General features: G+C 36.4%; 213 protein-coding genes, 1 tRNA gene, 3 pseudogenes and 2 riboswitches (1 of these 219 only partly in view). Of the genes and pseudogenes, 111 read left to right on the top strand and 106 right to left on the bottom strand.

From position 1 onward, the window contains the following. Nucleotides 1-782: 782 nt before the first annotated feature. Nucleotides 783-1,352 (bottom strand): YceI family protein, encoded by a 570-nt coding sequence (locus tag AYC65_RS13620; RefSeq protein WP_034868738.1) that lies wholly within the window; start codon nucleotides 1,350-1,352, stop codon nucleotides 783-785. A gap of 98 nt (nucleotides 1,353-1,450) precedes the next feature. Then, nucleotides 1,451-2,812 (bottom strand): orotidine-5'-phosphate decarboxylase, encoded by a 1,362-nt coding sequence (gene pyrF, locus AYC65_RS13615; RefSeq protein WP_034868740.1) that lies wholly within the window; start codon nucleotides 2,810-2,812, stop codon nucleotides 1,451-1,453. Nucleotides 2,813-2,950: 138 nt separating this feature from the next. Between pyrF and AYC65_RS13610 the strand changes: the two genes are divergently transcribed. After that, a complete protein-coding gene (locus AYC65_RS13610) occupies nucleotides 2,951-4,495 on the top strand; it encodes a serine hydrolase (protein WP_034868742.1) in 1,545 nt (514 codons plus the stop codon). 251 nt (nucleotides 4,496-4,746) lie between these two features. Here AYC65_RS13610 and AYC65_RS13605 read toward each other — a convergent pair whose 3' ends face one another. Continuing rightward, entirely contained in the window at nucleotides 4,747-5,232 is a 486-nt protein-coding gene (locus tag AYC65_RS13605) for a SixA phosphatase family protein (protein WP_034868744.1), read from the bottom strand. 164 nt (nucleotides 5,233-5,396) lie between these two features. After that, the gene (locus AYC65_RS13600) at nucleotides 5,397-6,008 is read right to left on the bottom strand and encodes a GNAT family N-acetyltransferase (RefSeq protein WP_034868746.1); all 612 of its coding nucleotides are present in this window, start codon (nucleotides 6,006-6,008) and stop codon (nucleotides 5,397-5,399) included. Between the two features lie 218 nt (nucleotides 6,009-6,226). Between AYC65_RS13600 and ruvX the strand changes: the two genes are divergently transcribed. From ruvX to AYC65_RS13565, 7 genes are all read left to right on the top strand, one after another. Beyond that, nucleotides 6,227-6,637, top strand: a complete 411-nt coding sequence (gene ruvX, locus AYC65_RS13595; protein ID WP_034868748.1) for a Holliday junction resolvase RuvX — start codon at nucleotides 6,227-6,229, stop codon at nucleotides 6,635-6,637. Next, nucleotides 6,634-7,206: a peptide deformylase gene (gene def, locus AYC65_RS13590; protein WP_034868749.1), complete on the top strand. Its 573-nt coding sequence runs from the start codon at nucleotides 6,634-6,636 to the stop codon at nucleotides 7,204-7,206. Before ruvX ends, def begins: the two co-directional genes overlap by 4 nt. A 32-nt stretch (nucleotides 7,207-7,238) precedes the next feature. Further along, nucleotides 7,239-7,790, top strand: coding sequence for a DUF5606 family protein (locus AYC65_RS13585; RefSeq protein ID WP_034868751.1), 552 nt, complete (start codon nucleotides 7,239-7,241; stop codon nucleotides 7,788-7,790). Between the two features lie 100 nt (nucleotides 7,791-7,890). Continuing rightward, a complete protein-coding gene (gene mazG, locus AYC65_RS13580; protein WP_034868753.1) occupies nucleotides 7,891-8,664 on the top strand; it encodes a nucleoside triphosphate pyrophosphohydrolase in 774 nt (257 codons plus the stop codon). A 53-nt stretch (nucleotides 8,665-8,717) separates the two neighbouring features. After that, nucleotides 8,718-10,088, top strand: coding sequence for a serine hydrolase domain-containing protein (locus AYC65_RS13575; protein ID WP_034868755.1), 1,371 nt, complete (start codon nucleotides 8,718-8,720; stop codon nucleotides 10,086-10,088). Nucleotides 10,089-10,191: 103 nt separating this feature from the next. Next, the gene (locus AYC65_RS13570) at nucleotides 10,192-12,051 is read left to right on the top strand and encodes a CocE/NonD family hydrolase (protein WP_034868757.1); all 1,860 of its coding nucleotides are present in this window, start codon (nucleotides 10,192-10,194) and stop codon (nucleotides 12,049-12,051) included. A 99-nt stretch (nucleotides 12,052-12,150) separates the two neighbouring features. Then, on the top strand, nucleotides 12,151-13,035 hold the full coding sequence (locus AYC65_RS13565) for a YncE family protein (RefSeq protein ID WP_034868759.1): 885 nt from the start codon (nucleotides 12,151-12,153) through the stop codon (nucleotides 13,033-13,035). 42 nt (nucleotides 13,036-13,077) lie between these two features. On the opposite strand, the gene AYC65_RS13560 is transcribed toward AYC65_RS13565, so the two are convergent. Both AYC65_RS13560 and AYC65_RS13555 read right to left on the bottom strand, forming a co-directional pair. Then, nucleotides 13,078-13,584: a PH domain-containing protein gene (locus AYC65_RS13560; protein ID WP_034868763.1), complete on the bottom strand. Its 507-nt coding sequence runs from the start codon at nucleotides 13,582-13,584 to the stop codon at nucleotides 13,078-13,080. Nucleotides 13,585-13,607: 23 nt separating this feature from the next. Further along, nucleotides 13,608-17,321, bottom strand: coding sequence for a metallophosphoesterase (locus AYC65_RS13555; protein ID WP_034868765.1), 3,714 nt, complete (start codon nucleotides 17,319-17,321; stop codon nucleotides 13,608-13,610). A gap of 26 nt (nucleotides 17,322-17,347) precedes the next feature. Between AYC65_RS13555 and AYC65_RS13550 the strand changes: the two genes are divergently transcribed. After that, nucleotides 17,348-18,514: a Pycsar system effector family protein gene (locus tag AYC65_RS13550; RefSeq protein WP_034868767.1), complete on the top strand. Its 1,167-nt coding sequence runs from the start codon at nucleotides 17,348-17,350 to the stop codon at nucleotides 18,512-18,514. Here AYC65_RS13550 and AYC65_RS13545 read toward each other — a convergent pair. Beyond that, nucleotides 18,511-20,832 (bottom strand): GAF domain-containing protein, encoded by a 2,322-nt coding sequence (locus AYC65_RS13545; RefSeq protein ID WP_034868769.1) that lies wholly within the window; start codon nucleotides 20,830-20,832, stop codon nucleotides 18,511-18,513. The genes AYC65_RS13550 and AYC65_RS13545 overlap by 4 nt on opposite strands. 489 nt (nucleotides 20,833-21,321) lie before the next feature. Here AYC65_RS13545 and AYC65_RS13540 point away from each other — a divergent pair, with 489 nt between their 5' ends. Together AYC65_RS13540 and endOF3 are read left to right on the top strand one after the other, a co-directional pair. Beyond that, nucleotides 21,322-22,329, top strand: coding sequence for an endo-beta-N-acetylglucosaminidase F2 (locus AYC65_RS13540; RefSeq protein WP_034868772.1), 1,008 nt, complete (start codon nucleotides 21,322-21,324; stop codon nucleotides 22,327-22,329). 117 nt (nucleotides 22,330-22,446) lie between these two features. Then, entirely contained in the window at nucleotides 22,447-23,436 is a 990-nt protein-coding gene (gene endOF3, locus AYC65_RS13535; protein WP_034868774.1) for an endo-beta-N-acetylglucosaminidase F3, read from the top strand. Between the two features lie 193 nt (nucleotides 23,437-23,629). On the opposite strand, the gene AYC65_RS13530 is transcribed toward endOF3, so the two are convergent. The 17 genes from AYC65_RS13530 to AYC65_RS13450 form a co-directional block, all read right to left on the bottom strand. After that, on the bottom strand, nucleotides 23,630-25,009 hold the full coding sequence (locus AYC65_RS13530; protein ID WP_034868776.1) for an NADH-quinone oxidoreductase subunit N: 1,380 nt from the start codon (nucleotides 25,007-25,009) through the stop codon (nucleotides 23,630-23,632). An 11-nt stretch (nucleotides 25,010-25,020) separates the two neighbouring features. After that, the gene (locus AYC65_RS13525) at nucleotides 25,021-26,508 is read right to left on the bottom strand and encodes a complex I subunit 4 family protein (protein WP_034868778.1); all 1,488 of its coding nucleotides are present in this window, start codon (nucleotides 26,506-26,508) and stop codon (nucleotides 25,021-25,023) included. Between the two features lies 1 nt (nucleotide 26,509). Then, on the bottom strand, nucleotides 26,510-28,408 hold the full coding sequence (nuoL, locus tag AYC65_RS13520; protein WP_009087748.1) for an NADH-quinone oxidoreductase subunit L: 1,899 nt from the start codon (nucleotides 28,406-28,408) through the stop codon (nucleotides 26,510-26,512). A 6-nt stretch (nucleotides 28,409-28,414) separates the two neighbouring features. After that, nucleotides 28,415-28,747 carry an NADH-quinone oxidoreductase subunit NuoK gene (nuoK, locus tag AYC65_RS13515; RefSeq protein ID WP_009087746.1) on the bottom strand — a complete coding sequence of 111 codons (333 nt, stop codon included), beginning with the start codon at nucleotides 28,745-28,747 and terminating at the stop codon, nucleotides 28,415-28,417. Between the two features lies 1 nt (nucleotide 28,748). Beyond that, on the bottom strand, nucleotides 28,749-29,243 hold the full coding sequence (locus AYC65_RS13510; RefSeq protein ID WP_034868780.1) for an NADH-quinone oxidoreductase subunit J family protein: 495 nt from the start codon (nucleotides 29,241-29,243) through the stop codon (nucleotides 28,749-28,751). Continuing rightward, a complete protein-coding gene (locus AYC65_RS13505) occupies nucleotides 29,243-29,782 on the bottom strand; it encodes a NuoI/complex I 23 kDa subunit family protein (RefSeq protein WP_034868781.1) in 540 nt (179 codons plus the stop codon). Before AYC65_RS13505 ends, AYC65_RS13510 begins: the two co-directional genes overlap by 1 nt. Before the next feature lie 122 nt (nucleotides 29,783-29,904). Continuing rightward, nucleotides 29,905-30,936, bottom strand: coding sequence for an NADH-quinone oxidoreductase subunit NuoH (gene nuoH / locus AYC65_RS13500; protein WP_034868783.1), 1,032 nt, complete (start codon nucleotides 30,934-30,936; stop codon nucleotides 29,905-29,907). A gap of 3 nt (nucleotides 30,937-30,939) precedes the next feature. Further along, entirely contained in the window at nucleotides 30,940-31,938 is a 999-nt protein-coding gene (locus AYC65_RS13495) for an NADH-quinone oxidoreductase subunit G (protein WP_021348915.1), read from the bottom strand. 41 nt (nucleotides 31,939-31,979) lie between these two features. Further along, entirely contained in the window at nucleotides 31,980-32,828 is an 849-nt protein-coding gene (locus AYC65_RS13490; protein WP_034868785.1) for a hypothetical protein, read from the bottom strand. 18 nt (nucleotides 32,829-32,846) lie between these two features. Further along, nucleotides 32,847-34,205 carry an NADH-quinone oxidoreductase subunit NuoF gene (gene nuoF / locus AYC65_RS13485; RefSeq protein WP_034868786.1) on the bottom strand — a complete coding sequence of 453 codons (1,359 nt, stop codon included), beginning with the start codon at nucleotides 34,203-34,205 and terminating at the stop codon, nucleotides 32,847-32,849. Nucleotides 34,206-34,215: 10 nt separating this feature from the next. Next, nucleotides 34,216-34,725 (bottom strand): NADH-quinone oxidoreductase subunit NuoE family protein, encoded by a 510-nt coding sequence (locus AYC65_RS13480; protein ID WP_034868788.1) that lies wholly within the window; start codon nucleotides 34,723-34,725, stop codon nucleotides 34,216-34,218. Nucleotides 34,726-34,819: 94 nt separating this feature from the next. Continuing rightward, complete coding sequence (locus AYC65_RS13475; RefSeq protein ID WP_034868789.1) at nucleotides 34,820-36,043, bottom strand: NADH-quinone oxidoreductase subunit D; 1,224 nt, start codon at nucleotides 36,041-36,043, stop codon at nucleotides 34,820-34,822. Between the two features lie 75 nt (nucleotides 36,044-36,118). Continuing rightward, nucleotides 36,119-36,619 carry an NADH-quinone oxidoreductase subunit C gene (locus AYC65_RS13470; protein ID WP_034868791.1) on the bottom strand — a complete coding sequence of 167 codons (501 nt, stop codon included), beginning with the start codon at nucleotides 36,617-36,619 and terminating at the stop codon, nucleotides 36,119-36,121. 4 nt (nucleotides 36,620-36,623) lie between these two features. Next, nucleotides 36,624-37,172, bottom strand: a complete 549-nt coding sequence (locus tag AYC65_RS13465; RefSeq protein ID WP_009087725.1) for an NADH-quinone oxidoreductase subunit B — start codon at nucleotides 37,170-37,172, stop codon at nucleotides 36,624-36,626. A gap of 36 nt (nucleotides 37,173-37,208) precedes the next feature. Further along, the gene (locus AYC65_RS13460) at nucleotides 37,209-37,574 is read right to left on the bottom strand and encodes an NADH-quinone oxidoreductase subunit A (RefSeq protein WP_009087723.1); all 366 of its coding nucleotides are present in this window, start codon (nucleotides 37,572-37,574) and stop codon (nucleotides 37,209-37,211) included. Nucleotides 37,575-37,692: 118 nt separating this feature from the next. Further along, nucleotides 37,693-37,875 (bottom strand): hypothetical protein, encoded by a 183-nt coding sequence (locus AYC65_RS13455; protein ID WP_009087720.1) that lies wholly within the window; start codon nucleotides 37,873-37,875, stop codon nucleotides 37,693-37,695. Nucleotides 37,876-37,901: 26 nt separating this feature from the next. Further along, nucleotides 37,902-39,026 carry a GNAT family N-acetyltransferase gene (locus AYC65_RS13450; protein ID WP_034868794.1) on the bottom strand — a complete coding sequence of 375 codons (1,125 nt, stop codon included), beginning with the start codon at nucleotides 39,024-39,026 and terminating at the stop codon, nucleotides 37,902-37,904. A 105-nt stretch (nucleotides 39,027-39,131) separates the two neighbouring features. Here AYC65_RS13450 and AYC65_RS13445 point away from each other — a divergent pair, with 105 nt between their 5' ends. The 11 genes from AYC65_RS13445 (at nucleotide 39,132) to AYC65_RS13395 (ending at nucleotide 47,683) form a co-directional block, all read left to right on the top strand. Continuing rightward, a complete protein-coding gene (locus tag AYC65_RS13445) occupies nucleotides 39,132-39,821 on the top strand; it encodes a zinc metallopeptidase (protein WP_009087715.1) in 690 nt (229 codons plus the stop codon). A gap of 201 nt (nucleotides 39,822-40,022) precedes the next feature. Further along, on the top strand, nucleotides 40,023-40,421 hold the full coding sequence (locus tag AYC65_RS13440; RefSeq protein ID WP_034868797.1) for a hypothetical protein: 399 nt from the start codon (nucleotides 40,023-40,025) through the stop codon (nucleotides 40,419-40,421). Nucleotides 40,422-40,467: 46 nt separating this feature from the next. Next, nucleotides 40,468-41,535: a F0F1 ATP synthase subunit A gene (gene atpB, locus AYC65_RS13435; protein ID WP_034868799.1), complete on the top strand. Its 1,068-nt coding sequence runs from the start codon at nucleotides 40,468-40,470 to the stop codon at nucleotides 41,533-41,535. 53 nt (nucleotides 41,536-41,588) lie between these two features. Then, entirely contained in the window at nucleotides 41,589-41,798 is a 210-nt protein-coding gene (gene atpE, locus AYC65_RS13430) for an ATP synthase F0 subunit C (protein ID WP_009087709.1), read from the top strand. An 88-nt stretch (nucleotides 41,799-41,886) separates the two neighbouring features. Next, a complete protein-coding gene (locus tag AYC65_RS13425) occupies nucleotides 41,887-42,381 on the top strand; it encodes a F0F1 ATP synthase subunit B (protein WP_034868802.1) in 495 nt (164 codons plus the stop codon). A 1-nt stretch (nucleotide 42,382) separates the two neighbouring features. Next, complete coding sequence (gene atpH, locus AYC65_RS13420; RefSeq protein WP_034868803.1) at nucleotides 42,383-42,922, top strand: ATP synthase F1 subunit delta; 540 nt, start codon at nucleotides 42,383-42,385, stop codon at nucleotides 42,920-42,922. Nucleotides 42,923-42,937: 15 nt separating this feature from the next. Next, a complete protein-coding gene (gene atpA / locus AYC65_RS13415; RefSeq protein ID WP_034868805.1) occupies nucleotides 42,938-44,515 on the top strand; it encodes a F0F1 ATP synthase subunit alpha in 1,578 nt (525 codons plus the stop codon). Nucleotides 44,516-44,592: 77 nt separating this feature from the next. Continuing rightward, nucleotides 44,593-45,465, top strand: a complete 873-nt coding sequence (gene atpG, locus AYC65_RS13410) for an ATP synthase F1 subunit gamma (protein WP_034868807.1) — start codon at nucleotides 44,593-44,595, stop codon at nucleotides 45,463-45,465. A 65-nt stretch (nucleotides 45,466-45,530) separates the two neighbouring features. Beyond that, nucleotides 45,531-45,941, top strand: coding sequence for a GNAT family N-acetyltransferase (locus tag AYC65_RS13405; RefSeq protein ID WP_034868809.1), 411 nt, complete (start codon nucleotides 45,531-45,533; stop codon nucleotides 45,939-45,941). Between the two features lie 94 nt (nucleotides 45,942-46,035). Then, nucleotides 46,036-47,394, top strand: a complete 1,359-nt coding sequence (locus AYC65_RS13400) for a hemolysin family protein (RefSeq protein ID WP_034868811.1) — start codon at nucleotides 46,036-46,038, stop codon at nucleotides 47,392-47,394. Beyond that, entirely contained in the window at nucleotides 47,375-47,683 is a 309-nt protein-coding gene (locus AYC65_RS13395) for an ATP-dependent Clp protease adaptor ClpS (protein ID WP_034868812.1), read from the top strand. The genes AYC65_RS13400 and AYC65_RS13395 overlap by 20 nt, the downstream gene beginning before the upstream one ends. 40 nt (nucleotides 47,684-47,723) lie before the next feature. On the opposite strand, the gene AYC65_RS13390 is transcribed toward AYC65_RS13395, so the two are convergent. Both AYC65_RS13390 and tamL (AYC65_RS13385) read right to left on the bottom strand, forming a co-directional pair. Beyond that, on the bottom strand, nucleotides 47,724-49,907 hold the full coding sequence (locus tag AYC65_RS13390; RefSeq protein WP_034868813.1) for a glycosyl hydrolase family 95 catalytic domain-containing protein: 2,184 nt from the start codon (nucleotides 49,905-49,907) through the stop codon (nucleotides 47,724-47,726). Nucleotides 49,908-49,931: 24 nt separating this feature from the next. Beyond that, the gene (gene tamL / locus AYC65_RS13385; RefSeq protein ID WP_034868814.1) at nucleotides 49,932-52,529 is read right to left on the bottom strand and encodes a translocation and assembly module lipoprotein TamL; all 2,598 of its coding nucleotides are present in this window, start codon (nucleotides 52,527-52,529) and stop codon (nucleotides 49,932-49,934) included. Between tamL (AYC65_RS13385) and AYC65_RS13380 the strand changes: the two genes are divergently transcribed. After that, on the top strand, nucleotides 52,518-53,246 hold the full coding sequence (locus tag AYC65_RS13380) for an RNA methyltransferase (protein ID WP_034868817.1): 729 nt from the start codon (nucleotides 52,518-52,520) through the stop codon (nucleotides 53,244-53,246). The two genes, tamL (AYC65_RS13385) and AYC65_RS13380, sit on opposite strands and share 12 nt — an antisense overlap. A 64-nt stretch (nucleotides 53,247-53,310) precedes the next feature. Continuing rightward, the gene (locus AYC65_RS13375) at nucleotides 53,311-54,132 is read left to right on the top strand and encodes a GLPGLI family protein (protein WP_034868943.1); all 822 of its coding nucleotides are present in this window, start codon (nucleotides 53,311-53,313) and stop codon (nucleotides 54,130-54,132) included. 7 nt (nucleotides 54,133-54,139) lie between these two features. On the opposite strand, the gene AYC65_RS13370 is transcribed toward AYC65_RS13375, so the two are convergent. The 4 genes from AYC65_RS13370 to cmk all read right to left on the bottom strand — a co-directional run bounded on the left by AYC65_RS13370 (nucleotide 54,140) and on the right by cmk (nucleotide 56,155). Further along, the gene (locus AYC65_RS13370; RefSeq protein WP_009087683.1) at nucleotides 54,140-54,586 is read right to left on the bottom strand and encodes a hypothetical protein; all 447 of its coding nucleotides are present in this window, start codon (nucleotides 54,584-54,586) and stop codon (nucleotides 54,140-54,142) included. A 3-nt stretch (nucleotides 54,587-54,589) separates the two neighbouring features. Next, entirely contained in the window at nucleotides 54,590-54,898 is a 309-nt protein-coding gene (locus AYC65_RS13365) for a phage holin family protein (protein WP_034868819.1), read from the bottom strand. Between the two features lie 80 nt (nucleotides 54,899-54,978). Then, a complete protein-coding gene (locus AYC65_RS13360) occupies nucleotides 54,979-55,323 on the bottom strand; it encodes a YtxH domain-containing protein (RefSeq protein ID WP_009087681.1) in 345 nt (114 codons plus the stop codon). A gap of 163 nt (nucleotides 55,324-55,486) precedes the next feature. Beyond that, complete coding sequence (gene cmk / locus AYC65_RS13355) at nucleotides 55,487-56,155, bottom strand: (d)CMP kinase (protein ID WP_034868821.1); 669 nt, start codon at nucleotides 56,153-56,155, stop codon at nucleotides 55,487-55,489. A gap of 255 nt (nucleotides 56,156-56,410) precedes the next feature. Here cmk and pyrH point away from each other — a divergent pair, with 255 nt between their 5' ends. The 3 genes from pyrH to AYC65_RS13340 all read left to right on the top strand — a co-directional run bounded on the left by pyrH (nucleotide 56,411) and on the right by AYC65_RS13340 (nucleotide 59,411). Further along, a complete protein-coding gene (pyrH, locus tag AYC65_RS13350; RefSeq protein ID WP_009087679.1) occupies nucleotides 56,411-57,115 on the top strand; it encodes a UMP kinase in 705 nt (234 codons plus the stop codon). A 65-nt stretch (nucleotides 57,116-57,180) separates the two neighbouring features. Beyond that, entirely contained in the window at nucleotides 57,181-57,735 is a 555-nt protein-coding gene (gene frr, locus AYC65_RS13345; protein WP_034868823.1) for a ribosome recycling factor, read from the top strand. Between the two features lie 92 nt (nucleotides 57,736-57,827). Next, nucleotides 57,828-59,411 (top strand): sulfatase family protein, encoded by a 1,584-nt coding sequence (locus AYC65_RS13340; RefSeq protein WP_034868825.1) that lies wholly within the window; start codon nucleotides 57,828-57,830, stop codon nucleotides 59,409-59,411. A 13-nt stretch (nucleotides 59,412-59,424) separates the two neighbouring features. Here AYC65_RS13340 and AYC65_RS13335 read toward each other — a convergent pair whose 3' ends face one another. Continuing rightward, nucleotides 59,425-59,655 (bottom strand): hypothetical protein, encoded by a 231-nt coding sequence (locus AYC65_RS13335; protein WP_078403612.1) that lies wholly within the window; start codon nucleotides 59,653-59,655, stop codon nucleotides 59,425-59,427. A 100-nt stretch (nucleotides 59,656-59,755) separates the two neighbouring features. Here AYC65_RS13335 and AYC65_RS13330 point away from each other — a divergent pair, with 100 nt between their 5' ends. The 14 genes from AYC65_RS13330 to AYC65_RS13265 all read left to right on the top strand — a co-directional run bounded on the left by AYC65_RS13330 (nucleotide 59,756) and on the right by AYC65_RS13265 (nucleotide 72,073). After that, nucleotides 59,756-60,637: a helix-turn-helix transcriptional regulator gene (locus AYC65_RS13330; RefSeq protein ID WP_034868830.1), complete on the top strand. Its 882-nt coding sequence runs from the start codon at nucleotides 59,756-59,758 to the stop codon at nucleotides 60,635-60,637. Nucleotides 60,638-60,810: 173 nt separating this feature from the next. Beyond that, nucleotides 60,811-61,182: a hypothetical protein gene (locus tag AYC65_RS13325; protein WP_131828190.1), complete on the top strand. Its 372-nt coding sequence runs from the start codon at nucleotides 60,811-60,813 to the stop codon at nucleotides 61,180-61,182. Between the two features lie 162 nt (nucleotides 61,183-61,344). Further along, complete coding sequence (gene ureA / locus AYC65_RS13320; protein WP_034868837.1) at nucleotides 61,345-61,647, top strand: urease subunit gamma; 303 nt, start codon at nucleotides 61,345-61,347, stop codon at nucleotides 61,645-61,647. 11 nt (nucleotides 61,648-61,658) lie between these two features. Continuing rightward, complete coding sequence (ureB, locus tag AYC65_RS13315) at nucleotides 61,659-62,027, top strand: urease subunit beta (protein WP_034868839.1); 369 nt, start codon at nucleotides 61,659-61,661, stop codon at nucleotides 62,025-62,027. Between the two features lie 2 nt (nucleotides 62,028-62,029). Further along, complete coding sequence (gene ureC / locus AYC65_RS13310) at nucleotides 62,030-63,751, top strand: urease subunit alpha (protein WP_034868842.1); 1,722 nt, start codon at nucleotides 62,030-62,032, stop codon at nucleotides 63,749-63,751. Between the two features lie 91 nt (nucleotides 63,752-63,842). Continuing rightward, complete coding sequence (locus AYC65_RS13305; protein WP_034868843.1) at nucleotides 63,843-64,517, top strand: hypothetical protein; 675 nt, start codon at nucleotides 63,843-63,845, stop codon at nucleotides 64,515-64,517. Beyond that, nucleotides 64,507-65,019 carry an urease accessory protein UreE gene (gene ureE, locus AYC65_RS13300; protein ID WP_034868845.1) on the top strand — a complete coding sequence of 171 codons (513 nt, stop codon included), beginning with the start codon at nucleotides 64,507-64,509 and terminating at the stop codon, nucleotides 65,017-65,019. The genes AYC65_RS13305 and ureE overlap by 11 nt, the downstream gene beginning before the upstream one ends. Beyond that, nucleotides 65,012-65,710 (top strand): urease accessory protein UreF, encoded by a 699-nt coding sequence (locus AYC65_RS13295; RefSeq protein ID WP_034868847.1) that lies wholly within the window; start codon nucleotides 65,012-65,014, stop codon nucleotides 65,708-65,710. Before ureE ends, AYC65_RS13295 begins: the two co-directional genes overlap by 8 nt. A 31-nt stretch (nucleotides 65,711-65,741) precedes the next feature. Then, entirely contained in the window at nucleotides 65,742-66,380 is a 639-nt protein-coding gene (ureG, locus tag AYC65_RS13290) for an urease accessory protein UreG (protein ID WP_034868849.1), read from the top strand. After that, on the top strand, nucleotides 66,381-67,169 hold the full coding sequence (locus tag AYC65_RS13285; protein ID WP_034868850.1) for an urease accessory protein UreD: 789 nt from the start codon (nucleotides 66,381-66,383) through the stop codon (nucleotides 67,167-67,169). A gap of 12 nt (nucleotides 67,170-67,181) precedes the next feature. Further along, nucleotides 67,182-67,883 carry a hypothetical protein gene (locus AYC65_RS13280; RefSeq protein WP_034868851.1) on the top strand — a complete coding sequence of 234 codons (702 nt, stop codon included), beginning with the start codon at nucleotides 67,182-67,184 and terminating at the stop codon, nucleotides 67,881-67,883. A gap of 19 nt (nucleotides 67,884-67,902) precedes the next feature. After that, nucleotides 67,903-68,790, top strand: coding sequence for an urea transporter (locus tag AYC65_RS13275; RefSeq protein WP_034868853.1), 888 nt, complete (start codon nucleotides 67,903-67,905; stop codon nucleotides 68,788-68,790). A 68-nt stretch (nucleotides 68,791-68,858) separates the two neighbouring features. Continuing rightward, nucleotides 68,859-71,111: a TonB-dependent receptor gene (locus AYC65_RS13270; protein ID WP_034868855.1), complete on the top strand. Its 2,253-nt coding sequence runs from the start codon at nucleotides 68,859-68,861 to the stop codon at nucleotides 71,109-71,111. A gap of 71 nt (nucleotides 71,112-71,182) precedes the next feature. Next, on the top strand, nucleotides 71,183-72,073 hold the full coding sequence (locus tag AYC65_RS13265) for a helix-turn-helix domain-containing protein (protein ID WP_034868857.1): 891 nt from the start codon (nucleotides 71,183-71,185) through the stop codon (nucleotides 72,071-72,073). A gap of 44 nt (nucleotides 72,074-72,117) precedes the next feature. Here AYC65_RS13265 and AYC65_RS13260 read toward each other — a convergent pair whose 3' ends face one another. Then, a complete protein-coding gene (locus tag AYC65_RS13260) occupies nucleotides 72,118-72,861 on the bottom strand; it encodes a DUF4241 domain-containing protein (protein WP_034868858.1) in 744 nt (247 codons plus the stop codon). 461 nt (nucleotides 72,862-73,322) lie between these two features. Between AYC65_RS13260 and AYC65_RS13255 the strand changes: the two genes are divergently transcribed. From AYC65_RS13255 to AYC65_RS13245, 3 genes are read left to right on the top strand one after another with little or no spacing between them, the layout of a single operon-like run. Beyond that, nucleotides 73,323-74,570 carry an alkaline phosphatase family protein gene (locus AYC65_RS13255; protein ID WP_034868860.1) on the top strand — a complete coding sequence of 416 codons (1,248 nt, stop codon included), beginning with the start codon at nucleotides 73,323-73,325 and terminating at the stop codon, nucleotides 74,568-74,570. 24 nt (nucleotides 74,571-74,594) lie between these two features. After that, nucleotides 74,595-77,528 carry a SusC/RagA family TonB-linked outer membrane protein gene (locus AYC65_RS13250; RefSeq protein WP_034868861.1) on the top strand — a complete coding sequence of 978 codons (2,934 nt, stop codon included), beginning with the start codon at nucleotides 74,595-74,597 and terminating at the stop codon, nucleotides 77,526-77,528. Nucleotides 77,529-77,545: 17 nt separating this feature from the next. Continuing rightward, the gene (locus AYC65_RS13245; protein ID WP_034868864.1) at nucleotides 77,546-79,000 is read left to right on the top strand and encodes a SusD/RagB family nutrient-binding outer membrane lipoprotein; all 1,455 of its coding nucleotides are present in this window, start codon (nucleotides 77,546-77,548) and stop codon (nucleotides 78,998-79,000) included. A 233-nt stretch (nucleotides 79,001-79,233) separates the two neighbouring features. Here the strand turns inward: AYC65_RS13245 and AYC65_RS13240 are convergent, their stop codons facing one another. Continuing rightward, nucleotides 79,234-80,070 (bottom strand): GLPGLI family protein, encoded by an 837-nt coding sequence (locus tag AYC65_RS13240; protein WP_078674674.1) that lies wholly within the window; start codon nucleotides 80,068-80,070, stop codon nucleotides 79,234-79,236. Between the two features lie 399 nt (nucleotides 80,071-80,469). Here AYC65_RS13240 and AYC65_RS13235 point away from each other — a divergent pair, with 399 nt between their 5' ends. The 9 genes from AYC65_RS13235 (at nucleotide 80,470) to AYC65_RS13205 (ending at nucleotide 85,433) form a co-directional block, all read left to right on the top strand. Then, nucleotides 80,470-81,549: a rolling circle replication-associated protein gene (locus tag AYC65_RS13235; protein WP_034868867.1), complete on the top strand. Its 1,080-nt coding sequence runs from the start codon at nucleotides 80,470-80,472 to the stop codon at nucleotides 81,547-81,549. Between the two features lie 20 nt (nucleotides 81,550-81,569). After that, complete coding sequence (locus AYC65_RS13230; protein WP_131828191.1) at nucleotides 81,570-81,788, top strand: hypothetical protein; 219 nt, start codon at nucleotides 81,570-81,572, stop codon at nucleotides 81,786-81,788. Between the two features lie 7 nt (nucleotides 81,789-81,795). Next, on the top strand, nucleotides 81,796-82,011 hold the full coding sequence (locus AYC65_RS13225; RefSeq protein WP_034868871.1) for a hypothetical protein: 216 nt from the start codon (nucleotides 81,796-81,798) through the stop codon (nucleotides 82,009-82,011). A 279-nt stretch (nucleotides 82,012-82,290) separates the two neighbouring features. Then, nucleotides 82,291-82,917: a hypothetical protein gene (locus AYC65_RS13220; protein WP_034868874.1), complete on the top strand. Its 627-nt coding sequence runs from the start codon at nucleotides 82,291-82,293 to the stop codon at nucleotides 82,915-82,917. 1 nt (nucleotide 82,918) lies between these two features. Then, nucleotides 82,919-83,791, top strand: coding sequence for a hypothetical protein (locus AYC65_RS13215; protein ID WP_034868876.1), 873 nt, complete (start codon nucleotides 82,919-82,921; stop codon nucleotides 83,789-83,791). A gap of 33 nt (nucleotides 83,792-83,824) precedes the next feature. Further along, complete coding sequence (locus AYC65_RS20785) at nucleotides 83,825-83,974, top strand: hypothetical protein (RefSeq protein ID WP_157877519.1); 150 nt, start codon at nucleotides 83,825-83,827, stop codon at nucleotides 83,972-83,974. Nucleotides 83,975-83,979: 5 nt separating this feature from the next. After that, nucleotides 83,980-84,438, top strand: coding sequence for a hypothetical protein (locus AYC65_RS13210; protein WP_034868877.1), 459 nt, complete (start codon nucleotides 83,980-83,982; stop codon nucleotides 84,436-84,438). 11 nt (nucleotides 84,439-84,449) lie between these two features. Next, nucleotides 84,450-84,593 carry a hypothetical protein gene (locus AYC65_RS20780; protein WP_157877518.1) on the top strand — a complete coding sequence of 48 codons (144 nt, stop codon included), beginning with the start codon at nucleotides 84,450-84,452 and terminating at the stop codon, nucleotides 84,591-84,593. 138 nt (nucleotides 84,594-84,731) lie between these two features. Beyond that, entirely contained in the window at nucleotides 84,732-85,433 is a 702-nt protein-coding gene (locus AYC65_RS13205) for a glycoside hydrolase family protein (RefSeq protein ID WP_034868879.1), read from the top strand. Between the two features lie 3 nt (nucleotides 85,434-85,436). On the opposite strand, the gene AYC65_RS13200 is transcribed toward AYC65_RS13205, so the two are convergent. Continuing rightward, the gene (locus tag AYC65_RS13200; RefSeq protein ID WP_034868882.1) at nucleotides 85,437-85,814 is read right to left on the bottom strand and encodes a hypothetical protein; all 378 of its coding nucleotides are present in this window, start codon (nucleotides 85,812-85,814) and stop codon (nucleotides 85,437-85,439) included. Between the two features lie 31 nt (nucleotides 85,815-85,845). Between AYC65_RS13200 and AYC65_RS13195 the strand changes: the two genes are divergently transcribed. The 8 genes from AYC65_RS13195 (at nucleotide 85,846) to AYC65_RS13165 (ending at nucleotide 90,914) form a co-directional block, all read left to right on the top strand. Beyond that, entirely contained in the window at nucleotides 85,846-86,520 is a 675-nt protein-coding gene (locus AYC65_RS13195) for a hypothetical protein (RefSeq protein WP_059333848.1), read from the top strand. Next, on the top strand, nucleotides 86,520-86,864 hold the full coding sequence (locus tag AYC65_RS13190) for a hypothetical protein (RefSeq protein WP_034868889.1): 345 nt from the start codon (nucleotides 86,520-86,522) through the stop codon (nucleotides 86,862-86,864). The genes AYC65_RS13195 and AYC65_RS13190 overlap by 1 nt, the downstream gene beginning before the upstream one ends. A 20-nt stretch (nucleotides 86,865-86,884) precedes the next feature. Beyond that, nucleotides 86,885-87,145 (top strand): hypothetical protein, encoded by a 261-nt coding sequence (locus tag AYC65_RS13185; RefSeq protein WP_034868891.1) that lies wholly within the window; start codon nucleotides 86,885-86,887, stop codon nucleotides 87,143-87,145. A 1-nt stretch (nucleotide 87,146) separates the two neighbouring features. Continuing rightward, nucleotides 87,147-87,353: a hypothetical protein gene (locus AYC65_RS13180; RefSeq protein ID WP_034868893.1), complete on the top strand. Its 207-nt coding sequence runs from the start codon at nucleotides 87,147-87,149 to the stop codon at nucleotides 87,351-87,353. Beyond that, on the top strand, nucleotides 87,331-87,561 hold the full coding sequence (locus AYC65_RS20885) for a hypothetical protein (RefSeq protein ID WP_034868896.1): 231 nt from the start codon (nucleotides 87,331-87,333) through the stop codon (nucleotides 87,559-87,561). Before AYC65_RS13180 ends, AYC65_RS20885 begins: the two co-directional genes overlap by 23 nt. Before the next feature lie 167 nt (nucleotides 87,562-87,728). Beyond that, the gene (locus tag AYC65_RS13175; protein WP_052114652.1) at nucleotides 87,729-89,144 is read left to right on the top strand and encodes a hypothetical protein; all 1,416 of its coding nucleotides are present in this window, start codon (nucleotides 87,729-87,731) and stop codon (nucleotides 89,142-89,144) included. Nucleotides 89,145-89,156: 12 nt separating this feature from the next. Further along, on the top strand, nucleotides 89,157-89,726 hold the full coding sequence (locus AYC65_RS13170; protein ID WP_059333847.1) for a DUF6705 family protein: 570 nt from the start codon (nucleotides 89,157-89,159) through the stop codon (nucleotides 89,724-89,726). A 228-nt stretch (nucleotides 89,727-89,954) separates the two neighbouring features. Continuing rightward, complete coding sequence (locus AYC65_RS13165; protein ID WP_034868902.1) at nucleotides 89,955-90,914, top strand: IS30 family transposase; 960 nt, start codon at nucleotides 89,955-89,957, stop codon at nucleotides 90,912-90,914. Nucleotides 90,915-91,148: 234 nt separating this feature from the next. Here AYC65_RS13165 and AYC65_RS13160 read toward each other — a convergent pair whose 3' ends face one another. The 16 genes and pseudogenes from AYC65_RS13160 to AYC65_RS13085 form a co-directional block, all read right to left on the bottom strand. Further along, nucleotides 91,149-92,093 (bottom strand): NADP-dependent oxidoreductase, encoded by a 945-nt coding sequence (locus tag AYC65_RS13160; protein ID WP_034868906.1) that lies wholly within the window; start codon nucleotides 92,091-92,093, stop codon nucleotides 91,149-91,151. A 39-nt stretch (nucleotides 92,094-92,132) separates the two neighbouring features. Then, nucleotides 92,133-92,732 (bottom strand): hypothetical protein, encoded by a 600-nt coding sequence (locus AYC65_RS13155; protein ID WP_034868909.1) that lies wholly within the window; start codon nucleotides 92,730-92,732, stop codon nucleotides 92,133-92,135. Between the two features lie 59 nt (nucleotides 92,733-92,791). Then, entirely contained in the window at nucleotides 92,792-93,706 is a 915-nt protein-coding gene (locus tag AYC65_RS13150) for a helix-turn-helix transcriptional regulator (protein ID WP_034868911.1), read from the bottom strand. Between the two features lie 296 nt (nucleotides 93,707-94,002). Continuing rightward, nucleotides 94,003-94,356, bottom strand: a complete 354-nt coding sequence (locus tag AYC65_RS13145; RefSeq protein ID WP_034868914.1) for a hypothetical protein — start codon at nucleotides 94,354-94,356, stop codon at nucleotides 94,003-94,005. Nucleotides 94,357-94,594: 238 nt separating this feature from the next. Beyond that, nucleotides 94,595-95,149, bottom strand: coding sequence for an REP-associated tyrosine transposase (locus tag AYC65_RS13140; protein ID WP_034868916.1), 555 nt, complete (start codon nucleotides 95,147-95,149; stop codon nucleotides 94,595-94,597). A gap of 719 nt (nucleotides 95,150-95,868) precedes the next feature. Next, nucleotides 95,869-95,961: pseudogene (locus AYC65_RS21255) on the bottom strand (transposase); the annotation flags it as partial. Between the two features lie 590 nt (nucleotides 95,962-96,551). Further along, the gene (locus AYC65_RS13130) at nucleotides 96,552-97,298 is read right to left on the bottom strand and encodes a hypothetical protein (RefSeq protein ID WP_131828192.1); all 747 of its coding nucleotides are present in this window, start codon (nucleotides 97,296-97,298) and stop codon (nucleotides 96,552-96,554) included. Then, nucleotides 97,267-100,731 carry a DUF6443 domain-containing protein gene (locus AYC65_RS13125; RefSeq protein ID WP_234300345.1) on the bottom strand — a complete coding sequence of 1,155 codons (3,465 nt, stop codon included), beginning with the start codon at nucleotides 100,729-100,731 and terminating at the stop codon, nucleotides 97,267-97,269. Before AYC65_RS13125 ends, AYC65_RS13130 begins: the two co-directional genes overlap by 32 nt. A 277-nt stretch (nucleotides 100,732-101,008) precedes the next feature. Next, entirely contained in the window at nucleotides 101,009-105,094 is a 4,086-nt protein-coding gene (locus AYC65_RS13120; RefSeq protein ID WP_059333904.1) for a DUF5977 domain-containing protein, read from the bottom strand. Nucleotides 105,095-105,437: 343 nt separating this feature from the next. Continuing rightward, on the bottom strand, nucleotides 105,438-106,562 hold the full coding sequence (locus tag AYC65_RS13115) for a hypothetical protein (RefSeq protein WP_052114637.1): 1,125 nt from the start codon (nucleotides 106,560-106,562) through the stop codon (nucleotides 105,438-105,440). Nucleotides 106,563-106,567: 5 nt separating this feature from the next. Next, nucleotides 106,568-107,848, bottom strand: coding sequence for a hypothetical protein (locus AYC65_RS21090; protein ID WP_234300343.1), 1,281 nt, complete (start codon nucleotides 107,846-107,848; stop codon nucleotides 106,568-106,570). Next, nucleotides 107,832-108,992: a calcium-binding protein gene (locus AYC65_RS13105; RefSeq protein ID WP_034868113.1), complete on the bottom strand. Its 1,161-nt coding sequence runs from the start codon at nucleotides 108,990-108,992 to the stop codon at nucleotides 107,832-107,834. The genes AYC65_RS21090 and AYC65_RS13105 overlap by 17 nt, the downstream gene beginning before the upstream one ends. An 11-nt stretch (nucleotides 108,993-109,003) precedes the next feature. Further along, nucleotides 109,004-110,074, bottom strand: coding sequence for a hypothetical protein (locus tag AYC65_RS13100; protein ID WP_034868114.1), 1,071 nt, complete (start codon nucleotides 110,072-110,074; stop codon nucleotides 109,004-109,006). A 337-nt stretch (nucleotides 110,075-110,411) separates the two neighbouring features. Beyond that, nucleotides 110,412-111,452, bottom strand: coding sequence for a patatin-like phospholipase family protein (locus AYC65_RS13095; protein WP_034868115.1), 1,041 nt, complete (start codon nucleotides 111,450-111,452; stop codon nucleotides 110,412-110,414). Between the two features lie 207 nt (nucleotides 111,453-111,659). Beyond that, on the bottom strand, nucleotides 111,660-112,160 hold the full coding sequence (locus tag AYC65_RS13090; protein ID WP_034868116.1) for a M15 family metallopeptidase: 501 nt from the start codon (nucleotides 112,158-112,160) through the stop codon (nucleotides 111,660-111,662). A gap of 328 nt (nucleotides 112,161-112,488) precedes the next feature. Then, nucleotides 112,489-113,196 (bottom strand): hypothetical protein, encoded by a 708-nt coding sequence (locus AYC65_RS13085; RefSeq protein ID WP_034868162.1) that lies wholly within the window; start codon nucleotides 113,194-113,196, stop codon nucleotides 112,489-112,491. 178 nt (nucleotides 113,197-113,374) lie between these two features. Here AYC65_RS13085 and AYC65_RS13080 point away from each other — a divergent pair, with 178 nt between their 5' ends. The 3 genes from AYC65_RS13080 to AYC65_RS13075 are packed head-to-tail and all read left to right on the top strand — an operon-like array spanning nucleotide 113,375 to nucleotide 116,907. After that, entirely contained in the window at nucleotides 113,375-114,502 is a 1,128-nt protein-coding gene (locus tag AYC65_RS13080) for a PepSY-associated TM helix domain-containing protein (protein WP_034868117.1), read from the top strand. Nucleotides 114,503-114,506: 4 nt separating this feature from the next. Beyond that, nucleotides 114,507-114,677, top strand: coding sequence for a hypothetical protein (locus AYC65_RS20940; protein ID WP_009087625.1), 171 nt, complete (start codon nucleotides 114,507-114,509; stop codon nucleotides 114,675-114,677). Nucleotides 114,678-114,708: 31 nt separating this feature from the next. Continuing rightward, nucleotides 114,709-116,907 carry a TonB-dependent siderophore receptor gene (locus AYC65_RS13075; protein ID WP_034868118.1) on the top strand — a complete coding sequence of 733 codons (2,199 nt, stop codon included), beginning with the start codon at nucleotides 114,709-114,711 and terminating at the stop codon, nucleotides 116,905-116,907. Between the two features lie 90 nt (nucleotides 116,908-116,997). Here AYC65_RS13075 and AYC65_RS13070 read toward each other — a convergent pair whose 3' ends face one another. The 6 genes from AYC65_RS13070 to AYC65_RS13045 form a co-directional block, all read right to left on the bottom strand. After that, nucleotides 116,998-118,218: a spondin domain-containing protein gene (locus AYC65_RS13070; protein ID WP_034868119.1), complete on the bottom strand. Its 1,221-nt coding sequence runs from the start codon at nucleotides 118,216-118,218 to the stop codon at nucleotides 116,998-117,000. Between the two features lie 23 nt (nucleotides 118,219-118,241). Continuing rightward, nucleotides 118,242-119,318 (bottom strand): peptide-methionine (R)-S-oxide reductase MsrB, encoded by a 1,077-nt coding sequence (gene msrB / locus AYC65_RS13065; RefSeq protein WP_034868120.1) that lies wholly within the window; start codon nucleotides 119,316-119,318, stop codon nucleotides 118,242-118,244. Beyond that, on the bottom strand, nucleotides 119,315-119,770 hold the full coding sequence (locus AYC65_RS13060) for a DUF417 family protein (RefSeq protein ID WP_034868121.1): 456 nt from the start codon (nucleotides 119,768-119,770) through the stop codon (nucleotides 119,315-119,317). Before AYC65_RS13060 ends, msrB begins: the two co-directional genes overlap by 4 nt. Nucleotides 119,771-119,849: 79 nt before the next feature. Beyond that, a complete protein-coding gene (locus AYC65_RS13055; RefSeq protein WP_034868122.1) occupies nucleotides 119,850-120,131 on the bottom strand; it encodes a hypothetical protein in 282 nt (93 codons plus the stop codon). Then, entirely contained in the window at nucleotides 120,128-120,682 is a 555-nt protein-coding gene (locus AYC65_RS13050) for a sigma-70 family RNA polymerase sigma factor (RefSeq protein ID WP_034868123.1), read from the bottom strand. The genes AYC65_RS13055 and AYC65_RS13050 overlap by 4 nt, the downstream gene beginning before the upstream one ends. Before the next feature lie 44 nt (nucleotides 120,683-120,726). Further along, nucleotides 120,727-121,836, bottom strand: coding sequence for an acyltransferase family protein (locus AYC65_RS13045; protein ID WP_034868124.1), 1,110 nt, complete (start codon nucleotides 121,834-121,836; stop codon nucleotides 120,727-120,729). 181 nt (nucleotides 121,837-122,017) lie between these two features. On the opposite strand from AYC65_RS13045, the gene AYC65_RS13040 reads away from it, so the two are divergent. Both AYC65_RS13040 and AYC65_RS13035 read left to right on the top strand, forming a co-directional pair. Then, nucleotides 122,018-123,079: a sensor histidine kinase gene (locus AYC65_RS13040; protein WP_034868125.1), complete on the top strand. Its 1,062-nt coding sequence runs from the start codon at nucleotides 122,018-122,020 to the stop codon at nucleotides 123,077-123,079. Beyond that, the gene (locus AYC65_RS13035) at nucleotides 123,072-123,773 is read left to right on the top strand and encodes a LytR/AlgR family response regulator transcription factor (protein ID WP_034868126.1); all 702 of its coding nucleotides are present in this window, start codon (nucleotides 123,072-123,074) and stop codon (nucleotides 123,771-123,773) included. The genes AYC65_RS13040 and AYC65_RS13035 overlap by 8 nt, the downstream gene beginning before the upstream one ends. A 3-nt stretch (nucleotides 123,774-123,776) precedes the next feature. On the opposite strand, the gene AYC65_RS13030 is transcribed toward AYC65_RS13035, so the two are convergent. The 5 genes from AYC65_RS13030 to AYC65_RS13010 form a co-directional block, all read right to left on the bottom strand. Further along, nucleotides 123,777-124,721 carry an alpha/beta fold hydrolase gene (locus AYC65_RS13030; protein ID WP_034868127.1) on the bottom strand — a complete coding sequence of 315 codons (945 nt, stop codon included), beginning with the start codon at nucleotides 124,719-124,721 and terminating at the stop codon, nucleotides 123,777-123,779. A gap of 41 nt (nucleotides 124,722-124,762) precedes the next feature. Next, on the bottom strand, nucleotides 124,763-125,659 hold the full coding sequence (locus tag AYC65_RS13025; protein WP_034868128.1) for a 3-hydroxyacyl-CoA dehydrogenase: 897 nt from the start codon (nucleotides 125,657-125,659) through the stop codon (nucleotides 124,763-124,765). A gap of 81 nt (nucleotides 125,660-125,740) precedes the next feature. Continuing rightward, nucleotides 125,741-127,681: an oleate hydratase gene (locus AYC65_RS13020; RefSeq protein ID WP_034868129.1), complete on the bottom strand. Its 1,941-nt coding sequence runs from the start codon at nucleotides 127,679-127,681 to the stop codon at nucleotides 125,741-125,743. A gap of 95 nt (nucleotides 127,682-127,776) precedes the next feature. Further along, nucleotides 127,777-128,658: a helix-turn-helix domain-containing protein gene (locus AYC65_RS13015; RefSeq protein WP_234300341.1), complete on the bottom strand. Its 882-nt coding sequence runs from the start codon at nucleotides 128,656-128,658 to the stop codon at nucleotides 127,777-127,779. Between the two features lie 217 nt (nucleotides 128,659-128,875). Further along, a complete protein-coding gene (locus AYC65_RS13010) occupies nucleotides 128,876-130,222 on the bottom strand; it encodes a DUF3472 domain-containing protein (RefSeq protein ID WP_034868130.1) in 1,347 nt (448 codons plus the stop codon). Nucleotides 130,223-130,672: 450 nt separating this feature from the next. Between AYC65_RS13010 and AYC65_RS13005 the strand changes: the two genes are divergently transcribed. From AYC65_RS13005 to AYC65_RS12965, 8 genes are all read left to right on the top strand, one after another. Next, nucleotides 130,673-131,854, top strand: coding sequence for a porin (locus AYC65_RS13005; RefSeq protein WP_034868131.1), 1,182 nt, complete (start codon nucleotides 130,673-130,675; stop codon nucleotides 131,852-131,854). A gap of 44 nt (nucleotides 131,855-131,898) precedes the next feature. After that, entirely contained in the window at nucleotides 131,899-133,329 is a 1,431-nt protein-coding gene (locus AYC65_RS13000; RefSeq protein ID WP_009087594.1) for an anion permease, read from the top strand. Nucleotides 133,330-133,345: 16 nt separating this feature from the next. Then, nucleotides 133,346-134,002 (top strand): succinate dehydrogenase cytochrome b subunit, encoded by a 657-nt coding sequence (locus tag AYC65_RS12995; RefSeq protein WP_034868132.1) that lies wholly within the window; start codon nucleotides 133,346-133,348, stop codon nucleotides 134,000-134,002. Nucleotides 134,003-134,204: 202 nt separating this feature from the next. Further along, a complete protein-coding gene (locus tag AYC65_RS12985; protein ID WP_034868134.1) occupies nucleotides 134,205-136,121 on the top strand; it encodes a fumarate reductase/succinate dehydrogenase flavoprotein subunit in 1,917 nt (638 codons plus the stop codon). Between the two features lie 17 nt (nucleotides 136,122-136,138). Beyond that, nucleotides 136,139-136,888 (top strand): succinate dehydrogenase/fumarate reductase iron-sulfur subunit, encoded by a 750-nt coding sequence (locus AYC65_RS12980; RefSeq protein WP_034868135.1) that lies wholly within the window; start codon nucleotides 136,139-136,141, stop codon nucleotides 136,886-136,888. Nucleotides 136,889-137,121: 233 nt separating this feature from the next. Then, nucleotides 137,122-142,140, top strand: a complete 5,019-nt coding sequence (locus AYC65_RS12975) for a translocation/assembly module TamB domain-containing protein (protein WP_078674576.1) — start codon at nucleotides 137,122-137,124, stop codon at nucleotides 142,138-142,140. Further along, entirely contained in the window at nucleotides 142,140-144,476 is a 2,337-nt protein-coding gene (tamL, locus tag AYC65_RS12970) for a translocation and assembly module lipoprotein TamL (RefSeq protein ID WP_034868136.1), read from the top strand. Before AYC65_RS12975 ends, tamL (AYC65_RS12970) begins: the two co-directional genes overlap by 1 nt. A 1-nt stretch (nucleotide 144,477) precedes the next feature. Beyond that, complete coding sequence (locus AYC65_RS12965; RefSeq protein WP_034868137.1) at nucleotides 144,478-145,398, top strand: YihY/virulence factor BrkB family protein; 921 nt, start codon at nucleotides 144,478-144,480, stop codon at nucleotides 145,396-145,398. Nucleotides 145,399-145,435: 37 nt separating this feature from the next. Here AYC65_RS12965 and AYC65_RS12960 read toward each other — a convergent pair whose 3' ends face one another. The 12 genes from AYC65_RS12960 to AYC65_RS12905 all read right to left on the bottom strand — a co-directional run bounded on the left by AYC65_RS12960 (nucleotide 145,436) and on the right by AYC65_RS12905 (nucleotide 159,000). After that, on the bottom strand, nucleotides 145,436-146,101 hold the full coding sequence (locus AYC65_RS12960) for a hypothetical protein (protein ID WP_034868138.1): 666 nt from the start codon (nucleotides 146,099-146,101) through the stop codon (nucleotides 145,436-145,438). A gap of 48 nt (nucleotides 146,102-146,149) precedes the next feature. Further along, nucleotides 146,150-146,905 (bottom strand): SDR family oxidoreductase, encoded by a 756-nt coding sequence (locus AYC65_RS12955; protein ID WP_034868139.1) that lies wholly within the window; start codon nucleotides 146,903-146,905, stop codon nucleotides 146,150-146,152. 200 nt (nucleotides 146,906-147,105) lie between these two features. Continuing rightward, entirely contained in the window at nucleotides 147,106-148,413 is a 1,308-nt protein-coding gene (locus AYC65_RS12950) for a voltage-gated chloride channel family protein (RefSeq protein ID WP_034868141.1), read from the bottom strand. Nucleotides 148,414-148,442: 29 nt separating this feature from the next. Then, a riboswitch (Fluoride riboswitch) is annotated at nucleotides 148,443-148,510 on the bottom strand. An 80-nt stretch (nucleotides 148,511-148,590) separates the two neighbouring features. Beyond that, nucleotides 148,591-148,932, bottom strand: coding sequence for a cupin domain-containing protein (locus tag AYC65_RS12945; protein ID WP_052114638.1), 342 nt, complete (start codon nucleotides 148,930-148,932; stop codon nucleotides 148,591-148,593). 11 nt (nucleotides 148,933-148,943) lie between these two features. Continuing rightward, a complete protein-coding gene (locus AYC65_RS12940) occupies nucleotides 148,944-149,774 on the bottom strand; it encodes a class I SAM-dependent methyltransferase (RefSeq protein WP_034868144.1) in 831 nt (276 codons plus the stop codon). 132 nt (nucleotides 149,775-149,906) lie between these two features. After that, complete coding sequence (locus tag AYC65_RS12935) at nucleotides 149,907-150,395, bottom strand: hypothetical protein (protein WP_034868146.1); 489 nt, start codon at nucleotides 150,393-150,395, stop codon at nucleotides 149,907-149,909. Nucleotides 150,396-150,494: 99 nt separating this feature from the next. After that, nucleotides 150,495-150,995: a MepB family protein gene (locus AYC65_RS12930; protein WP_034868165.1), complete on the bottom strand. Its 501-nt coding sequence runs from the start codon at nucleotides 150,993-150,995 to the stop codon at nucleotides 150,495-150,497. Nucleotides 150,996-151,005: 10 nt separating this feature from the next. Next, the gene (locus AYC65_RS12925; RefSeq protein ID WP_034868147.1) at nucleotides 151,006-151,752 is read right to left on the bottom strand and encodes a Rossmann-fold NAD(P)-binding domain-containing protein; all 747 of its coding nucleotides are present in this window, start codon (nucleotides 151,750-151,752) and stop codon (nucleotides 151,006-151,008) included. A 135-nt stretch (nucleotides 151,753-151,887) separates the two neighbouring features. Further along, nucleotides 151,888-153,318, bottom strand: coding sequence for a TolC family protein (locus tag AYC65_RS12920; protein ID WP_034868148.1), 1,431 nt, complete (start codon nucleotides 153,316-153,318; stop codon nucleotides 151,888-151,890). A 12-nt stretch (nucleotides 153,319-153,330) separates the two neighbouring features. After that, the gene (locus AYC65_RS12915; RefSeq protein ID WP_034868149.1) at nucleotides 153,331-156,474 is read right to left on the bottom strand and encodes an efflux RND transporter permease subunit; all 3,144 of its coding nucleotides are present in this window, start codon (nucleotides 156,472-156,474) and stop codon (nucleotides 153,331-153,333) included. Nucleotides 156,475-156,495: 21 nt separating this feature from the next. Further along, nucleotides 156,496-157,650: an efflux RND transporter periplasmic adaptor subunit gene (locus AYC65_RS12910; protein WP_059333903.1), complete on the bottom strand. Its 1,155-nt coding sequence runs from the start codon at nucleotides 157,648-157,650 to the stop codon at nucleotides 156,496-156,498. Nucleotides 157,651-158,106: 456 nt separating this feature from the next. Continuing rightward, nucleotides 158,107-159,000, bottom strand: a complete 894-nt coding sequence (locus AYC65_RS12905; RefSeq protein ID WP_034866714.1) for a helix-turn-helix domain-containing protein — start codon at nucleotides 158,998-159,000, stop codon at nucleotides 158,107-158,109. A 569-nt stretch (nucleotides 159,001-159,569) separates the two neighbouring features. Here AYC65_RS12905 and AYC65_RS12900 point away from each other — a divergent pair. The 3 genes from AYC65_RS12900 to AYC65_RS12890 all read left to right on the top strand — a co-directional run bounded on the left by AYC65_RS12900 (nucleotide 159,570) and on the right by AYC65_RS12890 (nucleotide 163,720). Further along, complete coding sequence (locus AYC65_RS12900) at nucleotides 159,570-159,785, top strand: hypothetical protein (protein ID WP_052114597.1); 216 nt, start codon at nucleotides 159,570-159,572, stop codon at nucleotides 159,783-159,785. Nucleotides 159,786-159,860: 75 nt separating this feature from the next. Beyond that, on the top strand, nucleotides 159,861-161,594 hold the full coding sequence (locus AYC65_RS12895; protein WP_034866892.1) for a fibrobacter succinogenes major paralogous domain-containing protein: 1,734 nt from the start codon (nucleotides 159,861-159,863) through the stop codon (nucleotides 161,592-161,594). A 545-nt stretch (nucleotides 161,595-162,139) separates the two neighbouring features. Further along, a complete protein-coding gene (locus AYC65_RS12890) occupies nucleotides 162,140-163,720 on the top strand; it encodes a helix-turn-helix domain-containing protein (RefSeq protein ID WP_034866717.1) in 1,581 nt (526 codons plus the stop codon). A gap of 11 nt (nucleotides 163,721-163,731) precedes the next feature. On the opposite strand, the pseudogene AYC65_RS12885 reads toward AYC65_RS12890, so the two are convergent. The 3 genes and pseudogenes from AYC65_RS12885 to AYC65_RS12875 all read right to left on the bottom strand — a co-directional run bounded on the left by AYC65_RS12885 (nucleotide 163,732) and on the right by AYC65_RS12875 (nucleotide 166,146). After that, a pseudogene (locus AYC65_RS12885) lies at nucleotides 163,732-164,352 on the bottom strand (class I SAM-dependent methyltransferase). Nucleotides 164,353-164,401: 49 nt separating this feature from the next. After that, on the bottom strand, nucleotides 164,402-165,451 hold the full coding sequence (locus tag AYC65_RS12880; protein WP_185097698.1) for a bifunctional transcriptional activator/DNA repair enzyme AdaA: 1,050 nt from the start codon (nucleotides 165,449-165,451) through the stop codon (nucleotides 164,402-164,404). A gap of 125 nt (nucleotides 165,452-165,576) precedes the next feature. Then, nucleotides 165,577-166,146 (bottom strand): dihydrofolate reductase family protein, encoded by a 570-nt coding sequence (locus tag AYC65_RS12875; protein ID WP_034866720.1) that lies wholly within the window; start codon nucleotides 166,144-166,146, stop codon nucleotides 165,577-165,579. A 199-nt stretch (nucleotides 166,147-166,345) separates the two neighbouring features. Here AYC65_RS12875 and AYC65_RS12870 point away from each other — a divergent pair, with 199 nt between their 5' ends. From AYC65_RS12870 to AYC65_RS12855, 4 genes and pseudogenes are all read left to right on the top strand, one after another. After that, complete coding sequence (locus AYC65_RS12870) at nucleotides 166,346-166,939, top strand: TetR/AcrR family transcriptional regulator (protein WP_034866897.1); 594 nt, start codon at nucleotides 166,346-166,348, stop codon at nucleotides 166,937-166,939. 46 nt (nucleotides 166,940-166,985) lie between these two features. Beyond that, nucleotides 166,986-168,158 carry an acetyl-CoA C-acyltransferase gene (locus tag AYC65_RS12865; RefSeq protein WP_234300334.1) on the top strand — a complete coding sequence of 391 codons (1,173 nt, stop codon included), beginning with the start codon at nucleotides 166,986-166,988 and terminating at the stop codon, nucleotides 168,156-168,158. A 23-nt stretch (nucleotides 168,159-168,181) separates the two neighbouring features. Continuing rightward, nucleotides 168,182-169,582 (top strand): annotated as a pseudogene (gene lpdA / locus AYC65_RS12860) (dihydrolipoyl dehydrogenase). A gap of 117 nt (nucleotides 169,583-169,699) precedes the next feature. Next, nucleotides 169,700-170,173: a PaaI family thioesterase gene (locus AYC65_RS12855; protein ID WP_034866723.1), complete on the top strand. Its 474-nt coding sequence runs from the start codon at nucleotides 169,700-169,702 to the stop codon at nucleotides 170,171-170,173. 105 nt (nucleotides 170,174-170,278) lie between these two features. Here AYC65_RS12855 and AYC65_RS12850 read toward each other — a convergent pair whose 3' ends face one another. The 6 genes from AYC65_RS12850 to AYC65_RS12825 all read right to left on the bottom strand — a co-directional run bounded on the left by AYC65_RS12850 (nucleotide 170,279) and on the right by AYC65_RS12825 (nucleotide 175,591). After that, nucleotides 170,279-171,547 (bottom strand): acetyl-CoA C-acetyltransferase, encoded by a 1,269-nt coding sequence (locus AYC65_RS12850; RefSeq protein WP_034866724.1) that lies wholly within the window; start codon nucleotides 171,545-171,547, stop codon nucleotides 170,279-170,281. Between the two features lie 68 nt (nucleotides 171,548-171,615). Continuing rightward, entirely contained in the window at nucleotides 171,616-172,041 is a 426-nt protein-coding gene (locus AYC65_RS12845; RefSeq protein ID WP_034866725.1) for a nuclear transport factor 2 family protein, read from the bottom strand. Between the two features lie 20 nt (nucleotides 172,042-172,061). Further along, complete coding sequence (nudK, locus tag AYC65_RS12840; protein ID WP_034866726.1) at nucleotides 172,062-172,640, bottom strand: GDP-mannose pyrophosphatase NudK; 579 nt, start codon at nucleotides 172,638-172,640, stop codon at nucleotides 172,062-172,064. 226 nt (nucleotides 172,641-172,866) lie between these two features. Beyond that, nucleotides 172,867-173,682, bottom strand: coding sequence for a Cof-type HAD-IIB family hydrolase (locus tag AYC65_RS12835; protein WP_052114598.1), 816 nt, complete (start codon nucleotides 173,680-173,682; stop codon nucleotides 172,867-172,869). Nucleotides 173,683-173,816: 134 nt separating this feature from the next. After that, complete coding sequence (locus AYC65_RS12830) at nucleotides 173,817-174,563, bottom strand: phytanoyl-CoA dioxygenase family protein (RefSeq protein WP_034866727.1); 747 nt, start codon at nucleotides 174,561-174,563, stop codon at nucleotides 173,817-173,819. Nucleotides 174,564-174,757: 194 nt separating this feature from the next. Next, nucleotides 174,758-175,591, bottom strand: a complete 834-nt coding sequence (locus tag AYC65_RS12825; RefSeq protein WP_034866730.1) for a hypothetical protein — start codon at nucleotides 175,589-175,591, stop codon at nucleotides 174,758-174,760. A 389-nt stretch (nucleotides 175,592-175,980) separates the two neighbouring features. Here AYC65_RS12825 and AYC65_RS12820 point away from each other — a divergent pair, with 389 nt between their 5' ends. The 11 genes from AYC65_RS12820 (at nucleotide 175,981) to AYC65_RS12770 (ending at nucleotide 185,959) form a co-directional block, all read left to right on the top strand. Continuing rightward, the gene (locus AYC65_RS12820) at nucleotides 175,981-176,160 is read left to right on the top strand and encodes a hypothetical protein (RefSeq protein WP_034866731.1); all 180 of its coding nucleotides are present in this window, start codon (nucleotides 175,981-175,983) and stop codon (nucleotides 176,158-176,160) included. A 208-nt stretch (nucleotides 176,161-176,368) separates the two neighbouring features. Continuing rightward, nucleotides 176,369-178,009 (top strand): tetratricopeptide repeat-containing sensor histidine kinase, encoded by a 1,641-nt coding sequence (locus AYC65_RS12815; protein ID WP_034866734.1) that lies wholly within the window; start codon nucleotides 176,369-176,371, stop codon nucleotides 178,007-178,009. A 15-nt stretch (nucleotides 178,010-178,024) separates the two neighbouring features. Continuing rightward, the gene (locus AYC65_RS12810) at nucleotides 178,025-178,690 is read left to right on the top strand and encodes a DNA-binding response regulator (protein WP_034866737.1); all 666 of its coding nucleotides are present in this window, start codon (nucleotides 178,025-178,027) and stop codon (nucleotides 178,688-178,690) included. A gap of 239 nt (nucleotides 178,691-178,929) precedes the next feature. Next, nucleotides 178,930-179,262 carry a YegP family protein gene (locus AYC65_RS12805; RefSeq protein WP_034866899.1) on the top strand — a complete coding sequence of 111 codons (333 nt, stop codon included), beginning with the start codon at nucleotides 178,930-178,932 and terminating at the stop codon, nucleotides 179,260-179,262. 11 nt (nucleotides 179,263-179,273) lie between these two features. Next, complete coding sequence (locus tag AYC65_RS12800) at nucleotides 179,274-180,341, top strand: type I restriction endonuclease (RefSeq protein ID WP_034866901.1); 1,068 nt, start codon at nucleotides 179,274-179,276, stop codon at nucleotides 180,339-180,341. After that, nucleotides 180,338-180,868 (top strand): SH3 domain-containing protein, encoded by a 531-nt coding sequence (locus AYC65_RS12795; RefSeq protein WP_034866740.1) that lies wholly within the window; start codon nucleotides 180,338-180,340, stop codon nucleotides 180,866-180,868. Before AYC65_RS12800 ends, AYC65_RS12795 begins: the two co-directional genes overlap by 4 nt. Beyond that, nucleotides 180,869-181,252: a DUF6804 family protein gene (locus AYC65_RS12790; protein ID WP_034866743.1), complete on the top strand. Its 384-nt coding sequence runs from the start codon at nucleotides 180,869-180,871 to the stop codon at nucleotides 181,250-181,252. Nucleotides 181,253-181,254: 2 nt separating this feature from the next. Further along, entirely contained in the window at nucleotides 181,255-181,659 is a 405-nt protein-coding gene (locus AYC65_RS12785) for a hypothetical protein (RefSeq protein ID WP_034866744.1), read from the top strand. Between the two features lie 6 nt (nucleotides 181,660-181,665). Beyond that, a complete protein-coding gene (locus AYC65_RS12780; RefSeq protein WP_034866746.1) occupies nucleotides 181,666-183,000 on the top strand; it encodes a beta-carotene 15,15'-monooxygenase in 1,335 nt (444 codons plus the stop codon). Between the two features lie 11 nt (nucleotides 183,001-183,011). Beyond that, the gene (locus AYC65_RS12775; protein ID WP_034866748.1) at nucleotides 183,012-183,914 is read left to right on the top strand and encodes a hypothetical protein; all 903 of its coding nucleotides are present in this window, start codon (nucleotides 183,012-183,014) and stop codon (nucleotides 183,912-183,914) included. 698 nt (nucleotides 183,915-184,612) lie between these two features. After that, nucleotides 184,613-185,959, top strand: a complete 1,347-nt coding sequence (locus AYC65_RS12770) for a hypothetical protein (protein WP_034866750.1) — start codon at nucleotides 184,613-184,615, stop codon at nucleotides 185,957-185,959. A 66-nt stretch (nucleotides 185,960-186,025) separates the two neighbouring features. Here AYC65_RS12770 and AYC65_RS12765 read toward each other — a convergent pair whose 3' ends face one another. The 4 genes from AYC65_RS12765 to AYC65_RS12750 form a co-directional block, all read right to left on the bottom strand. Next, nucleotides 186,026-189,190 (bottom strand): ABC transporter permease/M1 family aminopeptidase, encoded by a 3,165-nt coding sequence (locus tag AYC65_RS12765; protein WP_034866752.1) that lies wholly within the window; start codon nucleotides 189,188-189,190, stop codon nucleotides 186,026-186,028. Between the two features lie 2 nt (nucleotides 189,191-189,192). Next, entirely contained in the window at nucleotides 189,193-190,065 is an 873-nt protein-coding gene (locus AYC65_RS12760; protein WP_034866755.1) for an ABC transporter ATP-binding protein, read from the bottom strand. A 72-nt stretch (nucleotides 190,066-190,137) separates the two neighbouring features. Further along, entirely contained in the window at nucleotides 190,138-190,344 is a 207-nt protein-coding gene (locus tag AYC65_RS12755; RefSeq protein WP_034866756.1) for a helix-turn-helix domain-containing protein, read from the bottom strand. A 1-nt stretch (nucleotide 190,345) separates the two neighbouring features. Then, nucleotides 190,346-190,861 carry a DUF2975 domain-containing protein gene (locus tag AYC65_RS12750; RefSeq protein ID WP_034866757.1) on the bottom strand — a complete coding sequence of 172 codons (516 nt, stop codon included), beginning with the start codon at nucleotides 190,859-190,861 and terminating at the stop codon, nucleotides 190,346-190,348. Nucleotides 190,862-191,086: 225 nt separating this feature from the next. Here AYC65_RS12750 and AYC65_RS12745 point away from each other — a divergent pair, with 225 nt between their 5' ends. After that, nucleotides 191,087-192,445 (top strand): acyl-CoA dehydrogenase family protein, encoded by a 1,359-nt coding sequence (locus AYC65_RS12745; RefSeq protein WP_034866759.1) that lies wholly within the window; start codon nucleotides 191,087-191,089, stop codon nucleotides 192,443-192,445. An 81-nt stretch (nucleotides 192,446-192,526) separates the two neighbouring features. Continuing rightward, on the top strand, nucleotides 192,527-192,871 hold the full coding sequence (locus AYC65_RS12740) for a TfoX/Sxy family protein (protein WP_034866760.1): 345 nt from the start codon (nucleotides 192,527-192,529) through the stop codon (nucleotides 192,869-192,871). 82 nt (nucleotides 192,872-192,953) lie between these two features. Here AYC65_RS12740 and AYC65_RS12735 read toward each other — a convergent pair whose 3' ends face one another. From AYC65_RS12735 to AYC65_RS12720, 5 genes are all read right to left on the bottom strand, one after another. Further along, on the bottom strand, nucleotides 192,954-194,012 hold the full coding sequence (locus AYC65_RS12735; protein WP_034866761.1) for a nucleotidyltransferase domain-containing protein: 1,059 nt from the start codon (nucleotides 194,010-194,012) through the stop codon (nucleotides 192,954-192,956). A 20-nt stretch (nucleotides 194,013-194,032) separates the two neighbouring features. After that, a complete protein-coding gene (locus AYC65_RS12730) occupies nucleotides 194,033-195,412 on the bottom strand; it encodes a TROVE domain-containing protein (RefSeq protein ID WP_034866764.1) in 1,380 nt (459 codons plus the stop codon). A gap of 99 nt (nucleotides 195,413-195,511) precedes the next feature. Beyond that, nucleotides 195,512-195,639, bottom strand: a tRNA-OTHER gene (locus tag AYC65_RS20775). A 78-nt stretch (nucleotides 195,640-195,717) separates the two neighbouring features. Beyond that, the gene (locus AYC65_RS12725) at nucleotides 195,718-196,464 is read right to left on the bottom strand and encodes a nucleotidyltransferase domain-containing protein (RefSeq protein WP_034866765.1); all 747 of its coding nucleotides are present in this window, start codon (nucleotides 196,462-196,464) and stop codon (nucleotides 195,718-195,720) included. Between the two features lie 108 nt (nucleotides 196,465-196,572). After that, complete coding sequence (locus tag AYC65_RS12720; RefSeq protein ID WP_034866768.1) at nucleotides 196,573-197,955, bottom strand: RtcB family protein; 1,383 nt, start codon at nucleotides 197,953-197,955, stop codon at nucleotides 196,573-196,575. Between the two features lie 95 nt (nucleotides 197,956-198,050). On the opposite strand from AYC65_RS12720, the gene AYC65_RS12715 reads away from it, so the two are divergent. Both AYC65_RS12715 and AYC65_RS12710 read left to right on the top strand, forming a co-directional pair. Continuing rightward, nucleotides 198,051-198,383, top strand: a complete 333-nt coding sequence (locus tag AYC65_RS12715; RefSeq protein ID WP_034866904.1) for a HopJ type III effector protein — start codon at nucleotides 198,051-198,053, stop codon at nucleotides 198,381-198,383. 243 nt (nucleotides 198,384-198,626) lie between these two features. Continuing rightward, the gene (locus tag AYC65_RS12710; RefSeq protein WP_034866771.1) at nucleotides 198,627-199,649 is read left to right on the top strand and encodes a helix-turn-helix transcriptional regulator; all 1,023 of its coding nucleotides are present in this window, start codon (nucleotides 198,627-198,629) and stop codon (nucleotides 199,647-199,649) included. A 206-nt stretch (nucleotides 199,650-199,855) separates the two neighbouring features. Here the strand turns inward: AYC65_RS12710 and AYC65_RS12705 are convergent, their stop codons facing one another. Then, complete coding sequence (locus AYC65_RS12705) at nucleotides 199,856-200,551, bottom strand: hypothetical protein (protein ID WP_236628022.1); 696 nt, start codon at nucleotides 200,549-200,551, stop codon at nucleotides 199,856-199,858. Between the two features lie 291 nt (nucleotides 200,552-200,842). Between AYC65_RS12705 and AYC65_RS12700 the strand changes: the two genes are divergently transcribed. The 6 genes from AYC65_RS12700 (at nucleotide 200,843) to AYC65_RS12675 (ending at nucleotide 209,152) form a co-directional block, all read left to right on the top strand. Beyond that, a complete protein-coding gene (locus AYC65_RS12700) occupies nucleotides 200,843-203,569 on the top strand; it encodes a TonB-dependent receptor plug domain-containing protein (RefSeq protein WP_234300332.1) in 2,727 nt (908 codons plus the stop codon). Between the two features lie 23 nt (nucleotides 203,570-203,592). Next, the gene (locus AYC65_RS12695; protein WP_034866776.1) at nucleotides 203,593-204,936 is read left to right on the top strand and encodes a DUF4876 domain-containing protein; all 1,344 of its coding nucleotides are present in this window, start codon (nucleotides 203,593-203,595) and stop codon (nucleotides 204,934-204,936) included. Then, complete coding sequence (locus tag AYC65_RS12690) at nucleotides 204,926-206,518, top strand: DUF6850 family outer membrane beta-barrel protein (RefSeq protein WP_034866778.1); 1,593 nt, start codon at nucleotides 204,926-204,928, stop codon at nucleotides 206,516-206,518. The genes AYC65_RS12695 and AYC65_RS12690 overlap by 11 nt, the downstream gene beginning before the upstream one ends. Before the next feature lie 3 nt (nucleotides 206,519-206,521). Next, nucleotides 206,522-207,661: a cytochrome-c peroxidase gene (locus AYC65_RS12685; protein WP_034866779.1), complete on the top strand. Its 1,140-nt coding sequence runs from the start codon at nucleotides 206,522-206,524 to the stop codon at nucleotides 207,659-207,661. A gap of 22 nt (nucleotides 207,662-207,683) precedes the next feature. Then, complete coding sequence (locus AYC65_RS12680; protein WP_034866781.1) at nucleotides 207,684-208,166, top strand: DUF4920 domain-containing protein; 483 nt, start codon at nucleotides 207,684-207,686, stop codon at nucleotides 208,164-208,166. 260 nt (nucleotides 208,167-208,426) lie between these two features. After that, nucleotides 208,427-209,152 carry a sterol desaturase family protein gene (locus AYC65_RS12675; RefSeq protein ID WP_034866783.1) on the top strand — a complete coding sequence of 242 codons (726 nt, stop codon included), beginning with the start codon at nucleotides 208,427-208,429 and terminating at the stop codon, nucleotides 209,150-209,152. Between the two features lie 44 nt (nucleotides 209,153-209,196). On the opposite strand, the gene AYC65_RS12670 is transcribed toward AYC65_RS12675, so the two are convergent. From AYC65_RS12670 to AYC65_RS12660, 3 genes are read right to left on the bottom strand one after another with little or no spacing between them, the layout of a single operon-like run. After that, complete coding sequence (locus AYC65_RS12670) at nucleotides 209,197-209,532, bottom strand: VOC family protein (RefSeq protein ID WP_052114599.1); 336 nt, start codon at nucleotides 209,530-209,532, stop codon at nucleotides 209,197-209,199. Further along, a complete protein-coding gene (locus tag AYC65_RS12665) occupies nucleotides 209,525-209,815 on the bottom strand; it encodes a hypothetical protein (RefSeq protein ID WP_034866785.1) in 291 nt (96 codons plus the stop codon). The genes AYC65_RS12670 and AYC65_RS12665 overlap by 8 nt, the downstream gene beginning before the upstream one ends. A 40-nt stretch (nucleotides 209,816-209,855) precedes the next feature. Further along, nucleotides 209,856-210,101 (bottom strand): hypothetical protein, encoded by a 246-nt coding sequence (locus AYC65_RS12660; protein WP_234300330.1) that lies wholly within the window; start codon nucleotides 210,099-210,101, stop codon nucleotides 209,856-209,858. Between the two features lie 103 nt (nucleotides 210,102-210,204). Between AYC65_RS12660 and AYC65_RS12655 the strand changes: the two genes are divergently transcribed. The 7 genes from AYC65_RS12655 (at nucleotide 210,205) to AYC65_RS12625 (ending at nucleotide 216,365) form a co-directional block, all read left to right on the top strand. Then, the gene (locus tag AYC65_RS12655; RefSeq protein WP_234300328.1) at nucleotides 210,205-210,483 is read left to right on the top strand and encodes a hypothetical protein; all 279 of its coding nucleotides are present in this window, start codon (nucleotides 210,205-210,207) and stop codon (nucleotides 210,481-210,483) included. An 82-nt stretch (nucleotides 210,484-210,565) separates the two neighbouring features. Further along, nucleotides 210,566-212,371 carry a chloride channel protein gene (locus AYC65_RS12650; RefSeq protein WP_034866790.1) on the top strand — a complete coding sequence of 602 codons (1,806 nt, stop codon included), beginning with the start codon at nucleotides 210,566-210,568 and terminating at the stop codon, nucleotides 212,369-212,371. Between the two features lie 9 nt (nucleotides 212,372-212,380). Further along, a complete protein-coding gene (locus tag AYC65_RS12645; RefSeq protein ID WP_034866792.1) occupies nucleotides 212,381-213,004 on the top strand; it encodes a Crp/Fnr family transcriptional regulator in 624 nt (207 codons plus the stop codon). Nucleotides 213,005-213,065: 61 nt separating this feature from the next. Next, on the top strand, nucleotides 213,066-213,851 hold the full coding sequence (locus tag AYC65_RS12640; protein ID WP_034866795.1) for a sulfite exporter TauE/SafE family protein: 786 nt from the start codon (nucleotides 213,066-213,068) through the stop codon (nucleotides 213,849-213,851). Between the two features lie 65 nt (nucleotides 213,852-213,916). Beyond that, entirely contained in the window at nucleotides 213,917-215,326 is a 1,410-nt protein-coding gene (locus AYC65_RS12635) for an MBL fold metallo-hydrolase (protein ID WP_034866798.1), read from the top strand. An 18-nt stretch (nucleotides 215,327-215,344) separates the two neighbouring features. Further along, a complete protein-coding gene (locus tag AYC65_RS12630) occupies nucleotides 215,345-215,908 on the top strand; it encodes a YeeE/YedE family protein (protein ID WP_034866801.1) in 564 nt (187 codons plus the stop codon). Nucleotides 215,909-215,918: 10 nt separating this feature from the next. Further along, the gene (locus AYC65_RS12625) at nucleotides 215,919-216,365 is read left to right on the top strand and encodes a DUF6691 family protein (protein WP_034866803.1); all 447 of its coding nucleotides are present in this window, start codon (nucleotides 215,919-215,921) and stop codon (nucleotides 216,363-216,365) included. A gap of 81 nt (nucleotides 216,366-216,446) precedes the next feature. On the opposite strand, the gene AYC65_RS12620 is transcribed toward AYC65_RS12625, so the two are convergent. After that, on the bottom strand, nucleotides 216,447-216,779 hold the full coding sequence (locus AYC65_RS12620; protein ID WP_034866805.1) for a YegP family protein: 333 nt from the start codon (nucleotides 216,777-216,779) through the stop codon (nucleotides 216,447-216,449). 217 nt (nucleotides 216,780-216,996) lie between these two features. Here AYC65_RS12620 and AYC65_RS12615 point away from each other — a divergent pair, with 217 nt between their 5' ends. After that, entirely contained in the window at nucleotides 216,997-218,526 is a 1,530-nt protein-coding gene (locus AYC65_RS12615; protein ID WP_034866806.1) for a SulP family inorganic anion transporter, read from the top strand. A gap of 75 nt (nucleotides 218,527-218,601) precedes the next feature. Here AYC65_RS12615 and AYC65_RS12610 read toward each other — a convergent pair whose 3' ends face one another. From AYC65_RS12610 to AYC65_RS12590, 5 genes are all read right to left on the bottom strand, one after another. Then, nucleotides 218,602-219,996, bottom strand: coding sequence for a DUF5074 domain-containing protein (locus tag AYC65_RS12610; RefSeq protein WP_034866808.1), 1,395 nt, complete (start codon nucleotides 219,994-219,996; stop codon nucleotides 218,602-218,604). Nucleotides 219,997-220,066: 70 nt separating this feature from the next. After that, the gene (locus tag AYC65_RS12605) at nucleotides 220,067-221,002 is read right to left on the bottom strand and encodes a hypothetical protein (RefSeq protein WP_034866809.1); all 936 of its coding nucleotides are present in this window, start codon (nucleotides 221,000-221,002) and stop codon (nucleotides 220,067-220,069) included. A 28-nt stretch (nucleotides 221,003-221,030) separates the two neighbouring features. Beyond that, complete coding sequence (locus AYC65_RS12600) at nucleotides 221,031-222,161, bottom strand: YncE family protein (protein ID WP_034866810.1); 1,131 nt, start codon at nucleotides 222,159-222,161, stop codon at nucleotides 221,031-221,033. Then, on the bottom strand, nucleotides 222,158-224,173 hold the full coding sequence (locus AYC65_RS12595; RefSeq protein WP_034866812.1) for a TonB-dependent receptor: 2,016 nt from the start codon (nucleotides 224,171-224,173) through the stop codon (nucleotides 222,158-222,160). Before AYC65_RS12595 ends, AYC65_RS12600 begins: the two co-directional genes overlap by 4 nt. 116 nt (nucleotides 224,174-224,289) lie before the next feature. Continuing rightward, nucleotides 224,290-224,473: riboswitch (cobalamin riboswitch) on the bottom strand. A gap of 293 nt (nucleotides 224,474-224,766) precedes the next feature. Continuing rightward, nucleotides 224,767-225,552 carry a helix-turn-helix domain-containing protein gene (locus tag AYC65_RS12590; RefSeq protein ID WP_034866813.1) on the bottom strand — a complete coding sequence of 262 codons (786 nt, stop codon included), beginning with the start codon at nucleotides 225,550-225,552 and terminating at the stop codon, nucleotides 224,767-224,769. A gap of 74 nt (nucleotides 225,553-225,626) precedes the next feature. On the opposite strand from AYC65_RS12590, the gene AYC65_RS12585 reads away from it, so the two are divergent. After that, on the top strand, nucleotides 225,627-226,829 hold the full coding sequence (locus tag AYC65_RS12585) for a CynX/NimT family MFS transporter (protein ID WP_034866815.1): 1,203 nt from the start codon (nucleotides 225,627-225,629) through the stop codon (nucleotides 226,827-226,829). 26 nt (nucleotides 226,830-226,855) lie between these two features. Here AYC65_RS12585 and AYC65_RS12580 read toward each other — a convergent pair whose 3' ends face one another. The 5 genes from AYC65_RS12580 to AYC65_RS12560 form a co-directional block, all read right to left on the bottom strand. Beyond that, nucleotides 226,856-227,968 (bottom strand): serine hydrolase domain-containing protein, encoded by a 1,113-nt coding sequence (locus AYC65_RS12580; protein ID WP_034866817.1) that lies wholly within the window; start codon nucleotides 227,966-227,968, stop codon nucleotides 226,856-226,858. A 183-nt stretch (nucleotides 227,969-228,151) separates the two neighbouring features. Next, a complete protein-coding gene (locus tag AYC65_RS12575; RefSeq protein WP_034866818.1) occupies nucleotides 228,152-228,847 on the bottom strand; it encodes an alpha/beta hydrolase in 696 nt (231 codons plus the stop codon). 62 nt (nucleotides 228,848-228,909) lie between these two features. Further along, nucleotides 228,910-229,494 carry a Crp/Fnr family transcriptional regulator gene (locus AYC65_RS12570; protein ID WP_034866820.1) on the bottom strand — a complete coding sequence of 195 codons (585 nt, stop codon included), beginning with the start codon at nucleotides 229,492-229,494 and terminating at the stop codon, nucleotides 228,910-228,912. A 29-nt stretch (nucleotides 229,495-229,523) separates the two neighbouring features. Then, nucleotides 229,524-230,606 carry a serine hydrolase domain-containing protein gene (locus AYC65_RS12565; RefSeq protein ID WP_078674577.1) on the bottom strand — a complete coding sequence of 361 codons (1,083 nt, stop codon included), beginning with the start codon at nucleotides 230,604-230,606 and terminating at the stop codon, nucleotides 229,524-229,526. Between the two features lie 14 nt (nucleotides 230,607-230,620). After that, nucleotides 230,621-230,686, bottom strand: the 3' portion of a protein-coding gene (locus AYC65_RS12560; RefSeq protein WP_034866823.1) for a VOC family protein. 303 nt of this gene lie beyond the right edge of the window; the window shows 66 of its 369 coding nt (coding positions 304-369); its start codon lies off the right edge, out of view; the stop codon is at nucleotides 230,621-230,623.

The raw sequence follows: 230,686 nt of genomic DNA, 5'->3' as shown, positions 1-230,686 counted from the left end.
AACAAAAAGGTTACACTCTTCGATTATTTTTTTTGAAAAAATATGAAAAAGTTGTTAAGGATCAGGTACAAAGTCCAGGAAGATATGGAAGAAATATTATTGTTGTGAGATAGTATTCCTCCGGAATACTCACTTTCTGACACACCCATTTTACACAGATCAGACTTCTCGGAGCATCTTTCAAGTTTTCTAAACGAATATGAAACAGAAAGTATAGTCCATCATAATGAATGAAGAGCTCCGTTAGGTGCTTTATCTCTATAGATTATAATTATGACAATTCATAGCGTTCCGGAGGAACGTTATCTTAGTTTGGGGAATGAAAATCTCCGGGTTTCATCTTCATATTAGCTGAATATTTTGCCTAGTTCCCAACTTTTACTCCTGATCCGTTATTAATCAGCATTTTAAAGTGAGATAAAAAGGGAATAGTGTTATTTCGTTTTATTATTTATAAAATAAGATAGTAAATAATAAGAATTTTATTTTTTCCGGTAGAGCCGGAAGCTAAATAAAAATGGACAGAAAAATAAAAAAGCAACACTGCCGAAGCAAGTTGCTTTTTTACTAGTTAAAAAAATCTGTTAATATGAAGTATTTTATAATTCGCAAATAAGATGCCAAAAAATAAAAAATTAACAATTTTTAAGTAAGATTTATTTCATGTTATGAAAGCTTAACAAAATCAAAAATTTGTAAGGCTTTGTTTAACAAAATGTTTGGATAGATATTCAACAAAAAAGCCCCGAAAATTTCGAGGCTTTATGAACAAAAATTTATTTTTATTGTTTTACTTCAAAGTCAGCTTTTATTCTTACAATGTCACTTAGCATGGCATCCGGGAATTTTCCACCGATTCCAAAGTCAGACCTTTTCACATCTCCATATACTTGTAAGCCTTTTGTTACTTTACCTGTCTTTTTGTCTGTAAGTTCACCACGGTATACCATAGTCATGGTTACAGGTTTTGTCACACCATGCATGGTAAGGTTTCCTTTAAGAGTATAAGTATTAGTCTTATCCGCTTTTAGAGAAGTACTATTGAACGTAATTTTGTCGAACTGAGTTGCATCGAAAAAGTCAGGACTTTTTAAATGCTTGTCACGGGCATCAACATTGGTGTCTATGGAATTAACATCTACACTAAAATTTACTTTGGCATCACTAAAGTCTTTAGCTTGTGATGCTACAGCTAAATCAAAAGTCTTGAAAATTCCGGAAACATCTGAAATTCCCATGTGTACTACAGTAAATGCAACATGTGAATGTGCAGGATCAGCTTTCCATGCAGTTTGAGCAAAAATGAATGTGCTAGCTATAAAAAAACTAAGAATTGAAAATAACTTTTTCATATTTATTGGTTTAAATTGATGTCTGCGAAGTTACATGATCATTAAAAGCCGGACATAGACATATGATAAGAAATGCTTCTTATTATAAATTTATAAGTCTATGAAATTGCAGCTTCATAAGCCTGCCATCCTCTTGTTCTGTAGGTTAGTGCAGCTTGCTCTACATCGTCAGCTTTATAAATACCACGACCTACAATAATGAAATCGGTATGCAGGTTTTTGAATACATGTTCTGGCGTGTTGTATTGCTGTCCTTTGCTGTCTCCTTCCACAGAGATATTAACACCAGGGGTAAACAATAACAAGTCATCCTGAATCTGGTTTTGCGCTACACAACCCATAACATTTGGTTCGTTAATAATGATTTTCATAGCCTCTTCACGGTAATGTGAATCAGTAAGAGTTCCTTTAGAAGACATTCCCAAAATTGTAATAATACCTGCATTGTGGAAACCTTCCAGAGCCTTACTGCCTCCGATAGCATGTGCTGTAACCATATCCGCCCAGTTTGCAATCTTATATACACCATGTGAAAACTGTAATTCCTGAGTATTTCCAATATCTCCGAATTTACGGTCTTCCATTAGTAAGAAATTGTGTTTAGTTGCAATGTCTATTAACGGAATAATAGTTTTATCATAATCGAAATCTGAAATAATATCGATATGTGTTTTTAATGCTGCAATATGTGGACCTACAACGTCAGCAAAGTCCAACAGCTCTTGTGTTGTGATTACGTCAGCAGATGCAATAAGATTACTGCGCTTCTGTAACGCTGTTTCTAATAATTTTGTTGCTACAGGATGGTCTATATTTTTAAGCTTCTCCTCGTAACGAACTTTTTTCTTTTCTTCAAAAGTAACAGTGTTTCCGTTTAAAAAATCATTGATTCTTTCTACTTCATCATCAGTCAGCTGATTTTCCTCTTTAAGGATTTCAACAACTTCAGAGATTGTGAATAGCGTGTGTACGTTATAGCCTTTTTCCTGTAACTTTTCGCGTCCTCCCTGCTGTCTGTCTAATACAACTACAATGTCGGATACATTTAAACCTTCATTTTCTACCTCATCAATAGTTTCTAAAAGAGATTTTCCGGAAGTGATAACATCTTCCACCAAAAGACAGTTTTGTCCTTTTTGGAAGATACCTTCAATTAGCTTTTTAGTACCGTAAGCTTTAGCCTCTTTTCTTTTAATAATTAAAGGGATATAACTTTCTAATGACATTGCTGTCGCCATAGGAAGAGCTGCATAAGGTACACCGCAGATCAGATCAAAATTATCCAAAGGAAGCATTTCCAGAAGATAGTTAGAAAGATGCTTTAGGATTTTCGGATCGGATGCCAAAGGACGAAGATCTACATAGAACGGGCTTTCAATGCCACTTTTCAGGGTGAATCTTCCGAATTTAATAATGCCTAGTTTGTAGGCCTCAAGAAAAAATGCTCTTTTAGTTTCCATTTACTTTTTTAGATTTCCGCAAAGATACGATTTAGTTACCAGTTGTTCCACATTAGGCATGATCCTCTGTATATTCTATATTTGGGTGTAGTTTGTGGCTGACAACTAATTCTTATCTTTAAACTCAAAATAAATTTCATGAAAAATAAATTCTCTTTGTTCTTTTTTATGGCATCTGTTGCTTTTATCAATGCACAGGTGCCAGATGCAAAACTCGATGAATTGGTAAAGAATACACTGAAGACTTTTGATGTACCCGGAATGTCTGTAGGTATTGTAAAAGATGGTAAACTAATCTATGCAAAAGGATTCGGGGTAAGATCTCTGAATACAAAGGCTGCTATGGACGAGAATACACTTGTCGGAATAGCTTCTAATTCCAAAGGTTTTACTGCAACAGCATTGGCAATATTGGCAGATGAAGGGAAACTAAATTGGAATGACAAAGTGACCAAATTTATTCCGGAATTCAGAATGTATGATCCTTATGTTTCCCAGGAAGTGACTGTAAAAGATCTTATCACCCATCGTGCCGGTTTAGGTTTGGGGCAGGGAGATTTAATGTTCTTTCCGGAGGGTGGAAATCTTACCGTAAATGATATTGTACATAACGTACGTTACCTAAAGCCATCAAATCCTTTCAGAACCAAACTGGATTATAACAATATCATGTTTATTGTAGCGGGGGAAGTTATCCACAGAGTTTCAGGACTAAGCTGGGCAGACTTTATTGAACAGAGAATTATGAAGCCTGTAGGGATGTCAAGTAGTTTTGGATCTTATAACAGAGCAAAAACGGTAATGAATAAAATTGATGCACATGCTCCTGTAAATGGTAAAGCTGTAGCTGTTCCGCATGACTGGAATGAAACAGCAAATGCGGCAGGCGGAATTATGAGCAATATTCCGGATATGACAACATGGGCCAACTTCTTAATCAATGGTTTTGTAACTAAAGACGGGAAACGCCTGGTTTCCGAAAAGAATGCACACGAATTATGGAGCTTACAAATACCAGAAAGCATAGCGGTTAAAAATCCATATGATTCTAATTTTTACGGATACGGAATGGGATGGTTCCTTAGTGATGTAAAAGGACATCTTCAGGTTCAGCATACAGGCGGGCTTATTGGTACTGTTACCCAATTCACTTTGATTCCGGATCTTAAATTAGGAATAGTTGTATTGACCAATCAGCAATCGGGAGCTGCATTTAATACAATTACCAATACAGTTAAAGATTCTTATCTTGGAGTTCAGGGCAGAGACTGGCTGAAAAATTATGGTGACCGTATGGCAAAAGTGAATGCTAATTATGATAAAGAAAAAAGCGATGTGTATACAAAAGTAGAAGCTGCACAGAAAAATATTCAGCAGTTAGCAAAACCGGAACAATTCACAGGAACATATAACGATGTTTGGTTTGGTGATGTAGTTGTGAAGCAGGAAGGAAAGAAGTATTTTATATCCTGTGTAAACTCTCCGAGATTAAAAGGTGAGTTATTGCCTTATTCTTATAATACGTTTGTGGCAAAATGGGATGACAGAAGCTACGATGCGGATGCTTTTGTAATCTTTAATTTTGATGAAACAGGAAAGGCACAGTCTGCAAAACTAAAACCTATTTCGGGAGTAACTGACTTTAGCTTTGATTTTGAAGATCTGGATCTGAAAAGAAAGTAATTTTTATCGCAAGGAACACAAAGAGTCTTTTATTTATTATACTGTTTTAAGATCACAAAGCCGTTACACTCAGCAAAGACCATAGAGCGCTTAATGTCTAAATGGTAGAAATAATTTTCGGGTAAAATTTTGTTTTCTAAAAGTGGTAGCAATTAACATTGCTTTTGTGTCTTTTGCAGTTTATATATGCGGTTTACAATTAGTTAAGATTATTATCTGAATTAATTGTAAACCGTTTTTTATGGCTTGGATTAATCCAGTTCTTTTGGACTGTAGAAATATTTTAGCTGGCATTTCTCTTCGTCGAAATGGCTCCAGGAATCAATGTCTATTTCGATACCAGCAACCCCACATGTTGGAAAACTAATGATATCGTTGCCGGAAAAAAGATTAGTAAAATTAGAAATTCCGTTATTGTGAGAGAAAAGGGCTACACTGTTGTGTACATCGTCAATTTGATTGATGACGGAGACAAAGTCATTTTCACGGGCATTATAAAGCGCCGATGCAGTACTCATTTCTGCATTTTTGTAAGTCTTATGGAAAAAAAGACATGTACTGTAAGCTCTGTTTGCAGGACTGGATATTAGCGCATCGATATCTATTCCTTTCTCGTTGAGAAACTCAGCCATCCTCGGAGCATCTTCTTTTCCGCGTTCTGCGAGGGGCCTGTTGAAATCGTCTATACCCTCGGGCCAGTCACTTTTTGCATGACGAACCAAAATTAATTTCTTCATATTAAATAATTGTACTGGTGGTGTAAAATAATGGTTAAGTTTTTTTTGAGAAATTAAAGGTAGAAAAAAAATACAAATCCTGATGCAAAACTATATATGATAATTATGCAGGTATTAGGAGTTGGTCTCCATATTATTTTGCTAAAGAATATTTACAACGGGTTTCAGCTATTAGTGCTCTTTTCCACAATCTGCTTTTGTATTTTTGTTCTTGCTTGCTCCCATTCATCATCTAATATACTATAATAGGCTGCATTTCTTGTTGTTCCGTCGCTTACTATTTTATCCTTTCTCAGAATACCTTCAAATATTCCACCTATTTTTTCAATAGCTTTTCTCGACCGGAAGTTGGTGTCCTTGGTCTTCAGTTGTACCCTGTTTGTCTTTAGAGTTTCGAAGCAGTAGGTTAGTAATAATAGTTTACACTCCAGATTTATTGTTGTTCCCCAATAATCTTTTGTAATCCAGGTCCAGCCAATCTCAAGTTTTTTGTCAGCCGGATAAATTTCAAAAAGCCGGGTAGAGCCGATTATTTTATTTGTATCCTTATGTATTATGACAAAAGGATATTGGTTACCGGCAGTTCTTTCACTGATAGCAAATTCATAAGTTTTATAAAAAGTATCTCTTTCTGAGCAATCTGTCGGAATAAGTGCCCAGAGTTCTTTATCGGCAGCTGCTGTATATAATTCTTCAAGATGTTTTTCTTCTAATGGTACCAGATTTATGTTTGTTCCCTGTAGAATTACAGGATGGTTTATCCAGGTATTTTTCATGAGTAGGTTATTAAATAAGTATAATAGATAATGACAGAACTAAGTTAGAAAAACTAATGCTTTACATTATTAATATTTTGTGAAAATATTGATCACAAAGGCGATCATAGTAGGTTCTGATATTCTTTGGTATATTTATACCAGAAGAATCAGAAAACAGAAATGAATGTAAAATAATTACATCATCTAAAACTTAAAAAAAATACTAAATTTGCAAAATGGGACAAATAATGGCTGTTGATTATGGAAAAGCCCGTACAGGATTAGCTGTAACGGATGATATGCAGATTATAGCTTCAGCACTACAAACGGTTGAAACACCGAAGCTCATGGATTTTCTGGAAACTTATTTTCAGCAAAATAAAGTGGATGAGATTGTAGTAGGACTTCCTACAGATTTAAAAGGCAACATGTCGGAGATAGAAACCGAAATTCAGAAATTTCTGGAACAGTTTCAGATAACGTTTCCGCAGATAAAAATTAACCGCTTCGATGAGAGATTTACCAGTAAAATGGCTTCTTTCTTTATTAGTCAGAGTGGTAAAAGCAAAAAAGAAAGACAACAGAAAGGTTTAATCGATAAAATAAGTGCAACACTTATTTTACAGAATTTTTTAGAGACAAGATGATATTACCAATTCGCGCCTATGGCGATCCTGTTTTAAGGAAAAAAGCACACGATATTACAAAGGATTACCCGGAACTAAACCAGTTAATCGATAATATGTTCGAAACGATGTACCAAGCGCATGGCATAGGACTTGCAGCTCCACAGATCGGATTAGATGTTCGTTTATTTGTAATCGATGTTCGTCCTTTAGCAGAAGATGAAGATTTTCTGGATATTCGTGAAGAATTAAAAGATTTTAGAAAAGTATTTATCAATGCAAAAATATTAGAATACGACGGAGAGCCTTGGAAATTTAACGAAGGTTGTCTTAGTATTCCGGATGTTCGGGAAGATGTAAGCAGACCAGAAACCATCACAATGGAATATTATGATGAAAATTTTGTGAAACATACCGAAACTTTTTCGGATATTCGTGCCCGCGTAATTCAACATGAATATGATCATATTGACGGAGTTTTATTTACGGATAAACTAAGCGCACTAAAAAAGAAAATAATAAAAGGGAAGCTAACCAAGATTACTGCAGGTGATGTATCTGTAGATTATAAGATGAGGTTTCCTAAATAAAAAAGAATATTAACTAAGATAAAAAAATAAAAATGCAGTTAGAAAGAATCATCTCGATTTCGGGTAAACCGGGACTTTTTAGACTTGTTTCTCAGCTGAGAACAGGTTTTATTGTGGAAGATATCACAACAGGAAAAAAAGCTAACATTTCCAATACAAGCCAGGTAAGCCTTTTGGATAACATCTCTATGTTTACTTTTGATAGTGAAGTTCCTTTATTTGAAGTGTTCCATAATATTGCAAAAAAAGAAGATTTCAAACCAACCATCAACCACAAATCTTCAGCTGATGAGCTTAAAACATTTATGGCTGAAGTACTTCCTAACTATGATGTAGAAAGAGTTTATGAATCTGATATCAAAAAACTTGTACAATGGTATAATACACTTCAGAAAGGAGGATATATTACACCAGAAAGTTTTGTAGCTCCTGCTGCTGAAGAAACTGCTGAGGTTTCTGCTGAAGCTACTGAAGAGGTAAAAGAAAAGAAAGCTCCTGCTAAAAAAGCGGTTAAAAAAGAAGAAGCTGCCGAGGAAGAAAAGCCTGCTAAAAAAACAGCTAAAAAGAAAACTGAAGAGGAATAATATCTTCAGTCACACCATAAAAAAACTCTGCTCTTATCGGGCAGAGTTTTTTATTGCAGTAAGATTAAATTAACTTTGTCTCTCCCGAAAATTGATAAATATGAATACAAGAGCTGAAAAACTGGAAGCATTTGGCCGACTTCTGGATATTATGGATGATCTACGCGAGAAATGCCCATGGGACCAAAAACAGACCCTTCAGTCTTTGCGCCATCTGACATTGGAAGAGGTTTATGAACTTTCGGATGCTTTGCTGGAAGAAGATCTGCTGGAAATAAAGAAAGAACTGGGAGATGTATTGCTGCATTTAGTTTTTTACGCAAAAATAGGATCGGAAAAACAGAGTTTTGATATTGCGGATGTAATCAATAGTCTGAATGAAAAACTTATTTTCCGCCATCCGCATATTTACGGAGATACCGAAGTTAAAGATGAAGAAGAAGTAAAGCAGAATTGGGAGAAATTGAAACTGAAAGAAGGGAATAAATCTATTTTGTCGGGTGTTCCCAACGGTTTGCCTCCAATGATCAAAGCTTACCGCATTCAGGATAAAGTAAAAGGAATAGGTTTTGATTTCCCTACGGCAGAAGAGGCCTGGAAGAAAGTTGAAGAAGAACTTTATGAATTTCATGCGGAAACAGATGCAGATAAGAAGGAAGCAGAACTGGGAGATCTTATTTTTTCTATTATCAATTATTCCCGTATTGCCGGTGTAAACGCAGATACAGCACTAGAACGTACCAATCAAAAGTTTATTTCCCGTTTCAAGGCTATGGAAGAGCTGGCTCACGAAAGGAATCTTGTCCTTTCAGAAATGAGTCTGGAGGAAATGGATCAGCTTTGGAATGAAGTAAAGAAAAAACTGGAGTATTAATTATATTTCTATATTTGTAGAATATTGATTCACCAAATATAGAAATACTGATTATGAAAAAAGTTATAATCCTTTTTATAGCTGTCTCTAGCATTGTCTATGGACAAAAGGAAAAGAAGCTGGACAGCCTCTTTACTTCATTATATGCAGCCAAAGAATTTAATGGAAATGTCCTTATTGCTGAAAAAGGGAAAGTGATATATGAAAAGAGCTTTGGGCTGGCTAATGAAAAGACAAAGCAGAAACTGGATAAAAATACAGTTTTCGAATTGGCATCGGTTTCAAAACAATTTACGGCAATGGGAATTGTCCAATTGGAGAAAGATGGTAAACTTAGCTACAATGATCCCCTCACTAAATATTTTCCGGAATTAGGCTTTTACAAACTTATTACCATAGATAATTTGCTTCATCATACGTCCGGACTGCCAGATTATATGGAATTATTTGATAAAAACTGGGATAAGAAGAAGTTTGCAACAAATAAAGATATCGTAGAGATGCTGGCAAAATATAAACCTGAGCTTTTATTTGCGCCAGGAGATAAATATGAGTACAGTAATACAGGATATGCTTTATTAGGATTAATTATCGAGAAGGTTTCAAAGCAGTCTTATGGTGATTACTTGAGCAAAAAAATATTCAAACCTCTTGGGATGGCTAATACCAGGGTTTATAGAAGCCGGTATAAACCAGAAAGCATCTCCAATTACGCTTTAGGTTATGTTGTAGACAGCCTTGGAAATAAAAAATTATTGGATGATCTGGGAAAGGAATATTATACTTATTATCTGGATGGTATTGTAGGGGATGGCATGGTGAATTCTACAACGGGTGACTTGCTGAAATGGGACAGGGCTTTGTATGGAGATAAACTGGTTAATCAGAAAGATAAAGATCTTATTTTTAGTTCCATAGTTACTAAAGATAATAAAGATACTCGGTATGGCTATGGCTGGGGTGTTGATACGAAAGATCCGGTTGGGAAAATAGCAAATCATTCCGGTGGCTGGGCTGGCTATATCACTTATATTGAAAGAGATTTGGATCATGATAAAACGATTATCATGCTGCAAAATAATAATTCGGAAGCTACATCTTCACCAGTGAGACAGTTAAGAAATATTCTGTATGATATAAGATCTGTTAAAGTAGATATTGCCACACTACAAAAATATGCCGGAAAATATATTAAGAAGAACAGCAAAACATTTGAGGTATTTTTTGAGAATAATAAATTGTATGTACCCTTGAATCCCCAGGTGAGGTTAGAATTAGAGGCTATCAGTACTAACAAATTTAAAGTCAGAGATTTTAGCCCCGATGTTTTTTATGAATTTAAAATTATGGATGATGGCAGTATAAAATGCAATATGTCACAGCCTGCACATAATATGAATGAAGAGGGAATCAAAAAAATATAATAAAATAAGCCGGTATAACACCGGCTTATTTCTTTTTAAATTATGTAAATTTGGTAGGCTTTTACAGCATTATTACTATACTAGGTAAGAAAACTAAATTAACATGAAGAAACAATTCCTTTTGGCCATTGCTATGGTCAGCACTGCTATGGTGTTCTCACAATCCCGGAAAGAAGACTCTATTTACGTTCGGGAAAACTATACGAAAGTTGAAAAATTAATTCCGATGAGGGATGGGAAAAAGCTGTTTACAGCAATCTATATGCCTAAAGATCAGAAACAGAAATATCCGGTATTACTTAATCGTACACCTTATACTGTAGCACCATACGGAGAGGATAAATATAAAATGTCCTTAGGGAATTTTCCGGCAGAAATGCGTGAAGGATTTATTTTTGTTTATCAGGATGTTCGTGGTAAGTGGATGAGTGAAGGAGAATTTGAAGATGTGCGTCCAGCATTAAAACCAGGACAGAAAGGTATAGATGAAAGCACAGATACTTACGATACATTGGAATGGCTTTCTAAAAATCTGAAGAACTATAATCAGAAAGCCGGAGTATATGGTATTTCTTACCCAGGATTTTATTCTACAACAACGTTGGTTAATTCTCACCCAACATTAAAAGCTGTTTCGCCACAGGCTCCAGTTACCAACTGGTATTTGGGTGACGATTTTCATCATAAGGGCGCTATGTTCCTGAACGATGCATTCATGTTTATGACTTCTTTTGGAGTACCAAGACCAGAACCAATCACACCAGATAAAGGACCTAAGCGTTTTATACCGCCAGCTAAAGAAATGTATAAGTTCTTTTTAGAAGCAGGATCTAATAAGGAACTGAAAGATAAATATATGGGAACTAATATTAAGTTCTTTAATGATATGTATGCACACCCGGACTATGATCAGTTCTGGAAAGATCGCAATATATTACCTCACCTTACACAGGTGAAACCTGCTGTAATGGTTGTTGGTGGATTCTTTGATGCTGAGGATGCTTACGGAACTTTCGAAACCTATAAAGCTATTGAAAAGCAAAACCCTAAAGCCAATAACATTCTAGTTGCTGGTCCGTGGTTTCATGGCGGATGGGTGAGAGGAGATGGTAAACAATTCGGAGATATTAAATTTGATCATCCGACAAGTATAGATTATCAGCAAAATCTTGAACTTCCGTTCTTCAATTATTATTTGAAAGGAAAGGGGCAATTCAAAGGCGGAGAGGCCAATATTTTTATTACAGGAAGCAACCAATGGAAAACTTTTGATACATGGCCGCCGAAGAATACAGAGACAAAACAGCTTTACTTCCAGCCGAATGGTAAACTGAGTTTCGATAAGGTACAAAGAACAGATTCGTGGGACGAATATGTTAGTGACCCGAATAAACCGGTACCTCATCAGGACGGAGTGCAAACCAGCAGAACCCGTGAATATATGATAGATGATCAACGTTTTGCTTCCAAGAGACCCGATGTTATGGTATATCAGACAGATGCATTGCAGGAAGATATTACATTAACAGGGCCGGTTATCAACCATTTATTTGTGTCGACTACCGGAACAGATGCCGATTATGTCGTAAAGGTTATTGATGTTTATCCGGAAACGGAAGCTGATTTCAACGGAAAAACAATGGCCGGATATCAGATGTTGGTAAGAGGTGAAATTATGAGAGGAAAGTACAGAAATGGATTTGATAAACCTGAAGCCTTCCAGCCGGGATTTGTTACGAAGGTAAATTATGAAATGCCGGATATTGCACATACCTTCAAAAAAGGACACCGCATTATGATTCAGGTACAAAATTCATGGTTCCCATTGGCAGACCGTAACCCACAGAAATTTATGAATATTTATGAAGCTACTTCATCTGATTTTCAGAAGGCAACGCATCGGATTTTCCATGATGTGAATAACCCGACTTCTGTAGAAGTAAATGTTCTGAAAGAAAAATAAAAACTTTTAAAAAGCTGAATCTTATTCAGCTTTTTTTATTCTCTGTTGGCGTGATCATTGCTGCAGAAAATACTTACATTTGTTTATAAATAACGAGTTATGCTACGTAAATTACTATATACACCTCTACTTTTTAGTCTTATTTTTTGTACCCCAAAGGCGCAAGAAACTCAAAGCACATCAGAAAGCTTTGGACCTTTACATACAGTATTTAGATTTCCTAAGAAAATAAAAGAAGTTTCCGGAATACAAATATCTCCGGATGGTAAGGAATTTTACGTTCATGAAGACCAGGGGAACAGCAATGTGATTTTTGCTATAGATATGACTGGAAACAATACCCGGACTATTACCATTGAAGGGGTAGAGAACAATGACTGGGAAGATATTACACAGGATAAAAATGGTTTCACCTATATTGGTGATTTTGGAAACAATGATAATGACCGCAAAAATTTAGCAATCTATAAAGTAAAAATCGGTAAAGAAAACAGCACGCCAGTTTTGCAAACGACAAAATTTTCGTATCCTGAGCAGACAGAATTTCCGCCTAAAAAGAAAAATTTATTATTCGACTGTGAAGCTTTTATAGAACATGAAGGCTACTTTTATCTTTTTACTAAAAACAGAAGTAAAAAATCTGATGGTACATCGCTGGTGTATAAGATTCCAAATAAACCGGGTGAATTCAAAGCCCAGCTAGTCGGAAAACTAAAGTTGCCGGAGAAATATCATGACGGGGCTGTTACAGGAGCGGATATAAGCCCGAACGGGAAAAAAATAGCATTAATAACACATAAAAATGTCTTTATTCTGGAAAATTTTGAAGGAGATAACTTTACAAATGCTAAAATGACCCAAATAGATTTGCAGAGTAACTCCCAAAAAGAAGGAATTTGTTTTGCAACCGATACAATACTGTATATTGGGGAGGAAAGAAACTATAAAGATGAAGGCATACTTTATTCGATGGAACTGAAGTAGATCTTCTGAATATATAATATGATCATATATTGAACTCCCGGATTAAATATTCGGGAGTTTTCTAATAGTTATTTCTTCCTGAATTACAGACTGAAGTTCGGGAAATATTTTTTTAAGTTTTTTCACAGAAAGAGAAGTCATAATATTCCACATAAAACGTGGTTGATCAAAGAAATAAAAAACTTCATTACTGGTTTTTATCTCGAAAAAATGGATCATTACTTTACCGATTAATGGGTTGTAATATAATGGAGTAATTGACGTTATTTCTGCCAATGGCAGCTTTTTTTCATTATTTATATAGAGCTCTCCTTCTCTTATAAATAGTGCTGATATTTTTGACTTTCTTTTTATAGAAAGATATTCATGAAAAGAAATAATCAGGAATATGGTTGGTATAAGAGTAAAAATGATAGCATAAAAAAATGGTGGGTATTGTTCTTTTTCCCGTACAATATAGCTGATAATGCTTATGATCACTATAGGAATCAATGCATACTGAAAATATGCCCTCAGAAAATAATTAACCGGACCAGAATCAATCCTCATTTTAATATTACAGCTTTACATTTTTAGAATCTCATTCCTATGCCTGCAGAAAACCTTCCACCATCGCTTCCTGTAAAATAAGTAGCTCGTGCAGAGAAAGCTTCGAGAATACTTATCCATATCCCGCCACCTACAGACTGATGCCATTTTCTGGAATATTCACCATCCATCCATACACGCCCGTAGTCATAGCCGGCTAAGATACCAAAATTTACCGGGATTACCCGATTTCGTACTCTTCCGAAGTTCCAACGGATATCATTACTCTGAAATAATGAAGAATTACCCAAAAATCTGTTGTTTCTGAAAGATCTTAAATCATTATTTCCGCCTAAGTCTGCACCCTGGAAAAATTCGAAATAACGGTTATTAATATATACGCCTTGTATTTTGGTTGCAAAAACGAATTTCCCGTCATCATCTATACGGTGTGTAACATTCAGACGTGCATCATAAGTCATGAAGTTACGATTTGGACTATCAATATTCATTCTCCATGCAGCTGAAACAGCAAAGCCAAATGCCATAGTTGGGAAAGCAGCATTGTCACTATGATCGTAACTGAAACCATATTTTGCACCTAAGAATTGCTGATTATCGAATACTTCGGGATTAATCTGCCCAGACTGTGTAATAAAACGATTCTGATTATGATGCACTTTGTAATCTTCATAGCCTAACTGAAATGTCTGAACGAATCCCATAAAGCTTTTTTTGGATATAGAAGGAGCTATCTGTAGCTGCTGTATGTTTACCCTGTTGTAGTTTCTGCCCAGGTCATCATCATAATTAGCGGTATTATTACCAAAGCCAAAATAGTTTTGTGCGAAGTCCGGAGTAGTAAAACGCCCATCCAAATGCAGTGTCCATTTTCCGATAGCATTAGGAAAGACACCATTATAAATAAACTCTATTCCGCTTGTAGCAAAGGAATAATTAGTTTTGAAAGTGTGTCTGGATGTGTAAGGATCTCTATCGAAACCATTATGCGTGTAGTTTACAACAGCGCCGACCTTAACTCCTTCATCGGGGTTGTACCCTATACTAGGATACCCGGCCCAGAAGTTGTACTGAGGCTTTTCAAAGTTATAGGTGTTAATATCGTAATCATCCTTAACTTGCTTTGCCACATATCCGGTAATGTTATACGTGTTTTTCTGAGATTTAAAATCATACAACTTAACATTTCTTCCGTCCTTAATGTTGTATACATCATGATTAAGCCCGCCTATAAGCCTTATTTTTATTCCTGTTCTTTCTGATCCGGAAACGTCAAATATATCATCATCATCCAGACCATAAATCCAAATTTCATCCGTATTGTGCTTAGAATATTCCCGCTTGAAAACTAGTTCGTTTTCTTCTTTTTTTACACGGTATTGCAAAACACTAACTTTATGTTTTTCCTTCTTTATAACAAAACGGTCAACTTTGTTGGTACCGGTAATCATTACCGTCTTTTGTAAGGTTTTATAATATTCAGCAGCATAGTGAGCCATTTTATCTCTTCTTATTTTCAGATTCTGCTTTATGTGCTCTATGGTGCCGTCTTGTACTTCTTTTGGCAGATTATGGAAAGCTTTGTCTATAACCTCATCGGTCATATTCTGCTGTATGTATTCTGCTTCTTTTTTCCAGTCTTCTTCAGTAGCATTTTTCAGGAAAGCCAGATCTAATGGATAAGGTTCCCTGTTTAACCATTTTATATTTCGGATATCTTCTTTGAAACTCTGCATGTGGCGTAATGGCGGCATCTGCATAATGAACTTAAATAAAAGTCCGTCGTATTTACTGAATGCCTGATCTCTGTCTTTTGGAATGGCTTTATACACATAAGAGTTTCCTTCTTTGTATTCTGCCCAGCGCCATTGATCATAATGTCTGTCCCAATCGCCAAGAAGCATATCGAAAATACGGGCACGGATATAGCTCTGCTGATCCACAGAATACTTTTCGGACTTTTGAAGATTCTTCATCATGTCCAGAGTATTCATCGTTGTGGTAGCTCCATTCAGCATTTTAAGATCATCCGGGCTATCCGAGAATCGTTCTTCTATCATATAGAGTTCATCACCATAGTCGTAATTGAAATCTCCCAATGCCTTCTGTCTCGGGATATAATAAAGTGACGGGTCCGAATGGAAGACATTGATACTTTCTGCAAGATTGCCTACAGCAAACGGAGTATACGGATGTGTTGTTGTATAAAAGTCGAGTAAGAATTTTTCGGCGAAAGTTCCTTCCAGTTCATGACCAAAACTTTCATTTTTAAATGCTACAGCATTCAGAAAGCGGATAGCACTTTTCTTTACACCTCTCATCGCATATTCCTGTTTGTTTGGCGCAACAAGACGTAACGAGTTAGACTGGTGTCCGCCACCAGCCCGGACAGGGCTAAGCCCTCCTTTTAGCGTATCCAGAGTTGCAACCTTGGCTTCTATAGGCATGCTGTAATATTTCCTGTAATGGTCTCCCCAAAGCCAGGTATAAACTTTTGATTTTTGAGTAAGTTTTGCCGGATATACTGAAGTTTTTATTGAATCAGAAAACGTATCCGGATATTTTCCGGGAGCCGGTCTCTGCAGGTTTTCCAGAACCTTAATCCGGGTTAAGAAGTTTTCTGTATTATTTTCTGTGCTATAATAAGATACGTTGGCACTACCATCCTGGTTGATATCTAAAACAGCATAACCATTGCCACCAAAAGTAAAGTCTTTCGGAGTTGTCGCTTTTGCTGCTTCGTTTTTAGAACCTGATCCGCTAATAATCTGACGAATATTTCTTTCTTCAAGGTATTGCAGATTATGGTCGTGACCGGATACAAAAATTACATTCTGATTATCCTGTGCAAGACTTTTCAGTCGCTTTACCAATGCTGTATATCTTGCATTATTAAGATCCTGAGGACTGATACCGGATGTCGCACGAACTACATTGATAAATGAGCCTATAACAGGAAGCGGAACTTTATCTCCAATAGGATAAAGCTGCTTTTTTAATGAAAAATATCCGGCATGGCTGCCACTACTGATTAGAGGATGGTGTAGGGCTACCACAATAGGTTTATTCTGATTTTTATTCAGTAAGCTTTCGAATTCATCAAAAAAATCATCCCGTGTTTTTATGCTGCAATCTGCATTCATCCCCGGATTTTCATCCCAGTTTTGAAGATACCATTCACTATCAATGGTGATAAGGGTAAGATCATTGTTTAGTTTTACCTTATCTATAGGACAACCTTTCTTAGGCAGAAAAGCTTTTTTATCATCCAGGTATTTCGCTACTGCTTTTTCCTGAGCTTTTAGGCCATCCAGACCATGATACCAGTCATGATTTCCGGGGATTACAATTGTATTTCCTTTGTAGTCTTTGGCTATTTTCAACTGATTTTCCAGTTTAAGCTTTGCCAGATCATAACCCGGATCCTTTTCATCTGGCATTCCCAAAGGATAAATATTGTCTCCGAGAAATAAGAGTGTAGAGTTAGGAGAGGCCTCTTTAAGCCTTTTCTGAAGTAGGTTTAGCGTATTCTGTGCCTGAGGTTCGTCTGCATTTCCGGCGTCACCAATCAGGAAAAACCGATGGGCAACTTTAGAAGAATCCTGTACAGGTATCTCGGCGATATTTTTCCCTTTTTGTACAGTATATGTGGCACATGACTGTAGTGTAATTCCAAAGATTGAAACTTTTAAAAAATTGGAAAGCGTATTTTTTAGCATATAAACTTTGAAATGCATAATTTTATCTAATCAAATTCGACAAAATGACTCTAGTTCAAAAAGCAGGTTTCTTTATCGAAAACTTATTCAAAGATAAGTTATCTCCGGCATTTCTTTATCATAATTATAAGCATACGCAGGAAGTTGTTGCAAATGCTGATATTCTTGCCAATGCGGATAATCTGAATGAAGAAGAGAAAGAAATATTGTTGGTTGCATGCTGGTTTCACGACAGCGGCTATACAGAAGATATTATGCTGCATGAGGAAAAAAGTTGTGAGATTGCAGAAGAATTTTTAAAAGCAGAGGGCGTAAACGAAGACTTTATCCGGAGGGTGAAGGAACTGATTATGTCCACAAAAATCTGTTGTAAACCAGATAATAGAATTGAAAATATTATCCGTGATGCAGATAGCAGTCATCTGGCAAGTGAAGATTATTTCACTTATTCGGATAATCTAAGAAAAGAATGGGAGCAAACGTTGGGGAAAAACTTCAGTAAAAAGAAATGGAATTTAGATAATTTACGTTTTTTCAGGTTTCATCAGTTCAATACAGATTATGCAAAGCAGAATTGGAACCCTATAAAAGAAAAAAACCTTCAGAAGATTGAAAATATGTTACAGGAGCAGGAAAATATAAAGAAAGATAAAAATAAAAAAGAACCTAAAAAGGAAGCTAAAGCAGACAGAAGTATAGATACAATGTTCAGAATTACACTGAGCAATCATACAAGGCTTAGTGATATTGCGGACAGTAAAGCTAATATATTACTCTCCGTAAATGCTATTATTATTTCTATAGCGTTGTCTACACTCTTGCCCAAGCTGGGATCTGAGAAGAATGAGTATTTAGTGATGCCAACCTTTATTATGCTGCTGTTTAGCGTTATCACAATTATATTCGCAATACTTTCTACAAAGCCTAAGGTTACCAGTGGCGAGTTTACGAAGGAAGATCTGAAAAACAGAAAGGTGAATCTTCTGTTCTTTGGTAACTTTTACAAAATGAATCTGGATGATTACACACCAGCTGTACGGGAAATGATGGAAGATCGCGACTATCTGTATGATTCTATGATCAGAGATTTGTATTACCTGGGAGTTGTTTTAAACAGAAAATACAGATTGCTTAGTATTACCTACCAGATTTTTATGGTTGGAATTATTGTTTCTGTTATCGCTTTTGTTTTTGCCTTCTGGACGAGTTAATCCGGAAGCTGACAAGTCATTTCTACAACCTTATTTCTGTTAAGACCTACCCGTAGTGCTTTTAGTCCACTTGCTCCCGGTAGCTCTTCTACTTCCAGTTTTTCAATCTGGGAAGTAAGGTATCCTTTTTCCTGTAGTCTTTGTATATAGGAATAGTATTCCTTTTCATCCTCGCTAGAAGAATATACAATACAGATTTTTCCGGGCTGTGTAATTCTTTCGGTTGTATTTTTAATATAAGCTTTGTCAATACGTTTCTTGATGACTTCGTAACGCGAATTGTATGCACCGTCTACATCAAAATGTTTTTCGTCCATACGGAAGCGTATAGATAATGAAACGTTGAATACCAGTATAAGAGAATGTACATCCAGATTATAAGGCAGACAGGATTTTATAGATTCATGGGACAATTCCATTTCACATAATGTTTCCAATTGCCAATATCTTAACTGATGCAAAATTTCTTTGGAATAATGTTGTGTAGGGCTTATGGATTGTCCTACATATATATTATGTTCTACACCATCGGTTTTGAAAAGTTCAAAATAGTGTGGGAAAATAAGCTGAGCTTCCTGTTCTCTTTTTTCCAGAAGACTGGCAAAATTTTTATTAACAGCACTAACTGTTTCGTCAAAGGCCTTTCTTCTTTTATAAAGAAGTTGTCCGTTGGAATCCAACAGGCTGAAATAATTTTTTATCTCAGGAGCATCATTTCCTTCCAGTTCAAGATGTACTTTGTTGGCCAGAAAACGTATAACTCTCTGCTCTGTATCTGTTTTTAATCCTATTTCAACCTCCTCTGCAAGAATTTTTAGCCCAAATAAAATTTTCTCATTGACAGCTTTTTCATCTTTCAGATTTTCATAAATAGAGATAAGTCTGTTCAGTTGCTCCAGAAGATCTTCCTGCTGAGCCTTGCTCCGTATACTGGAAGAAGATTTGATGTCTGTTTGTCCGTATAAAGGATAAACATGATCAAAAGATATTTCTTTCAGACTATATTCCTCATTTCGGAAGTTTCCAAAGAACGCATTTTGTGCTTCATTACGGAATTTCCAGGCAACACTCGGGTGAAGGGAAGTATATTCCTGCTGAATGATAGCATCCAGTTTTGTTTGCCATTCATAATGAAATCTACTGATAGAAAATAATAAGAAAGGAGTAATAAAGTCCAGTTTTTTTACTTTCAGACTGTTAAATGCACCTTTAATACCAGATGACATCTCCAGAATAGCGAGTAGCTGATTGTCCTTTACCACAGGAATCATAATGAAACTATGTACATTATGCTCTATGAAATAACTGGAGATAAACTGAAATTTTTCTGAATCGGCATATTTGTAAACATCAGAAACAACAATAGGTTTATTACTTTGTGCCAACGCCTCATAAGCTTCTTTACCAATTGCATCGAAGCCCAGTTTATCATAAAGAAATTCTAAAATAGAGCTGGAGAAAAGTGCACGATTGTTTTGCAATTTTTCGAGTCTGTTTTGTTCATGATTAAAGAACATGAACCCGGTACGAAGATCCGGAATCTCAAAATAAGAACGCAGAATAGGTTCGAAACTATTGTCCAAGGCTCCTGTTTCTGGATCTATACTCAGCAGATTCGACTTTAACTCGGAAAGAGAGAAATCTGGCGTTACATCTGTCAGGCTAATAATAAAGAAGCCTTTCAGTATCCAGCTGCCGGGAGGGAATTTGGTTTTCCAGAGATCTATATTTTCATAGTTGTCCAGAAGAAGCTCTATTTCATCATCATTTAGAAAATGTGCTTTTTCTGTAGGAATAGTTTCGGTGAAATCAGCATTTATGGTTAGACGATAGTGTCTTACAATTCCTTGTTTATCAGGGATATCAAAATATAAAGGAGTTGATGTTTTAATTTCTCTTTTAAAATAAGTATGAATAATCACAACACAATTCATAATATAGAAATAGTCATCATCTAAATCTCTTATTTTGATTTCAAAACTTTGTCCGGCATCTGACAGTAGTTTCTTAAACCTTTCTGTGTAATTAAATGTAAGATTGAAGAAAGGAATACTGGCTGCTTTTATTTCATTATTGGTTAAAGCTGTCGGGAATAGATCGGCAAGGAGCTGGTGTATGAGTTCTTCATTATTACGAATAACATCTATGTCATCGAAACCTTCTCTGAGTTCAGGAACTTTATCTACCTTTTCTAAAAGCGCACGGGCGTATTCGGATCTGTAAGATTCCGAATCCTGATCCCGTATTTTTTCCAGCACCTCAATATATTTATGAAATGCAATACGCAGTATAAAAGGTGATTCTCTTTCCTGAAGCATAGCATGCAAATTTAAACAATAATAGGTAATTTAGGAACTAAACGCTTGTTTAAATTCGGGAATTATGTTATAGATAAAAGCATTTGCAATTCAATTACAAGCCCTGTAGGTATCAGTGATTTATAAGCTAATTTGCTTTATTTGAAACCTTGGCAAGCATACATAATTCAGGAAAATAATCTGGAATTATAAATCGACTGGAGAGAAAATAACCAGCCTCCGGACTTGTTTTATATATTTTTTAGTTTTAATGTTATAAAAATATTTTAAATCGGGTAATATCTTCTTGTTTGATAATATTTTGCATTGTTTTTTTCTGTCCGGAATCCTTTTAGAAAAATATTTATTGTATTAATACTAGGTTAAAAGTCTTTTGTTGTGCGGTTTTACAAATATTTTCATTGATTAATAATGAAAAAAATAAAAAATATTTGTTTTTAATAATTTTTATTTAATTTTATAAAAAACTAAATCACAAAAATTAATTAGATGAAAACCGCAAATTTTTCTTTTGCATTATGCCTTTCTGTGGTTATAATGTTATTTATCAAATGTACAAGAAGCGAACAAGATCTGTCAGTAACTAAGGATGCCATTGCACAGAAATCCGGCGTTACAGTATCAGCAGTTAATCTAAGCAATCTTATTGCTTACAAAAACAGTGATCACCAGATTTCGGCTGGTTATTACAGAACATGGCGAGACAGTGCTACAGCAAGTGGAAATCTTCCGAGTATGAGATGGCTGCCGGACAGCCTGGATATGGTAATGGTATTTCCGGATTATACACCTCCGGAAAATGCATATTGGAATACCTTGAAAACTAATTATGTTCCTTATCTACATAAACGAGGAACTAAAGTTATTATAACATTAGGAGATCTGAACAGTGCGACAACTACGGGAGGACAAGACTCTATAGGTTATTCTTCATGGGCCAAAGGCATTTATGATAAATGGGTAGGAGAGTATAACCTGGATGGAATCGATATTGATATAGAAAGTAGCCCAAGCGGAGCAACGCTGACTAAATTTGTTGCGGCAACCAAAGCATTGTCTAAATATTTTGGCCCTAAATCGGGTACTGGAAAAACATTTGTATACGATACCAATCAGAATCCTACTAATTTCTTTATTCAGACAGCTCCCCGATACAACTATGTATTCCTTCAGGCATACGGAAGAAGTACGACTAATCTTACAACAGTCTCCGGACTTTATGCACCATATATCAGCATGAAACAGTTTTTACCCGGTTTTTCTTTCTATGAAGAAAATGGATATCCTGGAAATTACTGGAATGATGTAAGATATCCTCAGAACGGAACAGGCCGTGCATACGATTATGCCCGTTGGCAGCCTGCAACAGGTAAGAAAGGCGGAGTATTCTCTTATGCTATAGAAAGAGATGCACCACTAACGTCTTCTAATGACAACACGCTTCGTGCACCTAACTTCAGAGTAACAAAGGATCTCATCAAAATTATGAATCCTTAATAAATTTTATACCAACCCCGGAACAATACTTTTTTCAAAAATTTTTGCATTGAATTATTTTCATTGCAGTACGGGTTGGTTTCTATTGTAACACTAATTATTAAATAAAAACAGACTATGAAAAAAATCTTTTTTGCCCAGTGTTCAATACTTTTATTGATGCTGGGATCATGTTCCAAAATGACAGAGGATATGACACCTGAGTCAGTTAATAAAGAAGCTTCTGTTAAAAGTGCTACTGCTTTGGCGGGCTCTAATGGTGTATGTATTGCTTATTATATTACTGACGGAAGAAATCCGACATTCAAACTGAAAGATATACCGGATAAAGTAGATATGGTAATACTTTTTGGACTGAAGTACTGGAGCCTGCAGGATACCACCAAATTACCGGGAGGTACTGGTATGATGGGAAGCTTTAAATCTTATAAAGATCTGGATACTCAGATACGTTCTCTTCAAAGCAGAGGTATCAAGGTACTACAAAATATAGATGATGATGTAAGCTGGCAATCTTCCAAACCGGGAGGTTTTGCTTCCGCTGCTGCATATGGAGATGCCATAAAATCTATTGTTATCGACAAGTGGAAACTGGACGGGATAAGCCTGGATATAGAACATTCCGGAGCAAAGCCTAATCCTATACCTACATTCCCCGGCTATGCAGCAACAGGATATAATGGTTGGTATTCCGGAAGTATGGCAGCAACACCAGCATTTCTGAATGTAATAAGCGAACTGACTAAGTATTTCGGTACTACTGCACCAAATAATAAACAATTACAAATCGCTTCAGGTATCGATGTATATGCATGGAATAAGATTATGGAAAATTTCCGGAATAATTTTAATTACATTCAATTACAATCTTATGGAGCTAATGTAAGCAGAACACAGCTTATGATGAATTATGCTACCGGGACCAATAAAATTCCGGCCAGTAAAATGGTCTTCGGCGCCTATGCTGAAGGCGGAACTAACCAAGCCAATGATGTAGAGGTTGCCAAATGGACACCTACACAGGGAGCTAAGGGTGGAATGATGATTTATACATACAATTCTAATGTTAGTTATGCCAATGCTGTAAGAGATGCAGTGAAGAACTAATATTCATAAATAAAATCAATGGTTAGCCAAATAGGCTAACCTAATATAACCGACACAATAATTCGTGAGTTTGTTAATAGAGTAGGGCTTCAGAATTTCTGAAGCCTTACTTGTTTATGATTATAAGAAGAGGAAAATAAAAAAGCTGTCTTATTATAAAGACAGCTTTTTTCATTAGATCAGAATGAATTGATTATCCTCCAAACTGTATATTAAAAAGATCAGGATAAACTCCTAATACAATAATTGCAATTGTAATAACTACTGCCAGTATGTTGTAAGTAAGACTTACTTTTTCACTGGTTTTGAAAGTTGTTTCTTTAAAGAAGAACATTGCGATAATAGGTCTCAGGTAGTAAGCGATACTTAATGCAGAACCCAAGATTGCTACTAATACTAAGAATGCAGCACCATTCATTGCCTGGCTGAATAAACTGAATTTCCCAACGAAACCTGCCGTTAATGGAATACCAGCCATAGATAATAATGAAACTGTAGCTACAATAGCCAGTAAAGGTTCAGTTTTAGCAAGACCTTTGAATGCATTGTAAGATACTTCTCTTTTTACTTTTTCTACCCAAATTAGTGTTAAGAAAGCACCAATAGTAGAAAGAGAATATGCTAAAAGATAGAAAGCCATTTTCTCTAAAGAGTTTTCATTCATTCCGAAGAATATCAAACCGATATATCCGGCATGAGAAACACTGGAGTAAGCAAGCATTCTCTTCATGTTTGTCTGAGCAAGTCCCATACAGTTAGCCAATAGTAATGTAATGATTACAAAGCTTCCCATAATGTTTAACCAGTTACCATAGGTTCCTGCGAAACCAATAACCATTAACTTGAATAGTGCACCGAAAGCTGAAATTTTAACTACAGTTGCCATAAAAGAAGTAATGATAGAAGGTGCTCCCTGATATACATCCGGGCTCCACATATGGAATGGTGCTAAAGAAGTCTTAAACGCCATTGCACAAAGCATAAGGATAAAACCTAAAATAAACATTGGGTTTTTTCCTGACTGAAGACTGAATTTGTGGATCTCTGTAAGATCAAATGATCCAGTACTTCCGTAGATCATAGCAATACCGAAAAGTAAGAATCCGGTAGCAAATGCTCCTGTTAAGAAATACTTCATAGAAGCTTCAATAGAGCGAAGATCTGTTTTATTAGCTCCTGCCATTACATATAAAGGAATAGAAAGAATTTCAATTCCTAAGAATAATGTAACAAGGTTTTTGAATCCAAATAATGTAATACCTCCACATAATGATAAAAGCATTAATGCATATAATTCAGACTGGTGGCTTCTGTGATTGTTGAATGCAAATCCTCCAAGGAAGAAGATAAGCAGTGTAACAACAATAGAAATCTGTGTTAATAGTCTTGCTGGTCCGTCGTACAAGTACATGTTGTCGTACTTCAGGAAAAAGCTACAGTCTGGCATATAGCTTACATAGAAAGCTATTAAAAGCCCTAAAATACCAATATATCTTGAGAATTTGCTTTGGTTGAATACCCCGGCAAAAAGCGATAATACTGCTGTTATAAAAATTATAATAAATACCGTCATTTTCCTTTCAATTAATTATTCATTGATTTGAAGATAAACTCCAACGAACTATGTACCATCTCCAGAATACTATTTGGGAAGATCCCGAAAAGTATTACAAATACAACCAGCGAAGCCAGTACAGAGAATTCTACTCCTGAAACATCTTTCATGTTAGCAAGAAGAACTTCGTCTCCTTTACCAAACATTGCTTTTCCGTACATTCTAAGCATGTATACAGCACAAAGTATAACAGTAAGACCTGATATAATAACCGCTGTTGTATTATAATCTGAAATAGATTTTAATAAGATGAATTCACCGATGAAACCATTAGTTAACGGAACTGCCATAGAGCCGAATACAATGATCAGGAAAAGAACAGCAAACTTAGGTGCTACCTTAGCAAGTCCACCCATTTGTCTGATGTCTCTTGTTTTAAATCTTCTGTATAAAATATCTGCACAGTAGAATAAACCAACGATATTGATACCGTGAGCAAAAGCTTGTATAACAGCACCTTCAGCACCCTCAGTAGTGAAGCGTCCGTTTAGAGTAAGAATTGCAGAAGCAAAAATACCCGCTACGATTAGTCCAATGTGAGAAAGAGAAGAATAAGTGATAATTCTTTTGATATCGTTTTTAACGATAGCGATTAATGCACCGTAAACGATACCTATAATAGCCAATGTTAATACAATCTGACCTGAAATTCCCAGAATAGCCCCAGGTGCAATCGGAAGAAGATATCTTAAAACTCCGAAGATTGCCATTTTCAGCATGATACCGGAAAGAAGCATTGTTCCTTCGGTAGGAGAGTAAGTATAAGTATCCGGCTGCCATGTATGGAACGGGAATACTGGTAATTTTACAGCGAATGCTACAAAAATAAACCAGAAAACTATAGTCTGTTGAGTAACGTTAAGATCCGAGTTATACATATCCAGTAGTGCAAAAGATGCAGAGTGGTTGTATACGTAGATAAGACCACCTAACATGAATAACGAACCGATAAATGTATACACGAAGAACTTAGTCGTGAAACGAAGCTTCTGATCTTCCTGACCCCATAGTCCGCAAATGAACCAAATCGGGATAAGAGTTACTTCCCAGAAAGCATAGAACATTAAACCATCTAATGAAGTAAATACTCCGATAAGACCGAACTGCATTAATAAGATCAGTCCGTAGAAAGTATTCTTATATTTTACAGTCTGACTAAAAGAAGACAGTATAATTAATGAGGTTAATATAGTGGTTAGTAAAATAAACAGCATGGACAAACCATCAACGCCCAGATGTAAAGAAGTCTTCAGGAATGAAGATTCCGGGGTATTGATTTGATACTGTAAGTTCGGGCTGTCTATGGTTGCCGCAAAGTCTAGTCCTGAAAGCATATAGAATGACAAAGCCATTTCTAAAAATGCTAGTACTAAAGCTATGTACTTAGCGCTTGGACTTTTCCATGCAAAAACCAGAGCAGATCCAATAACTGGTATTAGTAATAGTGCTAATAACATCTTATGAATTCAATAAAAAGTTAACAATTAATATAATCCCTACTGCCAATGACATAATCAGCACATAAGTTTCTACATTTCCATTCTGAAGGCGCTTGAAAGATTTTCCGGAATCTTCAGCTCCGTTTGCAACAAAGTTTACAATACGATCGAGTACAGCTTTATCAAACATTGATGCTGCTTTACCCATTCCTTCGATAGGCTTTACAATCATTGCATTATAAATCTCATCAATTTTTAACTTCTGAGCAGAAAGTCTTTCCCATCCAACATATTTGCTGTCTGGTAATGCCATTTTCTTTTTGTTTACATAAGTATTTCTTACAATAAACCATACAATAAAGAACATGGCAACAGTAATGGCTAATAAAATCCATTCTGTAGCTACGCTTACTTCCGGTAGTTCGATCGGAGAGATGATTACTTTGTTTAGCCAGTGTGCCAGTTTTTGGGAATGGTCGTGAGAAACAAAGTGCGGAAGGTTGAAGAAACCACCAACAACTGAAAGAATAGCCAGTACAATTAGTGGTAAAGTCATATTCAGCGGACTTTCATGTAAATGATGTTCTTGTTCTTTTGATCCTCTGAACTCTCCAAAGAAAGTAAGGTATAAAAGACGGAACATATAGATAGCAGTCATGGCAGCACTTACAAAAGTGAAGAACCATACTACAGGGTTTTTAGCAAATGCAGTTACAAGGATTTCATCTTTAGAAATCATACCCGATAAGAAAGGGAAACCTGTAATAGCAAGGGTACCGATAAGGAATGTCCAGTAAGTTACAGGAATTTTCTTTCTCAATCCACCCATATGTCTCATATCCTGTTCTCCGCTCATGGCATGGATTACAGAACCTGATCCTAAGAATAATAAAGCTTTGAAGAAAGCGTGTGTCATCAGGTGGAACATTGCTGTTGTATAAGATCCGGCACCTAAAGCGATGAACATAAAACCTAACTGAGATACAGTAGAGTATGCCAATACTTTTTTGATGTCGTTCTGTCTTAGTGCAATGAACGATGCAACTAAAGATGTTGCTAAACCGATGTACATAATGAACTCCATTGTACTAGGTGCTAGCGTATATAAGAAGTTAGAACGTACAACCAAGTAGATACCAGCTGTAACCATCGTTGCAGCGTGGATTAGTGCAGATACCGGTGTAGGTCCTGCCATTGCATCCGGTAACCATGTGAATAAAGGAATCTGTGCAGATTTACCCATTGCTCCGATAAACAGGGATACAGTGATGAAAAGAATAATACCACCATTATATTCGAACTTAGAAGCATTCTGAGCAACTGTCAGATAATCGATTGCGTTAAGCTGGTAAGCGATAGCGAAGATACCGATTAGTAAACCAAGGTCACCGATACGGTTCATAATGAAAGCCTTTCTTGCAGCTTTTCCATATTCTACGTTATCATACCAGAAACCGATTAGTAAGTAAGAACAAACTCCTACACCTTCCCATCCTATGAAAAGGATTAGGTAGTTACTTCCCATCACTAATAAAAGCATGGAGAAGATAAACAGGTTAAGGTAAGTGAAGAATTTGTAGAAACCTGCATCATGGCTCATATAACCAATAGAGTACAGGTGTATTAAAGAACCAATTCCGGTGATGATTAATACCATCATCAGTGATAACTGGTCTATTTGTAATGAAAAGTTAATTGGAACTCCGTCAATCTGGAACCACTTGAACAAACGTACAATAGTAACAGAAGAGTCCGCAGTGTAATCGGAGAAAATTGAAGCAGCAAGAACAAACGAAACAAAAACAACAAGTGTTGCTAGTCCGCCCACTACCACTTTAGGCAAATGCTTTCCGAATAAGCCGTTAATCAGAAATCCTATTAACGGTAAAATAAGTATAGCTATAATCAAATTATCCATCAGCAATTATCCTTTTAATTTGTTAAATACACTTACATCCACAGAACGGGTGTTTCTGTACATCATTGTTAAGATTGCCAATCCTACAGCAACTTCGGCTGCAGCAACCACCATGATAAAGAATACCAGTACCTGAGCATGTCCATCTCCTTTGTATGCTGAAAAAGCAGCTAACAGTAGGTTTACAGAGTTCAGCATTAGCTCAACACATCCAAGAATAATAATCGCATTTTTACGGATTAATACTCCTAAAACACCTAAACTGAACAACAGACTGCATAGAATAATATAATGTTCTATCGGAACAGCCTGTAACATCGAATTAGTTACTTCTCCCATTTTATATATCTTTTTTACCGATTAATACTGCACTGATGATTGCGGTAAGAATTAATACACTCGCAAGCTCAAATGGCAATACATACTCGTTAAACAATAATTTTCCTAGATTTTTGGTAAGACCTACACCATTGTCGGAAACAGCTACTTTAGCAGTTCCCTGGATGCCTCTGTAGGCTCCTAATAATCCTGTTAATAATATTCCTGCGGAAATAATTCCGATGAATTTCATATAGTTCTTCTTGCTGGACTCGTCTTTTGCATTCAGATTCAGCATCATCAGAATGTATAAGAAAAGTACCATGATGGCACCTGCATATACAATGATCTGTACGATTCCTAAAAATTGAGCATTCAGCAAAATATACATTCCTGCAATAGAGAAGAATGTAATAACAAGAGATAAGATGCTATATAACGGGTTTCTTGCAAAAACCATATAAACAGCGCTGGCTAACGCTAACAGTGCTACAAAATAAAAAATATACTGCTCCATTATTCCGGTTGGTTATAAGATTTCTTTTGACGATCAGAAATATCGATACGGTTGTTCATATCTTCTACCAGTTTGTCTTTTCCATATACAAAAGAACCTCTGTTAGTTTCTACATCTACCAATCTGTCTGTTAAATAAATTGCTGATTTTGGACATGCATCTTCACACAATCCACAGAAAATACATCTCAGCATATTAATTTCGTATACTGAAGCATATTTCTCCTCGCGGTATAGATGCTTTTCCTCTTTTGTTCTTTCTGCAGCAGTCATTGTAATGGCTTCTGCAGGGCAAGCTACAGCACAAAGACCGCAGGCCGTACAGCGCTCTCTACCTTCATCGTCTCTTTTCAGGACATGCTGACCACGCCATACTTTTGCAAAAATCCTTCTTTCTTCAGGATAGCTGAAAGTATTATTTTTTTGGAAAGCGTGCTTCAGCGTAATCCCCATACCTTTGAAAATGGCAGGCAGATAACTTCTTTCGGCTAAAGTCATCTCTTTATTGGAGACTACTTTTGATCTGTTCGTTAGTTTCATCTTATTGTAATTATCAGATGTCGGAGGTTAATTTTTCAGAGTTCAGAGGTTAATCCTTTGTCTTCCAATTTGTCTCCTTCACCACTAATTCAAAATTTAATAATTCAAAATCCAAAATTGTTTTATACAAACAATAATATTGCACCAGTTACCAATAAGTTAATTAGCGCTAACGGGATGAAAGATTTCCATCCTAAGTGCATTAACTGGTCGTAACGGAATCTTGGTAAAGTCCATCTTATCCACATAAAAATGAATACAAATAAGAAAGCTTTTGCTAAGAAGGCTACGATACTGATAATTCCGGCAGCATTTTCTCCCCAGTTTTCACCAACCCACTGAATTCCCGGATAGTTGTAACCACCAAAGAAAAGGGTAGTGATAAGCGCTGAAGAAATAAACATATTAACATATTCCGCAAAAAGGAATAATCCAAATTTCATAGAAGAGTATTCAGTGTGGAATCCGTTTACAAGTTCAGATTCACATTCTGCTAAGTCAAAAGGTGCACGGTTACATTCTGCAAGAGAGCAAACAAAGAAGATAATGAATGCTACAGGCTGAAGAACGATGTTCCACTTCATACCTCCCCATCCGGCTTGGTTTTCTGTAATAACACGCAGATCCAGAGATCCGTTCATTAATACGATAGAAAGAAGTGAAAGACCCATTGCCAATTCATAAGAAATCATCTGTGAAGATGCTCTTACTGCAGATATCAATGAAAATTTGTTATTGGAAGCCCATCCACCGATCATAATTGCATAAACACTGGTAGAAGCCATACCGATAAGGAAAAGAACCCCAACATCGATATTTGCTACCTGTACAGGTAAAGATTCACCACCAATGTTTAATGATTTTCCCCAAGGAATAACAGCTCCCGTAATCAGGGATATAAACATCAGAAGACCTGGTGCCAGTATGAATAAAAATTTCTCGGCATTTTTAGGCATAAACTCTTCCTTAAAGAAAAGCTTACCACCATCCGCCAATGGCTGCAAAAGACCAAATGGCCCTGCACGGTTAGGCCCGATTCTGTCCTGCATGATAGCAGCAACTTTACGCTCTGCCCATGTTGAGTAAGCAGCAACTGCGATGCATAACACAAACAGAATAACGATAAGTATTGTTGTAAAAAGAATATTTGTCATGGTCTATTTTTCGTGTTTGCTATCTATTTCTATTACGGTTTCAGAATCAATGCGCTTATATGAATTTTGCAGTGTTCCGTACTTGTTTGTTGAAATTACAGAATGACGGTCTATATGTCTTGGTCCTTCTATTGTCCAGTCCTTCGTATCTTTTCTTTCGAAACGACAGTCGTTACAGATAAATTCTTCTACTTCTCCGTAGATGTCTTTTCTTGCTGTAACACGAAGAATTTCGTCTCCCTTCATCCAAAGAACAGCTTTTCCGCTACATTTCTCACACTTACAAGTTGCATTTACCGGCTTGGTATACCATACACGGCTTGCAAAACGGAATGTTCTGTCTGTTAATGCTCCTACAGGACATACATCGATAACGTTTCCGATAAAATCATTGTCCAAAGCTTTGTTCAGGTAAGTAGAAATCTCAGCATGGTCTCCTCTGAACAGGATTCCGTGTTCTCTTTCCGGAGTTAACTGATCTGCTAAAAGAACGCAACGTGCACAAAGGATGCAACGGTTCATATTCAGCTTTATATATGGTCCGATATCATCGGCATCAAAAGTTCTTCTTTCGAACTCAGTACGAGTTTCCTGAAGACCATTTTCGTAACTTAAATCCTGTAAATGACATTCTCCTGCCTGATCACAGATAGGGCAGTCTAATGGGTGATTTACCAATAAAAATTCGGTTACAGCATGCCTTGCTTCCTGTGTTTTAGGAGATTCAAGATTCTTCACTTCCATACCATCCATTACAGTTGTACGGCAGCTTGCTACCAGCTTAGGCATCGGTCTTGGATCTGCTTCAGAACCTTTAGATACCTCTACAAGACAAGTTCTGCAACGTCCACCACTTTTTTCCAGTTTGCTGTAATAGCACATTGCTGGCGGGACAGACTTACCTCCGATTTGTCTGGCTGCTTCCAAAATAGTAGTGCCCGGAGCAACCTCAGTCGTTTGTCCGTCGATGGTTATTTTGAATTTTTTTATTTCTTCGCTCATATTATATGCTTTAAGCTATATGCATGAAGCAATAGGCTTTGTTATTTATTCTTCTTTGTATTAAATGTATAACCAATTCCGGCAAGAACCTGTCCGAAAACAAAATCCTGTTGAGCCTTGTCTGGCTTATTATTTAATGTTGTCTTAATATCCCACATGTTGATATAACCGGCTTTTCCTTCTAAACGAAGCATCCAGTGTTTAGCAAAAACAAGGTTGATACTCGCTCTGGCATCTGTACCTATCCCTGCTACATGGAAACGGTCACTTCTCTCATTTCCGAATAGTTTTACATTACTTTTCGGGAACATAAAACCTGCTCCAACTCCGTAAGACCATACAATATCCCAGTTTTTGCTGGTACTGATCTTCTGGTATTTCTCAATACCTAAGTTTTCATAATTAAGACCATCTGTATGTTCGAAAGTCAGGAATTGTTCGTCCTGTAAATTTACTTGTCCATTTTGTACCATTCCTGCATATTTCGGATCGGAAATGTGTCCGGAGAAATTTACAGTCTGGTTTTGGTCCATCACATACTTCATGTGATCAATTCCTAAAACAATCGCTAAATTGTCTTTAATAAAATAACCTGCTCTGAAATTATACTGTACTACAGTAAACCATCCCGGGTTAAAATAAACTATTCCGAATTTAGTTGGTCTATCTTGTGCCGATACATTGTTCAGTTGGAAGTTATAACCATTTCCTGAAAAATGAATATCGGAGTTACTAAATGCCGCTCTATTCCATCCAAAGAAAACAAACATTTGTCCTTTCTTCGTTAGGGGTGTAGGTTTCTCTACAATACCAGTATTGCTGTCAAGACTTTGGGAAAACCCCAAACTCGTTCCTAAAAATAGTACCGCAAGCGCAAAAAACTTCTTCATTATCTTTCTAGCAATTTATTAATTTGTTACAGCCGGAGCTGGTAATGGATCAGCATAATGTGCCAGTCCATAATTCTGAGTTAAACAAAGTTCTGGGTTTTTCACATGCCATTCGAATTCATCTCTGAAGTGGCGAATAGCTGCTGCAACAGGCCAAGCTGCTGCATCTCCTAACGGACAGATAGTGTTTCCTTCAATCTTACGTTGGATATCCCAAAGCAGATCAATGTCTTCCATTGTTCCTTTTCCGCTGTCAATTTTTTTCAATATTCTGTACATCCAGCCAGTTCCTTCACGGCAAGGTGTACATTGTCCACAACTTTCGTGGTTATAGAATCTTGCTAATGTAAGGGTATGTTTTACAACACACTGATCTTCATCCAGTACGATAAAACCACCAGACCCCATCATTGTTCCTGTTGCAAAACCTCCGTCAGCTAAACTCTCGTAATTCATATAACGAGGTTCACCGTTGATGGTTTTTAATAAAAGATTTGCCGGAACAATTGGAACCGATGATCCTCCAGGAATACAAGCCTTAAGTCTTTTTCCATTTGGAATACCACCACAGTATTCATCAGAGTAAATAAATTCTTCTACTGTAATAGTCATATCAATTTCGTAAACACCAGGTTTGTTGATATTACCACACGCAGAAATTAGTTTTGTACCTGTAGAACGGCCAACACCAATTTTAGAATATTCTGCTCCGCTGATATTGATAATCGGAACGATTGCTGCGATAGATTCCACATTGTTCACTACAGTTGGTCTTTCCCACAGACCTTTTACAGCCGGGAATGGTGGTTTCAAACGAGGATTTCCACGCTTACCCTCAAGAGATTCAAGAAGAGCAGTCTCCTCTCCACAGATATAAGCACCTGCACCTCTTTGTACGTAGATTTCTAAATCGTAACCTGTTCCTAAAATATTTTTACCTAAGAATCCTTCTTTTTTAGCTTCTTCGATTGCTTCTTCAAGAATATCAGGAATCCATGAATATTCTCCACGGATATAGATATAAGAAGCATTGGAACCTAAACAGAAAGATGAAATAATCATACCCTCAATAAGTAGGTGAGGGAGAAATTCCATTAAATAACGGTCTTTGAAAGTTCCCGGTTCAGATTCATCAGCATTTACAACTAAGTGTCTGGGAACACCATCTGGCTTAGCCAGGAAGCTCCACTTCATCCCTGTAGGGAAACCTGCTCCACCACGACCTCTAAGTCCGGAAGCTTTTACTTCCTCCAGAATTTCGTCTGGTGTCATTTTTAAGGCTTTTTCTACTGCATCGTAACCACCTTGCTTTCTGTAGGTGTCGAAGTAGCGGATACCTTCTATATGAGCGTCTTTAAGTAAAAGTTTTTTACTCATTTTATTATTTTTAATCTAAGGCAACAGCTCCCTGACGGCAAAGTTCAAGAATTTCGTCTACCTTTTCTTTTGTTAAATTTTCATGATAAAATTTCCCTAACTGCATCATTGGCGCATAACCACAAGCCCCCAGACATTCTGCCGGCTTTAAGGTAAACAGACCGTCTTCGGTTGTTTCTCCGTCCTTTATGTTCAGTGTTGTACGGATATGATCTAATATATCATCACTTCCTTTCAACATACAAGGACCTGTTCTGCACACTTCCAGTACAAATTTACCAACAGGTTTCATGTTGAACATCGTATAGAAAGTAGCTACTTCATAAACCTCGATTGGTCTTATGTTAAGCAGCTCTGCAACGTAATCCATTACCGGTACATCCAGCCAGCCGCCAAACTCTTTTTGTGCAACATGCAGCAAAGGAATAAGAGCTGATTTTTGTCTGCCCTCCGGATATCTTGCGATAATTTTATTTACCTGTTCTATAACTTCAGGTTTAAAAGCAATTGTTTCGCTCATTTTTGAAATTTTAGATTTTAGATTTTAAATTCTGAAATGAATCCAGTAGTCTAAAAATCAATTTATAATTTATAATTCAAAATTTATAATTTTTCTATGCATCCAATTCTCCTGCAATTACATTAAGGCTACTTAATGTTACAACTGCGTCAGAAATTAAAGAGCCACGTATCATTTCAGGGTATGCCTGATAATAAATGAAACATGGTCTTCTAAAGTGTAATCTGTATGGTGTACGGCCTCCGTCGCTAATCATATAGAAACCAAGCTCTCCGTTTCCACCTTCTACACTGTGGTATACTTCTCCTACAGGAATATCCTGTTCTCCCATAACAATCTTGAAGTGATAGATAAGAGCTTCCATCTTGGTATACACATCTGCCTTTTCTGGCAAATAGAAATCTGGCACATCTGCGTGATAAGATCCCTGAGGAAGATTTTCATAAGCGTTTTTAATAAGCTTATAACTTTCCAGAATCTCAGTCTGGCGAACCATGAATCTGTCATATGTATCTCCGGCAGTACCAATTGGTACGATGAAGTCGAAGTCGTCATATGAAGAATATGGTTGTGCTACTCTTACATCATAGTCGACACCTGCAGCACGTAAGTTTGGTCCTGTAAAGCTGTAGCTTAGTGCTCTTTCTGCACTAATTGCTCCTGTACCAATAGTACGGTCCATGAAAATTCTGTTTCTTTCCATCAGGCTTTGGTATTCAGCAAACTTCTTAGGGAAAGTTTTAAGGAAATCTCTTAGCAGTTCATGGAATTTTGGACTGAAGTCTCTTTCGAAACCTCCAATTCTTCCCATGTTAGTTGTCATTCTGGCACCGCAGATCTGCTCATATATATCATAAATTTGTTCACGTACCTGGAACAAATAAGTAAATCCTGTTAAAGCACCGGTATCTACACCAATAACTCCGTTACATACCATGTGGTCTGCAATTCTGGAAAGTTCCATCATTATAATACGCATATAGTCTACGCGCTTAGGAACTTCGCAACCGATTAATTTCTCTACTGTCATATGCCATCCGAAATTGTTGATCGGAGCAGAACAGTAATTTAATCTGTCAGTTAAAGTTGTTATCTGGCCATAAGGTCTTCTTTCAGCAATTTTTTCAAAAGCTCTGTGGATATATCCAACAGTCTGCTCAGAATGAAGAATTCTTTCTCCATCCATAGTCAGTACATTTTGGAAAATACCGTGTGTCGCCGGGTGGGTTGGTCCCAGGTTTAGCGTATAAAGCTGTTGGTCGATTTGCTCTTTCGACTCGTATTGGCTAAGTATATTTGATAAATTGTTATCTTTCATTTCGCTATAATTGATGGGTGATAATCGATAATTGATTTTTGGATCAGCAATCAATCATCATTAATCATTTATAAATTATCTTCCGAACATTGAATCGTTCTTGTCTGTACGTGTTCCGTCTTCAAGGCGATATTCTTTCAGCATAGGGTGATAACCCAGATCTTCCATGTTTAGAATAGGACGCATATCCGGATGTCCTTTAAAGTCTATTCCATAAAAATCAAAAGTTTCTCTTTCCATCCAGTTGGCTCCGGAATAAAGATCACTGATGGTTTCTATAGCAGCACTTTCTCTTGGCATGAAAGTTTTCAGTCTCAATCTGAAGTTATTTACCAAACTGTGTAAGTGGTAAACGACTCCTAATTCTTTCTCCTGATTATCCGGGTAATGAACTCCACAGATATCGGTAAGGAATATAAATTCGTATGAAGATTCTTTAAGATAGTGGATAACCTTTTTAGTCTCTTCTTTCTTTAACTCAATTGTCAGAAGCCCATAAGGTTCTGATGAGTTTAGAACAGCTTCAGGAAACTCTCTTGAAATGGCTTCAAGTACTAATTCATTTGTTAGTTCCATGGGCTTATTTAATGTTATAAGATTCTAATAGTTCTTTGTACTCCGGAAGATCACGTCTTCTAAGGCTTTCGCTTTTAGCAATTGCCTGAACCTGCATAAAACCTTCCAAGATTTGTTCAGGTCTTGGAGGACATCCAGGAACATAAACGTCTACAGGTATTACTTTGTCGATTCCCTGAAGAACAGAATAGGTATCGAATATTCCACCACTGGAAGCACAAGCACCTACAGCTACTACCCAGCGAGGCTCTGCCATCTGGCTGTAAACTGTTTTTAAAATTGGAGCCAATTTTTTTGAAATGGTTCCGCATACTAATAATATGTCAGCCTGACGAGGGGAGAATACCATACGCTCACCACCAAAACGGGCAAGGTCATAAGTAGGGTTCATCATCGCCATAAACTCGATTCCGCAACAAGATGTAGCAAACGGAAGCGGCCAAAGAGAATTTGCTCTGGCCATACCAATAAGGCTGTCTAGTTTCGTTGCAAAAAAACCTTCTCCGGCATGACCTGGAGGAGGAGTTTCTAATATTTTAACTTCTTTTGACATCTCTTTTTTGTTTTAATCTTCTGATTAAAAATTTAATTATTTATCCCAGTCCAATGCGCCTCTTTTCAGTACATAGAAAAATGCAATGAAGAAGATCGCCACAAACGTTACAATGGCCATGAAGCCTTCCACGCCAAACTCTCTGAAATTAACGGCATAAGGATAGAAGAATACTATTTCGATATCGAATAGTACGAAAAGGATTGCAGTAAGAAAATATTTTACAGAAAAAGGCGTTCTTGCATCACCTACAGACGTATAACCACTTTCAAAAGCTTGATCTTTTACTTCTCCTTTTACTTTAGGTCCCAATAAGCTGGATGCGATAATGGTAACTATCACAAACCCAAGTGCTACAGCAGCTTGTATTAATATTGGGATATAATTTTCTGGCAAGTTCATAATATCTTAATTACTAACTTGCAATAATACTAAAATTATAGGGAAAATTGAAATTACAAAGGCAATGTTTCTCGCTGAAAGCCAGTGGAAAAGGTAATTTAGAATGATTAAAAATAAATTACTTTTTACCTTTTAATCGCTTCAAAATCACAAAGGCAATGTATGCGATGTATAGGAATAAAAAACTGGAGAAAATAATGTTAATTAAATCGTTAAGCTGATCGTCTTTTACACGGAAAAACTGGTTGTAAGCAAAGAAGATAACAATAAGTATAGCGTATATAATAAGTTGCTTTTTCATGTCTTTTGTCTTGTGAAATTAATAGATTAAAATTCTTTGCTGTAGGTTCTTCTTCTTTTGTGATTTACAGGACTGTAATCCTGCCATAGAAGCTGAATGTTTTTATTCTCCTCAAGTTCGGGATTTGTTTCCAGGAATTTTACACCTTTCTTCTTGAAAATTTCATAAATTTCTTTGAAGATAATAGCGGTTACTCCGCGGCGTTGATATTCCGGGTGTATACCTATCAGGTAGAAATTTGCACGATCATTTTTCTTGCCTGCCTGTAAGAAATGCCACCATCCAAATGGGAAAAGTTTTCCGTTGGCTTTTTGTAAGGCTTTGGAATACGAAGGCATAGTGATAGCGAAAGAAATCAGTTTGTTATTGGCATCTGTAATGCAGACAATGAAATCTTTATCTATAAAGCCAAAATATTTTTCCTTATATGTTTGGATCTGTTGCTGGGTGATAGGGGTATAGGTAGAAAGTCCTTTGTAAGTTTCGTCCAGAAGTTGGAACATGGGTTCTACTAAAGGAAGTATCTCTTTTTTGTTATTGAATTTCAGAACTTTTAGCTGGTATTTTTCTTTGATGAGATCGTTGAACTTAATCACCTTTTCACTCAATACCTCAGGGAATGCAAGTTCAAATTCTACCCATTCTTTCTCTTTTACCAGTCCCAATTGCTCCAGGTGTTGTGGGTAATAATCGAAGTTATAGATGCCGATCATGGTGGCTAGTTTGTCAAAGCCCATTGTCAGCATTCCTGCTTTATCCAGATTGGTAAAGCCCATAGGGCCTTCAATTTTGTTTATATTATGCTGTTTAGCATATTCTGCAGCTTTTTCTATAAGAGCCTTTGATACATTAATGTCGTCAATGAAATCTATCCACCCAAAACGTACTTTATGAATGTCCAGTTCCTGACCTTCTTTGTGGTTAATCATTACAGCTATTCTGCCAACAACCTGATTGTTTTTATAGGCAAGATATAGCTCGGCTTCACTATAAGCGAGTGCCGGGTTTTCTTTTGGGTCCCATATTTGTTTCTCATCATTTATTAATGCAGGAACATAATTAGGGTTGTTTTTGTATAGTGTCATCGGAAACTGAATAAAATCTGTAAGCATTTTATCATTAATGACTTTTCTAAGGGAGATTTCCGACATGTTTATTTTAATTTTCTGCAAATATAAAGAATTGCATTTTTTCACCTTGTTTTTGGCATGGTTTTTTCCTTCATAGGAAGTAAGATTTAGACAGAAATTACACAAATGTTTAGTTATTATTTTATATTATTAATCATATTTATAGCCAGCGTAATTGTGCAAAACAGGCTCAGATCGAAGTTTGATTATTATTCAAAACTGAGATTGCGCAATCATATGTCGGGCAAAGAAATTGCTGAAAAAATGCTGGCGGAGAATGGGATTCGGGATGTTGTTGTAACTTCAGTTCCCGGACAGTTGACGGATCACTATGATCCCGCTAATAAAACAGTAAATTTATCAGAAGCGGTATACATGCAGAGAAATGCAGCAGCGGCAGCTGTGGCAGCTCATGAATGTGGACATGCAATACAACATGCAGAGGGATATTCTATGTTAAGACTGCGCTCCAAGCTTGTCCCTGTAGTGAATATTAGTTCCAGATTATTACAGTTTGTTTTGTTTGCAGGTATTATTGTAATGGCTTCCAGTGGAAATAAAACATTGTTAGCACTGGGTGTTATATTATTTGCTGTAACAACGGTATTTGCATTTGTTACATTGCCGGTAGAGTATGACGCGAGTAACAGAGCTTTGAAGTGGCTCGAAAAGAGCGGAACGGTAACTGTAGATGAACAGGATGCCGCTCAGGATTCTTTAAAATGGGCAGCAAGAACCTATGTTGTTGCGGCTTTGGGGTCTCTGGCTCAGTTGCTGTACTTTGCTTCTATGCTTTCGGGTGGGCGAAGAGATTAGTTTAAATCATGTTATCAATAAAATAAAGAAAAGACTGTTTCAAAAGAAGCGGTCTTTTTTTTTGTTCTAAGCCTAAACGGATCCTGAAAAGACTCTGGTATCTCTTTTTGAATTTTTGTAATTGAAAAGAGGAAATATGATTTTCTCCTGTCTTTTTTATCAGAATAGGAAGTTAAAAAATAAAATAGCATCTTTGCGGCTATGAAAAATAAGGTTTCGCAAAGCTTATTGTTATTTGTTTTGTTTTTAGTTTTTAGTGCGGCTGCTTTTGGCGTTAATTTTTTATTGGCGCAACAAGGGATAAGTGTATCTTATAAACTACATTTCCTGTTTTTCTTTCTTCATTTTCTTAGTTTGGCTAGTATTATAGGTGTTAGCCTTATCAAAAAAGAACTTATTGCCTATGTGTATGTAGCTTTCCTTATTGTAAAAATGGGCGGAGTTATATTTTTAGCATACAAGTTTCCGGAGATGAAGCAAAATCTGATGTTGTATTTTGGTTTTTACTGGTATTACCTGCTTGTGGAAACAGCTTTGGTTGTTGCTTTAATCAGAATACAGGATAAAAATCATAAAATAAATAAAACTGACACGCTTTGATATGTCATTTAAATCCTTATTTTTGCAAAAAATTTAGAATTCTGGTATGAATGTAAAGAAGATCCTTTATTTGCTTACGTTTTTAGTCGCAGGACTTGTATTTGCCTCTTCCACAGAGGGTCAGCAAAAGCCTGAGAAGTATAACCCTGTGCCAGACATTATGCACCATATCTCGGATTCCCACTCTTGGCATTTCTGGGGAGAAGGTGAAAAATCAGTAAGCATTTCGCTTCCGATAATTTTGTTAGATAACGGACTGAAAGTCTTTTCTTCTGCAAAGTTCGGTCATCATGAAGATGAAGTAGCTGAAGTAGATGGTAACTATTATAAGCTTTACCACAATAAAATTTATAAAACTGATGCTGCGGGTACGCTTAACATGCACGAAGAGCACCCTACAAATGTACAACCTCTTGATTTTTCAATCACAAAAGTTGTTGCGCAGATGTTATTAGCGGCAGTTATCCTTATATTGATTGCATTTGCAACAAGAGGAAGCTATAAAAAATCTCAGGTTCCTTCAGGAATTGCAAGATTTATTGAGCCACTTATTATTTTTGTACGTGATGAAATCGCTTTACAAAACATTGGTTCTGTTAAATATAAGAGATTTGTTCCTTATTTAGTAACGCTTTTCCTTTTCATCTGGTTGATGAATATCTTAGGATTACTTCCGGGATCGGCTAACGTAACAGGGAATATCGCTTTCACTATGGTAATGGCAGTTCTTACTTTCATTATAGTGAATGTTAACGGTAGAAAAACTTACTGGTCTCATATTTTTGACCCGTTAGGAAACAATATGCCATGGGCAGGTAAGCTATTAGTATATATAATCCTTGTTCCTGTAGAGATCTTGGGTATGTTTACTAAGCCGATTGCATTAATGATTCGTCTTTTTGCTAACATGACAGCAGGACACATCGTAATCCTGAGTTTAGTATCATTAATCTTCATTATGCAGTCTTACGCTGTAGCTCCGGTATCAGTAGCACTAACATTGTTCATCAACGTACTGGAAGTATTAGTAGCTGCATTACAGGCTTACATCTTTACATTGTTAACAGCATTGTTTATCGGTATGGCAGTTGAAGAGCCTCACCATGCACACTAAGATTTTAGAAATAAGAAAATAAATTATAAAACAACCATTTTAATTATAAAGTTATGACAGGTAGTATCGCAGCAATCGGAGCTGGATTAGCAGTTCTAGGAGTTGGATTAGGTATTGGTAAAATCGGTGGTCACGCAATGGACGCTATTGCAAGACAACCAGAGCAATCAGGAAAAATCCAAACTGCAATGATTATCGCAGCAGCTCTTATCGAGGGTGCTGGTCTATTCGGTATCGTAGTAGCAATGCTAGGTAACGGATAAGAAAAATCTAGAAATTCTGTAAACGGTTGGTTTGCAGAATTTCTTTTACTTTTGAAAAATTAAACTGAATAGTATAAAAATATTATAAATGGATTTATTAACTCCTTCAATCGGTAACATATTCTGGACTACAGTAGTTTTCTTAATTTTAGTAATCTTACTAGGTAAGTTTGCATGGAAACCAATTCTTTCTGCAATCAATACAAGAGAAACGAATATCGTAGATGCTCTTAACCAGGTTAAATTAGCGAAAGCTGAAATGGAAAACCTAAAAGCAGACAACGAAAGAATTATTCGTGAAGCTAAAATCGAAAGAGATGCTATCCTTAAAGAAGCAAGAGAGATTAAAGACAAAATCGTTGGTGAAGCTAAGGATGCTGCAAAAACTGAAGGTGATAAAATGATTGAGCAGGCAAGACAAACCATTAATGCTGAGAAAAATGCTGCTATGGCAGATATCAAGTCTCAAATTGGAACGCTTTCTGTAAATATCGCTGAGTCTATCCTTAAGCAAAAGCTTGATAACAACGACGCTCAGAACCAATTAGTAGAAAATATTCTTAATAAATCTAACTTAAACTAATATGCGTATATCCAAGGTAGCAAAGAGATACGCAAAAGGTCTGTTAGACTTTACTCAGGAAACAGGAAATACAGCTTCTGTTTTTGCTGAGATGAAGGATGTTGTAAAAGTTTTAAATGCCTCTGCGGAGCTTAATAAATTTTTTAACAGCCCTTTTATTGAGGCAAAAAAGAAAATTAGTGTTACTGAACAGATTTTTGCACAGTTTTCTCAAACAAGCAGAAATATTATTGCATTAACTATTAAGCAAGGAAGAGAAAGTCAGCTTAAAGGTATTGCACAAGAATATATCAATAATGTGGAAGACTTGAATGGTGTACAAAGAATTTCTTTAGTTACAGCTACTCAACTTACACAACAAAATATTGAAGACATCCTGAAAGGATCTTCATTGGTAGACCACTCCAAAACTTTTGATATTGAAACAAGTATCAAACCAGAAATTCTGGGAGGTTATGTCCTAAGAGTAGGTGACCAGCAAGTAGACGCTTCTGTAAGAACGAAGCTATCTAACATTAGAAAAGAATTTGAACTTAACTAAGATAATCAGACCAAAATGGCAGAAATAAATCCGGCAGAAGTATCTGCAATCTTAAAACAACAATTGGCAAACTTTGATACTCAAAGTGATGTCCAGGAAGTAGGAACCGTACTTCAGATCGGTGACGGTATCGCACGTGTTTACGGGTTAGAAAACGTACAATATGGTGAGCTTGTAAGATTTGAAAGCGGTGTTGAAGGAATGGTACTTAACCTTGAAGAAGATAACGTAGGTGTAGCTCTTCTTGGACAATCTAAAGCAGTAAAAGAAGGAGATACTGTAAAAAGAACCAATACTATTGCTTCTATTAAAGTTGGTGAAGGTTTATTAGGTCGTGTAGTAGATACATTAGGTAACCCAATCGATGGTAAAGGTGCCGTTAACGGGGAACTATACGAAATGCCTTTGGAAAGAAAAGCTCCGGGAGTAATCTTCCGTCAGCCTGTAACCGAGCCTTTACAAACAGGTATCGTTGCAATTGACTCTATGATCCCTGTAGGTAGAGGACAAAGAGAGCTTATTATTGGTGACCGTCAGACAGGTAAAACTACTGTGGCTATCGATACTATTCTTAACCAAAAAGAATTTTATGATGCAGGTCAGCCTGTATATTGTATATATGTTGCTGTAGGACAAAAAGCTTCTACTGTAGCGCAAATTGTAAAAACCCTTGAAGATAAAGGAGCTATGGCTTATACGGTAATCGTTACAGCTAACGCTTCGGATCCAGTTCCAATGCAGGTATATGCACCATTGGCAGGAGCTTCAATTGGTGAGTACTTCAGAGACACTGGTCGTCCTGCATTAATCATCTATGATGACCTTTCTAAGCAAGCAGTAGCTTACCGTGAGCTTTCTCTACTTTTAAGAAGACCACCGGGCCGTGAAGCTTACCCAGGTGACGTATTCTACCTTCACTCAAGATTATTAGAAAGAGCTGCGAAAATCATTGGTGACGATGAAATCGCTAAGCAAATGAACGACTTACCAGAGTCTTTAAAGCCTCTAGTAAAAGGTGGTGGTTCATTAACTGCTCTTCCAATTATCGAGACTCAGGCTGGTGACGTTTCTGCGTATATCCCGACTAACGTAATTTCTATTACAGACGGACAGATCTTCTTGGAAACTGATTTATTCAACTCTGGTGTACGTCCGGCTATCAACGTAGGTATTTCTGTATCTCGTGTAGGGGGTAACGCTCAGATCAAGTCTATGAAAAAAGTATCTGGTACACTAAAATTAGACCAGGCACAATATAAAGAATTAGAAGCGTTTGCTAAATTCGGTTCTGACCTTGATGCTGCTACTTTAGCAGTAATCTCTAAAGGGGAAAGAAACGTAGAAGTATTGAAGCAAGGTGTTAACTCTCCGCTTCCTGTTGAAGAGCAGATCGCTATGATCTACGCTGGTACTGAAAACTTAATGAGAAAAGTACCTATCAACAAAGTAAAAGAGTTCTTAAGAGATTACGTAGATTTCTTAAAAGCTAAACATGCTGATACTTTAGCAGCTTTAAAAGCAGGTAAATACGATAATAACCTAACTTCTGTTCTGAAGCAGGTTGCTGACGATATCGCTGCAAAATACAACTAAAATTTAGTTGATGGTTTCTGGTTGACAGTTATACACTAGCAACCAGAAACCAATAACCAACAACTATATAAAAGAGAATGGCAAACTTAAAAGAAATACGAGGAAGGATTTCATCCATTTCATCTACAATGCAAATTACCAGTGCTATGAAAATGGTTTCGGCAGCGAAACTAAAGAAAGCACAGGATGCTATTGTGATGCTTCGCCCTTACTCCGAAAAACTTCAGGAAATAATAGAAAACGTTAGTTCTACACTAGATCAGGAAACGCTTTCGGTTTATGCACAACCAAAAGAGGTTAAAAGAATCCTGTTCATTGCAGTTACTTCCAACAGAGGTCTTGCAGGAGCTTTCAACTCTTCTGTTATCAAAGAAGTTAATGCTCAGTATCAACAAAATTCAGCTTTTGAAGTTGAAGTGTTGACTATTGGTAAAAAAGCATTTGATGCTTTCAGAGCTTCTAAGAAAATCTATGATAACCACAGCGATCTTTACGATTCTTTAACTTTTGAAGGCGTAGCACATATGGCTGAGGATATCATGAGAGATTTCCGTCAGGGAGTTTTTGATGAAGTATATCTGGTGTACAACAAATTCCTTAATGCGGCAACGCAGGAAGTACAAACAGAAAAACTTCTTCCTATTACTATGCCTGAAAAGAAAGAAGCTGAGAAGAGTGCAATCGAAACTGATTATATCTTCGAACCAAACCGTACCGAAATTCTGGAAACTTTAATTCCTAAATCTATCAAGACTCAGGTTTATAAAGCAATCTTAGATTCAGTAGCTTCTGAGCATGGTGCAAGGATGACTGCAATGCACAAAGCAACAGATAATGCACAGGCATTGAAGAATGACCTGGTTATCTTCTACAACAAAGCACGTCAGGCTGCAATTACCAACGAAATCTTGGAAATTGTATCCGGAGCTGAAGCTTTGAAAAACAGCTAGAAAAGTTCAACAAAATAATTAAAAGCGCTTATCCTTTGGGTAAGCGCTTTTTTGTATTTTTATATATGCTTATTCAAATTGTTGAAAAGAAAGATAAAGACTATTCCGCAATACAAGGAATTTATAATACAGTACGGAATGAAATGCCTTTTCTTTCTGAAATATCGGACTTTAAAAATGCGTTGACTGGTGAAGTAGTTTACGAAGCCATTGCAGATGAAGAAACGATAGCTTTTATATCCTTTTGGGAGCCGGATAATTTTATTCATTATTTATTTGTTAACCCTTTATATCAAAGTAAAGGAATAGGCTTACAATTGATTACCTATCTTTCAGAAATATATGGGAAACCATTGGGGCTAAAATGTTTGTTGGAGAATGCTGATGCAGTCCGTTTCTATAAAAAAAATGGTTTTCATGAAAAATATCGCGGAACATCTGCTGAAGGCGAATATATTTACTTTGAACTCCAATAATAATAAAAAGTTAACACAGGAAGTGCAGGAATTAAAAATGCGTATTAAAAAATAATACATATCTTTGCATTTGATTATATTATTAACAAATTAAATGGACCCCGATAGTTTTGTCAAACTTATTATTGCCCTTTTCCTAGTATTACTTAATGGCTTCTTCGTAGCCGCCGAATTTTCAATCGTAAAAGTAAGATATTCACAAATCCAAATAAAAGCTGCAGAAGGCAATGCACTTGCTAAGAAAGCAGAATACATTATTAAGCATCTAGATGCATACCTTTCCGCTACACAGTTAGGGATTACCCTTGCCAGCCTTGCTTTAGGTTGGGTCGGTGAAAGCGCATTACACCATGTTTTCGAAGATCTGTTTCACCGCTTTGGCTTTGCTGTTGCAGACTCTACCATTACTACTGTTTCTGTAGTATGTAGTTTCCTGATCATTACAATTATGCACATTGTATTTGGTGAATTAGTTCCTAAATCTATTGCAATACGCAAATCGGAATCCACAACTTTCTTTGTGGCTTACCCGATGATTTTATTCTACAATGTTTTCAGACCATTTATTTGGTTAATGAATTCTATTTCCAACGCATTTTTAAGGTTGATTAAAATTCATCCGGCTTCTGAAAATGAAATCCACTCTACAGAAGAATTACAGCTTTTGGTAAAACAGAGTGCTGATAGTGGAGAAATTGAAGAAGAGAACTACGAGATCATTAAGAACGCATTTGACTTTACAGATCATAGTGCAAAACAAATTATGGTACCACGCCAGAATATATTTTCTATCAACATCAATGATGATAAAAAGGATATTGTGGAAAAAATGCTGGAAAGTGGCTACTCCAGAATACCTGTATATGACGGATCTATAGATAATGTTATCGGTATTTTTTATACCAAAGAATTTATCCGGGAATATATTAAGAACTTTGATGAATGGAATGATTTCGATATCAGAACGCTTTTACATGAACCTACGTTTGTTGTAGGAAGTAAAAAGATATCCGACCTTATGAAGGTTTTCCAGACTAAAAAACAGCATTTGGCTATCGTTATCGATGAGTTTGGTGGTACTGAAGGTATTATTTCCCTTGAAGATATCCTTGAAGAACTTGTAGGAGAAATCCAGGATGAGGAAGATGAAGAAGAAAAAGTTGTGGAGAAAGTAGGAGAGAATGTTTATTGGGTACAGGCATCTCAGCCATTGGAAGAAATAAACGAACACCTTCCTGTGGATCTACCTGAAAATCCGGAACAATATAATACACTTGCTGGTTTTATTTTACATGAACTTAGTGATATTCCTGAAGAAAATCAGGAGTTTGACCTCAACGGTTACCATTTTAAAATTCTTAAAATGCAGAATCGTGGTGTAGAGATGGTGGAGATGATATATTTGGAACCCGTAATTGAAGAAAGACTTGCAGATGAAATGGGAGAAGCTTAATTCGCAGAATTATGACAGTCCAAAACGAGAATACGAAGAAGAAGTGCTGGTTTTGGATCAGACGGATGATGTATATAAACTTGTTCTGCATAATGATGATGTCAATACTTTTGACTTTGTTATCGAATGCCTGATTGAGATTTGTAAACATACACCGGAACAGGCGGAACAATGTACCTTATTAGTACATTATAAAGGTAAATGTACCGTAAAGACAGGTGCAATGGATTTGCTAAAGCCTATGCATCAGAAACTATTATCCAGAGGCTTGACTTCTGAGATTGTATAAAATAAAAAAGAAAGGCTTTCCCAAAGGAAAGCCTTTCTTTTTAGTTCGCTTTTAAAGTCAATATTTTTCCTTTCGGAATTTTATAAACATAGACAGAATTATTTTGTTGGATGAGATTACCAGATCCTGATGCTGTAAACGATCCTTCAAAATTTGGTTTTATTTTTATTTGACCGCCTTTTTCACTGTAAATACTTACTTCGGTATTTTTGCCATTTTTTCTTATAGCTGAAATTAGAAATGCACCGCTGGTTCTAAGGTTTTTAAAAGATATATCTTTCCAGTCTTCCGGTACTGCAGGAAATATACGGGTGACTCCGTTCCAGTGTTGCAGATAAAGCTCCTGAATACTCTGCATTCCTGCAAGAGGTGTTTCTATTACGGGGCCACTTTCTGCATATAATGTATTAGGTTTTACAAACTTTTGAATAAATGTTTTCACAATATCCCGGGATTCATTTCCGTGTCCCATCATGGCTTTCATAGAGGCATGTCCTGTCAACGAATATCCCTGCAATGCTTCCGGCTTGCTTTGCCATGTATTAATGGATTTTTCAATGATATTATGATTTTCTGTCTGATCCCAATTGATTTCGTAAAAAGGATATATCATCAACAGATGCGAATAATGACGATGAGATTCGGAATAAGGTACATCCTGGGCGATCATATAACCTCCTTCATTCGTTGGAAAAGGAATACGGTTTTGTAATATGTCCTGCCACTGTGAGTGGAGCATATCTTTTCTTCCTTTTTTAGAATCCATTTCAATAAGAGTTTTTAATCCCCATCGAAGTATAGAAAGATCATAGTTTGTATTGAAGGCATATCCTTTAGAATATTCAGGAGAATAAGTTTTGGCTTCCAGTTTGTATTTCCCTTCCTTGTTTTTTCCAAGAAGATGAATATAATAATTAATACTTTTCTTTAGCAAGTTGAAAACTTTATTACCCAAGACTTCATCCTGAGTAAAATCGTAATGCTGATAATAATAATATAAAAGCCACGTAAGATTCCCTGTCTCGGCTTCGGAATTGGTAATGGATTCATTACTGCCTTTTAAGACCTTAACGGGAGCGTACATATCAGGACCTCCGCTTCTGCCTAATGCTATAGAATTATATTGGTATTCTTTAGGAACATTTTTTATCAGACTATTGTAATTCTTATCGATTGCTTTAATCAAGGATTCTGCAAGCTCCAGATGATTAGCCGTATAAAGAGGGGAGTATGTAAGCTGCATATTGAGATTGTACCAATATCCCGGCCATGGTGTTTTATCGGTCCATGGACCTTGTAAATCTATTGCTGGCTTATCTGCTCTGGTTGCAGAAGCCAGCTTATAAAGCTGATAGTTGTAGAAGTCCTGCAGCTCCTGATCCGGAATGTTGAAAGATGATTTGTTGTAATATTGATGCCACCAGTTTTGATGGTTTTTTATTTTAGAAAAAAGTTTGTTCCATTCAAAGGAAGTTAATCTCTTTTCAGCGTTATTTTCAGCCCCGTTATTATTGATCTGATAATCGGTAGCAATTAATATATGCCTTAGATTGTCAAATTTCTTTTCCATGTAAGCTATACTGTAACCGCCGCCAGCTAACATAGGCTGGTAACTGGTAATTATGCTATTGTGATTTGTTATCCTTGCTGTTGGATTAGGTAAATAGTTTTCAGGTTGCTTAACGTAAGAGAAATTTCTTCTCGGGCTTTCAGATTTTTCAGGAACCCAGATAATTTCATACTTGTTTTTATAATTCTGGTCATCAATCTGAAGTAAGATATAATCTTCTTCGGAAAAAGTAATAGCATTGATGTGGATATTCCCCGAATTGGTTTTTAGTTCCGCAGAGCTCTCAGCATTATAGAGATTTATTTTGCCTGTAGCTTCAATAATATTGTCCGAAAGTTTTACTTCGAAGTATCCTAATGGAAGTCGGGGTCTTTCAAACAGATTTTCTTCACCATTACGGTGGTCATATACATCCGTTCTTCCAATGGTAACTTTGCATGAGGAAGCATCTTTCAGATAAGTCATTGTTCCCAACAAGCCGTTTCCGGTAAATACCCCTTGGTAAATGGTCTTACCTAGAGGTATAGTTTTATGTTCACCGGTATTCCGGATACTTTGAATGAATAGTTCCTGTGGAGAATTGTTATTTGTTGTCTGGCTGTTATAGGTTGTAATGAAGCATAAAAATAAGATGAGTTTTAAACATTTGATCATGGTTATATAGTTATGGTAGTTTTTCTAGAACGGATAACCAAATGCAAAGTTAAAGGTTGGCTGCAGTGGTTTTATTCTTTTAAAATTCCAACGATCTCCTTCTGGCATATTAGGATCGTATATTTTATAAGCAAGATCCAATCTTAGAGTAACATAAGCAATGTTAAATCTGAATCCGAATCCGGAGCCAATACCTAATTGCTTATAAAACCTGTTGAACTTGAACTCATCACCGATTCCTGTGTTTTTTAAGCTCCAAATATTTCCTGCATCAGTAAATAGTGCTCCTTCTACAATTTTGGAAATAGGAAAACGGTATTCGATATTGGTGGTTAGTTTTACATTATCCAGCATATAAGAACGTACACTCTGGTCAACCTGAATATCTGCAGGACCTAAACCTCCAAATGCAAGCCAGGCTCTGATATCACTGGATCCTCCGTTGAAATAAGACCTCATATAAGGCATAACATGAGAGTTTCCATAAGGAATACCAACTCCGATGAATTGTCTGAAAACTAATGTTCTTCTGCTGTTAGAGAAACTGAAATATTTTCGGGCATCTACATCAAACTTCATGAACTGTGCATAAGGTACTCCAAATAATCCTTTTTCTGAATTTTCACCTGCTATACCAGTAGTAAAGCTTTTGAAGCTTTTATCTATAAGACTTAAGAAATTACCAGCTGTTTCAAATTTGAAACTAAGATAAGACGGGTTTGGATAAGCCTTGTTACCAATCTCATTATAGGTGAAATTATAGATCATGGAATTGATCACTACATCCTGAGTCTGTCGCTCTTTGTTAAGCAATGATTGCTGGAAGTTGATAAATACGGGGTCATTTTTAGCATCAATAGAGTTCTGATAATTTACATCGCTCATAATAATTCTACTGACCTCATCCGTAGTTATTCTTCCGGTAGAATATTGCTCTGCAAGTGCCAGATTTTGTACAAAGTATTTTCCAAACATTAAAGATCTATAGACATCGTCCCTAGGGAATAGTTCGTAATATTTGTCTTTATTACGGGTAAAGTTAAACTGGGTGTTGAAAAGTGTTAAACGATGTGTAATAATATCATTAACTGCAGCATTGTAGTTAAGCCCCATATTAAAGCTTATCCTGCCCAGACCAATGTTGTTTTGTATAGATGATCCTACAACAATAGATGAAGTTGGAGTATATCTTTTGGGAATAAATTTGTAGTATTTAAACGGAACCAATAACCTTGGAACATTCAGAGCAACCTGTGCAGAAAGTTCGTAGGCATTAAAATAAGTTTTTGGATTTGTAGCATTGTTGGTTGTTCCGATAATTCCTGAAAAACTGGTACTAAGGTTTTCTGCTCCACCGAATATATTACGTGTTGTAAGTTCTACACTCGGAGAGAAACCTAAGTTAAGAATCTGGGAGTAGTGGACATCCGTTGCGATTTTAAACTCATATTTTGGTAGCGGAGTTAGATAGATATCGGTCTTTAATAGACTATCCTGTTCCTGTACAATTTCAAACTTGTTGATGTTGAAGTTATTCATTCCCACAAGATTCCTTTTTGTAAGGTCTATTTCCCGTTGGTTATATTTATCTCCTTCCCTTAGAACAACTGCAGTCCACAATGCTCTGTTTTTATATTTTTTATCAGGGTTGTAGAAATTTATTTTTCTCAGTGTTTCGTAATTCTCAGGCTTTAGATCGCCTTTATTTACCTGATCGTCGGAAATATACACATTAACATCCGAGAATTTGCTGATTACATAAGGATTTTTTTGCTTTCCGTCCTGTGCACTGTCTCTTTTGAACTCCAGAGTTAAGGGAACATCCTTTCTGCTTTTCAGAGAATCCGCAGTAAAGAATATTTCTTCATTAGAACCATTAAAATTATAATAGCCATTACTCCGCATGATATCATTAATACGGGAAACTTCTTTTTCCAGATCTTCCTGATCCAGTACTTTACCGGTTTTTATAAAACTTTTAGGAAAGTTTTGCTCATAAAGCAAACGGATAGGCTCTTCCGGAATATTATAATAATAATCCTTAACCAGAGTAGGATCTTTATGTTCTATCTGGTAAAGTGCAGATGCTTTTTTTCCTGTAGAATCTATTTTATTAGTTCCGGTTACTTTAGCATCCCAATAGCCTTTGTAGACAAAGAATTTTCTGATTTTGTCAGCACTTTTTTCTGTAGCAGCCTCATTTAATATAACAGGCTGCTGTCCTACATTATGCAGGAACCTGTCCCAGAAAAGATTTTTACCAACAAGATTAGGGCGATTGTATTTTAAGGCAATGGAATCCCTCAGCTTTTGGGTTCTCATCTGACTGGGATACGTCATATACTCGTTCAGTATAGTATCCAGTTTGGGATTAGCAATGTTATAAGCCCATAAACCAATAGGGGCAACAAACAGAAATTTTTTGTTGGGTTTCTGATTAACAAAGTCCGGAACCTTATCCTCAAACAATTTGCCGTCTTTGTACTGAAATTTATTAGAGGTTAGTAAATAGGAGTCTTCAGGTACTTTTCGGGTGGAACATGCATTGAGCAAAAAAAATGCAATTGCAGGTGCCGAAAATAAGTAATATTTTTGAAAATATTTTGAAGAATGCTTACCCATAATACCATTAAAACTTTACAATCTCTAGATAAAAAGAAATTCAGACAAAAATACAATTTGTTTTTAGTTGAAGGTAATAAAATCATTAGAGAATTACCAAATTCAGCATTCAAAATTCAGACCGTTTACTCTGTAAATCCCAATGAATTAGCTTTTAAAGATATAGAGGTTCACCAAATTACTGAACCTGAGTTAAAAAAAATAAGTTTCCTTCAGCATCCGAAAGATTCTGTAGCAGTATGTATTCCTGTGGAACAGAAACTAAATAATGAAAAGAAAATACGCTTGGTTTTAGATGGTATTCAGGATCCCGGAAATATGGGAACTATTATTCGTCTTGCAGACTGGTTCGGGATTGAAGAAATTGTATGCAGCGAGGATACGGTAGATTTTTATAATCCGAAAGTAATACAAGCTTCCATGGGATCATTTACCCGTGTGAATATTGTATATACAGATCTTTCAGAGTTTTTACAGGATAAGAATACACCCAATTATATCACTGATATGGATGGAGAAAATGTTTTCCAGTCAGATTTTCCGGAAGCATTTAATCTTATTTTAGGTAATGAAGGAAACGGAATCCGTCCTGTAACAGAAGCACTTGCTGATAAAAAGATTACAATCCCGCGTTTTGGTAGCAAACAAAATACTGAAAGTTTGAATGTAGCGATGGCTACCGGAATTATACTAGGTCAGATTTTTGGCTCAAAATAAAAGCTTTACTGTACAGGTTTTTTGTGTAATTTGGTTCAACACAAAATCAGAAAATATGTCAGTAATGAAGAACTTATCAACATTTTTATTCATATTGCTTTTTAGCATTGCATTTTCACAAACACATAGGTTTGTCTATGAATTGCAGACGAATAAAAATGATAAAGTCCAGAAAATTAATATGACTTTGGACATTGATAAGGATTATGTACATTTTTATGACTATGATTTCCTGAAGAATGATTCCCTCCGTAAAAAGGATGGTGGAAACTGGCAGACCAATACAAGATCGGGGCAATTGGTTCTGAGAAAACGCAATAGCTTTGAGAATAAGTCTTTCCACGACAATATGTTCGATTATTTTGTTGTAGATTCTAAAGACGAGATGACCTGGAAAATAAAAAATGAAACTAAAAAGTCCGGAGAATATACATTACAAAAAGCAGAGACCAATTTTGGTGGAAGGTCTTGGGAAGCTTGGTTTAATCCGGGGATTCCTTTTCAGGAAGGTCCGTATAAATTTCGAGGGCTACCAGGGTTGATTTTTGAAATCAGAGATAGTAAAGGTGATTATTCCTATTCGCTAGTTAAAAGCACTAATCTTCCAAATACTTTTGATACCAGTGATTTTCTGGAAACGCATTTTGGTAAAAAGCCTGTTCCTGTTACGTTAAAACAATTTAATAAAGTAAAGCTGGATTATTATAATGATCCGGTGGCTGATATGAGAAGGCTGCTAAAAGGTGGTGGTACTGTAATGATCGGAGGAGAAAAAATCACCAGCCAGGAACAACTCGATCAGAAAAGAATTTTTATACAAAATAGTATTGTAAATAATTATAATCCAATAGAGCTGGATCAGGCGATACCTTATCCGGCTAAATAGAATTTATTTAGATTAAAGAATCTTTACTATCTTCTTGCTGCTGAGCTTCTTTTTCCTGCCAGTCCTCAATTAAAGAAGTTACTTTCCTCAATAAAATTGGTGCTCCGTAGATAATAGCAAGTCCAAGAACCTTCTTTTTCCAGCTGCTGTGGTAAAGATTTTTCTTGGCAAAATTAGTAACTAAGGCAACAGTTCCCAGGCGTATAGCATTGTCAATCATCGAATCCTTAATCGATTCGGCATTTAATGAAATCCCTGTTTTATGGCTAACCTCTCCTTTGGAATTGGTGATAGGTTTTTCAACAAGAAACTTATCGGTCATACCACCAGTAATTACACTAAGCGATTCTTTTACATTATTAAAACGGAGAAGGTTTTCCATGTCTTTTACCTCTCCCTTCATAATCGCTTTTTTCTTTGCTAGTTCATCAAGACTGTTATACTTAGCTCCCATTTTTTAATCGTTAAAAGATTTTAAAATAAAATTCGCTACGGTTCTTTTTATATTGTTTCTGAAGATAATGATTAATATAAGGCATAGCAGATAAAAACCAGAAACAGCGAAGAAACCATAAGAATAATTACCCATCATTTTACCCAGCCAGAAGGCCAGCCCAATGTTAAACAGAACAACGAAGAAGATAAGAGCAATCAGAGCACATGTCAGAAAGGTAAGAAACCCTGCCGAAATGACTGTTTTTTCACTTACTTCTAACTTTAAGAGGTCAATTTTTTTCTCTATATAGTCGAAAATAATGTCAAACATAAGGAAGTGTTTTGTGTAAATATACAAAAAGATAATAAAAAAGGGACTTGAAAAAGTCCCTTTATATTTTAAAATTCAGGTTATTTAAGACCATCTAATTCAGTTTCAATGTCTTTTGCTACTTCTTTAGCTTTATCTGCAGCCTGAGTTTTGTATTTATCTAAACCCTCTTTTACGCTTTCTGTTACTTTGTTATAAGTATCTTTAGCCTGAGAAGCAAAAGTATTGTACTGATCTTTTACTTTCTCAGATACATCTCCGTATTTATCTTTAGCCTGATCTTTCAGATCGTTTGCTTTTGATCTTATTTTTTTACGTGTTGCTTTTCCTTCTTCTGGTGCGTAAAGCATTCCTAAAACAACTCCTGCTGCTGCACCTGCTAATAATCCTGCTAATATTCCTGCTGTGTTCTTTCCTTTTGCCATTTTAAATAATTTTTAGAGTTAGTATTTTGTTGTATGGTTGAAAAATTAATTTGATAAGGATATTTAAACAATTAATATACCAAAGAAAGTATTGGGATCTTAAATTTTGTTAAATATTATTAATAAGTCAAATAATTAATCTTTCTGTTTAAAGGTAAGAAATTTATCGGATATATGACAATATTAAAGCAATAGTTTCTTCTTTGTTCAAACAGGTGTTATCTATAAGAATAGCATCATCGGCCTGCTTTAATGGTGAAGTTTCGCGTTCACTGTCAATTTTGTCACGCATTAGTAAATTAGCTTTCACCTCCTCCAGATCTGCTTCTGTACCACCTGCCAATAATTCCTTATATCTGCGCATAGCACGCTCATCCGGACTTGCTGTCATAAAAAATTTGTAATCAGCATCAGGCAATACTACGGTGCCAATATCTCTTCCGTCCATTACAATTCCGCCGTTTTCTGCCATTTGTCTTTGCATAGACAACAGAAAAGCTCTTACTTCAGGTTGCTTTGCTACCTCACTTACATAGTCGGATACTTTCGGATCTCTTATTTCAGCATCGATATTCTTGTTATTTAAGAACAGCTGAAGATTTCCATCAATATTTCTGAACTCTAAGCTGATGTCATTAAGATGACTGATAAGTAAAGGAATATTAATGTTGTTGTTTTCCAGATAGTGCTGAATAGCGAATACTGTAATACCACGATAAAGCGCGCCGGTATCCATGTGGATAATTCCTAATTCTCTGGCGATAATTTTGGAAATTGAACTTTTTCCGGTGGATGAAAATCCGTCTATGGCAATTACAGGTTTCTTCGTCATAAGTTTGTGTAAATATTAGTAAAAGAACTCTAAAAGTTCTCAGACAATCCTTTTCTCTGGTACAAAAATAAATTATTTTGAAGCTTCTTCAAATAAATAATTTTACCTGTTGCATTTCGTGAGATTTCATTAAATTTGCTACCGAAAAAATAAAAATGAAATTTCTGTGTTTTTATTTATAGTAATGATCCGCACAGAGGTTACATTTTAATGAAATACAGGCTGCTAAAGAGCAGTAAAATAAAATCTTAACGAATGAAATATAAAAGAATTCTCCTAAAACTAAGCGGCGAAGCCCTTATGGGAAATCAGGAATATGGTATCGATAGCCAGAGACTGAAAGATTACGCAACGGAAATTAAGAAAGTGGTAGATTTAGGTTGCGAGGTTGCAATTGTAATAGGAGGAGGAAATATTTTCAGAGGTGTATCTGGTGCTGCGGCAGGAATGGACAGAGTACAGGGTGACTATATGGGAATGCTGGCAACTGTTATCAACGGAATGGCATTACAGGGAGCTTTGGAAGATCAGGGGATTAAAACACGTCTTCAGTCTGCTATTGAAATGGATAAGGTTGCAGAACCATTCATTAAAAGGAGAGCAGTAAGACACCTTGAAAAAGGAAGAGTTGTAATCTTCGGTGCTGGAACCGGTAATCCTTACTTCACAACTGATACAGCTGCAACATTACGTGCTATCGAAATCAACGCAGATGTTATTCTTAAAGGTACACGTGTAGATGGTATTTACGATAAAGACCCTGAGAAAAATGAAAACGCTGTTAAGTTTGAAAACCTTAGCTTCGAAGAAGTTTTCGCAAAAAATCTTAAAGTAATGGATATGACAGCATTTACTTTAAGTCATGAAAATAAATTGCCTATTATTGTATTCGATATGAATAAAGAAGGCAACCTTACACGTTTGGTAGAAGGTGAAAATGTAGGAACACTAGTAAACTAAACAAATCGGATATTAAAATTATTAGCGGTTAGTGATTACCGTAAACTATTAAACTAAATAATATTATGGAAGAATTAGAACTCATCGTAGCATCGGTAAAGCAGGAAATGGATGCTGCAATCAAGCACTTGGACTATGCTTTTCAGAAAATCAGAGCGGGTAGAGCTTCTACTGCTATGGTACAGGATGTTATGGTAGAGTACTATGGTGCTCCGACTCCTCTTAATCAGGTTGCTAACGTTTCTGTTCCGGATGCTATGACTATTGCAATCCAGCCTTGGGACAGAACTGCAATTAATGCTATTGAAAAAGGAATTATTGTTTCCAATTTAGGTTTTGCACCTTCTAATAATGGTGAAATGATTATCCTGAATGTTCCGCCTTTAACAGAAGAAAGAAGAAAGGAACTTGCAAAGCAGGCTAAATCTGAAATGGAGTCTACAAAAGTTACGATTCGTAATGCACGTCAGGACGGAAACAAAGAACTAAAAAGACTTGAAGGCGTTTCTGAAGATGTTATTAAGAGTACTGAAGCTGAAATTCAGGAACTTACTGATGCTTACATTAAAAAAGCTGAAGAGCTGTTAAAAGTGAAAGAAGCTGAAATTATGAAAGTATAATCATAATTATGCTGTTCTTATAAAATAAAACCTTCCATTCGGAAGGTTTTTTTATTGCTTTTGATTTACTTATTTTGTTAAAAATTATAACCATGAATATAAATATTAATCAGATTATCCTTGGGCTGGTACTCTTTACCACAAGTGTACACGGGCAGAATAAAAATAATGTAAGCAGTAAGGAACAGAAGCCGAATATTATTTTTATCATGACAGACGATCATTCTAAAAGTGCTATGAGTGCCTACTCACATGATCTTATAGAAACACCTCATCTGGATAAAATAGCAGAGAAAGGAATCAAATTTAACAATGCATTTGTTACTAATTCTATATGCGGACCTTCAAGAGCTGTTTTTTTAACTGGAAAATTCAGTCATATTAATGGTTTTAAATCCAATGATGAAGATGTCTTTGACGGAAGCCAGCCAACATTGCCGAAATATCTGAAAGAAGCTGGTTATTATACTTCAATTATCGGAAAATGGCATTTGGGATCAGTACCTCAGGGATTTGATAAGTTTGATATACTGATTGATCAGGGAGAATATTATTCGCCACGTTTCTTTAACGGAAAAGATACAGTGGTCGTTCCGGGGTATACAACAGAGCTGATTACTGAAAAGGCTATTCAGCTTTTTGAAGAACAAAAAAACTCAGGTAAGCCTATATTTCTAATGCTCCATGAAAAAGCACCACACCGCAACTGGCTGCCTAATACAAAAGACCTGAATAATGTAAAAGATAAAGAATTTCCTTTGCCTGAAACTTTTTTTGATGATTACAGCACTCGTTCGCAGGCTGCCTTTAAACAGGATATGAGAATTGAAAATATGTTTTTGGGGTATGATCTGAAAGTCTACCTGAAACAAGCAAAAGATGAAACCGGAACGGGAGGAGATTCACGTAATAATTCTTTTACATGGTTGGGCGGAGATTTATCCAGAATGACTAAAGAACAACGACAGGCATGGGACAAATATTACAAGCCTATTTCAGATGCTTATTACACTAATAAACCAATTGGAACAGATTTACTGAAATGGAAATACAACAGGTATATGAATGATTATCTGAAAACCGTAAAATCTGTTGATGATAATGTAGGGGAACTTATGGAGTATCTGAAAAAGAACGGACTGGATAAAAATACATTGATTATTTATACATCCGATCAGGGCTTTTTCCTTGGAGAGCACGGTTGGTATGATAAACGTTTTATGTATGAACCTTCGCTGCAGATTCCTTTGGTAATGAGCTATCCGGGACATATTAAAGAAAATATAACCGAAAACGCTTTGGTACAGAATGTAGATTTGGCGCCAACGATACTGAAGGCTGCAGGTTTACCTGTCCCGAATGATATGCAGGGGAATTCCCTGACACCATTTTTTTCAGGGGAAAAAGTAAAGAAGTGGAAAGATAAATTGTATTATCATTATTATGAGAATACAGTTCATCATGTAGAAAAGCACCTTGGAATCCGTACAAAGCAATATAAGCTGATCTATTTCTATGATATTAAAGACTGGGAGCTTTATGATCTCAGTAAAGACCCTAATGAGGTTAAAAACCTGTATCATGATCCACGTTATAAAAAGACTTCGGATAAGCTAAAGCTGGAATTAAAAGCACTGATCAAAAAGTATAAAGATACTACAACTGTTGAGTTTTAATCAGCCATATTTATTATAACGGGATATGTGTTCCGCCATTAGGATTATGACTGCATTTTCCCACGCATAAAACCGTCAGGCTTGAAGATTTTGCACTGCAGTATTCACAATGGTATTGGGTTTTCTGTCCGCCTTCATATAGTAAATGTCTTCTTTCCGAAGGATTGCTGTCGCAACGTCTGGAAAGCAGAGATGATATACTATTGGCTTTGGTTCCGCAGCATTTACAAAAATAGTTTGCCATAACTGATTTAGATTTGGGTGTTGATTTATACGGACAAAAATATTAGCGATGAACGACAAAACATGTCGTTCATTTTTTTATTTTTGGTTTTTATTAAAAAATGGCAAAACGGGAACAAATGCTTCGGTTGAAGCTGATAGAAGAATTTATACGAAGAAAGAAGGGAGCTTCTTTCCAGGATATTTATGAATTTTTGAGTGAAAAGTTTCAGGAAAAGGATCTGGAGCTAAGTTTTACCGAACGTACTTTTCAGCGGGATAAAAAACTTATCGGTGAGATATCGGGAAAAGAAATACGCTATAATAAGGGCCGTAATATTTATTTTCTGGAAGATTCGTCCGAAGAAGATATATTCGATACTATATTGCTAATGGAAGCCTATCGGGAAACAGAAGGGAAAGCGGATATCATGTTGTTCGAGAAAAGAAAATCCCGTGGGCTGCATAATCTTCAGGACTTAGTACAGGCGATAAAGCTCCAGAAATGTGTAAGCTTTGTCTATCGGAAGTTTAATGATGATAAAGGAACTAAAAAGCTGGTACAGCCCTATGCGCTGAAAGAATTTAAAAACCGGTGGTATCTTTTGGGAAATGAAACCAGCGGGAAAAACTTTTTTATAAAAACATATGGTCTGGACAGGATGACAGATTTGCTGCTTACCTCAATAGGGTTCGGTAAAGAAGATTGTGATCTTGAGGCGGCCTTTGAGAACTCATTTGGTATTATTTCAAGTCTGGGCAAAGAGCCGGAAAATATTATTTTATCTATGGATGCTGTTCAGGGAAATTTCCTGAAATCATTGCCTATACATCATTCTCAAAAAATCATTTCAGATAATAGCGAAGAAGTGAAAATAAGTCTTAGACTTGTTCCCAGCTATGATTTCATTCAGGAGCTTCTTACACTGACAGGATTAGTAAAAATACTAGAACCAGAGAGTTTAAGGGTTAAAATGAATGAATTATTGAAAACGGAATTTTAAATATTCTAAATAGCGGTGTTATTTGCATTTATATATTTAATAATCAATTATTTATAACTTTTATTTGTTTGTATGGTATAAAAAAAGACATGTTTTTTGTCACGATTTTGAACATTTTAAATCTATTTTTTGATATATAAAACATTAGATTTCTTTCTACTTTTACATCGCTAATGAAGAGCCTTAAAAAATTACATTTATCCCTTTTTATCGTGTTTTTTTTCACGATGCTATGTGCTGGTCAGGCACATAAAGGGAATGCTCTTGTTCATTTCAAAGCTTCTGGTAAAAACTATCAGAAAACAGACAAAATCTCTCAAAGCTCATTTGATTTTTATAATTTATCAGATGATGATCATGATGAATCATTACTTGGTGAAGTAGAGAAAGTAAAATTAGATCTTGACCATGTAGTCGAAAACTGGATCAGTATCTTTTACAATACTTTTTATATTTCTGATAAACCGGTAGTAGCTCATCACCATCCATATATAGATGTACCAAAGTATATACTATATCATTCTTTGCAGATTGCATACTGCTAATTATTTTCATTTTACAGACTTCCTGAAGAACCCTGATTTGTATCTATAATCGATGGGGTTCCGGCGGGATAATTTCCGGAATTTAAATTTCGTATAAGACAATATTTGCCCTTCGGGAAAGGGCAGGTTATAGATCTATGTCTAATTTTTAACAAGAAAACAATGCATTTAACACCGAGAGAAACCGAGAAGCTTATGCTGTTCATGGCAGGAGAGCTTGCGCTAAAAAGAAAGGCCAGAGGCCTGAAACTAAATTATCCAGAATCAATAGCACTTATCAGCCATTTCCTACTAGAAGGGGCAAGAGATGGAAAAAAAGTTGCTGAACTGATGCAGGAAGGAGCACAGATTCTTACCAAAGATGATGTAATGCCGGGAGTGGCTGAAATGATCCACGATGTGCAAATAGAGGCAACATTCCCGGACGGGACAAAGTTGGTAACCGTACATAATCCAATCCGTTAAAAACCAGTAGTATGATACCAGGAGAAATTTTTGTAAAAGAAGGGGCTATCATCTGCAACGAAGGCAGAGAGACCGTAAAGATAAAAGTAATAAATACAGGTGACCGTCCTATACAGGTAGGTTCTCACTATCATTTTTTTGAAGTGAATAAAGCGATGAGCTTCGATCGTGAGAAAGCTTTTGGTAAAAGGCTGAACATTGTGGCCAGCACTGCAGTTCGTTTTGAACCAGGAGAAGAAAAAGAAGTAGAGCTTGTAGAAATTGGTGGAAACAAAAAAGCTATAGGTTTCAATAACCTTGTAGACGGTTCTGTAGATTCAGCTGCTCAGAAAGAAGAAAGCTTGGCTAAAGCGAATCAATTAAATTTTAAAAACCTGTAACAATGAGCTTAAACGTAGACAGAAAGCAATATGCTAATATATTAGGACCTACAACCGGAGACAGAATTCGTTTGGGGGACACAGAAATGATCATCGAGATCGAAAAAGATTTTACCCATTATGGAGATGAAGCCGTATTTGGCGGAGGTAAAACTGTGCGTGATGGTATGGGACAAAATGTTACCAATAAAAGAGATGAAGGTGTACTGGATCTCTGTATTACCGGAGCAACTATTATCGACCACTGGGGGATTGTAAAAGCCGATATCGGTATTAAAGATGGTAAAATCGTAGGTATTGGTAAAGCCGGAAATCCGGATACAATGGACGGTGTTACACCGAACTTAATTATCGGAGCTTCTACCGAAGTCCACGGTGGAAAAGGATATATTGTAACCGCGGGAGGTATTGATACACACATTCACTATATCTGCCCACAGCAAATAGAAACAGCTTTGTATAGTGGTGTTACAACAATGATTGGTGGCGGAACAGGTCCTAATGACGGAACCAATGCAACAACAGTTACTCCGGGGAAATTTAATATTCAGAAAATGCTTGAAGCAGCTGAGGAATATCCGATGAATTTAGGATTCTTTGGTAAAGGAAACTGCTCTGCAGAGGATCCGATTGCAGAACAGGTAGAAGCGGGTGCGTTAGGAGTGAAAATTCATGAAGATTGGGGTGCAACACCGGCAACTATAGATGCTGCACTTAAAGTAGCTGATAAATATGATGTACAGGTAGCAATCCACACTGATACGTTGAATGAAGCTGGTTTCCTTGAGGATACTATGAGAGCTATTGACGGAAGAGTTATCCACACTTTCCACACAGAAGGTGCAGGCGGCGGACACGCTCCGGATATTATAAAAGCAGCAATGTATCCTAATGTATTGCCGGCATCTACTAACCCAACACGTCCATATACCATTAATACAATTGATGAGCATTTGGATATGCTGATGGTTTGCCACCACCTGAGTAAAAACATTCCTGAAGATGTAGCATTCGCAGATTCACGTATACGTCCGGAAACTATTGCTGCGGAAGATATTCTGCACGATATGGGTGTATTCAGCATCATGAGTTCCGACTCTCAGGCAATGGGAAGAGTAGGTGAAGTAATCACCAGAACATGGCAGACGGCTAGCAAAATGAAGGATCAGAGAGGCCAGTTGGAGGAAGATAAAAATACGGAAAGCGACAACTACCGTGCGAAGCGTTATGTGGCAAAATACACGATTAACCCGGCAATTGCACATGGTATTTCAGAATATGTAGGATCTATTGAAGAAGGTAAATTAGCCGATTTAGTAATCTGGAAGCCTGCATTATTCGGTGTTAAACCGGAAATGATTTTCAAAGGCGGAATGGTGGTTGCAAGCAAGATGGGAGATGCTAATGCTTCTATCCCGACACCTCAACCAATTATTTATAAAAATATGTTTGGGTCCCACGGTCGTGCAAAATTTGGTACTTGTGCAACTTTTGTATCTCAGGCTTCTATTGAAAACGGATCTATCGCTGAATATAAATTAGAGAAAATGATTCTTCCGGTGAAGAACTGCCGTAATATTTCCAAGGCAGATCTTATCCATAATGATAAGACTCCGGTTATTGAAGTAAACCCTGAAAACTATAAAGTAACAGTAGACGGTGTGCATGTAACCTGCGAACCGGCAGAAAAACTTCCTTTAACACAGTTGTATTACCTGTTCTAATCCGTGAGAATCAATTTTTCATCAATTCTTATATAGTGTTAATGAAGAGCCTGGTGAAGGCCGGGCTCTTTTAAAAAAAGTAAAGTTTAAAATGAAATTTCTGAATAAAATAATTTTCCCTTTAGCTGTAGCTGGTGCTTCCCTGTTTTCTACAATGGCAGATGCGCAGTTTCTGGGAGGAAGAAGATTAAAAAGTGATGAAGACGGTCCAAAAGGACAATGGATGATTTATGGTTCACTGGATTATTCCAAGACAAACAGTCCCACAGGCAGCTCCAGTTCTTTCGGAACAAGCTCTAATGCAGGAGTACCAATAGGAGTGGGGTATTTTATTAACAATAACGATGTAATCGGGGTTAACTATGCTTATGCAAGCGACCGTGTGAACGGAAATACCGTATACAAACAAAACGAAACTGGTTTATGGTACAGTCCTTCTGTAACCTTGGGGAAATATTTTGCCCTTATAGCGCAGGTAGATGCCCACTATGTATGGGGGCAGAAGATGGCAGAAAACGGAATGGCAAATCCTGGAATGGAGGCCTTTAACGGATTTCGTCTGAGAGCTTATCCTATGCTTGCGATATTCTTAGGCGGAGGCTGGGCACTGAAATTCAAGTTTGCTGAATTATCTATGCTGCAGACAAAAGCTAAAGGCGAAGGCTGGACAAAAAGTTATGTTACGGGAATCAGCGGTTCTACTTTTGGCGTAGGTATATCTAAGAACATCGACTTCAGAAAAAAAGCACCTAAAGATGATAATTAATGAATGTATAGGAAATATTAAAGATATTTCTGTTGCCGGTAAAACAATTGACTATCTGGATCTGGAATGGTTTGAAACCACTAAAAGGATTCAGCGCAAAAAAACCAGACAAGGAGTTGATGTTGCCATCAAATTCCTTCGGGAAGGACAAAGGCTTCGTGAAGGAGATATCTTGCATGAAGATGGAGAGAAGGCAATCGTAGTGAATGTACTGGAAACAGAGGCAATCGTTATTACGCCTACATCTATGCTGGAAATGGGTACAGTATGCTATGAAATTGGTAACAAGCATATCCCGTTATTTATCCAGGAAGATAAAGTGCTACTACCTTTCGAAATGCCTATGTACAGATGGCTTGAAGCAAGTAATTTCCGTCCGGAGAGACAGACCGTAAAATTACTGAACCTTCTGAAATCTAATGTAGAGCCACACGGACATGGCAGTATAGGATCTTCCTTATTTACTAAAATTTTAAAAATGGCAGCTCCAAAAGATGAATAATAAGAATCTTAGCTACTTAGCCAGCTTACTGCATATTGCGGATCCTACATTGCCCATCGGTGGTTATACCCATTCCAACGGGCTGGAAACTTATGTGCAAAACAGAATTGTGCATAACGTGACAACAGCACGGGAGTTTGTGGAAAACATGCTGAAATATAATCTGAAGTACAATGACGGAGCATTTGTAAAACTGGCTTATGAAGCAACACAGAAAGAAGATCTGGATGCTTTACTGCAGTTGGATCAGGAGTGTAATGCATTGAAGTGTCCTAAAGAAATTCGTCAGGCAAGCCAAAAACTGGGATTACGCCTTATTAAAATTTTCAAGAGAAAAAAGCAGTCTTCTTTTATGGAAGCTTATGAAGAAGCAATCCGAAATCGTAAGGCAACTTCACACTATAGTTTAGTATTCGGAATTTATACCTGTCTTTTGGATATTCCTCTATATGAAGCTCTTTTCGGGTTTTATTATACTTCTGTTGCGGGGATGATTACCAATGCCGTGAAGCTGGTTCCGTTGGGTCAGTTAGACGGTCAGGATATACTATTCGACCTTTATCCCGTAATAGACAAAACGGTTCAGGAAACTATAGAACTGGAAAGAGACTATGTCGGGCTTTGCAATACTTCATTCGATATCAGATGTATGCAGCACGAAAGGCTTTATTCCAGACTTTATATGTCTTAACTCAATTCTCAATATTTAAAATTATACAAAAATGGAAAACAGAAAATATATCAAAGTAGGAGTTGCAGGACCTGTGGGTTCTGGTAAAACTGCTTTATTAGAACGTTTAAGTAGAAAATTATATGGTACTTATGATCTTGGTGTAATTACCAATGATATCTATACCAAAGAAGATGCGGAATTTATGGCTAAAAACAGCCTTCTTCCTAATGACAGGATTATTGGTGTGGAAACCGGAGGCTGTCCGCATACCGCGATCCGTGAGGATGCAAGTATGAATCTGGAAGCTGTAGATGAATTGGCAGCACGTTTTCCGGATATCGAACTGGTACTGATTGAAAGTGGAGGTGATAACCTTTCAGCTACCTTTAGTCCGGATCTTGCGGATGTTACAATCTTTATTATTGACGTAGCAGAAGGAGAAAAAATTCCGAGAAAAGGAGGCCCTGGTATTACAAGATCCGATTTGTTAATCATCAACAAAATAGACCTTGCTCCGCATGTAGGTGCAAGCCTTGAAGTAATGGAAAGAGATGCCAGAAGAATGAGAAATGGAAATCCTTTCGTATTTACAAATCTGAAAACAGATGAAGGTTTGGATAAAGTAATCGGCTGGATAAAAAAATATGCGTTACTGGAAGAGTGCGAAGAACCGAACCTGGTAAGATAAATGGATAGTAGTTTAAGCATTATTGCAGGATACAAGCAGGGCGCTTCTTATGTGAAAGATCTCTATGTGTCACTTCCTTTTCGGGTAGTGTCGGTGGGGCAGCGTAAGAATGATAACAAGCTTTACCAAATGGTAATGTCCTCTTCACCCGGAATTCTGGATGGAGACCGTTACCATTTGGAAATCTCCCTGGAAGAGGGTGCAGCCTTGCAGCTTCAGTCGCAGTCCTATCAGAGACTTTTCAATATGGAAGATAAAGCGACCCAGCAGCTGAATATCACGATGCAGAATAATACCTCTTTCGCTTATGTACCTCATCCTGTCGTACCTCATGAGGATTCCAATTTCCAGAGCAAGGCTAATATCCGAATAGGTAAAAACAGTCAGGTTATTATCAGTGAAATTATTACCTGCGGGAGGAAGCATTACGGAGAAGTTTTCAAACTAAAGCGCTTCCAGAACCTTACCGAAATCTATCATGAAGATAAACTGGTTGTAAAGGATAATGTACTGATTCAGCCGGATCTTATTCCGATTAACAGTATTGGAAATCTGGAGCAGTATACCCATCAGGGAACACTGATCTTTTACAGTACAAAAGAAAATACGGACAGAGACAGACTGATAGAAACTGTTGTAGAACTTGCTGAAGACAAAAAAGAAGATTTGGAGATTGGAGTGTCGGCAATGGAAGACAACGGGTTTATCCTAAGAGCACTAGGCCATGGCGGAGAGTCGATGTATAATTTCTTTCTCAGCGTTCAGGACTTACTCTGGGAATTAGAATAAAAAATTAATAAAATGAATACCACTATTTGGGCACTTATGCTAAGTGCTGTATCTATAAGTTTCATCCATACAGCTTCGGGACCAGATCATTATCTTCCCTTTATTGTATTGTCAAAATCCAAGCGATGGAGCCGAAGTAAGACCATTATGCTGACAATTGCCTGTGGATTTGGACATGTTCTGAGTTCTCTGGCTATTGGTGCTGCAGGTGTTTTTTTAGGATGGCAGCTTAACAGATTTTCCTGGTTTCAGGAGTTAAGGGGCAATATTTCCGGATGGGCATTACTTATTTTTGGATGTGCGTATCTTATTTATGGACTGATACAGGCTGTAAGAAATAAACCGCACAAGCATTTTGATGTGATGGGTGATGATGTGTATGTTTATGAACACAATCACACCGAAGTGGTGATGCCACAGACCCGTATAAAAGTAACGCCTTTTGTATTGTTTATGATTTTTGTAATGGGACCTAGTGAACCTCTAACGCCATTGCTTTTCTATTCCGGACTGAACAGGTCTGTTGCTGAAATTCTGGCTCTTATAGTGCCGTTTACACTTACAACAGTAGCAACAATGCTGGGAATGGTACTATTGGGACGTTATGGATATTCGACTTTATTCAATACCGAAAAACTGGAGCGCTATATGGGCGTAGTCAGTGGCGCTGTTGTAACAGTATGCGGTATCGGAATGGTATTTTTAGGATGGTAAAATAATTAAACTGTTATTTATGGATAAACTTTTTGCAAAAATTCCTTTTGTAGACAATGTATTAAAAGGAGTAGGGCAGATTATGCTTCAGGAGAACCGCTGGACAGGACTTCTGTTTCTTGTTGGACTTTTTCTTGGGAGCTGGCAATGTGGCGTTGCTGCTATTCTGGCAACGACAGCCGGTACATTCACTGCCATGAAATTAAACTATGATAAATCACAGATTAATGCCGGATTATATGGTTTTAGTGCTGCTTTAGTAGGTGTTGCATTGGCCTTTATATTTCAGACAACGATCCTTATATGGGTTCTGATTATATTGGGAGGTACGTTAGCTGCCATTATCCAGCATTTCTTTATTCAGAAAAAAATCCCGGTATTCACATTTCCATTTATTATCATTACGTGGGCACTGGTATTCCTATTACATCAGTTTACCCATATTCAGCCATCGGATCTGATTACTGCAGAAGCTGTACATACAGATTACGATGACTTTTTAACCTGTACCAATGGTTTCGGGGAAGTGATTTTTCAAGGGGGGGTACTTTCCGGTATTATTTTCTTTGTAGCTGTATTTATCAGTTCACCTGTTGCTGCCTTATACGGACTTACAGCTTCTATTTTGGGTGCCGGATTGTCACAGCTGAACGGAGAGCCTATTCAGGAAGTGCACATGGGTTTATTTGGTTTTAACGCAGTTCTTTCTGCAATTGTTTTTTCCGGTGTTAAAAAAACAGACGGATTATGGGTGCTGATTGCTGTGGTACTAACCGTAGTTATCGACGATATCCTTGTAGATAATAATTTGCTTAGTGCTGTAGGCGGGGTATTTACATTCCCTTTTGTAATTGGTACGTGGATAACTTTACTTATCCAAAAGCTATTTATAAAGAAGGTTCAGTAATTTTTCTGAGCCGGCTAATTGTAATAAATGCTCTGTGAAAACACAGAGCCAGAGAATATATTAAAAAAATGAAGAAATCGAAAATGATGGCTGCCATACTGGCAATGGTAGTCAGCGGACTAACCCATGCACAGGAAACGGCAACTGAAAAAAAGATGCTTGTAAAAGATGTAGACGATAAATATCCTATCAGAGATGCATTGATTAAGTTTAACAGAGGAGAAAGTCATACCCACTCCAGCGCAGACGGCTCTTTTGTGGTAGGAATAAAGTCTTATCCTGACACACTAAGTATAAGTCATAACGGATATGATGAAGTGAAGTTTGTAATCAGCGGAAAGGAAGATAAAAACAATATTGTCTTGCTTCAGCACAAGCCATTGCAGATTTCGGAAGTAGCCATTAATCATAGTTCTTTCCTTTCGGCCATGACAAAAGTAGACCTGAATAAATTTCCGGTTAACTCCGCTCAGGATTTGCTGCGTAAAGTTCCGGGATTATTTATTGCCCAGCATGCTGGTGGCGGAAAGGCAGAACAGTTGTTTTTAAGAGGTTTTGATGCGGATCATGGCACGGATGTGAGTGTGAATGTAGACGGAATGCCGGTAAACATCGTTTCTCACGCCCATGGACAGGGGTATTCGGATTTGCATTTTGTGATTCCGGAAACGGTGAATAATATAGACTTTGGTAAGGGAGCTTATTATATCGACAGAGGTGATTTTAATACAGCCGGGTATGTTGATTTTAAAACCTTTGACCATCTTAATAACAGCATGATAAAACTGGAAGGTGGCTCTTTTAATACCAAAAGGATTATGGGAATGTTCAACATTATTAATGATCCTACCAACCGCAAAAATGCATATGTAGCAGCAGAATATAACTATACAGACGGACCTTTTGATGTAAAGCAGAACTTTAACAGAGTTAATATTTTTGCAAAATACAATCAGTGGTTAACAGATAACGATTATTTCAATATTCAGTTTTCAACATTTAATTCTTCATGGAATGCATCCGGGCAAATTCCTGAGCGTGCAGTAGATGAAGGAATTATAGGACGCTGGGGGAGTATAGATCCTACTGAAGGTGGTAAAACATCCAGAACCAATCTTCAGATGAATTATAAGCATATTATTTCTTCTTCAGAACAGATTGATGCTATGGCCTGGTATTCCCGTTACAATTTCAATTTATACTCAGACTTTACATTCTACCTGAAAGATAAAGATCATGGTGATGAAATCCAGCAGAAAGACGGCAGAAATGTTTATGGTACTGAAATTAAGTATACCAAAACATTCAGCCTGTCAAACGGAACAATGGATTGGATTTCGGGAGTAGGTTTCCGTAACGATGATATAGGAACATTACAGCTAAATCATGTATATCACAGAGATTTGCTATTAGGTCAGTTATCTGATGTTACCGGTACAGAAACGAATCTGCACGCATATTCCGGGCTGGTATGGAAAACCGGAAAATGGACAATTAATCCTGGATTGAGAGTCGATCATTTTATTTTCAATATGCACAACTTACTGGATTATGAGACGCTGCCTTCCGGACAGTCTACGGAGGCAACAAGAGTAAGCCCGAAACTTAATTTCTCATACGCAGCAAGTGATAAAGTAATGTGGTTCCTAAAGACAGGTATGGGCTTTCACTCCAATGATATGAGGGTAGCTGTCGTACAAAAAGGTCAGAAAACTTTACCCTATTCTATAGGCGGAGATTTAGGGGTAAGATTGCATCCTTTCAAATCATTGATTATTACGCCTACGCTTTGGTATCTTCAGTTGCAACAGGAATTTGTGTATGTAGGTGATGATGCTGTAGTAGAACCTTCCGGAAAGTCCAGACGTTACGGATTCGATTTGGGTATCCGTTACCAGCCGATGGCTAATCTTTACCTGAATGCTGATATTAATTATTCTCATGCGAGATTTGTAGATGAAGCAAAAGGAGAAGATTATATACCGCTGGCTCCTATAGTAACAAGTACGGGATCTGTAAACTGGGATTTTCTTAATGGCTTTTCACTAGGACTTCAGTACAGATATTTAGGAGGCAGACCAGCAGTAGAAGATAACAGCATTAAAGCAAAATCTTATTTTGTAAATGATCTTGTGCTGTCCTATAACCGTGCGAAATGGGGTGCGAATTTTCAGGTTAGTAACCTGTTTAATGTAAAATGGAATGAAGCGCAGTTTGCTACAGAAACCCAACTGAGAAACGAACCTAATCCAATTACGGATCTTACCTATACTCCGGGGACACCCTTTGGCGTGAAAGTAGGAGTTTATTATAAATTTTAAAAAAAATAATGCAGGGAATATGTTCTCTGCATTATTTTTGTATAATCCATAAATGAATATTCATAAAATAAATGGAAGTATTATCTAGTTTTCAGTATAAAAAGCAGTTTCTTCCGAATATTACGGAAAAAATTCTGGAAAACAATGCTGATATCCAGCTTTACAGAATTGAAGACTATCTGAAAGGAATTCTCATGCCGGTTATACCTTACCGTACGACATTCAATTTTATGATATTCGTTACCAATGGCCGCATCAAGCAATATCTGGATACAACCGAATATGTAGCAGAAAAGGGAGAGGTTATCTTTATAAAACAGGGAACTATTACCGCAACTATAGAGCTTTCCGATGATATTGAAGGTTTTTTTCTGGCTTATGAAAACAGTATCCTTTCCGAGCAGGAACTGCCCAAACATAAGACCAGTATATTCTTTATGACACCGTTTCTGCATCTGGATAATCTTACCTATACTACTATTACCCAGCTTCTGGTTATTCTGGAGCAGGAGCTTTTGCTTAATAATCTGGATGTAAATGATGTTACCGTAACCATGCTTCACCTTATTCTGGTAAAAATGCTAAGCTCAGATTCCGGCAGCCATCACAAAATGGCGACAAGACCCATGGAACTATCACTCCAGTTCCGGGACTTACTGTTCAAGCATCATATTACCGAAAAGCGTGTTGTATTTTATGCCAATAAGCTTTCTGTTACCGAAAATTATCTGAATAAATGCATTAAAAGCGTTACCCGAAAGTCGCCGAAACAATGGATTAATGAAATTGATATTAACTACGGAAAAGCATTGCTATATTCTACAAGAGATATTGCGGAAATAGCCTATGAGCTTAATTTTCAAACAGCCTCACATTTTACCCAGCTTTTTAAAAAAATCACAGGAATCACACCTAAAGAGTACAGAACATTGTTTCTGAAGGACAGAGCTGCTATAGATTGATTTTAAAATTCGGTATGGGCTAATCTGAAAATTATAAATGACCTTCATTCATCTTCATCACCAAAAGCCATTTCGATAGCAATATACTGAACAACCAGTTCGCAGATATTTCCGCTTTCGTCATAGCCAAAGTATGCAGGATAAACGCCATCTCCGAAGCCTGTTTGTATCATAGGAATACTAAGATCAGTACCCGGGATTTTGAAATTGATCCAGTCGCCATCTGTTCTCTGGAATTCAGGGTTCTTTTCATAGCTGTTTTTAAATTCCTGTGCGAAGAAATTGTCGTAGATATTACCTTCAGGATTTTCTTTTTCCCACTGATCCACAAAGCTGCAATAAAGATCCCTGGTCTCCGTATCCACAATTGTGGCAAGACCGGCATCGACATTGAATCCAAAATATTCTCCCGAATTAAGGCTGTTCATATCTTCATTACCAATTAAAGCTTCTGTGTAGGAAACAGCTTTGTTATCTGTGAATTTTACCCGTGTGGCAACATATCTGTGGTGTCCTTCGTCTACCTCAACCACCAAAGTGGTTAAAGGAAATTTTCCCGTTGGTACTTTAATAAAGTATGGAAGTTCTTCCTGATGTAAGTATACCAAAGGATCTCTTACCATAATATTGCCGGTAGGAATAACTATTTCTCCCATATCCAAATGATATAGTTTTTTATTACTGATCTCATCCTGAGTGAAATACTCATTGAAGTCACTAACGGGGGATAGTAATATTTTTTTTTCGTCGTAGTTGTATAGCCATTCCTGAGTTGGTGTAAAATTCATGTGATTTGTTTGTGATGTTATTTTAATATTTCTTTTGTTAAATATATATATTTAATCTAGTCTTCGGGAAATAATTATGTTAATCTTTCATTAATCTTTAATTCAGGTTTTATGAATAATCATGGATAAATTGTGGATTATTATAAATATAAATTCGAATTTTTCTTTTATGGCAAAAAATATAATTTACTGATGTTATTTTGCTCTGTATTCCACAAGCGTAGAAAGATAAAAATACATAATATATTATCTGTCTGAAAATTGATTGTTTTAGGACATAACTTTATTTTTTTGTTAATATAGTCTGAATTATTATGCATAACTCAATATAAAGTTATAAAGTTTGGTGTATTGACATTGTTTTAATTAGAATTAATATACATTGTTCAATTTGTTAAAATTTTATTAAAACCGGGTATTGTTTTTTTGCTGAATTTTGAAAGAATAAAAAAAACTTATCCATGAATCTTCCGAAAAGCTGTTTACTTGTTCTTATTTCTTTTTTTAGCTGTGGTATTTCTGCCCAGAAAAAAACGCCTCAGAAAAAAGTTGTTTTTATTATTGTAGACGGTATTGCGGATGATATGCTGGATAAAGCGGAAATCCCTAACCTCAACAGAATTAAGAAAGATGGAGCTTTACTAAAAGCATATGTGGGCGGAGAAAAAGGTGGTTATAGTGAAACGCCTACTATTTCTGCAGTAGGTTATAATAGCCTGTTAACGGGTACATGGGTGAATAAACACAATGTTTACGATAATGATATTAAAGCTCCTAACTATAATTATCCAACCATCTTCAGACTTTTCAAAAATCAGTTTCCAAATAAAAAAACGGTGGTATTTTCTACGTGGGAAGATAACAGGACAAAGCTTATAGGTGAGAATCTGGATGCTACCGGCAAAATAAAAATGGATTTTGCGTTCGATGGTTTGGAAAAAGATACCAAGCGTTTTCCACACGATAATCAAGCTAAGTATATTCGTAAAATTGATAGTCTTGTTGCCGGAAAAGCTGCCGGTTATATCAGGGAGAATGCTCCGGATCTTTCATGGGTGTATTTAGAGTTTTCCGATGATATGGGACATCGCCATGGTGATGGTAATATTTTGTATGAAGCTATTTCTTTTGAAGACAGATTAATCGGACATATTTATGATGCTGTAAAAGAACGTGAGGCAAAGCACGGAGAGGATTGGTTGTTTGTTGTAACAACGGATCACGGGAGAACTGCAAATAATGGAAAAGGCCATGGAGGCCAAAGCGACAGAGAGCGCAGCACATGGATTGCCATTAATAAACCTGACGTTAATACTTATGCGAAAAATAATCGTGTAGCAGTTACGGATATATTGCCAACCATGACAGATTTTCTGAGTCTGAAAGTATCTGCAGATGTTCAGCAGGAAATTGATGGAGTAGATCTGCTAAAAAAAATAACAGCTTATCACCTGAAAGCTACATTATCATCTGATAATACATTGAATGTTGCCTGGGAAACTACAAATTCTTCCAAAGAAACGGCTGAAATCTATATCACAGATACCAACAACTTCAAAAACGGAGGTAAAGACTCCTATCGGTTACTAGGGAAAGTAAACCTCAGCAGTGGTAAGTTTACTTCTAAACTCAAGACTGCTAATTCCAATATTTACAAAATAGTTCTGAAGACCAAAGCTGGTTTTCTGAATACATGGATCAGAAAATAAAACACACTAAATAAGAATCTATTCATGAAATTACAACTTTTAATTGCACTGGGGCTGGTCTCCGGTCTGGAAGCGTATGCTCAAAATGTACCCAAAACAAGTGGTACGGACACTCTGAAAACAGGGGAGAAAAAGATTGATGAGGTTGTTATTACAGCTTTGGGGATCAAAAAAGAAAAGAAGGCATTAGGTTATGCTGTTCAGGAAGTAAAAGGTGATGTCTTTGAGAAGGCAAAAGAACCAAACTTTATCAACTCACTTTCCGGACGTGTTGCCGGATTGAATATCCGGAACAGTACCGATCTTTTCCAAAATCCGGGGATTAATCTGAGGGGAACAACACCATTAATTGTTATAGATGGGATACCGGACAGAACTGCCGATTTATGGAGAGTAAATGCGGATGATATTGACAATATCAGTGTATTAAAAGGGCCAACTGCTTCTGCGCTTTACGGTTCTGTGGGTAAAGACGGAGCGATTATGATTACCACTAAAAAGGGTAAGAAAGGAAAACTAACGGTTTCTTTTAATAACTCTACGATGTTTCAGACCTCCTTTATCCGTATTCCGGAAGTTCAGACAACTTATGGTGGCGGGAATAATGGAAAATATGCGTATATCAATGGTCAGGGATCTGGTAGTGAAGGCGGCGGATGGATCTGGGGGCCTAAGCTGGATCAGAGAGATCCGAATACTCCCAGTGGATATTTCGAAACACCTCAGTATAACAGTACTGTAGATCCGGTTACCGGGAAATTGATTCCATTGCCCTGGATTTCCCGCGGTAAAAACAATATTAAAAATTTCTTTGAAACGGGGCTTATCCAGTCCAATAATGTAAGTGTAGACTGGGGTAATGAGAAAGCAACTTTCAGGCTTTCACTTTCCAATATTTACCAAAAGGGTATTGTTCCGAATACGAATCTGAAAACAACATCTATCAGTTTAGCAGGATCTGTAAATCCGGTTAAAAACCTGACGATCAACACAGCTTTAACTTATAATAAAACATATACTTCCAATTTTCCAGAAGTAGGATATGGGCCTACCAACTATCTGTATAATCTTGTTTTGTGGACAGGAGCGGATGTAGATGTAAGGGATCTGAGGAATTATTGGGTTCCTGGTAAAGAAGGTTACCAGCAAAGACATTACAATGTATCTTATTACAATAACCCGTATTTCCAGGCTTATGAATATCAAAGGCCTTACTATAAGGATAATGTTATGGGGAATGTAAATCTGGAATATCAGATTGTTCCGAAATTAACGGCTAAGGCTCGTGTCGGAATTAATGTATATAGCCTGAACCGTGAATACCGTGAGCCTAAGAGTTATATCGGCTATGGAAATAAGTCATTAGGAAACTATAGTCAGGTGAGTAATAATTACTTTGACATCACTTCAGAATTAGGTCTGAAATATCAGAACAACTATTCGGATAATTTTACACTAAGTGCGGAAGGTTATGTAGCGAACTATTACAGAGAAATGAAAAATAGTGAAATACGGACTGATGGTTTGGTGACTCCGGGTTGGTATAATCTTTTTAATAGTATTGGTCCGTTATTTATTCCTACAGATGGAGATAGAAACAGGAAAGAATATGAGCAAATCAACAGTGTATATGGTTATGTAGATATGGAGTTCTACAAGACATTCTTCCTGAATATGACAGCGCGTTATGATAAAATATCGACCCTGCCAAAAGGGAATAATGAGTATTTCTATCCATCGGTTTCCGGATCATTATTGCTGAATCAATTATTTAACCTTCCTTCCTGGATTAATCTGGCAAAATTGCGGGGATCTTATGCTAGTGTAACATCCGGAAAAATTGGGAATGATCCTTATGGTTATATTTCTGCTTTTGAAAAAAAGGTGGGATGGAATGGGCAACCAGCATTTGCTTTTGGAAATATACTAATTGATCAGAATATAAAACCACAAACAACAGATTCCTGGGAAATAGGTACAAATCTAATATTCCTGAAAAACAGAATCAATTTAGATGTTGCTTATTTCAATGCCAGAGATTACAATCAATTAGAACAAGTTCCATTATCTGAAGGATCAGGGTATAAATATTTCCAAACGAACGGGAATGTTTATAAAAGAAAAGGTATAGAATTCACGCTAAGTGCAGATATATTTAAAAAGGCAGATTTCAGATGGAGTACCCAAATTAATTTTAGTCAGTACAGACGATATTTAGCAGAAATTTATATGGGAAAAGACAGGACTAACGAATATGTTCGTGGAGGTGAACGTACAGACAAGTTGATGACTAGTGGTTATGAAACATCACCAGACGGAAAATTGGTATTGCAAAATGGTTATCCTGTGAATAATACTTCTCCTATTCCAATTTTTATGGGATATTCCAATCCGGACTGGACATATGGCTTCTCTCATAATTTCAGCTACAAGAACTTTTCACTTTCTTTATTATTTGACGGTAGAATTGGTGGGATGATGTATTCTACAACCAACCAGAAAATGTGGTGGGGTGGTATTGCGCCGGGAACAGTTAATCAGTTCCGGGATGATGCCAATGCCGGGAAAAATACCTATATCGCACCGGGGGTGAAAGTTGTAAGTGGTTCTATTACCTATGACGAAAATGGTAATGTAGTATCGGATACCCGAAAATTTGCACCAAATGATGTAGCGGTAAATTACAATGCTTATATGCAAACTACAAGTAATGCATTTGAAAGCAATTATCACTATTATAAACAAACGTTTATTAAGCTGAGAGAGGTAACGTTGACTTATAACTTCGGGAAATCTTTTGTGGAAAAACTGAACTTGTCTGCAGCAAGTATTTCCTTAATAGGAAGGAATCTTTGGTTAGCGTCAAAAATTAAGAATATTGATCCGGATTCAGGTGTGGATAATCTTCAGACGCCAGCAACGAGAAGCTTTGGGGTAAACATCAACGTGAAATTCTAATTAAAAACACAACAGAAATGAAATTAACTAAAATATACTCTTTAACATTAATCACAGTATTAGGTTTGTCAGGCTGTAGTAAAGTCGAAGATTATCAGGATGATCCTAATCGTGTCGTACGTGTAAGTCCGGATTTCCTGTTGCCTGATATCGAGGTGAATGCATTTAAAAATATTGATGCAGGTGCAGCATTAGCATCCAGACAACTGGCTTATATAAATGGTGTTAATGCTCAGCAGTATTATAACTGGCAGCGTGGATCCTTTGGTAATTATGACAATGTCAAGCAGGTAGAAAAAATGGTGCAGGAAGCTGACAGGACGGGTAATCCGGTTTATAAGTCCCTGGCTCGCTTTTTTAGATCTTACTTTTTTATCTCGCTTACCGAAACCTTTGGTGATATCCCGTATAGTGAAGCGGTAAAAGATGGCGTTTTTGCTCCTAAATATGATGATCAGAAAAGTGTTTACAAAGGAGTGCTTAATGAATTGGCTTTAGCCAATACAGAGCTTTCTAAGTTCAATACAAATATTAGCGGTGATATTATCTATAATGGTGATTTGCTTAAATGGAGAAAACTGATTAATTCTTACAGATTAAGAATTCTAATGGATTTATCTAAAAGAGCTGATGATTCGGATCTGAATGTAAAACAGTCTTTCGCTGATATTGTGAATAACCCGTCTCAGAACCCTATTATGGAAGGAAGTGCGGATAGTGGAGCTTTGCCGTTTTATAATCTGGTGAATAACCGTTACCCTTATTTTAACAGCAATGATCTGAAAACAGCCTACTATATGGAGCAAAGTTTTGTGGATAAGCTTAAAAAGTCCAAAGACCCCAGATTGTTTAAAATGGCTGAAAAGAAAACAAGTACAGTGGGGGTGATACCAACTGATCCTTTTAGTTATTATGATGGTCTTTATGGAAGTGAAGATTTAGGAAAAAATTCAACGGATGCATCCAATGGTTTAGCATCGAGAATTAATCCAAGATATTTTGATGACCCGATTAATGAACCGACATTGTTGATGGGATATGCAGAATTGCAGTTTATTTTGGCAGAGGCTGCTGTAAGAGGCTGGATTGGTGGAAATGCAAACGCTTATTATATAAAGGGAATCAGTGCTTCTATGGATTTCTATAAAATTGGAAGTGCAGATGCTGCTGCTTATTTAGCGCAATCTACTATAGCACTGCAACCTAACAGCGAAATACAGCAGATTATGGATGAAAAGCATACCGCTTTATTCTTTAATACCGGATGGAGAATTTTCTATGACCAGAGGAGAACAGGCTTCCCTAAATTTAATACGGACAGAAAAGGTATTCTGAATGACGGAAAAATTCCTAAAAGATGGATGTATCCTTCTACAGAAATTACTAACAATAATACAAACCTTACCAATGCTGTTAACAGGCAATATCCTGGTGGTGATAATATTAATGGTGTTATGTGGCTGATTAAGTAGCATACATTTTAATAAAAATATACAAGCCTGAATACTATATTCAGGCTTGACTTTTTTTAACTAAAGTGTTTAAAGACTTAGAGCCTGTTTGAATTTGCTTAGAGTAACATTGTTTGTCTCAAGTATTTTATTTTTAGACGTGTCAGGCTGAGCTTGTCGAAGTCTAATACTTTTTTGAATTAAAATTTAAACAGGTTTTAGAATAAGTACATCTTCATAACAACAAAATCTGATTAATAAGGGTAATGTATTGCTTTGTTTAGTTCAGCAGGATTGTTGTATTTTTTAATAAGCTCCTGCATATTCTTCGTCTGTGTATTCAGCTCATCCAGATTTTGTATTTCTTTTCCGTTGATGTTAATCTTCCAGTCACCATTTGTTTTTGCAAAATTATTTCTCTCATAGGCGAAAGGATCATTATAGTATTCCATAAATAATTTTTGCTTTTGTTGTTCGGTAATGGGTACCGCCTTACTTCCGAAAAATGATTCGACAAAATCCTGGGTAGGATAGGTTTCTTTCAGATTCTGACTTTTTACAAGAGTGTATATAAAATTTTGTTTGTCATCCTGGATTTCAAAAATTAATCCGGGTAATCCCCGAAATTTATAGGGGCCTTCATTAAAAGGAATATCTTTGCAAAACCATGCGGTCCAGTTTCTGCCCCCAAATCCGGTAGTCGCTTTTTGAAGCGTATAATTCTGAACTTTTTTGGTTTCATTAGAAATTTTCCAGTCTACTTTGTCATTTGTTTTGTAAGTGTAGTAGCCAAATTTAATGGTAGTGAAATTCTCGTTTTCAAAAGAATTGAGTTTACGTTTTACAATTTGCCCGGACATATCGACAAATTTATTGTCACCTCCCGTTTTTTTATTAATCGAGTCTGTAATCAGCAAATCTCTTCCATAGAATTTTACTTCTTTAGGATTAATATCCAGAACCATATTGAGTTTGGCGCGGTCCGTTTCTGTAGAGTCATATTTGAATTGTAGCTCGTAAATGTATCGATGTGTTTGTGATTTAGCAAATGTTACAATAAATAGAATTGCTAAAAAAAGAGCGTTTTTCATACAATATAAAGCATTAGTGTTGATTAAAAATATTATAAATCATTATGATTTATCTTTATTTACTAAATTATGAAAAATGCTAATATGAAAAAGAATCGTATTAAATAAATAATACGATTCCCAAAAACACACTTGATGAAATGATTATTCATTATTATGAATAATCGATATATAAAAATATATCATTGTAAATTCGTAAGTTCAAGTAGCTAGTGCAATGATTCGCTAACGAATTATTAGCCTAGAAATGAAAAATAAAAAAGCCTTTATTAATGAGCCTTTCGGAGTATTCCCGAAGGGCTTTCTGCGTTTAGTTTTACCACCGAATAAGTATGTGTTTATCCTAACATTCGGTTGTGTCGAAATTCATTCTTTGGGGTCTTTTTTATTGGTTTCTCTATGCAGTATGAGGTAATAGATGTAGCGGTTGTAAAACCTCACACCGTAGTCCAATATAAAAAATCAACCTTCCCAAGAAAGTATAATGAAAAATCACTATCCAATCTCAAACAAAATAACCAGAGTAAACTTATTACACGGTTACGAAACGCCAAAACAGTACAGGATATTAACGCCTATGCGAATGTTTTTAAAGAAACGTATAAAAATGAGACGCAAAAAGAATATTCCGGCGCTCTCTCGGGTACAGTGGCAAAAAAGCTTCTTAAAATCGCATCCGTATTTAGCAAGGGTGTATTATCAAGGTACAGCGTTCAAAATAGTATCCGAAACCGCACCCTCACTCTTTGTACGCTCACAATTACAGAGGCACAAAGACACACTGATAAGGAGTTTAATCAAACCCTTAGAAAATTCTTAGACCACATCAAGAAAGTAGACAGTTATTTAATAAACCCTACTACAAAGATGAAAACGAATATAAAAGCGCCTCGTGTTCGCCAGTTCTTCTGGCGTGCAGAGGTTCAGGGTAACGGAAATATCCATTATCATATCCTGTTTGATGCCTTTATCAATAAAGATACTTTGAAAAGGGTTTGGAATGGCTATTTGCAAAAGATGGGCTATCCTCCGGCTTACAACTCAACCCGTATAGAATCCCTGCGTAATGTAAAAGACGTAGTAGCATACGTGTGCAAGTATTTAACCAAAGCAGATACCCACGATAAAAAGACCGGAAAACCTAAACGCCCGATCATTGGTAAGATGTGGGGATGCTCAAAAGACCTTTTGAATATTGATTACCCTAAATTCTATGAATCTGATACTGTTCATTTAAATGAACTTATTAACCGTATGGAAAAAATAGAACTGGAAGACAGTATAAAAGACTGGGTAAAATGTTGGAAAGGAAACACAACCCGACTTTTAAAAGAATGCTCTGTGAATCTTCAATGGTTTGTAAAGGTTCATTACCAACGCATGTTTGATTATCTCTACAGAGATACAGACGAACCCAAACCAATACCAACTCCAGAACCTGCAAAGGTTCGATGGTTTCAAACTTCTTTAGAACTATGATACAAAAACTACTAAATCTTATGAATACAATTTACTTAAATCACCATTTCAGGTTTGTATTAACCTACTACGATCATAACGGAAAAAGACAAAGGCACTTTGTCGGAGCGGGTCAGCTTTCGGAATATCTGGGAGAGAAAAACGCAGAAACCGTGCAAAAATGCGCTAACGCTATGAAAAGGGATAAACACACGGTTAAGTTTAGAAAGTGCGGACAAATCGATATTTATTCAAAATAACTTCTTTATGGAATTGTTTCTAAGAATTAAAGTAAAAGATCAGCCTCGTTTCAGAGAGCTTTGTGAAAAGTACAATGTTGCTTTTAAAATTATCGATGGTGTTTTTGTTTTTATGTCTGTCTGGGTAACTGGTAAAAGCAGTAATGTAGTTCTTCTTATTTCTAACCTTGGTAATCAAGAGATTTATGTTACTGGATTAGATGAAACTCCTGAATATATTTAGTTATGACTTACGGTGAATATCAGATATTAAAATTACAAGATATAGCGGATTTATGTGTCTGCTCTTTGGGTACTGCCCAGAAAATAAAAAACGAGATCAAAAAAGAATTAGGCATAAAGACCAAGTATATATTTTACTTTCAATTTAAGGCATATTACTGCGAAAATCAGACGATTTAATGCAAGTTAATGCAAATTACTTCAAATTCATTTAAATTCCTCTAAGCCCCTTCTACGGGGCTTTAATTTTGTCCTGTGTTTAACAATAAAATAATTAAAAATGATTCAAAGTAATGTTTATGTAAATCAGGCGGGTAAGAATGCCCAGATTGAGATTAAAGACCCTGCGCACTCCATTGTCTTCGGCGCTTCCCTTGCTGCTGGTTCTCCTGCTTTAGACCCTGAATTACAGGTAAAAATTGAATTGGTCTCTAAAAACCGACCTAATCAGGTTTTAGTGGATTTAAAATTTGTAGAGTTTAAAGAAGTAATCAGACCCATGTTTAAAGGCATTAAGATTATGAGCCTTATCCCTTTGGCACTCTCTGACAATCTTATTTTATCTGCGGATAATAAGATTCTGATTACCCTGTCTTGGAAGACTGCCAATGTAACTTCAATGACCTATACAGTCAATACACTAAAGTCCAATACTTATACTCCGCTTGTGGTAAAAGCTGTTGACTTAACACAAAACAGAACATTAGATACTGAATACTTCACAGCTTTAAGGCTTAATGATGAGATTCACGGTATCGAAACAATTGTAGACGGTAATAAAATCTATCAGTCTAGAGATTTGCTATGGGCTACCGTTACCGATTCAAACGATGTTCTTGTGAAAGTAGATCCTAACCAGAAAATTACAGTGGAAGGTTCTGATCAGTGTTATTTAATCCAGTATTAAGATGGACCCGTTTAGCGCTATGCAAGTAGCTAGTATGTTTAGTGGTACCGGCGGAGATACCCCAAATTCAACAACTGCAACAACCCCTACAGGTGCAAACGCTTTTGATGTTGGCGGTATACTTGGGAATATTCTCGGGGGTGTTACAAAGTTTATAGGATGCCTTGGAAAACAGGCATGGACTACGGGAGTTCTTGATGAAGCGAGAAACGCTGTTGATAGTGTTGTACGTAATATCAAAAGTGAGAGAGACGCAGAAAACGCACTGAATGACTTTGCAGCTATTATTGTTTCCATGCCTGCACACCGTGATTCTATGAAAAATGCCTGTACCAAAGAAAACATGGATATCTACACAAATTATGTGAAAAGTGTTCGTGAGAATATGCTAAGGCAATTCGATGTTCAGGAAATCGGGATTTCCTATTGGAATCCTGTCGGCAACTATCCTCATGGGGAAAAATCGGGATTGATTCAAAAAGTACGGGTTTTAGGAATGAAAAGTAGTACAATACCTGTGTTCCCAGACCTTCCGGTAAATGGTGGAGTTGGTCAGGGAGAGTATCAACCTCCGGTTGTTACAACACCAAATGTTGTTCCTACGCCTGATAACGGAACATACTACACAAAAGATGAAATAGATACTATTCTGAACAGTCAGTTGAAAAACAATCTTGCGAGTAATGATGTTCAGACTTTGCAACAACTGCAAACAATGTTGAATGCAAAACCAAATTGTAAAGGTGGGATTGTCAACGGAAAACCTTACTTGGATTGCTCCGTTACCAATGACAATACACAAAATATGATTCAGGTTGCCGGACTGGCATTAACTGCCTTGGGTCTTGTGTGGATGGTTACTAAGAAGAAATAATAAAACAGTTTAAAAAATTAAAAAGAAAAATACATGAAAGATTTCGTAGCGTTTCTGGATAAAAGCATTTATACCGGAAAGGATTTTAAAATTAAGTACGGGCATTTATTCGCTGGTGCTGTAGTATTGGTAGCCACTTATTTTTTGTTACCAAAGAGGGTTCAACGTCAAATTAAATTCTAATTATCATGAGTTACAATAATTATAAAGTGGCGGGTAATTGGAAGCAATACCCACAAAAAAGAACTTTTGCACCGTACAATTCAGGGTACGGACGTAGTACCGGTAATGGTTCAGGAATCAAAAAAAGCGGTGCTGTGTATTCCAGAATCAAGAAAGGGAAAAATGAAGGGCATCAGGCGGTTAATGCATGGAGAAAAACCCGTAATGGTTTAATGACGGCTAGTGCTATGCCTGTAGATGGTGTACTGCATTCTGATAAAAAGGGTAACGAGTATCTACGTTATGTTGTTACTATCGTTCATCAGGGATTCGGAACTACTCAAACCTATTGGAGTTTAATGAACGTGAAGAAACAAACGATCACTATTAGTGAACTTGGTTTAGTGATTTCTCCAAACGGTTCAGGTCGTACCGGATCAGGAAGAAATGTAAGAGGGTATTTCGGAAAATTCTCACGCAGATAAAAATAGAAATTATGCAAAAAGTTGTTGATCTATTGGCAAAGTTTGTCAAACATGGAGAAAAATTAAGCTTCTTCGCTAACCTCGTTATTACGGTGGTTAATGGTGCTACGAAATGGCTTGAAGAAAATGCACCGAATCAGCCTATAAAAAAATAGGGATGTTTAATTGGTTATTGAGTTTCGGGTGGCTTATTCTTATTCTTCTGCCCTACGCAGGTTATGCGGTTTATTTCTTATTGTTTGAATGGAACTGGCTACCTGATTCTGATAATCTTAATATGAAAAGTTTTGAAAATGATAGATAAAATTTTGGCTTTGGGCTTAACCGCCCTCGGGGCTACCATGATAACGAAAAAAGGGAATCTATTTATTGATAGTAGCAGTTTTTCATTTGAAAATTTCAATTATGAGTATAATGATGAAATGTTCTCATTTATTAAATCATATGAAGGTTTTCGTTCTACAGCTTATTATCTTTCTGGCGAAGCAACTTATACTATAGGCTTTGGGCAGACTTCTTGGTTTGATTTAAATACAGGTAAAGTTGTTAGACGTGTCCAGAAAGGAGATACTATTACTTTTGATATGGCATTAAAGCAAATGCGAGCATATTTTAATACTTCTAAAGATTCTCCTAAATTGGAGATAGACGCAATTATTCGTTCTATTGGTGTTAAATTGAATCAACGTTTTTATGATATGCTTTTACAAATAGCTTATGGATCTCGTTCTATGCATAGGGCAGCAGGTTTTAGGAATCAATATATTACGATGCTAAGAAGAGCCGATAGAAATGATGATTTAGTATACTTGTCTAGATTATTGCAAAATAATTATTTATACTACATCCAAAATTTTGCAAATTTCAGTACTTATGGTCTAAACTGGTCAAGAAGGTCATTAGGTGTTTCTTACTATATTTCAGGTTTAGGAAATTGGGAATTTTCAAATACCTATAAAGAAATAAAGACACCTTATTCTAAAGTGTCTTTATGATTCTTACCAATCTATATCTGATTTTTTAATACATTTTGGATATGTTTGTTGTATTGCTGATCTGCGTTCATAATTGAGTAGTCCGTATGCTCGGAAACTTAGTGAGTTTCTTTCGTAAGTTTCAGTTTTCTTAAAATCGTCTGTATTAGGGAATGTCTTATCAAATTCTTGTTTGCTCATAAATTCAGGATACTTTTTAGGGTTTAATTTATAGTTTTTCTGCATACAAACATAGAAATCAAAATCTGTACCTGCCCCTTCAACACTCGGGAAATATGATATTTTGTTAAGATTGATAAGTTGCTGTTTTGTATATATTTTCTTTGATTGTCCAAAAGCAAGAGTAGAAGCCAAAACAGATAAAAGTAAAAATGTTTTCATATAAAAAATAAATGTTAATAATCGTTAAAAAATGAAAAACAAAAATAATACCAATAGTTTAAATTGGGAAACAATGTTAATAATTGTTATTGTGGGCTTTATTGTCTACATATTCGCAAAATCAAAATGGAATTTAGATAATTTCTTTAAAAATGTCTTTTCTCTGGAATGGTGGAAAGGATTATTAAAAGGAAATGTAACTACAAATCCTACTGTCGGGGGAAGTTCTGATGGTACTCTTACTGAACCTGACGCAAGCGGTACGCCTGTCGGAACTAAAAAAAAAACGACTGTGGTTGCGGGGAATCCTGAAATAATTAATCAGGATGTTGATAATAGGTTTACGTATAATGCGAAATATTTTACTGATCGTGAATATTTCGGTGTTGGTGTTATTCCTGCTCCTTATCGTTCCAATTTTAGTGTTTTGCTTCTTCAACTGGATCGTATACGCGAGGCTTGGGGTTCTCCTGTTAAAATTACAAAAGGCTATCAAAAGCCAGCCAGTAACATAAATGAAGCTTTCTACAATGGCTTTAATTTATGCTTAGCGGTAAATATTGTGCCTACTGTCGGAAAAGCCAGTGATTTAATAAATGTAGTTTCCAGAATGATGCAGGATAATGAGATTGTAAAAGGTACTATAGGTGTTACAAATGGACAGCTTTACATTCATTTCAGTGGTAAATATAAAAATCTGGGATAATGAAGAAAGTTTTAATTTATACAGGTATAGCCATAGTAGCTATAAACCTGTTAAGCGGAAAAAGCGTTAAGGATATTATTCCGGATGGAAAACCAAAACCCGATGCTTCAAAAGGTGGTATAAGTTTACCCAGTGATCTAACAGTAAAACCCGGAGTGGACACTGGTCCAAAAGTCACAGACGGAATAACGGTTACCCCTCCGGTAGCACCAAAACCACAAGTTCCACCAACGACAGCTCCGGTAACGCCTCCGCCTGTTGTCGTTCCTCCTCCTTATATTCAGACTGATCCAAAGACGGGTAATTCTGTAATTGTTACAGGTCCTATAATTTCAGACTGGTAATTTTAAATAAAAAAATAAACATGAAAAATATTGATTTCAAACAAATAGCTATTTACGGGGGTGTTGCCCTGTTGGCTTACAAACTCTTTAATACAAAGGTTTCTATTAATACAGGTTTGCAACCTAATGCAGGAACTGGGATTAAACTTCCTACAACTCCTGTTGCTCCAATTGCACAGGCTTACACATCTCAAAGTCCATTCACTACTGATCCTTTGGCTAATCCATTATCAGAAGACGAATTCAGAAAATTATTAATCTCTAGTTTAGTAAGGTATTAATATGAAGCTATTTGAGAGTGCAGATGCTATTTTAACAAAGTTTCCTTTATCCACTGCCGGAAGTGTTGCTTTGTCTGTAAACTGGGGAGTATTAACTCCTGTGTTTTTACAATTAGGTCTATTCGTTGTAGATTTACTACGGCAAAAGTTTATAAGGAAACAAAAGAGAGAAAAGCAGGTTATTAATGAACCAGATTTGGAAAAATAAAAATGATTACTCCCTACGGGTGTTTAATGGTGGTTTTATCATTGTAGAAATGCCTTTTGTTGGAAATTGTTATAAAACTAGTATTTGGCTTTCTGAATCCTATAAATACAGAAATTGGACACATTTCGAAGCTTATAACCGAAGATCAGGACAATTTGTAGGAACGTTTTCCCGTGGTTCGTTTATACCTCCTTTTCCCAGATTTTAAACAGACAGAATTGTTTTAAGATCTTACCCTACTTTTTCGATTAATACTTGGTTGTATCTTACCCACTCTATAACAGATGTGGGTATTTTTTATTAATTTATTATGTTAAATTGTTATTTAAAATAAAATGTCTAAGTTTAAACATTGAATCATTAAAATATTATTAAATGAAAAAACATTTATTTTATCCCGCATTATGGGGAATTCTAACACTATCTATTTTCTATTCCTGTCGTACCGATAGTGTTGCAACTGAACAAACTCAACAGGTAAATGAAAAAATTGTAGCTTTTGAAAGGTTTGAGAAAGCTAATAATATTCAACCTAAAGCTAGTAGTAAAAACGATGCATCTTCTGAAAAGTATGTAAGCTATGCCGCTCCTTTTTCTGAAGTAATCTCTAATTTCTTGGAAAAGCATTCTGATTACCGTGAAAGACTTGAAAAGGAAATAGGAAAAATAAGATTGGATGTAAGTTCAACCACTTTTGGAGAAGGAGCAAAAGGTGTATTGTTTCCTGTTACAGATAAAAATGGTAAAGTAATTGGAGCTTGGGGAGGAATTGTAAATGAAGAAAGAGACTTCGTCAAATTCTATTATTTAAATAATTCTTCGCAGGAAGTTGCTTCTATTAAAAATGCATTTCAATCTTATTACGATAGAAATACAGGAAAGTTAGCTACTCTTGCTACTGCATCAAAAAGCGCATCTTTGAATCCAATTGCCAAAAAGGCTACAGATATTGAAGAAGTTGTAATTACAGTATACAAACCTCTTACTTATTATGATTTACCTTCATGGTGGCATGATGCAGGTTGGACTGACCCAACTAAAAACCCTGGGCCTGGGCCAGGTACTACTATGGAAGGTGGTCCCGGTACACATGGAGGCGGAACTAATGGAACTGATAATAGTAACCAGCAAAAAGATCCTTGTAGCGGTATGAAAACTCAAAGAGAGGATAAAGGCTTTAAAGATGGTGTTACTGATTTAAAAGGAAAGACAGGATTAAAGAAAGAAACTGGGTATACACAGCATGGAACAACAGGTGAATATACATACCAAGAGAATGCTAATGCTACTGAAACTGCAAATAGTTTAAGATTACCTGATGCGGAACGTTATAATGTAAAAAGCTACCTACATACTCATGTAGATAACTATACTTACACAAGTGATGATGGAACAGAAATAACTAGAGAGGGTGTCAAAATGTTCTCACCTGCTGATGTTATATATATGATGGATATGCTTCGTAATGCAAAGACAAGAGGTATTGATTTTTCAGACGTATCTGGAACTATGGTTACCAGTACTGGAACATACACACTGAGGTTTTCTGGGAATGAGTACCAGCTAAAATCTTTTACCGCAGAGCAATATCAGGGATATACTTCATCATATATAGATTTTATGACGAAAAGTCCTGACTTAAGTTTAGAACAAAAATTTCTTCAGTTTATAGACACTAAAATGAATGTGAAAGGTATAGAGCTATTTAAATTAAACGATGATGGTAGTAATACTAAAATATCTTTGAATTCCGATAAATCATCCGTAACCACATCTAATTGTCCTAATTAATTTATAACTTTAATGAAAAATACAATGAAAAATTTTATTATAACAACACTTTTATTTTCTTCAATTTCATGCTATTCCCAAACAGTAGGATTAAAAGAGGTTGCAGCTTCGGAAGATAAATCTTTAAAAAATGTAAGTTATTTAAAAGATTCTGATCGTTCACTAAATAAGTTTGAGGGAACGTGGAAAGGAGAATATAATGATAAGAAATATGAATTCAAATTTGTAAAGAAAACTCAGGAAAATTACACCCCAAAAAGAGATGTGTTAATTGGGAGGTTCATAGTTAAGGATTTGGCAGGAAACATACTTTATAGTACTTTAGATAAACCTGATAATGATACGGGATTATCGGGTCTTAATTTTCAAAAAGACTTAAAAATTTATAAGATTAATTATGCAGGAAAAGATAGCAATTGTGGAGAGTATGGAACAGTGTATATCTATTTTAAAGATCCTAATAATCTAAAGGAAATGAGTTTATTATTTTTAGGTAGTGGAGATATAACTGTAAAAGAAAAATGCAAAGACTATAGCCCTCTTATTTTGACAGAAAAGACTTTAAAACTTACTAAGCAATAATTTTAAAATAATTAAATACAATACCCCGACTAAGCTCGGGGTTTTTCTTTAATACTTATTTTTTTTGAATAGGTATTTTTTTTGTTAAAATCCTGTCCTGATCGTATTTTGATCTTAAGTTTTGTTAATACTGGATTATATCCTACCAATTTATTTAATTATGGGCTGATTTTTTATCTATATTCGGCGTCCTTTTTGAATTGTTAAAAAGTGTTAATAAAACACCTCATGAAAAAGTATAATCAACTGACTATGCAACAAAGGATTCTTATATCCTTCCTTATTAAGAAAAACAAATCTCAAAGTTACATTGCCAAAGAATTGGGCGTACATCCTTCTACTGTATGTAGGGAATTAAAGCGTAATAAAACCTCTAAAGGACGTTATAATTATAACTTGGCTCAATCCTTTACAGAAGACCGTAAGAACTCTAAAAAGCGATACACAAAATTTACTGAGGAGGTAAAAGCCTTTGTAGAGAGAAAGATAAAAAAGCGTTGGTCTCCTGAACAAATAACAGGTTTCTGCCGTGCGAATTCTATTCCTATGGTAAGCCATGAAAGAATCTATCAATACGTTTATAATGATAAGTTAAACGGTGGAGACTTGTGGACGAATCTAAGAACGCAGATAAGACAGAGAAAAAGTAGAACCCGCAAAAGACAGAATAGATTTATTGCTAATAAACGCATGCTTTCTGAAAGACCTCAAATTGTCGACTTAAGAGAAAGATACGGAGACTGGGAAATAGATTTGATTTCAGGAAAAGGACATAAGAGTTTTGCCGTTACTGCTGTTGAGCGTAAAAGTGGTTTTTCTCTTATTCATAAGATCGACAATAAAAAAGCTACTACGGTTAAGAAAGCGGTTATCAATATGCTTAGTCCATATAGGACAAATGTGTATACCATTACCAGTGATAATGGACTGGAGTTTGCGGAACATCAAACTATAAGCAGTAAGCTTGAAGCAGATTATTTTTTCTGTGATCCGTATAGTAGTTGGCAAAGGGGATTAAATGAGTATACAAATAAACTTTACCGTCAATATATACCCAAGAAAACTTGCATAAAAACTATAGAGTACAAAGACCTAATAAGCTACCAAACAGCCCTAAATAATCGACCTCGAAAAAAGCTAGGATATAAAACGCCAAGTGAAGTTTTTTTATCTATATTTGACCACTGAAAAATTGCACTTCAAACTTGAATCTGCCATTTATAAAAAAATAATGATCTTAACTAATATTTTATGTGTGAAAAAAATCATTATAATGCTAAATAATCTATTTTTTTACTTTTTTTCTTTTCAATCTCTAATTTTATACTGTTCATAAAGCTTGAAATCAGTTTGTTATCTTTTTCACTGTTAAACGGACATAGAGAACAAAAAGTATTTCAGTAAAGTAAATTAGACTAATTCTTAAATACGAATCACAATCTTCCCGACTGTTGTTCCGCTTTCTATCTGCTGATGGGCTTTCTTTATTTCGTCCAACGCATAAGTTTTATAAATATGTGGCTTTATAATTCCCTTTTCCAGTAAGCTGGCAATCTGCTGCATATCTTCTCCGCTGGAATATACTTTCATATAAAAGCTGGCATGAAGATGTTTGGCATGTGCTGCCTTTTCATCCTCCGCTTTGTATCCTGAAGGAAGTCCAATAATAGTTCCAAACGGTTTCAATACCTGTATAGATTTCGCAAAATTTTCACCGCTAATAGCGTCCAGTACAAAATCCAGATTATGTAAAACCTTCTCAAATTTCACCGATTTGTAGTCTATATGCTCATCTGCTCCTAATCCTAGTACAAAATCTTTATTTTTAGCCGATGAGGTTCCGATAACATAAGCGCCCAGATGCTTGGCTATTTGTACGGCAAAGTGGCCAACACCTCCGGAAGCAGCATGAATCAATGTTTTGTCATTTGGGCGAAGCTTACCATAACTGTTAAAAGCTTGCCATGCAGTTAGTGCAGCAAGGGTACTGGCTGCTGCCTCTTCATGGGATATATTTTGTGGCTTTTTAGCAAGGTGTGATGCCGGAGCGGCAACATATTCTGCATAGGCCTTACCATGTCCGGTAAAATTAACCATTCCAAAAACCTCATCTCCAATTTGAAATTGTTCAACCTTTGCACCAACAGCTTCTACGACTCCGGATACATCCCAGCCTAAAATAATGGGATCATAAGCCAGTAACTCAGGAGCCCAGCCTATGCCTTTTCGGATTTTATAATCCACAGGATTGATGCTGATGGCTTTAGTCTTGATTAGTACTTCATCCTCTCCGATAGAAGGGACGGGAATATCTTTGATTTCCAGTTGATCGATATCTCCAAAAGCATTTAATACAACAGCTTTCATTCGCAAGTTAAATTTGTAATGATTGATATAAACTGTAAATTATTTGCTTTTCAGGTTTACCTGAGGAATATTGAATGCTGCAACGGCATTCAGGCTTGTCTGAATGTTGGATTTAAGATCTGTCAGAAATTTTTCAATATCCGGAGCATATCCTCTTTCACTAAGCCCGAACAATACAACACCTGGATTACCAGAGCTATCTGTAATACTGCGGTAACGGTAGATATTGCGCTCGATAATGGCAACACTGCCTTTGTTATCATTAGCGCTTAGTAAAAAGTCTAAAATAATCTCGCCATTGTTTTCATACATCTGGAACTGAACGATAGGATTGGTTTCCTTTAGCTTTTTCAGTTCATTCAGTTTTATACCAGCGATGTCTTTTACAGCGTAACTGCCGGCGATATAATCTATCATCAGCATTCTTTTGTATTTGTCTGTCTGTTCTCCGGGAGTCAGGTATTCCTGTTTGTAGTAATTGGCATTCGGATGTGAAGACCAGTTGAGGCGCCATGAGGCATTGTCGAACTGTACAGGCCCGGGAATGCTCAGGAAGTCTGTCGCTTTTTGCTGTCCTTTTACAGACATGCTGAAGAGTATGGCGATCAGTGCCGGAGCAAAGAGTTTAAATAATTTCATACTAATTGTGTGAGTGGTGTTTTACAAAAATATTGAATTATTATCATCAAACGGGTATTTTATTCATAATTTTTTAAAGCATTTTTCAGATGTGCTGTAACCTGCTCTGAGAGGCATGCTGGCTCCAGAATTACGGCTTCCTGGCCAAAAGATAAAACCTCCTGCATAAAATCGTAAGTAGGATGCAGGAAAAACTCGAACCAGATATGTTGTGGTGTTTCTCTGAAACTCTTTTGTGAAGTATGCAGCGGAAAACTGCGGATGTATTCACCCTGGTGGCGGGAACATTTCAGTACAATGCGTTCCGGTTTTTGTTCTGCAAGATTCATCACACCAAAAGCATTCTGAAAATGTTCTTTAAAATTCAGATTGTACTTTTCACGAAACTTTCCATTGCTTACTTCCAGATAATTGATTCTGTCCAGTCCAAAAGATTTCAAGGCTTTATCTTTTGTATCTACGGCAATCAGGTACCATCTGTTTTTAGATTCTTTCAAGGCTAAAGGCTGTACTTTGCGGGAAGTCATCAGTCGGGTCTGATAGCTGAAATGCTCGAATGTGACCACTCTTTTATTACGAATGGCAAAAAACAGATCGTAGAAATGCTCAAGTCCGGTAGGTTTGCGGGTTTCGAAGAATACAAAAGAAGAGAAATCCGGATGCAGGTTCAGGGCATTGCTGATCTGAAAAGATTCCAGAAGCTTTTGGTTGTACTCGTCGATTTCCATTACCGGTCGACTCTCGATGTAATAACGGTTGTCGCCTTTCTTTTTGTTGTGGATATTAAGGTTGAAAAGGCTGGCGATTTCTTTAATATCCCTTTGCAGGGTCCGGATAGAGTAACCGGTGATCTTGGCATCCTGAAATTCGAAGGAGCCCAACAGATACTCTTCCAGTTGTGCATAAGTTGCAGGAGAGCTTTCTAATCTCTTAATAATAAGAGCATAGCGGGTAAGATAGAAATCTTTTTTCATGGGGTTATGTTTGTTTTATGGTCACTCTCAACCTCCATGATCACTGAAATCAAGCAGGTTTCGGAGTCATTAATTTTATGAACCAAAGATAAAATAGTAGAGCGACAAGATATGTCGTTCTATATTTTGTGGATAACTTTTTTGGAAAAAAGACGCTGATTTTAATTCGGGAAATTGATCGTATTTTGATTATTTTTCTTTCAGGAAAGCTATAGGAGTATCTCGTTCGTATAAATATACTATGTTTAATAAAACAAGCTGCCTGAAAAGGCAGCTTGATAAGTATTTTTGTAACTTTAACTTTTTATAAGTTCCACTTCTTTACATTTTATTATAAATTTTGAATTTTCATTTTCTTCAATATGTAAATCATTATAATATTTTGGAAAGAAATCAAAAGTAATTACTCCATTTTCTTTTTTTATTAAAGCACTAGAAATTACTGTACTGTTTATTTGAGAATTATTATAAAATCTAATCAAAGATATTTTCTTAAATACTAAAATAATATTTTCTCTACTATCTGTTGTCCAATTATATAGATTTATATGTATTTCACAAGAATTTGCACCAATTTTATTGGAATAATTAAATTCTTGAATAACAGCATCTGAAAATAATTCATAGTTTTTTTTTATTTGCTCTATCATAATATTTCTATTTTGCTAAGGGTTGTGAATATCTAGTATTAGGTGGGATTACTTTGTAATCAGTCGGAACAAGTGTGTGGGGTATGTGGTTTTCTAATATCACGTGACCACTATTAGCATCTCCAGGTATTGACATATTATGTCCATGTCCAGATAGCCAATTTTTACCATGCGTTTTGAAATCAACCTGAAAAATTAATTCACCCGATGTCGCGGATTTGTAATCCGTGACTTTATTCTATCCTATAAAGATAATTTCAATATCCAATGCGCTATCTAAATCTGAATAATTTCTGGCTGAACTAAAATAATAATTCTCAGATTCAGTTACTATTCTTTCTTTTACAGGATTTTGATGTATATAATTAATCTTTTCTTTTATCCATTTATTTGAAAAAACCTCTTCTGCATGATAACCATCTTGCCATACTTTGTATCCTTGCTTTCTAGACAGATGTTCACAGTTTTTTTTGAAATAATTCAATAACCACTCTCTTCTACTCTCTGGTTCTTCTATAATTGTATGAATGATTTTTTTTGAAGTGTACTTTTTGAAATCTCTCATTATCTCTGCTAATGAAATATTAGCATCAGCTCTGCATAATAAATGTAGATGGCTATGCATTAGACAATACGCAAAAATAGTAAGGCCTTTGTTTTCCTGACAATATTTTAAAGCATTAATAATAATATACTTTTGATTAAGCCTTGTAAAGATATCTATCCAGCCAACAGTTGTCATTGTTATAAAGTATGTTTGTGTTATTTCCGTTGCTTTATACTTTGTTGACATTTTGTGTTTTTAATTTCATGTAATTATAATGAAAAAAGCACGGATTACAAATCCGCGCTATCGGGGCTTTATTTACATTTGTTTTATTAATATACTCCTTGGGTGTTGTTTTATAGAATCCGAATCCAGACCACCCATAGATGCACAGAAAGTAAAAGAACAATATACCCAAAGATATTGTGGCAATTACGATGATTACTTTTTTCATTATATTTTAATTGAGTAGAATTTTTATATTCCCCGATGTGGCGGATTTGTAATCCGTGCTGCCGGTTCTGCAATAGAATGCGCTAACTAGTATGTCTATTTAGAATAGTTTTTATATTGCTTAAAAACTATTATCCAAACGAGTATACAAATTATGATATCAAATAAATATATAAAGACTTGCTCACTAATAAGATCTTGTAATCCAATGCTTTGATGTATAAAGTACGGAATAATATTAAAAAAGCCTGGTTTTATAATAATTACAAAGAGTATTATGCTTACAGCACTTGGTATAAAATAATATTTGAAATTTTTCATTACCTTCCTTATTTTCCTTGAACAGTCACTTTTATCCCTCGCTGGTGCGAGCATCTTGCTCGTGCTAATTATAAATTTACATCTATTTCAAATATCTCCTGATAGTAATCACAATAATTTCTAGCACTACTATACTTCCACCTCCAAGGGTCCATATTCTTTCTACAATAATCTATGCATTACAATATCAAATATTCTATTCTGGTAAAAACATCAATCCAGAATACCGTTGCAAAACTTATAAAATAAGCGCCCTCTTTTTCATGAAATTTATATTTTCTGCTCCTATTATAAAATTAAAGAATTAGATTAAACAGCAAAGCTAACTTTCATGAAAGTTAGCTTTGTTTATTGTTATTTGTCATTTAGGACACGAGCTAGAAGCTCGCGATAGAGGGGGAATTCACATTTTTGAGGTGTAATATTTGATTTTAGAAGAAAAAATAAATAAAAAATAAAATTAGAGGAATTGATAGAATTATGTTTAATAAATTTTTTCTTATAGATTTTATTCCTATAAATATGGCAATTATAGAAAAGATTAATCCTAATACAATAATGGGTAACATTAAATAACTAAATAATCGATTTTCTGAACTATAAGGATATAGTAGATGTAAAATATTTATAAAATAATATTTTAAAATATTGATTAAAAAAATTGAAAATGATATTATTGCTAATATTCTAGTATTTATTTTTTCCATTTTACTCGATTATAATTATATCCATTAGTTATTGCTTGTTGATCAGCTTTTGAATCGGGTATTTTATTGGTCACGAGCCGGAGGCTCGCGCTAGCGAGGCAACCTTTTCTACTCATTTGTCACAGCAGAATACAAATCCGCTTCATTGTTGGCTATATAGTAAAGTTTCATTTTTTAATTGGAGGTGGGGGTATTCTGGTAACTCCATTTTTAGATTTTTTTGCATAATTATTTAGTAACTCAAGTGATTCAAAAATTTCTTTTTTATTAATTAGTGTCTTTTCTTTTTGAGATAAGGAATAATAAACAATTGTCAATAATAGTTTAATGTTTGAATCCCTATTTATATCTTCTCCATAAATAAAGTGTTTTTTCTTGTTTTTATAAACTATAATTGCATAACTGACTAAGGGAGCTTCATTTTTTGAAAAACTTATTTTGTTAGGAGACTTATCTTCATTTTTAACACTTTGATTTATCCAATTAATTAATGTATTATCTAAATTAATTTTGTATGTTTTTTTCTTATTAGCATCATAATAAATTGAATTTCCGTTTTTATTAATCTTTATATCGAAGTCATGTACTCCGTTGCCCTCTTGTGAATTATTATTATATGAGATAACTAAACTGTCAAATGTAGACTTTTTATGAGCTTCAGTGTTTGATAATATTTTTGAATATACTTTCACTTCATTATTCGAAATTACTTTTAATGAATCTCCAATTATTTTAAATTCATTGATGCCAAAATTAGGATAACCTATTGAGTCATTTTTTAAAATAATATACTCTGATATGTTTTTACTGTCATATTTATAAATTGATTTGTTTTTTTCTGTATTTTCTTTTTTTATACACGAAAACATTAATAAAAAAAGGCTAGTTGTTGAATATACTTTTAATTTGTGCATCTGTTTTTATTATATTATTTGATTTATAGTAAGATTTAAGTATCGGTGTAGTTTGTTGTCTTGAATATCCTGTTGCTTTTTCAACTCCATGGTCAGGGATTTTTTTATCATTCATATAATATTTTTGATAATATTTTTTTGAATCTGGTGAAACCATTAAGGATTCATAACCTTTCGAAAAGTCAAACTTTTTATTATCAAAATAATCCATCGTTCCTAATCTTGCATGGATAAATAATTCATGTCCTACAGTTTCTATCAGTCCATCAATTTTGCCTCCACCATCACTAATACTTACTTGGAAATTCATTCTTCCACCTTTTGTTATTGAGGTTGTGACTCCACTAGCCGGAATTAAATGAGATTTATTATACTGATCAAGAGCTTGCCCTGAGTCAAAACTTAAATCAATACCTGCTTTGTCATATTTGCCCGCCTTATCATACTTCACGCCAGCAATAGTTTGCCCTGCACTTACATAGTCTGATAAAAATGAAACGCCCTCTTTTGAGGTGGCAAATTGATTCCATGCTTGAACGAGATTAGGATTTTTATATGTACCATTTTTATTTTTTTCAAAAATTGCACTTGGATCAACATGTTCAGGAGCATTTCCATCCGGATCAATAAATCTAATAGGATTATTGAACGCATAATTATATGGACTATAACGAGTCATTTTCTCCGCCAGAGGATCCACCACACCCCAACGCCCTAATTCCGGCATATACATTCTGGCCCCATAGTCATACATTCCAGTTTCCTGTAATTCCTTGCCATTGTATTTGTATTGATAAGCATTATTGGCTAAAGAATTCGAGTTGTATCCCTGATGTTTTAATCCAAACGGGTAATAATTGTTTTCTTCAATGATCTCTGCTCCTCCAGAAGCACCTTTGGTGTAGCTTAACCTTACATTTCCAAGGTGATCTGTATAATTGTAAATATACTTATTTTTGGTAAGATCATAATAACCTTCTGAAGTCGGTATAAATTGTAATACACCATTTTCATACTGGAATCCATCTAAGTAATCCGTTGTTTTACCTCCAAATACCTTTCTGACTTTAGAACCATCTGCGCGGTATATATAATCTGTATTCCCTATGGAAGCTGTAATACTGCTTGGTAGGTTCAGATAATTGTAAGCAATATTCGAGATCCCTTTATCCAGATGATTCACCATATTGCCGTTAATGTCATAAGCAATTGTATTTCCACCTACCGGATAACCTGCTGCATTTCCAGAAGCATCATTCACTCTAATCAGTTTATTACTGTTTCCAGATTGATCGTAGGTATAATTCAGCTGATCTATTAATCCGGCACCCTGACCTGTTCTTTGCAATCCGGTGATATTTCCGTTCAAGTCATAACTCAACTTCTCCGCATAAGAACCACTGACAGCTCCGGCATTATCCCAATAACTGCCTTCTTTTAATCGGTTTACTCCATCATATTGATAGCTATAACGTCTTAATGTTCCGTCACTTTGTGTAGCCCAGTCAGTTTCGGCAATATTGCCATTGTATTTTTTAGAAGTTCCTGCTGGATTAATATACTTCAGTTCAAATCCGAAAAGCTTATTTAGCAAATTCTTTGGATCATTCATTTTGGTTAAAGCACCACGAATATTGTATTCGTTTTTTATCGACTGAATACCATTTCCAATATTTTGGGATTCTAATTGTCCAAGTTCATTGTAGATATTCTCTGTTAAAACTTCCACCGGGCCACCATTTACCTGATGGGTATGCTTTACCAGACGGTTCTGATGGTCGTAAGAAAAATCTTCTTTCATGACCATTTCCCCGGATGAAGCATCCCTTTTATGATAGGTTGTAGTACTGGTGGGTACTCCGGAGAAAGCTAATACCGAACTTGTTCTGGTATAACCGCCAAGATGATTCTGAGATTCTGTGGCTACAGGCCTTGCTTTATCATCATACCAGATATAAGATTTTGTCCATCCATTATCCTCAATATTCTTGACCATAGAAGCTACAGGTAATCCTTTGGTACTTCTTCCGTTCACAGGATTAGAACCCAGAACCGAAGCACCATTAAACACTGCCGGACTTCCCGGTGGATACTCATCATAATAATTAACGGTTAACAAAGTAAAGTTACCAACAGGGTAGGCGGAACTGCTATAATAAATGGTAGTCCCGTTTTGTACAAAACCGGAAGCACTTCTTTCTTCGTTATTAATACCAAAATTAACCATATTGCTTTGTTGAGCATCTCTTCCCGGCTCACTGTCCAGTAATCCTGTATAAGCCACTCTTCCGAATTTATCATACTTGGTGAAGAGCCATTTATTCTGCTGGCGGAGTTTTCCATCCTGAGTTAATACCAGTCTGTCCTGCTTATCATAAACCATATACTCCCAGTCTTTTCCCGGAAGCTTCTTTTCCACCAGTCTGTTTTGGCCGTCATAACGGTACTGATAAGCCAGTTCATTAAGGAGTGTAGCATCAACGCCTTTGTCAATAGCGAGAGGTGGAATAACAAAAGCAAGCTGATTGTACTCATTATACACATAGTAAGTATCCAGATTTTCTGAACCATTTTTTTTACGTACCAGAACCGTTTGTCCCTGTCCGTTTTTAAATTCTATTGTTGAATTTCCATCTTCATCGGTAATGACATTTTTGTACAAACTATTGGCTCCATAGGTACCACTTAAACCCAGAACAGAAACTGTTGCATTATTACTCCAGGAAGTACTGGTGGTATAACGATAGACCTCACCATCAGCATTGGCTTGATATTGATATTGAACTTTTTTACCATCCCAGTCAGAACCCGGAGCAGCCTGAGCGAGAACTCTGTCCAGAGGCGAGTTTTCAAGTGTTTTTTCTCCATAAGCCAATGGATCTGCAGATCCGTCAGCTTTCTTGTAATAACCAGAAGCAGCGGTCTGAACTCCGGACTGGATATTTCCGTTTAGAGAGTTCATTGGAACCGGAAGCCATGACTGTACCTGACGGCCGAAGCTGTCATACGGAATATCGGATACTAAATCCTGACCATTGGGTGTAGACTTAATAGAAAGCTCCTGTTTGGGTCTGCCGAGTCCGTCGAAATAGGAGATACTCTGCTGCTGAGGGGCAGCAGGATCTGAGGAAGAGCGTGGTGCCAGGTAAGTACGCGAGTAGATGTAATTCTCATTCACCGATATTGAAGCTGTCGGATTAGGAGCATAATTATTAGGCGTAGGGTTAGGATTAGACGAAGCTCCCAGAGAAGCCCTGAAGCTGTTGACGGCAGGTGAGGCGGCATTGAATCCTGGCAGGAGCCTGATGCTGTAAGGATCGGTAACAGACTTGTTTTGTTCTGTTACCGGATTGGTGAGAATAATCTGGGCATGGGATGAGAGTGTCCCTGCCATGAGAATTCCCATGGTATAAAAATGTTTGAACTTAAACATAACGATTTGGATTTTAAAGATTAATAATTACTTTTTGTGTTTTTGTTTTTCAGCGATTTAGTTGTAAGATTAACAGGTTGTAAGGATTTAAGTTATATGGTTTGGTGGTCATCAGTTGTCAGTTATCGGTTATCAGTTATCAGTTATCAACCATCAACCATCAACCATCAACCATCAACCTATTCCGATAACCTCTAACTTCTTTTGTTGAAGCAAATGTCCTGATTGGTGACGCCAAAACTTGACGTATTAAAAAAATATATTAAGGATTGAAAAATTAATTTTTTGGGAAAGAAAACTCTAGGCGAGAACCGCTACCTGGCGGAATGTTAGGACCTATTAATCTTATTGAGATGTCACCTGAAGGAGTTACTCTTAATTCCCAATTTCTTCTACTATTATTATCTATTTCTGAAAACTCTTTATATATGTCATATTTTGGTGCACAAAGAGAAGAAATAGTTCCAATTAGTTTAAATTTCCCATCATTAAAATTAATTGATGTGATATGTTGAGGATAGAATTCTATAATGACATTTATATTACCATTGTAATATGAAACTTCCTTATTAGCCATATTTACTTTTGGACTTATAGTACATACTCCTGTTTGGCATAACGCATTATTGTTAGCATTTAACTGTCCATTCTGATTGATATCTATATCTGCTTGCTGATCTGCATCTGCTTGGCTTATACTTGATGAATATTTTCTAGCAGGAACAATATAAGTGTAATAGCTTGGTAGTTCATTGTTTTGACAATTCGATCGAAGAAATTCTTTACTTTTCTCAGTATTATAATAAACTGATGAACAAGAAGAGTTTTCATTAGCTTTTAATTGTCCATATTGATTAATATCAATATCAGCTTTTTGATCTGCATCTGCTTGACTTATAAATGATAGATATGTACCTGCTAGTACAATATAAGTATAGTTACCAGGTGTTTCATTGCTTAAACAATTGTTTTTAGTAAAAGTTTTACTTTTTTGAGTATTGTAAAAGAGACATGATGCATTAATATTAGCCTTTAATTGTCCATTTTGGTTAATATCAATATCAGCTTTTTGATCTGCATCTGCTTGGCTTATATTTGATGAATACTTTCCTGCAGGAACTATATAATTATAGTGACCAGGAGATCCCCCATCAGGACAGTTTGAACGAATAAATTCTTTATTTTTTTCAATATTGTAATATAGATTTACAGAAGGATTTTCATTATTATAATAATACTTGTATTCTTTTAATATATTGCCATTAATATCTTTTATAGATTCCAATCTGTTGGCTGAATCATATTTATAAACTTCACGTATTCCTGAAGGCGGTGTAATACTGGTTACACCAATAAATGGATTATAAGTATAGGTTGTAATCTGATAATCTGATAAGGCAGAATTGTTTCTGAAAAGATCCAATGCTCCGACTAAAGCCTGTTCAGACTGATCCGTTCCCTGTGTGTTATCTGCATCTGAAGCAGTAATAATAGCAGATATATAAGCAAAAATCTGATTATAGGTAGCTCCTTCGATCTTTGCAATAGGTTGTGTCTGATCATAACCCCAAATAATAGTTACAGGCTTTCCTTTCTCTGAATATTGTAGAAGCTTTCCTTTGTTATCATATAAATCATATGTTAAATCAGTCTTCACTTTTGTAGGATCATTGGGGTTCTGTAAATCAGTAATTTGTACTGAAGTAGGCAATACTAGATTTGAAGTCGTATTATTTCTTTTATAATTAATTTCAGTTTTAGAAATTGTTATTCCATTCTTTTTATTTTCCGTTTTTATAGGAATCCCCAACATATTGGCTTCCTTCATTTCAATATTGTTTTGATCACTGGCATATTCGTATGTAGTAACATTACTTACTCCATCTGGTGTTGCAAGTTCTTCTTGGCTTAAATTAAGATTATTAATACTATTATAATAAAATCTAGATGTTGTAACAATAGGGGTATTTGTCAAGTAATCTGTAACAATTTTTTTATTAAGAGTTGCTCTGTTGAAATACCTTTTGTATCCTTGGACAAATAATCCAGACATGTGATTTATTGCAACATAATTATTTTCGTCTTTTGTTGTATTTAAATTGAAATAACGATTATCATTATATATATAATCAGTTTTTTTTATTATACTATTGTCTTGATTATACACCGAAATACTTTTGTATTTTCCTCTTAGTACACTTTGATCTGTTAAAAATAAATTATTGTAATTTTTATATAATTCTAATGGATGGAAATATCCAACAGTAGTCATCTCTTTATCTAAATAAGGCGTTGCTGTTTGAAATAAATTTGATTCTCCACTAATGTCACTCTGATCAGAAAAGGAAGTAAATTGATATTCCGTATAACCTTTACCATTTTCAATTTCATAAATTTTGCTATATCCTACATTATAACTATCCAAACTGTTAATATTTAAATTAGATGAAACATTTTTGAAAATAGTAGATAAGGTTTGATTATTACTGTTTTTAATTTTAAAATACATAAAATATCTAGGCCAGTTAGTAAGTGTTCCAGAGCTGCTGTCACCATCTATAGTTGTTGTGTATTTATAATTTTTTTCTTTTATAATACTTCCATCATTAGAGAAATCAGTTTGCCTTTTTATTCTTGCTCCACCAGCCATTCCTGAATTATTAGTTATTCCTGGAAGGAAGTTACTCTGTGAACTTCTTTCTATTCTTTTACTGTAATAATGAGGCTCATATTCAAATATAGTATAGCCTTTTGTTGGATATATAACTCTCCTTAGTTGGGCATTATTATAATTATTAGGATTAGGATCTCTTTCTTGTCCTGTGATTGTATAGTCACCAGTTTCAAAATTATAATTACTACCTGGAATCAATGTAGAGTTATTATCTCTTCCATTCCAATAGCCCCAATGGTCAACACCCCTTGTATAATATGTAGGTAGTGCAGCAGTATTGTAATAATCAAAAGAATAATTTTGTTTAGATACTTTTTCCTGAATTTCTTTTAAAAATGATCTGTCAACTCCACCCGTGTTTTCATAATTGAAATAAGCATCTGTTATTTTATTGCCTTTATAGGTTGTTGTTATATTATCAATCAATAATTCATCTGTTTCAAGTGTTGATACCATGGGATTATATTTGATTACATTTCCTGATCTTTTGTATTTTATATTTACTTCTAATCCATCATATTTTATAGATTCTAGTAAAGAATACTTTATTATTCCAGTACTCCAACTGGAATAATTACCACCTTCAGTATAGTTATTGTTGGTTTTACAAAAAGAAGAATTAGTGGCGCATTTATGATCATTGAGTAGATCAAAATTTTGAAAGTGAGATACACGGCTGAACATAGGATCGGTTCCTGTTAATCTGTGCATTTGGCATACTTCGTCCCGCCAGCCTATATCCTTAGTTTTTTCTTCAAACTCAGGAGCTTTATATTTGTATTGTATAATGGATCCATTTGCAAGTATTACTTTATTTAAGTTATATGCATTGACAATTGGATATGCTTTATAATTCATTCCATTACCATTTAGTTGTGCCTCATTCAGACCAAAGTAAATTTCATAATCGTGATAATTTCCTCCAAAGTAATATTTATTTCCTTGTCCATCTCTGATAACAATAGTAGGGAATTCAACAGTCTCATAAATTTGGGAATCATAAACATTTTGTGTGATATTACAAGATTGAGATCTGGGAGTAAACTGTGTAATGTCGACTTCAATATTTGGATCATCACTCTCAACTTTGACCTTTCCATCATTTCCTACCATGAATTTGCCAGATATCCCCATAACATTAAATGTAAATAGATCTGGCTCTCCTTCATATTTTGTTGGTCCTTCTCCTAATACCCAGTCAAGGTTAACTCCTGTTTTTCCAGCATTAAGATTATAAACGGAAGAATTATTATATGTTTTATATTTTGTGCCAGTCATAAACCCGCTAACATCAGTAAGTCTGCCGAATATACTGTTAACACCATTGTCTCCTTGCCCAATGGCGTCACTACCAGTTCCTTTAAACTCATCTGGAATTCCATTTACTGTCCGAGTGATTTTACCTCCCGCTAAAAAATTCCAATTCAAGCCTACAGGGGCTGAACGTTTTGAAGGTATAAAGCCTGAAGAATCGTAAGAGAGAGAGAGATTAATATATTCGGATTTAAAAATAGGAATATTTAAGTCTATAGCTCCAGTATATAAATTTACAGGTACATTTCCATATTTCTCAAAAGCATAGGTTTGAGGAGATTTTACATTTATTTTATTAGCTGCAATATTAGTACTTTCTTGTGCTGTTATTTGGAGTGAAATGAAACATAATATTGTATAATATATTTTTTTCATAATATTTATTTTAAGGTTAATAATTGATTGAGTTAGTAAGAAGCTTTCTAAGGCGATCTGCTTTTGAGATTTTTTAGTGGTTTCATAATATTTTATTTTTTAGTGTTTTTCTTTCTGGGACAAAGATCATGGCCCGTGGCGACAGAACTTGACGCATTATATTTTTGTTTTAAAAATTTTTAAAGGATTAGAAATATTAGGGATGAGAACCCCAGACATACCGGATTTTCGGTGTGCTAAAAGATTGCTGAAAATTGAAGGATCTTATAGAGAGTGAACTTGAAGTGTTTTTTATCGGATTCGTTTCGGGTGTCTATGTAGCTGCTAAGATTTTCAAAAAACTTTATTTCTTAATCATTTTGATCTCATTTCGCAAATCCTGAATTTCATGTTGCTGCTGACGCAGTAATTCTGATTGCTCTTTATTCAGTTTGTTTTGTTCAATAGAATAAAGTGTCAGTTCTTCAATTTTCTGTAAAAGTAATTTCTGATTTTCTCCAAGTGATATACCATTTTCCGTTACCTCTTTGGTATTGGGAATATTAGGCAAATGCCCTTTTTCATAGATATGCTGCTCTACCTCATCCAGTGTTGGAAGCTGATATTCTTTGGCGAATACAAAGTCAGCCCATCCGGCCATATCTACTTTTACTTCCTTGGCATGCACCGTCCCGTTTACATCTAACTTGTTTTGTGGATTGGTTGTGCCAATGCCGACATTACCATCTGTGGCAATCGTCATTTTAGGCGTTTTATTTGTGACTAAACTATAAGGATGGTTAGTAGATGTTCCTGCCATTCCACCTGCTGGGGAGCCATAAAAGCCATAATTGTGAGACCAAACTCCTGTTGTAATTTTAGATGAAGAAGTGATTATTTTTGAATGTTCATTGCCTTTGACCTCTAAAACCTTTTCCCAATTCTCTGCATTTTCAGGAGTAGTTGTCCCAATTCCCACATTATCGTTGTAATAAACACTATGCCTGTTATTACCATTCAAAGGATTGGTATAGATTGTACCTAGAGTAGTAGACCCCAAAACAGTTTGATCATAACTGTGTTGAGTTAACCTGATATTGTAAGGATTGGCATTAGGTGAGGTATGATAAATAGTTAATTTGTATTGATTGATTGCAGGATCCCATACAATGTCTCCAATATAAATATTGTCTAATATTGGGCCGGCAGCTTCTACAATTCTGGATGTTGGAGGAGACCAAATAGAATTAGAGGGATTGGCACCAATTTGAAATAATTTTTTGATAATTCCCACGCTGTTCTGATGGCTAAATGTTCCTGTAATATCAACTTCGATCCAGCCATTGATAAAGCTATTTCCGAACAATATATCGACGGCTTGATTGGGTTGTTCATGTGGAAATCCCACACTGAAATCTTTTTGCTGGAATGTTTGTGCATCCAATGAAACGGCAAAAAGTAGAAAAAGAATGTATATGCTATTTTTCATGATTATTAATTTTTTTGGTTATTGTTTTCAAGATTTTGGAGGCGTTGTTCCAGTGTTTTATTAATCTGGATTTGTTGATGTAGTAATTCTGATTGCTCTTTATTCAGTTTGTTTTGTTCAATAGAATAAAGTGTCAGTTCTTCAATTTTCTGTAAAAGTAATTTCTGATTTTCTCCAAGTGATAGACCATTTTCGGTGACTTCTTTGGTATTGGGAATGTTAGGCAAATGCCCTTTTTCATGGATATGTTGCTCTACTTCATCCAGTGTTGGAAGTTGATATTCTTTCTCGAATACAAAGTCAGCCCATCCGGCCATATCTACTTTTACTTCCTTGGCATGCACCGTTCCGTTTACATCCAGTTTATTTTGTGGATTGGTTGTGCCAATGCCGACATTACCATTGCCATCTATTCGTAATTTCTCAATACCATTAGTTCCCATCGTAATGTTCATATACCTGTCAGGAACGTTTGCTGAGTATCCTGATAAATCTATAAAAGACTGAGTAGAAGTATTGGTTCCTCCTCCGGCACTTAAACGTAAAAAGCCATCATCGGAAAATTGCCCGTCTTTGCTGATACCTCTAATCTCTCCTTCATTAATTCCCGGAGACAGCATTGGTCTTGCACTTGTATTGGATAGTTGAGATTGTAGAGATACATTACCTTTGATTGATAGTTTTGCAGGTGGAGTAGAGGTTCCAATACCAATATTATTATTAATACTATATACATCATCCAGGTTTATTTTGGGTGTATTAGCATTAATTTCCCAATCGGCGACATAAATGCCTCGCGGAATATTAAAGTTAGGTTCAGTGATAGGAACAGCTGAAAGGTTTATTTGACTCCCCGCAGTTGCCGTATAAGTGCCATCATTTTTTTGTACAATTCCATCGGTATTATAGGTAGTACCTCCTCTTAAGTAAACAATAATTCCCAAACTTTTCCATTCACACATGATTTTTCCAATATAACTGTATACTCCACCTGTATTATCACTATTTTTCATTCCATAAGTGTAGTTTTCCAGTTTAACCATGGTATTGCCGGATCCCCAACCATAACCGATTCCGTTGATGGTTGCAATTCCGTAAGCAAGCCAATCTCGGTTGTCATGTATTACTGGTCGGGAAATAGAAAAAGGTTTATTGTTGAAACTGAATAGCACCGGAACATATTGATCCTGAGTTCCTGCTGAGGTAAATGTTTGAACGGTTTGAGCTTTCAATAAGCTGACAAATGCTATTGAAGCCAATAGTAAAAGGTTAATAAGATTTTTCATGATTTTGAATTTTTTGTACAGTTTCTTTTAATTGTATATTTTCCTGCTTAAGGTTTGTAACCTCTTTATTGAGCTGAATCTGATAAAGTGTCAGTTCTTCAATTTTCTGTAAAAGCTTAATCTGAAAATAGCCGATGTTAACCCCGTCTTTCTGCATTTCCGTCGCGGAAGCTATTTCGGGTAAATGTTTCTTTTCTTTAATGTGTTTTTCTACACTTTCCAGATTGGGAAGCTGATACGAATCTTCAAAAACAAAATCTGCTGTTGGAGTAGTGGTTACCTTAATTTCCTTGGCTTCGAGTTTGTTGGAGACCGCAACATTCCCCTCGGCATTCCATTTTAGGGCTAACCAGTCTTTATTTTCTCTTTTTATTCCTAACCCGCCCCCTGACCATCCATATAACACCGGGCCATCTACAAAAGTATTGGCAAAGCCTGTATTAGAATATTGGAGTCCATGATATGGCTGATTGCCTGCTAATTGTATAGCGGCTCCGGAAGCTATTGTCATATTGCCATTGATGTCTAATTTAGATTGAGGGTTAGTGGTGCCAATACCAATGTTTCCATTAGCATCGATTCGCAGTCTTTCTATGCCACTAGTACCCATTGTGATATTCTTATGCCTATCAGATGTATCTGCTGTATAACCTGATAGATCAATAAAGGATTTAGTAATAGCATTAGTTCCTCCTCCAGCACTTAAACGAAGAAAGCCATCGTCCATGTCGTTTCCACTATTGCTGATTCCTCTGATTTCACCTTCAGTAGTTCCTGCTGCAATTTGTGGTCTGGGACTTGTGTTTGTAAGATTAGATTGTACGGATATATTTCCTTTAATGGATAGTTTCTCTGTAGGATTGGTAGTCCCAATCCCAACATTTCCATTTTCAATAATCGAAAATTTAGAATTTTCCCAATTACCTTTTGAAACCCGCCATTCTCCGGTACCAAGATTTCCAAAGTACCAGTTGTTAGTTCCATCCAAAAGTTGGGTTTGTATTCCCTGGGTAAAGCCTCCTTCTTCAAAACTTCTTTGTAAATAAATCGTGGGTGACCAGCTTTTTATCTTTATTTCTGAAAATTCTTGCTGGGCAAAGAATAATGAGGGTAATAATAAACTTAGTATTTGTATTTTTTTCATAATATTAATTTTTATGGTTTGATGTTTTGTTTTTCTTCAAGCTTTTTAAGCCTTTCTTGCTGCTCTTTGATTAGCTTATTCTGCTCAATAGAATAAAGCGTCAGTTCTTCGATTTTCTGTAAAAGTTTGATTTGGAAATCGCCAATATTAACCCCTTCTTTTTGCATTTCGGCAGCGGAAGCTATTTCGGGTAAATGTTTCTTTTCTTTAATGTGTTTTTCTACACTTTCCAGATTGGGAAGTTTATAGGAATCTTCAAAAACAAAATCAGCGGTTGGAGTAGTGGTAACCTTAATTTCCTTGGCTTCGAGCTTGCCATCTATTAGAGCATTTCCGTTGCTATTTAATACTAATAATTTTTTTCTTTGCCCTTCATTGGTATAATCATAGAAATGAAAACCTCCGGTACTTCCACCTCCTCTATTAGCTATAAAGTCGGTTTCACCATTTCCTCCGGAAAGATTCCAGGCAATTGCCAATTTTCCGGAGTTTTTCAAAGTATTTAATATGTTGGGATAAATGGCTGGATCAATATTTGCAGGTTCACCACTACCCATTATCATACCCATTACATCTAATTTTGCTTGAGGGTTAGTAGTGCCGATTCCAACATTGCCATTTTCTTTAATAATCATACTAGGGCTATTAAATACGGTTTCTGTTGTGGTAGGAGCCGGTGGTTTAGTATGGAAAATAATACTTCCCTGATTCTCTTGGCTATTTCCGGGTATAACAATTCCTGCTCCCGCTAATGTTGGGTGCGTTAGGGATGTTTGTAAATTACTATTTGAAAAAGGATTATAATTTAAGTGTAAATTTGATCCTAATAAAACGGTTCCGTGATTATCACTTCCTAAACTTACCGCATTTTTTGGTGATTTAGCTCCTGAATGTCCTATACTGACATAACCAATTTTAAGAAAACCATTTGTGATATCTAATTTTTCCTCGGGTGTGGTAGTTCCAATCCCAATATTACCGGTTTCTGGATTTGTACTTGTCTGAATTTGTCCCTGGGGTGTTGCTAGTTGGGCAAAGTAAAAACCAGGAATTGTGAATAGTAGTATACTGAGTTTTTTCATAATATTTTATTTTTAAGATTAGTAATGAATTGATTTTTGTAATTGCCTGTTAAGGCGGTTTTGTGATTTTCATAGGTATAAGGTTTTAAATGAGAAGGGAAATGAGTTATTGGTTGCCAGTTGTCAACCATCAACCATCAATTGATAACCATTAGGACAAAGATCTCGGCTCGTGGCGACAGAACTTGACGCATTAAAAAAAAGTTTATTGCTTTTTTTGTTTTTTGGAAATTGTCTGATTTATCAATACATAGGGCTAAGGTTAGCCAGTTATCGGGAAGTAAGGTTTTAGACTTTTACTAACATCCATTCACCGATAACCAACAACCATTCACCATTAGCTCACTTTATTCCGGATGAGTTTCTGTACAATCTGATTCAACATTTCTTTATTCTCATCGATATAAGCCAACCCAGCCTGAATAAGATTTTCAATGTTTTCTTCTCTCACATTATCCATAGATGGAGAAGCATTTTTCAACGATGGATTGATCCGGTAGTAATTTTTCTGATTGCGGCTTCCCAGTGTCTGGAACATTTGTGAAAGCTGATAATCTACAGTTTCCGCGTTGGCAGAGAGTAGAATATCGATCAAAGGACCTATCCAGGCTAGCTTGCCCGCATTTTCCATTTTTTTGTAAGGATAAGATTTAGCTTCAGATCCTGTTCCGATGGAAATAATCATCATATCATTTACTGTAGGATAATCGGGTTTCTGATCGGTTTTAAATATCTGTCCGAATGGCATTTTCCGGGCTTCGGCATATGCACATAAAGCAGGATTGTTGGCATAAACACCACCATCGATAAGACTGAAATTCTGTCCATATTGTGACTGAATTCTTGCCGGGCTAAAATAAGTAGGTGCTGCAGATGTAGCACGGCAGATATCTTTCACCAGAAAATTATCTGTGCTGATGCCTGCATCGGCAGAGTTAAAAAGCTTTGCCCTTCTGTTTTCGATGTCATAACTTGTAATCAGGCAAGGTTTTATCAGTTCTTTTAATTCCAGTTTTCCGAAGAAGTCGTTGAGATTTTTTTCCAGGGCTTCCTGTGAGATTTTTTCATTGAAAAGCCCGAAAGGGTTTATAAGCCGTTTAAAAAAAGAAACCTGAAAGATGTCTTCTCCTTTTTCCGAATACAGTTCCAAGCCTTTTTGTATGGAATATCGTGCGTTCCGCTTTTCATCCGGATAAAGCATAATCGAAGTGATTAGACCGCCAGTACTGCTGCCGGCAACCAAATCGAAATAGTCACCCAGTTTATTCTGAGAGTTGTCTTGCTTTTGAAGCTGTTCCTCAATATATCTGAGGATAATACAGGAGATAATTCCCCTTATGCCTCCCCCGTCAAGGGAGAGGATACAAATCTTTTTCATAATGTTTTGTTTTGATGTTTGTTCTAAAAATCAGTGAATGAAACCTTATATAGTTTCATGAGTTTGAATGCAATGCCAGTTAAAGTGCCTACAGAAAATAAGCACAATGGAAAAGTCAACAACGATGCATTAAGTCTTTATCTTAGGATAAAGTTTCAATCTTGGGAGCAGGTGAGAGTGGAATTTGTGCCTTTGTCATTAGATGACTTAAATAAGAATATAGCCTGTTTTATCTTTAGGCATTTTTGAAAGTACCTTCCAGTCAGTAGAGATTGTACCGTATCTGGTACGGAGGCTTTTCTTTTCAAAATGTGGATAATCTTTAAAAGTTTTCCAGTTGCCACCCCATTCCCAGCCATAGCGGCTAAATATCTTTACACATTCCTGCCAATCGGCTATACGGTCGCCATCCCAGTCTTTTGCAATGTCCCAGCTTGCTGTTTTTCCGTCAATAATCAGACAGATATCCACAGCCAGACCGTAGTTATGGATACTTTGTCCCGGTCTTGCATTCGTTACTTTTAGTCCCGGTGTAGTTCTGCCTTGTGCATATAATTTTGCCTGTTCAGCATGAGTTCTCAGCCCTTGTGTGATTCTTATTTTTGCCCTTCCTGTTAGTGCTTTATCACAATCTTTGATGATCTGCATTACTTCTTCCCTTATCACAGGGTGAAGCTTTCCAATGTGTGTTTGTGTAATCTTGTCCATACTATTATTTATTAGTTATGGAGCAAATGTAATCGGGGGTGGCGTCAAAACTTGACGCATTATATTTTATCTTCAATTTTTTATAAAAAATCCCTCTGAATAATTATTCAGAGGGATTTTAATTTGGAACAAGATTAGGTATGGTTTCTGATAAGTGTGTAGAGGAATAATAATTTAATAATTATACTCATTCTGAGATAGTATTTATCTGAATTAGAATATACTCTAATTTTAATAGGTTTTATTCTAATGTTTCATGGGTTTTGATCTGAAATTTGCTTCGGTAAATATTTTTCAGAATTTTAGCTTGACAAAGTTGATTATTGTATTACTTAACAGGCTTTCCGTCTTCTCCAAGAAGCTCTATTTTGGCCTCATTATTTTTATCAACATATATTTTTATCCTTGGTTTTCCTTTCTGATCTTTTATAAACAGACCAACATCTTTATTGAAATTTTTGCCGATAAAAAGACGGTCTTCCATTAGGAGGCTATCCATTTTCATTTTCTTTACAGCTTGCTGCTGCTCTTCTTTATTCTTTAGTTTGTCCAGTTCTTTAAATCTTCTCATTCTTTCATTGAAAGTCTTTTCTTTTGGATAATCCCAGATCTGTAATCCATATTTCCGATCATAATTTTGGGTGTTTTCCATATACTGCAGCTGCATAATCTGATCATCCCTGAATTTATCCACAGAAAGAACCAATCCGGCATCTTTTTCATTTCCGTCATAGACCAGACCTCCACATTCATCACCGGAAGAATTAAAGAAAATTATACCTGAAGACCGCTCTCTGTCCGGTAGTTTCTCACCATTCACAATTCCCGGATGCTGTCTGTGTTCATTGCTAATCACCATTCGTAAATCTCCTTTTTCGCCCACAACATTTATCTTTTTTACAGTGAGTTCGTCGAAACTTTCCTTTTTCTCTTTATCTCTGAAGCCTGACAGGATAAAAATGATAAATGCCAACGAACTTATTATTACATAAGTGGTTAGAAAATTAAGCTTTCTTTTTAAAGATTTTTCGGTCATGATATTATGATTTGAAATTTTATAATAGGACGTAACCATTGATGAAATGTTACAATAATCAGGTAATATCACAATTAAGTGAAAAGTATTGTATTATTTATTTGAATAAAAAACATGATTTTAAACATGTGTATTAATTTAGAATAATTTAAAATAATAAATTTGCAAAAAAATCTTGATGAAGCTTAAAACGGCAAAGCGCTGGTTCAAATGGCACAAATGGACCAGTTTAATTTGCACATTATTCCTCCTGTTACTTTGTATAACGGGTCTACCTCTTATATTCCATGAAGAGATCGATGAATATATAACAGAGCACAAAGATGCTGTTATTCCACCCGGAACTCAGAAGATAAATCTGGATAAACTGGCAAAAATTGCTGAAGCTAAATATCCCGGAGAACATGCACGTTATGCATTTTGGGATCAGAATGATCATCCAAATCAGGTATTATTCGACGTAGTAAAAAGTCAGGACTCACCACCTGAACAAAGTAAGTTTTTGATCCTGAATGAATACACCGGAGAAGTTCTGGGACAGCCTAAAGACGAGGGTGTTATGAGTGTGATTCGACATCTTCATGTGGATCTTTTTGCAGGAATTCCCGGCAAATTGTTTCTGGGGCTTATGGGAATGTTGTTTGTGATTTCCATTATATCGGGTATTGTCCTGTACGGACCTATTATGAAGAATTTTGATTTTGGAATGGTACGTAAGGCTAAATCCAAGAGACTGAAATGGCTGGATACTCATAACCTGCTGGGAATTGTTGTAATGGCCTGGATGCTGGTCGTAGGAATAACCGGAGTAATTAATGCAATGTCCGATGTAATTGTAGGACTTTGGCAGCAAGGGCAGTTAGCAGAAATGACAGCTCCTTATAAAAATGAAAAACCTTATACAGGCACGCTAAGCTCATTGCAGGCGGCTGTAAAGAGTGCAGAAAAAACAGTTCCGGATATGAAGGTCAGTATTGTCGCTTATCCAGGTACTCTGTTTACCAGCAAACACCACTATGCCGTATTTATGAAAGGCAACACGGAAGTAACTTCCAGATTACTGATGCCGGTACTGATTGATGCAAAATCAGGTGATGTCACAGATTCGCGTGTAATGCCCTGGTATGTGAATACATTATTTCTTTCTCAGCCATTACATTTTGGTAATTATGGGGGAATGACATTGAAAATAATCTGGGGTGTTTTCGATTTTCTGACCATTGTTGTACTGATTACAGGTGTTTACTTGTGGATTGCCCGCAGAAAATCTGAGAAAAAGCATTGGAAAAATCTTTCTAAAAACTAAAATCATGAATAAGAAAATATTCAGACTCTGGGGAATGCCTGTTTTATTGGCTGTGCTTTCTCTTTACGGGCTTATATCAGCTCTTATTGGAAAAGGAATTTGGGATGTACTCGCTTGTACCGCCTTGATCATTCCTGTCCTTATTATCATGAAACATTACTATAAAAAATCTTAAGAAATAACTATTATAAAAATCTGAGCTTATTATGAAAAAAGTGTTGTTGAATGCAGTTCTGTTATCTGGTGTTCTTGCTTATGCACAAGAAAAAGATACTATAAATGCAAAGAAAATTGATGAGGTAATCATCAATTCCTATATCAAAAAAGACAGTGATTATGTAAATAAAATGCCACTGAAATCTATTGAAAATCCACAGGTTTATTCTTCAATAGATAAAGTCGTACTGGATAATCAGTTGATTTATACAGTTGATGATGCCCTTAGAAATGTGACCGGAGTACAAAGAATGTGGAGTGCCAATAACAGAGCAGGAGATGGAGGTGCATACATTAACCTCAGAGGATTTATTTCTTCTAATTCTATGAGAAATGGTTTGGTTGGACCGGTTACTACGTCTATGGACGCCATAAATTTAGAAAAAGCAGAAGTTTTAAAAGGTCCTTCTGCAACTTTATACGGAAGTAATGTAACCTCTTATGGAGGGGTAGTAAACAGGGTTACAAAGAGACCTTTTGAAACATTAGAAGGAAGGGTTTCATTAATTGGGGGCAGTTATAATTATTACAGAGCACAGGCAGATGTAAATACACCGCTGACAAAAGATAAAAGACTGATGTTCCGTGTAAATACAGCCTACACAACAGAAGGAACATTTCAGAACAAAAATGCCAGAAATACCTATTTTGCTTTTACACCTTCACTTCGTTATAAAATAAATGATGTTCTGGATATTAATTTGGAATATGAAGGTTTTGAAACCAGAGCCGCTCCGGAACAGGTGTTCTTCTATCTTTCTCCTTCTTTGGGGAAAAACATGAAAGATGTGGAAAAACTGGGATTGGATTATAAAAATTCTTATATGGGTTCTGGTCTTTATACGACCGCCAGAGTAAGAAATTTATTTGGGCAGGTGAATGTGAAGATTAACGATTATATCCGGTCATCTACCAATATTAGTAATTCTTATTCTTATTCAGACGGGTTTAATCCGTATTTCTATATTGCGCCTAAAGCTACAGCAACAGGAGTTGCTACAGATACAGAACTTGGTGTCGTTAGAGCAGATCAGTCTACAATTAATAGTACAAAAAAATTCTTCCAGATTCAGCAGAATTTTAATTTCGATTATAAATTTGGCAGTATGAGAAACCGTGCAGTGGCAGGTTTTGATTATATGAGAACAAATGATAACCAGATGTTCGCATTTATAGGAGTTGTCGATTGGGTTCCTTTCAGAGGAGGAGATTATTCTACACTGAATGATAAAACGCTTGGGGCAAAATATGATGAACTAAGAAATAGGCCAGGCTATGATTTTAATGCAAATAATACATGGCCATCTTCTGGAGTTCTCAATACATACAGCGGTTATATCTCCAATGTATTGACACCGGTAGATGGGCTTAATGTTTTAGCATCTGTTCGCTATGAAAGCAACCAATTCAATGGCGGTAAAAGAGGGCAGGCCGCTGTTGCAGCCTATTCACAATCTGCATGGTCACCGAAGTTCGGATTGGTGTATGAAGTTATAAAAGATCAGTTTTCTGTATTCGGAAATTATCAGAATAGTTTCAAAAGTAATGGATATTATGTTTACAATAAGGCAGGAGATGTTGCTCTTTCTGATCCTGAGAAAGCAAATCAGTTTGAAGGAGGGTTAAAAGCTAATCTGTTAAAAGGGAAAATAACAGCAACATTAAGCTATTACGATATTAAAGTTAAAAATACACTAATGACCACCAGAGAATTGACTGTGGGGGGGCAGGCAGTTCAGAATCAGGCCGGGAAATTAACAAGCCGTGGATTTGAAGCGGAAATTAATGCATACCTGGTTAAAGGTTTTTCATTAATAGCTGGAGTTAGTTACAATGACATGAGCTTTACAAGCGGAGAAAATGCTGGTTTCAGACCCGAGACAGCATCTTCGCCTTGGTTAGCAAACTTCAATGCAAGCTATCAGTTTGTAGATGGTCAGTTTAAAGGCTTAGGATTTGGAATTGGTGGAAATTATGCAAGTGATAACAAAATTGTGAATACCGCGCAAGGAAGTTTTATATTGCCTAAGTATTTTGTGATGAATGCTAATGCATACTATGATACCAAGAAATTCAGAATAGGGGTGAAAGTGGATAACTTTACCAATGAGCATTACTGGATTGGCTATACTACAGCCAACCCACAGAAGCTGGCAAATGTATTGGGAAGTATTACTTATAAATTCTAAGAACAACCATCCGGTTCGGAAGAATAATAATTATAATATCAAAAATCCGGCTGCTTTAAGCAGCCGGATTTTTTTATCTTTTAGTATATATTATTGATAAGTTACTTTCAGCACTGAAGAAACCTGTGGTACAGGATAATTGTTCCCTACTTTGGAGATATTTTTATCCTCGGGGGCAGGTGTTCCGCCAAATAAAGCTTGTTTATTTCCCGCACCCGGATATTGATCGACTCCGGTTCCGTCATCAAACAATGCTGTTTTAGCCGTTAGATCACCTTTTGTATTTGCTGTAACTTCGCTTTCATTGGCATAAAACCAATCGTTGGAATAGCCAAACATGGTAACATATGCAATCTTGTCGCCGAGAGTAGTGGTAATATTAGCCGATACTTTTGCACCAGGTGCTATAGGGGCACTACCCAAGACATAAACGCTGACTCCTGGTTTTGTTAATGCATCTTTTAGTTTTGCAGCATCACCTTTCTGGGCAATATCTTTTAGTCCCATTCCCATATCCTTTGCTCCAACCTGGTATATAGGGTTTGTATCTCCTTTGTAAACGACAACCAATACAGGGGAAAGCCCTGTAATAATTCCGGTATTGTTTTTTGTTTTAGTACTAAGAGATGCATTGTTTCCGCTTTCCGCAATAGCCGTAATTTCAGGATTAGATTTTTCTCCGGCCTTATAGAATGGCATTTCATTTAATAATTTTCCGCCTAATATATTGGACACAGCCCATACACCGGGAGAAAAAGGCGTTTCATTCATAGTACCTCCTGAAGTATTGGTAATACTAAGTGTAAATTCAGAGGCTGCATCATCATAAGTCAGACTTAGTTTCATCAGCTTGGAGGCATCAACATTCGGAACCATAGCAATAGGATTCGATTCAGGATTTCCGGTCGTGTTATCTTTGCTGCCATTGTCCCAAAGCTTGATCTGTGCAGAAATATCCCCGGTTATAGGAGTTCCGTTATCGTTATACAGTTTTATTCCGGGGTTTTCAGGTGCAAAGAACCAGTCTTTAGAAGCACCGTACATCGTTGCAAACATCAGCCGCTGGCCTTTTCCGGCATTGAATTTAAAGCTGATGCTTTGTCCCGGTAGTACAACAGGTAATTGTACTGTTGCACTTCCTGTTCCCTGAAAGGCTCCACTCTGTACAAAGTCCTTGTTCTGTACCACATTTTCCACTGTGAATGTACCCTGTTGTGGTTGAGGTGTCATGTCGTTGGTGCTGTCGTTGCAGGATGATAATACTCCCGCTGTACCTGCCATTAGAATAGCAGAAAGAAATACTTTTTTCATAGCGTGTTGTTTTTTGTTTGTGCTTATTTTTTTATGGGTTTTATTAATGAAAGGTATTTTCCATACCCTTGTTTTTCCATTTCATTTTTCGGGATGAATTTTAATGATGCACTGTTGATACAGTATCTCAGTCCGCCTTTATCCTGTGGTCCGTCATTGAAGACATGGCCCAGGTGTGCATTTCCGGTTTTGCTTCTTACTTCGGTACGCTGCATTCCGTGGGAATTATCTGTTTTTTCCTGAACAAGAGCCTCGCTTATCGGACGGGAGAAGCTCGGCCAGCCACAACCGGATTCATATTTATCAGTAGAAACAAATAAAGGTTCTCCGGTAGTAATGTCAACATATATTCCTTCCCGGAATTCATTATAATATTGGTTTTCAAAAGGCCTTTCCGTTGCATTTTGCTGGGTTACCTCATACTGCTGTGCAGTTAGTTTCTTACGAAGTGTTTTGTCATCCGGTTTTTGGTAAGTGTGAGGCGGATTGGCCTTTCTTGCCATTTCAAACAATCCAGGTTCTATATGGCAGTAGCCACCGGGATTTTTTCCAAGATAATCCTGATGATAATCTTCAGCTTTATAAAAATTTTTCAAAGGCTTTACTTCGACAACAACTGGTTTTTTGTAGGCTTTTGACAGTTTGTCCACCTCTGACCGGATTGTGGATAAGTCGTTTTTACCACTGTAATAGATACCGGTTCTGTAGCGTGTTCCCATATCATTTCCTTGTTGGTTCATGCTGGTAGGATCTATTGTTTTAAAGTATAATTCTATCAACAGATCCAGATTAATGATATCCGGATTGTAAATAACTTTAACAGTTTCGGCAAAACCTGTAGCATCAGAAGAAACGGTTTTGTAATCAGGATTTTTAATGTTTCCGTTTGCATAACCTACTTCTGTAGCGGTTACACCTCTTACCTGTTTGAAGAAGTGCTCGGTTCCCCAAAAGCAACCTCCGGCAAAATAGATTTCAGCGGAAGGTGCCCGCGGATCAACAATCATTGCTTTTTCGGTGGAAGGTTTGTTCTGTTTCCAGCTAATCAGAAATATAAGTCCTGTTATAAGGGTCAGGCAACCTATTGCTATTTTTTTCATTTTGTTATGTTTTTTGGGAATTGTAAAATCATAAGTCCGAATCCTAAAGAGACAAGATCTTTCAGGATAAAAAAGTCAGTTACCGGAATTCCGTCCACGATTCTCCAGGTCCCCGGAGTGGTAAAAAGAAAACTGATAGTAGTGATAAAAGTGATGAGTATTCCAATGGAAGCACCAATTCTTAGAAAATGAATATAAGGCGCAAGTACAATAGCCAATGCGGTAAAAATTTCAACAATACCGATGAGGTTGGATACACCCCGGATACTGAGTATATTATACAACCATCCCATTAGCGGATGATTTTCTACCAATGGCTTAATAGCTGCTGCTTCGGTAGGTGTAAATTTGAAAATTCCTATCCATAAAAGGACGATGGCGACTCCATAGAGCGAAATGTAATAACCAATTAAAAAATTACGGCTTGATAAAGATGGTTCTTTAGTAAACATATCAGTTTTGTTTTTGCTGTTTATATTCCTTTTGGAACTATAGTCGGCAGGTAAACAAAATCCTGACAGTAAAAAATAATTATTTTTTTATTTTTTTTAGAACTTCTTCTTTAAGTTGTTTATTATCAATGTTGTAAATTGATACTTCGGGCTCTTTTTTTCTGATCATATTCTGAAGTGCCTGATGCAGGAACTGTGCTTTTTTCTCATAGGCCATACACCACTTGCATAAAATCAGGTGGGCATTCAGCTGAGTCTTTTCAGAAAATGACAATGGAGAATGCATCCTTTTTTCAATTAAAAAAGTAGCTTTACTGCAAGGCAGTATCAGAACATGTAATATTTTCTTTAAAATGCTCATTTTCCTTTTCCGAACCAGTTAAATTGTAGGCATTCCCGAAGCTGGAGTCGGCTGCGTTGTAATATTTTCCAATAATTAGTCGTGGAAATATTGGTTTCCTGACAAATTTCTGTTGATTTTTTTTCCTGAAGATAAGTGAGTTTCACCAGGGTAAGCCATCTGTCCGGAAGTTCCTCGAGACATTTTTTCAAATAAGCATTGAAGGCTTCATTATCCAACAATGAAGTATCGTTGGTATCCCAGTTTTTAAGAATTCCGTCCGGATCTTTCCAGAATTCGTGGTTGTCAAAAAAATGATCCAGACTTACATGTGGATTTCCTTTGTACTTTTTCCTGTAAAGGTCAGTCACCTTATGTTGCAGAATTCCCATCAGCCATGTAATCGGAGAACTTTTCTCCTGAAAGTTATCCATTGCGGAATAAGCGGCCACATAAACTTCCTGTACGATATCTTCTGCATCTTCCCGGCTGGACAGTAGGTAAAAGGCACGGTCAAAAAGTTTTTGACCATACAAATCTATCCATTCTTCAAGTTGTTTTGTTGCGTGCATTGATATTACAGGGGTCTAAATTAGCAAAATTAGAACGGAGCCTGCTATGATTTATTCAGAATTTTATTTTTAATCCGTGATGCGGGCTTTTCAATAGCATAACGGTAAAAAAGTCCGGTCAGAATGCTGGTAGCTAAACAGATTAAAAGCATAAGCACTCCTGAAGCAGAAATTTGGCTATCCTTAAGAGATAATTGGATAATGTGGATAACACTTTTGTGGGAAAGGTAAATTGCATAAGATAAGCTGGCTAGCTGGTAAGTTATCCACGAATAAGAGCGGGACAGAAATGATGACTCTGAAACTGCTGATAGTACAATAAAACCAAAACTTATAGCGACAGCAGTAAACCCGAAAATAGATGCCTGCACAGATGTCTGATCGTTGCACAGCCAAAGCGAAAGGCATAGAAGAATTACCCCACCAAAGAAAAGTCTGTTTCCGTTGAGGTGAATGAAATTTTTGAATACAGATGAATTTTGAAACAAATAACCGATAAGCACACCAATAGCCAGGCTATCCAGTCGGGTATAGGTAGGATAATAGATCTTCATATACCACTCCAGCCAAAAACGATCGGAATTGATATTTGGAATAATGTATTCATTCCATGCTGTAAAACGAAAGAATATAGAAATGATAATAAGAAACGGAGTAAGCCATTTTATCCACGAAAGTGTTTTGGTTTTTATTAAAAGCAAAAGTGAAAAAGGCAGTACTAAGTAAAATTGTTCCTCGATGCACAAAGACCACGCATGCGAAAACGTTCCTTTGTTAATAACGTCCAGTCCGTAATTTTGGGTAAAGGTGATGAATTTCCATAATGGGGATAATGCTTCTCTTTCCCGGAAGACAGGAATACAGAAATATAGAAGCAAGGTAAAAGCATAAGGCGGAATAATCCTGAAAAAACGTTTAATGTAAAATGATTTCAAATGGATATTGTGGAAAACTTTGATGTTATTGAATAACTGGCCGGATATAAGAAAGCCGCTCAGTACAAAAAATAAATCCACACCTATCCAGCCAAATCTGCCAATAGTATCTATCCAATCAGGATGGCTAAAAGCTCGGTAATGATACATAAGTACTAATACAATAGCTAATGCTCTCAGATGGTCTAATCCGTTTAATCTTTCAGATGATGTCTTCATTGTTTTCCGGCAAAGTTTTGAAAATAACAGACAGGATTTTGTTGGTACAGACAGACGACATTAATCTAAATGTGGATAACTCTAGAAATCGTTTGACACTTTATTGATGTTGTTCGCCCCTGATTGATCAGATTTTATCACCGGAGTGCTGATTGTAGAAACAGAATTTTTAATTTTGAGCATGATAAAACCGTTATCCGGAAATTCTGTAAGGCAGACTGTATATTTTCAGATATTCTTCTGGATTGCTTTATTTCTGCTTGTTACCGCCAGAAACTATGGTGAACACGATAATCCCGATTTACAGGAAATGATTATCTATGATTTTTGCCATTGGATTTTTCAGATTATAGGAGCAAATTTTATCTATTATATACTTGTCCGGAAGTATTTTGATAACAAAAAGTATGTTGCTTTTTCAGTATATCTGTTATTGTCGTTATATTGTATATCTGTTATTAACAGGTTGTTTATTGTATATGTTGCTGAACCTTTTTTTGTGAGTTATCCACAGGATACCCTGGTTAGTATTTTCACAGATTTAAAATATCTTCTTTTTCATTATACACTTCCCATAATCACCGGAGCTTTTATTTTTATTTCTGTAACGTTTATGCTGAGGTACAGAAATGAAAAACAAAATCATGAAAAATTGATGAAGGAAAAAGCGGAACTGGAGCTTCATGCATTAAAATCCCGTTTGAATCCCCATTTTTTGTTCAATACTCTGAATAACATTTATTCATTGTCATTGTTGGATTCGGAGAAAACATCTGAATCGATTAGCCGTCTTTCGGATATTCTGGATTATATCTTATACAAAGGCCAGGGGAGGATGGTTACTGTTTCCGATGAATTGACTATAGTTAATCATTATATTGAATTAGAGAAGCTGCGATATGATGAAAGACTTAAACTGAATTTACAAACGCAACTGAATAGCCCGAATATTATTCCGCCTTTGATTTATCTTTCGCTTGTGGAAAATGCTTTTAAGCATGGAGCAGGTAAGATGACGGATGGAGCAGAAATTAATATTGATATAAAAGCAACTCCGGAAGAATCGGTTTTGAGAATTGAAAATACATGTCCTGAAAGTATGGAAGTTAATAACAGAGGGATAGGTCTGGATAATATAAAAGAGCAGCTGAAATTGTATTATAACAATAATTTTACATTTAGTATTTTGCACAGGCAGAACAGATTTATTGTAGAACTGATTACTCCGGCCTTTCATGATTAATTGTATTATAGTAGATGATGAGCCTTTGGCGATAAAACTTTTGGAAAATCATATTTCCAAAATCGAAAACTTATATATTGTCGGAACTGCAAGAAATGCAATGGAAGCATACCGCTTATTGCAGGAGCAAACGGTTGATCTTATGTTTCTGGATATTCAGATGCCGGACCTGGATGGGATAGCGTTTTTAAAATCCTTATCGCAGGGACCCAAAACAATTTTTACAACAGCATACCGTGAGTTTGCATTAGAAGGCTTTGAATTGGAAGCTGTTGATTATATTCTGAAGCCCGTAACTTTTGAACGCTTTTTTCGCTCTGTTGAACGGGTGTTAAGAAATGACCAGAAAGAAGAAGTTGCGGAATTTATTATTCTGAAATCTGAAGGCTTACAAAGAAAAGTAATATTGGCAGATATACTTTATCTGGAAAGTCAGGGAAATGATGTCAAAGTCTTTTTGAAAGATAAAACAGAATTTATAACAAAGGCTACGATGGCAGAAATGGAAATATATTTATCCGCTAAAGGCTTTCTGAGAGTTCACCGATCCTTTATGATTAATACAGAATATATTACTGCATTTGGTTATGATGAGGTTGTATTAGGTATACAGTCTGTTCCGGTAGGAAGGAGTTACAAAAAAGCTTTTGACAATTTTATTCAAAACTTTTTTTCAAAAGGACTCCGTGGATAACTTTTAAAGATGTTTTTCAATCCAGTTGATAATATCGTGGTAAACAGAATGTTTATCGGTTTCATTAAGTATTTCGTGGCGCATTCCTGTGTATAGTTTCATGGTAATGTCTTTAAAGCCATCTTGTTCCAAATCTGAAACGGTTTGCTTAATGCCTTTGCCGAAATTACCAATAGGATCATCGCTGCCGCTAATGAACAACATTGGGAATGCCTGAGGTAAAGTTTTTGCCCAGCGTCTGTCTGTTGCTTTTACATTAACCGACAGAAGCGTATAAAAACCATTGATACTGAAAAGAACACCGCATAATTTATCCTGTAAAAAAGCCTGTCGATTGTTTTTGTCAACACTCAACCAATTGGTTCCGTTTTCATTAGGTTCGTTTTTAAAACGCAGGTTATTTTGTTTATTGAAAAAAGTGTTGATAAATCTACTGCGGTAATGGGGCGTTATTTTATTAAGAAATGCAGAAACCGCTTTCCCTAATTTTGCACCTGGTACTTTTCCACCAGTTCCTACAATAATAGCTCCGTTGAATCGTGAATCAGCCTGCTGTAATAAACAACGGGCAATAAAAGATCCCATAGAATGTCCTAACAGAAAATGTGGAACATCCGGATATCGTTTTTCCAGATAATCAGCTATGTTTTCAGCATCGTTTACCACCTGTTGTGCAGGATTACTGATCTGGAAGAAGCCTAATTCTTCAGTGTTTTTAGCTGTTCTGCCGTGCCCTAGATGGTCATAAGTAATAACAGCTAATCCCTGCTCTGCCAGATATTGTGCAAACTCCGTATAGCGTCCGCTGTGTTCCTGCATACCATGCAGAATCAGAAGGGTCGCTTTTATATTTCCATTTTCCGGTCGAAATAATGTATAATAAGATTTTGTAAGCTTATCTTGTGCTATTCCGTTATGCTGGAGATAATCTGAAGTTTGTATAACCATATCAGGGATTAACTGTGTTATAAAAATAAGTTGTGGCTAATTTACTTTAAAAAATCATCTTTCTTATAGGCCGGATTGGGATAAGTATAAAATCCTTCACCAGTAGAAACACCCAGTTTGTTCTTATCAATAAAGTTTGTTTTCAGATATTCCACTGTTTTTATTTTCAACGGATCATTTGTAGCATCTGCTGCCATTTTGTTGATGTTGTAAGCTGTGGTAATCCCTACAATATCCAGAATTCCAAAAGGACCTGTCGGAGCTCCTGTAGCTACCATCCATGTTTTATCTATTGTTTCCGCATCAGCTACTTCATTTACCAACAGGTTGGTGGCAGCGCTTAGTAAAGGAACAAGTAAGGAGTTTACAATATATCCGGGCTGTTCTTTTTGTAACGGAAGTGCAACCATGCCTATGGCTTTTGAGAAAGCAACAACATCGTTGAAAACATTTTTATCTGTACCCGGATGTCCCATAATCTCGGCAGTATTGTGCTTCCAGATTTCGTTGGCAAAATGAAGCGCCAGAAATTTCTCCGGTCGACCGGTGCTTTCTGCAAACTGACTCGGTAACATTGTAGAAGAATTAGTAGCAAAAATCGTTTTTTCTGGTGCTACACTTCTTAGCTTTTCATAGAAATCGATTTTTATTTTCGGACTTTCCGGTACAGCTTCAATCAATAAATCAGCATCTTTTACCGCCTCTGCCAGATCTGCTGTATACTGCAGGTTTTTGAATGCAGCATCAAGTTGATCTGGTGTTGCTCCCAGATCGGTTTTATAAGCTTCACTCAAAATACTGAATTTAGCTTTTGCTTTTTCCAGTACTTCATCATTAATGTCATATACTGTTACATTGAATCCGTGAAATGCTGTTTGGAATGCGATCTGGTAACCTAATACACCGCTTCCTGCCACTGTTATGTTTTTAAAGTTCATTGTACGTGTTTTTATAATTTGTTATTCAGTGTAGATAATCGGAAGCAGCAATCAACAGATTGCCGCTCCCGAAATTATAGATTATCCTCTTATTCCTTTTACCCATTCTCTGAACTTATTTACATGTTCAGCGATAAAGGATTCCTGTTCTTCCTCCTCAGCTGCACCGGCAGGTAATACATGTTCAAAGTAAGTTCCTTTAAGGACTTTTCTCAACAAGCCTTCACCTACAAATGGTTTGTCATCATTCAGTGTTTTTGCTGCTTTCAGCAGGTGTCTGATATCATACTGTAACGGATTGATATCAGGAACCTGTTTGTTGAGGTTTAGTAATTTGTAGACAGCAATTCTGGCTGTTCTTACAGAACTTTCCATCGTAAATACCACATCATTATTGGTTTCTACAAACTGACCTACCAGTCCCAGATTTTTACAGCCTTCAGGCACTACTCTAGGACGATCACCTTTAGCTCTTGGCATAAACATAGAGGTTATATAGGGCATGAATGCAGTTCTTACAATTGTATTTTCCTGTACATTTTCCAGCTGATCTTCAATACCTAAATGGTAGCATAACTCCGCAACAATTTCATCTCCGGTACATTCCGGCATCGTTTTTTTGATATAGTTCCCTTCTTTGTCCATGAATAAGGCATATACCCAAAGTACCAGTACATCATCCGGCTGTTCCGGGAAGTGTGGCTGTCTGTTGCAGGTAAAACTCATCAGCCAGTTGGAATCTGTGATGGTAATAATACCGCCGGTAACAGTTTTTCCGGAATAAGGATCGTTAACAGAGTACTCTTTCAGCTTGTCGATAAGGGCTGAAGGTTTACAGGTAAGCGTTGCAGATTCCCATGCAGACTTCTCGATATTGCTGCAGAACTTCTCCGGTTTACCGAAAATTTCTGATTTTGCAGCCAGATTTTTCCATAGTTTCCATCCGGCACTTTGTCCGCTTGTGCTGTTGTCTATGCCAATAATAGGAGCAGTTTTATTATTTCCGTAGAAGGTATCTTCCGTCATAGAACCTGTGGTTACAATGACATAGTCATTCTTACCAACAGGGATTTTTACTTCCTTGCCATCCTGTTCGGTGATAATTCCCTCTACCACCTTTCCTTCGGTATTGATGTGGATATCCAGATCTTTTACCAAAGTATTCAGGTGGATATTAACACCTTTTTCCTGAAGGAATTTGCGCAAAGGAGTTACGAAAGTATCATACTGGTTGTATTTAGGGAATACCAGTGAAGATAAATCATTCAGGCCATCTATGGCATGAAGGAAACGGTGCATGTAAAGTTTCAGTTCCAATAAGCTATGCCAGTTTTCAAAGGCAAACATCGTTCTCCAGAAAGTCCAGAAATTACTTTTCAGAAAAGATTCGCTGAAGTAAGCCTCAATGGTTAAATCGTCCAGTTCTTCTTTATTTTTCAGAAGTAATCTGATAATAGCTAACTGGTCCAATTTATTTAGGCCGAACTTACTAAAGTCTTTTATCTCTCCTTTATTGTTGATTAACCTGGCTTTGGAATAATTGGAGTCGTTATCGTTAATTAATCTGTATTCGTCCAGTACGCTGTAAGGAGCCGGCATTTCTAATGCCGGGATATCCTGAAATATATCCCAAAGATTTTCGTATGTCATGTCCATTTCACGACCACCACGGATAATATAGCCATCTGTCGGATTTCCGGCACCATCTAATGAGCCACCATCGATATGCAATTGTTCTAAAAAGGTGATGTTTTTTGCAGGAACATGTCCATCGCGTATAAAATAATAAGCTGCCGACATACCTGCAATTCCACTGCCTATAATGTAAATCTTACTATCATCATATGATTGTACAGGAATCCCTTTGTTTCTCTGATAATTTCCAATCTGATCAGAAAATGGCATCGATTTTTGCGGGGTGTTTCGTTGCTGTTCTTTGCTGGAATCCGGTTCATGGTTTACATGTCCGTATTCAGAAGAAGCGTTAAGTACTTTGTCGAATTTTGAAGTTATTGAGTTCATATTGCAGTTGTTTGTAATTCTTGTAACGAAGTTACTGCCATATCGGGCTTTTACTGCAAGCCAAAGTTCGCCAAAGTTGTACTCAATTTCCTTCTCTACAAATTTTGCTGTTTTCTGTATTCGGTAGGTGATAATAAAGAATAACGTTTGAAAAATCTTCCGAAAGCTGACACGGAACTAAAGTTGAGCTGGTAGGCTATTTCAGTAAATGTAAGTTCTGAATCATTCAATAATATAAAAGCTTCTTTTAACAAGCTTTCATTGATGATTTCATGGGGCGTTTTTCCGGAAGCTTTTTTTACTAATTTGATGAGGTGTTTTCCGGATATAAATAAATGATCAGCATAATACTGAATATCTTTATGACGGATTACATTGCTTTGTACTAACTGTGTAAATTTCAGAAATAAATTGTTCCCTTCGGAAAAAGCCTCTTCCGGAATGTTTTCTTTCTCAGAATTAATTATTTCTGCGGTTTCTAATAATAAATTAAATATTATCGTGCGTACAATGTCTTCAGAGAAACGCCCGGTTATACTGGTTTTGTCCTGCAGGTATTCCAAGAGTCGGAGTAGCTTAAATGCCTGATCTTGGTCAGGACTGATAATACTGAAAGATAAATTCCTGAACAGTCCCAGCTTCTCAATGAAAAAAGGATCTATAATATTTTTCAATAGAAAATTTTTGTCAAAAAACAAGAGTTTCATCCTGAAGTCTTTGCTGGTTTTCAAAAACTTGATAACTGTTGAAGGTGCTGAAACCAGGAAGCTATTTTGAGTTATATTGTATTTCTGATTGTCTATTTCTACATCAGTATAGCCTCCTGTACAGATGCAAAAGGCATAGAAATCTATACGAAAAGGTGTTTTTGGAAACTGAAAAATAGGATTTCCCGAAGATATATAATAAGGTTTATGACAATTGATGCCATAGAATGAAAGTGTTTCCTGCAGGTTCTCGTACATTCTTGTTTCCATATTGTGAAAATCCGGTGGGCAGTCAGAAATGACCAGTTTAAATAATTAGTTTTCAAAAACTACTAATTTACGTTTTTTTACGATTATGACGGAAGATTTTATAAGTGATATTCGGCATAAACAATACTTTTTAAAGAAATGATGAAGTCCATGAAAAAAGCCTGTTATTACTTCAGGAAGCAATAACAGGCTTAGGGTATTAGATTTATGGATTGTTTTAAGGTAATGTAGAGAAATCTATATCAGGCGCTTGTGTAGGAGCAGTTACTGAAAACTGAGTGCCTGGTGCTACGATAGTACTAAAGAATCCTCCATTTTGCAGGAAGAAGCTGTTTCCGTTTGTTCCGCCCATAGCATCAATTCTTTGTTGTGCATTATAAGTAGCATCTACAGTAAACTTAGCTGCAGAAACAGCCTGCCAGTTTCCTGCTGATGTTCTTACCCATTGGTTTTTAAACTCAGCTTTTCTTCCCATATAGCCATTTTCAGGATTAAAGTTTTCCACAAAACTATAGAAACCTTTCAGGTAAGTACTGGTTTGTGGTCTTTTCCAGCTGGCGATAAGCTTCCATGTCGTAGTGTCTGGTGAAAGAAACCATGCTGTATAATCTGTTTTACCAGTACCATCCGGTTCACCTTTCAGTAAGAATTTGTAGGTTTGTCCGGCGGTCCAGTTGTATTTATAATAACTCTGTCCTCCGGAGCCTTCATTACCAAACTCGCCAATAGTAACGCCGCTTCCGGCTCTGTTTAATACTATTTTATGATCTGGTGGAATATTATTCGGATCATCTGTAGGGAAAGGACTCCATACTGAGAATAAAACTCTTCTTTCCGTAGCAGAATTGACCTGAATTCCAAAATAACCTTCACCAAAGCCGTTAGCCATAAAGTAAGAACCGATTTTATCTTCTCCAACCGGAACAGTAACTTCATTATAATAATAGCTTACATTGCTGCTGGTAGGAACTGTATAGCCTAAGTGACATGAAGGTCCTCTGCGTGCCCAGTAATAATAAGAGGTATCATTACTGAAAATATTGTTTCCTGAGGCTGCAGTACCACTAAATGTAATGTCCGTTACATCAGCGAAATAGCCGCCTGTTTTAGATACACCCTGTAAATCGACTTTTACATAACCCGGAGTAGAAATGTTGAAATCTCCTGCGGTGTAACTGGTGTTGGCGGATCCGGTTAAAGTAACGTTTTTAGAAACATTTCCTACAGTAACTTTTACAACGCTGGTTCCGGACGGAACAGATGCTTTTAATCCAATGCTTAAGGTTCCGGCATTACTTACCCTGAAATAGGTGCTGATGACAGAATTGGAATTGGTCCAGTTGCCCAGTTTTGTAGAAGTAATCACCTCGTTGGCTCCGGAAGGTTTTACTGTTAAGAATGAATTTCCTGCAACAGGCACATTTAATGTAGAACCTGCAACAGCTCCGGAAGTTTTAGCCTGTGGTGAAACAGATTCTTCTGTTGTCATGTTGTTTTCTCTGCACGATTGGAAAGCAAATAGTGCAATACCCAAAAAAGTACCGGTTAATAGTTTAGATCTCATAATTTATTTGTGATTTAGTTTACTGATACTAAAATAATTATTTTTTTGAATGAAACGAAAGTTTATTCTGTTAAATATTGATTTAATGATAATTAAAAGCTTTTGATTGTTGTGAAAAGTTAAATGGCTAAATTCAGGATAATGGTGGAAAAATGTAGAAATATAGAAAAGTAGGATTGGGGGTAGATTACTGTACCGCAAGGGCTAAGAGTAATTTTATACCTTTAACTTCTAATTTAGAATCAATTTAATTATATTGTTGTCAAATAATTATTAATTTTAGTTAATTTATTGAAATAATATACATAATAAAAGTTTTTAGCTATGTAATAAATCATATGTCGACCTGAAATATAACAGGTCGATATACTTGAAAAAAGAGAAGGAAAATCGGAACTTTAAACAACAGAAATAACAAATGATTAGCTGGCTAATCTCAAAAATTGCTATATGAGTAATAGGAAGTATCGAAAATTTATTTTTATTCCCTTATTATTGGGAGCATTCTTCAGTAATGCACAAACCAAAGATTCAGTAAAAGTTCCTGTAAAGGATTCATTAGCTGCTAAAAAACAGGAGGTTGCTGAAGTAAAGTATCCTCAATTTCAATTCAAAGGCCTTTTCCAGGCACGCTATCTGGTGGGAATGACAAAGGATGTAGACGTAAACGGTTTGCATCATAGTGACCACAGCGGTACCAGCAACAATTTTATGATCAAGTACATGCGGGTGCAAATGAAAGCGCAAATAAGTAAACGTACTGAGGTTGTAGCGCTTGCTAACCTTGCTGATTTCAAAAATGATCCTAAAGGTCGTGTATTGGAAAATGCATACATCAAGTACACCTTCAATCCTAAAATAGCCATTACCGTCGGACAGTTCCGTCCATGGTTTGGTATAGAAGAAACTTATCCTGTAGATATTATCAAATCATTGGACTGGTCCAATCAATATACAGAGTTCGGAAAATTGGGATGGACTAGTTTCCAGATTGGAGCCTCTGTCGGCGGACAGGTAAAGCTGGGGAAACTTCCGTTGCAGTATGCCGTGTCCGTAGTTAACGGAAACGGTAAAAACCAGATCAATGATAATGATAATGGTAAACAATATTTATCACGTTTGGTATTGGGTTTATCAGAGAAATATAATTTTAATCTGGGACTAAACGGTGGTGTAGGTGAGGTTTTTAGCAAAAAAGTATATGCTGTAGGAGTAGATGTTACCGGAGATATTCAGTTTGATCCCCGATGGAGTCTGGATATGCAATTGGAAGCAAAGCAAGCAACCAATCATATATTGTATAATTCTTTAGCGGAAAATGTAAGAACTTCTAACCCGGACGATTATTTGGTACGAGGTGTTTATTTCCTTCCTAATCTGAGATACGAGATCAATCACAAAAATCTGAGTGCATTGGAGCTCTCTTGCCGATATGAATATCTGGACAGTAATTTCCGTCAGGATTCAAACCCAAGACAGACTATTACTCCAATGTTTGGATTAGAATTTCTGAAGAATTATGGTGCAAGAATACAGTTGGGGGTACAGATTGACCGCTATAAAAAGCAGGTGGAAAATACCAATCAATACAATAATAATCTGTTCATTGTTCAGGTACAGAGCCGATTCTAGTCAAAATAAAATCACAATAAGAAATAATAAACAAAAATATACTCATGAAAGAGATTAATATCAAAAACGTTGCATTTACTTTTGCAATAGCGTTAATCATCTGGTTTATTCCGGTTCCGGATGGTGTGACCCCGGAAGCATGGCACTTGTTTGCCATCTTTGCTGCAACTATTTTAGGAATTATCCTAAAAGCGGCCCCTATGGGAACAATGTGTATGATGGCTATAGGCTTTACAGCGCTTACACAGGTATTGGCTCCCGGAGATGCCGGTAAGTCGATTACTAAAGCCCTTACCGGATTTGGAGACAAAGTGATCTGGTTAATCGGGATATCCTTCTTTATTGCCCGAGGATTTATCAAAACGGGATTAGGAAATCGTATAGCCTTTTTATTTATCCGGGTTTTTGGAAAGAGTTCTCTTGGACTTGCTTATGGATTAGGTTTGGCAGATATGTGTCTGGCACCAGCCATTCCAAGTAACACTGCCAGAGGCGGGGGGATTATTTACCCGATTATGAAGTCTATGGCAATTAGTTTTGGTTCAGTGCCGGATCAGCCGGCAACCCATAGAAAATTAGGATCTTTCCTTACGCTGAACAGTTATTACATGAATTTGATTGCTTCTTCAATGTTCCTTACCGGTACAGCGAGTAATCCAATGTGTCAGAAATTTGCAGCCAATCTGGGAATAGATATAACATGGATGTCATGGGCGGTAGCTGGTTTTGTACCAGGATTGGTGGCTTTCTTTGTCGTTCCTTTAGTGCTTTACAAATTATACCCGCCTGAATTAAAGAAAACTGATGGTGCTCAGAAAATGGCAGCTGATAAGCTTAAAGAAATGGGTGCTGTTTCCAAACATGAATGGTTGATGTTACTGGCTTTCTTTATTTTATTATTCTTGTGGATTTTTGGAGGCTCTCTTTCTATAGATGCTACAACTACTGCGTTTATCGGACTTACATTACTTTTACTAACATCTGTGTTGACATGGGAAGATGTGAAATCTGAAAAAGGTGCATGGGATACCATTGTATGGTTTGCAGTGTTAGTGATGATGGCCAGCTCTCTTAATGAATTAGGATTTATTGGGTGGTTTAGTGATCTGATTAAAGTGAAAATTGGTGGACTAAGCTGGCAGGTAGCCTTTCCGGTTATTATATTGGTATATTTCTTCAGTCACTACATTTTTGCCAGTGCCACAGCTCACGTAGCAGCGATGTATGCGGCTTTATTAGGTGTGGGTGTTTCTTTAGGAATTCCGCCAATGTTATTAGCAATGATGTTAGGTTTCATGGGATCTATATACGGTGTACTTACGCATTACGGACATGGTCCGGCTCCGGTATATTTCGGTAGTGGCTATGTTGAACTAAAAGCATGGTGGCTGAGAGGCCTGGAAATAGGAATCGTTTTACTCATCATCTATATGGTCGTAGGAGGTCTATGGATGAAAGTACTGGGATATTATTAATCAATTAATTATAATTATGCTGAATACACTTTCAAGAAAAATGCTGATGTGCCTTACAGGGCTGTTCCTGGGTTTCTTTTTGCTGATTCACTTTTTGGGAAATTTACAACTCTTCCTTCCACAGGAGCAGGCGCACTTACAGTTCAATGCTTATTCTCACTTTTTATCCGGAAATATTGTTATAAAAATTGTTTCATTGGTTCTGTATACCAGTATCATTTTACATGCAATAGACGGGTTGGTGATTACTATAAAAAATAAAAAATCTGGCGGTACTTATCAGTCTGACCGAAGAGGCAGAGCCAGTAAATGGTATTCCCGTAATATGGGGATATTGGGTACGCTGATTCTTATCTTTCTGGTGATCCATTTTCAGAATTTCTGGTATGTCTATAAATTCGGAAGTCTTCCGCTGGACGATAAAGGAAACAAAGACCTGTATATTCTGGTAATAACAGTCTTTAAAGAATGGTGGTATGTAGTTATCTATGTGATTTCTATGATTGCGCTTTGTTATCACCTTATTCACGGAATTTACAGTGCTGTGAGAACTTTGGGATTATTTCATCCTAAATATGTGAAATGGATTAAAATAGCAGGAATTACTTATTCGGTAATTATTAGTGTCGGATTTGCGCTAATGCCTGTCTATGTATTTCTTACCGTTAAATAAAAATATGAGAACATTCAAAACCACATGGAGTTTTATAATCAGAAAAGATTCTTCTTTAGGAATGCATAGATTAAAAAGCAAAACTTTTTGCTGCTGTTCTGGAAATTTATTTCCCTATGTAACCTTCGTAGAGTATCCTATTGTATCTATGTGGTAAGGGATGATAAATGTGTTTCATATTAATTAAATAATAAAAGAGCAAATGATGTTAGATTCTAAAATACCAAAAGGCCCGTTAGAAGAAAAATGGGCAAACTATAAAAAAACAGCTAAACTGGTAAACCCTGCCAATCGTAAAAAATTGGATGTTATTGTTGTGGGGACAGGATTGGCAGGAAGTTCAATTGCGGCATCCCTTGGCGAACTGGGGTATAATGTAAAAGCTTTCTGTTTTCAGGATAGTCCGCGTAGGGCACACTCTGTTGCTGCTCAGGGTGGTGTAAATGCCGCTAAAAATTACAAAAACGACGGTGACAGTGTATACCGGATGTTTGTAGATACATTGAAGGGTGGAGACTTCAGGGCACGTGAAGCCAATGTCTATCGTATGGCAGAGTGTTCCCTTAATCTTATAGATCAGGCCGTGGCTCAAGGTGTTCCGTTCGGCCGGGAATACGGAGGGTATCTGAATAACCGCTCTTTCGGTGGTGTGCAGGTAAGCCGTACATTCTATGCCAGAGGACAAACCGGTCAGCAGTTATTACTGGGTGCATATCAGGCATTGATGCGACAAGTAGGTAAAGGGAGTGTAGAATTGTTTTCCCGTCACGAAATGCTGGATTTGGTAGTGATTGACGGAAAAGCACGCGGGATTATTGTACGTAATCTGGATACCGGAGAAATAGAGCGGCATGCAGCACATACTGTTGTGTTGGCAACCGGAGGCTACGGAAAGATTTATTATCTCTCCACTTTGGCAATGGGCTGTAATGGCTCAGCGATATGGCGGGCGCATAAAAAGGGTGCATTAATGGCTTCTCCAAGCTGGATACAGATTCACCCGACTTCATTACCGCAATCGGGAGATTATCAGTCAAAATTAACGCTGATGTCTGAGTCTTTGAGAAATGACGGAAGGATTTGGGTGCCATTAAAAAATGGTGAAACCCGAAAGCCAAATGATATTCCGGAAGAGGAAAGAGATTACTATTTGGAAAGAAGATATCCGGCATTCGGAAATCTGGCGCCAAGAGATATATCATCTCGGGCTGCAAAAGAGCGAATTGATGCAGGTTTCGGAATCGGGCCACTGAAAAATGCAGTTTATCTGGATTTTTCTAAAGCTATAAAAGAGCAGGGAAAAGCAAAGATTAAAGAGAAATACGGAAACCTGTTCGATATGTATCTGAAAATTACAGGTTACGATGCTTATAAAGAGCCTATGATGATTTCGCCATCTGCGCACTTTTCTATGGGAGGATTGTGGGTAGACTATGAACTGATGACTACAATTCCCGGGCTATTTGCCTTGGGTGAAGCTAATTTTGCGGATCATGGAGCCAACCGTTTGGGAGCCAATTCTCTGCTTCAGGCTTCTGTAGATGGTTACTTTATAGCTCCTTATACAATTGCGAATTATCTTTCAGGAGAAATCCATACGGGAAAAATATCACCTGATCATCCTGAGTTTGAAAAAGCTGAAAAAGAGGTGAAAGATCAGATTCAGAAGTTTATGGAAGTTAAAGGAAATAAGACTGTAGATTATTATCACAAAACTTTGGGTAAGCTCTTGTATGATTATTGTGGCTTGGCAAGAAATGAAGAAGGACTAAAATATGCGATAGAAGAGATTCAGAAGCTGAAACAGGAATTTTATCAGAATGTTACTATTCCGGGAGTTGGAGATAAGATGAACGGGGAATTGGAGAAAGCAGGAAGGGTTGCTGATTATTTTGAAATCGGAGAGCTGATGTGTTATGATGCTCTTACCCGAAATGAATCCTGCGGAGCGCACTTCCGTGAGGAATATCAGACCCCGGACGGAGAGGCGCTTAGAAATGATGCTGATTTTCAGTTTATTTCTGCATGGGGCTGGAAAGGGGAAAAGCAGGAACCTGAATTGGTTAAAGAACCTCTTGTTTTTCAAGAAATACAGCCTGTAGTACGTAGTTATAAATAATTTAAATCTAAAAAGCTATGCAATTATACCTTAAAATATGGAGACAGAAAGACAGAAATGCTGAAGGAAAGCTGGAAGAATATAAACTGGATCAGCTGAATTCTCATATGTCGTTTCTGGAAATGCTGGATATACTGAATGAAAAGCTTATTCTGGAAGGGAAAGAGCCTGTAGAATTTGATCATGACTGTCGGGAAGGGATTTGTGGTCAATGTGGAATGATGATTAATGGTATTGCCCACGGGCCACTGAAAAATACAACGACCTGTCAGTTGCACCTCAGATCTTTTGAAGATGGTGATACTATTGTGATAGAGCCATTCCGCGCTGCAGCTTTTCCTGTGAAGAAAGACCTTAAAGTAGACCGTTCTGCATTAGACCGAATTATTGCTTCTGGTGGATTTGTGTCTGTGAATACCGGACAGGCACCCGATGCCAAGACAATTGCAATTACCCATCAGCTGGCGGAGGAAGCTTTCGATGCAGCAGCATGTATCGGTTGTGGTGCATGTGTGGCGACCTGTAAGAATGCCAGTGCAGCTTTATTTACTTCAGCGAAGATCTCACATATGGCGCTTTTACCACAAGGGAAAGAAGAACGAAATGAAAGAGTTGTGAATATGGTAAAACAAATGGACGAAGAACTTTTTGGCCACTGCTCCAATACAGAAGCCTGTGAAGTAGAATGCCCGCAGGGTATATCAGTTCTGAATATTGCCCGTATGAACTACGAATACAGCAGAGCATTGTTTTATAAAAAGAACTAACAAATATCAAATAGTAATCAAAGCCCTCAGAAATGAGGGTTTTGTTAATTGTATTGATGAAGAGAAAAGCCTTGTCAAGTTTGAGAACCTTGATAAGGCTTTTTATGAAAAAACTATGAGGTTTAAGAAGAGAGTGATAATATTGTCGATTTGTAATCAGTGATACAAAATGTAAAGTGTTTAGTTCGTCTGTAAAGCTTAGGTTTAGTATATTTGTGTAAACACAAACAAGTTTGAAGCTGAAAATAAATAAAAAGAAACTTTTAAAACGAATGATTATAACCATTATTTCTATAGTGGTATTTTTCAGTTTATTGATACTCAGCTTAAGACTTCCGGTTGTACAAAATTTCATTAAAGACAGACTTGTTGTATATCTTGAGAACAAAATCAAAACAAAAGTAAGTCTAGAAAAAGTATACGTAGCTTTTCCTAACAATCTGCAGCTAGAGAATCTTTATCTGAAAGGGCAGGATGTAGACACACTTCTGGCGGTAAAAAAGTTGGATGTAGGACTGAATATGATGAAGCTGATGAATTCCACAGCAGATATTACCTCTGTTGATCTGGAAGGAGTTAAGGCAAATGTGGTAAGAAACCCTGAGGGCAAATTCAATTTCGATTACATTATCAATGCGTTTGCAACCAGTGACAAAGAGGAAAGTTCCTCGAAGCCGTTTATTATTTCTCTTAACAAAATAAAACTTAAAGATATAGGGGTGACATTCAAAGATCAGCAATCTAAGAATGATATTCAACTGTATTTTAATTCTTTTGATACCCGGGTAAAAACTTTTGATTTACAGAAAAATAATTATGCTGTAAATGATATTAACCTGGATGGTTTAAGGCTAAAACTAAAACAGGACCTTGTAGCAGAAGTTTCTAAAAAGGTCGAGAAAAAAGTGGATTCTCTGAATAAACAACAGCCTATGAAAATTGGCTTACAGGGAATTAAACTGACCAATTTTAACATCGATTATGGTGATAAAAATACCAAGACATTTGCAAAAGTATTATTCAAAGAACTGAGTACAAAAGTCAATCAGCTGGACCTGGAAAATAATGCTTATAATATAGATAATGTCCTGCTTACAGGTGCAGATATTCGTGCAGATCTTTATCTGCCAGCCAAAAAAGAGGATCCTAAAAAAGTACAGGAAAGTTCTGCTGGTTCCGGGAAAGAGAAAGCAATGAAAGTATTGCTGGGTAATCTGAATTTTAATGATGTAAAAGTTGTTTATAACAATACAGCTGTGGCTCCAAGTAAGCAGGGAATGGACTACAATCATCTGAACTTTTCCAGAATGAATGTCGATGTCCGTAACTTCAAAATGGAAAATAATGAGTTCGCAGGAACGGTGAAGTCTGCTGAGATTAAGGAAAGCAAAGGATTGGATATTCAGAGGCTGACAACTAATTTTACATACGGCTCAAAAGAAGCCTATCTTAAGAATCTTTACCTGCAGACACCCAAAACTGTTTTGCGGGATGAGGTTGTCATAGGTTATGACTCCGTCGAACAATTAACTGCCAATCCGGGAGCCATAAAAGTATCCGCGAGTATCCGTGACTCCAAAGTTGGTTTTGCAGATATACTGAATCTTGTTCCTACACTTAGAAATACTGTTCCGTTTAATAAATATCCTAATGCGGTACTGTTAGTAAATGCTAATGCAAAAGGAAGTGTTAACGATCTGGTGATTCAGAATTTTAAACTTTCAGGTATTGATCAGCTAAAAGTTGCAGCTTCCGGCCGGATAAAGAATGCTATGAATCCGGATCAGCTCTATTATGATTTGAAGATTGGAGAGCTTTCCTCTTCTGATAAGACAATTTATAATCTGGTACCAAAGAATACAATTCCGTCGAATATATCATTGCCTTCATTTTTCAGTGTAAAAGGTATAGCGAAGGGAACAACGAAGAATGTAAATACAAATCTGAATCTTACTTCTGCTTTTGGTAATGCAGATGTAGTTGCACATGTGGATATGCGTCGTAAGAATCATGAGTTATACGATGTGAATGCAAATCTCCATAATCTGCAAATTGGCAAGATTATTCAGAATAAAGAAGTAGGAGCGATCACTGCAAAAATTGCAGCTAAGGGGGAAGGTTTCGATCCTAAAAGCGCAAAAGCAGATATAAAAGGCTATGTAAATTCGGCAGTATATAAAGCTTATAACTATCGTGATATGGACCTTACGGGAAAAATAAATCACGGTGTATATAGTTTAGCTTTAAATTCTAAGGATCCGAATGCTAATATGAAGCTGGCAGCTTCAGGAGTTTATAATGAAAAGAATCCTACAGTAAAAGTAAACGGAGCGATTACCAAACTGGACCTGAATAAGCTGGGATTCTATGAGAAGCCTATGATTGTTGCCGGAAAACTGGATGGCGATTTTAGCAACCTTAATCCGGATGAATTAAACGGCTCACTCAACCTCCAGAATTTTGCCATTTCAGATACCAAAGAAGTTTTTCCTATACAGGAAATTAATTTTAAGGCTATATCCACAAAGGATTCAAACGAATTGAATCTGAATTCGCAAATTGCGGATATAACGCTTACCGGAAAATATAAACTGACACAAATTTTTGGAGCCCTACAGCAGACAATTAATCAGTATTATCAGTTTCAGAAACCTGGTAAAGCTCAAAAGATTCAGTCTGGACAGCACTTTGCCTTCAATGCAAAAATCAAAAATGATAATTTGATCCGTAAGTTTGTTCCGGATCTGAAGGATTTCAAAACCATAACACTGAATGGTAATTATGACGCCGATTCCCAGAAAATAGAGGTGGAGGGAAGAATTCCACAACTCCAATACGGAGAAAATAGCATTCAGGGGGGAGCTTTGAAAATCACCAATGAAAATCAGGCACTGCAATATAATCTGGGTGTTGCTTCACTGAAAAGTTCCAGCCTGGCACTGAATAAAATAAGTGTTGTCGGGGATGTGGCCAACAATACAATCAATTACAATATCACGACTAAGGATGCGAAAGATGCTACGCAATTCCTGATTGCCGGAACAGCAAAGTCGTTAAACGATATTACCGAAATTTCACTTAATCCAAACGGGTTGAAACTAAACTATGATGACTGGACGGTAGCTGAAAATAATAGAATCCAGATAAGCAATAAAGGTATTCTAGCCGATAATTTCAGACTTTCCAATGCAGGAAGTGAGATTTTATTACAATCAGAAAATAATTCGCCAACCAGCCCATTAAATATTTCATTAAAAGACTTTAAAATAGAAACGATAACTGAGGCTATAAAAAAAGATTCTCTTCTGGCTAAAGGAACTATTAACGGTACAGCACAACTGCGTGATCTTACAAAGAAAATGACCTTTACCTCAGACCTGAATATTTCGGATCTTATGGTTTATGGAAGCCCGGTAGGAAATTTTGCCGTGAAAGTAAAAAACAATTCAGCTAATATTCTGAATGCCGATGTTGCACTTTCCGGAAATGATAACGACGTGAAAATATTGGGTGATTATAATATTTCAGCAGGTACTTTCGATATGAATATGGCAATTAATCAGCTGCAGATGAAAACTGTTCAGGGATTCTCTATGAATGCTATTCATCATACCGAAGGCTATCTGTCCGGAAATCTTAAGCTGACAGGAAGTACTGATAAACCCAATATTTTAGGAAAAGTAAAATTCAATAAAGTAGGACTCGAAATTGCGAAAACAGGAAGTGATTTCAGAAATATTGACGATGAGATCGATTTTACGAACAGAGGTATAGAATTCAACCGTTTCAAGGTTAAAGATAAAGATGGAAATGCTCTGACAGTAAACGGACAGGTACTGACTCAGAATTACAGAGATTTTGCATTCAACCTGAATGTGAATGCCAAAGACTTTAAAGTTGTAAATTCTGAAAAAACCAATGATGCCATGATGTACGGAATTCTGGCAATTGATGCAGGATTGCGTATCCGCGGAAATCTTGATTTACCTAAAGTGGAAGGAAGGCTGGCAGTTGCCGAGAATACAGATTTTACATTTGTATTGCCACAGTCGTCACCTGCGTTACAGGAAAGAGACGGAATAGTGGAATTCGTAGATCAGGATCAGGTAGTACTGAATAAAACAATAAAAACAGATTCTCTGAATGCCCAAAGCCGGATTAAGGGAATGGATGTGAGCGTGAATATCGAAGTGAATAAGGAAGCGAAAATGTCCATTGTTATTGATAAGGCTAACGGAGATTTCGTGAAGCTTCAGGGTGAGGCACAGCTAACGGGTGGTATAGATCCATCCGGAAAAACAACACTAGTGGGTGTATATGAAGTAGAAAAAGGAGCTTATGAACTTTCTGTAAGTATGTTGAAACGTAAATTCGATATTCAGAAAGGAAGCACCATTACATGGACCGGAGAGCCAACAGCTGCCATTATGGATCTTACGGCTGTTTATAAAACCGAAACTGCACCGATTGATCTTGTGGAACAACAGGTTGGTCAGGGGCAAACCAATCTTTTTAAACAAAGAATGCCGTTTAATGCGTTATTAAAGATGAAGGGTGAGCTTCTGAAACCGATATTATCATTCGATATTACGACAGATGAAAATAATAATTCTGTTTCTACAGAGGTTAAGCAATTGGTAGATGCAAAACTGGCACAGCTAAGACAACAGGAGCCGGAAATGAATAAGCAGGTTTTTGCATTATTACTACTGAATCGATTTATTGGTGAGAATCCGTTCCAAAGTAGTGCCGGACTTTCGGCAGAAACTATGGCCAGACAGAGTGTGAGTAAAATTCTCTCTCAGCAGCTTAATAACCTGGCTTCTGATCTGATTAAAGGAGTTGATTTAAATTTCGGTCTGGAATCTACAGATGATTATTCTACCGGAAATAAAAATACAAGAACCGACCTGAATGTGGATATCAGTAAGAAGTTGCTGAATGACCGTTTGAAAGTAACTGTAGGAAGTAATTTCGGCCTGGAAGGGCAAGCCCGCCAAAATGAGAATATGACAAATATTGCGGGGGATGTAACAGTAGATTACAGCCTGTCCAGAGACGGAAGATATATGTTGCGAGCTTACCGCAAAAACGATTATCAGGTAGCTTTACAAGGGCAGATTGTGGAAACCGGAGTTGGATTTATTATCACATTGGATTATGATAAGTTCCGTGAAATTTTCCAGAAATCTAAGAAAGAGAAAAACAGAAAAGTAAGAGATAAGAAAAACCAAGTCGTAGAATTTAAATAATGAAGAAAAATAAATTCCATATCTATTATAAATACTGGCTTGTCTCAGGAATAGCTATATCTCTGTTTTCATGCAGTGGTACAGGTTATCTCAGAGAAGGACAAAATCTTTATACAGGAGGTAGTGTTAAGATCGAAAGCAAGACGATTTCAAAGAACGATAAAAAAGAGCTGTTGACAGCACTTGAAAGTAATCTTACGCCTAAGCCTAATCCTTCCATATTAGGGATGCGTCCTAAACTATTTTTCTATAACATTACAAAAGAGCCCAAAACGGATAAAGGATTCCGTTACTGGATGAAATATAAACTGGGACAGAAACCTGTGTTGCTGGGGGATGTCGATAGAGAATTCAATAAAGATATTATTGAAAACTATTCAGAGAATAAAGGCTATTTCAATGCAAAAGCCACAGACAGTGTTATTGTTAAAAGCAAAAAAGCACAGGTTGTTTATACTGTAAAGCCGGGAGAAAGATATTTGATTAGTCAGGTGAAATTTCAGAAAGATTCCAGCCTTGTCAACAAAGAAATTCAGAACAATACAAAACGAACATTACTAAAATCCGGAAATCCGTTTGATCTGGATGTTATAAAGGCGGAAAGAGAACGTATAGATAACCGGCTGAAAGAAAAAGGCTTCTATTATTTTCATCCGGATAATATTATTGTTCAGGCCGACACTACAGTAAGCAAAAACCATCAGGTAGAGCTGAATGTAAAACTAAAAGAAGATACTCCGAAATTGTCGAAAGAGCAGTTTACGATAGATAAGGTTGTCGTTTTTCCTAATTACAATCTGCAGGACGTAAGAAAGGGGATGTATAAAATTCCGATGAGTGAAGACTCTCTGGCGCCCTATGCTTACAAAAATATGTATGTGATAGATCCTCAGCATAAATTCAAACCTAAGGTTTTCGACAGAGCTTTGTATTTTGAAAAAGGAGATCTGTATAACCGTACCAATCATAATCTGTCCTTAAACCGTTTAATCAATTTGGGAATATTCAAATTTGTAAAAAATGAGTTTGTTGTTTCCGATTCGCTGAAAAATAAGTTTGATGCTTATTACCTGCTGACGCCAAGGCAAATGCAGTCTCTGCGTTTAGAAGCTCTGGGACGTACTAATTCCGCAAATTATGGTGGTAGTGAACTTAATCTGAACTGGACACACCGGAATATTTTCCGTGGTGCAGAACAGTTTAAAGCAGCTGTTTACGGAGCCTTTGATATTCAAATGGGTGGTGGCGACGGCGCTAAAAATATGTTCCGTGCCGGTGTCAATACACAGCTTTCTATTCCGCGTATCGTAGCGCCTTTCCGTTTCAATTCTTCCAGTGAGTTTGTTCCGAGAACAAATATCAGTCTGGGGTATGAATTCCAGAATCGAACACAGTATTATACACTGAACAATTTCAATGCATCTTTTGGGTATAGCTGGAAAGAAAATGCCAGAAAAGAACATGAGTTAAAGGTTTTTGATGCAACTTATGTTTCGCCGACAAATGTCACGGCTGAATATGAAGCGCTGGCAGAAGCCAATCCTGAATTGAAAAGAGCTATTGAAAAGCAACTGGTTTTTGGACCAACTTATACTTATACCTATACGAATACCATGCTGCCAAAAACCAATACAATCTATTACCGTGGTATGGTAGATCTGGCAGGAAATCTTACAGGTCTGTTGACAGGAGCTGATGCGAAAGCGGGTAAAGAAAAGAAAATTTTCGGAATACCTTTTAGCCAGTATGTGAAGATAGAAAACGATTTAAGGTTTTATCATAAGTTTGGAGAGAAAAGCATGTTTGCATCGAGAATAATTGCAGGAATAGCATATCCGTACGGAAATTCAGCAACGGTTCCTTTCTCCCGTCAGTTCTTTGTAGGCGGAAGTAACAGTATCCGAGCTTTCCGAGCAAGATCTTTAGGTCCGGGTAGTTTTGATCCCAGAAAGCCTGATGCAAATATCCAGTCCTTCTTTAACCAGTCGGGGGATATTAAATTGGAGTTAAATGCAGAATACCGTGCAAACCTGTATAAATTCATTAACGTTGCAGCATTTGTGGATGCAGGAAATGTATGGTTGGTAAATAAGAGTGCAGATTTGCCGGGTGGACAATTTTCAAAAGATTTTTTAAGCGAAATAGCAGTAGGTGCAGGTGTTGGTCTGAGACTGGATTTTTCTATTCTGGTACTAAGATTGGATCTGGCGATGCCGCTGAGAGTTCCTTACTATGAAAAAGGAAAGAGATGGACTTTAGACAGGATTAATTTCGGAGACAGCCAATGGCGGAAGGATAATCTTGTATTTAATATAGCAATAGGATATCCGTTCTAAGATGTTTAAACATATTAAATTTTTCTGGGAAGTTTTGAGAGACACTTTTACGGAGTGGAATGACTCTTCTGCGATGAAAGATTCTGCGAGTCTGGCTTATTATGCAATATTTTCCATTCCTGGTCTTCTGATCATTATTATCTGGATTGCCGGAAACTTCTTTGGTGAAGAAGCTATTCGTGGAGAGATAAGTGAACAGATCAGCGGATTCATGGGTACAGATGTGGCTAAAAGTGTAGAAAGTCTTATAGCAGGTGCACTTATAGATAAGCAAAATGTTTTTATGAAATTTGTCGGTGTAGGCGCTTTGGTGTTTGGTTCTACAACTTTGTTTTTCCAGTTGCAGCATTCACTGAATACACTTTGGGATATACAGTCAGCACCTAAAAAGGCTTTACTGAAATTTCTTTTGGATAGGGCAAACTCGCTGGGAATGATTCTTATTCTTGGGTTCTTACTTATGATTACCATGATTTTATCTTCATTAATAAGCTTATTCAACAACTGGATTACCCAATATTTTGGTTTTGAAACTTATATGCTGGTAGAGCTGGTGAATTTTGCTATTGGTTTCGGACTGGTTATGCTTCTGTTTGCTCTGATGTTTAAGGTTCTTCCGGATGTACAGGTAAGCTGGAAACCGGTATGGAAAGGTGCTCTACTTACAACTATACTCTTTACACTGGGTAAGTTTTTATTAAGCCTCTATTTCGGGAAAGTAAAACCTACATCAGCATTCGGAACTGCCGGAACAGTTATCCTGATTATGATGTGGATAAATTATACCTGTATGCTTATTTTCTTTGGCGCAAAATTCACCAAAGTATATGCCTATAAAAAAGGTTATAAAATTATTCCGTCCAAACATGCTAAATGGAGTCAGGCGAAGCTTTATGAAGAAAGCCTGAAATCTGAAAGCTAATAATTGAATCTTCTGAATTCAATTATTCTGTATTAGGTTAGTAATAAAAATAGACCTTCGGTTTAAATTTAATCTCAGTAGCTTTATAATTATCCATTGTTACTTTAGGGAACTTATAAGTATAGGTTTCAAATGAACTTGATTCCTTTTTAGAATCCTCAATGTCATCACAATTGCCTGTATCTTTTGTAATATTAATTTTCTGAGTGGAGAAATTAATGTCATAGGTATAATCGAAGTCACAGGTATCCCAATATCTGTATTTAGAACCAATCAGATACCAGTCGTTATTCTGGTATCTGAATATTTGTTTATAACTTTCAGTTCTCCTGGAATTGTTATGAGTTTCATGCTCAATAATAAGTGTGTTGTTCTTAATACTGATACCGATTAAAGGATCTGAGCTTTCTTCAAAACAAAATCCACATTCTTTGCTGCCCCATAAAATATTTGTATTCTTTTTGAACAACTGATATTGGTTGTTACTGTCTTGTTTCAGAATATAAAGAGTCCTTTTATAATTCTTTTTAGGATCTTTTGTCTGGTTGAGGTTACAAACAATTACTTTTTCATCCTTTCCGTCTTTATCAAGATCACCATATACTGTTTTTACGATTGTGCAATTTTTCGGGAGCTGAAAACCTTGCCCGGAATATAGGGAAAGTGATAAGGTAAATAAAAGTAAGGAGAAGCAATATTTCATTATTTGGGTTTATTGATCCCCAAATATAGTGGATTATTTTGCTATCGCTTAGTGCCTGATGACCGAAATTCCAGCATCAACCGCTAATTCTGTTCCATGGATATAAGAGGCTTCCTGTGAAGCCAAAAAAAGTACAGCATTAGCTATTTCGGACGGCTCACCCTGTCTTCTGAACGGAATTGTAGGAATAAGATTCTCTACAGCTTCATCAATTTGCTCCTGATTTAGTCCTGTATTGTTGAAAATATTGGTTTTAATATGTCCGGGACTAATACCGTTTACGCGGATACCTTTTTCTGTAAATTCAGCGGCAAAGGTTTTTATAAATGATTGTACAGCTGCTTTGGCAGCAGAATAGACAGAGAAATAAGATGTTCCGGTTTCGGTGACAAAAGAAGTGTTAAGAACTACAGAACTACCAGGTTTCATTAAAGGGAGAATCTGTTGAGCGGTAAAGAAAGTCCCTTTTACAAGCATATTGAAAAGCTCATCAAAATGTGCTTCATTGGCATCTTCCACAGAGGCAAACTGCCCGTAACCTGCATTTACAAAAAGCAAATCGATATTGTTGGTATATTGCTTTACATTTTTCTGTAGCTGGAAAATATCCTGCATATCTCCGGCATTGGATACTATCCCGAAAGCTCTTCCGCCCAGCCGGCTTACGGCTTTATGTACCGAAGCATTAGTTCTGCCTGTGACAATAGCAAATCCGCCTTCTGCTATAAATTGTTGTGCGGTAGCATAGCCCATTCCATTGGTTCCTCCTGTAATCAGAGCAAATTTATCTTTGAATCTTTGCATGACATTTTATTTATAATTCTGATGCAAAGATTGGCACTAATATACTACAATGAAACCCGAAACTTGCGGAATTAATTATAAGTGATGAATAGTGAATAGTGAATAGTGAATAGTGAATAGTACTTGGGGATATAGGACTTTAATATATAAATCTTATACCTTACATCTTACATCTCATATCTAACCTCTAACTTCGTACTTTAAAGATCATTTAGCCTTTTTCCCTGAAGGTTCATGAATCTGGGATGTTTGGCATCACCTATCATTTGCTTACCATAGATACTGTTGTTTCCAGATAATAAATAAGCAACGACACAAGCGATAGCAACATAAACACCACATTCACTTCCAAAGAGTTCAATAGCCATAATCATACAGGCAATAGGAGTGTTGGTTGCTCCGGCAAATACCGCTACAAATCCCATTCCGGCCAGAAGCCCTGGTGGAAGCGGAATAAAATAGCTTAAAGCATTTCCTAATGTAGCACCAATAAAAAACAAGGGTGTTACTTCGCCGCCTTTAAATCCTGCAGATAAAGTGACGATGGTGAAGATCATTTTCAGTGCAAAATCATAGGCCGGCAATTGCTGATCAAAAGAAGCGACAATAGTCGGGATTCCTAATCCTATATATTTGGTAGTGCCTATAGCCCAAACTGCTGAGGCAACAATAATACCTCCAACAAAAGGTCTTAATGGAGGATAAGATATTTTGGATTTGAATATCCTTCCGGCCCAGTGTATAATCTTGCTAAAAGCGGAAGCACATAATCCAAAGAATATTCCTGCAATGATAGCATAGAGAATATTCAGAAAGGAGATATCCGGAATAAAACTAATATGATAATGGGTATGATGTGTCTGCCACATTTTAGTTACAAGGTCGGCTATAATAGAAGCTGCAAACGCCGGAAAAATTGCATTATATCTTATTCTGCCAATCAGGAAGACTTCCAGTCCGAATAATGCACCTGCTAAAGGAGTTCCGAAGACTGAACCAAATCCGGCTGCAACAGCAGCAATGATTAAAATTGCACGTTCACTGGCATTTAGTCTGAAAGGTTTGCTAAACTGATCGGCGATAGCGCCAGCCATTTGCAATGCTGTACCTTCTCGGCCGGCAGAACCTCCAAAAAAATGAGTTGCCATGGTTCCTATATATACGAATGGAGCCATTCGAAATGGTATGATCTGTTTAGGATCATGAATAGTGTCTATTAACAGATTGTTTCCGGCTTCTATATCCTTTCCTAAATAGTAATAAAGCAATCCTATAAGGAAACCGCCTATTGGCAGCAAGGCGATTAACCACAAATGATTTTCTCTGAAATTAGTAGCCCAGTCCAGTGTCTGTAAAAAGAATGCTGAAGCAGATCCTATTAAAGTACCTATAAAAAGGGTAATAAGCAGCCATCTGAAAATATAAAGGGTGGAAGGGTAGCGTCTGAAAAATACCTGTATAGACAAGCTGAATTTTTTGCTGGCTGATTTTTGTTTTTTTATTGACATAATGTACCTGATAAAATGTTTGACATTTAATTTAATCAGGCGTCATCAGCTCCTCAGAAGCGGTTGGGTAAGGAAGAACACCATTTCCTCTTTTTGTATAATGCAAATTTAGAGATATTTATTTATCCACGACAAATTTTAATTCACTTTTTGTAAAAGCTGTTTCATTGCAAGATCTTATAAATTAACCCGATCTCCGTGAGACTTAGGCTCGGAAATTACCAGGAACTCTAAGTCTTCAGATGATTTGTTCATAATATGATGTTTTAATTCCGGTTCAATATGAAATCCTTGTCTTTCATGGACGGTGAAAGTTCCTTTTTCAGTTTCAAAAGTAGCAGTTCCTTTTAAAATATAAAAGAACTGTTGTGCTTTAGTATGGTAATGGAATGTTTCCTCTGTATTCGGCGGCATTTTTTCCTGAATAATACTTAATGAGTCGGTTTTTAATAGATGCCATCCGTCACAGACTCCTCCCCAGTTATAATGCTCCGTATTATTGATATCTCTGATACTCATTTTATTTAATTTTATATTCTGGCTAATAAAAAAAACTCACCACTTGCCGGAGATAATCCATCGGTTCGGTTCTTAAAATACAGATCTTTTATGTCCTCTGTGGAGACCAGATCGGTATTGTTAAGGCCAGATTCTTTTGCTATTACTTCTTCCGGAGAAAAAAAGCTGATAAAAGGAGTACCTGATTGCTGAGCCCCTTTATTGGCCATTTCCTGCATAGGCTGATCTTCCTTTTCCAGTAGTTTAACAGGTAAATAGAAGCTGATGGCAACGACAGATCCTGCTGCAAGGCTCACCATGTGCTGCAAAGTTTCTTTAATGGCTGATTTGGTAAGGTATAGTGTAACTCCGGTACAGACAATAACAGCAGGTTTGTGAATATTGAAGCCGGCTTTCAGTAGTTGTTCCCACCATGATGATTTCTCAAAGTTTACCGGAACAAAATGTAAATTTTCCGGAATATGAAATCCTGTTTCAGAGAGTCTCTTTTGTTTCCATGTAAGAGTGCCTGGCTGATCTATTTCGAAAATCTGAATTTTAGAGGCTGTATCCGGATTTCGCTGAGCAAATGTATCGAGACCGGAACCTAAAATAACATATTGATCCGTTCCTTTTGGGATTTCAGTTGTGATTATATCTTCAATGTAACGAGAACGTGCTACAACAGAAGCACGGAGCCGCTGTGTATATTTTATATCAGGTCGCTCCTGCCATCCCTCTTCAGGAGCAATAAGCTCAAGTCCTACAGTATCTTCAAGAATATGAGGTTCAGCATCTGCCTGTGTATGAAATGCTCTCCATAGTGCAACTCTTATAGCTGTATTGTCCGGCTGTTGTTCCATATATTTTTCTGATTTGTAAATATAAAATTACCCTTAAGCCCGGATATAGACAATACTATTTTTAGGTTTACTGTAACATATAAATAAAAAAAACGCCTGAGTTCTCAGGCGTTTTTTATGTGGATAAGTTTCTTACTTGGAAACTTTCAGATATACTTGTTGTGTAGTCTCATCAATGGTGATGTTAGGGAATTTCTTATCGTAGTCGATAACGATATCACCTTTTTCTTCTTTTCCGTTACCATCGGAGTCCCAGTTTATTGTTACATAATATTTTACAGGTTCTCCTTCTTTTACAGCAGGTTTAATAAGACTTGATGCATTAGCAGGAACCGGAAGGTCTATTGTGAATGGAACTGTCTTTTGTTCAATTTCTTTTTCGGTAATCAGTGTAGCCGGAGCATCTGCAAGATTAGCAGAAATTCCGTATAAACTTATTTTAAGCTTTGCATTTTTAATGTTAAATGTATCTGTTCCTGTGAATTCAATTTTAACATTTTTCTGGTCAGAAGATGTTTTTTCCGTCGAAGACGTTGTGTCTGTCATAGTCTGTTTTGGAGAGTTACAGCTGCTTGCCAATAACAAAGCTCCGATACCGATAATACTTGCAATACGATTCATAGTAGATATTTTAGGGTTATAAATGATTGTTTGTTTAATAAAATTACCTCATAAAGTTACCCAAATTTATGCCAAAGCCAGAAATGATGAAAATTCCGGTTATGAAGATCTGAAGATCGCAGTCAGCTTTTCTGTGATCAGATCTTCAGGTAAAGCCATATCAATAAAGTATTCTGATTGCCATTGCTGAGTTTTTTCAGCCTGTTTGTTTAGTGAAATATCCCATGCAGGATATATTCTAAATCCTCGTTTCCCTTCTCCGGAATCAGATGTCAGAATTTGTTTTTCAGTCAGCAATAATTTTGGGAAAATAAAATAACCGGACTTCTCACTGTGTTCTGCTGCGATAATATAGAAATTGAAAGGGTCGTTATGATTAAATGGTTCTGTCTGTCCCTTAATATTTCTTTTCCATAAAGTTACAAACAGCCCGTTCTTTTTGGGAGTTACTTTTGCCTTTCTGTATTTTATATTCAATTGCTGCAGCCGAAAGTTATAACCAAAATATTCTTCACATTCGGTATCCTGAGTTATAGCTGATATTTCAAAATCAATGTTTTTTAATAGTGTATTTTCCAGTTTGCGGAGTTCTTCATTCATTGTATGCATCTTAAAACAATCTTGGATCTGGTTTCTCATAGATGAAGCTCAGCAGTTTTTCACTTTTGTCAGAACTGATAATCCGCTGTTGTGTTGTTTTGGATATATGTTTGTTTACCTGCTTGTTCTGAATACCGATTACTTCTGCTTTTGTAGGATGCTGAGGTGCTACAATATTAAATATTTCGGAGGATATATTATTATTAATTATAGTTTCAATAATCCTGCAGATATCATAATAATGAATGTGATTAACAGCCTGTTCCGGATTTGATATTTTATAATTTTTAAGCTGTCTGTTATCTCCCATTAACCCTCCCAGTCGCAGAATGTTAACTTGTGGAAAACTTTTTTTAATCATGTTCTCAACATATACCATGTTAGAACTAAGTTCGGAATCTGGATAAGTTGTTTCATCAATAAGCTTTTTCTCCTGTGGATAAACTCCGGTTGAGCTAGTTAAAAAAACAGAACCTTTATACAGGCCAATATACTTCTCTATATTATTGAAACGACGGATTAATATTTCCAGTTCGGTTCGTTGTGAAAAAGGGAGGCATATAATAATGACATCTGAGTTATTAATATCCGAATTGGTTTGATATTCTTCGTCAGAATCAAAGTCAATAGTGAAATGAATATAATTGCTTTCAGAATGATCACTTCTGTTGACAGTATATATTGTATAGTTATCAGAAAAATAATCAGCCAGACGTTTGCCCAGCCAGCCGTAGCCTATGATTGCCAGCTTTTTCATTTCTTAAAATTGAAAGCCAAATATACGGAATTAACAAGGGGGAGGAATACGCAGTTTATAAAAACAAAAACCACTCCGGAACAAGTCCCGGAGTGGTCATTAGAAATAAAAACAGAAAATATAAGCTATTATTTATTATTGCCATCCGCCTCCCAGAGCACGATATAGGGAGGTGGTAGCATTAAGTTGCTGGGTTTTTATATTGGCCAGATCCAGCTCGGCCTGAAGCTTATTGGTTTGTGCTACTAACATTTCAAGGTAAGATGCTTCACTATATTTAAATAAGGTTTCCGCATTTTTTACCGTTTCATTCGATCTTTTTACCAATGCTTCCGCGATAGAACGTTGCTCTTTTAATTTATCAGCCTGAACTAAAACATCCGATACTTCGCCCACAGCCTGAATTACGCTTTGCTTGAATTGTAATTCTGCCTGTTGGGAAGAAATTTTTGACTGCTCATACTGAGTTTTTAGTTGCTTCCCTTGTAATAGTGGCTGCATTAATGATCCGGCAGCCATCCCGAACAAAGATCCGGGGATGCTAAACCAGTCACTTGCCTTAAAAGCATTAAGACCACCTTGTGCTGTAATATTAAGTACAGGATACATATTAGCTTTTGCAATATTGATAGAAGCTACACTTCGTCTGAAATTAAGTTCCTGTGTTTTAATATCCGGACGGTAACTCAATAATTCTGAAGGAACCCCCGTGGATAAACCAGCTGGAGCTTCTGTTGAATCCAGACTAACATTGCGTTCCACCTTGGAAGGAAATGAGCCTGTCAGAATATTCAATGCATGTTCCTGAGTGCTTATTGCACTCTCGATTACTGGAATGCTTTTTCTGATCTGATCCTGGTTGGTTTCTTGTTGCTGAACTGCAAGTGCAGTCCCAATACCAACTTCAAATTGCTTTTTTATCAGTGCTAAGGTTTTATCACTTAATGCCAGATTAGATTTTGTAATCTCCAGTTGCTTGTCCAGCATCAGAAGATTATAATAACCCTGTGCTACTTCTGCAACCAATCTTGTTTTTACAGCTTTTGCTGCTTCCTGAGTTTGTAAATAGTTAGCCAGAGCTTCCTCTTTAGTATTTTTAATTTTCCCCCAGATATCCGCTTCCCAGGAAAGAGATACAGCAGTTGTATAATCTTCGGTATATCTTTTACCTAAAAACTGACTTGCACTAATACCATTGATACTGTTGTCCGATGGTCTGTTAATGCTGGCATTTGCAATATTCAGGCTTATTTTAGGAATATTTCCCCATTTAGACTGCTGGAATCCTAGGGATGCCAGTTCTATTTGTTTTAGCGCTACCTGCAGATCATTATTTCCGGCCAAGGCTTTGTCGATCAGTGCAACCAGTACAGGATCCTTATAAAAGTCCCTGTAGCTGATTTTTGCAATATTCTGAAAGTCCTCGATATTGGCTTGCTGACTACCATAGCTTTCCGGTACCGTAAGTTTAGGTTGTTCATACTTCTGCTGAACCTTGCAAGAAGTGACTAAGCCGGATACCAGAGCTATACCTGCTGTTATATGGATGATTCTTTTTGAATTCATTTTTTCTAAATTTTAATTATACTCCCAGTCTGCTTCTGAAATTTGCTTCCCGCTGACACGCTCATGCAGGTATTGGAAAATAACAAACAGAACAGGTGTAATAAATACTCCTAATACAGTTCCGAATAACATCCCGAAGATGGCGGCGTATCCGATAGAGTGGTTTCCTAATGCTGATGGGCCTACTACAAAAAGTAGTGGTGTAAGTCCTGCAATAAAGGCGATAGAGGTCATTAAAATTGGTCTTAATCTGGCTTTGGCACCTTCTACGGCTACTGCAACAAGACTTTTTCCAACTCTTCTTCTCTGTATTGCAAATTCCACGATAAGAATACCATTTTTCGCGAGGAGACCAATAAGCATGACCATAGCAATCTGTACATAGATGTTATTGGATATATCGGCAAATGTAATCCCGATAAATACCCCGGATAAACCAACCGGAATAGCCAATAATACGGAGAACGGAAGGATGTAACTGTCGTACTGTGCAGATAACAGGAAGTAAACAAAGACAATACATAATCCAAAGATTAGTGTAGATTGAGACCCTGACTGAGATTCCTCACGGCTCATTCCTTTGTAATCGTAGGTATATCCTTGTGGAAGTAGTTTTTCACTTACTTCTTCTACCGCCTTCATCGCCTGGCCTGTGCTGTATCCCGGTTTCGCCATTACCGTTAGGTTGGACGCATTGAAAAGATTGAAACGGTCTACGATTTCAGCACCGGTTGTAGGTTTCAGGGTTACCAATGTGTTAATTGGTACCATCCCGCCTGTATTATTTTTTACAAAAACACCATCCAGTGATCTTTGATCTTTTCTGGCATCGAATGCAGATTGTATCTGTACTCTGTAGTATTTTCCGAATCTGTTAAAATCAGATGACTGGATACTTCCGTAATATCCCTGCATAACACCCATAACATCGGCAAGGCTTACACCAAGCTGCGCTGCTTTAGCTTCGTCTACCAATAGTTCGAACTGAGGGAACGATACATCAAAAGTGGTGAAGGCCACAGCAATTTCTGGTCTCTGCATCAGGGCGCCCATCATTTCATAGGAAACCTGTCCCAGTTTCTGAAGTTCGCCATTTGTACGGTCCTGAAGTACAAGCTCCATACCACTCGTATTACCGAAACCATCTACCGTAGGCATATTCAGTACAAGGAAATTAGCACGTTTGTCTTCTGAAAGTTTTGCCTGGAATTGTCCGATAACATCATCTATTTTTCTTACATCTCCACGGTCTTTAAGGTGTTTCAGTTTAATCCAGATTGCTCCTGCTGAAGCCGATGAGGTGGAACTAAACATGTTGAATCCATCTACTGTCATTACATTTTCTACAGCTGGATGTCCTGCTAAATAATGCTCGGCAGTTTTTATGACTTCAATTGTTCTTGCTTTCGAAGCACCCGGCGGAAGATTTACGGTAATTGCTAAGAAGTTCTGGTCTTCATCCGGAATAAACCCTTTTGGTGTTGTCATGGACATCCATACAAATATCCCACCGAATATAGCCATAATAGCAAAGGCTATCCATCTTTTCTTAATCAGGAGAATAATGGCTTTTCCGTAACGGTTTGTTATAGCGTTGAATGCAGCATTGAATCCTGCAAAGAAACGGTCTTTAAAGTTCTTTTTCTCATGGTGGTCTTCTTCATGTGGCTTTAGGAATAAAGCGGTAAGCGCAGGGCTTAACGTTAATGCATTGATTGCAGAGATAATAATTGCAATGGCAAGCGTTAAAGCAAACTGCTGATAGAACAAACCTGTAGATCCTTTCATAAAGGCTACCGGAACGAAAACGGCAGACATTACCAACGTAATCGATACAATCGCACCGGAAATTTCATGCATTGCTGACATTGTCGCAGCACGTGCATTTAGTTTTCTATGTTCCATTTTTGCATGGACAGCTTCTACCACAACAATGGCATCATCCACAACAATACCAATTGCCAATACAAGGGCAAATAGAGTAAGAATGTTAATAGAGAATCCAAAGAGGTTCATAAAGAAGAATGTACCAATAATGGATACCGGAACGGCAATTGCCGGAATCAATGTTGAACGGAAATCCTGAAGGAAGATATATACTACAATAAATACAAGGATAAAAGCCTCGATAAGTGTAGAGATTACCTGACTGATGGATTGATCCAACGATTCTTTTGTAGCGTACGGAATACGGTATTCTACTCCCGGAGGGAAAGATTTTTCCAATTGTTTCATCTTCTCATTGATGGCGATCTGCACCTCATTGGCGTTGGAACCAGCCATCTGGAATACAGCCATCATAGGCCCTGCTTTTTTATCAAATTTAGAAGCACTGCCATAGCTGTAAGCCCCGAATTCTACTTTAGCAACGTCTTTTAATCTAAGGATAGAACCATCGTTCTGAGCTTTAATAATAATATTCTCATATTGCTCAGGCTCGGTATATTTACCTTTATAGCGCATAACATACTCCATAGCCTCGTTACTGTTTTCTCCGAATTTTCCCGGAGCAGCTTCAATATTCTGAGACTGGATGGCATTGGAAATATCTATAGGTGCAAGTCCATATGAATTTAGTTTTTCAGGATCTAGCCATACACGCATAGAGTAGTCTTTGTTACCCCAAACCATTGCATCACCAACTCCTTTTACCCTTTTTAGTTCAGGGATAATGTTAATCTTGGCATAGTTTTCCAGGAATAATTCATCTACTTTTCCATCTTTGCTGGTTAACGATAACATGGAAATCATACTGTTCTGACGTTTGATCGTAGTAATTCCGGCACGTACAACTTCTACAGGCAGCTGATTGGTTACCTGAGCTACGCGGTTTTGCACATTCACAGCTGCCTGATCGGGGTTAGTTCCCAGTTTAAAGATTACGGTAATGGAAAGCGTACCATCATTACTGGCTGTGGAAGTAATATAATCCATATTTTCCACACCGTTAATGGCATTTTCGATTGGTGGCGCTACCGAACGCGCGATGGTTTCGGCATTAGCTCCCGGATATACCGCTGTAACCATTACGGTTGGCGGTGCGATCTCCGGAAATTTGGTAATGGGAAGGTTTAGCATTCCCACTATCCCCAGTATTACCATCAGTATGGATATAACTGTGGCTAGTACAGGTCTTTTTATAATATTTTTAAGCATAATTGACTTTTAAAAAACGATTTACTGAGCTTTTTTCTGTTCTTTCTTTTGCTCTTTTTGCGGAACAACAGGTGTTCCCGGTTGTAGTCTCTCGAAGCCGGTTACAATATAACGGTCTCCTGCTTTAAGTCCACTGGTTACAATGTAATTGGTTCCGACTTTACCCGCTACTTCCACCGGAATCTGAATAGCTTTATTCTGCTTATCCAGAGAGAAAACATATACTTTATCCTGAATCATCATTGTAGAACCTACAGGAAGCAATGTAGCATTGTCATATTTCTGCTCCAACAGTACTTTTCCTGTATTTCCACTTCTAAGGATTGCTTTTGAGTTGTCAAATACAGCACGTAGTGTAATAGCCCCCGTCATTTTGTTGAACTGGCCTTCTACAGCATTGATTCTACCTGAAGTTTCATACTGTCCGCCGTTACTCATAATAAGATTCACAGGAGGCGTGTTTTTTAGTTTTTCTTCAATAGAGTTTCCTGTGTACTGATTCTGGAAGTTTACAAAATCATTTTCACTTAAACTGAAATAAGCGTAGATCTGATGGATATCTGATAAAATTGTAATAGGATCAGCATTGGTAGGAGATAACAAACTTCCGATACGGTATTTGAAACGTCCGATATATCCGCTTACAGGTGCTTTAATTGTAGAGAAGTTAAGATTAATCTTCGCAGACTCTATTGCTGCCTGCGCCTGGCTAACGCTACCTCTGGCTGAATTATAGGCGGTTTCCGCTTCTTTTACCTGAATAGGAGAGACCATATTGTTTTTGGCAAGCTCTCTTTTACGGTTTAGTTCTATATTGGCATTCGCAAGAGTTGCATTCGCAGAGATCAAAGTGGCTTGTGCACTTCTCAATTGTTCCTGAAAAATACGGTCTTCGATTTTGAATAGTGCCTGTCCAGCTCTTACATAATCACCCTCATCTACAAAAATCCGGCTAAGGTAACCCGATACTTGCGGGCGGATTTCCACTGTGGAAACTCCTTCTATTGATGCAGCATATTCACGGGGAATAGTTACATCCTGTTGAGAAATAATACCTATTGGAAGTTCTGGAGGTTGTTGGTTGTATGCTTGGTTATCGCCGCCTTTGCTGCAGCTGCTCAGGATAAGAGCCACAGAAACGATGAAGGACGACTTTAAAATAAAATTCTTATACATAATGTTTTTTTTACGTGTGCAAAATTCGACTTAAAAAAGGCTTAAAAAAAGGTGCAAAAATCGACTAAATTTGTCAAAATGACGCCTAACTTTATGACCCATTAATATTATCAATTATTCTAATTAATTGTTTTTATAGTGGTTTGGCAAGATTTGTTATTTAGATTTGTTTTAAAATCTGTCAAAAAAGCACCATTATTGGTCTTTTTGAACAAGTGAAATAAGAAACATGGAAAAGCGACGAAAAATAAGATGTTTTCATAAATAGGAAGTTTTTGTTAAGTTGCTAAATTAGGTACAGACTGTGACAACCTTATGTCAACAAGTAGAAAATGACGGAAAATTAATATAAAAGAAAGGCTTATTGATAGCTTTAGCCTTATTAAAATTTATCCGGAATGATTTGTTTGTGTGGTGTTAGTATTGTTTTGGTGTTGGTTATAATCTGATTATAAGTTAAAATGTTTTATCATCTATTTTGTATTCTGAAGGAGACTTTCCAGACTGTTTTTTGAAAAACTTACTAAACATAGCCTGATCACTAAAACCAACCAGAGCAGCTACCTCACTTATATTGGCATTTGTTCTTTTTAACAAAAGCTTAGACTCTATAATAATTGTTTGATTAATAATGTCCTTAGGCGTTTTGTCCATTGTTTTTTTTATAACCTTACTTAGATATTTCCGTGTGATAAATAACTGTTCTGCATAAAACTGTACACTATGCTCGAATCTGTATTTTTCTTTTACCAGTGTGAAAAAATTTGTTGTAATCTCTTCATCTCTGGACAGTAGATTTCTGGAATATCCGTCTTTTTTTATGTAATTCGACAATTCGAACAGGATTATTGAGAAATGATGTGAAATCATATCTTCCATAAAGTATTCCTGAAGTGTATTGTTGTTCAGCCGGCTTATCTCTCCGATATGAAACTTCATCCGTGCAAATAATCCGGGTTGACCGTTGATAATTAACGAATCTCCCTGTCTGAGTTCTTTTAACAGATTGTGATAATTGAAACCTGCCTGGGTAATGGGTTTTTCTGTAAAAAGAATATACGAAGCGACATAGTCATCGGATAGATACTCAATAGAAAAAGTTTCCAGTATTGGGGAGAATAGTATATCTCCGGCATAAAGTGTAAGGTATTCACCATTTGAAATATAGCTGACAACACCAGACTTTACCAATATCACACAAAAGGAATCGGATCTGTATAAAGAGTTTTCTTCAAGATGGTAGTCCTGTTTGGTCAGGTCATAAGTGAGGATATCTTTGTTGATAACCTGCAGCTTTAATATTTCGAGAGCATCCTGTAGCGTTAAAAATGAAATGAAATCCCTTTCCATCCGGAAAACTTAGTACTACAAAAATATTTATTTATTTTCAGAATATCAGCGAAATACATTTTTATTATTCCTGTTTGTGTGATTTCTTCTAAAAAAGCACAAATTATCCACTCTTGTGTAGGAACAAAAAGAACTCTTTTGTTAATCGTGACTATGAAGGATTTTAGCAGGATTCAGAGACCAGCGTTTCAGTTTATATACAGATGTAACAATTTCCGGTTTTTCAAAAGTATATTGTTAATAAAGTTTATTCCTATTTCTGAATAATTTCTGCCTTACATCTTTAGTGTTATATGTTAAAACTTTTCGTTTTCCGAATTATGATATTTTATAAAGATTACTGTGTAATGCTTTTGAAGTTCTTTTTTTATGTTTTTAACGTGTTGTTTTTCAAGGTTTTGTATTGTTTTATGCTGTTACCGTTTTGCGCATTATGGTAATACTAACACTTCTTTAAGGGAATTGGTCATTCTAGTTTTGTAATGCAGGCGGAGTGCTTAAAATATATTTTAAACACCTATTGCTTTTACAAACAGACAACAGAATTTAATGAATCAAACCAAATCTGAATGAGAAAAAACACTTTAAAAAATGAAACAACTACAATCGGTGAGAAAGCTTGCTATGTCTACCCTGAATTGAAAGTAATTTATATTGAAATGGAAGCCGGAATTGCAGCAAGCTCTGCAACATTAAATCCGGGAGATGCAGCATCGCCTGGTACACCTCAGATCGATGACTGGAACGACAACGGGAATGTAGGTGATAAGAATTTTGATCTTTAAAATATATTACAGAAACATGCTTTTGTAGTGATGAAGTCAACAATTATTACAATCCACAAACAAACACCGAATAATATGAAAAATATTTATATCCTGAACAAGATAAACAGACTAACAGTATTAAGTATCATAACAACTCTTTTTATCTCATGTTCGTCCAGAGACGAAAGTCCTGTGAACCCTGTACCTAAGCCTGCAGAGGGCACAGTTTTAACTTTTAATATTGAAGGGATTGCAGAAGAGGCTAGTGTTGCCAATATTGCCGCTGCTTCTGTAAATAATAGAACAGGAGGCTTTTCTCCGATGACAGCTTTGGCTAAAAATGAAATAATATCTGTTGGAGGCTTTGATGTTATCACAAGAGCTGAAGGACAAACAGCTTCTGGAAATTCTGTATTAGCAGCCACTGCATCATCCTTTTCTTCTGGTGCACGTGTACTCGCAGCCAATACACCAATGCAAAACGGCATTAAATACCGTTTGTTAGTTTATGATGCGGTAAGCAATGCTCTTGTAAAAGATGTAGACGGGACAGCCGGAACGGCTCCGAGTATCCAGGTAGATGGAGGTAAGCTGTACAAATGGTATATTATTTCTACTAATTCTACGATATCTCCTACGGTAAATACATCGACGGGAATGGTATCCGGAAGTACACTTGCTAATAAAGATATCTTATACAATCAGGGAGTTGTAAGTACCCAATACGGGCAAAATAATCTGAATATAGTGTTCAAGCATTATACTTCCCGTATAGATGTAAACTTAGACACCAGAGGAATGTTTGGTAGCATCAACAATACATCCACTCTGGAAGTAGGAACAGGAACAGGAAATAATTTTGCCGGGATTATAAAAATAGGAGACCTTAATTTGTTTACTGCTCAGTATTCCAACTTACAAGATGTTCCGGCTGTTACTGCAGCTAATATGATAAACAAAGCCGGAGCCGGAGGTGCAGCTGGTGCAACTAAAACGGCAACTTTTTATACGGTAAGCGGTACATTTGTGCCCGCTAATAATCTTAGACTAAGGCTGGGACAGTTGGATATTACAATGGATAATAACACTACCAGAAGTTTTACCAATAGTATTGTACCCTATAGTAATGTGGCATTTACACCAGTTTTATCAAGCAGATATAACATTAACGCTCAGTTGATAGAATCCGGAGTAAAAGTGAAGGGGTTGTTATGGGCACGTACTAATCTTACGTACAATACCTCTCAGTCCGATCAATACAGATTGAAAGTTAACAATGAATATTCGGATCCTGATAAAGATTTAGATTATTGGAACTGGATGTCAGCAACTCCTACAGGTTCTTCTTCTGATAACGTAGATCCGTGTTCCAAAATTTATCCTGAAAATACATGGCGTATGCCGACAAGTGATGAGTATAGCTTGCTCGGAGATCCTGATCAGAAGAATGAAAACTATGGTCTGCTGGTAGGTGCTGTTTATAGTGCTGTTTGGAATCTGGATGCCGGGAATAGTGTCAATACTTCCTATCCGGAAAAATCTCAGAATCTTTTTATTCCTTTGTATGGCTATCGCACAACACCTGGATTTCTAGGTTCTTCTATTAGTGACTCTCCCGTAGGATTGGTAGCAGGTTTGTTGGGTGCAGGTTCTGCTTATTACGGAACCAGTACAGCGGCGAGTACTTCCAATGCAAATTTCTATTATATCAGATATTTCAGGCTTGCATTTTTGGTTGGCTGGAGTAATTCGGAAATAAAAAATGCTGCAAAAACCGAAGGGCGCTCTGTACGCTGTGTAAGACGTTTATCTGTGCCTAATACATAAAAACACAATTAATATATCAATTAATAATTTCATCATCATTTGTTTATAAACTGGGTGACAGTTTTAGCGGGCAACCAGAATTTTATCAGGTTGTCCCGTTTTTGCAATTGTTGGTATGAATATCGCTGGAAAATAATCAGTATCCGAAAACTATTGTTATTCGATTACTGAAGGTGGGCATCTATTCTTTTACAAATTTTATTTTTAGAATAATCAGGTGAAAATAATTCTGTTTTTATACTGAAATTTTTAATATTTTGTAATTTTAATTATAAATGAATTATTTTTTTGAATATTATAATTCCTAGATTTATTGTTGCGGATCTATAGTAGGCAGGGATTCTCAGTTATACTATATATATTCATATACAGATTAAAAATGTGTAGTGTATTAATATTTCCACAATTTTCGATTTAGTAATAATATATTTTTCAATTTTCTCATCTATATGGAGTGCTGTCCTATAAGGTAATGAGTATTGTTATTTTATTAATAATAAATTCTTATTCGTCTGAAATTAAATTTAAATGCTAATTGACTAAATATGAGGAAGGTTGTTTTAGCAGTTTTCTATTTCTTAATAGTTTTATCATATGCCCAAAATAAAAATGGCAGTACGATTGTATATGATAAAACAATTCTGATGACGTCACAGAATGACTTCCTGAAAGCATTGAAGGCAGCAGATTCTTTGTATGTAAAAGCAGAAACACCATTGTTAAAGACGAAGAGTCTTATGCTTTCTGCTCTCCTTTACCACCGGTCCGGAGATATTGGTAAATGTATAGAATATGCTCTGAAGGCTGAAGAAACTATAGAACAGACAAATCTGATTGAATGGAAAGCTCAGGTTTACATTTTTCTGGCAACCCAGTATCGCATTCTAAAGCTCTATAGCCATTCCCAAAAATATATGGATAAAGCTTTTAATACCAGTAAAATAATACATAATAAAAATGTTACAGGTTCCATAAATGGCTTGATGTGGCAGGAAATTGCTTATTATCAAATTGAAAAAAAAGATTACAGAAAATCGATAGAGAGTGTACTGAAATCACAGCAATTCTTCAACACATCAGGGTATCATGATGATTTCTCGGAGGCTAGTAACGAACAAATTTTAGGGCTGAATTACTATCATCTGAATGAGTTGGATACTTCACTCCGGCATTATCGGAAAGCTCGGAATTTGGCGAAGAGTATGCCGGATTATTGCATTAAAGGTTTTATATGCAATGGACTGGCAAGGGTGTATCTGAATAAAGATAACCTGAAGCAGGCTAAAAAATATGTGGAATTGGCTTCGGCAATAGCCAATAAATCAAATTGTCTTCAGCTAAAGAATGAAGTATATGATACTTTTCACCGGTATTATACTATTGTGCAGGATGTAGAAGGACTTGCAGTAATACAAGAGAAAAGAGATTCGGTAACAGACCTTCTTACAAACAGATCCAGTATGTTTATCAATGATTTCTACCAAAAAATGGATAAAAAAAATAATATCCTTCAGCAGAAAAATCATGTTAAAAACTGGATTATTATAGTGATATGTTTGGTCTTAATGATCAATATAATCTACTTTACCCAGTACAGGGAAAATTTTAAAACGACATTTACCAGATTTAACCGCGTTTTGAAAATGAAAATTTCCGAAAAGAATAAGCCAAAGGAAATTCATAACGACTCTGCTGTAACAGTCAGTATATCGGAGTTGAAGACTGCTGAAACAGATGATAGCGAAACAGGAATAATAATGACGCATGCTACAGAACAGAAATTACTATTGCGTCTGCGGGAGTTCGAAAACTCTACATTATTTACAAAGAAAAATATCTCGCTTTCTTATCTGGCAACTTATTGTGGAGCGAATACCCGGTATATTTCTTATATCATCAATACCTACAAGAAAAAAGACTTTAATAACTATATCAATGAATTACGGATAAAGTATATAGTGTTTAAGCTTGAAAAAATACCACATTACAGAAAGTATAAAGTGGCCACATTAGCAGAAGAAGCGGGTTTTTCCTCTCCGAATAAATTTGCAACTGTATTCAAAAAGGAAGTTTCTGTCTCACCCTCTTTGTACATAAAACACCTGGATGATGTAGCAGCCGGATAAAAAATTGATTATTAATTTGTTCGTTTTTTAAAACTACAGAATATAAAGTTCTGCGATGTGTTGAAAGGAGTTGTATGGTTTTCGGTCATACAGTTTAGTTTATCAAATTTATCTTCCAGTTTTAGAGACAAAGATTCTTCATCATATTGTTTAATTTCTAACCCGCTTCATTTGGTGGGTCCGTTTACAGAAAATGTTCCGATAATCATATAGCCGGTAACATAACGCTCAGCGATGCTTATATATTTTGCAATCTGTTCCGGGGTTGTCAGAAAATGAAAAGTAGCCCTGTCGTGCCAGATATCATAATGGATTTCAGGAGCGAAATTGGTGATGTCACTTACTATCCATTTTACTTTTTCAGCATCTTTTCCGAGACGCATTTTTGCTCTTTCCAATGCTTTTGCAGAAATATCCAGTACAGAGATATTTTCATAACCTTCATGAAGGAGGAAATCGACTAAATTACTATCACCACCTCCAATATCAATTATGGATGCGGTTTTGTCTGGCCCGAATGAATGTATAAAATCCAGTGATGTTTTTGGAACTTCTTGTGTCCAACTTACCTGATCCGGATTTTTGGTTTCATAAACGGTTTCCCAATGATTTTTTCTAGTTGAATCTTCCATATCATGTAATCTTATAAATCAAATGTACGGAATCCGGCAAAAGTATAAACTAAAAAAGTGATTGTTCTCCTCTTTCCATTTCCAGAAGATATTTCTTTCGCCAGATACCGCCGCCATAACCGGTAAGGTTTCCGTCCGAACCAATAACTCTGTGACACGGAATAAGGATAGAAATTCTGTTCATCCCATTGGCATTGGCTACAGCACGGACGCTTTCAGGACTGCTGATGGCAATAGACTGTTCTTTATAAGATTTTGTAATTCCATAAGGGATATCCTGAAGAATTTTCCATACTTTATTCTGAAACTCTGATCCCAGTGGATGCAGCGGAACCGAGAATATTGTTCTTTTTCTGGAAAAGTATTCCTGTAGCTGGTTTTCCAGTTCCTTGAAGAATTTATTATATCCCTGTACAATTACAGCATTATGAATTTTTGCAATCGTTTTCAGTTCGGTTTCCAACATTTTCCGGTCACTAAATTCCAACAAACAAATACCTTTTTCAGTCGCACAGGCAATCATAGTTCCCAGAGGTGTTTCAATTCTTTGGAGATCGATAATATTCTGTTCTTTTCCTTTTTTGGGAGATACACCAAAAATGTTTTTAAAAGAATCTCCAAATCCGCTTAAAGATTCAAAACCTGCATCGTATGCAGAATGAGTGATGCTTTCACCACTTTGAATTTTTTTGAAAGCAGAATTTATTCTGAACATCCTCTGATATGCATGAAAAGTTATTCCATAATTTTTTAGAAACCACCTCCGTATGCTGCTGGGTTCCATTCCTCGCTTTTTGAGATCGAAATCCTTAAATTTTAGAGAAGGATCCTGCTGAAGCTCATCCATTATTTTCTGAATGTCTTCAGGAACCTGATGAAGCTGTTCCATAGGTTTGCATACCTTACATGGTCTGTAGCCACTCGTAATGCAGTCTTTCACGTTTGTGAAAAAATCTACATTTTCTATTTTAGGCTTTCGTGCGGTACAGGAAGGCCTGCAAAATATGCCGGTTGTTTTTACGGCTGTAAAAAATATACCTTCAAAAGAGATGTCTTTAGAGACGATCGCCTTGTACATAATATCTTTGGTCAGTTCCATAATTTTAATTTTATACAAAGTTATCGGGTACAGTACCAGACGGACAACCGAAAAATTGACAGGTATTTTTTGCAGATAAATTTATCCTGCTTTTTCTTGCCAAAGATATATTATTAATAAAGAATCTAGTGTTTACCGGTAAGACATTTTAAAGCAACTTCGCCATTAGCTAATGGTGTAATCCCTGAGAAAAAGAATTCCTGTCTGTCATAGTTTCCTTTAAATAACGGAATGCCATCTCCTAAAATTACAGGATACAGAATAATGTGATATTCGTCTATAAGATCAAATGGTAATATGGATTGGAACAGTGCCGGACTTCCGAATATGACAATGGATTTGCCTTTTTTCTGTTTTAGTTTCCTTATGTATTCTGGTATATCCTTGTGTATGATTGCTGTACTTTTGTCCGGAGCATCTATTGTTCTGGATGCAATTACTTTCCGGGTGGAGTTGTACCATGTTGAATAACGCACTTCGGAAAGGCTGGCTTCAGGCTTTTTAAATGCATCTGGCCAATAAGTGTTCAGCAGCTGAAAAGTTGTTCGCCCTGCGAGAATTGTATCAGCATCTTCAGCAATACTGCAAACATAATCCAGATTATTACTGCCGGGATTTAAACCATCAAAACTTCCGTCTGTATTAGCAATATAGCCATCCAGAGAGGTGTGTACAATGAAAATTAACTTACGCATAACAGATATTTTTTTTGAGATAATAAAATTATTCAATATCAGATTCAACTTATATTGTCCTATGGCAAGAATTTAATTTTATTCTCTGATTTACAATAAGTAAATAATTATTATGGATCAACAAAGAGATAATTCTTTTTTAAAATATACCAACTGGTATATTTTGTTTGTATATTTGTCTTATAATTTTGAATGGGAAATGAATAAAGCTGAAAAAACGAAACTATTTATTATTGAGAAAACAGCTCCGGTATTTAATACAAAAGGATATGCGGCCACATCGTTGTCGGATATCACGGAAGTGACCGGATTGTCTAAAGGTAGTATTTACGGGAATTTTGACAGTAAAGATGAGGTGGTAACTGAAGCATTTAAATACAATGCAGCTCTTTTATACAAAGGATTTGAAGAGGCTATGAGTACTGCAGAAAATGCTTATCTGCGTCTGCGTGCTTTTGTTAATTTTTACAGAAATAACTGGGATCAGATATACAGTATCGGCGGATGTCCAATGCTGAATGCTGCTACGGAAGCCGATGATCATTTGTTATTCCTTCAGGAAGTTGTGAAGAAGTATTTTATGATCTGGCACAAAAGAATTGTCCGCATTATTGAAGAAGGAAAAGCTGAGGTTACTTTTAGAGCAGATACCAATGCGGAACAGTATGCTTATACGATTATGATGCTGATAGAGGGAGGAGTACTATTGTCCAGAACTCTGGGAAGTACAACACAACTAAATATTGCGCTGGACCGTATTTTGAAAATTATTGATGAAGAAATAAGAGTCTAATTTTTTTAATTAAAAATATACCGATTGGTATATTATGCAATTTGATATGGAAAATGTTTTTATTGTAGCAGCTAAACGTACACCTGTCGGCGGACTGCTTGGTAGTCTGGCTTCTTACACTGCTACTCAACTTGGGGCTTTAGTTATTAAAGCTATTTATAATGAAGTACAAATACCTGAATCTGCTGTAGACAGTGTGTATTTAGGAAATGTTCTGAGCGCAGGTGTCGGACAGTCACCAGCTCGCCAGGCTGCCCGATTTGCTGGTGTCCCGGATGATAAAGATGCAACCACCATTAATAAAGTCTGTGCTGCGGGAATGAAAGCTGTTATTTTCGGAGCTCAACAAATCCAATTGGGTATTGATGATTTGGTACTGGCAGGCGGAATGGAGAGCATGAGTAACACACCGCATTATGTTTATATTCGGAATGGAAACAAACTCGGACATGCAACACTTACAGATGGTATGATTAAGGACGGACTGTGGGATGTCTACCACGATTTTCATATGGGAAATGCTGCAGAGATCGGTATCAGACACTTTGGCTTTTCACGGAAAGAGTTAGATGATTATGCACTAAACTCATATAAACGTGCACAGGAGGCTACGCAAAAAGGAAAATTTAGCAATGAAATCGTATCAGTACCTGTCCAGCATAAGAAAGAGGAGAGCCTCTTTATAGAAGATGAAGACATATATAAAGTAATTCCTGAAAAGATGGCCAGCCTGCCGCCAGTATTCGAAAAAGACGGACTTTTGACAGCTGCAAATTCCAGTAATCTAAACGATGGCGCATCGGTTCTTTTACTGGCTTCGGAAGATGCTGTTGCAAAATATAAGCTGAAACCTTTAGCTAAAATTATTGGTTATGCAGATGCCGCACAGGCTCCGGAATGGTTCACCACTACACCGGCAGTAGCAATTCCTAAAGCACTGAAGAAAGCAGGATTACAATTAGAAGATATTGATTACTATGAAATTAATGAAGCTTATGCTTCAGTCATTCTTTCAATGCAGGAACTTTTAGGGATTTCTCCCAATAAGATTAATGTTTATGGTGGGGCAGTAGCTATTGGACATCCGATAGGAGCTTCCGGAGCAAGGATACTAACAACTCTTACACATGTATTACAACAGGAAAATGGAAAGTATGGTGTAGCGGCTATTTGCAATGGCGGTGGTGGAGCAAGTGCTATAGTAATAGAGAGAATGTAAGAAAGAATTAAAATAAATTCAATATGGAAAATTATGATGTTACCGTTATAGGTTCAGGTCCCGGAGGATATGTGGCAGCTATAAGAAGCGCTCAGTTGGGGTACCGTACATTGCTGGTAGAGAAATATAATACTTTGGGTGGTACTTGTACCAATGTGGGATGTATTCCTACAAAAGCTTTGCTGGACAGTACCCATCATTATTCAGATGCACTGAAGAAATTTAGTCAGCACGGAATTAACGTGGACACAATTGGGTTGGACTTCGGGCAAATGTTCAGGAGAAAAGCTGATGTTGTTCAAAAGAATACGGAAGGACTGGAATTTCTGATGAAGAAAAATAATATTACCTGTGTAACAGGCACAGCTTCTTTTGTGGATAACTCGACAATCGAAATCCGGTATGAAGGAACTGTGCAAAAAGTAACTTCTAAAAATTTTATTATTGCTACAGGTTCTAAGCCATCGGCTTTACCCGGAATTAATATAGACAAAGAAAGGATTATAACTTCTACGGAAGCATTGACTCTGAAGGAGCTTCCCAAAAGTATGGTTATTATTGGTGGTGGAGTGATTGGTGTAGAAATGGCTTCCGTTTTTAACAGATTAGGAACTGAGGTGAGTATTCTGGAATATGCAGATTATCTGATTTCAGCAATGGACCATGAGCTGGGGAAAACACTGCAAAAAATACTGAAGAAAGACGGGATGGATATTCGCCTGCAGCAGGCAGTTTATAAAGCTGAGAACCTTGGTAATTATACAAAAGTATATTTTAGAGACAAAAACGGAACTGAAAATTCTCTGGAAGCAGACTATATATTAGTAGCCGTGGGACGGAGACCATACACTGAAAATCTGGGTCTTGAAAATACCGGAGTGAAGCTGGATGAACGGGGATTTATTATAACAAACGAAAAATTGTAGACTTCGGTTCCCGGGATATATGCTATAGGTGATGTAATTGGCGGTGCAATGCTGGCGCATAAAGCTGAAGAAGAAGGTGTTTTTGTAGCAGAAACGATTAATGGGCAGAAACCTCATATTCACTACGGACGTATTCCTTCGGTTGTTTATACATGGCCTGAGGTAGCCTCTGTAGGTGCTACAGAAGAAGAGCTTAAAAAGAATAATATAGATTATAAGTCCGGAAAGTTTCCTTTCTCAGCCAGCGCAAGAGCCCGGGCTTCTATGAATATGGAAGGTTTTGCAAAGGTATTGGTAGATCCTAAATACGGTGAAATTCTTGGCGTACATATCATTGGTCCAAGGGCTGCGGACAGTATTGCTCAGGCGGTAGTGGCTTTGGAATATGAAGTAACTGCTAAAGACATGTTCAGTATTTCATATGCTCATCCGACTTATACAGAAGTGCTAAAAGAAGCTTATATGCTAGCATATGGTCAGCCGGCAATTAATATCTGAAAAGCTCTGGAGTAATGTATTTTAGCTATTGAAGCTATATATATTTAAAATACCCTTTCAAAATTTTCATAGCTATTATATAGTAGATTTGTTTCACACCAGATTATTACAAAATATATGGAAAAAATACCTGTACTGGACTATCTTAAAAAAATTGTGAACCAGGAATCTGTTGAAGGATACAATACTTTCTTGCAATATCCGACAGCTATTTCGGAAACATTAAAATTTAAGCTTACGGGAATTGATAATGGAGAAGCTCATGTTTCTTTAAAAACTGATGTGAAAATTCATGCAAATCAACAAGAAACTGTACATGGCGGAATGTTGTGTGAGTTGGCAGATGCAGCTATAGGAACAGCGCATTCCACTGTAATAGAAGAAGGGGAGAGCTTTACCAGTATCGAGCTGAAAATTAATTTTTTCAGACCTGTATGGAATGATACGCTGGTTGCTTATGCAAAACCCGTTCAAAGGGGCAGAACAATTACAGTTTATCAGTGTACCATTGAGAATGAAATGGGTAAACTGGTGGCAACGGTTCTGAGTACGGTGATGACTTTGCGTGGAGACAAGGCAAAAGGAAGATAAAATGTGTAAAAAGACAAAAAGTAATAGTAATAAGTTAAAGTAGTTTAAATTGTAAAAAGGGAGGCTGTTAACAGTCTCCCTTTTTCTATCTTTTTATTCTGAAATTTATTTTTCTATAATCATGGTAACTCCCTGTCCACGGGCTGCACAAATAGAAATAAACCCTTTTCCACTGCCTTTCCCATTCAGAAGCTTAGCCAGTGTAGCAATAATTCGACCACCGGTAGCTGCAAACGGATGAGCAGCTGCCAGACTACCACCTTTTACATTTAATTTTTCAGAATCGACTTTTCCCAGGGCATCCTGTAAACCAAATTGTAAAGCCAATTCTTTTGTTTCCCATATTTTCAGCGTTGCCAGAATTTGTGCGGCAAAAGCTTCATGAATTTCATAATAATCAAAGTCTTCTAGCTTCATATTTGCTTTTTTCAGCATTCTGTCGGCTGCAAAAACAGGAGCCAGAAGCAGATTTTGTCTGTTCTGCACATATTCAATGCCGGCAAGTTCTGCATAAGTGATATAAGCCAGAATCGGAAGACCGTTTGCTTCAGCCCATTCTTCACTGGCTAGTAGTATTGTTGATGCTCCGTCTGTAAACGGAGTTGAATTACCGGCAGTGAGCGTCCCGTTCTTTTTATCAAAAGCTGGTTTTAGGGATGCAAGTTTTTCCAGACTGGTATCTCTTCGAAGGTTGTTATCTTCCTTTACATTCAGATAAGGAGTGATCATATCTTCATAAAATCCTTCATCGTAGGCTTTGGCCAGTTTTTGGTGGCTCTTTAAAGATAAAGCATCCTGCTCCTCTCTGGAGATCTGGTAATATTTAGCTGTTAGCTCAGTATGTTCACCCATTACCAGTCCGGTCTCCGGTTCCTGGCCTTTGTAGGGGATAGGAAACCAGTCTTTTAGTGAGGGCTTGAATAATTGTTTTATTTTACCAAAAGTGCTTTTCTCTTTATTAGCATTCAGTAAAGCTTTTCTTAACCGAAGACTGCTTTCAAACGGAATATTGCTCATCACTTCTACACCACAGGCTATGCCACAGTCAATTTGCCCGAGAGCTATTTTGTTCGCAATATAAATAGCGGCCTCAATTCCTGTATCACATGCCTGTTGAAGGTCACAACCTGGGGTTGCCGGATCCAGATTGGTTTTCATTACAGTTTCCCGGATCAGATTACTTTCGGATATGTGCTTAATAACAGCACCTCCGGCAACTTCGCCTAATAATTTTCCCTGAAGGTTATATTTGTTAATAAGTCCCTGAAGAGCGGAAAGAAGAAGATCCTGATTGGTTGCATTGGCAAAGACGGTATTGTACCTTACAAAAGGAGTTCTGTTATAGCCGACTATTGCTACTTTTTTAACATTCATGTTATTATTTTTGAAATGTATTAAAGTTACGAAAAATATACCAGTCGGTATTTTAATTGAATGTTATTTTATTCCGTTAATGCTATGGAAGGAATACAGCTTCCACCAATTACTTTTAGTTCATTTTCAATTCTTTTCCAAAAACGGATATAGCGGTATTGGGTTTCAAAACTGTTTCCTCTGAATTTTCCTTTTAATATTATGGTTAGCGTAATGACTGCTGTATCTTCTATAATATTCAGGCTTTCTGTTTGAGGAATAAGCTCTTCAATTTCTATTATACCCTCTTTATAATTTTTTAAGTCCTGTTCTTTGGTGATAACTTCTCCGGTAGGAATAATAAACAATAAATCATCATGAAGCAGCAAGTCAAGCATGGTCGTGTCACTTTCTTTCATGGCTTTGTACAATCTGTTTTCATAGGCTAATACATTTTCCACAGAAACTTCGGTGGGATATGTAGTGTTACCAATAAACGATACAAGGCTGAGCATAAGCAGTGGCAGTAGTTAAGTTATAGAATCTGATGGAGCTTAATGTACTGAAGGAGCATAATGGTTTTAGCATCTTTTATTTCTCCGGTTGCTATCATTTCCATTGCTTTATCAATGTCTGTTTCCAGTACCTCAATATTTTCTTCCTCTTCTTCCAGTCCGCCACCTTCGGCAACTTTCATATCTTTAGAATATTCCGCAATAAAGAAATACAGAATTTCTGTAACGGATCCCGGCGACATATAGGCTTCAAAAACTTTGCGAACTTCTTTTACTTTGTAGCCTGTTTCTTCTTCTGTTTCTCTGCGGATGCAGTCTTCAGGATTGTCCTGATCCAAAAGTCCTGCGCATGCTTCGATCAGCATTCCTGTTTTATTTCCGTTGAGGTAGGTTGGCAGTCGGAACTGTCTGGTCAGAATAACAGTTCTGGTATCTTTATTATAAAGAAGGATGGTGGCACCATTTCCTCTGTCGTAGGCTTCCCTGCTTTGGGTTTGGGTGCTGCCGTCTTCTTTGGTATATTCAAAAGTAACTTTTCTTAATACATACCAGTTATCGGATAAAATTTCGGTGTTCGTAATCTTTACTTCCGGAGTCATTTTTATTGTTGTTTAGATGGAGCTAACATACAAAGAAATAAAGAATTAGCGGGCTTTTCGGGAGGATATTTTTTTTACAAAATTCATCCTGTTTTCTGTACATTTTATCCTTCCAAAAGTACAATTGGTCAAAAAAATAACCGGAAAAGAAACGGATAATCATTTCTCTCCCGGTTAGTTCTGTTTATTTGTTCTCCCAAAAACGAGTCTGAAAGACGCTTTTTTCCTAATCTATAACTCCGAAATGCTTCAGTGCCTTCAGAATACCATCATTATCTATATCATCTGTTACGTAATCTGCAATCTCTTTTACTTCAGGATTAGCATTTCCCATAGCAACTCCCAAAGCTACATACTTCAGCATGGTAACATCGTTGCCGCCATCACCAAATGCCATAGTTTGGGAAACATCTATTCCGTAATGTTTACAGAATACTTCAATACCTACCTGCTTGCTTTGGCCACTAGGATTAACATCTGCAAAGAGGGGAGACCACCTTGAAGCCACAGAATCCGGCATTACCTGCGCCATAAATGCAGCTTCTTCTTCGGAAGAAATAAAAATATTACCCTGAAGTACATTCTCCGTATCTGTATTCGACATATCTACCAAAGGAGGAACCGGAAGGTTGAGGTGTGCATACATACCAGCAATTTCCGGTGTTACATCATGAATGAAATTTCCATGTTCTGACATCAGAGAAAAACTTAAAGGATTGTTATCTGCATAATCCAGTAATGCTTTTACATCATTGGGATTAATACATTTTTTGAACAATACTTCACCTTCTTTGGTAATACAATAACCACCGTTATACGTAATGAACCCATCGAAATCCAGGTATCTGATATGCCCGATATCATTATAAGAACGCCCGGTAGAAACAAATACATGGATGCCTTTTTCCTTTAAAATCCGAATCGCTTCTTCTGTGGAAGCCGGAACTTTGTGTGTTTTAAAGCTTAGCAGTGTTCCGTCAATATCGAAGAAAACTGCCTTAATATCATTAGTATTTGGTGAATCGTTTTTTAGTTGATTCATAATTTAAAATATTATCGTTAATGTTACTTTTTTAGAGCTTATTATTAATTAACCGGAAATAAGCAGTACCGTTTTTAAGCGATTAACATTTATAAAGCGTCATGCTAAAGCTTTACAATATTATTAAAAACGATTCAGGGATTATTCAGAAATAACTGACGGTCCAGTACGTCTAATTCCTGTGGAGTAGGCTGATTTTTAGGATCGATAAATTCTTTGAAATCAGGTGTGTCATCACAGAAAATAATATCGAAAGAGAAACGGTTTCGTCCATACAAGCCCCTGTGGATCATATTTGCAGAAAATACCAGGAGATCTCCACGATCCAGACTTATTACTTTTCCTCTTTCCAGGCTGTCACTGGACTTATGTCCGTTTAGAGATAATCGGGTCTCTAATTCTTCCGGAAGATCCCAGTTCTTATGAGTTCCCGGAACTAATTCAATACCTAGTTCAGGTTTGAAAGGAATTCTAAAGTGTACAACGTTTTGACTTTGGATAGCTTCTTTTTGATCATCAATACTTAATCCGGTATACTGAATATCGCGGTGCCAGTAATTTTGCTGCAACGGATTGAACGGATCAAAAAATAGTTGAGTGTTCAGAAATACAGCTTTTTCAGGAAAAATAGAGTCAACAATGCTTTTAATTTTTTCCTGAGTGATAAAACGAAAAAGAGCAAGACGTTCCTGTTCGTTAATAAACTCACCGGATGTTATACTATGGCTGTTGATAGAACCGTTCTTATAACCTTCGGCATTGACTGCCAGCCAGCTTTTATGGAATTTTTTCAGAATACGCTCAGTCTCTTGCAGTTTGGGTTCTGCAAAAAAGTTTTCAAAATGAATGTAACCGGACTCATTGTAATCGTTATGCTGCATTATGGTATCGTGATGTTGAATGAAGTAAAAGCTATGCAAAAATCTAACCTCTTTCAAATATACAACAATTCTTTTCCTTTTACAGACATAGAATTTTAAGTTCTGTTAATTTAGCAAGTTGTTGGTTGTCAGGTGTCAATTGCCGGATGTTAGTTGTCGGTTATCAGTTACCAACCATCAACCATCATATATAGTTATTCTGCATGTGCATATTTTTCAATAATCATTTCAGTAACCGGCCGCAATGTCGCCCCGTTTTTAGGATTAGTTCCTTTTCTATTAGTAGTGGTAAAAAAGTCAACCTTGTTCCAACGTTTGGAATACCAGATTTTGCCCAGCGCATTTTCAGGAGTTAAAGTATCGGGTCTTGTAATTTTTTTGAAATAATCAAGCTCTGTAGAATCTATAGGAATAATGATACGGTGAGGGTTTTTATCTTCACATACAGTAGCAGTATAAGTACTGTCGTTCCAATACATGCACTTCTTTTCTTTCAGAAGCAATCCCGTCGTAGTTGTAATACCTGAACCAGGTTTGTCCTTATTATATATAGTACCACCAATAAGTGATCCGGCAAGAATAATTCCTATAATCCCCATATTGGCTTTGTTGTTCTGAAAAAAATCAGACAGATTGAAAACCGGTGCATTGGTAATGGTGACAAATATATTGGAAAGCCTGGCGGATAAAGATTCTTCATCTTCGTTAATACTTATTTTTACAGTAGTATCACCTTTTTCTTTTTCAATACTAATGTTTTGGGAGAAGTCATCAAAATCTTTATAGCCCAGATACTGACTTAGATGTTTCAGCATTAAGTCATCAATATTATAATCCTCATTCTGCTCAATCAATCTTCTGTGATATCGAGCATATGTTGCAGTATCTCTTGACAAACTAAATCTCTCCTCGAAATGTGTACTTAGATATTCTGCAATAGAATTTTTGGTATTTCTTTGAGTTTCATTTTTTACTTTTTCAAATACTTTTTGCACTAAAATTCTCTTACGTTGGTAGTTTTCTCCCATAGAATTATCATTAAGAATTAATCACGTGTCCAAATTAGACAGATAGCTGTCCAAAAAAATACGGTTTTCCATAATAATACCCATTTCTCTGTCCATTTACTGTCCATCGCCTGTCTGGGATTATGGCTTGTCACTGGTCTATATTTGTCATAACAAAATCAGTGATAAACAAACACTTATAAAAACAAAAGTACAAAACTGATTTTTAAAATGGCCGGATAAAACGGAGTGTAAATCTCTGGGTTGGGAAGCAGAATTTGCCCCTTCGTTTTTGAAAGCCTACTTCCCAAAAATTTAAGAAGCGCTTCTTTTTTAAACAACGTGTAACACCGCCTGTGATCTGTTTCGCAGGGAAGAACACTTATGCAAATTTTTAAATTTTTGAAATAATGATTAATTTAATTTTAATGCTACTAGGCTTAGCATTTCCAAATAATAATACACCAACACCGGTAAACAACCCAACTAGTATTTCTACATACAGCATGGACTCAGGAGATCCGGGAGATACAGTAGGAGATATCGGCGGAGATACAGGAGGAGATAATGGACAAACACCAAGAAAGTAATTTAATCAAAAGGCAGCAGAAATGCTGCCTTTCTCTTTACCATGCAAAGTATACGGGGAAGCATTGTTAGGTTTCGTATAAAAGAAGATACTTATGAATGTATTGATGCTATAAAAAATGAAGAACGAATATTTTACGCTTTATTTTTTTAACTTAGGCTGAAAATATAATAATCTTGAGAATACTCTATTTTTTATTATTTGTCTTGATGGTTTCATGTACAAAAACTAAAGAAAGTAATGTTAATAAATCTGAGAAAGTAGATAATCCTTACTATGAAAAAGCTTGGTCATACCTGGATAAGAAAGACCCCATTAATGCTTTTCAGAATTTTAATAAAGCAAAAGAAATCTACCTGAAGAATAATGACAGTTTGGGTGTTGGAAAATGTCTGATGAATATGGGAATTATTTTAACCGATCAGGGTGATTACTTCGGAGCACAGGAAACCTCTTTGGAGGCTATGAAATATTTAAAAGAAGATATAAAAGCAGATTATAATTATATAAATGCTAATTATAATAATCTAGGGATTGCTTCCTACAATTTAAAAGATTATATGAAAGCTCTTAAATTTTATGATTTAGCAATAAAATTTTCTTCTGATTCAAAAGATATAATAACGTATTCGAATAATGAAGCGAATACATATAGGGAACAAAAGAAATATCCTGAAGCATTAAAAGTATACAATCAAATATTAAAAGAAAACAACAATAAGAAAAGCACTGAATATTCAAGAGCATTAACAAATTTAGCTAAAACGAAATGGCTACAAAATGCTAATTATAATCCTGTTTCAGAATTAAAAGAAGCGCTTAATATTCGATTACAAGAACAAGATCTATGGGGGCAAAACTCAAGTTATGCACATTTAGCAGATTATTATATCCAAAAGAAACCTGACTCAGCACTAATCTATGCAACAAAAATGTACGGTGTTGCTAAAACACTGAAAAGTCCGGACGATCAAATTGAAGCTCTTCAAAAACTAGTTATTCTTGAAAACCCGGAGAAATCGAAACAATACTTTCTGACTTATCAGAAACTGAATGACAGCCTACAGACTGCCAGAAGTAAGGCAAAAAATCAGTTTGCCTTAATCCGTTATGAAACCGAAAAGAATAAAGCCAATTTCCAGAAAGCTCAGGCGGATAATGTGAAGAAACAAAATCAGATACTGAAGCAATATGCAGGTTTAGGAATTTTGGGGCTTGTATTAATAGGCGGTGGAGTTTGGTACAGAAGAAGAAAGAAAATTTTACAACAGGAAAAAGAGCTGGAAGTAAAAAAAACAGAGCTTAGGTATTCCAAAAAAGTTCATGATGTTGTTGCCAACGGAATTCACAGGGTAATGACAAAGCTCGAAAATCAGGAACATATTGATAAAGAGACCATGCTGGACGACTTGGAAATTGTGTATGAGAAATCGCGGGATATTTCTTATGATCATGAAAAAAATAATGACCTTCCGTTTGGAGAAAAGCTGACAGAAATGCTGAAATCTTATTCTTCCGATGACTTGCAGCTGGTTATTATTGGAAATGAGGAAATACAATGGGATAAACTGAATAAAAACATTCAGGCTGAAGTATTTTATGTATTACAGGAGCTTATGACCAATATGAAGAAGCATAGTAAAGCGACACGTGTTGTGATTAGAATGAACCGTATAAATGAAGAAATTACGATCCGTTATAGAGATAATGGTGTAGGATGTGAAAAATTCTCCCCTAAAAACGGAATTAAAAATACGGGAAACCGTATGGAATCTATTGACGGGACTATTAATTTTGACGCAGTAAGTGGAGAAGGCTTTAAAGCCGAGTTAAAATTTTCTGTTCAATAAAAATACCAATTCAAGATGTTTAAAAAAATCCTTGTTGCTGAAGATTATGAAAGTTCTAATATTTCTGTAGAGAAAGCATTGGAAGACTTGAAAATAGAAGAATCTAAATATGTTTATTACTGTGATGATGCGCTGCAGAGAGTGCAAATAGGCATACATGAAAAACAGACTTTCGAGCTGTTAATCACTGATTTGTCTTTTGATGAGGATCACCGGGAACAGAATCTTAAAAGTGGTTCCGAGCTTATTGAGGCTGTAAAAAAGATACAACCGGATATAAAAATTATTGTTTTCTCAATTGAGAAAAAGCCGAATATAATAGATGATCTTTTCCGTAAATATGAAATCAATGGTTATGTCTCCAAAGGCAGGGAAGATACAAAAGAACTGAAAAAAGCCATAAAAGCGGTTTACAATAATGAGAAACACATTTCGTTGAATCTGAAAAAGTCTATAAAAGATAAAAATTCTTACGAGTTTACTTCTTATGATATTACTTTAGTAGACTTACTTTGTCAGGGAATGCGCCAACAAGCGATATCAGACCATCTTAAAGATAGCGGAGTCCGTCCTTCCAGCTTAAGCAGTGTGGAAAAAAGGCTAAACGGTCTGAAAGAATCCTTGAATGTCAATACAACCGAACAAGTGGTCGCTATTTTCAAGGATATGGGATTGATATAAGTAAGAAGTTAGAAATTAGAAGTGGGAAGTTAGAAAGCTGATGTCACAGATTTGTAACCCGTCATTTTGATCAAAACAAAATTAGAATAGCCTTGGCAAGGTTCTAAACCTTGCCAAGGCTTCTTTATTATAAACCTTTCAAATCTGATTTGAGAGGTTTTTTATTTTACGGGTTTCCGTAAGGAATGCTTATGCAGGCGATCTACTTTTGGAGTGTTAAACCAATTAAAAATAACACTATGGGAAAATTTGTAATTACCAAAAGAGTAAACGGTGAATATCAGTTCAATCTGAAAGCAGGGAATGGCGAGATTATTTTAACCAGCGAAGGTTATAATCAAAAAGCATCCTGTCATAAAGGAATAGCATCCGTAAAGGTTAATTCTCAGGACGACTCCAAATATGACAGAAGAGTGGCTAAAAATGATAAAGATTATTTTGTCTTGAAAGCAGGCAATGGTGAGATTATTGGGAAAAGCCAATATTATGCTTCAAAGTCTTCAATGGAAACCGGAATAGCATCGGTAAAGCATAATGCACCAGATGCTGAACTTGTAGACGAAACAATTTAATACCAATAATGATGGAACTCAAATTAAAACTTGAACAACTAAGCCAGAGAATTCAGGGACTGAAAGAGCAGGTACAAACGGAAGAAGCAACTAAAAATGCTTTTGTTATGCCTTTTATCCAGATGCTGGGTTACGATATATTCAACCCTACAGAAGTTATCCCGGAATATATTGCGGATATTGGAACCAAGAAAGGTGAGAAGGTAGATTACCTGATTAAAAACAATCAGGAACCTATTCTGATTATAGAATGTAAAAACTGGAAGGAAAATGCAGATGCTCATAATTCACAGCTTCATAGATATTATCATGTTTCCAAAGCAAGATTTGGTGTTTTGACCAACGGTATTGTGTATAACTTTTATACAGATTTGGAAAAGCCAAATATTATGGATGATAAACCATTTCTGACGATCAATTTGGAAGACTTGAAAGACAGCGCTATAAAGGTGTTAGAAAGCTTTAATAAGCAGAGTTATAATTTAGAATCTATTCTGGATTCCGCCGAAGCGTTAAAGTATATAAGAGCTATCCGGAAGGAATTCGAAAAAGAAATAGAAAATCCGTCTGACGAGCTGGTTCGTTTATTGGTCAATAAATTCTTTGAACGACCTCTTACTGCAAACCGAATGCAGTCTTTCAAGGAGTATACGAAAAGAGCGTTGAGTATTTCTATTACTGAATCGATAAGCTCCCGGTTAAAATCTGCACTGGTAATCAACGAAACACTGGATACCAATACTCCGAAACCGGTAGCTGTAGATGAGCATAGTGAAGTTTCTAAAATTGTAACGACGGAAGAAGAGCTGGAAGCCTTCCAAATTGTAAAGGCTATTCTGAGGGAAAAGATCCCGGCAGAAAGAATTGCCCACAGAGATACCCAGTCTTATTTTGGTGTTTTACTGGATGATAACAACCGGAAACCTGTTTGTCGTTTTCATTTTGGAATATCCAGGAAACAAATAGAACTTTTCCACAATGGTAAAGATGCCGGGGAAAGAATGCTCTTGGAATCACTGGAAGATATATACAAACATCGCGATTCATTACATCAGACACTTGAAAATTATACAGTATGATCAAAATACTACTCTCTCTATTTACAGGTGCAGGATTATTAATTGCCTCTTATAATCCGGATTCATTGCATGCTGATAATCATAACAGAGGTTGTACAGGATCTGCAAACTGTACAGCATGCTCCAATTGTTCAGGTTGTGCCCATTGTACTTCAGGTGGTACTTGTGGTGTATGCAGCGGTAGTTCCTCTAAGAGAAAAACGTATTCTTTCGGAGGTTATTCAAAAAAGAAATCTTCGGGAAGTAGTCGTAATCTAAAGTCAGGCTATTCAAAAAGCAATTCGAAAGGTACTAAGAACCCGGTATATTATTACAGTAATAAAATGGCACTTGCTGAAGACAACTTTCTGTATATAATAAACAAGAAAGTTGAGGTACGGAAGGCTCCCGGAGATCAGTTTAAAGTTCTGGAAACTTTGCAGCCAAACTCAAAGCTTATTTTTCTGAATAAAGAAGAAAAATGGTATAAAATACGGGTATACAAAAGTGGTACAGAAGGTTTTGTTCATTCCAAAAATGTGAAGTAAATGAAGTATTTCTTTCTCTTCTGTGCACTATGCTGCTTTATAGCAGTATTGCGGCTGCCTATTGATTATTATACTTTTTTACGCATTATAATTTTTATTGGAGCCGGTGTAGCGTTATACCACCTCTTTAGAAACAAAATCTATTATTGGACAGCGGTGTTCGGCTTTATTCTGATTCTTTTTAATCCTGTATTTCCGGTATATCTGCATAAAAAGTCATTATGGATACCACTGGATATTATTACAGGAATTCTTTTTCTGTGTCTGAATTTTATCAAAAAGAAACCGGAAGAAGAGAAAGAAACTCTGCGATTGCCTAAAGAACCTGTTACTCATACGCGTGACAGAATAATGAATCCACAACCTTTAAAACAAAATAAATAAAAATGAATATTCAGATCTCCGAAAATCTAAAAGCGCATTTTCTCAGACTTTATCAGATGGCCATATGCGATGATAATTTTAGTAAGCTTGAATTGAAAATGCTGTATCGTTTTGCAGAAGAGAGGGGCATTACAGCTAAGAATCTGGACGAGATTCTGCTAAATCCTGTGGATACCAAAAATGCGCTTCCCCAAACATTGGAAGATAAAATAGATTATCTGTATGATCTTGTACTCATGATTTGGGCAGATGATCATGTAGACAATAACGAAAGATCGGCATTGGAAAAGTATATAAAGCTTTTTGGCTTTGTAGAAGAAAACGTATCTGCAATTGCCAATTATCTTTTAGAAGCCGTAAAAAGCGGAAAAACAAAGAGCGATATATTGTATGAACTTCAAAATTAAAGAATCATGACAACTCAAATCAAAAACCTGTTCCGGTTAAAGCCATCCGGATTAATTAATGGAAATCATAATAAAGATATAAATCCGGAAGAATCTGCTGAAGATAAAGAAGAAGTAAGAAAGAGAACTTATCATGAATCCGGACACAGAGAAGGCGGACGAAATATAGGCAGTCCCAGAGCACTGTCTATTTCTCTCAATGCTATTTATGCCAAGTTTCAGAATGAAGAAAAAGAAAAGGTGGACAAGCAAAGGGCAATAAAAGAGCCTTATTACAATGAACAAAAAAATAAAGAGACTGAGATAAAAGCATTACATGTCAGTCAGGAAAATAAAGAAGAACAAACTTCCAGAGTTGAAGAGCAAATAAAGAAAATAAAAGATGTAGTGGAGGGTATAAAGTTTGAAATTAATGATCTGGCCCGCAATCCTGAAAAATACCACATAAAGGCTACAAAAGGTGCCTCTACAAAATTTTGGATAGGTTTTATGATCCTTATTCCAATTAGCTTGTACCTGTTTACATTTTATATTTCTACTTCTTATTCAGCATTTTTCAAAACATTCGATCCGGAGAGTAATCTTATCATGAATATGCTCGACCCTAAAGCTTTTGAAGTGGCATGGAAAGATGGTACATTGGAAGGGGCTTTTGTTACGCTAATTCCGTTTGTGTTTCTAGGATTAGGTTATTTAATTCATATGTATGGGGAGAATAAAACAAAACTCAACTATTTTAAAGTAGGTGTTTTGTTTCTCACGACTTTTGTATTTGATGTAATCTTAGCCTACCAGATAGAAGAGAAAATCTATAACCTGAATAAAACTTTTGATTCTCCACCATTCGACTTGTCTATAGCATTTACCAAAATCCAGTTCTGGGGGATTATATTTGCCGGTTTTGTTGTTTATATCATTTGGGGCTTGGTGTTCGATTTTATTATGAAAGAACACAAAGAAAAAGATAAGATTAAGCATGAACAGGAAAAACGTGAACAGGATATCCGAATTCATCGAGAAAGAATTACAGAGCTTGAACAGCAGAAAGAAACGCTTGTAAAAGAGCAACACGACATTCGTGAACGTATTGTAAATGCACAAGGGAGGATTGCAGAACTGCAACGCATAATAGATGCCGTAATTATTCCGACTAAGGAATATGTGCTTTATGCATCTGAATATACACAAGGCTGGACCACTTTTATTTATGAGAAGCTTTTCCTTCCTAATCATGAAAAGCAGGAATTGGTAGATGAATGTCTTAAAACTTATGATGATCACATGGAAAGCGTTGGTGCCAACCATGAAACTCAAAACTCGGTGTATCTACCCATATTATAAAAATATCTGCTATGAAAGTTAAATTTATATTTTTAATATTTATAACCTCTCTATTACAAAATTGTGGTAAAGAAAACATTCCCTATAAAGTAAATAATTCTGCGGCAAGTAATGAAAACATAACTAATGTGGCAGATAAAAATCTTAATATTAGTTTTTTGCTGGATTTGTCGGACAGAATAGATCCTGTGAAGTATCCGAATGCTTCCATGCCTTATTATCAGCGGGATTTATATTATATAAAAAGTGTAGAGCAAGCCTTTGTCGATCATATCAAACATAAGAAGATACTTCAGTTGAATGACCAGATGCAGGTTTTCTTTGATCCTGAACCTCAGAATCCACAAATGAACAAGCTTAGTCAGCAACTTAGAGTGAAATTCGACAAGAATTCTACAAAAGATCAAATAACGGGAGTAGATAAGGTTTTTACAGAGATTCCACCTCAGATTTATCAATCGGCTATTCGTGGGAAACAATATACAGGCGCAGATATCTGGCGGTTTTTTAAAAATAAAGTAAAGGATTACTGTATAAAAGATAAGCACCGCAATATTCTGGTTATTATTACGGATGGCTATATGTATCATAAAGACAGCAAGTTTACTGAGGGTAATAAAAGCTCTTTTCTTACCCCTGAATTTATACGAAGTAAAAAGCTAACGACTTCAAATTATAAAGAATTGATTGCTAAAAATAAGTTAGGTTTTATCCCTGCTACTGAAGGACTTCAGAATCTTGAAGTGTTGGTGGTAGGTATTAATCCTGCAAAAAACAGCCCATACGAAGAAGATGTTATCCACCAGTACTGGACAGATTGGTTAACTGCAATGGGGGTAAAGAAATTTGAGATTAAAAATGCAGACTTGCCAAGTAATCTTGATCCTGTAATCCGTAAGATTATCCAGAAATAAGTCTTATTTGTTTTGAAGATGAAGTCTTGAATATATTTTATTCAGGGCTTTGTCAGAATAAATATAATGTATTGGGAGCATTATAGTGCTCCTTAATTTCCTTAAATTCTAAATGGTAAAATAAACCATTAAGATATTTAGTTAATTAAGAAAAATGTATGATAATATATTCAGCCTTGCTGGAATAAATGTAACGAATTGAGAATATTATGGAGTTCCTTAATTTTCTTAAACTCTTAATAGTAAAATGAATTATTAAGATATTTAGTTAATTAAGAAAAATGTAATGATAATATATTCAAGGCTTTGTTGGAATAAGTATAATGTATTTAGAGGATTATAGGCTCCTTAATTTTCTTAAATTCTAAATGGTAAAATAAACCATTAAGATATTTGGTTAATTGAGGAAAATGTAATGATAATATATTTGAGAGGTTCGTTATCGTATCAAGAATTTAAATTTTAAACTAAAAACCTTTGTGCGGAGCATACTAAAAAATGGAAGGTCTTCTTTTTCAGGAATTGGCTTTTATCAGGGAGATTTACTTACCAGCGATTTTATAATTGTCTATCATTTAGGTAGAATTTAATTCTGAGTTAATATTAAAATTTTCTTTTTTTCATAAATTGTAGAGTATTAAGGCAGTCTTTTTTCTAAGACTGTATCACTGAATCCCAAACACATTAAATTTTTATCAATGAAAAAAAGATTTCAACCCCCAAGTGTAAGAAAGTTATACACAATTGTATTTTTTTCTTTGTTCTTATCATTCGTTCTAAGCTCATGCTCACGAGATGATACAACCGGAAATAAGCTTCCGGAAAGTTCTGCAAATAACAGTGGCTATAAAACTTATGGCGATCTTGTTTTACAAAAAAATGTAATCGTCCTGAATGATGAATCTGTACAGGCTATTACAGATAATGACCAACAGATAAGCTTTAATTATACTACGAATCAGACGGATAGTATAAAAGAAGGAACTGTTATTGTAGCGACTAAGATAGAAAACGATAAGATCAAAAATATTCTGGCTAAAGTAGTTTCTGTGTCCGGAACGGGTAGTCAGACTATTTTCAAGACCACAACTGCAAAGCTTGAAGAAGTTATTTACAGCGGAAATATCAGCGGAGTATATGATCCTTCGCAACAGGCTTCATTGCAGGTAAATGGTCAACAAGCCAATTATGTACCTGTAGAAGGACTGATCTCGCAGGCAGCAAATGCTAAAATCAGTAACCTGGAAGCTAAAGCAATTAATATTCAGAAGAGTGCCAATATTGAGAAGAATGCAATTAGTAACACGATTAACTTCAAGTATTTTAGTTTTGATAAGACTATTCCTTTACCTGCACAACAGGTGGGGCCAGTTACGGCCGCAGCAGATATTAATGTAAAAGGAGGATTTACGCCAAAGATAAAGTATAATATTTCTTTTTCTTTGGGGCACTTATCCAGTTACTATGTTGACTTTATTATGGATGATATCAGTCTTCAGGCATTGGCAAATATCCAAGGGAAACTAGGTTATACACTAAGCGTAACAGATTATATCAATATTCCTATTGTACCGATAGTATTAGGACCTACCGGACTTATTATAAGTCCTACTATTGCTGCAGGACCTTATGTAGGAGCAAGTGCTACCGGAAGAGTGCAATTACAGCTCTTTTCTCTTACCGGGAAGGCTAACTTTTTAGTGGGTGTGAAACCAGATCTGAATGTCAATTTACAAACTATTACCGGACCAAAAATTACGAAAGTTGATGGTGAGCTGGCTGCAGAAGTAGGAGTAGAAGTAAAAGGAGCTGTAGGATTACAGTTTTTAACGGCCTCAATTGCCAATTCAGGCATCAGAGGGAGAGTGGCTGCTGTACCATCTTTAAAATTAGAGTTAGTTCCTAACAGAAGTATGCCTTTTGAGCTGAAAGGGAAAATTCAGGCAGATATGTTTTATGGATTTGGAATCCCTCCATTTAGATATGAAGGAACATTCCCGTTATTGAACAAAGAAATTCCTATTTATAAAACAAATCTCTTGTAGGAAACCATTACAATTTAATGAACCGTGTCGGAATTAAGACTCCGACACGGTTTTTTGCATGCATAATCAAATCTCTTTAAAAAGCTTATCAATCTCTTTCCTTTTATCGGGGCTTGCCTTGTAGAATTCGTTCAATAAATCTATACTTCTTGGCTTTTTTGGATATCGGTTGTTTTCAAGGAAATTTTTTAAAGCCATATTGACTTTATTCTCACCAATAAGTTCACTTAGTTTTACCATAACTACAGCCCCCTTTGAATAAGAAATATGTGCATTTTCGGTTGTAACCTTATACAGAGGTTGGTTTTCAGAAAGTCCCTTTTCATTATCATAGATTTGCTGATGCATTTTCAGCCTTTCCTTCATTTTTGCTTCTCCATGCATTTTTTTATACAACATCATTTCCGTATACATGGCAAGCGTTTCTGTAAGCATGACTGCGCCTTCGCGTTCATCAGGATTAATAAGGCTGTTGCCCCACCAGAGATGTGAAAGCTCGTGTCCGGCAAGTTCATTAATAACATCCTGCTTTTTGTCCGCATATATATTCGCATGAAATACCATGTCTTCAGGCATGAATACTGCAGAAGGATATGCTGTGGCAGCAAAACCTTTGGTAAATGAGGAGATTTCGGCAAAAGTGATGCTCCCGAAAGGATACTGCCCGAAATTTTGAATACAGTAATCCAGCGTAAGTTTTGCATTGCGGATGAGGTGGTCTACATTTTCGGCATGCTTTCTCAGATATAGTATATTCATTTTAATTCCTTTGTAAATAAGGCTTTTCTGGTCGTATTTTGCTGATGAGACAGCAAACCGGAAAGGAATAGACTTTACTGTATAGCGGAAATAATTTCTATTGTCTTTGGTCCAGTGTTTTATAAGATCTCCCGTACCTACAGCCGTCTGATTTTTATCTGTAGAAACGGTCATATCCAGGTTAATAAAATCGTCTCTGAATACTTCCGGAGCTTCAGCTTTCTTTAATTTATCCAATTTTCCAAGTTTATATTCTTTTCGGATATGCTCATCTTCTGTTTCTCTGTCTTTCTGATAGCCGATAAGTGGATAATAACGGCTAATCCGCATGAAAGAGCCGTTTTCTATAATGGCATTAAAGGATTGATGACCATTTACAGTATACCAATGGTAGGATAATTTGAAATCCAGACTTGCATTTTCATTAGGTTCTAACGGTTTTTTTAGTACAATTTCTGTTATATCACTGTCTATATTTTTGCGCTCTGTAGTTGTAGTGAAAATAGCAGATTCAATCTTTAAATCAGGACTAAAATTAATTAGAACCCGATCAATCGTTTTACCTGTCTGATTTACCAAAGAGTAGTGTCCCTGAATCTGATAAGAATTGGTAGCCGGATAGAGTTGAATATCTGTCTTAATATCTTTAATAGCAGGCTGAGAGAAGCTTTCATATTTCCGAAACTTTAATTCATAACCGGCAGCATCAGCCAAAGCTTTTTCTTCATCTTTGGGAGTATAGCCTTTCATAAAAAGATTGGCACTGAATATTCCTGCTATTAGTAAGATTATCATCAGAACAGAACTTTTCAGATTCCATTTTTTGGCTTTAACAAATTCATTTAACTTCCAGAAAAAAAATACAAGTGCCAGTCCGAGTATTAATCTTTCTGCAAAAGAGAAAGCATAAGGTCCGTATCCATTGAAATCGCTGTAGACTCCAACGTAGTCTGAAAATATTCTGAGTACAGGATATGAAATAAGTTTTTTAGACAGAGGACCTGTAAACAGAAAAACAGCCAATACAGAAAGACCTAAGGCCAGAAATCTGTTCCTGATATTGTCATTGATCAGTAATATTAGTCCTGAAAATAATATTAGCGGAAAAGTATTGAAGAGTATTGCACCCCAATAGGCATACCAATCAATATGGAAATAATGATATATCCATTGGAACACAAGGCCTTCGGCAATTAGTATTCCAGTGAAAAAGAATAGCAAAACACTGGATGAAAGAAAATGACCTGTAAGTTTATTTTTATGAAAAAAAGTGCTTTTTTCGATCATAGCAAAGCCGGAGATCTGACTTCGCCAGTACAAATCATTGATGAAATAAGTAATGATAAGTAGACCCAGTAAATGAAAGTTCTCTGAAATTGTAACGGCCATTAACCCGGAACTTGCAAATTTCTGTGGAAGCCGTATTCCTTTCTCAATCTCAGCATACATCTCCATTCCGGTAAAGAAGAGTAATAAAATAGAAATCGCCGGAATTGCAATGCTTTTAAACAAATATATAAGATCTATTCTGGCAAAAGACAGTGCAGAAACTATTCCTGCTATATTCCCGAAATTCAGATTTGCGGTTTTATATTCTACAAAACCAACAGCTGAGGATTCGGAAAGTATGAGAATTCCTTTTTTTAATTTTTTCGCTGCAGCACCTGAGAAAGAAAACAAGCTGTGGGTAAGAATAAGTAAAGCCAGAGATATTGCAAAGTAAAGGCTCCTGTTTAGAAGTAATATTCCTGAAAATGGTACAATCCGAGTGTTCTTTTGCTGAATATTCAGATCCTTTGCTTCTAAAAAATAGGAAGACAGACCAAAAGGATCTGCAATAGCTGATAAGTGCTGGGTTTCGGCAGGCTGTGGCAGGCTGCCGGCCATAAAAGGTGAATTGGAAAACACGAGAACTACCATATAAAAAACATACAATAACAACCCTCCGACGACTACCAATAACTTTTTGCGAGTAGTAAATGATATAAAGAACAGAAAGCTGCATACCAGAAAACAGTTAAGAAAACCGAAGATTAGAAGTGGGTAAATATAGTACCATGCATTCAAGTTAGTCTGTATTTCGCTACCGGATCTCAGATTTTGCCCAATTATAAAACCTAAAACAATAAAGACAAAACTCAGAAAAGTGAACAAAAAATAAGCAGCAAAATGTCCGTTCAGGTATTTTCTTCGGGATAATGGAAATGAGAAAAGTACAATATCAAATTTAGAATCCTGATCTTTGAATAGTTGCTGAATAGCATAAATAATAGCAATAAATATAACAGCCAGACTTAGCATCCCGGTTATAAATCCAATCGTATAAGGTGAGTTGAGATAAATACCATCACCAACCGACATATTAAAATTATTACCACAAAATACTCCGATCCCCATAAGGGTAATGGCAATAGCATAACTGAACCAATGCTTCCTACGGCGTTGGGTCTCAAATAAAAATATGGTGTTCATAACTAAGGTTTTTGAGTAAGTGTTTGGAAGTAAACGTGTTCCAGTAAAGGATTTACTGAAAGAAAATCCTTAGGCTGCTCCGGGGAATAAGTAGTAATGTACAATTCCCTTTCAATCAGTTGCTGGCTGATAATATGATACATATTCCGGTAATTTTCCAGCTCAGATTTATCAATGGACCTGAACCATATTTTATTTTCAAGTTCAGCGATCAGTTCGTTAGGGTTTCCTTTTCTCAGAAGCTGTCCTTTATTCATAATTGCCATTTCGGAGCATAGATTGCGGACATCTTCTACCAAATGTGTAGAAAGAATTACAATAACATCTTTACTAATGTCATTCAGTAAAGAGTTGAAGCGATTACGTTCCTCAGGATCAAGCCCGGCTGTGGGTTCATCTACAATAATAATTTTTGGATTTCCTAACAAAGCTTGCGCTACGCCAAATCTCTGCCGCATACCGCCGGAGAAGGTATGCACTTCTTTTTTTCTGAAATCAGAAAGATTAACTTTTTCCAACAGATTCAGAATTTGTTCTTTGCGTTCCGTACGATTGCTGATGCCTTTCAACAAGGCTATGTGCTCCAAAAGATCATAAGCCGATACTTTAGGATAAACACCAAAATCCTGAGGCAGGAAACCGAGGTTTTGTTTGATGTAATCCGGATCTTCAGATACATTGACTCCGTTGAAAACAATACTCCCGGAAGTTGGTTTTTGTAAGCCTACAATGGTTTTCATCAACGAGGATTTTCCGGCACCGTTGGGTCCCAAAAGCCCAAACATACCATTTCCTATTTCCAATGAAATGTCTTTAATTGCCTGAAAACCATTTTTATAAGTCAGGCTGAGGTGGTTAACAGATAGTGTGTTCATATAGTTGAGTTTAGATAATAGAACAGCTGGCAACGTTTCCGTTGCTTTATTAAAGTGGTATGTTACAATGTGTTAGTCTTCTCTGTATTCCAGAATATCACCAGGATGGCACTCCAGAATCTTACAGATAGCTTCCAGCGTGTCGAAACGAACGCCTTTGGCCTTGCCTGTTTTCAGAATAGATAGATTTACAGGGGTAATTCCCAGTTTCTCTGCCAATTCTTTACTCTGCATTTTACGCTTGGCAAGCATCACATCTAAGTTTACTACAATTGGCATTTTATATAAATAAGTCTTGTTCGTTTTGCAAATGTAACCCTTGCGAAAAGATATTCGCTAGGAACAGACAGAATATTCCTAACATAAAGTGGATAAATACTAATCCCCAAACGATACTTTCTACCTCTACAAAGAAGCTGGCTAATATAGCTACAGGCAGTGGAAAGAAGATATTATAAATGTAAAATCTTCGAAGCTCCGAGATATTCTCTTTCGTAAAAAGCTTTGGTTGAATAAATACTCTGAAAACCTTTGCCGATAGCCAGAAGAATATACCATAACCGATAAGGACAGTCATAAAAGAAAACATAATGTAAGGGTAATTGTTCTCAATATTAAGAAAAGGAGTTTCTGTAAATGGATAATTTATATGCAGATAAAGATTCTGCTTATAAGGAGTAATGGCGAAACCGGTTATAAGACAGAGTATTGAATATACAGCTGTTACCAGATAGCCTGCAGACAAGATGCAGCATATATAGTAGAGTATTTTCGAAATAATTTTGTTCTGGTTCATGTCACGTTAATTTAGTTTAATAATGCAAATGTATAATTAATTATCGTAAAACAATAATTAATTTAAATAAAATTTTATTTTATACGATATCTGATTATTGTAACAGGTTTGTAGGCGCCATTCTGAGGTGGAAAGAACTGATTTGTTTTACTTAATATATTGTTTCAAAGAGTGTTCCGGTATTTTTTTGTAACTTTTATCAGTAAAATCACTAAACGTATTCTTATGTCAAATATTTTCGCCAATATCCGGCAGGCTATAACATTGTTTAAATCTGTTGATTTTGAAAAGCTGAGTAAGATCTCACAAAGAGTAGATATTCCGAAACTTATGGATAACTTCTCGAAGCTGGATGATAAGCAGTTAAAGGGACTGATGAAGATGATGGATCAGGACAAACCTAAAAAAGAGCTTCCACCTATAGACGGGGATTTTTATGATATCTACCATACATTGACACCAGAGCAAAGAGAAGTCCAGTTGAAAGTACGGGCTTTTATGGAAAAAGAAGTAAAGCCTCTGGTAAATAATTACTGGCTGCACGACGAATTTCCTTTTGAACTGATTCCAAAATTTAAAGAACTGAATATATGCGGTGTCACCTATGAAGGATATGGCTGTCCGGGAATGCCATTCCTGATGGAAGGCGTTATTGCTATGGAAATGGCAAGGATAGATGCTTCTATAGCAACTTTCTTTGGTGTACAATCGGGTCTGGCAATGGGTTCCATATACATATGCGGCTCTGAGGAGCAAAAGCAGAAATGGCTTCCGCAAATGCAAAAGTTTGATAAAATCGGTGCTTTCGGGCTTACGGAACCGGAAGTAGGTTCCGGAGCTGCAGGCGGATTAACGGCTACCTGCAAAAAAACAGCGGAAGGCTGGGTGCTGAATGGTGAGAAAAAATGGATTGGTAATGCCACATTTGCTGACCTGATTATTATCTGGGCAAGGGATCTGGACGATGGTGAGGTAAAAGGCTTTATTGTGGAAAAAGACAACCCGGGCTTTTCTGTGGAAAAGATTAAAGGTAAAATGGCACTCAGAATAGTGCAAAATGGGCATATTACATTAAAAGACTGTCTGGTAACAGAAGAAAACCGTTTACAAAATGCCAATTCATTTAAAGATACAGCAAAAGTATTGCGAATGACAAGGGCCGGGGTAGCCTGGATGGCAACAGGCTGTGCAAGGGGAGCTTATGAAAGTGCGCTGGATTATACCAGGAAACGTAAGCAGTTCGGAAAACCTATAGCTTCTTTCCAGATGATTCAGGGACATCTTGTAGAAATGCTGTCGAACCTTACTGCAATGCAGACACTGGTATTCAGACTGTCTGAAATGCAGGATGAAGGAATATTAAAAGATGAACATGCGTCTCTGGCAAAAGTATTCTGTACGATGAGAACCCGTGATGTTGTTTCGCGTGCCCGTGAAGTAATGGGGGGAAATGGTATTCTGTTGGAATATGATGTTGCCCGCTTTGTTGCAGATGCCGAAGCGATTTATTCTTATGAAGGAACAAAGGAAATTAACTCACTTATTGTCGGCAGGTCGATTACGGGCTTTAGTGCGTTTGTATAATATTCTGATTAAAAAATATCATATATAAAAACACCTCATAGATTTTTAAAACCTATGAGGTGTAAAATAAATTAACAGTCAATGGCTTATAACATCGAATTGGCAAATAAGGTTAGGGAGCGGTTAGCTAAAGTTCCTGATATAGAAATTGAAGAAAAGAAAATGTTTAGCGGATTGTCTTTTTTGGTTAATGGTAAAATGTGCATTAATATAAGTGGTGATAACCTGATGTGCCGTTATCATCCGGATATTGAAGATGAGGTTGCGGAAAAGACTGGCTTTCTCCCTATGATAATGAGAGGTAAGCAGCTTAAAGGTTATTGCTATGTTGAACCTGAAGGCTTTCGCAAAGCAGACGATTTTAATTATTGGATTAATATATGTCTGGATTATAACAGTGTTGCAAAAGCATCTAAAAAGAAATAGTTCTGTTGGATTATTTTTCAATATAAAAACACCTCATAAGCTTTAGAAACTTATGAGGTGTGAAAATTTAAAAGAGAATAGATTAGTTGTAAAGGTTCTTTCGTATTTCTACCAATAAAGATTGTGTTCTTTGTATGTCCGGATAATCCGGAAGGGTAGAGATAGTATAATAATGTTCAATAGTCCGTATCAAATCTTCTGCTTTTTGTATTACTGTTTCGTATGCTTGGTTACCGGATTTAATATCCAATAATTCACCGCGGTTATCCACACGTACCCGTAAAGAACCTGTTCTGAAGACTTGTTCGCAGGATTGCAGCAATCGGATTGTATGCATCATATTTTTACTGTCATAATTTTGACCGTGTTTCTGGTTTACATTATAACGGTCTTCATTGCGTTCGGAAACCCATTTCCAGTATTCGCGGTAATCTTTGCAATAAACAGAATAAGCATCCAGATTATAGAAAATATAAGCGATACATTTAGCTTCTTTAGGTATAGATGATACCGAAACCTGATTGGCCCCTTCATTTTGTATAATTCCTTTATATCCCATTGTACCGGTTTCATCATAGAAAAGCGCAAACATTCCACGGGTATTGTCTATATTAACCAGACCGCATTTTTCCTGTGTTTTTTTCTGTTCCGTTAGCCATTTTTTTAAAGGAACAGAAAGGTGATCCCGAAGAATATAGCAAAAGTCGAGAACGGATTTTCTCTCTTTTTCTATAGGATTCAGTATTTTCTTATTCAGTCCTTTAGCCTTTTTAATCTGGGATATGGCATAGCCGGCAAAAGTATCTTTACATTGCTTGGATAGAAAATCTTTTGGGGCTAGTAAATCCATCAACGGATGTTTATACAAAATGCAATCATCCGGACTGGCCAGAATTTCCAGAATATTTGGATTGTTTTTTTGCAAAAGCTCCATAAACCTGCCTATTTCATAATAGGTAATGTCATTGGTTTCGTTAGATACCTGCGGAATATAATCGAGACCTAGAAAGGAATCTTTTGGCAGATAGTAAACACCCCGTATATCGGTATCCGAATTTTCTGTAACCAGTCCGAAGGCACGGCTTCCGGAGACTACTTCAAATAAGATAAGTTTATTTGCTTTTAGTTCTTCTATAGTCATTTTATTATTTTTAATTCAGATTAGTTACTTTCCAAAGCCTTAATATAATGGAAAACACGATCGCTCCATCCGTTGATTTCTGCTGTCCAGTTTTCGGTTTTTATTCCGTGGGTATGGGTAGAGATATCAATAATATAAGAAGTCTTATATGGTGCAGTATCTGGTTTTCTTTTAGATCCGTATTGTGCATCGATATCCTGGCTATCTGATATCACAACCAGTCGGTCTGCATCTTTGGCATAACCTTTTTCCTTCAGCCATTCACATAGCTGATAAGTGAAAATACCACCACCACCTAATTCAGAATATATTTTTTTATAATATTTGAATATCCCCAGGCCTTTAGCACTATCCCATATCATATGTTTTCCTTTTCGGGAAGAATCGCTGCCAGCTGTAAATACTAAAATAAGATCTTCAAAGATATAAGAACCGACTGCTGCCATAGCAAAAGCTAAATCCATTCTGGAAAATTTGGAATTGGATGAGGTTACCTGTCCCATACTTCCGGATACATCGATAGCTAAAATGGTAGTCCCCGCTATTTTCTCCTGAGAGAAACAATTTTCCATAGCATCGTTGATGTAAGCTGTATATTCCGGCGCATTTCTTTGTGCAGCCAGAAAATTTAAAGGTGTCAGCCAGTTACTTTTTACCTGAGCAATAGCCTTCCGGATTATTTTTCTGGAAAGTCCTGCCTCAGTCATACTTCTAAGATTTCTTAATATAGCCAGTGAACCCAAACTTTTTTCAGTCAGCATTCTCTCGAAGGTTTCTTTTTTATCGGCACCTTGGGACAAAGCTACTTCCCATGTATTGGCAGGTTTCAATGTATCTTCTACCAAAGCTTTTAATGCCTTTTCGTTTTCCGGAGTTGGCTTTGGATGTACAAGGTTCATCACATCTACCAAAGATACTTCCATATTGCTTTTTCGGTATTTAGCAATCTGGTATTCATCGTATTGGTCAAAAGCTTTTGAGAGACCTTTTTTTACAGATTTAGACATTTTATAAGATCCGTTTCTGGCTTTCAGCATCTGAAGCAGATCTATAGTCATATCAGGTCTGTTGGCTATTCTGGCAATAGCATCTTTTACATTTACATTATGAATGTCATTTGCAAGAATTAACAGCCATAGCGGTGTATGTCTCAGTTTCTGTTCAAAACGGCATTCCAGTGCCAGGTCAATAACCTGTTGCCCTGTTACTTTATAACACAAATTTTCTATCTGCGCCATAATTTCATCCGCCGGCTGGTAATAGTCAGATTCAAAAAGAAGGTTGGCAAGTGTTACTCTTCTCAACAATTCATAATGGGAATATTTCCCTGCTGTATTTGTTTGTTTTCCGGCTATAATACCGGAAGCAAATCCTGTTTTTTTTGAATTTAACTTTGACATCACTATTTTGTTTTTTTAGTTAAAGAAGTGGTTAATACTAATAAAGGTGTTTTTTTCCTGAACGAAGTAACCTTATATCTCACACCACTTCAGTTATTGAGAGACTGGCCGGATTCGAACCGGCGACCAACGGCCCCAAGCGAAGTAACTTTATCATCATACCTGCAATGCAGATTAAAATCTGGTAAAGTGTTTTTACGTGGCTCTATCCTCTGAGCTACAGTCTCAATTTGATGATGCAAAGTAAAAACTGAAGTGCGTAATGTTTTTGCGCAGGTTTATTTTTTTGCATCATCATTAAAAAATTATGATATTATTTCTCTAAAAACCTTCTCCATTTGTGCTTTGTCGGCCTTACTACCAGACAAGTTTTTAGCTTTCTCTTCGTTTTTTGAAATCTGGCGTTCCATAAATTCGAAAAGCTCCCAGTCATTTGGATGAAAATAGCTCTCATCTTTCGTTGCTTTTAATGCAATCAGGTCTTCTATTTTGGTTTTTATTGCGGAATCTGCTAAAACTAACAGATCACTGAACAATACCGGCGGAACAGTTTTCTTCTCTGTTATCCATTTTCCGGATAATGCAGTTCTCAGACAATAGAAATAACTTTTCAGTTTTACTTCATCATTCCTGCAGGACTCCAGGTATTTTTTACTCATACTCAGATAATGAAAAGAAACAGCTATTGGAGAGAAACATTGATCAGCCAGTGGTTCGAACAGTTTTGTAAAGCTTTTGTTTTCTATATACACAATTGGTGAATAAAACCAACTGAGCAATGCTGCATTAGATTTGAGTAGCAGATGAAAGGTTTTACGCAAATCCCAACCGGAACCATCCAAATCATCTTCTGTCATAAACGTTATTGTTTCATCCTTATCCCACGGTGTCAGATACCAGTCTTTGGAATGCCTGTAGATAAAACGTATATCATAATCACTGCCAGGAGATGCAAAGTCCCAGGCTCTGCTTCCGGATTCTATAGCAAGTAATATTTCTATATTATATTTTGCTTCGGTTTCCCTTAACTTTTCTATTATTTTAGTTTTCATCTCTTAATTGGGTTTTTCGCCATCTTTTATTCCCGATCCTTTTTAAGAAGGGTCTCAGGTGTTTTGTATATTCCCGAGACCTGAATCTTCCTTTGTTATAGAGATTTTTCACGAGTTCTTCAATTTCTTCTTTTTTTTCCATGGGGCATTTTTCATAATGTCCCCGGCCATAATACAACCATAAGGCATTACTTCATCCAGTACTTCGCAAAGGCCGTATTCTTCAATCTGAGCTCTTACATTCTGTGCATTTTTATAAGCACTCGGAAGCTCAGAGATATCGATTTCGTTGCTAAAGAATCGTACATCCAGCCCTTTTGTTTCCTCAGCGAAAACTTCTTCATTGGTTTTATGTGCCAGCGTTCTTTTATGCTGGCTTCTGCTGAAGTTTCTTCCTGCGCCGTGAGGAGCAAATCCTAAATTTCTGTCGTTGGTTGTTCCCTGAACAATCAGTACAGGCTCCGCCATATTCAGAGGGATGAGTCTGGGACCTGTAATATCCGGCATAAATTTGTCGTCCAGCGGAGTTGCTCCTTTAGCGTGGAAGAATAAATCTCCGTCTCTGAATACGAAATTATGTTCGTTCCAATATCTGTTTTCCTTTTCTGTATTCATTTTTGCCAATACAGCATCGTGAATAGAAGTATGATTTTCTTTTGTCCATTGTCTTATCAGTTGTAAAGCTTCCCAGTAGGCCTGTCCTTCTTCTGTATCGAAAGGGATCCACGCATTTTCTTTCAGAGTTTCGGGAGAAATATCCTGTCTGAAACGATTAGCTACGTACATTCCTTTATCATACAATACTGCACCCGGAGCTCGTGATCCATGATGTGTTACCAGCATTGTATTTCCGGTATTTTTGGAAATACCTACGAAAAGGAAGTGATTACCATCACCCTGAGTTCCCATATGGTCGCGGGCTAAGCTTATTAATCTTTCATCATTCAGAAATGCATTTCCTCTGAAAGCTTCTATTAATTCTGCTGACATTGGCATTTGCTCACCTCTTGCTCTTCCGCCGAACCCGAAATGCGTTACGGAATGTGCTGTATCCAGTACTTCTTTAGGATCAGCTTTTCCGAAGTCAGTCAACATTACAGAACAGCAGATATCTGCACTATGAAATCCCGGATGAATAGCATTTTTGGCTACCACCACACCGCCTACAGGAATCAGACCTTCCGGTCCGGTAGGACAGGCATCGGGCATTATGGCGCCACCAACTAATGTTGGCGTTTTCATCAATACCTTCATGGTTTGGATTACTTTTTCCACATTATCCTGTTCACTTTCGTGTTCAGCTCTGATGTTAATGATGAAGTCTTTTGGTTCTTCATATAAAGGAATTGGCTCCGGTAGTCTGAACTGCTCCAGATAAGCTGTCATCTGTTCTTCATTCAGATTATTTTCGTTGATATATTCTAATGCTTCTGCAAACCATTTTCCTGGTCTGAATCCTAAGCTGATTAATTCGTTTCCTGTAATTTTCATCGTTTTCTTAATTTGATAATGCAAAGTAATTGTATAAGTGCGCAATGTTTTTGCGTAGATAAAATATTTTTATATTTTTGAAAAAAAATATGAATATGATATTAGAACAATTAGATAAGTCTCCTGAAACTATAGCGTTTAACGATGTTATTGCTTACATCGATGGCAATTATGATTTTACCCCAACTGAATTCAAAAATGGTAATACAGTAAATGAAGCAGGTCAGAATAATGGCTCTTGTAAGGTATTTAGCTTTGCGAAAGCGAATAATCTGTCTAAAGAAGATACATTAAATCTTTTCGGTGCATTCTACAGAGAAGATGTATTGAAAAATCCGGAGGGTACAGACCACCAGAACATCAGAAACTTTATAGAGTTTGGATGGGACGGTATTGCTTTTGAAGGGGAAGCGCTGAAGAAGAAATAACTTAGTAATGTTAAACATCACAAAGGCACAAAAGATAAGTGATAATATACTGCTTCCAGGGCACAAGGATTTTATCTCAATATAAATATAGAAGTATCAATAGAAAAATCTTTGATTTTTCTTTGTGCCTTGATTGCGGTTGAAATGCTATATCTAATCGTGTCTTTGTGTTATAATCTGTATGATAATTGGCTCCTAACCTCTAAATTCCAACTTCTAACTTCTAACTTCTAATTTTGAAATATGTCTTCTAATAAAAATGCATTGATCCGGTATAAAACGCTGGATAAGTGTCTGAAAAATAAATACCGCAAGTATACACTGGAAGATCTGATAGATGAATGTTCAGAAGCCCTGTTTGAATATGAGGGAAAGGAGTCGTATGTAAGTAAACGAACGATACAACTGGATTTGCAGAACATGCGCAGTGAGAAGTTTGGTTATGAAGCTCCGATAGAAGTATACGAACGTAAGTATTACCGTTATAGTGATCCGGAATACAGCATTCATCATATTTCTGTTAATGAAAGTGATCTGAAGGCCATGAACAATGCAATACAGATTCTGAAGCAGTTCAAGGACTTTTCGATGTTCCGAGAAATGAATGGTGTATTGCAAAAACTGGAAGATTCGGTAAATGCAGTTCAGCAGAAGTCAATTATTCATCTGGATAAAAACGAACTATTAAAAGGTCTTGAACATATTGATATATTATATCAGGCTGTATTGAATAAAAAGGTACTGAAGATTCTCTATAAAAGCTTCACCGCCAGAGATTTTAGTACCTATACTGTTCATCCGCAGCTGCTAAAAGAATTTAACAATCGCTGGTTCCTGATATGTCTATATAAGGGAAGTATGTGTAATCTGGCACTGGACAGAATGGAAAATATTGAGACAGATGAACAATCTGCCTATATTGATAAAAACTTGAATGGAGATGAATATTTTAAAGATGTTGTAGGAGTTACTGTTTCGGAGAGTATGCATCCCCGAAATGTTGTTTTCTTTGTGGATAAAAGCAATGCTCCTTATGTAAAAACAAAACCTTTGCATCACAGTCAGCAGATTGTGGAAGAGAAAGATGATGGGACCATCTTTGGGATAAAAGTTCAGCTAAATTATGAACTAGAACGTTTGTTGTTAGGCTTTGGAGAAAGTCTGGTACTATATCAGCCACTGAGATTAAAGAAGCGTATTGAGCAAAAGCTGCAGAAAGCTGTCAGTAATTACAGGGAGTCTGAATCTCAGGAAGAAAATCAATAAATTAATTTGAAGGAATGCTAATTTTAGCATAATTTTTACCATTAAGTTATTAAGAAATTTTAGCTTATTTTCTTGCTAACATCTCTCAATACCCTTAATTTCTTAATGATTTAAAAGATTCCTGTACAGAACTATTCTCAGCCTCACTTCGGATAATTCAGTCCAGACTGACATACTGTTTGTTATTTTAATGTTAATTCTAAGTTCTACTTTTCCATATAATCCATAATAGTTTTCTGGAAGTCTGTCAGATTCTGATTAGCAGATTTAGTAACTTTCCCATTACTGTATATGTTATACTTGCCATTCTGACCACTGGTCTCTGTCCATATAATTCCCTTTTTAATTTTCCCTGAATTATCTGTATTTAGATAGGCAGTGGGTAAAGGTTCAAATTTATCAGCATAGCGACCATAATATATTTTCAGTAATGCATCTTCTTGTGAAAAGTCATCTGCAAGTGCATTGAAGATAGAATCAATATCTGTAAGATTTGTTTTTTTATCCATTCTCCAGAATAACTTTAACACTTTGTCCAACCCACGGGTATCCTCGGGATTGGCTCTGCTGATAATGCTTTCTGCTTTTCCATCTTTGTATTGAGAAGAGATAATGCTGTTTGGCGGTAGATTATTGAGGTCTAAATCAATTGACTCAATATACATCAGTTCTTTATTTTGATACTGGAGATCAGTTGTATATCTTTTGTTTTTTAGATAAATTCTGATCAATGCATCGGGTTTCTGCCCGTCTTTTATGTTAATGATATTATCTTCTTTTGTGAAGAAAAGTGTATTTCCATAATTTACAGCCGCCATATCCACTGTAAAGCTAGTAAGCTTACCATTTGTAAATTGTTTCGTAATTCTTCCACTTTCAATTTCTTTTGTCTCCGATTTCACAGCATTTTGTTTTTGTGCAAAAGATTTTGAATTGAAGCAAAACAGGATAAAAAAGCAATATAAGTATCTCATGTTGTTATTTTGAAGTTAAATATACTGATGATATTTATCATTAAATAAATATTTTTCTAAATTTCTGTAAATCGCTTTAAAGCCCGACTATTCATCGTTTTATCCTAGGGTTATTAGATTATTTTTCTTTTAAATCATAGTTGATAAAGTCTGCAAATGAGACAATTTTATTTTTATTTAGAAAAAATATAAATAACTTTGTCGCTTAATCTGTATGATGTGAATAAATCTTTACTAAGCGCTACCATGCTTTTGGTGGCTGCCAGTTCTTTGCATGCCCAAAATTGGCAATCGAAAACAATACATGATGGAAAGGTATCTTATTTTCGATATGCTGAAGGAGCTTCTCTGAATGTCCGGGACTGTAATTTTACCAAAACAAAAAGTGGTGATATAAAGTTATTGGGAAAATGTAGCTTCATCATTAGAGAACCAGGAAAAGAGCCTGAGACAATTATGTTAAAAGAAAATGAAGAATATATTCTTGTTGTCTCAAAACCAAGAGAGAAATCCGAGATCCGGATTGAAGAAGTAGAACTGTTTGCCAAGAAAAAAGTATTCTCAGAGATTGGCATCAGGCAGGAAGCTTTACACAATGTACAGGCATTTTCTATTGGAGATGTATTACAGCAACTACCCGGGCAGTATGTGCAGCCTTTTAACAATACTCAGTTTAAAAATATTGTATTCCGTACGGCAAGCGGCGCTTCTATTACCGGTAGCAGTCAAATCCCAGGCGGAGATGATTACGGGAATAAAGCTTTTGGAGTACAGCTAATGGTAAACGATGTGGTTGTGTCCAACAATGAAAATATGCAGAGTGTCAGCTCTGCTTATGATCCACCTTATAAAACTAGTTTTGGAACGACATCCAGTGCCGGAAATCTTACTCCGGGACAGCCTAATTACGGGATGGATCTTAGAGAGATTCCAGTAGTGAATATCGAGAGTGTTGAGGTAATACAAGGTATTCCGGATGCTAAATATGGAGATCTGACTACCGGATTGATAAAAGTAAATACTATTGCACGGCAGTCGCCACTTCGCGTTGAAGCCTCGATTAAAGAAGGAACATATCAATTCGGACTGAATAAAGGATTTAAAATAAAAGGTAATCAGGCTTTGAGTGTTTCTGTAGATTATATGAATTCTATTGTAGAGCCAAGATCGAGCCTTGTGAGCTATAATCGTTTCAGCACAAATGCCATGTGGAGTGTTACAGGTTCTAAATTGAGGAATAAGCTTTCATTTAGTTTTTCACAAAATATAAGTGAAGGTAAAAAGGATCCTGATGATTTAACGGGGCTTACAATCAACAGTAATAACAAGAATTTTTCGTTAAGCAATAATTTTACTTACAGACTTACTTCTAAACCAGGAAGAGAAAATGGTTTGAAAAATCTGAGCGCCGATGTTGGTGTAAGTTATGGAGATCAGTATTCTATGAGGAAATACTTTCTGAACATGGGAGCCAGACCCTATGGGAATGCTACCGATAACAGTGTTTATTATGCACCTTATACACCTCCAAGCTATGACAACCTAATTTTTGTAGAGGGTAAACCTTTTAATCTTTATTCTAATGTAAGTTTAAATGGTCGTTATATTTCGGCCCAATCAAAATGGATACACGATTATTCTATAGGTTTTAACTTTAGATATGGTGATAATTTTGGTGTTGGGCGCTATGGTACTGCCGGACAATATGCAACGACTACAATAACAAAAAGCTCTGTTGATGGCGCAAGAGATTATAATTACAGAGATAATGTTTTAGCATCTACTCAAACTGCATTTTATATTCAGAATAATATTTATAAAGTTTTTGCCAATAAACATTCGCTACGTGCAAATCTTGGACTTCGATATGATTTACAAAACTCTGTATCAACACTATCTCCAAGGGTAAATGTTGCTTACAAAATGGGAAGAACAAGTTTGAGATTAGGAGGAGGATTAACTTCGAAAGCACCTTCATTAAACCAACTATATACAGGTCCCAGATATATAGATCTTTTATTAGGAGACTACAGACTGCCTGGATATTATACAGTAGGAATTATGCAAACGGTAGTTACTCCAGGAGATAATGTAGATCTGAAGCCATCGAAAAGCTGGAAGACGGAAGTCGGGGTGGATTATCAGCTTCCGTTTGCCTCCATTAGCTTAACAGCATATTACAATAAACTATTTGATGGATTTACATCTAAATCTGTTGTTAAAGAAGTAGATAAGGCGAAGGTAAATGTCAATATTGTGGGTACTGAACGACCTACTTTTGAAATTGTGGGTACTGAAAAATTCCGTTATGTTCAGACTCAAGTGGTAAATGGTGCAACATCTACAGATAAAGGGCTAGAGATGATGGTCGGCTTTAGAAAAATTAAGGCTCTGAATCTGGTGCCTAGTTTTAATGCTTCTTATGTTGAAACAGAAAGTGTGCGGGATAATTCGGTTCTTTTCCTTAAAGCTCCGGAAGTTGTAGACCCTAATTTTCAGTATGGATTATACGATAATACAGGTGGAAAAGTAACTATGGCCAGAGCTAGTGTTAGTTTGGACTATCATTTACCAGATTCGGGATTGATTATAGGGCTTAGGAGTGATAATTTTCTTTTAGATCGTAGAAATACCTATTCAGATTCAGTCTATCCCGTAGGTTATATAGATTATAATTTTCGTACAACAATGATCCCCGAAAATGACAGGAAAAATCCAAAGTATTCAAATTTATTCAGAAAGGCTTCTGAAGAAAGAGTATCGGGATTAACTCATAAGACATTACATAATTTCCACCTTAGGGTGACAAAAGATTTCCTGAGTGGCTTCAGAGTTTCAGTTTATGTTAACAATGTTTTTAACCTGAAACCCTATAATGAATCGGGATATGAATATACCAATTTTACACCAATATCTTTTGGGGCTAATCTGTCTTATAAATTCTAAACTTATTTATAATAATATATACTATGAGAAAATTAATATTTCTTTTATTAATACCTGTTATATTCCTGATAGGGTGTAATAGAGGTGATGATTTCAATGGTAACAACGAAATCAGACCAATGGCTTTTACAGTAACGGTAAAATTTGATAATGCTTCAGGGAATGTTGCTAATAAGGGTGCGGCCAACGCAAAGGTTGTTTTAGTGAATACTTTGACAAGAGATAGCATTAAAGGAAATACTGATGCTAATGGAGAATTAAAGCTAAACAGCATACTCCCGGGAACTTATAATGTGACTTCGGAATTGAAAATGACCAAAGACGAATATCAAAAAGCATTTGGACAGACAACGAGTTATCCGGTTGTAAACTTTGGAGGCTTCCAGGAAAAAGTTACGATTAATGCTAACGTTTCTTCTACAGTTATCACAGTATCCAGCGGGAATCTTGGAGATTTGGTTATTAAACAAATTTATTATGCAGGATCATCTACAAGTGAAGGAGCTGCATTTAGAGATCAGTTTATAGAGATACATAATAATTCGGACCAGACAATTTTTGCAGACGGTCTGTACGTAGCACTAATGGAAGGTAATACAAATAATAATGTAACAAGTTATACTTTAGCCAACGGGCAGTATGACTGGAGCCAGACAGCTAGTGGCGGATCCTCTGCGAATACGGATTATGCATATGCCAGTTCCATTATAAAAATTCCCGGAAATGGGACACAGTATCCAATTTTACCAGGGAAGAGTATTGTGATTGCACAAACTGCTATTAATCATAAAGCACCTTTTGATGGAAATGATGGCAAACAAGTAACGATTAAGAACCCCTCTCTAACGGTTGATTTAAGCAAAGCTGATTTTGAAGTTTATGTAGGAGATTATGCAAAAAGTCAGGGTAAAAATCCTTACCAATGGGATGTCCAGAATATTATGGTTCCGGATATGGAATTTGTACATTGGGTAAATGCACTTACAGATTATATCCTGAATTTAACTTCTAAACCAGCAGTGGCAATTATTAGTGCTACACCACAACAGGTAGCTTCATGGGCTAAAGTAGCAAGTCCTAAGAACCCTAAAGGATCTTTGTTTGTACAGGTTCCTGCTAGTTTTATTCTGGATGGGGTTGATATTACAGATAAAGATCAAAAAGCACCGAAAGACTTGCCAACAAGTGTAGATGCTACAAGGACTTTTACTAATAAAAACGGACTGGCATTACCAGATTATTCATCGTATTCTGTTATCAGAAAGACTAAAGAAATCATTAACGGACGTGTTGTGTTACAGGATACAAACAACTCTGCAAATGACTTTACAACTATAGAAGCAAACCCAAGAGGATATGCACAATAAATATAAAATATTTTCACATTTCTTTATATCAGGGATTACGGGAATGGCTGTATTGTGCAGCCAGTTCCTGTACTCTCAGTCTACCCGTTTAGATAGTATTAATATAAGTGCCATTGAAAAGGATATAAGAATAGAGAATCCTTATATCAATTTTTTTCAACCGTTGGACTTTTCAACAACATCTCTTAACGCTGAATTTGGAAAACAGAATTTTAAAAGAGTTCAGTCTCCGGAAAAAATGTCAAACTATAACTTTGAATCCAAGGGCGTCTATCAGCTGAATCCAAAAGTTGTTATATCCGGAAATTTAAAAATTAACAGAGAACATGAGGATAATGTTCCATTTGTTTTGACAGATGAAAGAACAACGAATACAAGCTTTATTCATAATCCTTCTTATTACTGGGCACCACGTGCAGCAAAATGGATGAAACAAAATTATCTGATTAATGGGCAGGTTGCTTACAGACCAGTAAAATTCCTGATCACACAATTGGGAACAGAAGGTAATTTTAGTAAAGCTTATCGCCAGGATGCAGATCCACGCCCGGAGGTAAGTACTTATCAATATAAAATTTTTGGAAAAGTCGGATTTTCATGGAATAAGCACAGCCTTTTTGGAAAGGGAAGATATTTCAATAATTTTCGCAGAAATAATATTGTATTCGTAAATAACAATACCAATGTTCCATCTAATGATAGTATTTTTATCCGGTATAATGAAGGGTATGGGAATCAGTATAATGGTTTGAGATATGGACTTACTGAATATAAAGTAAATGGCTATGTATGGGGTGGTGAATATGCATTTAATACATCAAATATCCATATTAGTATAGGTTATGATTATGTTAATGCCATTGAGCGATTCTATAGAATCTACGAATATCAGGCCGCTGACCTTAGTAAATATAGAATATATGAGAAGTATTCAGGATTAAAAACTGACCTGCATAGTTTTTATATCAATTATCTCTGTAGTTTTTCAGGCTACAAAATGGCCTCCAGATTAACGTACAAAGATCAGTTAGATGCAAACTATAATTATGTTTTACAGTATACTTCTTACCGGTTGGAGCAACAGAACCTGAATTGGAAGAATAGTCTTGTATGGTTCAATCACAAGAATGAAGCTTATAAATTGTTATTGGATTTAGGCTATGGTAAAAACCGTGTGAGGGATGTTTCTGTAGTGATGGACAGAAGGTTATCTTTCTTTGAATATCATGCAGGTATTGAAAAAGAATTTGCAATAATACCAGGGCATAAACTGGCTGTTGGGGTAGGGCAAAGTCTTTATATTCCGGTGCAGAAAGAATTCAACTATGTACCATATCAAAGCTTGCAAGAAAATACCTTTGTACAAAAAGTAGCGCGGCCTGATTATGCCTATGATTCTACACCTAAAATTGGACTTAATCTGAGTGCTGCTTATCGATGGGACAGCAATAAAATCAGATATGAATTTGCAGGTGGTTTTAACCAGTTGTGGCTAACCAATAAAACATATAAAGAAACTGTTACCACTTATAATGGCAGACCTAATACTATAGCTACGATAGGTTTAAATGTTTATTATTAAAGAATGAAAGACAGATATTTAGCAATAATTGCAGTTGTAGCAGTCGGTTTAATGCTGGGATATCGCCCAAATGATCCTATGGCTTATACGGTGGACGAGTTGCGTGATCTTTATTCGGGAGGGGATAAATCCAAATGGCCAAAACCTCATTTATTTGCAGAGGCTGAAGAACATTTTCAGGATATAGGTCCTTTGGCTGATATGCAATATCCGGCAGATAATCCCTATTCTGAAGATAAAATGGAGTTGGGGAAAACTTTATTCTTAGATCCCCGATTGTCTAAAAGTGGTCAGATTGCCTGTGCTTCCTGTCATAATCCTGAGTTGGGCTGGGCAGATGGTAATCGGGTATCTTTCGGACATGACAGGCAAAACGGAACACGAAATGCTCCTACATTACTGAATATAGGCTTTGCAAAGACTTTCTTCTGGGATGGGCGTTCAGCAACATTAGAAGAACAGGTAAAGGCACCTATTGAGAATCCGGTAGAAATGAATTTGCACATGAGCCTGGCAACAAAAAATATCCGTAAAATAAAAGGTTATAAGCCTTATTTTGAGAAAGCCTTCGGTACAACAGAAATTACAGAAGACCGAATTGCCAAAGCTATAGCTACTTTTGAAAGATCATTGATCAGCCCACCGTCCCGTTTTGATAAATTTGTTTCCGGAAAAAGGAATGCACTGACAGATGCTGAGGTTAAAGGTCTGCACTTATTCCGTACAAAAGCTAATTGTATTAACTGTCATAACACACCTTATTTTTCTGACCAGAAATTTCATAATTTAGGGCTTACCTACTATGGCAGAAAATATGAAGATTTGGGAAGGTATCTGGTAACTCTTAGAAATGAAGATGTTGGCAAATTTAAAACGCCTACCCTAAGAGAAGTATCGGAGAATAAGCCTTATATGCACAATGGGCTTTTTCCGGAATTAGCGAATATTGTGATGATGTACAATGCCGGAATGGGAAGAGAAACGCCGAGAGGTGATCAGGTGAATGATCCAAAATTTCCACACAAGTCGGGAATGGTAGAAAAGCTTAACATGACAGATGAGGAAGTCTTTGATGTAGTTGCTTTTCTGAAAACTCTGAACAGTTATAAATATAAAATGAGAGCACCAGAGCTCCCGAAATAAAACAAACAACAAGATTAATATTATGAAAAAACTACTTTTTTTAAGCTTACTTTTCGTGAGTATAACATTATTTGCACAACCTCCTGTAGGAAGCGCCAATAAAGGAGAGGAATATGGTGCCGGAGTTTCCAAAGCCAAGGAAGCTGGAGCCGTAAATATGGCAGAACTGAATAAAATTCTGAATGAAAGAAAAGAAGTGCAGGATATTACAGTAAAAGCAACTGTTACCGATGTTTGTCCTAAAAAAGGGTGCTGGGTTACTTTAGATAATCCGGATAAAACAAAGGTATTTGTTAAGATGAAAGATTATGCCTTCTTTCTGCCTACTGCTATAAAAGGAAAAACAATTTTACTGGACGGGAAAGCGCAGTTAAAACAAACTTCTGTGGAAGAATTAAGACACTATGCAGAAGATGCTAAAAAGCCTCAAAGCGAGATTGACAAAATAACAACACCTGTAACGGAAATCCGTTTACTGGCGAGCGGGATAAGAGTTGCTCAGTAACTTATACCTGTACTAAAATGAATAAAAATGATCGGATATTTATTCCGATCATTTTTGTTTAATTCTTGTGGTTTATAAAAGCGACAGAAGTATGTAAATAATGTTTCTTCAGTGTAAGGCAAAGCATATCACAAGGCTTTCCATTTAATTTAAATATTTTAAAAAAAACTTTTGTTGCTTTTGTGGTTAAATCGATTTCCGGGTAAGACTGTAAACCGAATTTCATATTTTTATAACACCAAAATTGGCGAAACCAGATTATGAATTTTAACGGGTTTGAATTTTTTGATTATCTGAATGTATTTCAGAAGTTTTCATGGGGAGAATGGATTATATTCAGCCTTGTAGTTAATCTGTTTTTGTATCTGTTTTCTATAGGATTATATCTGCTTGTAGATAAAACATGTCGTAAAGACAAGTTACAGAAGGAAGATCATCCTGTTACTAAATCTGATTTTTTACTTAGTCTGCTTACTGTGATTTGCAACAGCTTTATTATGCTGCTTGGTGTTCTTTTGTGGAAAAGTGAATGGATCACTTTGGATAATAATACTTCGGCAGGGATTGTCTTTTTGGAAGTTGTGGCTTTAATTCTTCTGATGGATTTTTGTATGTACCTCTTTCATTATGCGGCCCACGCTCCCTCTATTTATAAAATGCTACACGGAAAACATCATGAACATATTAGTACAAATTTTCTGAGTCTGTTTGTGCTCCATCCTTTTGAAACGATAGGCTTTGGATTGATGATGATAGTGCTGTTAATGTGCTATAATTTCTCGCTGACTGCGATCATAATATATCTGACAATTAATCTCATGTGGGGAACAATAGGACATCTTAACAGAGAGTTTTTTCCGGCAAAGTTTGATCAGCTGGGAATAGGGACGACCAGGTTTCATAATCTTCATCATCTCGACGAACGCAAAAACTTTGGTTTTTATACCTCTATCTGGGACCGGCTTTTCGGGACTTATAGAAATTAGAATTACAAATTCTGATGCAAAGCTATTCTGTTGCCCTCACTATCTTAAAATTCGGCAACTGCAAAGCCAAACTTTTCATTTAAAGTTTTTGGATATAAAATGCTTCCGCTATTTTCCAGAACCTTTTTTAGAGTGTTTTCTATATTGTCGGTTTTGAAATACAGGATTACTCCGTTTTTAGTAGGTTTATAAACATCTCCTTTTACCAAAGCTCCGGTCACTCCGCTTTTTGATTCCGTAAAAGGAAAGAAAGCCATTTCGTAACCATCCATTATTTCTTTTTCAAAAGTAAAATTGAATATTGCAGAATAAAATTTCACAGCCCGTTGAAGATCATTCACAGGAATTTCAAAATAGACAACAGGATTGGTTTTACTCATCAGATGTATTTACATTTTGTGCTTTTACTTCATCCCAGCAATTGACACAAACGATTTTATGATCACAATTGGTAAACCATTCATCAAGTTCATCTTCTGTTTCCGCTTTGTCTAATACCAGATCGCATTGGTTGCACCATGCATCCGGTCTGCCCATATCACCTTCATCATGCTCATGAAAGCCCAATGGAGCATCTCCTGATACACTATGTGCCAAATGGGTACAGATAAGTGCCATTTCCTGTTTTCCATGTTGGCTGCATTCTACAAATTTTTGTGACATTTATTGAATACTTATTTGAAATTAATTAGATTGGCCAGCATTACTCATCATTCCATACTCGCATTTCGGAATCACACCATCCTGTAATAATATCCAATACATCATCAGCATGATCCTGTAATTCTTCCACAGACTCTTGCTTTATCTCTTTTACAATTTCTTCCGCATCGGCCTGATGTCCGCCCAAATTACGAAACTCTATAAGCAAGTCTCTTACCTCACTACTTAAGCCATTTCCCTGTGCAATATAAAACAGGAGCTTTTCTTTTAATATTTCACGATCCATTCTGTGATTGTTGTTGATAAAAGTACGAATTTGTTTTTGAACCCCCTGTATAGATAAGTGTTTTCGGGTGGAATAATACATTTAAATATAAAAACAGGTATATTTGACTCATCTTATAAATGTTGAAAACTATCTATCTCCGAAAAAATACATTATGCTTTCATCTGCTTCATTAAACATAGAATCTGCACTTTTCTATATTATACTGCTTACTTTTCTGATGTCAGGTTTTGTTTATACATTATCGGTTCTTATTGTTCATGCTTTTCAGAAAAAAATTAAAGGTTTCTTGTACTATTTTATATCATATCTTATTTCCGGTGGTGCCGGAATACTACTGATATGCCTGTTTGCCTTTATATGGCTGGCTTCTCTCAACTAATTAAATTTAGTGACTCTTAATAATTACAGAAAAAAAGTAGTGAATCCATAATTTTTAGAAAAATGAATCTTAATTTTGGGGTATGCCAAAAATTAAGAAATCTAAAACTCCAAAATTTATACGCCGCAGTATATACAACATAAAAAGTATATTGGGTCTGCTAAGGATCGTATTGTCGGACAGGCAGTTTTTGTATTTCTCTTGTGTTATCGTCGGGATAACCTCTGCATTGGCCGTAACGGTTCTGAAAACTTTTGCCCATAACGTTTTTCAGTTTACAACTTATGTTAATAAAATCCTTAGGTTACCTTATCTGAACAGTATTTTGCCTATACTGGGAATTGTACTTACTGTTCTGATTATTCGTAAATTTCTTAATGGATCTCTCGAAAAAGGAACTGCCCAGATTATGATAGCAGTTGCCAAAAGATCGGGTTTTATGCCTAAAAAACAAATGTATGCACAGATTATTACCAGCTCATTAACGGTTGGTATGGGTGGATCTGCAGGTTTGGAATCTCCGATTACGATTACTGGAGCAGCTCTGGGATCTAATTATGCACAGGATTTCCGGCTGAATTACAAAGACAGAACGCTGCTGCTTGCATGTGGAGTAGCCGCGGGAATCGCTACAGCCTTCAATGCCCCGGTTGCCGGAGTGTTATTTGCAATAGAAGTGATATTGGCGGATATGAGTGTCTCTGCATTTATTCCGATTATGATTTCCTCAGCTACAGGAGCAATTATGTCGAATCTGACCCTGAATGGCGGAATATTATTATCTTTTAAAAGAGGGCTGAATTTCGATTATCATAATACTATTTATTATGTTCTTCTGGGGATTATCGCTGGTTTTCTGTCTGTATATCATGCACGGCTCTTTAGGTGGGTCGAACATCGCATAGGAAGTTATTCCAAGAATGTATATACAAGAGCATTTGTAGGAGCAGGTATTCTGGGAATGCTCATATTTCTGTTTCCGCCATTATTTGGTGAAGGTTATGAAAACATAAAAGTACTGGCCAATAATCAGGCCGGAGAGCTACTGGATAATTCATTATTTGAGCACCTTAACGGAAATGAATGGTGGATTATGCTTTTTGTGCTGATTACCATGATGATTAAATCTGTCGCTACAGGACTAACACTGGGAAGCGGGGGGAATGGTGGTAATTTTGCGCCTTCACTTTTTGTAGGTTCTTATCTGGGATACTTTGTTTCCAAGGTTGTGACGCTTATCGGTATTAAAAACCTTCCTATAGATAATTTTACGGTTGTGGGTATGGCTGCTTTATTAAGTGGATTATTCCATGCACCACTCACTGCAATTTTCCTTATTGCCGAAATAACAGGTGGTTATGGGCTGATTATTCCGCTTATGCTGGTTTCTTCTATAAGCTATGCCATTGCAAAGAGGTATGATAATTATAGCATGGATATCTATAGTATTGCAGATAAAGGTATTGTTTTTACTTCCGATAAAGACCGCAATATCCTGGATAAAATCGATGTAAGTTTATTATACAGCAGTCACCTGAAAACAGTATTTACAGATTTTACTTCGCAAGAGATTAAAGATATATTTACCAATACCAATCAGTATTTTGTTCCGGTACTCGACCGGTCATTAATTATTCAGGGAATTATTATGCTGAACGATGTCCGAAAACATCTCTTTTTTGATCAAGAAACTGACTTCTCCGAATTTATCATTACTGCTAATATTGTATCTGTTGATGATGCTACAGCAAAAATAATACGGATAATGGAAGAAAGCCGGCATGACTATGTCTTATTAACGAAAGACGGAAAGTATATCGGTTATATTACCAAATCTACCATTATGGATGCTTACCGACAGAACCTGAAAAAACTTAGAATAGAATAATTCCGGAACATGACAGAACTGCAGAAAATTTCCGAATTTGAATCTTCACCAGAACTGATTGAAAGATTATATGCTAATAGTGTACAAAAAGACTATAAGGCAGGGAGTATTATTCAGGATGAAAATTCCCATATCCGGGCTATTCCTATCGTGGTAAAAGGAAGTCTGAAGGTAATCCGTACCGAAGAAGACGGGCGTGAGATTCTGTTGTACTACATAAAACCCGGAGAAAGCTGCATTATGTCTTTTCTTGGCGGATTGCATAATGATACGAGCAAGGTCAGGGCTGAGGTAGAAGAGGATGCGGAAATTCTTTTTCTTCCGGTAGATAAGGTTTCACTTTTTATTAAAGAATATCCACAATGGCTGGATTATATTTTCAGATTGTACCATAAAAGGTTTGAAGAACTTCTGGAGGTTGTAAATGCCATTGCCTTTAAAAAGGTAGATGAAAGATTACTGGATTTATTGCAAAAGAAATCTTCTCTTGCAGTGTCCAAAACAATTCAGACAACCCATGAGCAGCTTGCAAACGAATTGGGAACGGCGAGAGCTGTAGTTTCCAGATTGCTAAAACAGCTTGAAGAAAACGGAACCGTAAAGCTGGGAAGAAATAAAATTACCCTTATGTGACAAAAGTAGCTGTGTAATGATTCCGAGTATTTCATTTTTGCAGTATCAATTGTAAAATGTAATGGAAATAGCAGGTTATTTAGCATCTGTTTTAATAGGTGTATCTTTAGGACTGATAGGAGGTGGAGGTAGTATTCTTACAGTACCCGTCTTGGTTTATTTATTTAGCATAGGAACTGTTCAGGCTACAGTATATTCTCTTTTTATTGTAGGCGTAACGAGTATAGCCGGATCTGTATCCTACTTTCAAAAGGCTTGGGTAGACTTCAAAACAGTCATTATATTCGGAGTTCCATCCGTAATTTCGGTGTTTCTATCAAGAAATTTTTTGCTTCCCGCAATCCCGCAGAAGCTGATCCAGATAGGAAGTGTTATAATTACCAAGGATAATTTTATCATGTTGTTGTTTGCTGTACTAATGGTTGGCGCAGCATATAAAATGATTCGTAAAATTCAATCTGAAAATTTGTCAGAAAGTAATTCTGGCTACCTTTTGGTAGCTGTTCAAGGGATTATTGTGGGGCTATTGACCGGGCTTATTGGCGCAGGCGGAGGATTTATGATTATCCCTGCGCTTGTTGGATTGCTTAAAATGCCTATGAAAACTGCTATAGGGACCTCACTTGTTATTATTGCACTTAATTCTCTGAGCGGATTTATATTCTCTTTACACCATACCACCATACACTGGTCATTTTTACTAGGCGTAACAGCCATGGCTGTTATTGGAATATATATAGGGAGTTTTTTCTCCCGTAGAATAGATGGAAAGAAGCTGAAACCAGCTTTTGGCTGGTTTATACTGGTTATGGGAACCTATATTCTTGCAAAAGAAATTCTTATGTGACAAAAGTAGCTGTACAGCATATTTTATAATGATAACTTTACTCCACTAAATTAAAATGTAATAAAATGAAAGTAGAACAAATATATACAGGATGTCTTGCACAGGGAGCTTACTACATTGTATCCCAGGGAGAAGCCGTAATTATAGATCCTTTAAGAGAGGTGCAGCCCTATCTGGATAAATTACAAGAGGACAATGCGAAGCTTAAATATATTCTCGAGACCCACTTTCATGCAGATTTTGTATCCGGGCATGTTGACTTGAGTGATAAAACAGGTGCAGCTATAGTTTACGGACCAACAGCAAAACCTGAATTTGAAGCAGTTATTGCTAAAGACGAGGAAATTTTTGAGATAGGCGATATTAAAATAAAAGTATTGCATACACCCGGGCATACGATGGAAAGCTCATGCTACTTGCTTATTGACGAAAATGGAAAAGAAACAGCTCTGTTTTCGGGAGATACTTTGTTCTTAGGAGATGTCGGAAGACCAGATCTTGCACAAAAAGGTAAAGACCTTACGCAGGAAGATCTTGCAGGAATGCTTTATGATAGCCTGATAAATAAGATTATGCCTTTATCAGATGAAATAACAGTTTACCCTGCTCACGGAGCCGGAAGTGCATGTGGTAAAAACATGCAGAAGGAAACGGTGGATACTTTGGGCAATCAGAAGAAAACGAACTATGCGCTGAACCAACCGGATAAAGCGACTTTTGTAAAAGAAGTTACGGACGGATTAACACCGCCGCCAGGATATTTTGCCATGAATGTTGCCATGAATAAAAAGGGCTATGAAAGTTTTGATCAAGTTCTTGAACAAGGGCTTAACCCATTATCAGCAGAAGATTTTGAAGCTGTGGCAGATGAAACCGGAGCATTGATACTGGACACAAGACTTGCAGCAGAATTTCATAAAGGCTTTATTCCACAGTCAGTAAATATCGGAGTGAAAGGAGATTTTGCGCCATGGGTGGGTGTAATGATAGCAGATGTAAAGCAGCCGCTATTATTGGTAACGGATGAAGGAAGTGAAGAAGAAGTTATTACCCGTCTTAGCCGTGTAGGTTTTGATAATGTATTGGGCTATCTGAAGGGAGGTGTTTCTGCATGGCAATCAGCAGGAAAAGAAACTGATTCCGTGGACAGAATTACCCCTGAAGAATTTGCACAACGATATACAGAAGATGTTAAAATAATTGATGTAAGAAAAGAAGGAGAATATGCTGCAGAACATATAGCAGATGCTTATAGCCGTCCGTTAGCTTATATCAATACATGGATAAAGGATGTTGACCCGAAAGAGCATTTCTTTCTGCACTGTGCCGGAGGTTACAGAAGTATGATAGCGGCAAGTATTCTTCAGGCAAGAGGATATCGTAACTTTACAGAAGTGGAAGGTGGTTTTGGTAAGATTAAATTAACAGAAGTGCCAACAACTGATTTTGTATGTCAGAGTAAAACCATGAAATAATTTAAGAATGAATGTAATATGATAGAATTTTTGAAACAACCTTGGCCATGGTATATTGCCGGTCCGCTTATTGGGCTTACAGTACCCGCATTGCTAATTCTGGGGAATAAATCTTTTGGAATCAGTTCATCATTGCGGCATATTTGTGCCTCATGCATACCTGCTAATATTTCTTTTTTTAAATACGATTGGAAAAAAGAAGCATGGAACTTGTTTTTTGTATTCGGAATATTTTTGGGTGGAGTTATTGCGGTTACTTTGTTAAATAATCCTGATCCTGTCGCAGTAAATCCAAAACTGGCTGAAGAATTGAGCAGTTATGGAATTACTGATTATAGTAATCTGGTACCGACAGAAATATTCAACTGGAGTGCATTGCTTAGTATAAGAGGGTTTATTATGATGATTGTTGGCGGATTCTTAGTAGGATTCGGAACACGCTATGCAGGAGGCTGCACAAGCGGACATGCAATTATGGGACTGTCTAATCTGCAATGGCCTTCATTAGTTGCTACTATTTGTTTTATGGTAGGTGGTTTTATTATGGCAAATTTAATTCTACCTTTTATTCTTAGCCTTTAATCTGTAATACATGAATAATAATTTAAAAGATATAAACAGCAAGTGGTATTCCAACCTTAAATATATGTTAGTGGGGATTCTTTTTGGAATTATCTTCGTAAAATCTGAGGTAATCAGTTGGTTCCGTATTCAGGAAATGTTCAGGCTTCAGTCTTTTCATATGTACGGCATTATAGGAAGTGCTGTACTTACGGGAATGATTTCAGTCTGGATCATCAAGAAGTTCAATATTAAAACTATTCACGGAGAGTCAATTTCTATTACACCTAAGCAGTTTAATAAAGGCCAAATCTATGGAGGGTTGTTGTTTGGTTTCGGATGGGCTGTTACCGGTGCATGTCCAGGACCCCTGTTTGCACAAATAGGCACAGGTGTTACCGTTATCATTGTTACATTGCTAAGTGCAATAGCCGGAACATGGGTATATGGATTGATAAGGAGCAGATTACCACATTAATTTGATATATACTTTAGGTATAAATATAAAACCCCATAGATTTTTAGGTCTGTGGGGTTTATGTTGTTATTGAATAATAATTTATACTGTTGTATCTTCTACGGAAGCTTCAGGAGCATTATTTCTTACAGAAGCTATACCGTTATCTCTGCCGGCTGCACTTTCATACATTTCGCTTGTACCAATAATCTGCCCGTTTGTTGCTTTGAGGTTGAAATAATGCTTGCCATTGGATGAAGTCTTCTTGTCGAATTTATTCTCATCCTGTGAATTTTTCTTTACCGATTCTATACCGTTTTCGCAGTTAGCCTTAGTGGAATAACCTTCGCTTGCTAAGATTACCTGCCCGTTAGTTGCTTTCAGATTAAACTGAAATTCACCATTTTTTCTTTTTGAAATTTCAAATTTTCCCATAATGTTTTTGTTTAAAGTTAATGAAAATATCTGAAATATAATGCTTTATGTGTTTGTTGAATAGGAGTTGTTATAAAGATATTTCCGGCTTGTGCTTTTCAGCATCTATAGTTTTCCGTATTTTTGCAGTCAGTATTTTGTATCAGATTAGACTTTAAATTTCGAAATACTTTTTTGGCCGGGATTCTCTGAGGCCGGAATTTATACAACCAGCTTTATGAATAATCTTTTAAATTTTCAATCACTCCGGAATATCAATTTTAAGAATGAAATACTGGCAGGACTAACCGTAGCCATGACCATGATTCCGGAATCTCTGTCCTTTGCCATATTAGCAGGCTTATCTCCACTAATGGGACTTTATGCTGCCTTCCTTATGGGAATTGTGACGGCTGTTTTGGGAGGCAGACCCGGGATGGTGTCCGGCGGTGCAGGAGCTACTGTTGTTGTGCTGATGGCTTTGGCTGCTTCTCATGGAGTACAATATCTGCTGGCAGCAGTTGTATTGGCTGGTATACTTCAGTTATTGGTGGGCGTTTTTAAATTAGGGAAATTTGTAAGGCTAATCCCTCAGCCTGTAATGTATGGCTTTCTGAATGGTTTGGCAATTATTATTTTTATGGCTCAGGTTGCCCAATTTAAAATAGTACAAAATGGGATGAGTGGCTGGATGAACGGGAATATGCTTTATATAATGGCCGGGCTTACATTACTTACAATTGCCATAGTACTTATTTTTCCGAAAATTACAAAGGCTGTTCCATCATCTTTGGTAGCCATTGTTATAGTATCGGTTCTTGCCTATTTTCTGAATATAGATACTAAAAAAGTTGTGGATATTGCTTCAGTAAGCGGATCATTACCTTCTTTTCATATACCTGCAATTCCATTTAATATGGAAACGCTTAAGATAATCTTTCCTTATTCCCTGATTATGGCAGGAGTGGGGCTTGTGGAATCTTTGCTGACGCTAAATATGGTGGATGAAATTACCAGAACAAAAGGAGAGTCCAACAGAGAAGCAATGGCTCAAGGTACAGCTAATATTGTCAATGGCTTTTTCGGAGGAATGGGCGGATGTGCTATGGTTGCTCAAACACTTGTCAATATTGGAGCGGGAGCCAGAACCAGAATATCTGCAATTATAGGAGCATTAACGATACTGCTGATTATTCTGGTGGGCGGACCAGTGATCGAACAGATTCCTATGGCAGCTTTGGTTGGTGTAATGATGATGGTGGCAATAGGAACATTTCAGTGGGTTTCCTTAAAGATTGTGAATAAAATGCCCAAGTCCGATATTTTTGTCGGAATATTGGTAGCTGTTATAACAGTTGTACTTCATAATCTTGCATTAGCTGTGTTAGTAGGTGTTATTATTTCTGCATTGGTATTTGCATGGGATAATGCTAAAAGAATACGTGCCCGAAAGTTTCTGGATGAAGACGGAAACAGAGTCTATGAAATATTTGGCCCATTATTCTTTGGAAGTACAACAGCTTTTGTGGATAAGTTTGATGCAGTGAATGATACAGATAAAATTATTATTGATTTTAAAGAATCCAGGGTAGCAGATATGTCGGCTATCGAAGCACTGAAAAAACTAACAGAACAGTATAAAAATCATAATAAAGAGGTTGTATTAAGACATCTGAGTGCAGATTGTATACGCTTGTTGGAAAACGCCGGCGGATTTATAGAAGTAAATATTGAAGAGGATCCTGTGTATAACGTAATGCCGGAGTAATTTTACCAAATAAAAATGAAGAAAGGGATCTGAATATTCGGATCCCTTTCTTACAAGTTAAATTACTTTAAATTATTATTGTGTAACGTCTATATTGACTGTTTTTTCTACATATTTACCATTAGAAACTGCTGAAATGGTAATTCTTTCTTTTCCTGTCAATTCTTTAGCTTTGATAATAAGGGAATCTGTTTTCAGCTCGTAAGTGGCAAGTTCAGTTCCTTTAGCGCTGATAGATTTTACAATAGAAGAAGAAATATTATCAGCATCAACAATCTTATCATTCAGGGCAATAGCTCTTCTTTTTCCTGGTGCTATAATTATCTTGTTCAATAAAATTTCTGGCGCATTTACATCTTCGAAGAACGGTACTGCCGGGAACCAGTAATAACGTTCGTCTTGGGAACTGGTACCATTACCTCCATTTACAACAATGCTCTTTTCTAAAGCACCGGTATTGCCTACGATATGTATCCAGTTGTAACTGCCGGCTTCGCCCCAGCCATTACGTTTTACCGTTAATACAAGTTTATCTGTCAATGGATCTACACGCAGTCCTGCTCCGTAAAAAGAAAGCTGTATACCCTGATCGTCTTTACCTAAATCATAAAAAGAAGTATTAAGTGATTTAGTTGCTATATTATATTTCACAACTGAATTTCCCTTTGTCCAATACAATACATTTTGTTTTGTACTTGCAGAAAGGCTTCCCGCAGTCCATGCATACCATGTTGCACCGATTGGAGCATTTGTAATATCAATTTCGTCCGTTTTTTCTAATGTATAAGGATCGATCTGGATTAATTTTTTATTGGCTCCTATCCATACTTTACCATCTTTACTTTGTACAACAGAAGCAAAGTCGGTTCCGCTGATTAATTTCTCTACAGTGTTGGTTTTGGTATTGATTACATAAGCTCCTTTTGATTGTGTAATAGCAATTACATAATCACCCACTAAAAGCATATTTCCCGTTTGCCCACTCACTCCCGAGATATTACCTTCTACTTTTAGCGTTTCAATATTGAATATAGAAATTCCGTTGCCTGTAGAGATATAAGCTTTTTTAGGGTTGATACCTACAAAGGCACGACCGTCACCACCGATTTCGGTAAGCACAGCTTTCATTTTTAAAGTTTTGGCATCTGCCACAACTAATCTGTTTTTTTGTTTGGATATTAGGTAAGCATTGTTACCGTAAATAGTGGCAAATTGTGTAGTTACTCCAAGTTTTTCGCCGTTGTTGGCTGCACGGTATGCTCTGTATATAATAGAACCATCATTTTTAAAATAGTTTACAGATCCGTTATCATGGCCGAACCAGTCTTCGTTGGCAACATAAAATCCTTGTGTAGATACTACTGCTGAAGGAGCAGATTCTAAGGGTTCAACAAAATCATCATTAGAACATGATGACAGCGCTAGAAAGCTCAATAAAGGTAAAGCAAAAGAGGTATATACTTTTCTCATAATTTTTTTTAATTGTTTAATAAATAGTTGATATATAGTAGTTTTGTGTTTTCTGTTTATGATAGTGAAGTTATTTTATCCGCAGGTCATAAGCACCCGTAACTTCTGTACTTACTTCTCCCAGCATTCCGTTTTCCTGACGGATAGCACTGTATACTTTTACAAAGTCAATACCGGGTAGCTTTACATATTTCCCGTTTTTATCTACAGCCCATGAGATATCGATGTTAGAAGCGTCACTCTCATTAGTAGCATTGTCAGCATATCCGAACTCGAACGGAACAGAACTCCATAAACCATTGTTCTGTTTAAAATTATCGGCAATTCTGGTCCCTTTAAAAGTAATGGAAGATTCACCAACCCACATCGGATAGTAGCTTTGTTTATGAAATGAGTTTTTGGTTAAATAGCCTTTACCTCCCTGATTGTCTTCCCAACGGATATATTCCGTATCGGTCTGCCAGTTTGCAGAACCTTTTACCGGAGTTTTAGATTCATCTGGCTTATAGTAGGTGATACTATAGTTTTTAATAGTAGTATCTTTAAAATACTCACTACCCGCAATTTCATACCATTCATCATCATCTGGTTTTCCATTTTTATTTCTATCCAATGCAACCATAATAATCCCAGGTTCTGAACTTCCGGTAAAAGTATTACCCAAAATTTTAAAATCAGCGCCTTCACCATTTGCAACAGTGTGGTCAAATCTGAAGGTAACATAGCCCCCAAAGCCACCTAAGTGTATCATACCATTGGCTCCTTTTGCTATAGCATCATTCGCTTTTTGTACCATATCCTTTTTAGTTTCCCCGGCATTATATTTTGGCAAATCGTTGGTGAACTGTCCCGGAGCAGGCATATAATCCAGCACCTCACTTATGTATTTACTATAGACTACAGGCTCGGTAGTGTCATTGTCCGAAGAACAGTTGTAAAGGCTTGTAAGCACTATGCTTCCCAGTAAGAATGTTTTAGCAATGTTCGATTTGTCTGAAAATTTCATGGATATTTTTTTAGTGTAACGTCAATGTTTATTTATATAAAAAGGCAAAATGTGCCGGGATATTTCCACCTTCAGTCTTCCATTTGAAGGTTCCGTTTTTGTCGAAACAGTACAGGCTTCCTGTAGAAACATAGTTACCGGCATCGGTTATATACAAATCTTCTGTGATTGGATTTACAGCAATGCCATAAGGAGTTTCTATTTCTGTTTCATATTTGGAATCAAATAGCTTTTTAGAAATTATTTCTTTGGTTTTGAGATCAATAATACCGTAAGACTTTACAGTTTTTTTTGTATTATAGTTAAATTCATTGCCGAGATAATAAAGTTTATCATTAACAATTGTGAAGTTATTGATCGGAATATTGAATGTCTTTTTTATAGTACCGGTTTGGCTGTCTACAACAAATAAGTTTGAAGAAGCAGTCAGATAATCCCCTCTGGAGGTTACGTAGAGATCACCATTGGAATCTGCTTTCAGCCTATTAAGATTAATAGCAATATCGTATTTGGTTGCTTCTTTAAAATTGGCGAGATCAATTACCGATATCGTTCTATCATAATTAGGTACACGATAGCCTCCGGAGTTAGCCACATAAAGTTTGTTTTTTACAACAGCCATTTCCTCTGGTTGGTAGCCAACTACAGCTTCGCGGGTAACCGATAAAGAAATAGTGTCTATTTCCATCACCTTTCCCAGCGGTGCTTTCGGATCTACAGATATAGGTCCTGCATAAGAAGAGACATAAGCTTTGCCATTCGCAAAGGCTAGGTATCTGCCATTTTCTACTGTAATGCTTTTTATTTTTTTTGCAGTTCTGGAATCCAGTACTTCAACTTTATTGGAAGCATTTACCACAACATACATCTTGCTGCCATAAATTTTAATATCATTACCAACATCACCCATCTCTTTTACCACATTTGGATTGGCTTCTGCATAGATATTGCGTGAGTAAGTACCTTTAGTATAGTCAAAGTAATCCAGGGTAGCTTTATTGCTGTTCATGTTGCCTTCGTTAAGAAGATAAAAGCCTCTGGTTGCTATATTTTGTGGAGGAGTTATCTCTTCGGTTTCTTTTTGTATGATATACTGATCTCCGCGACAGGAAGTAAGGAAAACAATAAATAACAGATATGCTAAATTTTTGAATTTCATAAGGTAAAATTTAAAATAAACCTGAAGTTGCGTCCGGGCATAGGATAGTTAAGTACAACATCATAGTATTGATTGAAAAGATTATTGACTTCGAAAGATGCTTTCAACTGATGTTTATTCAGTTTAAAAGTTTTTTGCACAGACAGATCATGAGTATACCACGGAAGCAAATAATTGTACTGAATGTTATTCTGGCTGGAATCATAGCGCTCGCCTACATATACAAAACTGTAGTTCAAGCCCCATGATTTGTATTCTGTCATCAGAGCAAAGCTGCCACTGTTCCATGGAGTATAAGGAATCTGATGGCCGTAGTAACTTTTTTTAGGATCTGTAAAATCTCTTGCTCTTTGGTAGGTATAAGTAAGGAGCGGGCGTATGCGCCATTGACCTAATTCCAATTCACTTTGAAGATTGACATCTGTTCCTATAATTTCTACTTTGCCCAGACTCAGATTCATCCAGATAAACATATTACCATTAAAGGTTGAAGTAATCTTATTGGTGACATTATTGTAGTAACCGTCAACATTAAGACTGATATTTTTTACGATTCCCCGTGAGAAATTTTTCCGGTAGGTAAAACCAAAATCATACTGGTGTGTAAATTCGGGTTTCAGGAGTGACATCCCTAATGTTTTGTAATACATTTCATTGAAAGTAGGAAGCCTGAAAACCTGCTTATAGAAAGCCTTTAAATAAAATTCATGTTGACTGAAGGGCTGGTAATTGATAAAAAGGGCAGGCGTCCATTTATTTTCATCTCCCGGTGCAGCATTTTGTAAAACTTTATTCTGGACAAAGGTTCCGAGTAAACTTCCCTGTGCTTTCAGTCTTCCCCAACGATAATTCATAGCTAAAGCAAGAAGGGTGGTATAACGTTTGGGATAACTGAAATTGTAAAGATTTGCTGCCATATTATTGTACTGAAAGTCTGCGGAAATAGCTGCATCCCAGTTATTGTTAATTTGGTAAAGGGTAGAGGAGGAGATGTAGAATTCCCGTTGTATATACTGATTGTCGATTTTTGGACGCTGAGGTGCAAGGGTATCTATATAACGATTGTAATCGTATGCAAATTTAGCTTTCAGCTGTGTTTGTACTTTTGGAAAGATTTTCTGCATCCAGCTTCCCTGAACAAAATAATTGGCATCTTTTAGTCTTTGGCCTTCGTCGCCGAATCGTCCGTTCACTATAGCGCCCGGTAACCCACGGTTAGATAAATAGGCATAGGCTCTCAGATCCCATTTTCCGTTTTTCAGATCTCCGTTAATGCTGGTTTCAAATCGCTTTGCCTTTACATCTGCATCATGTCGCTTTGCAATGGTATCATAGGCAATCTGACCATTTAGATATTTCCGGTAATATCTGAACTTATAAATTCCGTCAGTATCCAGATATTCTCCGCTAAAGGATGCAGAAACAGAATTAGAAAGCTTTTGCTCTAATCTGAAAGAAGGATTGAAAGTTTGTATAGAACCACTTTTCGTGCGGACTGTAAGATTGGTTGTCCTGCTTTCTCTGAATACGGGTTTTTTAGGCTGAAGATAAATGGTCCCCGAGCTTCCGAAATCTTTTGCAGGTTGGAAAATGTCACTTTTCTGACCATTGTATAATGTTATTTCTTCCAGATCATCCAGAGAAAACTTGCCAAGATCTACAATTCCGTTTTGTGCATTTCCGATGGGAATTCCATCATAGAAAACACCAACTTGCTGTGCTCCGAGACTTCGGATATCAACTGTCTTTAGTCCGCCGACACCACCATAATCTTTAATCTGAACACCGGAAAAATATCGAAGCGCATCGGCAACTGAATTATTATTTAGCTTTTCAATAATATCAGATGTTAACTTCTGAGGCGGGAGAACAGTACGTGTATTTTTTTTGAAAATGTCTACAGCCTCAACTTCTCTTATTCGTGTTGTATCTTTTTTCTGTGCAAAAGAAAACCCGGTTGCAAAAAGCAGAAGCAAGGGAATTAAACAGAAAGAGAATAGTCTTTTTAGCATTGGCTTTACATTTATTAAAATGTTTATGCCTTTGCTGCAAATATCAGTACATGACTAACCCAGAGAAAAGTCCGGGAGAGTTTATTCAGGTCGATATAGCTTTATTCCACGAAAGCATCAAACATATACTTCTGGCAGGTCTTCTGACTTACTTCTCTTTAGCGCCTTCCCATTACCGATAGTAACAGTGACGTATTGCCAAGATTTTTTATGAAGTTTACAGCAGCGGGTCTGTTCAGGATTTACACCTGATTCCCTTTTAAGCACTTTTTAAGGTGCACCAAAAACTGGTGGCAAATATAGGTATTTATAATGTAATGTAAATGATTGAGATATAAAGGAATAAAAAGAGAATGCCGACCACTTCTTCATCATACATAAAGGTAGCCGGCTTTCTCACCTGTATAACTTATTAGTCCAATAATTGTAAAATAGTCGGGGGAAGACTATTTACAATACAAATATAATATTTTATCACTACATAGTGAGTAATTTAATATGAGAATTTATAAACTATGAGCAATTGTTAACTAACTCACTACGAAATATAAAATCTGGAGTAATGCTTTGCTCTTTAAAAAGCTATCCAAAATCTAAACTAGTTTTTTCAGAAACTCACTGGGACGGTATTGCATAACAGAAAAGAAACTATTGGTATATGCCTGCAGGCTTTTATAACCTGTTTTAAAAGCTATTTCAGAAATGGTCCATTGCTGGTCACTCAATAATTCCAGACTTTTAATAATGCGGAGCATTTGTTGGTATTTACTTAGCGTTAATCCTGTTTCTTTTTTGAAAATCCGTTCCAGTGTACGCAAGGACAGAGCAGCAATTTCGCTAAGATCTTCCATACTCAAATCTTCTGTATAATGTTCGTGAAGATAATCAATGGCTTTACACAGTCTTTTATCTTCCGGCGGGCTGATGTGCAGTTGCAGTGATCGCGCAACAAATTGTGGGAGTTCATTGCTCAAAGCCTTTAGGAATAAAGTTTCGTGTGGATCCTCCTGTATCTTTTTTGACCACTTTTCAGCATATTTAATCATCTCTTTTAAAACCGGAGGTACTAGAAAAACACTTACTTCATTGTAAAAAGGAATATCTTTTTCCACATCGAAAAACATAATCATCAATTTTATCTTTTCCGAATGTGAGTTGGTTTTGTGAATATGCCCTGATGGTATCCATGCAGCATGGTTTTGTGGTAAAAGGTAAATCTTTCCTTCAACTGTCAGATATTGGAAGCCGCTTTCCACATATACCAACTGACCTTTATGATGCGAGTGCAATTCATCATCATGTATCCAGTTGTCTTCAAACCAAACAAAATAGGGTTTTTCTATATCATCTATATTGATAGGATTCTGGCTGCAGCTCATGTCGTTTTATATTAATATTATGGCAAATTTAAATAAAATTACGTAATTACTTTTGTACCCTAATCTTTATGACGATGAAATACGAAACAAGAAAAGAAGCCTCAGTTTTTTTATTACTGATTAATGTTTTAGTTGTTATACTGGTATCCAGTAACCTCAGATCTCCTATAACGGCTGTTGGTCCGGTATTGGATCAGATAGGGAGCACCCTGCATCTGGACCATTTTCAGAGCAGTCTGCTGACTTCTATCCCTTTATTTATGTTCGCCAGTTGTTCGGTATTGGTTAGTCGTTTTTCACATAAACTCAGCATTAACAGATTTTTACTTTATGCACTTATTATACTTAGTTTTGGCCTGTTTCTAAGGGTGTTTGGCTCTGTATGGACTCTATTTGCAGGCTCTGTTTTTATTGGTCTTGGGATTGCCATTGGTAATGTAATAACACCCGGGTATATCAAAAATAATTTTCCAAAACAGATTGGCCTTATGACCGGAATATTTGCTGTAGCAATGAATCTTACTGCTGCTCTGGCGTCCGGCTACAGTATCAGTATCGGGAAATGGACAGGATATGGCTGGCAGGGTTCTCTGGGGATATGGCTTGTTATTGCATTACTAGCTTTATTGGTTGTTGTACTAGAGCTCATTTTCAATAAAAGTACAGCACAGCAACAGAAAACAGATATGACCAAATCGGATTTTAATATGTTTAAATCGGCTCAGGCATGGAATATTAGTATATTTATGGGATTGCAGTCTTTGGTATATTATAGCCTTGTATCCTGGCTGCCTGCTGTTTTAGGTGACTACGGAATGACAGGTAATGCACCGGGTTGGGTATTGTTTGCCATTCAGATTGCGATGCTTCCTATTACATTTGTGGGGCCTATTATAGCTAATAAGATGAAAGATCAGAAAATTATGATATTTTTTGTCTGTGTACCTATGCTGGCAAGTGTACTTATGTTTGCATGGCTTAAGTCTGACTGGGTCTATTTTACAGCTGTATTATTGGGACTGTCAAACGGATTATCGTTCAGTCTTTCGATTCTGTTTTTCTCACTGCGTACAAAGTCCAGTGCCAATGCCATTAAAATATCCGGAATGGCACAATCTGTTGGTTATCTTATAGCAGCCTTCGGACCTCCGGTATTTGGTAAGTTACATGATTGGGGTTCTGGTTGGCAGAGTTCTTTTTATTTTTTGGCAGCTGCAGTTCTTCTGATGTTCTTTTTCGGATTCAGAGCAGCAGGCAGGAGATATGTAGAAGATTAAATATCTCAACTAAATAATAACCGTATTTATCTGTCGAATTTTTTTATTTCTAATTTTTGGGATAAGCCCTTTATATACCACGATGCAATAGCCCGTGAGAACTGAGGATATAATTCTCCGTCATTTGATAAGGTAATTATGGTTATTTTCTCTTTCGGGAATCTTAAAACATCTCCAAGTCCCGGACCACCGCTATGTCCTCCATAATATATATTTCCGTCGTTTTCCAAGGCCCAGCCTACTTTTGAGAATTCAGCGGTTTTATCTCCCAGTTTTTCGCTGCTGTATACCAGTTCATTTGCGAAATCCAATGGGAATAATCTACTCTTATCCAGTCCGGCTGCCCAGTTAGCCATATCATTAATAGACGCGAAATATCCACCTCCCGGATAGGTATATTGTGGATAAAGAAACTTATAACTAACCAGTTTACCGGCATCGTCGTAATAGGTAATCACTTTTTCTTTTATCAAATCTGTCTTTAGAAACCTGCCATCTACTTTATATTCCATATCATATCCGCCATCAGTCATACCCAATGGAATAATTACTTCGTCATGCAAAATTTTGGTAAAGGGCTTGTTGTATATTTTTTCGAAAATATAGGACAATACCATGAAATCCGACTGTCCATATTGTTCTTTTGTCCCGGGTTCAAAAATCAATGGTTTATCTTTTAGCTGTTTTACGATTTCTTTAGTAGGCAGATAGGTATTGCTCTCATAAAATTCAGGGATTCCACTGGAATGGCTAATCAGATTTGTTATTTTTATTTTTTTCCACGCTTCAGGAATTGAATCCAGATATTTACCCAGCGATTCATACAAGTCTATTTTTTTATTATAAATGCTTTTCAGCAAGAGAGTAGAGGTAAGTAGTTTGGTACAAGAGGCAATTTGAAAAGCAGAATGTGGTGTAACTTTATCATTCCATTCTATATTCGCTGTTCCGTACACAGTTTTCTTCACTATTTTTCCGTTTTTTATTACAGCAACAGCAATAGCCGGAATGCTGAGGTCTTTCATCTTTTTCTGAATAAAGGCATCTGTTTTTCGGTTTGCCTCATCATAATTTACTTCCTGTGCAGAAATTTGCTGGCACACGATGAATGCTAAAAAGCTAATTAAGATTGGTTTCATATTAATAAAAGCTTGGTAAAAAAACACATATAACTAATTATTTAGTTATGTAAAGTTAGATAAAGATTTGATATGTACAACTATTTTATTAGTGATATATAAAATTATTTTGTTATGATTTCCAACAAAAAATAAAAACCTCCCTGAAAAGGGAGGTTTTAGATTATAAATAAACCGAAAATTTTAATACATAACGCTTACAGCCTCCTTAATAAGAGCTGTAACTTCTTTTGGATGTGTTGCCAATGATGCATGGCTGGCATCCAGATGTAAAATCCTTCTCGGGTCCATACGTTCTGCCATTTCTTTCTGTGTGGCTGGTGGTATCATATGATCCTGATCGGAAACCTGATACCAGTTTGGTTTGGTTTTCCACGCAGGCTCACCAGCTTCTGTTCCGAAAATACTTCCGTGAATTGGTTTTTGTGATAAAGACATTACCACTGAATCATCAGGATTCAGATCCTGTGCAAAGCTCTCATGGAATTTGTCATATTTGATCCATAAGAAACCTTTGGAATCCGGGTAAATATTGGCAGCGCCTGAGGGCTGTTCTCTTCTGGCAAAAATACCACCCAGGCTTTCACCCTTATCTGGTGCAAAGGCTGCAATATATACAAGGCCAATAACTTTGTCGTGATGGCCTGCGCCAGAAATTACGGCTCCACCATAAGAATGACCTACAAGAATGACTCTGCCTTCCTGCATGTCAATAAGGTCTTTTGTTTTCTGAATATCATCTTCTAAAGATGTTAATGGCAGTTGAACACTTCTTACAATATAGTCTTCATTGTGAAGATTTTCGATAACGTGTCTCCAGTGCGATCCATCGCCCCAGGCTCCATGAACTAAAATAACTGTTACGCTGTTTGTTTCCATAATGTTATGTTTTGGTAGTAACAAATATATAACTGGTCGCGGCTAAAAATGCTTCACTTAAGTTAATGTTTTACAGTTCTGTTTCTGATTCTGCTCAGAGATTGTGGTTTTATCCCTAAATAGCTTGCAATATGTTTCAAAGGAATTAACTGGAAAACCTGAGGGTTTTCTGATAATAAATTATAATATCTTCTTTCCGGAACGTAGTACAAAAGCTCTTCTATTCTTTTCTGGGCACTTAGATAAATTACTTCTGTCATTTTTCTTCCGAATTCCTGCCAGTATGCTTCTTTCCGATACAATTTTTGCAAATCATCTTTATGTAACAACATAATTTCGGAGTCTTTCAAAGCTTTAATATTCATTTTGGATTTTACATTTTGAAGAATACTTTCATAATCTGTGAAAAAATGATGGTTGAAATGAAAATTAAAGTTTATATCTTCTCCGTTTTCATTGATATAGAATGTTCGCATAAGTCCTTCTTTCAGAAAACCTAAATATTCACACTGTTCACCTTCTTTCAGAAAGTATTCAGATTTTCTTAAGGTTATTTTTTTCAAATAGCTGCAAAATTCTTCATAATGCTCCCTGTCTACTAAAAATAATGGTCCGTATGTTTCATAGTCATCAAGTATTTCTTTCATGCTTGTGTTTTATCTTTTTCTGGCTAAAGTTATTGTCCGTAATAAGCAGAGATTAATCTTTCTCTCATTTTGTTCAGGTATTTAATATCCTTGGTATTAGACAAAATAATCAATGAGATATTTTTATCAACCAAATGTACCCAATTAGCACTATGTCCATAACCTTCTCCCTGGCGTTCTGCAAATAACGTATTTATGGTGCCAAACTTTTTAGGATAAACCCAAAGGCCTAAAGCAACATCTCCTAACTCTTTATTTGATGTAAGCATGGTATCCAGAGTAGATTTTTTAATTATGGTATGGTTAAAAACTGCCTGATCAAATATTAGTAAATCTTTTGGTGTGGAATACATTGCGCCCGCAGCGTAAAAATTATCGATATAAGTATTGGTTGGGGTATGAAGTGCAAATGCATCAGATTCGTCTGCAACATAGCCATCATCAATATTCTGCATAATAGCATTATGATGCAACATGCCTGTATTGGACATCTTAAGAGGGGTTAATATTTCTTCCTTCAAAACCTGTTCAAAAGACTTTTTGTATATTTTTTCAATAATTTTTCCTAGTAGGATATAATCACCATTATTGTAACTAAACTTCGTGCCTGGCTGATCCACTAATTTTTCAGAAAGATATGTATTAATAAAATCGTCCAGATCCCAGATCGTATTATCATATGCCTGATGAATAAATTCAGGAGAGCTGATATCCTTATTTTCACGTCCGCTGCTGTAGGTTAGTAAATTTCTTATCGACGCTTTTTTAGCTGCCTCGCCTTTGTATTCTGGATAATAGGTTGCTATTGGGGCATCCAGATTTATTTTACCTCTTTCATACAATTGCATAATTAATACCGCAGTAAATGTTTTGGTAAGTGAGAAAATATGAAACTTTGTTTTGTCCGAAAAGCTGATGTTATAATGCCTGTCTGCAAGTCCGGTGTATGTAAGCAATTCTGTTTTTCCGTTTTTTGCCAGAAGAACAGCACCATTGAAATTGTCTTTTTTTATACTTGTGTCTATTACTTTTTCCACATTTTGAATTTGTGGATAAATAACATTCATTACAAATATTAAAAATCCTGATAGTGTGTTTTTAGTATTGTTCATATCAGTGCTGTATTTTATTCAGAAATAATAAGATAATAGTTGTCCGGATCCCTCAGAATAAACTGATTTTTAAGAGAATT

The organism is Elizabethkingia bruuniana (genome assembly GCF_002024805.1).
Classification (GTDB): Bacteria; Bacteroidota; Bacteroidia; order Flavobacteriales; family Weeksellaceae; genus Elizabethkingia; species Elizabethkingia bruuniana.
This window is presented reverse-complemented; position numbering and strand designations above follow the sequence as displayed.

What these genes read in the sequence shown, in the direction of transcription:
- AYC65_RS12995 (WP_034868132.1), top strand. Translation starts at nt 133,346, where the DNA reads ATGCTGAATACACTTTCAAGAAAAATGCTGATGTGCCTTACAGGGCTG.
- AYC65_RS13045 (WP_034868124.1), bottom strand. Translation starts at nt 121,836, where the DNA reads ATGAAGACATCATCTGAAAGATTAAACGGATTAGACCATCTGAGAGCA.
- AYC65_RS13285 (WP_034868850.1), top strand. Translation starts at nt 66,381, where the DNA reads ATGGATAGTAGTTTAAGCATTATTGCAGGATACAAGCAGGGCGCTTCT.
- AYC65_RS12665 (WP_034866785.1), bottom strand. Translation starts at nt 209,815, where the DNA reads ATGTCACAAAAATTTGTAGAATGCAGCCAACATGGAAAACAGGAAATG.
- AYC65_RS12780 (WP_034866746.1), top strand. Translation starts at nt 181,666, where the DNA reads ATGACAACTCAAATCAAAAACCTGTTCCGGTTAAAGCCATCCGGATTA.
- AYC65_RS13105 (WP_034868113.1), bottom strand. Translation starts at nt 108,992, where the DNA reads ATGAAAAAAATACAAATACTAAGTTTATTATTACCCTCATTATTCTTT.
- AYC65_RS13425 (WP_034868802.1), top strand. Translation starts at nt 41,887, where the DNA reads ATGGATTTATTAACTCCTTCAATCGGTAACATATTCTGGACTACAGTA.
- ureC (WP_034868842.1), top strand. Translation starts at nt 62,030, where the DNA reads ATGAGCTTAAACGTAGACAGAAAGCAATATGCTAATATATTAGGACCT.
- AYC65_RS12740 (WP_034866760.1), top strand. Translation starts at nt 192,527, where the DNA reads ATGGCTTATAACATCGAATTGGCAAATAAGGTTAGGGAGCGGTTAGCT.
- AYC65_RS13005 (WP_034868131.1), top strand. Translation starts at nt 130,673, where the DNA reads ATGAGTAATAGGAAGTATCGAAAATTTATTTTTATTCCCTTATTATTG.
- AYC65_RS13145 (WP_034868914.1), bottom strand. Translation starts at nt 94,356, where the DNA reads ATGATAGAGCAAATAAAAAAAAACTATGAATTATTTTCAGATGCTGTT.
- AYC65_RS13525 (WP_034868778.1), bottom strand. Translation starts at nt 26,508, where the DNA reads ATGTTATTAGCACTATTACTAATACCAGTTATTGGATCTGCTCTGGTT.
- AYC65_RS13025 (WP_034868128.1), bottom strand. Translation starts at nt 125,659, where the DNA reads ATGAACTTTAAAAACATAACAGTGGCAGGAAGCGGTGTATTAGGTTAC.
- AYC65_RS12715 (WP_034866904.1), top strand. Translation starts at nt 198,051, where the DNA reads ATGATATTAGAACAATTAGATAAGTCTCCTGAAACTATAGCGTTTAAC.
- tamL (WP_034868136.1), top strand. Translation starts at nt 142,140, where the DNA reads ATGAAGAAAAATAAATTCCATATCTATTATAAATACTGGCTTGTCTCA.
- AYC65_RS12660 (WP_234300330.1), bottom strand. Translation starts at nt 210,101, where the DNA reads ATGGATCGTGAAATATTAAAAGAAAAGCTCCTGTTTTATATTGCACAG.
- AYC65_RS12565 (WP_078674577.1), bottom strand. Translation starts at nt 230,606, where the DNA reads ATGAACAATACTAAAAACACACTATCAGGATTTTTAATATTTGTAATG.
- AYC65_RS13610 (WP_034868742.1), top strand. Translation starts at nt 2,951, where the DNA reads ATGAAAAATAAATTCTCTTTGTTCTTTTTTATGGCATCTGTTGCTTTT.
- AYC65_RS12720 (WP_034866768.1), bottom strand. Translation starts at nt 197,955, where the DNA reads ATGAAAATTACAGGAAACGAATTAATCAGCTTAGGATTCAGACCAGGA.
- AYC65_RS12845 (WP_034866725.1), bottom strand. Translation starts at nt 172,041, where the DNA reads ATGCTCAGCCTTGTATCGTTTATTGGTAACACTACATATCCCACCGAA.
- AYC65_RS12725 (WP_034866765.1), bottom strand. Translation starts at nt 196,464, where the DNA reads ATGAAAACTAAAATAATAGAAAAGTTAAGGGAAACCGAAGCAAAATAT.
- nuoF (WP_034868786.1), bottom strand. Translation starts at nt 34,205, where the DNA reads ATGAGTAAAAAACTTTTACTTAAAGACGCTCATATAGAAGGTATCCGC.
- AYC65_RS13560 (WP_034868763.1), bottom strand. Translation starts at nt 13,584, where the DNA reads ATGAGGATTGATTCTGGTCCGGTTAATTATTTTCTGAGGGCATATTTT.
- cmk (WP_034868821.1), bottom strand. Translation starts at nt 56,155, where the DNA reads ATGACGAAGAAACCTGTAATTGCCATAGACGGATTTTCATCCACCGGA.
- AYC65_RS12890 (WP_034866717.1), top strand. Translation starts at nt 162,140, where the DNA reads ATGAGGAAGGTTGTTTTAGCAGTTTTCTATTTCTTAATAGTTTTATCA.
- AYC65_RS12585 (WP_034866815.1), top strand. Translation starts at nt 225,627, where the DNA reads ATGAAATACGAAACAAGAAAAGAAGCCTCAGTTTTTTTATTACTGATT.
- AYC65_RS13230 (WP_131828191.1), top strand. Translation starts at nt 81,570, where the DNA reads ATGAATACAATTTACTTAAATCACCATTTCAGGTTTGTATTAACCTAC.
- AYC65_RS12815 (WP_034866734.1), top strand. Translation starts at nt 176,369, where the DNA reads ATGGTTTCATGTACAAAAACTAAAGAAAGTAATGTTAATAAATCTGAG.
- AYC65_RS13100 (WP_034868114.1), bottom strand. Translation starts at nt 110,074, where the DNA reads ATGAAAAAACTCAGTATACTACTATTCACAATTCCTGGTTTTTACTTT.
- AYC65_RS12760 (WP_034866755.1), bottom strand. Translation starts at nt 190,065, where the DNA reads ATGAACACACTATCTGTTAACCACCTCAGCCTGACTTATAAAAATGGT.
- AYC65_RS12985 (WP_034868134.1), top strand. Translation starts at nt 134,205, where the DNA reads ATGATGTTAGATTCTAAAATACCAAAAGGCCCGTTAGAAGAAAAATGG.
- AYC65_RS12895 (WP_034866892.1), top strand. Translation starts at nt 159,861, where the DNA reads ATGAAAAATATTTATATCCTGAACAAGATAAACAGACTAACAGTATTA.
- AYC65_RS13200 (WP_034868882.1), bottom strand. Translation starts at nt 85,814, where the DNA reads ATGAAAACATTTTTACTTTTATCTGTTTTGGCTTCTACTCTTGCTTTT.
- AYC65_RS12750 (WP_034866757.1), bottom strand. Translation starts at nt 190,861, where the DNA reads ATGAACCAGAACAAAATTATTTCGAAAATACTCTACTATATATGCTGC.
- AYC65_RS13470 (WP_034868791.1), bottom strand. Translation starts at nt 36,619, where the DNA reads ATGGAACTAACAAATGAATTAGTACTTGAAGCCATTTCAAGAGAGTTT.
- AYC65_RS13115 (WP_052114637.1), bottom strand. Translation starts at nt 106,562, where the DNA reads ATGAAAAATAGCATATACATTCTTTTTCTACTTTTTGCCGTTTCATTG.
- AYC65_RS12680 (WP_034866781.1), top strand. Translation starts at nt 207,684, where the DNA reads ATGAAAAAACTACTTTTTTTAAGCTTACTTTTCGTGAGTATAACATTA.
- AYC65_RS12940 (WP_034868144.1), bottom strand. Translation starts at nt 149,774, where the DNA reads ATGGAACAACAGCCGGACAATACAGCTATAAGAGTTGCACTATGGAGA.
- AYC65_RS13565 (WP_034868759.1), top strand. Translation starts at nt 12,151, where the DNA reads ATGCTACGTAAATTACTATATACACCTCTACTTTTTAGTCTTATTTTT.
- AYC65_RS13325 (WP_131828190.1), top strand. Translation starts at nt 60,811, where the DNA reads ATGAAGAGCCTTAAAAAATTACATTTATCCCTTTTTATCGTGTTTTTT.
- nuoH (WP_034868783.1), bottom strand. Translation starts at nt 30,936, where the DNA reads ATGACAAATATTCTTTTTACAACAATACTTATCGTTATTCTGTTTGTG.
- AYC65_RS13465 (WP_009087725.1), bottom strand. Translation starts at nt 37,172, where the DNA reads ATGTCAAAAGAAGTTAAAATATTAGAAACTCCTCCTCCAGGTCATGCC.
- AYC65_RS13490 (WP_034868785.1), bottom strand. Translation starts at nt 32,828, where the DNA reads ATGAAGAAGTTTTTTGCGCTTGCGGTACTATTTTTAGGAACGAGTTTG.
- AYC65_RS13060 (WP_034868121.1), bottom strand. Translation starts at nt 119,770, where the DNA reads ATGTTTACTAAAGAACCATCTTTATCAAGCCGTAATTTTTTAATTGGT.
- AYC65_RS13170 (WP_059333847.1), top strand. Translation starts at nt 89,157, where the DNA reads ATGAAAAATACAATGAAAAATTTTATTATAACAACACTTTTATTTTCT.
- AYC65_RS13370 (WP_009087683.1), bottom strand. Translation starts at nt 54,586, where the DNA reads ATGGGAGCTAAGTATAACAGTCTTGATGAACTAGCAAAGAAAAAAGCG.
- AYC65_RS12635 (WP_034866798.1), top strand. Translation starts at nt 213,917, where the DNA reads ATGAAAGTAGAACAAATATATACAGGATGTCTTGCACAGGGAGCTTAC.
- AYC65_RS12620 (WP_034866805.1), bottom strand. Translation starts at nt 216,779, where the DNA reads ATGGGAAAATTTGAAATTTCAAAAAGAAAAAATGGTGAATTTCAGTTT.
- AYC65_RS13055 (WP_034868122.1), bottom strand. Translation starts at nt 120,131, where the DNA reads ATGAGCATTTTAAAGAAAATATTACATGTTCTGATACTGCCTTGCAGT.
- AYC65_RS13480 (WP_034868788.1), bottom strand. Translation starts at nt 34,725, where the DNA reads ATGAGCGAAACAATTGCTTTTAAACCTGAAGTTATAGAACAGGTAAAT.
- AYC65_RS13330 (WP_034868830.1), top strand. Translation starts at nt 59,756, where the DNA reads ATGGCAAAACGGGAACAAATGCTTCGGTTGAAGCTGATAGAAGAATTT.
- AYC65_RS13165 (WP_034868902.1), top strand. Translation starts at nt 89,955, where the DNA reads ATGAAAAAGTATAATCAACTGACTATGCAACAAAGGATTCTTATATCC.
- AYC65_RS13305 (WP_034868843.1), top strand. Translation starts at nt 63,843, where the DNA reads ATGAAATTTCTGAATAAAATAATTTTCCCTTTAGCTGTAGCTGGTGCT.
- AYC65_RS13280 (WP_034868851.1), top strand. Translation starts at nt 67,182, where the DNA reads ATGAATACCACTATTTGGGCACTTATGCTAAGTGCTGTATCTATAAGT.
- atpG (WP_034868807.1), top strand. Translation starts at nt 44,593, where the DNA reads ATGGCAAACTTAAAAGAAATACGAGGAAGGATTTCATCCATTTCATCT.
- nudK (WP_034866726.1), bottom strand. Translation starts at nt 172,640, where the DNA reads ATGACTCCGGAAGTAAAGATTACGAACACCGAAATTTTATCCGATAAC.
- AYC65_RS13295 (WP_034868847.1), top strand. Translation starts at nt 65,012, where the DNA reads ATGAATAATAAGAATCTTAGCTACTTAGCCAGCTTACTGCATATTGCG.
- AYC65_RS13095 (WP_034868115.1), bottom strand. Translation starts at nt 111,452, where the DNA reads ATGAAAAAGATTTGTATCCTCTCCCTTGACGGGGGAGGCATAAGGGGA.
- ruvX (WP_034868748.1), top strand. Translation starts at nt 6,227, where the DNA reads ATGGGACAAATAATGGCTGTTGATTATGGAAAAGCCCGTACAGGATTA.
- AYC65_RS13235 (WP_034868867.1), top strand. Translation starts at nt 80,470, where the DNA reads ATGCAGTATGAGGTAATAGATGTAGCGGTTGTAAAACCTCACACCGTA.
- AYC65_RS13365 (WP_034868819.1), bottom strand. Translation starts at nt 54,898, where the DNA reads ATGTTTGACATTATTTTCGACTATATAGAGAAAAAAATTGACCTCTTA.
- AYC65_RS13540 (WP_034868772.1), top strand. Translation starts at nt 21,322, where the DNA reads ATGAAAACCGCAAATTTTTCTTTTGCATTATGCCTTTCTGTGGTTATA.
- atpH (WP_034868803.1), top strand. Translation starts at nt 42,383, where the DNA reads ATGCGTATATCCAAGGTAGCAAAGAGATACGCAAAAGGTCTGTTAGAC.
- AYC65_RS13255 (WP_034868860.1), top strand. Translation starts at nt 73,323, where the DNA reads ATGAATCTTCCGAAAAGCTGTTTACTTGTTCTTATTTCTTTTTTTAGC.
- AYC65_RS21090 (WP_234300343.1), bottom strand. Translation starts at nt 107,848, where the DNA reads ATGAAAAATCTTATTAACCTTTTACTATTGGCTTCAATAGCATTTGTC.
- AYC65_RS13460 (WP_009087723.1), bottom strand. Translation starts at nt 37,574, where the DNA reads ATGAACTTGCCAGAAAATTATATCCCAATATTAATACAAGCTGCTGTA.
- AYC65_RS12675 (WP_034866783.1), top strand. Translation starts at nt 208,427, where the DNA reads ATGAATTTTAACGGGTTTGAATTTTTTGATTATCTGAATGTATTTCAG.
- AYC65_RS12920 (WP_034868148.1), bottom strand. Translation starts at nt 153,318, where the DNA reads ATGAATTCAAAAAGAATCATCCATATAACAGCAGGTATAGCTCTGGTA.
- AYC65_RS13035 (WP_034868126.1), top strand. Translation starts at nt 123,072, where the DNA reads ATGATTAATTGTATTATAGTAGATGATGAGCCTTTGGCGATAAAACTT.
- AYC65_RS12640 (WP_034866795.1), top strand. Translation starts at nt 213,066, where the DNA reads ATGGAAATAGCAGGTTATTTAGCATCTGTTTTAATAGGTGTATCTTTA.
- AYC65_RS13335 (WP_078403612.1), bottom strand. Translation starts at nt 59,655, where the DNA reads ATGGCAAACTATTTTTGTAAATGCTGCGGAACCAAAGCCAATAGTATA.
- AYC65_RS12630 (WP_034866801.1), top strand. Translation starts at nt 215,345, where the DNA reads ATGATAGAATTTTTGAAACAACCTTGGCCATGGTATATTGCCGGTCCG.
- ureE (WP_034868845.1), top strand. Translation starts at nt 64,507, where the DNA reads ATGATAATTAATGAATGTATAGGAAATATTAAAGATATTTCTGTTGCC.
- AYC65_RS13360 (WP_009087681.1), bottom strand. Translation starts at nt 55,323, where the DNA reads ATGGCAAAAGGAAAGAACACAGCAGGAATATTAGCAGGATTATTAGCA.
- AYC65_RS13195 (WP_059333848.1), top strand. Translation starts at nt 85,846, where the DNA reads ATGAAAAACAAAAATAATACCAATAGTTTAAATTGGGAAACAATGTTA.
- atpB (WP_034868799.1), top strand. Translation starts at nt 40,468, where the DNA reads ATGAATGTAAAGAAGATCCTTTATTTGCTTACGTTTTTAGTCGCAGGA.
- AYC65_RS12945 (WP_052114638.1), bottom strand. Translation starts at nt 148,932, where the DNA reads ATGAGTATCAGAGATATCAATAATACGGAGCATTATAACTGGGGAGGA.
- AYC65_RS12790 (WP_034866743.1), top strand. Translation starts at nt 180,869, where the DNA reads ATGAAGTATTTCTTTCTCTTCTGTGCACTATGCTGCTTTATAGCAGTA.
- AYC65_RS13070 (WP_034868119.1), bottom strand. Translation starts at nt 118,218, where the DNA reads ATGAAAAAAGTATTTCTTTCTGCTATTCTAATGGCAGGTACAGCGGGA.
- AYC65_RS12765 (WP_034866752.1), bottom strand. Translation starts at nt 189,190, where the DNA reads ATGAACACCATATTTTTATTTGAGACCCAACGCCGTAGGAAGCATTGG.
- AYC65_RS13275 (WP_034868853.1), top strand. Translation starts at nt 67,903, where the DNA reads ATGGATAAACTTTTTGCAAAAATTCCTTTTGTAGACAATGTATTAAAA.
- AYC65_RS12685 (WP_034866779.1), top strand. Translation starts at nt 206,522, where the DNA reads ATGAAAGACAGATATTTAGCAATAATTGCAGTTGTAGCAGTCGGTTTA.
- AYC65_RS12915 (WP_034868149.1), bottom strand. Translation starts at nt 156,474, where the DNA reads ATGCTTAAAAATATTATAAAAAGACCTGTACTAGCCACAGTTATATCC.
- AYC65_RS13175 (WP_052114652.1), top strand. Translation starts at nt 87,729, where the DNA reads ATGAAAAAACATTTATTTTATCCCGCATTATGGGGAATTCTAACACTA.
- AYC65_RS13505 (WP_034868781.1), bottom strand. Translation starts at nt 29,782, where the DNA reads ATGAAACTAACGAACAGATCAAAAGTAGTCTCCAATAAAGAGATGACT.
- AYC65_RS12900 (WP_052114597.1), top strand. Translation starts at nt 159,570, where the DNA reads ATGAGAAAAAACACTTTAAAAAATGAAACAACTACAATCGGTGAGAAA.
- AYC65_RS12980 (WP_034868135.1), top strand. Translation starts at nt 136,139, where the DNA reads ATGCAATTATACCTTAAAATATGGAGACAGAAAGACAGAAATGCTGAA.
- AYC65_RS13210 (WP_034868877.1), top strand. Translation starts at nt 83,980, where the DNA reads ATGAGTTACAATAATTATAAAGTGGCGGGTAATTGGAAGCAATACCCA.
- AYC65_RS12670 (WP_052114599.1), bottom strand. Translation starts at nt 209,532, where the DNA reads ATGAGTAAAACCAATCCTGTTGTCTATTTTGAAATTCCTGTGAATGAT.
- AYC65_RS20780 (WP_157877518.1), top strand. Translation starts at nt 84,450, where the DNA reads ATGCAAAAAGTTGTTGATCTATTGGCAAAGTTTGTCAAACATGGAGAA.
- AYC65_RS13550 (WP_034868767.1), top strand. Translation starts at nt 17,348, where the DNA reads ATGACTCTAGTTCAAAAAGCAGGTTTCTTTATCGAAAACTTATTCAAA.
- AYC65_RS12875 (WP_034866720.1), bottom strand. Translation starts at nt 166,146, where the DNA reads ATGCGTAAGTTAATTTTCATTGTACACACCTCTCTGGATGGCTATATT.
- AYC65_RS12770 (WP_034866750.1), top strand. Translation starts at nt 184,613, where the DNA reads ATGAAAAAAAGATTTCAACCCCCAAGTGTAAGAAAGTTATACACAATT.
- AYC65_RS20940 (WP_009087625.1), top strand. Translation starts at nt 114,507, where the DNA reads ATGAATAAGAAAATATTCAGACTCTGGGGAATGCCTGTTTTATTGGCT.
- AYC65_RS13020 (WP_034868129.1), bottom strand. Translation starts at nt 127,681, where the DNA reads ATGAACTCAATAACTTCAAAATTCGACAAAGTACTTAACGCTTCTTCT.
- AYC65_RS12595 (WP_034866812.1), bottom strand. Translation starts at nt 224,173, where the DNA reads ATGCTAAAAAGACTATTCTCTTTCTGTTTAATTCCCTTGCTTCTGCTT.
- AYC65_RS13605 (WP_034868744.1), bottom strand. Translation starts at nt 5,232, where the DNA reads ATGAAGAAATTAATTTTGGTTCGTCATGCAAAAAGTGACTGGCCCGAG.
- AYC65_RS12775 (WP_034866748.1), top strand. Translation starts at nt 183,012, where the DNA reads ATGAAAGTTAAATTTATATTTTTAATATTTATAACCTCTCTATTACAA.
- AYC65_RS13090 (WP_034868116.1), bottom strand. Translation starts at nt 112,160, where the DNA reads ATGGACAAGATTACACAAACACACATTGGAAAGCTTCACCCTGTGATA.
- AYC65_RS13445 (WP_009087715.1), top strand. Translation starts at nt 39,132, where the DNA reads ATGTTTAGTTATTATTTTATATTATTAATCATATTTATAGCCAGCGTA.
- AYC65_RS12745 (WP_034866759.1), top strand. Translation starts at nt 191,087, where the DNA reads ATGTCAAATATTTTCGCCAATATCCGGCAGGCTATAACATTGTTTAAA.
- AYC65_RS13130 (WP_131828192.1), bottom strand. Translation starts at nt 97,298, where the DNA reads ATGCACAAATTAAAAGTATATTCAACAACTAGCCTTTTTTTATTAATG.
- AYC65_RS12610 (WP_034866808.1), bottom strand. Translation starts at nt 219,996, where the DNA reads ATGAGAAAAGTATATACCTCTTTTGCTTTACCTTTATTGAGCTTTCTA.
- AYC65_RS13240 (WP_078674674.1), bottom strand. Translation starts at nt 80,070, where the DNA reads ATGAAAAACGCTCTTTTTTTAGCAATTCTATTTATTGTAACATTTGCT.
- AYC65_RS13050 (WP_034868123.1), bottom strand. Translation starts at nt 120,682, where the DNA reads ATGCACGCAACAAAACAACTTGAAGAATGGATAGATTTGTATGGTCAA.
- AYC65_RS12925 (WP_034868147.1), bottom strand. Translation starts at nt 151,752, where the DNA reads ATGAAAAAGCTGGCAATCATAGGCTACGGCTGGCTGGGCAAACGTCTG.
- AYC65_RS13455 (WP_009087720.1), bottom strand. Translation starts at nt 37,875, where the DNA reads ATGAAAAAGCAACTTATTATATACGCTATACTTATTGTTATCTTCTTT.
- AYC65_RS12880 (WP_185097698.1), bottom strand. Translation starts at nt 165,451, where the DNA reads ATGGAACTGACCAAAGATATTATGTACAAGGCGATCGTCTCTAAAGAC.
- nuoK (WP_009087746.1), bottom strand. Translation starts at nt 28,747, where the DNA reads ATGGGAGAAGTAACTAATTCGATGTTACAGGCTGTTCCGATAGAACAT.
- frr (WP_034868823.1), top strand. Translation starts at nt 57,181, where the DNA reads ATGGAAGAATTAGAACTCATCGTAGCATCGGTAAAGCAGGAAATGGAT.
- AYC65_RS13585 (WP_034868751.1), top strand. Translation starts at nt 7,239, where the DNA reads ATGCAGTTAGAAAGAATCATCTCGATTTCGGGTAAACCGGGACTTTTT.
- AYC65_RS12625 (WP_034866803.1), top strand. Translation starts at nt 215,919, where the DNA reads ATGAATAATAATTTAAAAGATATAAACAGCAAGTGGTATTCCAACCTT.
- AYC65_RS12800 (WP_034866901.1), top strand. Translation starts at nt 179,274, where the DNA reads ATGGAACTCAAATTAAAACTTGAACAACTAAGCCAGAGAATTCAGGGA.
- AYC65_RS12820 (WP_034866731.1), top strand. Translation starts at nt 175,981, where the DNA reads ATGATTAATTTAATTTTAATGCTACTAGGCTTAGCATTTCCAAATAAT.
- AYC65_RS13545 (WP_034868769.1), bottom strand. Translation starts at nt 20,832, where the DNA reads ATGCTTCAGGAAAGAGAATCACCTTTTATACTGCGTATTGCATTTCAT.
- AYC65_RS13375 (WP_034868943.1), top strand. Translation starts at nt 53,311, where the DNA reads ATGAAGAACTTATCAACATTTTTATTCATATTGCTTTTTAGCATTGCA.
- AYC65_RS12960 (WP_034868138.1), bottom strand. Translation starts at nt 146,101, where the DNA reads ATGAAATATTGCTTCTCCTTACTTTTATTTACCTTATCACTTTCCCTA.
- AYC65_RS13495 (WP_021348915.1), bottom strand. Translation starts at nt 31,938, where the DNA reads ATGAGCGAAGAAATAAAAAAATTCAAAATAACCATCGACGGACAAACG.
- AYC65_RS13340 (WP_034868825.1), top strand. Translation starts at nt 57,828, where the DNA reads ATGAATATAAATATTAATCAGATTATCCTTGGGCTGGTACTCTTTACC.
- AYC65_RS13180 (WP_034868893.1), top strand. Translation starts at nt 87,147, where the DNA reads ATGAAGCTATTTGAGAGTGCAGATGCTATTTTAACAAAGTTTCCTTTA.
- atpA (WP_034868805.1), top strand. Translation starts at nt 42,938, where the DNA reads ATGGCAGAAATAAATCCGGCAGAAGTATCTGCAATCTTAAAACAACAA.
- AYC65_RS13075 (WP_034868118.1), top strand. Translation starts at nt 114,709, where the DNA reads ATGAAAAAAGTGTTGTTGAATGCAGTTCTGTTATCTGGTGTTCTTGCT.
- AYC65_RS13395 (WP_034868812.1), top strand. Translation starts at nt 47,375, where the DNA reads ATGAAATGGGAGAAGCTTAATTCGCAGAATTATGACAGTCCAAAACGA.
- AYC65_RS12605 (WP_034866809.1), bottom strand. Translation starts at nt 221,002, where the DNA reads ATGAAATTTTCAGACAAATCGAACATTGCTAAAACATTCTTACTGGGA.
- AYC65_RS13225 (WP_034868871.1), top strand. Translation starts at nt 81,796, where the DNA reads ATGGAATTGTTTCTAAGAATTAAAGTAAAAGATCAGCCTCGTTTCAGA.
- AYC65_RS12835 (WP_052114598.1), bottom strand. Translation starts at nt 173,682, where the DNA reads ATGAATCAACTAAAAAACGATTCACCAAATACTAATGATATTAAGGCA.
- AYC65_RS13270 (WP_034868855.1), top strand. Translation starts at nt 68,859, where the DNA reads ATGAAGAAATCGAAAATGATGGCTGCCATACTGGCAATGGTAGTCAGC.
- AYC65_RS12865 (WP_234300334.1), top strand. Translation starts at nt 166,986, where the DNA reads ATGGAAAATGTTTTTATTGTAGCAGCTAAACGTACACCTGTCGGCGGA.
- AYC65_RS12825 (WP_034866730.1), bottom strand. Translation starts at nt 175,591, where the DNA reads ATGGGAGAAAACTACCAACGTAAGAGAATTTTAGTGCAAAAAGTATTT.
- AYC65_RS12905 (WP_034866714.1), bottom strand. Translation starts at nt 159,000, where the DNA reads ATGGAAAGGGATTTCATTTCATTTTTAACGCTACAGGATGCTCTCGAA.
- AYC65_RS13250 (WP_034868861.1), top strand. Translation starts at nt 74,595, where the DNA reads ATGAAATTACAACTTTTAATTGCACTGGGGCTGGTCTCCGGTCTGGAA.
- ureA (WP_034868837.1), top strand. Translation starts at nt 61,345, where the DNA reads ATGCATTTAACACCGAGAGAAACCGAGAAGCTTATGCTGTTCATGGCA.
- AYC65_RS12830 (WP_034866727.1), bottom strand. Translation starts at nt 174,563, where the DNA reads ATGCAGCATAACGATTACAATGAGTCCGGTTACATTCATTTTGAAAAC.
- AYC65_RS12850 (WP_034866724.1), bottom strand. Translation starts at nt 171,547, where the DNA reads ATGAATGTTAAAAAAGTAGCAATAGTCGGCTATAACAGAACTCCTTTT.
- AYC65_RS13450 (WP_034868794.1), bottom strand. Translation starts at nt 39,026, where the DNA reads ATGTCGGAAATCTCCCTTAGAAAAGTCATTAATGATAAAATGCTTACA.
- AYC65_RS13125 (WP_234300345.1), bottom strand. Translation starts at nt 100,731, where the DNA reads ATGTTTAAGTTCAAACATTTTTATACCATGGGAATTCTCATGGCAGGG.
- AYC65_RS13570 (WP_034868757.1), top strand. Translation starts at nt 10,192, where the DNA reads ATGAAGAAACAATTCCTTTTGGCCATTGCTATGGTCAGCACTGCTATG.
- AYC65_RS12590 (WP_034866813.1), bottom strand. Translation starts at nt 225,552, where the DNA reads ATGAGCTGCAGCCAGAATCCTATCAATATAGATGATATAGAAAAACCC.
- AYC65_RS12730 (WP_034866764.1), bottom strand. Translation starts at nt 195,412, where the DNA reads ATGTCAAAGTTAAATTCAAAAAAAACAGGATTTGCTTCCGGTATTATA.
- AYC65_RS13380 (WP_034868817.1), top strand. Translation starts at nt 52,518, where the DNA reads ATGCTTACCCATAATACCATTAAAACTTTACAATCTCTAGATAAAAAG.
- AYC65_RS13120 (WP_059333904.1), bottom strand. Translation starts at nt 105,094, where the DNA reads ATGAAAAAAATATATTATACAATATTATGTTTCATTTCACTCCAAATA.
- AYC65_RS12695 (WP_034866776.1), top strand. Translation starts at nt 203,593, where the DNA reads ATGAGAAAATTAATATTTCTTTTATTAATACCTGTTATATTCCTGATA.
- AYC65_RS13530 (WP_034868776.1), bottom strand. Translation starts at nt 25,009, where the DNA reads ATGACGGTATTTATTATAATTTTTATAACAGCAGTATTATCGCTTTTT.
- endOF3 (WP_034868774.1), top strand. Translation starts at nt 22,447, where the DNA reads ATGAAAAAAATCTTTTTTGCCCAGTGTTCAATACTTTTATTGATGCTG.
- AYC65_RS12710 (WP_034866771.1), top strand. Translation starts at nt 198,627, where the DNA reads ATGTCTTCTAATAAAAATGCATTGATCCGGTATAAAACGCTGGATAAG.
- AYC65_RS13405 (WP_034868809.1), top strand. Translation starts at nt 45,531, where the DNA reads ATGCTTATTCAAATTGTTGAAAAGAAAGATAAAGACTATTCCGCAATA.
- AYC65_RS20785 (WP_157877519.1), top strand. Translation starts at nt 83,825, where the DNA reads ATGAAAGATTTCGTAGCGTTTCTGGATAAAAGCATTTATACCGGAAAG.
- AYC65_RS12570 (WP_034866820.1), bottom strand. Translation starts at nt 229,494, where the DNA reads ATGAAAGAAATACTTGATGACTATGAAACATACGGACCATTATTTTTA.
- AYC65_RS12785 (WP_034866744.1), top strand. Translation starts at nt 181,255, where the DNA reads ATGAATATTCAGATCTCCGAAAATCTAAAAGCGCATTTTCTCAGACTT.
- AYC65_RS12805 (WP_034866899.1), top strand. Translation starts at nt 178,930, where the DNA reads ATGGGAAAATTTGTAATTACCAAAAGAGTAAACGGTGAATATCAGTTC.
- AYC65_RS13555 (WP_034868765.1), bottom strand. Translation starts at nt 17,321, where the DNA reads ATGCATTTCAAAGTTTATATGCTAAAAAATACGCTTTCCAATTTTTTA.
- atpE (WP_009087709.1), top strand. Translation starts at nt 41,589, where the DNA reads ATGACAGGTAGTATCGCAGCAATCGGAGCTGGATTAGCAGTTCTAGGA.
- AYC65_RS13510 (WP_034868780.1), bottom strand. Translation starts at nt 29,243, where the DNA reads ATGGAGCAGTATATTTTTTATTTTGTAGCACTGTTAGCGTTAGCCAGC.
- ureB (WP_034868839.1), top strand. Translation starts at nt 61,659, where the DNA reads ATGATACCAGGAGAAATTTTTGTAAAAGAAGGGGCTATCATCTGCAAC.
- AYC65_RS12910 (WP_059333903.1), bottom strand. Translation starts at nt 157,650, where the DNA reads ATGTATAAGAATTTTATTTTAAAGTCGTCCTTCATCGTTTCTGTGGCT.
- AYC65_RS13205 (WP_034868879.1), top strand. Translation starts at nt 84,732, where the DNA reads ATGATAGATAAAATTTTGGCTTTGGGCTTAACCGCCCTCGGGGCTACC.
- AYC65_RS13265 (WP_034868857.1), top strand. Translation starts at nt 71,183, where the DNA reads ATGGAAGTATTATCTAGTTTTCAGTATAAAAAGCAGTTTCTTCCGAAT.
- AYC65_RS13390 (WP_034868813.1), bottom strand. Translation starts at nt 49,907, where the DNA reads ATGATCAAATGTTTAAAACTCATCTTATTTTTATGCTTCATTACAACC.
- AYC65_RS13000 (WP_009087594.1), top strand. Translation starts at nt 131,899, where the DNA reads ATGAAAGAGATTAATATCAAAAACGTTGCATTTACTTTTGCAATAGCG.
- ureG (WP_034868849.1), top strand. Translation starts at nt 65,742, where the DNA reads ATGGAAAACAGAAAATATATCAAAGTAGGAGTTGCAGGACCTGTGGGT.
- AYC65_RS13015 (WP_234300341.1), bottom strand. Translation starts at nt 128,658, where the DNA reads ATGGAAACAAGAATGTACGAGAACCTGCAGGAAACACTTTCATTCTAT.
- AYC65_RS13400 (WP_034868811.1), top strand. Translation starts at nt 46,036, where the DNA reads ATGGACCCCGATAGTTTTGTCAAACTTATTATTGCCCTTTTCCTAGTA.
- AYC65_RS13440 (WP_034868797.1), top strand. Translation starts at nt 40,023, where the DNA reads ATGAAAAATAAGGTTTCGCAAAGCTTATTGTTATTTGTTTTGTTTTTA.
- AYC65_RS20885 (WP_034868896.1), top strand. Translation starts at nt 87,331, where the DNA reads ATGAACCAGATTTGGAAAAATAAAAATGATTACTCCCTACGGGTGTTT.
- AYC65_RS13160 (WP_034868906.1), bottom strand. Translation starts at nt 92,093, where the DNA reads ATGAAAGCTGTTGTATTAAATGCTTTTGGAGATATCGATCAACTGGAA.
- mazG (WP_034868753.1), top strand. Translation starts at nt 7,891, where the DNA reads ATGAATACAAGAGCTGAAAAACTGGAAGCATTTGGCCGACTTCTGGAT.
- AYC65_RS13155 (WP_034868909.1), bottom strand. Translation starts at nt 92,732, where the DNA reads ATGAAATTATTTAAACTCTTTGCTCCGGCACTGATCGCCATACTCTTC.
- AYC65_RS13080 (WP_034868117.1), top strand. Translation starts at nt 113,375, where the DNA reads ATGAAGCTTAAAACGGCAAAGCGCTGGTTCAAATGGCACAAATGGACC.
- AYC65_RS13190 (WP_034868889.1), top strand. Translation starts at nt 86,520, where the DNA reads ATGAAGAAAGTTTTAATTTATACAGGTATAGCCATAGTAGCTATAAAC.
- AYC65_RS12965 (WP_034868137.1), top strand. Translation starts at nt 144,478, where the DNA reads ATGTTTAAACATATTAAATTTTTCTGGGAAGTTTTGAGAGACACTTTT.
- def (WP_034868749.1), top strand. Translation starts at nt 6,634, where the DNA reads ATGATATTACCAATTCGCGCCTATGGCGATCCTGTTTTAAGGAAAAAA.
- tamL (WP_034868814.1), bottom strand. Translation starts at nt 52,529, where the DNA reads ATGGGTAAGCATTCTTCAAAATATTTTCAAAAATATTACTTATTTTCG.
- AYC65_RS13150 (WP_034868911.1), bottom strand. Translation starts at nt 93,706, where the DNA reads ATGAAAAAAGATTTCTATCTTACCCGCTATGCTCTTATTATTAAGAGA.
- AYC65_RS13260 (WP_034868858.1), bottom strand. Translation starts at nt 72,861, where the DNA reads ATGAATTTTACACCAACTCAGGAATGGCTATACAACTACGACGAAAAA.
- pyrF (WP_034868740.1), bottom strand. Translation starts at nt 2,812, where the DNA reads ATGGAAACTAAAAGAGCATTTTTTCTTGAGGCCTACAAACTAGGCATT.
- AYC65_RS12755 (WP_034866756.1), bottom strand. Translation starts at nt 190,344, where the DNA reads ATGCCAATTGTAGTAAACTTAGATGTGATGCTTGCCAAGCGTAAAATG.
- AYC65_RS13220 (WP_034868874.1), top strand. Translation starts at nt 82,291, where the DNA reads ATGATTCAAAGTAATGTTTATGTAAATCAGGCGGGTAAGAATGCCCAG.
- AYC65_RS12575 (WP_034866818.1), bottom strand. Translation starts at nt 228,847, where the DNA reads ATGGAAACAAACAGCGTAACAGTTATTTTAGTTCATGGAGCCTGGGGC.
- AYC65_RS13185 (WP_034868891.1), top strand. Translation starts at nt 86,885, where the DNA reads ATGAAAAATATTGATTTCAAACAAATAGCTATTTACGGGGGTGTTGCC.
- AYC65_RS12810 (WP_034866737.1), top strand. Translation starts at nt 178,025, where the DNA reads ATGTTTAAAAAAATCCTTGTTGCTGAAGATTATGAAAGTTCTAATATT.
- AYC65_RS12935 (WP_034868146.1), bottom strand. Translation starts at nt 150,395, where the DNA reads ATGAATCGTATTGCAAGTATTATCGGTATCGGAGCTTTGTTATTGGCA.
- AYC65_RS12650 (WP_034866790.1), top strand. Translation starts at nt 210,566, where the DNA reads ATGCCAAAAATTAAGAAATCTAAAACTCCAAAATTTATACGCCGCAGT.
- AYC65_RS13245 (WP_034868864.1), top strand. Translation starts at nt 77,546, where the DNA reads ATGAAATTAACTAAAATATACTCTTTAACATTAATCACAGTATTAGGT.
- AYC65_RS13085 (WP_034868162.1), bottom strand. Translation starts at nt 113,196, where the DNA reads ATGACCGAAAAATCTTTAAAAAGAAAGCTTAATTTTCTAACCACTTAT.
- AYC65_RS12955 (WP_034868139.1), bottom strand. Translation starts at nt 146,905, where the DNA reads ATGCAAAGATTCAAAGATAAATTTGCTCTGATTACAGGAGGAACCAAT.
- AYC65_RS13030 (WP_034868127.1), bottom strand. Translation starts at nt 124,721, where the DNA reads ATGGTTATACAAACTTCAGATTATCTCCAGCATAACGGAATAGCACAA.
- AYC65_RS13600 (WP_034868746.1), bottom strand. Translation starts at nt 6,008, where the DNA reads ATGAAAAATACCTGGATAAACCATCCTGTAATTCTACAGGGAACAAAC.
- AYC65_RS13215 (WP_034868876.1), top strand. Translation starts at nt 82,919, where the DNA reads ATGGACCCGTTTAGCGCTATGCAAGTAGCTAGTATGTTTAGTGGTACC.
- AYC65_RS12855 (WP_034866723.1), top strand. Translation starts at nt 169,700, where the DNA reads ATGGAAAAAATACCTGTACTGGACTATCTTAAAAAAATTGTGAACCAG.
- AYC65_RS12870 (WP_034866897.1), top strand. Translation starts at nt 166,346, where the DNA reads ATGAATAAAGCTGAAAAAACGAAACTATTTATTATTGAGAAAACAGCT.
- AYC65_RS12615 (WP_034866806.1), top strand. Translation starts at nt 216,997, where the DNA reads ATGAATAATCTTTTAAATTTTCAATCACTCCGGAATATCAATTTTAAG.
- AYC65_RS13040 (WP_034868125.1), top strand. Translation starts at nt 122,018, where the DNA reads ATGATAAAACCGTTATCCGGAAATTCTGTAAGGCAGACTGTATATTTT.
- AYC65_RS13010 (WP_034868130.1), bottom strand. Translation starts at nt 130,222, where the DNA reads ATGAGATCTAAACTATTAACCGGTACTTTTTTGGGTATTGCACTATTT.
- nuoL (WP_009087748.1), bottom strand. Translation starts at nt 28,408, where the DNA reads ATGGATAATTTGATTATAGCTATACTTATTTTACCGTTAATAGGATTT.
- AYC65_RS12795 (WP_034866740.1), top strand. Translation starts at nt 180,338, where the DNA reads ATGATCAAAATACTACTCTCTCTATTTACAGGTGCAGGATTATTAATT.
- AYC65_RS12735 (WP_034866761.1), bottom strand. Translation starts at nt 194,012, where the DNA reads ATGACTATAGAAGAACTAAAAGCAAATAAACTTATCTTATTTGAAGTA.
- AYC65_RS12600 (WP_034866810.1), bottom strand. Translation starts at nt 222,161, where the DNA reads ATGAAATTCAAAAATTTAGCATATCTGTTATTTATTGTTTTCCTTACT.
- AYC65_RS13140 (WP_034868916.1), bottom strand. Translation starts at nt 95,149, where the DNA reads ATGTCAACAAAGTATAAAGCAACGGAAATAACACAAACATACTTTATA.
- AYC65_RS12690 (WP_034866778.1), top strand. Translation starts at nt 204,926, where the DNA reads ATGCACAATAAATATAAAATATTTTCACATTTCTTTATATCAGGGATT.
- AYC65_RS13575 (WP_034868755.1), top strand. Translation starts at nt 8,718, where the DNA reads ATGAAAAAAGTTATAATCCTTTTTATAGCTGTCTCTAGCATTGTCTAT.
- AYC65_RS12930 (WP_034868165.1), bottom strand. Translation starts at nt 150,995, where the DNA reads ATGAATGAAGAACTCCGCAAACTGGAAAATACACTATTAAAAAACATT.
- AYC65_RS12950 (WP_034868141.1), bottom strand. Translation starts at nt 148,413, where the DNA reads ATGTCAATAAAAAAACAAAAATCAGCCAGCAAAAAATTCAGCTTGTCT.
- AYC65_RS12645 (WP_034866792.1), top strand. Translation starts at nt 212,381, where the DNA reads ATGACAGAACTGCAGAAAATTTCCGAATTTGAATCTTCACCAGAACTG.
- AYC65_RS13475 (WP_034868789.1), bottom strand. Translation starts at nt 36,043, where the DNA reads ATGAAAGATAACAATTTATCAAATATACTTAGCCAATACGAGTCGAAA.
- AYC65_RS12580 (WP_034866817.1), bottom strand. Translation starts at nt 227,968, where the DNA reads ATGAAACCAATCTTAATTAGCTTTTTAGCATTCATCGTGTGCCAGCAA.
- msrB (WP_034868120.1), bottom strand. Translation starts at nt 119,318, where the DNA reads ATGAAAAAAATAGCAATAGGTTGCCTGACCCTTATAACAGGACTTATA.
- AYC65_RS13620 (WP_034868738.1), bottom strand. Translation starts at nt 1,352, where the DNA reads ATGAAAAAGTTATTTTCAATTCTTAGTTTTTTTATAGCTAGCACATTC.
- pyrH (WP_009087679.1), top strand. Translation starts at nt 56,411, where the DNA reads ATGAAATATAAAAGAATTCTCCTAAAACTAAGCGGCGAAGCCCTTATG.